Annotated in this window: 204 protein-coding genes, 2 tRNA genes, 12 pseudogenes and 1 riboswitch (1 of these 219 running past the window's edge); of the genes and pseudogenes, 116 read left to right on the top strand and 102 right to left on the bottom strand. The window is 72.0% G+C overall.

Translation table 11 applies throughout. The annotated features are described in order from the left end of the window. Window positions 1-367, bottom strand: the 5' end (the start) of a protein-coding gene (locus tag OG332_RS06890; RefSeq protein WP_327412611.1) for a GlxA family transcriptional regulator. The gene continues 629 nt to the left of window position 1, outside the view; the window shows 367 of its 996 coding nt (coding positions 1-367); the start codon lies at window positions 365-367; the stop codon falls past the left edge of the window. Window positions 368-474: 107 nt separating this feature from the next. Here OG332_RS06890 and OG332_RS06885 point away from each other — a divergent pair, with 107 nt between their 5' ends. Further along, on the top strand, window positions 475-1,056 hold the full coding sequence (locus OG332_RS06885; protein WP_327412610.1) for a cysteine hydrolase family protein: 582 nt from the start codon (window positions 475-477) through the stop codon (window positions 1,054-1,056). A 159-nt stretch (window positions 1,057-1,215) separates the two neighbouring features. Here the strand turns inward: OG332_RS06885 and OG332_RS06880 are convergent, their stop codons facing one another. Beyond that, a complete protein-coding gene (locus OG332_RS06880) occupies window positions 1,216-2,364 on the bottom strand; it encodes a glycerate kinase (RefSeq protein ID WP_327412609.1) in 1,149 nt (382 codons plus the stop codon). Window positions 2,365-2,507: 143 nt separating this feature from the next. Between OG332_RS06880 and OG332_RS06875 the strand changes: the two genes are divergently transcribed. Genes OG332_RS06875 through OG332_RS06865 form a run of 3 tightly spaced genes read left to right on the top strand, consistent with a single transcriptional unit; the run spans window position 2,508 to window position 3,797 of the window. Next, entirely contained in the window at window positions 2,508-2,849 is a 342-nt protein-coding gene (locus tag OG332_RS06875) for a hypothetical protein (RefSeq protein ID WP_327412608.1), read from the top strand. Continuing rightward, complete coding sequence (locus OG332_RS06870) at window positions 2,833-3,333, top strand: NUDIX hydrolase (protein ID WP_327412607.1); 501 nt, start codon at window positions 2,833-2,835, stop codon at window positions 3,331-3,333. The genes OG332_RS06875 and OG332_RS06870 overlap by 17 nt, the downstream gene beginning before the upstream one ends. Before the next feature lie 35 nt (window positions 3,334-3,368). Further along, a complete protein-coding gene (locus OG332_RS06865; RefSeq protein ID WP_327412606.1) occupies window positions 3,369-3,797 on the top strand; it encodes a hypothetical protein in 429 nt (142 codons plus the stop codon). A gap of 16 nt (window positions 3,798-3,813) precedes the next feature. Here the strand turns inward: OG332_RS06865 and OG332_RS06860 are convergent, their stop codons facing one another. The 12 genes from OG332_RS06860 to OG332_RS06805 form a co-directional block, all read right to left on the bottom strand. Continuing rightward, complete coding sequence (locus OG332_RS06860) at window positions 3,814-4,203, bottom strand: SHOCT domain-containing protein (RefSeq protein WP_327412605.1); 390 nt, start codon at window positions 4,201-4,203, stop codon at window positions 3,814-3,816. A gap of 114 nt (window positions 4,204-4,317) precedes the next feature. After that, complete coding sequence (locus OG332_RS06855; protein WP_327412604.1) at window positions 4,318-4,842, bottom strand: methylated-DNA--[protein]-cysteine S-methyltransferase; 525 nt, start codon at window positions 4,840-4,842, stop codon at window positions 4,318-4,320. Between the two features lie 9 nt (window positions 4,843-4,851). Further along, window positions 4,852-6,336 (bottom strand): AlkA N-terminal domain-containing protein, encoded by a 1,485-nt coding sequence (locus OG332_RS06850; protein WP_327412603.1) that lies wholly within the window; start codon window positions 6,334-6,336, stop codon window positions 4,852-4,854. Between the two features lie 171 nt (window positions 6,337-6,507). Beyond that, complete coding sequence (gene pssA / locus OG332_RS06845; RefSeq protein WP_327412602.1) at window positions 6,508-7,368, bottom strand: CDP-diacylglycerol--serine O-phosphatidyltransferase; 861 nt, start codon at window positions 7,366-7,368, stop codon at window positions 6,508-6,510. Continuing rightward, the gene (locus OG332_RS06840) at window positions 7,355-8,011 is read right to left on the bottom strand and encodes a phosphatidylserine decarboxylase (protein WP_030010161.1); all 657 of its coding nucleotides are present in this window, start codon (window positions 8,009-8,011) and stop codon (window positions 7,355-7,357) included. The genes pssA and OG332_RS06840 overlap by 14 nt, the downstream gene beginning before the upstream one ends. Before the next feature lie 186 nt (window positions 8,012-8,197). Next, a complete protein-coding gene (locus OG332_RS06835) occupies window positions 8,198-9,403 on the bottom strand; it encodes an acyl-CoA dehydrogenase family protein (RefSeq protein ID WP_327412601.1) in 1,206 nt (401 codons plus the stop codon). Between the two features lie 2 nt (window positions 9,404-9,405). Beyond that, on the bottom strand, window positions 9,406-9,918 hold the full coding sequence (locus OG332_RS06830; RefSeq protein WP_030715386.1) for a MaoC family dehydratase: 513 nt from the start codon (window positions 9,916-9,918) through the stop codon (window positions 9,406-9,408). A 5-nt stretch (window positions 9,919-9,923) separates the two neighbouring features. Beyond that, a complete protein-coding gene (locus OG332_RS06825) occupies window positions 9,924-10,898 on the bottom strand; it encodes an HpcH/HpaI aldolase/citrate lyase family protein (protein ID WP_249768874.1) in 975 nt (324 codons plus the stop codon). Then, window positions 10,895-12,973 carry a protein meaA gene (locus OG332_RS06820; RefSeq protein ID WP_327412600.1) on the bottom strand — a complete coding sequence of 693 codons (2,079 nt, stop codon included), beginning with the start codon at window positions 12,971-12,973 and terminating at the stop codon, window positions 10,895-10,897. Before OG332_RS06820 ends, OG332_RS06825 begins: the two co-directional genes overlap by 4 nt. Before the next feature lie 31 nt (window positions 12,974-13,004). After that, window positions 13,005-14,342 carry a crotonyl-CoA carboxylase/reductase gene (gene ccrA, locus OG332_RS06815; protein WP_327412599.1) on the bottom strand — a complete coding sequence of 446 codons (1,338 nt, stop codon included), beginning with the start codon at window positions 14,340-14,342 and terminating at the stop codon, window positions 13,005-13,007. A 406-nt stretch (window positions 14,343-14,748) separates the two neighbouring features. Next, window positions 14,749-15,561: a TetR family transcriptional regulator gene (locus OG332_RS06810; RefSeq protein ID WP_327412598.1), complete on the bottom strand. Its 813-nt coding sequence runs from the start codon at window positions 15,559-15,561 to the stop codon at window positions 14,749-14,751. Window positions 15,562-15,724: 163 nt separating this feature from the next. After that, window positions 15,725-17,521: a 3-hydroxyacyl-CoA dehydrogenase family protein gene (locus OG332_RS06805; RefSeq protein ID WP_327412597.1), complete on the bottom strand. Its 1,797-nt coding sequence runs from the start codon at window positions 17,519-17,521 to the stop codon at window positions 15,725-15,727. Between the two features lie 430 nt (window positions 17,522-17,951). Between OG332_RS06805 and OG332_RS06800 the strand changes: the two genes are divergently transcribed. Then, window positions 17,952-18,503, top strand: coding sequence for an adenylosuccinate lyase (locus OG332_RS06800; RefSeq protein WP_327412596.1), 552 nt, complete (start codon window positions 17,952-17,954; stop codon window positions 18,501-18,503). 43 nt (window positions 18,504-18,546) lie between these two features. Here OG332_RS06800 and OG332_RS06795 read toward each other — a convergent pair whose 3' ends face one another. Next, window positions 18,547-20,103, bottom strand: coding sequence for an alpha/beta hydrolase (locus OG332_RS06795; RefSeq protein ID WP_327412595.1), 1,557 nt, complete (start codon window positions 20,101-20,103; stop codon window positions 18,547-18,549). A gap of 112 nt (window positions 20,104-20,215) precedes the next feature. Next, window positions 20,216-21,246 (bottom strand): annotated as a pseudogene (locus OG332_RS06790) (Rv2578c family radical SAM protein). 121 nt (window positions 21,247-21,367) lie between these two features. Between OG332_RS06790 and OG332_RS06785 the strand changes: the two are divergent. The 5 genes from OG332_RS06785 to OG332_RS06765 all read left to right on the top strand — a co-directional run bounded on the left by OG332_RS06785 (window position 21,368) and on the right by OG332_RS06765 (window position 26,526). Continuing rightward, a complete protein-coding gene (locus tag OG332_RS06785; RefSeq protein WP_327412594.1) occupies window positions 21,368-21,616 on the top strand; it encodes a hypothetical protein in 249 nt (82 codons plus the stop codon). A 75-nt stretch (window positions 21,617-21,691) separates the two neighbouring features. Then, window positions 21,692-22,135, top strand: coding sequence for an SRPBCC family protein (locus OG332_RS06780; protein ID WP_327412593.1), 444 nt, complete (start codon window positions 21,692-21,694; stop codon window positions 22,133-22,135). A 147-nt stretch (window positions 22,136-22,282) separates the two neighbouring features. After that, on the top strand, window positions 22,283-23,116 hold the full coding sequence (locus tag OG332_RS06775; protein ID WP_327412592.1) for a M55 family metallopeptidase: 834 nt from the start codon (window positions 22,283-22,285) through the stop codon (window positions 23,114-23,116). A gap of 1 nt (window position 23,117) precedes the next feature. After that, window positions 23,118-24,479 carry a M20/M25/M40 family metallo-hydrolase gene (locus OG332_RS06770; RefSeq protein WP_327412591.1) on the top strand — a complete coding sequence of 454 codons (1,362 nt, stop codon included), beginning with the start codon at window positions 23,118-23,120 and terminating at the stop codon, window positions 24,477-24,479. 13 nt (window positions 24,480-24,492) lie between these two features. After that, window positions 24,493-26,526 (top strand): prolyl oligopeptidase family serine peptidase, encoded by a 2,034-nt coding sequence (locus tag OG332_RS06765; RefSeq protein ID WP_327412590.1) that lies wholly within the window; start codon window positions 24,493-24,495, stop codon window positions 26,524-26,526. 8 nt (window positions 26,527-26,534) lie between these two features. Here the strand turns inward: OG332_RS06765 and OG332_RS06760 are convergent, their stop codons facing one another. Beyond that, on the bottom strand, window positions 26,535-27,080 hold the full coding sequence (locus OG332_RS06760) for a hypothetical protein (RefSeq protein ID WP_327412589.1): 546 nt from the start codon (window positions 27,078-27,080) through the stop codon (window positions 26,535-26,537). A 55-nt stretch (window positions 27,081-27,135) separates the two neighbouring features. Then, window positions 27,136-27,906, bottom strand: a complete 771-nt coding sequence (locus OG332_RS06755; RefSeq protein ID WP_327412588.1) for a hypothetical protein — start codon at window positions 27,904-27,906, stop codon at window positions 27,136-27,138. Between the two features lie 34 nt (window positions 27,907-27,940). On the opposite strand from OG332_RS06755, the gene OG332_RS06750 reads away from it, so the two are divergent. From OG332_RS06750 to OG332_RS06740, 3 genes are all read left to right on the top strand, one after another. After that, window positions 27,941-28,519 carry a GNAT family N-acetyltransferase gene (locus tag OG332_RS06750; protein WP_327412587.1) on the top strand — a complete coding sequence of 193 codons (579 nt, stop codon included), beginning with the start codon at window positions 27,941-27,943 and terminating at the stop codon, window positions 28,517-28,519. Window positions 28,520-28,523: 4 nt separating this feature from the next. Further along, complete coding sequence (locus OG332_RS06745) at window positions 28,524-29,423, top strand: arginase family protein (protein ID WP_327412586.1); 900 nt, start codon at window positions 28,524-28,526, stop codon at window positions 29,421-29,423. 88 nt (window positions 29,424-29,511) lie between these two features. Next, the gene (locus OG332_RS06740) at window positions 29,512-31,479 is read left to right on the top strand and encodes a DUF5107 domain-containing protein (protein ID WP_327412585.1); all 1,968 of its coding nucleotides are present in this window, start codon (window positions 29,512-29,514) and stop codon (window positions 31,477-31,479) included. A gap of 120 nt (window positions 31,480-31,599) precedes the next feature. Here OG332_RS06740 and OG332_RS06735 read toward each other — a convergent pair whose 3' ends face one another. After that, window positions 31,600-32,418: a methyltransferase domain-containing protein gene (locus OG332_RS06735; RefSeq protein ID WP_327412584.1), complete on the bottom strand. Its 819-nt coding sequence runs from the start codon at window positions 32,416-32,418 to the stop codon at window positions 31,600-31,602. Between the two features lie 189 nt (window positions 32,419-32,607). Between OG332_RS06735 and OG332_RS06730 the strand changes: the two genes are divergently transcribed. The 5 genes from OG332_RS06730 to OG332_RS06710 all read left to right on the top strand — a co-directional run bounded on the left by OG332_RS06730 (window position 32,608) and on the right by OG332_RS06710 (window position 37,013). Then, window positions 32,608-33,180 carry a TIGR03086 family metal-binding protein gene (locus OG332_RS06730; RefSeq protein WP_327412583.1) on the top strand — a complete coding sequence of 191 codons (573 nt, stop codon included), beginning with the start codon at window positions 32,608-32,610 and terminating at the stop codon, window positions 33,178-33,180. Between the two features lie 167 nt (window positions 33,181-33,347). After that, entirely contained in the window at window positions 33,348-34,574 is a 1,227-nt protein-coding gene (locus OG332_RS06725) for an aminotransferase class I/II-fold pyridoxal phosphate-dependent enzyme (protein ID WP_327412582.1), read from the top strand. Window positions 34,575-34,638: 64 nt separating this feature from the next. Beyond that, on the top strand, window positions 34,639-35,844 hold the full coding sequence (locus OG332_RS06720; RefSeq protein WP_327412581.1) for an MBL fold metallo-hydrolase: 1,206 nt from the start codon (window positions 34,639-34,641) through the stop codon (window positions 35,842-35,844). An 11-nt stretch (window positions 35,845-35,855) separates the two neighbouring features. Next, window positions 35,856-36,143: a hypothetical protein gene (locus OG332_RS06715; protein WP_327412580.1), complete on the top strand. Its 288-nt coding sequence runs from the start codon at window positions 35,856-35,858 to the stop codon at window positions 36,141-36,143. 216 nt (window positions 36,144-36,359) lie between these two features. Continuing rightward, the gene (locus tag OG332_RS06710) at window positions 36,360-37,013 is read left to right on the top strand and encodes a GNAT family N-acetyltransferase (RefSeq protein WP_327412579.1); all 654 of its coding nucleotides are present in this window, start codon (window positions 36,360-36,362) and stop codon (window positions 37,011-37,013) included. 98 nt (window positions 37,014-37,111) lie between these two features. On the opposite strand, the pseudogene OG332_RS06705 reads toward OG332_RS06710, so the two are convergent. The 3 genes and pseudogenes from OG332_RS06705 to OG332_RS06695 all read right to left on the bottom strand — a co-directional run. Continuing rightward, window positions 37,112-37,261: pseudogene (locus OG332_RS06705) on the bottom strand (MarR family transcriptional regulator); the annotation flags it as partial. Between the two features lie 66 nt (window positions 37,262-37,327). Then, window positions 37,328-37,963 carry a DedA family protein gene (locus tag OG332_RS06700; protein ID WP_327412578.1) on the bottom strand — a complete coding sequence of 212 codons (636 nt, stop codon included), beginning with the start codon at window positions 37,961-37,963 and terminating at the stop codon, window positions 37,328-37,330. Continuing rightward, window positions 37,960-38,736, bottom strand: coding sequence for an MBL fold metallo-hydrolase (locus OG332_RS06695; RefSeq protein WP_327412577.1), 777 nt, complete (start codon window positions 38,734-38,736; stop codon window positions 37,960-37,962). Before OG332_RS06695 ends, OG332_RS06700 begins: the two co-directional genes overlap by 4 nt. Before the next feature lie 117 nt (window positions 38,737-38,853). Here OG332_RS06695 and OG332_RS06690 point away from each other — a divergent pair, with 117 nt between their 5' ends. The 6 genes from OG332_RS06690 to OG332_RS06665 all read left to right on the top strand — a co-directional run bounded on the left by OG332_RS06690 (window position 38,854) and on the right by OG332_RS06665 (window position 46,591). After that, window positions 38,854-39,258, top strand: coding sequence for a hypothetical protein (locus OG332_RS06690; protein ID WP_327412576.1), 405 nt, complete (start codon window positions 38,854-38,856; stop codon window positions 39,256-39,258). A 150-nt stretch (window positions 39,259-39,408) separates the two neighbouring features. Continuing rightward, entirely contained in the window at window positions 39,409-41,550 is a 2,142-nt protein-coding gene (locus OG332_RS06685; protein ID WP_327412575.1) for a phage holin family protein, read from the top strand. Window positions 41,551-41,625: 75 nt separating this feature from the next. Continuing rightward, on the top strand, window positions 41,626-43,050 hold the full coding sequence (locus OG332_RS06680) for an amino acid permease (RefSeq protein WP_327412574.1): 1,425 nt from the start codon (window positions 41,626-41,628) through the stop codon (window positions 43,048-43,050). 42 nt (window positions 43,051-43,092) lie between these two features. Next, window positions 43,093-43,542, top strand: a complete 450-nt coding sequence (locus OG332_RS06675) for an SRPBCC family protein (protein WP_327412573.1) — start codon at window positions 43,093-43,095, stop codon at window positions 43,540-43,542. Between the two features lie 102 nt (window positions 43,543-43,644). Then, entirely contained in the window at window positions 43,645-44,706 is a 1,062-nt protein-coding gene (locus OG332_RS06670) for an ATP-binding protein (RefSeq protein ID WP_327412572.1), read from the top strand. A 61-nt stretch (window positions 44,707-44,767) separates the two neighbouring features. After that, window positions 44,768-46,591, top strand: coding sequence for a vWA domain-containing protein (locus OG332_RS06665; protein ID WP_327412571.1), 1,824 nt, complete (start codon window positions 44,768-44,770; stop codon window positions 46,589-46,591). 4 nt (window positions 46,592-46,595) lie between these two features. Here the strand turns inward: OG332_RS06665 and OG332_RS06660 are convergent, their stop codons facing one another. Both OG332_RS06660 and OG332_RS06655 read right to left on the bottom strand, forming a co-directional pair. After that, a complete protein-coding gene (locus OG332_RS06660; RefSeq protein ID WP_327412570.1) occupies window positions 46,596-48,182 on the bottom strand; it encodes an RNA polymerase sigma factor in 1,587 nt (528 codons plus the stop codon). A gap of 214 nt (window positions 48,183-48,396) precedes the next feature. After that, entirely contained in the window at window positions 48,397-49,158 is a 762-nt protein-coding gene (locus OG332_RS06655) for a methyltransferase domain-containing protein (protein ID WP_327412569.1), read from the bottom strand. A 268-nt stretch (window positions 49,159-49,426) separates the two neighbouring features. Between OG332_RS06655 and OG332_RS06650 the strand changes: the two genes are divergently transcribed. Next, the gene (locus OG332_RS06650) at window positions 49,427-50,272 is read left to right on the top strand and encodes a bifunctional 5,10-methylenetetrahydrofolate dehydrogenase/5,10-methenyltetrahydrofolate cyclohydrolase (protein ID WP_314246957.1); all 846 of its coding nucleotides are present in this window, start codon (window positions 49,427-49,429) and stop codon (window positions 50,270-50,272) included. An 88-nt stretch (window positions 50,273-50,360) separates the two neighbouring features. Here OG332_RS06650 and OG332_RS06645 read toward each other — a convergent pair whose 3' ends face one another. The 6 genes from OG332_RS06645 to OG332_RS06620 form a co-directional block, all read right to left on the bottom strand. Next, entirely contained in the window at window positions 50,361-51,596 is a 1,236-nt protein-coding gene (locus OG332_RS06645) for an MAB_1171c family putative transporter (RefSeq protein ID WP_327412568.1), read from the bottom strand. Further along, window positions 51,593-53,026 carry an NAD(P)/FAD-dependent oxidoreductase gene (locus OG332_RS06640; protein ID WP_327412567.1) on the bottom strand — a complete coding sequence of 478 codons (1,434 nt, stop codon included), beginning with the start codon at window positions 53,024-53,026 and terminating at the stop codon, window positions 51,593-51,595. The genes OG332_RS06645 and OG332_RS06640 overlap by 4 nt, the downstream gene beginning before the upstream one ends. 86 nt (window positions 53,027-53,112) lie before the next feature. Continuing rightward, a complete protein-coding gene (locus OG332_RS06635; protein WP_327412566.1) occupies window positions 53,113-53,697 on the bottom strand; it encodes a toxin-antitoxin system, toxin component in 585 nt (194 codons plus the stop codon). Further along, complete coding sequence (locus OG332_RS06630; protein WP_327412565.1) at window positions 53,694-54,728, bottom strand: hypothetical protein; 1,035 nt, start codon at window positions 54,726-54,728, stop codon at window positions 53,694-53,696. Before OG332_RS06630 ends, OG332_RS06635 begins: the two co-directional genes overlap by 4 nt. 165 nt (window positions 54,729-54,893) lie before the next feature. Then, window positions 54,894-55,325 (bottom strand): hypothetical protein, encoded by a 432-nt coding sequence (locus OG332_RS06625; RefSeq protein WP_327412564.1) that lies wholly within the window; start codon window positions 55,323-55,325, stop codon window positions 54,894-54,896. Between the two features lie 89 nt (window positions 55,326-55,414). Next, window positions 55,415-56,122, bottom strand: coding sequence for a helix-turn-helix transcriptional regulator (locus tag OG332_RS06620; protein WP_327412563.1), 708 nt, complete (start codon window positions 56,120-56,122; stop codon window positions 55,415-55,417). A gap of 169 nt (window positions 56,123-56,291) precedes the next feature. Here OG332_RS06620 and OG332_RS06615 point away from each other — a divergent pair, with 169 nt between their 5' ends. Then, window positions 56,292-56,708, top strand: a complete 417-nt coding sequence (locus OG332_RS06615; RefSeq protein WP_327412562.1) for a hypothetical protein — start codon at window positions 56,292-56,294, stop codon at window positions 56,706-56,708. Here OG332_RS06615 and OG332_RS06610 read toward each other — a convergent pair. Both OG332_RS06610 and OG332_RS06605 read right to left on the bottom strand, forming a co-directional pair. After that, window positions 56,694-57,527, bottom strand: a complete 834-nt coding sequence (locus OG332_RS06610; protein ID WP_327412561.1) for a helix-turn-helix domain-containing protein — start codon at window positions 57,525-57,527, stop codon at window positions 56,694-56,696. The genes OG332_RS06615 and OG332_RS06610 overlap by 15 nt on opposite strands. Before the next feature lie 43 nt (window positions 57,528-57,570). Further along, the gene (locus OG332_RS06605; RefSeq protein ID WP_327412560.1) at window positions 57,571-59,373 is read right to left on the bottom strand and encodes a hydroxysqualene dehydroxylase; all 1,803 of its coding nucleotides are present in this window, start codon (window positions 59,371-59,373) and stop codon (window positions 57,571-57,573) included. A gap of 175 nt (window positions 59,374-59,548) precedes the next feature. Between OG332_RS06605 and OG332_RS06600 the strand changes: the two genes are divergently transcribed. After that, window positions 59,549-59,854: a 4a-hydroxytetrahydrobiopterin dehydratase gene (locus OG332_RS06600; RefSeq protein ID WP_327412559.1), complete on the top strand. Its 306-nt coding sequence runs from the start codon at window positions 59,549-59,551 to the stop codon at window positions 59,852-59,854. Then, window positions 59,854-60,618 (top strand): class I SAM-dependent methyltransferase, encoded by a 765-nt coding sequence (locus OG332_RS06595; RefSeq protein WP_327412558.1) that lies wholly within the window; start codon window positions 59,854-59,856, stop codon window positions 60,616-60,618. The genes OG332_RS06600 and OG332_RS06595 overlap by 1 nt, the downstream gene beginning before the upstream one ends. Before the next feature lie 28 nt (window positions 60,619-60,646). On the opposite strand, the gene OG332_RS06590 is transcribed toward OG332_RS06595, so the two are convergent. The 5 genes from OG332_RS06590 to OG332_RS06570 all read right to left on the bottom strand — a co-directional run bounded on the left by OG332_RS06590 (window position 60,647) and on the right by OG332_RS06570 (window position 66,961). After that, on the bottom strand, window positions 60,647-61,072 hold the full coding sequence (locus OG332_RS06590) for an RICIN domain-containing protein (RefSeq protein ID WP_327412557.1): 426 nt from the start codon (window positions 61,070-61,072) through the stop codon (window positions 60,647-60,649). A gap of 13 nt (window positions 61,073-61,085) precedes the next feature. Next, entirely contained in the window at window positions 61,086-61,892 is an 807-nt protein-coding gene (locus OG332_RS06585) for an aldo/keto reductase (protein WP_327419130.1), read from the bottom strand. A gap of 174 nt (window positions 61,893-62,066) precedes the next feature. Next, window positions 62,067-62,837 carry an ABC transporter ATP-binding protein gene (locus OG332_RS06580; protein ID WP_327412556.1) on the bottom strand — a complete coding sequence of 257 codons (771 nt, stop codon included), beginning with the start codon at window positions 62,835-62,837 and terminating at the stop codon, window positions 62,067-62,069. After that, a complete protein-coding gene (locus tag OG332_RS06575; protein ID WP_327412555.1) occupies window positions 62,834-65,683 on the bottom strand; it encodes an ABC transporter permease subunit in 2,850 nt (949 codons plus the stop codon). The genes OG332_RS06580 and OG332_RS06575 overlap by 4 nt, the downstream gene beginning before the upstream one ends. Window positions 65,684-65,692: 9 nt before the next feature. Continuing rightward, a complete protein-coding gene (locus OG332_RS06570; RefSeq protein ID WP_327412554.1) occupies window positions 65,693-66,961 on the bottom strand; it encodes an ABC transporter substrate-binding protein in 1,269 nt (422 codons plus the stop codon). Window positions 66,962-67,291: 330 nt separating this feature from the next. Here OG332_RS06570 and OG332_RS06565 point away from each other — a divergent pair, with 330 nt between their 5' ends. Further along, complete coding sequence (locus tag OG332_RS06565) at window positions 67,292-67,912, top strand: HdeD family acid-resistance protein (RefSeq protein ID WP_327412553.1); 621 nt, start codon at window positions 67,292-67,294, stop codon at window positions 67,910-67,912. A gap of 40 nt (window positions 67,913-67,952) precedes the next feature. Here the strand turns inward: OG332_RS06565 and OG332_RS06560 are convergent, their stop codons facing one another. Next, on the bottom strand, window positions 67,953-69,776 hold the full coding sequence (locus tag OG332_RS06560; RefSeq protein ID WP_327412552.1) for an AMP-dependent synthetase/ligase: 1,824 nt from the start codon (window positions 69,774-69,776) through the stop codon (window positions 67,953-67,955). Window positions 69,777-69,944: 168 nt separating this feature from the next. Next, window positions 69,945-70,310, bottom strand: a pseudogene (locus OG332_RS06555) (LysR family transcriptional regulator); the annotation flags it as partial. Between the two features lie 279 nt (window positions 70,311-70,589). Between OG332_RS06555 and OG332_RS06550 the strand changes: the two are divergent. From OG332_RS06550 to OG332_RS06540, 3 genes are all read left to right on the top strand, one after another. Beyond that, entirely contained in the window at window positions 70,590-71,591 is a 1,002-nt protein-coding gene (locus OG332_RS06550) for a hypothetical protein (protein ID WP_327412551.1), read from the top strand. A gap of 150 nt (window positions 71,592-71,741) precedes the next feature. Then, window positions 71,742-72,797 (top strand): bile acid:sodium symporter family protein, encoded by a 1,056-nt coding sequence (locus OG332_RS06545; RefSeq protein ID WP_327412550.1) that lies wholly within the window; start codon window positions 71,742-71,744, stop codon window positions 72,795-72,797. 9 nt (window positions 72,798-72,806) lie between these two features. Continuing rightward, window positions 72,807-73,247: a (2Fe-2S) ferredoxin domain-containing protein gene (locus OG332_RS06540; RefSeq protein ID WP_327412549.1), complete on the top strand. Its 441-nt coding sequence runs from the start codon at window positions 72,807-72,809 to the stop codon at window positions 73,245-73,247. A 34-nt stretch (window positions 73,248-73,281) separates the two neighbouring features. Here the strand turns inward: OG332_RS06540 and fdhD are convergent, their stop codons facing one another. Then, window positions 73,282-74,121 carry a formate dehydrogenase accessory sulfurtransferase FdhD gene (gene fdhD, locus OG332_RS06535; protein ID WP_327412548.1) on the bottom strand — a complete coding sequence of 280 codons (840 nt, stop codon included), beginning with the start codon at window positions 74,119-74,121 and terminating at the stop codon, window positions 73,282-73,284. A 207-nt stretch (window positions 74,122-74,328) separates the two neighbouring features. Here fdhD and OG332_RS06530 point away from each other — a divergent pair, with 207 nt between their 5' ends. Then, on the top strand, window positions 74,329-75,270 hold the full coding sequence (locus OG332_RS06530; RefSeq protein ID WP_327412547.1) for a beta-ketoacyl-ACP synthase III: 942 nt from the start codon (window positions 74,329-74,331) through the stop codon (window positions 75,268-75,270). On the opposite strand, the pseudogene OG332_RS06525 reads toward OG332_RS06530, so the two are convergent. Beyond that, window positions 75,254-76,449, bottom strand: a pseudogene (locus tag OG332_RS06525) (low temperature requirement protein A). The gene OG332_RS06530 and the pseudogene OG332_RS06525 overlap by 17 nt on opposite strands. 268 nt (window positions 76,450-76,717) lie before the next feature. Between OG332_RS06525 and OG332_RS06520 the strand changes: the two are divergent. Beyond that, window positions 76,718-76,802: transfer RNA gene (locus OG332_RS06520), tRNA-Leu, on the top strand. A gap of 763 nt (window positions 76,803-77,565) precedes the next feature. Here OG332_RS06520 and OG332_RS06515 read toward each other — a convergent pair. Further along, window positions 77,566-78,351 (bottom strand): annotated as a pseudogene (locus tag OG332_RS06515) (IclR family transcriptional regulator domain-containing protein); the annotation flags it as partial. A 746-nt stretch (window positions 78,352-79,097) separates the two neighbouring features. Then, a complete protein-coding gene (locus OG332_RS06510; protein ID WP_327412546.1) occupies window positions 79,098-79,718 on the bottom strand; it encodes a sigma-70 family RNA polymerase sigma factor in 621 nt (206 codons plus the stop codon). A gap of 375 nt (window positions 79,719-80,093) precedes the next feature. Between OG332_RS06510 and metG the strand changes: the two genes are divergently transcribed. Both metG and OG332_RS06500 read left to right on the top strand, forming a co-directional pair. After that, window positions 80,094-81,809 carry a methionine--tRNA ligase gene (gene metG, locus OG332_RS06505; protein WP_327412545.1) on the top strand — a complete coding sequence of 572 codons (1,716 nt, stop codon included), beginning with the start codon at window positions 80,094-80,096 and terminating at the stop codon, window positions 81,807-81,809. A gap of 152 nt (window positions 81,810-81,961) precedes the next feature. Next, the gene (locus OG332_RS06500) at window positions 81,962-83,170 is read left to right on the top strand and encodes a glycosyltransferase 87 family protein (RefSeq protein ID WP_327412544.1); all 1,209 of its coding nucleotides are present in this window, start codon (window positions 81,962-81,964) and stop codon (window positions 83,168-83,170) included. A 368-nt stretch (window positions 83,171-83,538) separates the two neighbouring features. On the opposite strand, the gene OG332_RS06495 is transcribed toward OG332_RS06500, so the two are convergent. After that, window positions 83,539-85,284, bottom strand: a complete 1,746-nt coding sequence (locus OG332_RS06495) for a serine/threonine-protein kinase (protein WP_327412543.1) — start codon at window positions 85,282-85,284, stop codon at window positions 83,539-83,541. Between the two features lie 241 nt (window positions 85,285-85,525). Between OG332_RS06495 and OG332_RS06490 the strand changes: the two genes are divergently transcribed. Beyond that, complete coding sequence (locus OG332_RS06490) at window positions 85,526-86,143, top strand: hypothetical protein (RefSeq protein ID WP_327412542.1); 618 nt, start codon at window positions 85,526-85,528, stop codon at window positions 86,141-86,143. A gap of 77 nt (window positions 86,144-86,220) precedes the next feature. Next, complete coding sequence (locus OG332_RS06485) at window positions 86,221-86,997, top strand: bestrophin-like domain (protein ID WP_327412541.1); 777 nt, start codon at window positions 86,221-86,223, stop codon at window positions 86,995-86,997. 18 nt (window positions 86,998-87,015) lie between these two features. Here OG332_RS06485 and OG332_RS06480 read toward each other — a convergent pair whose 3' ends face one another. The 3 genes from OG332_RS06480 to OG332_RS06470 form a co-directional block, all read right to left on the bottom strand. Next, a complete protein-coding gene (locus OG332_RS06480) occupies window positions 87,016-88,185 on the bottom strand; it encodes an MAB_1171c family putative transporter (protein ID WP_327412540.1) in 1,170 nt (389 codons plus the stop codon). Further along, window positions 88,182-88,739: a toxin-antitoxin system, toxin component gene (locus OG332_RS06475; RefSeq protein ID WP_327412539.1), complete on the bottom strand. Its 558-nt coding sequence runs from the start codon at window positions 88,737-88,739 to the stop codon at window positions 88,182-88,184. Before OG332_RS06475 ends, OG332_RS06480 begins: the two co-directional genes overlap by 4 nt. Before the next feature lie 64 nt (window positions 88,740-88,803). After that, window positions 88,804-89,472 carry a helix-turn-helix domain-containing protein gene (locus tag OG332_RS06470; RefSeq protein WP_327412538.1) on the bottom strand — a complete coding sequence of 223 codons (669 nt, stop codon included), beginning with the start codon at window positions 89,470-89,472 and terminating at the stop codon, window positions 88,804-88,806. A 216-nt stretch (window positions 89,473-89,688) separates the two neighbouring features. Here OG332_RS06470 and OG332_RS06465 point away from each other — a divergent pair, with 216 nt between their 5' ends. From OG332_RS06465 to OG332_RS06450, 4 genes are all read left to right on the top strand, one after another. Further along, a complete protein-coding gene (locus OG332_RS06465) occupies window positions 89,689-90,678 on the top strand; it encodes a helix-turn-helix domain-containing protein (RefSeq protein WP_327412537.1) in 990 nt (329 codons plus the stop codon). Between the two features lie 194 nt (window positions 90,679-90,872). Beyond that, complete coding sequence (locus OG332_RS06460) at window positions 90,873-92,228, top strand: 6-phospho-beta-glucosidase (protein ID WP_327412536.1); 1,356 nt, start codon at window positions 90,873-90,875, stop codon at window positions 92,226-92,228. 83 nt (window positions 92,229-92,311) lie between these two features. Next, a complete protein-coding gene (locus tag OG332_RS06455; RefSeq protein WP_442816115.1) occupies window positions 92,312-94,372 on the top strand; it encodes an MDR family MFS transporter in 2,061 nt (686 codons plus the stop codon). 102 nt (window positions 94,373-94,474) lie between these two features. Beyond that, window positions 94,475-95,140 carry a GOLPH3/VPS74 family protein gene (locus tag OG332_RS06450; RefSeq protein WP_327412535.1) on the top strand — a complete coding sequence of 222 codons (666 nt, stop codon included), beginning with the start codon at window positions 94,475-94,477 and terminating at the stop codon, window positions 95,138-95,140. Between the two features lie 55 nt (window positions 95,141-95,195). Here the strand turns inward: OG332_RS06450 and OG332_RS06445 are convergent, their stop codons facing one another. Both OG332_RS06445 and OG332_RS06440 read right to left on the bottom strand, forming a co-directional pair. Further along, window positions 95,196-95,693, bottom strand: coding sequence for a nucleotide triphosphate diphosphatase NUDT15 (locus OG332_RS06445; RefSeq protein WP_327412534.1), 498 nt, complete (start codon window positions 95,691-95,693; stop codon window positions 95,196-95,198). Beyond that, a complete protein-coding gene (locus OG332_RS06440; RefSeq protein ID WP_327412533.1) occupies window positions 95,690-96,307 on the bottom strand; it encodes a helix-turn-helix domain-containing protein in 618 nt (205 codons plus the stop codon). Before OG332_RS06440 ends, OG332_RS06445 begins: the two co-directional genes overlap by 4 nt. A gap of 66 nt (window positions 96,308-96,373) precedes the next feature. On the opposite strand from OG332_RS06440, the gene OG332_RS06435 reads away from it, so the two are divergent. Together OG332_RS06435 and OG332_RS06430 are read left to right on the top strand one after the other, a co-directional pair. Continuing rightward, the gene (locus tag OG332_RS06435; protein ID WP_327412532.1) at window positions 96,374-97,441 is read left to right on the top strand and encodes an NAD(P)/FAD-dependent oxidoreductase; all 1,068 of its coding nucleotides are present in this window, start codon (window positions 96,374-96,376) and stop codon (window positions 97,439-97,441) included. A gap of 150 nt (window positions 97,442-97,591) precedes the next feature. Next, window positions 97,592-99,097: an FAD-dependent oxidoreductase gene (locus OG332_RS06430; RefSeq protein WP_327412531.1), complete on the top strand. Its 1,506-nt coding sequence runs from the start codon at window positions 97,592-97,594 to the stop codon at window positions 99,095-99,097. Here the strand turns inward: OG332_RS06430 and OG332_RS06425 are convergent. Further along, window positions 99,004-100,128, bottom strand: a complete 1,125-nt coding sequence (locus OG332_RS06425; protein ID WP_327412530.1) for an ATP-dependent DNA ligase — start codon at window positions 100,126-100,128, stop codon at window positions 99,004-99,006. The genes OG332_RS06430 and OG332_RS06425 overlap by 94 nt on opposite strands. A 75-nt stretch (window positions 100,129-100,203) precedes the next feature. On the opposite strand from OG332_RS06425, the gene ligD reads away from it, so the two are divergent. Together ligD and OG332_RS06415 are read left to right on the top strand one after the other, a co-directional pair. Continuing rightward, the gene (gene ligD, locus OG332_RS06420) at window positions 100,204-101,223 is read left to right on the top strand and encodes a non-homologous end-joining DNA ligase (protein WP_327412529.1); all 1,020 of its coding nucleotides are present in this window, start codon (window positions 100,204-100,206) and stop codon (window positions 101,221-101,223) included. A gap of 229 nt (window positions 101,224-101,452) precedes the next feature. Further along, window positions 101,453-102,079: an alpha/beta hydrolase gene (locus tag OG332_RS06415; RefSeq protein WP_327412528.1), complete on the top strand. Its 627-nt coding sequence runs from the start codon at window positions 101,453-101,455 to the stop codon at window positions 102,077-102,079. Between the two features lie 9 nt (window positions 102,080-102,088). Here the strand turns inward: OG332_RS06415 and OG332_RS06410 are convergent, their stop codons facing one another. Continuing rightward, entirely contained in the window at window positions 102,089-102,751 is a 663-nt protein-coding gene (locus OG332_RS06410) for a TetR/AcrR family transcriptional regulator (RefSeq protein WP_327412527.1), read from the bottom strand. Window positions 102,752-102,951: 200 nt separating this feature from the next. Between OG332_RS06410 and OG332_RS06405 the strand changes: the two genes are divergently transcribed. Further along, complete coding sequence (locus OG332_RS06405; RefSeq protein WP_327412526.1) at window positions 102,952-103,197, top strand: WhiB family transcriptional regulator; 246 nt, start codon at window positions 102,952-102,954, stop codon at window positions 103,195-103,197. Here the strand turns inward: OG332_RS06405 and OG332_RS06400 are convergent, their stop codons facing one another. From OG332_RS06400 to OG332_RS06370, 7 genes are all read right to left on the bottom strand, one after another. Beyond that, window positions 103,198-103,776 carry a hypothetical protein gene (locus tag OG332_RS06400; RefSeq protein ID WP_327412525.1) on the bottom strand — a complete coding sequence of 193 codons (579 nt, stop codon included), beginning with the start codon at window positions 103,774-103,776 and terminating at the stop codon, window positions 103,198-103,200. Then, a complete protein-coding gene (locus OG332_RS06395) occupies window positions 103,773-104,417 on the bottom strand; it encodes a hypothetical protein (RefSeq protein ID WP_327412524.1) in 645 nt (214 codons plus the stop codon). Before OG332_RS06395 ends, OG332_RS06400 begins: the two co-directional genes overlap by 4 nt. Then, window positions 104,396-105,529, bottom strand: a complete 1,134-nt coding sequence (locus OG332_RS06390; RefSeq protein WP_327412523.1) for a hypothetical protein — start codon at window positions 105,527-105,529, stop codon at window positions 104,396-104,398. The genes OG332_RS06395 and OG332_RS06390 overlap by 22 nt, the downstream gene beginning before the upstream one ends. Beyond that, complete coding sequence (locus OG332_RS06385) at window positions 105,522-105,824, bottom strand: hypothetical protein (protein WP_327412522.1); 303 nt, start codon at window positions 105,822-105,824, stop codon at window positions 105,522-105,524. The genes OG332_RS06390 and OG332_RS06385 overlap by 8 nt, the downstream gene beginning before the upstream one ends. A gap of 72 nt (window positions 105,825-105,896) precedes the next feature. Further along, a complete protein-coding gene (locus OG332_RS06380; protein ID WP_319721368.1) occupies window positions 105,897-106,868 on the bottom strand; it encodes an acyl-ACP desaturase in 972 nt (323 codons plus the stop codon). A 276-nt stretch (window positions 106,869-107,144) separates the two neighbouring features. Then, a complete protein-coding gene (locus OG332_RS06375) occupies window positions 107,145-108,785 on the bottom strand; it encodes an ABC-F family ATP-binding cassette domain-containing protein (RefSeq protein ID WP_327412521.1) in 1,641 nt (546 codons plus the stop codon). 203 nt (window positions 108,786-108,988) lie between these two features. Further along, window positions 108,989-109,405 (bottom strand): SsgA family sporulation/cell division regulator, encoded by a 417-nt coding sequence (locus OG332_RS06370; protein WP_327412520.1) that lies wholly within the window; start codon window positions 109,403-109,405, stop codon window positions 108,989-108,991. 361 nt (window positions 109,406-109,766) lie between these two features. On the opposite strand from OG332_RS06370, the gene OG332_RS06365 reads away from it, so the two are divergent. Beyond that, complete coding sequence (locus tag OG332_RS06365) at window positions 109,767-110,879, top strand: WD40/YVTN/BNR-like repeat-containing protein (RefSeq protein ID WP_327412519.1); 1,113 nt, start codon at window positions 109,767-109,769, stop codon at window positions 110,877-110,879. 37 nt (window positions 110,880-110,916) lie between these two features. On the opposite strand, the gene OG332_RS06360 is transcribed toward OG332_RS06365, so the two are convergent. Further along, window positions 110,917-111,216, bottom strand: coding sequence for a YciI family protein (locus OG332_RS06360; RefSeq protein WP_327412518.1), 300 nt, complete (start codon window positions 111,214-111,216; stop codon window positions 110,917-110,919). 26 nt (window positions 111,217-111,242) lie between these two features. Here OG332_RS06360 and OG332_RS06355 point away from each other — a divergent pair, with 26 nt between their 5' ends. Next, on the top strand, window positions 111,243-111,923 hold the full coding sequence (locus OG332_RS06355; protein ID WP_327412517.1) for an endonuclease V: 681 nt from the start codon (window positions 111,243-111,245) through the stop codon (window positions 111,921-111,923). Window positions 111,924-111,948: 25 nt separating this feature from the next. On the opposite strand, the gene OG332_RS06350 is transcribed toward OG332_RS06355, so the two are convergent. Both OG332_RS06350 and OG332_RS06345 read right to left on the bottom strand, forming a co-directional pair. Beyond that, on the bottom strand, window positions 111,949-113,148 hold the full coding sequence (locus OG332_RS06350) for a saccharopine dehydrogenase family protein (protein WP_327412516.1): 1,200 nt from the start codon (window positions 113,146-113,148) through the stop codon (window positions 111,949-111,951). 198 nt (window positions 113,149-113,346) lie between these two features. Continuing rightward, entirely contained in the window at window positions 113,347-114,960 is a 1,614-nt protein-coding gene (locus tag OG332_RS06345; protein WP_327412515.1) for a PKD domain-containing protein, read from the bottom strand. Between the two features lie 338 nt (window positions 114,961-115,298). Here OG332_RS06345 and OG332_RS06340 point away from each other — a divergent pair, with 338 nt between their 5' ends. From OG332_RS06340 to OG332_RS06320, 5 genes are read left to right on the top strand one after another with little or no spacing between them, the layout of a single operon-like run. Then, window positions 115,299-116,465, top strand: a complete 1,167-nt coding sequence (locus OG332_RS06340) for a CaiB/BaiF CoA transferase family protein (protein ID WP_327412514.1) — start codon at window positions 115,299-115,301, stop codon at window positions 116,463-116,465. Continuing rightward, complete coding sequence (locus tag OG332_RS06335; RefSeq protein WP_327412513.1) at window positions 116,465-117,490, top strand: LLM class F420-dependent oxidoreductase; 1,026 nt, start codon at window positions 116,465-116,467, stop codon at window positions 117,488-117,490. The genes OG332_RS06340 and OG332_RS06335 overlap by 1 nt, the downstream gene beginning before the upstream one ends. An 11-nt stretch (window positions 117,491-117,501) precedes the next feature. Beyond that, on the top strand, window positions 117,502-118,644 hold the full coding sequence (locus OG332_RS06330; protein ID WP_327412512.1) for an acyl-CoA dehydrogenase family protein: 1,143 nt from the start codon (window positions 117,502-117,504) through the stop codon (window positions 118,642-118,644). 28 nt (window positions 118,645-118,672) lie between these two features. Continuing rightward, complete coding sequence (locus OG332_RS06325) at window positions 118,673-119,887, top strand: acetyl-CoA C-acetyltransferase (RefSeq protein WP_327412511.1); 1,215 nt, start codon at window positions 118,673-118,675, stop codon at window positions 119,885-119,887. Window positions 119,888-119,937: 50 nt separating this feature from the next. Continuing rightward, on the top strand, window positions 119,938-122,109 hold the full coding sequence (locus OG332_RS06320; protein ID WP_327412510.1) for a 3-hydroxyacyl-CoA dehydrogenase NAD-binding domain-containing protein: 2,172 nt from the start codon (window positions 119,938-119,940) through the stop codon (window positions 122,107-122,109). Between the two features lie 52 nt (window positions 122,110-122,161). Here OG332_RS06320 and OG332_RS06315 read toward each other — a convergent pair whose 3' ends face one another. The 4 genes from OG332_RS06315 to OG332_RS06300 all read right to left on the bottom strand — a co-directional run bounded on the left by OG332_RS06315 (window position 122,162) and on the right by OG332_RS06300 (window position 124,174). Then, window positions 122,162-122,830, bottom strand: a complete 669-nt coding sequence (locus tag OG332_RS06315) for a maltokinase N-terminal cap-like domain-containing protein (protein ID WP_327412509.1) — start codon at window positions 122,828-122,830, stop codon at window positions 122,162-122,164. A gap of 41 nt (window positions 122,831-122,871) precedes the next feature. Then, window positions 122,872-123,024 carry a hypothetical protein gene (locus tag OG332_RS06310; protein WP_327412508.1) on the bottom strand — a complete coding sequence of 51 codons (153 nt, stop codon included), beginning with the start codon at window positions 123,022-123,024 and terminating at the stop codon, window positions 122,872-122,874. A gap of 133 nt (window positions 123,025-123,157) precedes the next feature. Then, window positions 123,158-123,289, bottom strand: a complete 132-nt coding sequence (locus tag OG332_RS06305; protein WP_327412507.1) for a hypothetical protein — start codon at window positions 123,287-123,289, stop codon at window positions 123,158-123,160. Window positions 123,290-123,433: 144 nt separating this feature from the next. After that, window positions 123,434-124,174: a MerR family transcriptional regulator gene (locus tag OG332_RS06300; RefSeq protein WP_327412506.1), complete on the bottom strand. Its 741-nt coding sequence runs from the start codon at window positions 124,172-124,174 to the stop codon at window positions 123,434-123,436. A gap of 85 nt (window positions 124,175-124,259) precedes the next feature. Between OG332_RS06300 and OG332_RS06295 the strand changes: the two genes are divergently transcribed. Then, window positions 124,260-126,101 carry an AMP-dependent synthetase/ligase gene (locus OG332_RS06295; protein ID WP_327412505.1) on the top strand — a complete coding sequence of 614 codons (1,842 nt, stop codon included), beginning with the start codon at window positions 124,260-124,262 and terminating at the stop codon, window positions 126,099-126,101. A gap of 561 nt (window positions 126,102-126,662) precedes the next feature. Here OG332_RS06295 and OG332_RS06290 read toward each other — a convergent pair. Then, window positions 126,663-126,965 carry a DUF6415 family natural product biosynthesis protein gene (locus OG332_RS06290; protein ID WP_327412504.1) on the bottom strand — a complete coding sequence of 101 codons (303 nt, stop codon included), beginning with the start codon at window positions 126,963-126,965 and terminating at the stop codon, window positions 126,663-126,665. A 262-nt stretch (window positions 126,966-127,227) separates the two neighbouring features. Here OG332_RS06290 and OG332_RS06285 point away from each other — a divergent pair, with 262 nt between their 5' ends. After that, window positions 127,228-128,418 (top strand): IS110 family transposase, encoded by a 1,191-nt coding sequence (locus OG332_RS06285; RefSeq protein WP_327412503.1) that lies wholly within the window; start codon window positions 127,228-127,230, stop codon window positions 128,416-128,418. Window positions 128,419-128,490: 72 nt separating this feature from the next. On the opposite strand, the gene OG332_RS06280 is transcribed toward OG332_RS06285, so the two are convergent. Further along, window positions 128,491-129,666: a helix-turn-helix domain-containing protein gene (locus OG332_RS06280; protein ID WP_327412502.1), complete on the bottom strand. Its 1,176-nt coding sequence runs from the start codon at window positions 129,664-129,666 to the stop codon at window positions 128,491-128,493. A 115-nt stretch (window positions 129,667-129,781) separates the two neighbouring features. Between OG332_RS06280 and OG332_RS06275 the strand changes: the two genes are divergently transcribed. Next, window positions 129,782-130,315, top strand: a complete 534-nt coding sequence (locus tag OG332_RS06275; protein WP_327412501.1) for a flavoprotein — start codon at window positions 129,782-129,784, stop codon at window positions 130,313-130,315. A 179-nt stretch (window positions 130,316-130,494) separates the two neighbouring features. Here OG332_RS06275 and sph read toward each other — a convergent pair whose 3' ends face one another. Further along, on the bottom strand, window positions 130,495-131,484 hold the full coding sequence (gene sph / locus OG332_RS06270) for a sphingomyelin phosphodiesterase (protein WP_327412500.1): 990 nt from the start codon (window positions 131,482-131,484) through the stop codon (window positions 130,495-130,497). A 128-nt stretch (window positions 131,485-131,612) separates the two neighbouring features. On the opposite strand from sph, the gene OG332_RS06265 reads away from it, so the two are divergent. Continuing rightward, window positions 131,613-132,509, top strand: coding sequence for an oxygenase MpaB family protein (locus tag OG332_RS06265; protein ID WP_327412499.1), 897 nt, complete (start codon window positions 131,613-131,615; stop codon window positions 132,507-132,509). A gap of 63 nt (window positions 132,510-132,572) precedes the next feature. On the opposite strand, the gene OG332_RS06260 is transcribed toward OG332_RS06265, so the two are convergent. After that, entirely contained in the window at window positions 132,573-134,129 is a 1,557-nt protein-coding gene (locus OG332_RS06260; protein ID WP_327412498.1) for a M1 family metallopeptidase, read from the bottom strand. Between the two features lie 460 nt (window positions 134,130-134,589). On the opposite strand from OG332_RS06260, the gene OG332_RS06255 reads away from it, so the two are divergent. The 7 genes from OG332_RS06255 to OG332_RS06225 all read left to right on the top strand — a co-directional run bounded on the left by OG332_RS06255 (window position 134,590) and on the right by OG332_RS06225 (window position 141,475). Continuing rightward, complete coding sequence (locus OG332_RS06255; protein WP_327412497.1) at window positions 134,590-134,760, top strand: hypothetical protein; 171 nt, start codon at window positions 134,590-134,592, stop codon at window positions 134,758-134,760. Window positions 134,761-134,820: 60 nt separating this feature from the next. Beyond that, the gene (locus OG332_RS06250; protein ID WP_327412496.1) at window positions 134,821-135,684 is read left to right on the top strand and encodes an SCO6745 family protein; all 864 of its coding nucleotides are present in this window, start codon (window positions 134,821-134,823) and stop codon (window positions 135,682-135,684) included. Between the two features lie 84 nt (window positions 135,685-135,768). After that, entirely contained in the window at window positions 135,769-138,258 is a 2,490-nt protein-coding gene (locus tag OG332_RS06245; protein WP_327412495.1) for a Tex family protein, read from the top strand. 270 nt (window positions 138,259-138,528) lie between these two features. Continuing rightward, window positions 138,529-139,029 (top strand): hypothetical protein, encoded by a 501-nt coding sequence (locus tag OG332_RS06240; protein ID WP_327412494.1) that lies wholly within the window; start codon window positions 138,529-138,531, stop codon window positions 139,027-139,029. Next, a complete protein-coding gene (locus OG332_RS06235; RefSeq protein WP_327412493.1) occupies window positions 139,019-140,209 on the top strand; it encodes an MAB_1171c family putative transporter in 1,191 nt (396 codons plus the stop codon). Before OG332_RS06240 ends, OG332_RS06235 begins: the two co-directional genes overlap by 11 nt. 7 nt (window positions 140,210-140,216) lie before the next feature. Further along, window positions 140,217-141,008, top strand: coding sequence for an SDR family NAD(P)-dependent oxidoreductase (locus OG332_RS06230; protein WP_327412492.1), 792 nt, complete (start codon window positions 140,217-140,219; stop codon window positions 141,006-141,008). 191 nt (window positions 141,009-141,199) lie between these two features. Further along, window positions 141,200-141,475 (top strand): hypothetical protein, encoded by a 276-nt coding sequence (locus OG332_RS06225; protein WP_327412491.1) that lies wholly within the window; start codon window positions 141,200-141,202, stop codon window positions 141,473-141,475. Here OG332_RS06225 and OG332_RS06220 read toward each other — a convergent pair. Further along, a complete protein-coding gene (locus OG332_RS06220) occupies window positions 141,462-143,099 on the bottom strand; it encodes an ABC-F family ATP-binding cassette domain-containing protein (protein ID WP_327412490.1) in 1,638 nt (545 codons plus the stop codon). The two genes, OG332_RS06225 and OG332_RS06220, sit on opposite strands and share 14 nt — an antisense overlap. Window positions 143,100-143,201: 102 nt before the next feature. Between OG332_RS06220 and OG332_RS06215 the strand changes: the two genes are divergently transcribed. Both OG332_RS06215 and OG332_RS06210 read left to right on the top strand, forming a co-directional pair. Then, a complete protein-coding gene (locus tag OG332_RS06215) occupies window positions 143,202-144,170 on the top strand; it encodes a GlxA family transcriptional regulator (RefSeq protein WP_327412489.1) in 969 nt (322 codons plus the stop codon). 75 nt (window positions 144,171-144,245) lie between these two features. Further along, entirely contained in the window at window positions 144,246-144,875 is a 630-nt protein-coding gene (locus OG332_RS06210; RefSeq protein ID WP_327412488.1) for a DJ-1/PfpI family protein, read from the top strand. A 38-nt stretch (window positions 144,876-144,913) separates the two neighbouring features. Here the strand turns inward: OG332_RS06210 and OG332_RS06205 are convergent, their stop codons facing one another. Then, window positions 144,914-145,666, bottom strand: a complete 753-nt coding sequence (locus tag OG332_RS06205; protein WP_327412487.1) for an enoyl-CoA hydratase/isomerase family protein — start codon at window positions 145,664-145,666, stop codon at window positions 144,914-144,916. 76 nt (window positions 145,667-145,742) lie between these two features. On the opposite strand from OG332_RS06205, the gene OG332_RS06200 reads away from it, so the two are divergent. Then, window positions 145,743-146,441 (top strand): HdeD family acid-resistance protein, encoded by a 699-nt coding sequence (locus OG332_RS06200; protein ID WP_327412486.1) that lies wholly within the window; start codon window positions 145,743-145,745, stop codon window positions 146,439-146,441. Between the two features lie 130 nt (window positions 146,442-146,571). After that, window positions 146,572-147,066 (top strand): ATP-binding protein, encoded by a 495-nt coding sequence (locus OG332_RS06195; protein WP_442816338.1) that lies wholly within the window; start codon window positions 146,572-146,574, stop codon window positions 147,064-147,066. A gap of 83 nt (window positions 147,067-147,149) precedes the next feature. Here the strand turns inward: OG332_RS06195 and idi are convergent, their stop codons facing one another. The 3 genes from idi to OG332_RS06180 all read right to left on the bottom strand — a co-directional run bounded on the left by idi (window position 147,150) and on the right by OG332_RS06180 (window position 149,779). Further along, window positions 147,150-147,749: an isopentenyl-diphosphate Delta-isomerase gene (gene idi, locus OG332_RS06190; protein WP_327412484.1), complete on the bottom strand. Its 600-nt coding sequence runs from the start codon at window positions 147,747-147,749 to the stop codon at window positions 147,150-147,152. Between the two features lie 161 nt (window positions 147,750-147,910). Next, window positions 147,911-149,221, bottom strand: coding sequence for a bifunctional class I SAM-dependent methyltransferase/N-acetyltransferase (locus OG332_RS06185; protein WP_327412483.1), 1,311 nt, complete (start codon window positions 149,219-149,221; stop codon window positions 147,911-147,913). A 414-nt stretch (window positions 149,222-149,635) separates the two neighbouring features. Further along, window positions 149,636-149,779 carry a hypothetical protein gene (locus tag OG332_RS06180; protein ID WP_327412482.1) on the bottom strand — a complete coding sequence of 48 codons (144 nt, stop codon included), beginning with the start codon at window positions 149,777-149,779 and terminating at the stop codon, window positions 149,636-149,638. On the opposite strand from OG332_RS06180, the gene OG332_RS06175 reads away from it, so the two are divergent. From OG332_RS06175 to OG332_RS06100, 16 genes are all read left to right on the top strand, one after another. Continuing rightward, complete coding sequence (locus OG332_RS06175; protein WP_327412481.1) at window positions 149,774-151,387, top strand: DUF5941 domain-containing protein; 1,614 nt, start codon at window positions 149,774-149,776, stop codon at window positions 151,385-151,387. The genes OG332_RS06180 and OG332_RS06175 overlap by 6 nt on opposite strands. Continuing rightward, window positions 151,384-152,136: a phosphocholine cytidylyltransferase family protein gene (locus tag OG332_RS06170; RefSeq protein WP_327412480.1), complete on the top strand. Its 753-nt coding sequence runs from the start codon at window positions 151,384-151,386 to the stop codon at window positions 152,134-152,136. Before OG332_RS06175 ends, OG332_RS06170 begins: the two co-directional genes overlap by 4 nt. Further along, window positions 152,124-153,185, top strand: a complete 1,062-nt coding sequence (locus tag OG332_RS06165; protein ID WP_327412479.1) for an iron-containing alcohol dehydrogenase family protein — start codon at window positions 152,124-152,126, stop codon at window positions 153,183-153,185. The genes OG332_RS06170 and OG332_RS06165 overlap by 13 nt, the downstream gene beginning before the upstream one ends. Next, the gene (locus OG332_RS06160) at window positions 153,163-153,942 is read left to right on the top strand and encodes a CDP-alcohol phosphatidyltransferase family protein (protein ID WP_327412478.1); all 780 of its coding nucleotides are present in this window, start codon (window positions 153,163-153,165) and stop codon (window positions 153,940-153,942) included. Before OG332_RS06165 ends, OG332_RS06160 begins: the two co-directional genes overlap by 23 nt. A gap of 8 nt (window positions 153,943-153,950) precedes the next feature. Beyond that, window positions 153,951-154,823: a glycosyltransferase family 2 protein gene (locus tag OG332_RS06155; RefSeq protein WP_442816337.1), complete on the top strand. Its 873-nt coding sequence runs from the start codon at window positions 153,951-153,953 to the stop codon at window positions 154,821-154,823. 94 nt (window positions 154,824-154,917) lie between these two features. After that, entirely contained in the window at window positions 154,918-155,847 is a 930-nt protein-coding gene (locus tag OG332_RS06150; protein WP_327412476.1) for an ABC transporter permease, read from the top strand. After that, entirely contained in the window at window positions 155,840-156,622 is a 783-nt protein-coding gene (locus OG332_RS06145) for an ABC transporter ATP-binding protein (protein ID WP_327412475.1), read from the top strand. The genes OG332_RS06150 and OG332_RS06145 overlap by 8 nt, the downstream gene beginning before the upstream one ends. 365 nt (window positions 156,623-156,987) lie before the next feature. Continuing rightward, window positions 156,988-157,926 (top strand): squalene synthase HpnC, encoded by a 939-nt coding sequence (hpnC, locus tag OG332_RS06140; protein WP_327412474.1) that lies wholly within the window; start codon window positions 156,988-156,990, stop codon window positions 157,924-157,926. A 44-nt stretch (window positions 157,927-157,970) separates the two neighbouring features. Next, window positions 157,971-158,891 (top strand): presqualene diphosphate synthase HpnD, encoded by a 921-nt coding sequence (hpnD, locus tag OG332_RS06135; protein WP_327412473.1) that lies wholly within the window; start codon window positions 157,971-157,973, stop codon window positions 158,889-158,891. Continuing rightward, window positions 158,891-159,259, top strand: coding sequence for a hypothetical protein (locus tag OG332_RS06130; RefSeq protein WP_327412472.1), 369 nt, complete (start codon window positions 158,891-158,893; stop codon window positions 159,257-159,259). The genes hpnD and OG332_RS06130 overlap by 1 nt, the downstream gene beginning before the upstream one ends. After that, the gene (gene hpnE, locus OG332_RS06125; RefSeq protein WP_327412471.1) at window positions 159,256-160,635 is read left to right on the top strand and encodes a hydroxysqualene dehydroxylase HpnE; all 1,380 of its coding nucleotides are present in this window, start codon (window positions 159,256-159,258) and stop codon (window positions 160,633-160,635) included. Before OG332_RS06130 ends, hpnE begins: the two co-directional genes overlap by 4 nt. Then, a complete protein-coding gene (locus OG332_RS06120; RefSeq protein ID WP_327412470.1) occupies window positions 160,632-161,798 on the top strand; it encodes a polyprenyl synthetase family protein in 1,167 nt (388 codons plus the stop codon). The genes hpnE and OG332_RS06120 overlap by 4 nt, the downstream gene beginning before the upstream one ends. Window positions 161,799-161,918: 120 nt before the next feature. Then, complete coding sequence (gene shc, locus OG332_RS06115) at window positions 161,919-164,255, top strand: squalene--hopene cyclase (protein WP_327412469.1); 2,337 nt, start codon at window positions 161,919-161,921, stop codon at window positions 164,253-164,255. Continuing rightward, complete coding sequence (locus OG332_RS06110; RefSeq protein WP_327412468.1) at window positions 164,255-164,938, top strand: phosphorylase family protein; 684 nt, start codon at window positions 164,255-164,257, stop codon at window positions 164,936-164,938. The genes shc and OG332_RS06110 overlap by 1 nt, the downstream gene beginning before the upstream one ends. 5 nt (window positions 164,939-164,943) lie before the next feature. Continuing rightward, window positions 164,944-165,975 carry an adenosyl-hopene transferase HpnH gene (hpnH, locus tag OG332_RS06105; RefSeq protein ID WP_327412467.1) on the top strand — a complete coding sequence of 344 codons (1,032 nt, stop codon included), beginning with the start codon at window positions 164,944-164,946 and terminating at the stop codon, window positions 165,973-165,975. Next, window positions 165,972-167,387 carry an aspartate aminotransferase family protein gene (locus OG332_RS06100; protein ID WP_327412466.1) on the top strand — a complete coding sequence of 472 codons (1,416 nt, stop codon included), beginning with the start codon at window positions 165,972-165,974 and terminating at the stop codon, window positions 167,385-167,387. The genes hpnH and OG332_RS06100 overlap by 4 nt, the downstream gene beginning before the upstream one ends. Before the next feature lie 18 nt (window positions 167,388-167,405). Here OG332_RS06100 and OG332_RS06095 read toward each other — a convergent pair whose 3' ends face one another. Further along, entirely contained in the window at window positions 167,406-168,197 is a 792-nt protein-coding gene (locus tag OG332_RS06095; RefSeq protein ID WP_327412465.1) for a tyrosine-protein phosphatase, read from the bottom strand. 315 nt (window positions 168,198-168,512) lie between these two features. Further along, window positions 168,513-168,687: riboswitch (cyclic di-AMP (ydaO/yuaA leader) on the top strand. A 2-nt stretch (window positions 168,688-168,689) separates the two neighbouring features. Here OG332_RS06095 and OG332_RS06090 point away from each other — a divergent pair. The 10 genes from OG332_RS06090 (at window position 168,690) to OG332_RS06045 (ending at window position 177,224) form a co-directional block, all read left to right on the top strand. Then, the gene (locus OG332_RS06090) at window positions 168,690-169,676 is read left to right on the top strand and encodes a LysM peptidoglycan-binding domain-containing M23 family metallopeptidase (protein ID WP_327412464.1); all 987 of its coding nucleotides are present in this window, start codon (window positions 168,690-168,692) and stop codon (window positions 169,674-169,676) included. 163 nt (window positions 169,677-169,839) lie between these two features. Then, on the top strand, window positions 169,840-170,625 hold the full coding sequence (locus OG332_RS06085; protein WP_327412463.1) for an SGNH/GDSL hydrolase family protein: 786 nt from the start codon (window positions 169,840-169,842) through the stop codon (window positions 170,623-170,625). 192 nt (window positions 170,626-170,817) lie between these two features. Continuing rightward, a complete protein-coding gene (locus OG332_RS06080) occupies window positions 170,818-172,020 on the top strand; it encodes an MBL fold metallo-hydrolase (protein ID WP_327412462.1) in 1,203 nt (400 codons plus the stop codon). Window positions 172,021-172,284: 264 nt separating this feature from the next. Continuing rightward, the gene (locus OG332_RS06075; protein ID WP_327412461.1) at window positions 172,285-174,501 is read left to right on the top strand and encodes a sensor histidine kinase; all 2,217 of its coding nucleotides are present in this window, start codon (window positions 172,285-172,287) and stop codon (window positions 174,499-174,501) included. Window positions 174,502-174,536: 35 nt separating this feature from the next. After that, the gene (locus tag OG332_RS06070) at window positions 174,537-174,971 is read left to right on the top strand and encodes a roadblock/LC7 domain-containing protein (RefSeq protein WP_327419128.1); all 435 of its coding nucleotides are present in this window, start codon (window positions 174,537-174,539) and stop codon (window positions 174,969-174,971) included. Further along, window positions 174,968-175,387, top strand: a complete 420-nt coding sequence (locus OG332_RS06065; protein ID WP_327412460.1) for a DUF742 domain-containing protein — start codon at window positions 174,968-174,970, stop codon at window positions 175,385-175,387. The genes OG332_RS06070 and OG332_RS06065 overlap by 4 nt, the downstream gene beginning before the upstream one ends. Further along, entirely contained in the window at window positions 175,365-175,991 is a 627-nt protein-coding gene (locus tag OG332_RS06060; protein ID WP_327412459.1) for a GTP-binding protein, read from the top strand. Before OG332_RS06065 ends, OG332_RS06060 begins: the two co-directional genes overlap by 23 nt. After that, complete coding sequence (locus OG332_RS06055; protein WP_327412458.1) at window positions 175,988-176,557, top strand: GAF domain-containing protein; 570 nt, start codon at window positions 175,988-175,990, stop codon at window positions 176,555-176,557. The genes OG332_RS06060 and OG332_RS06055 overlap by 4 nt, the downstream gene beginning before the upstream one ends. 77 nt (window positions 176,558-176,634) lie before the next feature. Beyond that, window positions 176,635-176,997 carry an MmcQ/YjbR family DNA-binding protein gene (locus OG332_RS06050; protein ID WP_327412457.1) on the top strand — a complete coding sequence of 121 codons (363 nt, stop codon included), beginning with the start codon at window positions 176,635-176,637 and terminating at the stop codon, window positions 176,995-176,997. 153 nt (window positions 176,998-177,150) lie between these two features. Next, a tRNA-Pro gene (locus tag OG332_RS06045) sits at window positions 177,151-177,224 on the top strand. A 98-nt stretch (window positions 177,225-177,322) separates the two neighbouring features. Here the strand turns inward: OG332_RS06045 and OG332_RS06040 are convergent. Both OG332_RS06040 and OG332_RS06035 read right to left on the bottom strand, forming a co-directional pair. Then, a complete protein-coding gene (locus tag OG332_RS06040; RefSeq protein WP_327412456.1) occupies window positions 177,323-177,673 on the bottom strand; it encodes a helix-turn-helix domain-containing protein in 351 nt (116 codons plus the stop codon). Between the two features lie 16 nt (window positions 177,674-177,689). Continuing rightward, a complete protein-coding gene (locus tag OG332_RS06035) occupies window positions 177,690-178,793 on the bottom strand; it encodes a tyrosine-type recombinase/integrase (protein ID WP_327412455.1) in 1,104 nt (367 codons plus the stop codon). A 248-nt stretch (window positions 178,794-179,041) separates the two neighbouring features. Here OG332_RS06035 and OG332_RS06030 point away from each other — a divergent pair. Beyond that, a pseudogene (locus OG332_RS06030) lies at window positions 179,042-179,163 on the top strand (IS5/IS1182 family transposase); the annotation flags it as partial. 380 nt (window positions 179,164-179,543) lie between these two features. Beyond that, window positions 179,544-181,403: a DUF4012 domain-containing protein gene (locus OG332_RS06025; protein WP_327412454.1), complete on the top strand. Its 1,860-nt coding sequence runs from the start codon at window positions 179,544-179,546 to the stop codon at window positions 181,401-181,403. Window positions 181,404-181,448: 45 nt separating this feature from the next. Here OG332_RS06025 and OG332_RS06020 read toward each other — a convergent pair whose 3' ends face one another. The 3 genes from OG332_RS06020 to OG332_RS06010 all read right to left on the bottom strand — a co-directional run bounded on the left by OG332_RS06020 (window position 181,449) and on the right by OG332_RS06010 (window position 185,008). After that, window positions 181,449-182,591 carry a glycosyltransferase gene (locus OG332_RS06020; protein WP_327412453.1) on the bottom strand — a complete coding sequence of 381 codons (1,143 nt, stop codon included), beginning with the start codon at window positions 182,589-182,591 and terminating at the stop codon, window positions 181,449-181,451. 141 nt (window positions 182,592-182,732) lie between these two features. Then, complete coding sequence (locus tag OG332_RS06015) at window positions 182,733-183,941, bottom strand: MraY family glycosyltransferase (protein ID WP_327412452.1); 1,209 nt, start codon at window positions 183,939-183,941, stop codon at window positions 182,733-182,735. Continuing rightward, entirely contained in the window at window positions 183,938-185,008 is a 1,071-nt protein-coding gene (locus OG332_RS06010; protein ID WP_327412451.1) for an NAD-dependent epimerase/dehydratase family protein, read from the bottom strand. The genes OG332_RS06015 and OG332_RS06010 overlap by 4 nt, the downstream gene beginning before the upstream one ends. 258 nt (window positions 185,009-185,266) lie before the next feature. Between OG332_RS06010 and OG332_RS06005 the strand changes: the two genes are divergently transcribed. Together OG332_RS06005 and OG332_RS06000 are read left to right on the top strand one after the other, a co-directional pair. After that, the gene (locus OG332_RS06005; protein ID WP_442816114.1) at window positions 185,267-186,553 is read left to right on the top strand and encodes a nucleotide sugar dehydrogenase; all 1,287 of its coding nucleotides are present in this window, start codon (window positions 185,267-185,269) and stop codon (window positions 186,551-186,553) included. A 251-nt stretch (window positions 186,554-186,804) separates the two neighbouring features. Then, window positions 186,805-188,184 carry a lipopolysaccharide biosynthesis protein gene (locus OG332_RS06000; RefSeq protein WP_327412449.1) on the top strand — a complete coding sequence of 460 codons (1,380 nt, stop codon included), beginning with the start codon at window positions 186,805-186,807 and terminating at the stop codon, window positions 188,182-188,184. A gap of 35 nt (window positions 188,185-188,219) precedes the next feature. Here OG332_RS06000 and OG332_RS05995 read toward each other — a convergent pair whose 3' ends face one another. From OG332_RS05995 to OG332_RS05985, 3 genes are all read right to left on the bottom strand, one after another. After that, on the bottom strand, window positions 188,220-189,158 hold the full coding sequence (locus OG332_RS05995; RefSeq protein WP_327412448.1) for an NAD-dependent epimerase/dehydratase family protein: 939 nt from the start codon (window positions 189,156-189,158) through the stop codon (window positions 188,220-188,222). 13 nt (window positions 189,159-189,171) lie between these two features. Further along, a complete protein-coding gene (locus OG332_RS05990; protein ID WP_327412447.1) occupies window positions 189,172-190,308 on the bottom strand; it encodes a glycosyltransferase in 1,137 nt (378 codons plus the stop codon). 200 nt (window positions 190,309-190,508) lie between these two features. Beyond that, on the bottom strand, window positions 190,509-191,870 hold the full coding sequence (locus tag OG332_RS05985; RefSeq protein ID WP_327412446.1) for an O-antigen ligase family protein: 1,362 nt from the start codon (window positions 191,868-191,870) through the stop codon (window positions 190,509-190,511). Between the two features lie 189 nt (window positions 191,871-192,059). Here OG332_RS05985 and OG332_RS05980 point away from each other — a divergent pair, with 189 nt between their 5' ends. From OG332_RS05980 to OG332_RS05965, 4 genes are read left to right on the top strand one after another with little or no spacing between them, the layout of a single operon-like run. Continuing rightward, the gene (locus tag OG332_RS05980) at window positions 192,060-192,545 is read left to right on the top strand and encodes a GNAT family N-acetyltransferase (RefSeq protein ID WP_327412445.1); all 486 of its coding nucleotides are present in this window, start codon (window positions 192,060-192,062) and stop codon (window positions 192,543-192,545) included. Continuing rightward, window positions 192,542-193,237, top strand: coding sequence for a PIG-L deacetylase family protein (locus OG332_RS05975; RefSeq protein WP_327412444.1), 696 nt, complete (start codon window positions 192,542-192,544; stop codon window positions 193,235-193,237). Before OG332_RS05980 ends, OG332_RS05975 begins: the two co-directional genes overlap by 4 nt. Continuing rightward, window positions 193,234-193,932 carry a WbqC family protein gene (locus OG332_RS05970; RefSeq protein WP_327412443.1) on the top strand — a complete coding sequence of 233 codons (699 nt, stop codon included), beginning with the start codon at window positions 193,234-193,236 and terminating at the stop codon, window positions 193,930-193,932. The genes OG332_RS05975 and OG332_RS05970 overlap by 4 nt, the downstream gene beginning before the upstream one ends. Beyond that, on the top strand, window positions 193,932-195,101 hold the full coding sequence (locus tag OG332_RS05965; RefSeq protein WP_327412442.1) for a glycosyltransferase: 1,170 nt from the start codon (window positions 193,932-193,934) through the stop codon (window positions 195,099-195,101). The genes OG332_RS05970 and OG332_RS05965 overlap by 1 nt, the downstream gene beginning before the upstream one ends. Here the strand turns inward: OG332_RS05965 and OG332_RS05960 are convergent. Then, window positions 195,073-195,540, bottom strand: coding sequence for an acyltransferase (locus OG332_RS05960; RefSeq protein WP_327412441.1), 468 nt, complete (start codon window positions 195,538-195,540; stop codon window positions 195,073-195,075). The genes OG332_RS05965 and OG332_RS05960 overlap by 29 nt on opposite strands. 948 nt (window positions 195,541-196,488) lie before the next feature. Between OG332_RS05960 and OG332_RS05955 the strand changes: the two genes are divergently transcribed. Beyond that, window positions 196,489-197,235, top strand: coding sequence for a class I SAM-dependent methyltransferase (locus OG332_RS05955; protein ID WP_327412440.1), 747 nt, complete (start codon window positions 196,489-196,491; stop codon window positions 197,233-197,235). Next, on the top strand, window positions 197,236-198,438 hold the full coding sequence (locus OG332_RS05950) for a glycosyltransferase family 4 protein (protein ID WP_327412439.1): 1,203 nt from the start codon (window positions 197,236-197,238) through the stop codon (window positions 198,436-198,438). It abuts the gene before it with no gap. A 43-nt stretch (window positions 198,439-198,481) separates the two neighbouring features. On the opposite strand, the gene OG332_RS05945 is transcribed toward OG332_RS05950, so the two are convergent. The 8 genes and pseudogenes from OG332_RS05945 to OG332_RS05910 form a co-directional block, all read right to left on the bottom strand. Beyond that, window positions 198,482-199,258 carry an FkbM family methyltransferase gene (locus OG332_RS05945; RefSeq protein WP_327412438.1) on the bottom strand — a complete coding sequence of 259 codons (777 nt, stop codon included), beginning with the start codon at window positions 199,256-199,258 and terminating at the stop codon, window positions 198,482-198,484. Then, entirely contained in the window at window positions 199,255-200,256 is a 1,002-nt protein-coding gene (locus tag OG332_RS05940) for an NAD-dependent epimerase/dehydratase family protein (protein ID WP_327412437.1), read from the bottom strand. The genes OG332_RS05945 and OG332_RS05940 overlap by 4 nt, the downstream gene beginning before the upstream one ends. Window positions 200,257-200,445: 189 nt before the next feature. Beyond that, the gene (locus OG332_RS05935; RefSeq protein ID WP_327412436.1) at window positions 200,446-201,309 is read right to left on the bottom strand and encodes an FkbM family methyltransferase; all 864 of its coding nucleotides are present in this window, start codon (window positions 201,307-201,309) and stop codon (window positions 200,446-200,448) included. 45 nt (window positions 201,310-201,354) lie between these two features. Further along, window positions 201,355-202,473, bottom strand: coding sequence for a glycosyltransferase family 4 protein (locus tag OG332_RS05930; protein ID WP_327412435.1), 1,119 nt, complete (start codon window positions 202,471-202,473; stop codon window positions 201,355-201,357). A gap of 494 nt (window positions 202,474-202,967) precedes the next feature. After that, window positions 202,968-204,174 (bottom strand): annotated as a pseudogene (locus OG332_RS05925) (IS4 family transposase); the annotation flags it as partial. A 110-nt stretch (window positions 204,175-204,284) separates the two neighbouring features. After that, window positions 204,285-204,482: pseudogene (locus tag OG332_RS05920) on the bottom strand (hypothetical protein); the annotation flags it as partial. Between the two features lie 103 nt (window positions 204,483-204,585). Next, window positions 204,586-205,317 (bottom strand): annotated as a pseudogene (locus tag OG332_RS05915) (glutaminyl-peptide cyclotransferase); the annotation flags it as partial. 538 nt (window positions 205,318-205,855) lie between these two features. Continuing rightward, entirely contained in the window at window positions 205,856-206,311 is a 456-nt protein-coding gene (locus tag OG332_RS05910) for a hypothetical protein (RefSeq protein WP_327412434.1), read from the bottom strand. A gap of 509 nt (window positions 206,312-206,820) precedes the next feature. Between OG332_RS05910 and OG332_RS05905 the strand changes: the two genes are divergently transcribed. The 3 genes from OG332_RS05905 to OG332_RS05895 all read left to right on the top strand — a co-directional run bounded on the left by OG332_RS05905 (window position 206,821) and on the right by OG332_RS05895 (window position 210,043). Continuing rightward, complete coding sequence (locus OG332_RS05905) at window positions 206,821-208,272, top strand: polysaccharide biosynthesis tyrosine autokinase (protein ID WP_327412433.1); 1,452 nt, start codon at window positions 206,821-206,823, stop codon at window positions 208,270-208,272. Continuing rightward, window positions 208,269-208,847 carry an arsenate reductase/protein-tyrosine-phosphatase family protein gene (locus OG332_RS05900; protein WP_327412432.1) on the top strand — a complete coding sequence of 193 codons (579 nt, stop codon included), beginning with the start codon at window positions 208,269-208,271 and terminating at the stop codon, window positions 208,845-208,847. Before OG332_RS05905 ends, OG332_RS05900 begins: the two co-directional genes overlap by 4 nt. 707 nt (window positions 208,848-209,554) lie before the next feature. Further along, window positions 209,555-210,043 (top strand): hypothetical protein, encoded by a 489-nt coding sequence (locus OG332_RS05895; protein WP_327412431.1) that lies wholly within the window; start codon window positions 209,555-209,557, stop codon window positions 210,041-210,043. Between the two features lie 18 nt (window positions 210,044-210,061). Here OG332_RS05895 and OG332_RS05890 read toward each other — a convergent pair whose 3' ends face one another. From OG332_RS05890 to OG332_RS05885, 3 genes are read right to left on the bottom strand one after another with little or no spacing between them, the layout of a single operon-like run. After that, window positions 210,062-210,214 carry a hypothetical protein gene (locus OG332_RS05890; RefSeq protein ID WP_327412430.1) on the bottom strand — a complete coding sequence of 51 codons (153 nt, stop codon included), beginning with the start codon at window positions 210,212-210,214 and terminating at the stop codon, window positions 210,062-210,064. Window positions 210,215-210,232: 18 nt separating this feature from the next. Then, on the bottom strand, window positions 210,233-210,394 hold the full coding sequence (locus tag OG332_RS47800) for a hypothetical protein (protein ID WP_442816336.1): 162 nt from the start codon (window positions 210,392-210,394) through the stop codon (window positions 210,233-210,235). 20 nt (window positions 210,395-210,414) lie between these two features. Continuing rightward, on the bottom strand, window positions 210,415-211,137 hold the full coding sequence (locus OG332_RS05885; protein ID WP_327412429.1) for a hypothetical protein: 723 nt from the start codon (window positions 211,135-211,137) through the stop codon (window positions 210,415-210,417). A 136-nt stretch (window positions 211,138-211,273) separates the two neighbouring features. On the opposite strand from OG332_RS05885, the gene OG332_RS05880 reads away from it, so the two are divergent. Then, complete coding sequence (locus OG332_RS05880) at window positions 211,274-214,894, top strand: hydantoinase B/oxoprolinase family protein (protein ID WP_327412428.1); 3,621 nt, start codon at window positions 211,274-211,276, stop codon at window positions 214,892-214,894. Between the two features lie 187 nt (window positions 214,895-215,081). Continuing rightward, window positions 215,082-215,970 (top strand): annotated as a pseudogene (locus OG332_RS05875) (universal stress protein). A gap of 408 nt (window positions 215,971-216,378) precedes the next feature. On the opposite strand, the gene OG332_RS05870 reads toward OG332_RS05875, so the two are convergent. The 5 genes from OG332_RS05870 to OG332_RS05850 form a co-directional block, all read right to left on the bottom strand. Then, window positions 216,379-217,740, bottom strand: a complete 1,362-nt coding sequence (locus OG332_RS05870; protein WP_327412427.1) for a nicotinate phosphoribosyltransferase — start codon at window positions 217,738-217,740, stop codon at window positions 216,379-216,381. 27 nt (window positions 217,741-217,767) lie between these two features. After that, the gene (locus tag OG332_RS05865; RefSeq protein WP_327412426.1) at window positions 217,768-218,016 is read right to left on the bottom strand and encodes a hypothetical protein; all 249 of its coding nucleotides are present in this window, start codon (window positions 218,014-218,016) and stop codon (window positions 217,768-217,770) included. Beyond that, entirely contained in the window at window positions 218,013-218,897 is an 885-nt protein-coding gene (locus tag OG332_RS05860; RefSeq protein ID WP_327412425.1) for a universal stress protein, read from the bottom strand. The genes OG332_RS05865 and OG332_RS05860 overlap by 4 nt, the downstream gene beginning before the upstream one ends. Window positions 218,898-218,913: 16 nt before the next feature. Then, window positions 218,914-219,720 (bottom strand): CBS domain-containing protein, encoded by an 807-nt coding sequence (locus OG332_RS05855; protein ID WP_327412424.1) that lies wholly within the window; start codon window positions 219,718-219,720, stop codon window positions 218,914-218,916. A gap of 826 nt (window positions 219,721-220,546) precedes the next feature. Further along, on the bottom strand, window positions 220,547-221,212 hold the full coding sequence (locus OG332_RS05850; protein ID WP_327412423.1) for a DUF1918 domain-containing protein: 666 nt from the start codon (window positions 221,210-221,212) through the stop codon (window positions 220,547-220,549). 52 nt (window positions 221,213-221,264) lie between these two features. Between OG332_RS05850 and OG332_RS05845 the strand changes: the two genes are divergently transcribed. The 3 genes and pseudogenes from OG332_RS05845 (at window position 221,265) to OG332_RS05835 (ending at window position 223,536) form a co-directional block, all read left to right on the top strand. Further along, window positions 221,265-222,014: a VOC family protein gene (locus tag OG332_RS05845; RefSeq protein WP_327412422.1), complete on the top strand. Its 750-nt coding sequence runs from the start codon at window positions 221,265-221,267 to the stop codon at window positions 222,012-222,014. A gap of 70 nt (window positions 222,015-222,084) precedes the next feature. After that, window positions 222,085-222,202: pseudogene (locus OG332_RS05840) on the top strand (AAA family ATPase); the annotation flags it as partial. A 458-nt stretch (window positions 222,203-222,660) separates the two neighbouring features. Beyond that, the gene (locus OG332_RS05835; protein ID WP_327412421.1) at window positions 222,661-223,536 is read left to right on the top strand and encodes a universal stress protein; all 876 of its coding nucleotides are present in this window, start codon (window positions 222,661-222,663) and stop codon (window positions 223,534-223,536) included. Window positions 223,537-223,658: 122 nt separating this feature from the next. On the opposite strand, the gene OG332_RS05830 is transcribed toward OG332_RS05835, so the two are convergent. Next, window positions 223,659-223,799 carry a hypothetical protein gene (locus OG332_RS05830; RefSeq protein ID WP_327419579.1) on the bottom strand — a complete coding sequence of 47 codons (141 nt, stop codon included), beginning with the start codon at window positions 223,797-223,799 and terminating at the stop codon, window positions 223,659-223,661. 223 nt (window positions 223,800-224,022) lie between these two features. On the opposite strand from OG332_RS05830, the gene OG332_RS05825 reads away from it, so the two are divergent. The 3 genes and pseudogenes from OG332_RS05825 to OG332_RS47790 all read left to right on the top strand — a co-directional run. Further along, the gene (locus OG332_RS05825; protein WP_327381885.1) at window positions 224,023-224,214 is read left to right on the top strand and encodes a hypothetical protein; all 192 of its coding nucleotides are present in this window, start codon (window positions 224,023-224,025) and stop codon (window positions 224,212-224,214) included. 57 nt (window positions 224,215-224,271) lie between these two features. Continuing rightward, entirely contained in the window at window positions 224,272-224,502 is a 231-nt protein-coding gene (locus OG332_RS47795; protein ID WP_442816113.1) for an aquaporin, read from the top strand. Then, window positions 224,490-224,579 (top strand): annotated as a pseudogene (locus OG332_RS47790) (aquaporin); the annotation flags it as partial. The gene OG332_RS47795 and the pseudogene OG332_RS47790, both read left to right, overlap by 13 nt. Before the next feature lie 161 nt (window positions 224,580-224,740). On the opposite strand, the gene OG332_RS05815 reads toward OG332_RS47790, so the two are convergent. Continuing rightward, window positions 224,741-226,081 carry a phosphoribosyltransferase family protein gene (locus OG332_RS05815; protein ID WP_327412420.1) on the bottom strand — a complete coding sequence of 447 codons (1,341 nt, stop codon included), beginning with the start codon at window positions 226,079-226,081 and terminating at the stop codon, window positions 224,741-224,743. Window positions 226,082-226,210 lie beyond the last annotated feature (129 nt).

The following is a 226,210-nucleotide window of genomic DNA, read 5'->3' as shown; positions in this document are numbered from 1 at the left end:
CCGCCCGGCGGCCCTCCAGCAGCCCGGCCTCCGCAAGGACGAACGCTCCGGCGCACAGGGCTGCGATCGGCACGCCCCGGGCGTGCACCTCCCGCAGGGCCGCGAGGACCGGCCCGGGCGTCGGATCGGACGGCTCGGCCAGGGCCGGTACGACGACCAGGTCGGCCGAGGCCAGCCAGTCGAGCCCCCGGTCGGGGGCCAGGGTCAGCCCGCCGGGCAGCGGGATCGGACCGGGCTCGGCGGCGCACCGGCGCAGCTCGAATTCCGGCACCCCGGCGCGGCTGCGGTCGGGGCCCCAGACCTCGGTGATGACGGCGAGGTCGAAGCTGCGGATACCGGGCTGGACGACGATGGCGACGCGGCGCATGGGGCCAGTGTGACAGCAGAGGCATGACTGCCACCCTGGCAGGATCCCATCGGTCCGGGACCTCGCAGCCGCTGTCGGGCGCACGGCCCGGCGGACAGCATGGAGCCATGACACAGACCGCGATCGAGATCGCCCCGAACAGTGCCCTGCTGGTCATCGACGTGCAGAAGGGCTTCGACGACGAGTCCTTCTGGGGGCCCCGCAACAACCCGGCCGCCGAGGACAACATCGCCGCTCTGATGGACGCCTGGCAGGCCGCCGGCCGTCCGGTGGTCCTCGTCCGGCACGCCTCCGTGCAACCCGGCTCCGTCCTGGCCGCGGACCACCCCGGCCACGCCTTCAAGGAGCAGGTCGAGAAGCGGCGCCACGGGTCCCTGGTGGTCACCAAGACCGTGAACTCCGCCTTCTACGGCTCCCCGGACCTGGCGGACTGGCTCACCGCCCAGGGCACAGGCCAGCTGGTGGTGGTCGGCATCCAGACCAACATGTGCGTCGAGACCACCGCCCGGATGGCGGGGAACCTGGGCTACGACGTACTCGTCCCGCTCGACGCCACCCACACCTTCGACCTCGCCGGACCGGGAGGCCTGAGCCTGACGGCGGACGAACTCGCCACCGCCACCGCGGTGAACCTCCAGGGCGGCGGCTTCGCCCGCGTGGTGACCACGGCCCAGCTGCTCCCGGCGTAGCCGTTCCAGCCTCGCCGGCGTTTGAGTGGGGGTCCCCCCGGACGAAGTCTGGGGGAGGGTCCGGGCGGAGCCCGGTGCCCGGCGGAGCCGGGATTCCCGGGGCGTCGCCCCAGACCCCACGCCTCAAACGCCGACGAGGCTACGAAGAAGGCGGCCGGGTCAGAGGACGTCGGCGGCGATGTCGGCCGCGACCCGCTCCAGCAGGGGACCCGCGTTCGGGATGGACTTCGCCGGGTCGGGCTCCAGGTCCGTGAGCGGGTACGCCTTGCGGATGCCGGCCGCCTCCAGGGCCTCCTGGGTCAGCAGCAGCCGGCCGCAGACCGCCACCACCGGCTTGCCCGCCGCGCGCGCCGCGGCCGCGACGCCCGCCGGGGCCTTGCCGTGCAGGGTCTGCTCGTCCAGCGATCCCTCACCGGTGATGACCAGCGTGGCCCGCTCCAGGGCCGGGGCGAAGCCCAGCACCTCCAGCATCAGCTCGATGCCGGGACGGAACGTGGCACCGAGCAGCAGGGCTCCGTAGCCGATGCCGCCCGCGCCGCCCGCACCCGGAAGCACCGCGCACTCGGCGGCCTTCGCGCCGATCGACTTCTCCAGGACCACCGCGAAGTGCGCGAGCGCCGCGTCGAGCGTCGCCACGTCCTCGGGCGAGGCGCCCTTCTGCGGGCCGTAGACCGCCGGCGCGCCCTTCGGGCCGGTCAGCGGGTTGTCCACGTCGCTCGCGAGGACGAATTCCACGTCCGCGAAGCGCGGGTCGACGCCGGACAGGTCGGCCGAGGCCAGGTCGGCCAGCGCGCCGCCGCCCGGACCGACCGGTTCGCCGTTCGCATCCAGGAACACGGCGCCCAGCGCGGCCAGCATGCCGGCGCCGCCGTCGGTGGTGGCACTGCCGCCCACACCGAAGACGATCGAGCGCGCGCCCGCGTCCAGCGCGGCCTTCAGCAGCTCGCCCGAGCCGTACGTGGTCGCCGTCAGCGGGGCGAAGGTGCCCGCCGGCAGCAGCTGCAGCCCGGAGGCCTCCGCCATCTCGACCACCGCGGTGCCCTCGCGCAGCGCGAAGGCGGCCGTGACCTGGTCACCGAGGGGTCCGGTGACCCGTACCTCCCGGCGCTCGAAACCGGCGGCCACGGCGGCCGCGACCGTACCGTCGCCGCCGTCCGCGACGGGGAGGGTCTCGATCTCCACGCCCGGTACGGCCGAGCGAAGACCGGCCGTCACCCGCTCCGCGACCTGAACGGCCGTGAGCGAGCCCTTGAATTTGTCCGCGGCGATGAGCACGCGCGCGGCCTCAGTTACTGCTCCGTCCGTCACCTTGCTATTCCCTTGCTATCGAACAGTGCAGTCGCGCCGCCATGAGCTTATCCGGAGGATCCTCCTATGCCCATGAGTGGCCTGGGTCACACTCGGCGTGCCATGCCCCTAAATGCGGATATACGCCTGCATAGTGTGGCCGCATGAGCGCCGAATCACTGGAACAGCCACGTCCGGACACCTCGGACGGGGACTCCGGCGGCCCCATGGACGGCGCACCCGACCACACCGTCGTCACCGTCGGCGTGAACGCCGTGCTGGCCGTCGTCGCCTGGGCGGCCCTCGGCAAGGACTCCTTCGACACCGCCTCCGCCGCCGCGGGACGCCGTCCGGGCCATGGTCGGCGACGCCGTCACCGAGCAGGGGCCCGACCGCCACCCGCGGCTGCGGCGCGTCGCCGAGTCCAAGGGCCGGGACCGCGAGGACGGGCCTGGCAGCTCCGGGGCGTGATCTCGGTAGGGTGGCCGCGTGACCACCACGGATGACTTCGCCACGTACATCGCGAGCCTGCCCCGGGTGCTGGCCGGCGCGGCCGCCCTCTACCGGGACGCCGAGGGCAGGGTCCTGCTCGTCGAGCCCAACTACCGTGAGGGATGGACCCTGCCGGGCGGCACCGTCGAGTCGGACGGGGGCGAGTCGCCGCGCACCGCCGCCCGCCGCGAGAGCGCCGAGGAGATCGGACTCGACCTCCCGCTCGGCCGGCTGCTCGCCGTCGACTGGTCCCTCGGCGCCGACCGCCCGCCGCTGGTCGCCTACGTCTACGACGGCGGCGTGCTCGACGCCGGACAGCTCGCCTCGATCAAGCTCCAGGAGGAGGAGCTGATCTCCTGGCGGCTGGTCGAGCCCGCCGAACTCGCCGCCCACCTCCCCGGATCGCTCGGCCGGCGCACCGAAGAGGCCTACCGGGTCCTGCAGTCGGGCGAGGGCACGGTGGAACTGGAGAACGGCCGCCGACCGGCCGCTTCGTAACACGAGGCTTACTTCGAGCAGGACAGAATCAGCTGATGATCACGATGTACGCCTGGCCCAGCACCGCAGACGGGCCCGACGCCCTTCCCATGGTCCACTTCACCACCGACCAGCAGTCCGCCGGCGAGGTGACCCCGGAGGGGATGCCGGTCTGGCTGTTCGACACGGCGATCCGGGAAGGCGGCTGGGCGCGGTTCACGGACTTCGACGGCTGGTCCGTACCCGCCACCGAGTGGCGGGCACTGTACCGGCGCGAGGACGACCTGCTCGTGGTCAGCGGCCCCGGCTCCTGCGAGGGCTGGTACGAGGGAAACCTGGGGGCCGACACCGAATGGGTGGCGGCGGCGGCCGCCCAGCAGAGCGTGGTCCTGCTCGCCGCCCCCGTCCAGCACCCCTCGCTCTACAGCTACGCCGTGGAGGCGGGCGCCGCCTTCGCCCTGCTGGTCCCGCTCCTCGTCGTCTGACCCCGCCAGGGGGCGGTCAGGCCAGGAGCTTGGCCTTGGCCTGGTTGAACTCCTCCTGGGTGATGTCGCCCTTGTCCTTGAGGGCGGACAGCTTGTGCAGCTGGTCGGCCGCGTCGCCGCCGGGGGCCGCCGCCTTCTGGACGTACTCCCGGAAGGCGGCCTCGTTCTCCTGGGCCTGCTTCATGTCCCGCTCGCCCATGCTCCTGCCGCGGGCGATGAGGTAGACGAACACGCCGAGGAACGGCAGCAGGAGCACGAAGATGAGCCATCCCGCCTTCGCCCAGCCGCTGAGGCTGTGGTCACGGAACAGGTCCGTGATGACCTTGAAGAGCAGGAAGAACCACATGATCCACAGGAACAGCCACAACATCGTCCAGAAGATGTTGAGAAGCGGGTAGTCGTCCATGCCGACTCCGATCTTGTAGCGGTCCTACCTTCATACGCCCGCTGCGCCGGGTACGCATGCGGAGCGGGCACCGGCAGGACGGGGCTCGGGACCGGAACCGGGGCCGGGCCGGGACTAGAGCAACCGGTCCTGGAGGGGCTCCCCGGACTCGAAGGCCAGCAGCCGCACCTTCCGGTCGAGCCCGCCGCCGTAGCCCGTCATGCCGCCCGAGGCGCCGATCACCCGGTGGCACGGCACGATGATGCCGACCGGGTTCTTGCCGTTGGCCAGACCCACCGCGCGCGAGGCGTTCGGCTTGCCCAGCTTGGCCGCGAGCTCCCCGTACGACCAGGTCTCGCCGTACGGGATCCGGACGAGCTGGTCCCAGACGCTGCGCTGGAAATCGGTGCCCTCCAGACGCAGCGGCAGGTCGAACTCGCTGAGCTCCCCGGCGAAGTACGCGGCGAGCTGGCGCTCCACTTCGGGGAAGGGCTCCTCGGTCGCGGCCACCCGCTCCCCGAAGGACTCCTCGGCCGGCCGGTGGCGCTGCTCCGTCATGTAGAGGCCGCTGAGGACGCCGTCCGTGGCGACCAGGGTGAGCGGGCCGTAGGGGCTGTCGACGACGGCGTGCTGCTTTCCGCTGTTCACGGTGGTTCGCATGGTGGCTCCTCAGGCGGGCAGGTGGTTGATCGGGTGGGCGTCGGTGGCCCACAGGTACTGGACGGCGTACGCGCGCCACGGCCGCCAGGCGGCCGCGCGGACGGTCAGCGCGGTGGGGCCGGCCGGCAGCCCGAGCCCCTGCGCCGCCCGCCGCACCCCCAGATCGGACGGCAGGAACGCGTCCGGATCGCCGAGCGCCCGCATCGCGATGATCTCGGTGGTCCACGGGCCGAAGCCGGGCAGCGCCGAGAGCTGCGCCCGCGCCGCCTCCCAGTCGCTGTCGAAGCCGAGTGGCAGCGAGCCGTCCGCGAGCTCCGAGACCAGGGTGGTCAGCGTCGTGCGGCGGCTGCGCGGCAGGGCCAGGGACTCCGGGTCCAGTGCGGCGAGCGCCTGCGGGGAGGGGAAGAGGTGCGTCAGCCCGCCCAGCGGGTCCTCGACGCGCTCGCCGTGCGCGGTCACCAGGCGGGCCGCGTGCGTACGCGCCGCGGCGGTGGACACCTGCTGGCCCAGGACCGCCCGTACGGCGAACTCCTGCGCGTCGACCGTACGGGGGACCCGGCGCCCGGGGGCCTTGTCCACGAGCGGGGCCAGCAGCGGGTCGGAGCGCAGCTGCTCGTCGACGGCCTCCGGGTCGGCGTCCAGGTCGAGCATCCAGCGGCAGCGGCTGATGGCGATGGTGAGGTCGCGCAGGTCGGTCAGGGCGAGGCGGCAGCCGATGTGGTCGGGCTGCGGGGTCAGGGCGACCACGCCGGTGCCGTGGGGGAGGCGCAGGGTGCGCCGGTAGGCGCCGTCGCGCCACTCCTCGACGCCGGGGACCGCGGTCGCGGCGAGGTGCCCGAAGAGGTTGTCGGGGTTCAGGGGGGCCCGGAACGGCAGCCGCAGGCTGATCGTCCCCGGGATCCGGGGCGGGGCGTTCTTGTGGCGGCCGGCCTTCACGGCCCGCTCCCGCAGCTCGCTCGGGGACAGGGCGAAGACCTCGCGGACCGTGTCGTTGAAGGTCCGGATGGAGGAGAACCCGGCCGCGAAGGCGACGTCGCCCATGGGGAGCTCGGAGGTCTCGACGAGCAGCCGGGCGGTCTGCGCGCGCTGGGCCCTCGCCAGGGCGAGCGGACCGGCCCCGAGCTCGGCGTTGAGCTGCCGCTCCACCTGGCGGGTGGAGTACCCGAGCCTCGTCGCGAGCCCCGGTACGCCTTCCCGGTCGACGACCCCGTCCTGGATCAGCCGCATCGCGCGTGCGACGGCGTCGGCCCGTGCGTTCCACTCCGGCGAGCCGGGGCTGGTGTCGGGCCGGCACCGCTTGCACGCCCGGAACCCGGCCTGCTGGCAGGCGGCGGCGCTGGGCAGGAAGGTCATGTTCTCGACCTTCGGCGGTACGGCGGGGCAGCTGGGCCGGCAGTAGATCCGGGTGGTCAGCACAGCGGTGAAGAACCAGCCGTCGAAGCGGGCGTCCTTCGACTGCACGGCCCTTACGCAACGCTCTGTATCGGTGTGCATGACTCCAGGATCCGGGGTGCGAGTGCCTCCGGCTGGCGGTTTTCCGACATCAAGCCTAGGGCCCGGCGCGGCGCCGTGGCGGGGGCTCCGCCCCAGCAGCAGGCCCGCGGCTGCCATGACGAGAAGGCCCCGGACGCCATCGGCATCCGGGGCCTTCTTTCACAGCTGAGCTCAGCGCAGCGTCGCGGCTCGGGCTTCCCGCCTGTTGTGGCGGAACGTGTTCGCGCGACGGGTCGTCGCGAACAGCGGAATGGTCGCCGCCATCGCGATCTGCAGGGCGCAGCCGGTCTGGAGCAGGAGCTGACCGCCCGGGGCGTCGAACGCCCAGGCCGCCAGCAGCCCCATCGCGCCGATGATCCAGCACAGCATCGCCACGGCGAGAACGCCCCGCGGCTTCGGGTACTCGACCCGGCTCACCATCAGCCAGGCCACCCCGATGATCGCCAGCAGGGTCGGGATGAACGGCAGCTCCAGCAGCACGATCGAGACGACCGTCAGCGCGCCGAAGGGGCTCGGCATGCCCTGGAACACGCCGTCCTTCATCGTCACGCAGCTGAATCTCGCGAGTCGCAGCACCACGGCGAGCAGCACCACGATCGCGGCCAGCGCCGACATCTTCTGGTGCGCGTCCACGGCGACCATGCCGTAGACGAGCACGAAGTAGGCCGGGGCCAGGCCGAAGCTGATCAGGTCGGACAGGTTGTCCAGCTCGGCACCCATCGGCGAGCTGCGCAGCTTGCGGGCCACGATCCCGTCGAAGAGGTCGAAGACCGCGGCGAGCAGCATCAGTATCACCGCCGTCGCGGCGCTGTTACGGGCCATGCCCGACTCGCCACTGCCGGTGAGGTGCGGGATGAGGATCCCGGTGGTGGTGAAGTACACCGCCATGAATCCGCACGTCGCGTTGCCGAGGGTGAGGGTGTCCGCTATCGACAGCCGCAGCGAGAGCGGCATGTCGTCCTCGGCGGACTCCTCCTCGGCAGGTTCGGGCACCCAGCCGGCGGCCGGAGTCTCAGGGTCAGTCACGGTCAATTCGTGTCACCCCCGCGGTGGTGGCCTGACCGACCTCGACCGCGACCTCGACGCCCTCGGGGAGGTAGATGTCGACGCGGGAGCCGAAGCGGATCAGACCGATGCGTTCGCCCTGCTCCACCTTGGTGCCGGCCGGCAGGTACGGGACGATGCGACGGGCGACGGCGCCGGCGATCTGCACCATCTCGATGTCGCCGAGCTCGGTGTCGAAGTGCCAGACAACGCGCTCGTTGTTCTCGCTCTCCTTGTTGAACGCCGGGACGAATCCGCCGGGGATGTGCTCCACGGACGTCACCGTGCCCGCGAGGGGCGCGCGGTTGACGTGGACGTTCAGCGGGCTCATGAAGATCGCGACCCGGGTCCGTCCGTCCTTCCACGGCATGATGCTCTGCACCACACCGTCGGCGGGGGAGATGACACGGCCCTGAGCGATCTCACGCTCGGGGTCGCGGAAGAACCACAGCATGCCCGCGGCGAGTGCGGTGGCGGGCACGGCCGCCGCGGCCCAGCGTCCGGACTTGCGGGCCCGGGTGAGGCTGAGCGCCGCGGTGGCGACGGTCGGCAGAAGCCACGGCGATGCTCCGCGCGCGAGGCGTACGCCAAGGAGGCTGTCGCGAGGTGCAGAGGTTTGGCTGTGGGGCATGGATGACCTTCGTAGCGGGTGATTGCCGCGCCGCAAACAGGGGGACGGGACGGCGGCTTTACTGGAATGCTATCGGTTGCACGCAACAACTGGGCAAGCCAGAAGCCGAGTCGATGGCCGTCGGCCAGTGACTGGTAGTGACCCTTTCGCGACGAACCCATGGATGATTCGCCGCAAAAGGGACTTTCAGCCCTGGAGTCGGTACTCCTCGAGCAGGCGTCGCCCGATGATCATTTTCTGGATCTCGGCGGTACCTTCACCGATCAGCAGCATCGGAGCTTCCCGGTAGAGACGCTCGATCTCGTACTCCTTCGAGAACCCGTATCCGCCGTGGATGCGGAAGGCGTCCTCGACCACCTCCTTGCAGTACTCGGAGGCGAGGTACTTCGCCATCCCTGCTTCGAGGTCGTTTCGTTCCCCGGAGTCCTTTTTGCGCGCTGCATTGACCATCATCGCATGGGCGGCTTCGACCTTGGTAGCCATCTCGGCCAGCTTGAACTGGATGGCCTGGTGTTCGGCGATCGCCTTGCCGAAAGTGTGACGTTGCTGGGCATAGGAGACACCCAGCTCGAAAGCACGCTGAGCGACGCCACAGCCACGCGCCGCCACGTTCACGCGGCCGACCTCGACCCCGTCCATCATTTGGTAAAACCCTCGGCCCGTCTGGCCTCCGAGGACCCGATTGGCCGGAATGCGCAGTCCGTCCATGATGAGCTCGGTCGTGTCGACGCCCTTGTAGCCCATCTTGTCGATCTTGCCCGGGATGGTCAGACCGGGACGGACCTCACCGAAGCCCGGCTCCTTCTCGACGAGGAAGGTCGTCATCGACTTGTGGGGCGCCGTGCCCTCGGGGTGGCCTTCGTCACTTCGGACGAGAACGGCCACCAGAGTGGAGCTGCCGCCGTTCGTCAGCCACATCTTCTGGCCGTTCAGGACGTACTCGTCGCCGTCCTTCACCGCCTTCGAGGAGATGGCCGACACATCGGAGCCCAGCGCCGGCTCGGACATCGAGAACGCGCCGCGCACCTCGCCCAGCGCCATCCGGGGAAGGAAGTAGTCTTTCTGCTCCTGCGTGCCGTGCTGCTTGAGCATGTACGCCACGATGAAGTGGGTGTTGATGATGCCCGAGACGGACATCCAGCCCCGCGCGATCTCCTCGACGCACAGGGCGTAGGTGAGAAGCGACTCACCCAGGCCGCCGTACTCCTCCGGGATCATCAGCCCGAAGAGGCCGAGCTCCTTGAGGCCGTCGACGATCTGCTGCGGGTACTCGTCGCGGTGCTCCAGCTCGGTTGCGACCGGGATGATCTCCTTGTCGACGAACTCCCGGACGGTCTTCAGGATCTCCCGCTGGACGTCCGTGAGCCCGGCGGTCTGGGCGAGTCGGGCCATGGCTACTTCTCCTGGGTCTTCAGCTGGGGGCGGCCGGGCTGCTCGCCGCCGCGCTCCTTGATGTACGTCTCGGTCGGGACCATCACCTTGCGCCGGAAGACGCAGACGAGGGTGCCGTCCTGCTTGTAGCCCTTGGTCTCGACGTAGACGATGCCGCGGTCGTTCTTCGACTTCGACGGGGTCTTGTCGAGGACCGTGGTCTCGCCGTAGATGGTGTCGCCGTGGAAGGTCGGCGCCACGTGCCGCAGGGACTCGATCTCCAGGTTGGCGATGGCCTTCCCGGAGACGTCCGGCACGGACATGCCGAGCAGCAGCGAGTAGATGTAGTTGCCCACGACCACGTTCTTGCCGAAGTCGGTGGTGTTCTCGGCGTAATTGCTGTCCATGTGGAGCGGGTGGTGGTTCATGGTCAGCAGACAGAAGAGGTGGTCGTCGTACTCGGTGACCGTCTTCCCGGGCCAGTGCTTGTAGACCGCCCCGACCTCGAACTCTTCGTACGTGCGTCCGAACTGCATGGGTCTCAAGCCTCCGGGATCTCGAACTTGCTGGTGCGCTGCATGCCGGCCGCCCGGCCCTTGCCCGCGATGACCAGGGCCATCTTGCGGCTGGCCTCGTCGATCATCTCGTCGCCGAGCATCGCGGAGCCCTTCTTGCCACCGGCCTCCGAGGTGCACCAGTCGTACGCGTCGAGGATCAGCTCGGCGTGGTCGTAGTCCTCCTGTGAGGGGGAGAAGACCTCGTTGGCCGCGTCGACCTGGCCCGGGTGCAGCACCCACTTGCCGTCGAAGCCCAGCGCCGCCGCCCGGCCCGCCACCTCGCGGTAGGCGTCCACGTCGCGGATCTGGAGGAAGGGGCCGTCGATCGCCTGGAGGTTGTGCATGCGGGCCGCCATCAGGATCCGCATCAGGATGTAGTGGTAGGCGTCCGCGCCGTAGCCGGGCGGCTGCATGCCCACGACCAGGGACTTCATGTTGATGGAGGCCATGAAGTCGGCCGGGCCGAAGATGATGGTCTCCAGCCGGGGCGAGGCGGCGGCGATCTCGTCGACGTTCACCAGGCCCTTGGCGTTCTCGATCTGCGCCTCGATGCCGATCTTGCCGACCTCGAAGCCCATGGTCTTCTCGATCTGCGTCAGCAGCAGGTCCAGCGCCACGACCTGCTGGGCGTCCTGGACCTTCGGCAGCATGATGCAGTCGAGGTTCTGGCCGGCGCCCTCGACGACCGTGATGACGTCGCGGTACGTCCAGTGCGTGGTCCAGTCGTTGACCCGCACGACACGGGTCTTGCCCGTCCAGTCGCCGTTGTTCAGCGCGTCCACGATCGTGTGGCGGGCGCCTTCCTTGGCGAGCGGCGCGCAGGCGTCCTCCAGGTCCAGGAAGACCTGGTCGGCCGGCAGGCCCTGGGCCTTCTCCAGGAAGCGCGGGTTCGAACCCGGGACCGCGAGGCAGGAGCGACGCGGGCGGAGACGGTTCACCGGGTGGACAGGCGTGGTCATGCGGGGACCTCCGTGCTTGCAAGGTGTGCGGTGTCGTGAAGGGGGTCGAGCTTGTTCGCTTTGCGGATCTCGTCGACGATACGTCCGATGATCTCCGTGATGCCGAAGTCCTTCGGGGTGAAGACGGCGGCGACTCCGGCCGCCTTGAGCGCCACGGCATCCGCGTTCGGAATGATGCCGCCGACGATGACGGGGATGTCGCCCGCCCCCGCCAGACGGAGCCGCTCCAGGACGTCCGGGACGAGAGCGCTGTGCGAGCCGGACAGGATGGACAGTCCCACGCAGTGCACGTCCTCGGCCAGCGCCGCGGAGGAGATCTCCTCCGGGGTCAGCCTGATGCCCTGGTAGACCACCTCGAAGCCGGCGTCGCGGGCCCGGACGGCGATCTGCTCGGCGCCGTTGGAGTGCCCGTCCAGACCCGGCTTGCCGACCAGCAGGCGCAGCCGGCCCGAGCCGAGCTCGTCGGCCGTACGGGCCACCTTCTCGCGGACCTCGTGCATCGGGGTGCCGGGCTCGGCGGTGACCGCGACCGGGGCCGAGGAGACCCCGGTCGGGGCACGGAACTCGCCGAACACCTCGCGCAGCGCGCTCGACCACTCGCCCGTGGTGACACCGGCCCGGGCGCACTCCAGGGTGGCCTCCATCAGGTTCTCGGTGCCGGCCGCGGCCTCCTTGAGGCGCTCCAGGGCCTGCTGAGTGGTGGGGAAGACGAAGGGATCGCCGTTCCCCTGCCGGTCCGAGGACTCCTGACGCTCCGCCCGCCAGCGGACGATGCGCTCGACGGTGAGCGCCTCCACTGCCGGGTCGACCGTCATGATGGCGCCGTCCAGGTCGGAGGTGAGCGGGTTCTCCTCGGTCTGCTGGAAGCAGTTGACACCGACGATCTTGTCCTCGCCGGCCTCGATCCGCGCCCGCCGCTCGGTGTGCGAGGAGACCAGCTCGCCCTTCAGGTACCCGGACTCGACGGCGGCCATGGCGCCGCCCATCTCCTGGATCCGGTCGATCTCGGCCAGGCAGTCGGCGACCAGGGAGTCGACTTTGGCCTCGATGACGTGGGAACCGGCGAAGATGTCCTCGTACTCCAGCAGGTCGCTCTCGTGGGCGAGGACCTGCTGGATGCGCAGCGACCACTGCTGGTCCCAGGGCCGGGGCAGGCCCAGCGCCTCGTTCCAGGCGGGCAGCTGCACGGCGCGGGCGCGGGCGTCCTTGGAGAGGGTGACCGCGAGCATCTCCAGCACGATGCGCTGGACGTTGTTCTCCGGCTGCGCCTCGGTCAGACCGAGCGAGTTGACCTGGACGCCGTACCGGAAGCGGCGCTGCTTGTCGTTCTCGATGCCGTAGCGCTCACGGGTGACCTTGTCCCAGATGCGGCCGAAGGCGCGCATCTTGCACATCTCCTCGATGAAGCGGACGCCCGCGTTCACGAAGAAGGAGATGCGGGCGACGACCTCGCCGAAGCGCTCCTCGGGCACCTGGCCCGAGTCGCGCACCGAGTCGAGGACCGCGATCGCCGTGGACATCGCGTACGAGATCTCCTGGACCGGGGTGGCCCCGGCCTCCTGCAGGTGGTAGCTGCAGATGTTGATCGGGTTCCACTTCGGGATGTGGTTGACCGTGTACGCGATCATGTCCGTCGTCAGGCGGAGGGACGGCCCGGGCGGGAAGACGTGCGTCCCGCGCGAGAGGTACTCCTTGACGATGTCGTTCTGGGTGGTGCCCTGGAGCTGGGAGACGTCCGCTCCCTGCTCCTCGGCGGCCACCTGGTAGAGCGCCAGCAGCCACATGGCGGTGGCGTTGATCGTCATCGAGGTGTTCATCTGCTCCAGGGGTATGTCCTGGAACAGCCGCCGCATGTCGCCCAGATGGGAGACCGGGACCCCGACCCGGCCCACCTCGCCGCGGGCGAGGATGTGGTCGGGGTCGTAGCCGGTCTGGGTCGGCAGGTCGAAGGCGACCGACAGACCCGTCTGGCCCTTGGCGAGGTTGCGGCGGTACAGCTCGTTGGACGCCTCGGCCGTGGAGTGGCCGGCGTACGTCCGCATGAGCCACGGACGGTCCTTCTGGCGCTCTGTCATCTCAGGCGATCCTTATGGCCTTTGAGCCGACTCAGACGTTGCGGAAGCGGTTGATCGCGTCGAGGTGCTGGGCGCGCATCTCGTGGTCGCGGACGCCGAGGCCCTCCTCGGGGGCCAGCGCGAGGACGCCGACCTTGCCCTGGTGGAGGTTGCGGTGGACGTCGTAGGCGGCCTGGCCGGTCTCCTCGAGGGAGTAGACCTTCGACAGGGTGGGGTGGATCTTGCCCTTGGCGACCAGGCGGTTGGCCTCCCAGGCCTCGCGGTAGTTCGCGAAGTGCGAGCCGACGATCCGCTTGAGGGACATCCACAGGTAGCGGTTGTCGTACTCGTGGGTGTAGCCGGAGGTCGAGGCGCAGGTGACGATCGTGCCGCCCTTGCGGGTGACGTAGACGCTCGCGCCGAAGGTCTCGCGGCCCGGGTGCTCGAAGACGATGTCCACGTCCTCGCCGCCGGTCAGCTCGCGGATGCGCTTGCCGAAGCGCTTCCACTCCTTCGGGTCCTGGGTGTGCTCGTCCTTCCAGAACTTGTAGCCCTCGGCGTTGCGGTCGATGACCGCCTCGGCGCCCATCGCGCGGCAGATGGCCGCCTTCTCGGGGCTGGAGACCACGCAGATGGGGTTGGCGCCGCCGGCGAGGGCGAACTGGGTGGCGTACGAGCCGAGCCCGCCGCTCGCGCCCCAGATCAGGACGTTGTCGCCCTGCTTCATGCCGGCGCCGTTGCGGGAGACCAGCTGGCGGTACGCGGTGGAGTTGACCAGACCGGGGGAGGCCGCCTCCTCCCAGCTGAGGTGGTCGGGCTTCGGCATCAGCTGGTTCGACTTGACCAGGGCGATCTCCGCCAGGCCGCCGAAGTTCGTCTCGAAGCCCCAGATGCGCTGCTCGGGGTCGAGCATCGTGTCGTTGTGGCCGTCGGAGGACTCCAGCTCGACCGAGAGGCAGTGCGCGACGACCTCGTCGCCCGGCTTCCAGGCGTTGACGCCGGGGCCGGTGCGCAGCACGACGCCCGCGAGGTCGGAGCCGATGATGTGGTACGGGAGGTCGTGGCGCTTGGTCAGCTCCGACAGGCGCCCGTAGCGCTCCAGGAAGCTGAAGGTGGAGACCGGCTCGAAGATCGAGGTCCACACGGAGTTGTAGTTGACCGACGAGGCCATGACGGCGACGAGGGCCTCGCCCGGGCCCAGCTCCGGCACCGGGACGTTGTCCAGGTGAATGGACTTGCGCGGGTCCTTCTCGCGCGTCGTCAGCCCCGCGAACATCTCCGTCTCGTCCTTGTGCACGGTGATCGCACGGTAGGAGTCGGGCAGCGGCAGGGCTGCGAAGTCTGCGGCGGTGGCGGACTGCGACTGAATCGCGTCCAGGATGTCCTTCACGGTAGAGCCTCCGGCTAGCGCTGATGAGGGTGCGCTGAGGTAAACGGGGTGCGTGGTGCAGGTGTGGTGTGCCGTCGGTCCGGCTGGTGCGGTGGTGCTGGGCGACGCCCGTGGTGAGGCGTGCGGTGCCTGGTGACGCAGGCAATCCGGGGCGCGTTCCGTGCGGTGTGGGCACGGGTCGCGGGGACATCCGGACGTCTTCAACGTATGGCACCCCGTGTCACCCGGCAAGGCACTGCGTGCCAAAACTTTCTCTCATTTGCCGATTGACCTGCACCGATGAGCGATGATCGATCAAAGTTACCCGAGAGTAGGGGCAAGCCGGACATACAAAAGCGGCCGCCCCCGGAACGGGAGCGGCCGCTGTGACCGGGGGCACCCCCAGCGGTAGCTGGGGGAGTGACCACTACTTGTTGCGCAGTGCCTCTTCGATGGTCCGCATGACCTCGTCCAGCGGAGCGTCCGTGCGGGCCACCGCGACCAGCACCTCGCCCTCCGTGCGGACCGCCGCGGGGGCGGCCGGCACGGAGCCCAGGGTGCGGCCCGCGCCGATCCCCGAACCGAAGGTCTTCCGGACGATCGAGAAGGCGTGGTCCAGCTCCGCCTCCACGTCCCCCTGGCCGCCGGCCCGCAGCCAGCGCCGCAGCACGTGGTTGTGGGCGGTGACCACCGCCGAGGCGGCCACCTCGGCCAGCAGCGGGTCGTCGTTGCCGTCGTGGTGGTCGTGCTCGTCGAAGTGGGCCAGCAGGTAGCGGGTGAACAGCCGCTCGTACCGGGCCACGGAGGCGATCTCCCGCTCCCGCAGCGCCGGCACCTCGCGGGTCAGCCGGTAGCGCTCCACCGACACCGCGGGGGAGGCGGCGTACATCTTCATGACTTCCTTGATCCCGCGGCACACCGTGTCGAGCGGGTGCTCGTGCGCCGGGGCCACCTCGAGGACGGCCTCGGCGCGGGTCAGGGTGTCGTCGTGGTCCGGGAAGATCGCCTCTTCCTTGGACCGGAAGTGCCGGAAGAAGGTCCGGCGCGCCACCCCGGCGGTCGCGGCGATCTCGTCGACCGTCGTCGCCTCGTACCCCTTGGTCGCGAAGAGCTCCATGGCCGCGGCGGCGAGCTCGCGGCGCATCTTGAGCCGCTGGGCGGCCGCCTTGGTGCCGGCCGGGCTCTCCGGGGTGTCGGAGGCCGTGGCGGCGCGGGGCGAGGTCTTGGCGGGCTGGGACATAGAGCGAAAGTACTTCATTCGCGCAGGGGAGCGCGCCTGCGGGGGGTAGGAGAGGGGTGGATGCGGGGGAGAGCCCGCACTGGGCTCGGGAGGGTCAGTCCGCCGTGAGGGTCCGGCGGACCCGAGCAGCCCTCCCCACGCATCCGGCTCGTGGCCCGACCGGTTACCGGCGGGCGTACTCACGGAATCCGCGGCCGGTCTTCCGGCCCAGGCAGCCCGCCGCCACCAGGTGCTCCAGCAGCGGGGACGGGGCCAGGCCGGGGTCGCGGAACTCCTTGTGGAGGACCTTCTCGATGGCCAGGGAGACGTCGAGGCCGACCACGTCGAGGAGCTCGAACGGCCCCATCGGGTAGCCGCCGCCGAGCTTCATCGCCGCGTCGATCTGGTCGATGCCGGCGTAGTGCTGCTCGACCATCTTGATCGCGTTGTTGAGGTACGGGAACAGCAGCGCGTTCACGATGAAGCCGGCCCGGTCCCCGCAGTCCACCGGGTGCTTGCGCACCTTCACGCAGATCTCGCGGACCGTGGCGTGCACGTCGTCGGCGGTCAGGACGGTCCGGACCACCTCGACCAGCTTCATCGCCGGCGCCGGGTTGAAGAAGTGCATGCCGATCACGTCCTGCGGGCGCGAGGTCACGCGGGCGATCGCGATCACCGGCAGCGAGGAGGTGGTGGTGGCCAGCACCGCACCCGGCTTGCAGACCTTGTCCAGGGTGGCGAACAGCTCCTGCTTGACCGCCAGGTCCTCGGCGACGGCCTCCACGGCCAGGTCCACCTCGGCGAAGGCGTCCAGCGAACCGGCCGGGGTGATCCGGTCCAGGGTCTGGTCCGCGGCCTCCTGCGTCAGCCGGCCCTTGGACACCGCACGGCCCAAGGACTTGCCGATGGCGGCTTTCGCCGCGTCCGCCTTCTCCTGGCTGCGGGCGGCCAGCACCACGTCGTACCCGGCCTGGGCGAAGACCTGGGCGATCCCGCTCGCCATGGTGCCGGAGCCGGCCACGCCGACCGAGGCGACCGGACGGCCCGCACCGAGCAGGGACCCGTCCAGCGGGGTCTGGAGGTCGCGCACGACGGTGGAGCTGCCGGCCGCCTCGTAGGTGTAGAAGCCGCGGCCCGACTTCTGCCCGGTCAGGCCCGCGGCGGCGAGCTGCCCGAGGATCGGGGCCGGGGCGTGCAGCCGGTCGCCGGAGGAGGCGTACATGGCCTCCAGGACGGTACGGGCGGTGTCCACGCCGATCAGGTCGAGCAGCGCGAGCGGGCCCATGGGCAGACCGCAGCCGAGCCGCATCGCCGCGTCGATGTCCTCGCGGGAGGCGTAGTTCGCCTCGTACATGGCGGCGGCCTGGTTGAGGTAGCCGAAGAGCAGGCCGTCGGCGACGAAACCGGGCCGGTCGCCGACCGCGACGGGCTCCTTGCCGAGCTCGCGGGCCAGCTCGGTGACCGCCTCCACGGCCGGCGGGGCGGTGAGGACGCAGGAGACGACCTCGACCAGCTTCATCGCCGGGGCCGGGTTGAAGAAGTGCAGGCCCAGCACGCGCTCGGGGCGCTGGGACTCGGCGGCCATCCGGGTCACGGAGAGGGCGTTGGTGCCCGTGGCCAGGATGGTGTCGGGGCGCACGATCGCGTCGAGCTCGCGGAACACCTGCTGCTTGACCTCGTACGACTCGGGCACGACCTCGATCACGAGGTCGGCCTCGGCGGCGGCGGCCAGGTCGGTGAAGGTGCGGAAGCGGGCGAGCACGTCCGCCCGCTCCTGCTCGGTGAGGCGCTCCCGGGTGACGGAGCGCGCGGTGGCCGACGCGAGGGCGGCCGCGGCCCGGCGGGCGGCGGTCTCGCTGACGTCGATGCCGATGACCTCGCGGCCGGCCCGGGCGAGGACCTCGGCGATGCCGGTGCCCATCGTGCCGAGGCCGACGACGGCGATGGTCTGGAGGGTGGGGTGACTGGACTGACGGTCCATCGAGGGACTCCAGTGGAAGAGGGTGACGACTGGGGGACGCGCGGCGCACAGCGCGCGGGTGCCGTACGGAAAGCCGTGCGGAGGGTCGTACGGAATGCCGTGCGGTGAAGAACCCCGAGGCAGAGGGCCCAAGGGGAGGGAACCCGGCGGGAGGGCCCAGAGGGAAGGCAGCCCGGAGGGTGGAAGCGGCGGAACCCTGTCCCGGGGTCACGCCGTGCGAGAAAGAACCGACCGGCACGAGGCGGCTGCGTCACCAGGCCGCCCTCGTACGTGTTGTCAGAACAGTAACTCGCCGGTAACTGGTCCGCCAGAGCGCGGAGATGTGACCTGTACCGCCCAAATGTACCGATCATCGATCATCGATCAACCCGCCTCCGCCGATCTCCCGGAACCCGGCGTGGCGACCCCCGCGTCGGCCTAGGGTGGCCGCGTGAACGACGTGCTGGAGCGCCTGCGGGCGGAGGCGGGGCAGTCCCCCGAGTACGAGGTGCTGCTCACGGCCGGCCCCGACGGCCTGGCGGCCTCCCTGACCTCCGCCGGGCTGCCGCTGTGGGCCCGCGAACTGGCCGCGTACCGGCTGGGCCTCGCGGGCGACCGCCGGGCCTTCGAATCCCTCGTCCTCCTCCTCAACCACCGTGACCCGCCCCGCTGCGCGGCCGCCGCCGAGGCGCTGGCCGTCCTGGACGACCCGCGCACCGCCCGCGCGGCGGCGGCCCTCGCCACCAACGGCCTGCGCACGGCCTACGCGCTCCAGCCCGTCCGGCTGCTCACCGCCCTGCGCGCCCCCGAGTCCGTACCGGCCCTGCTGACCACCCTGTCGCGGCTGCTGTCCCCGAACGACCCGTACTGGCGGGTGGCCCTGGCCTGCGTGGAGGGGCTCGGGGCCCTCGCCGACCCCCGCGCGCGCGAACTCCTCACCCGCGCCCAGTCCCACCCCCGCCTCGCGGTGGCGGCCACGGCCGCGCTGCGCGCGCTCGCCTGACGGGACCGGCGCCGGCCGGCCCACCGGCCGGCCGGCGGGCCGCTCAGCCCCGGAAGCCGAGCAGGCCGTGCAGGGCCGCGCCGCCCGCCGAGGGCGGGACCGCGCGGGTCGCCGCGGCCGGCTTCGGGGCCGCCTGGGCGGGGCAGGTGGCGTCCGCGGCCCGCCCCGTCCTCAGGTACGCCGACACCTTCTCGTCCAGGCACTTGTTGCCGCTCAGCGCGATGCCGTGGTTGCCGCCGCCCTCCTCCACGACCAGGGCCGAGCCCTTCAGCTTGTCCCGCATGCTGAGCGCACCCCCGAACGGGGTCGCGGCGTCCTCCGTCGCCTGGAGGAGGAGGGCGGGCGGCAGATCCGCGTTGGTCACGTCCGGGGCCTGCAGCGCCTCCGTCGGCCAGAACGCGCACGGTGCGTTGTACCAGGCGTTGTTCCAGGTCATGAACGGGGCCTCGGCGTGGGTGCGCCACATGTCCGCGCGCCACTGGTTCCAGTCCCTCGGCCAGGCCGAGTCCCGGCACTGCACCGCCGTGTAGACGCTGTAGCCGTTGCCCGCGGAGGGCTCCACCGCGCCGAACCGCTCGTAGGCCGCCACCAGCGGCTTCGGGTCCTGCTTCACCGCGTAGGCCGCGAAGGCCTCGGCGAGGTTCGGCCAGTAGCCGTTGTAGTAGCCGCCCGGCATGTAGGTGTCCTCCAGCTCGGCCGCACCCACCCTGCCGCCCGCCGGGGTCTCCCGCACCGCCTCCCGCATCGCGTACCAGCGCTCCTCGACCGCCGCCGCGTGGGTGCCGAGCCCGTACGTCGCGTCGTGCGCGGCCACCCAGGCCAGGAACGCCTTGTGGCGGGCGTCGAAGGCCCGGTCCTGGGCCAGGTTGTCCTCGTACCAGACCCCGCCCGGGTCGACCACGGAGTCCAGGACGAGCCGGTGCACCCGGCCCGGGTGGAGCTTGGCGTACACCGCGCCCAGGTAGGTCCCGTACGAGTAGCCGAAGTAGCTGATCCGCTGGGCGCCGAGGGCGGCGCGCAGCAGCTCGATGTCCCGCGCCGCCGACACGGTGTCGATGTGCGGCAGCACGTCCGCGTGCTTGGCCCGGCAGGACTCGGCGAAGGCCTGCACGCGCTCCAGGTTGGCCCGCTCGGTCGCCGCGTCGCGGGGTACGGAGTCCGGCCGGACGGGGGCGAAGTGGCCGGCCCCGCAGTCGAGGGCGGGCTCGCTCTTGCCGACGCCCCGGGGGTCGAAGCCGATCACGTCGTACTGCGCGGCCACGTCCTTGGGGAGGGCGGAGGCGATGAATCCGGCCAGGCTGCGGCCGCTGCCGCCCGGCCCGCCCGGGTTGACCAGCAGCGGGCCCTGGGAGGTCGCGGCGGTGTGGGGGACCCGGGTCAGGGCGAGGGAGATCTGGCGTCCGGCGGGCCTGGCGTGGTCGAGGGGGACCTTGAGGGAGGCACACTGCAAGGTGGGATAGCGCGGGGTCGCGCAGCCGGTCCACCGCAGCGCGGCGGCCCGCTCCGCCGCGGGGGCCGCCGTGACCGGGCTCGCGAGGGCGGTGGCGACGGTGGCGATCGACAGCAGGACAGCGGCGCGCTTCTTCAAGGGGTGCAGCATGGGGCCTCCCAGCCGAGGGTTCTGGGCGGAATCGTCCCGGAAACCATGCCTGGAAGGCGGGATTTGGCTGCTCATTGGCCCGATGTGATGAGCCTTCAGAGGCCGTCCGAGGTCAGAGCAGGGTGAGCTGGGTGGCCCGGGCGGGAGCCTCCGCGGCCGGACGCCCGGGTGTCACGATCCGGCGGGCCTCGCCGCGACGGGACGGCCCGATGCCGAATTCGGCCGCGAGTTCGTGGACTTGGCGGGTGATCCGGCGCTGGTACCAGGTGGGGGCGTACGAGCCGCCCGCGTACATCCGCTCGTACCGCTCCACGAGGTGCGGATGGTGCTCGCCCAGCCAGGCCGTGAACCACTCGCGGGCGCCGGGGCGCAGATGGAGTACCAGGGGTGTCACGGAGGTCGCCCCGGACTCGGCGACGGCGCGGACGGTGGCCCGCAGCTGCTCCGGGCGGTCCCCGAGGAAGGGGATCACCGGTGCCATCAGCACCCCGCACTCGATGCCGGCGTCCGTGAGGGTCCGTACGGCGCCCAGCCGGGCGGCGGGGGACGGCGTGCCGGGCTCGACGGTCCGCCACAGCGAGGTGTCGGTGAAGCCGACGGAGACGGAGATCCCGACCTTGGTGAGCTCGGCGGCCTCCCGCAGGAGGGGGAGGTCGCGCAGGATCAGCATGCCCTTGGTGAGGATCGAGAAGGGGTTGGCGTGGTCGCGCAGGGCCTCGATGATGCGGGCATCAGCCGGTAGCGGCCTTCGGAGCGCTGGTAGCAGTCGACGTTGGTGCCCATGGCGATGTGGGTGCCGCTCCAGCGGGGCGAGCCGAGCTCGCGGCGCAGCAGTTCGGGGGCGTTGGTCTTGACGACGATCTGCGAGTCGAAGCCGAGTCCGGTGTCGAGGTCGAGGTGGCTGTGCGTCTTGCGGGCGAAGCAGTACACACAGGCGTGGCTGCACCCCCGGTAGGGGTTCACGGTCCATTCGAACGGCATGCGCGAGGCCCCGGGCACCCGGTTGACGATCGACCGGGCCCGCACCTCGTGGAAGGTGATCCCGCGGAATTCGGGGGTGTCGAAGGTCCGCGTCACGACGGCGTCGGCCCCGAAGAGTGCGGCCGGGCCCGCGGTGCCCTCGGTCAGGTTCTCCCAGCGCATGGTGCGCCTCCCGTGCTGGCTCTGCCGAGAGAATAGAACAAACGTTCCCATGATCGTGCGGGCCGGGATATCCGCTGGTCGGCGCGGTGGCGGCCTCCGCGGCGAGGACGACCCTCTCAGGATGGCCGGCGGGCGCAGCCGGGAGGAATTCCTCGCCTTCCGCGCCGACCAGGCGGTCAGTCACGGCAACGTGCTGACGCTCGACGGCTGGTGGTGCGAGGAGGGCTGCGATCCCGTCCACGGTGCCTGCGACGACCCCGCGAGCTGTCCCCGCACGCCGCCGTACTTGCAGGAACCGGGCGCGGGCGAGGCCTATCTCGCCGGGCTGCCCGCCGACACCCTGCTCGTGTCCGTCCGCTGTCACGTCTGACCCGGATTTGGGCCCCCGCCCCGGAGGTGGTTGGCTTCGCCGTGACGAGCGGACACAACTGCTGGAGGAACAGGCATGGCGCAGGTCGAGGCCACCACGGAGCGCATCATCGAAGCCGACGCGGAGACGGTCTTCGACACGCTGGCGGACTACAGCGGAACCCGGAGCAAGCTGCTGCCCGAGCACTTCAGCGAGTACGAGGTGCGCGAGGGCGGCGACGGCGAGGGCACCCTCGTGCACTGGAAGCTCCAGGCCACCAGCAAGCGCGTGCGCGACTGCCTGCTCGAGGTCACCGAGCCCACCGACGGACAGCTCGTGGAGAAGGACCGCAACTCCTCCATGGTCACGACCTGGGTGGTCACCCCGGCCGGCGAGGGCAAGTCCAAGGCCGTCGTCACCACCGTCTGGAACGGCGCCGGCGGCATCGGCGGCTTCTTCGAGCGCACCTTCGCGCCCAGGGGCCTCGGCCGCATCTACGACAGCGTGCTGGAGAAGCTGGCCGCCGAAGTCGAGGCCTGAGCCCGGCCGTTGCCGGTGGGGCCGGGCATGCGGCCTCACCGGATCGGGTGAACTGAACCGGCCCGCGGGAGCCGGGCGTGGCCCCGGGCCGGGGAGGGGCGCGGCGGTTAGTGTGGGGCCCTGCGCATCCGACCGCACGGGGGCCCGATGAAGATCCTCATCTCCGCCGACATGGAAGGCGCCACCGGCGTCACCTGGCCCGCCGACGTGCTGCCCGGCACCCCGCAGTGGGAGCGCTGCCGGTCGATGTTCACCTCCGACGTCAACGCCGCCGTGCTCGGCTTCTACGACGGCGGCGCCGACCAGGTCGTCATCAACGAGGCGCACTGGACCATGCGCAATCTGCTGCTGGAGCGGCTCGACGCCCGCGCGGAGATGCTCACCGGCCGCCACAAGACCCTCTCCATGGTCGAGGGCGTCCAGCACGGCGACGTCGACGGCATCGCCTTCGTCGGCTACCACACGGGCGCCGGCACCGAGGGCGTCCTCGCCCACACCTACCTCGCCAACTCCATCACCGGGGTCTGGGTCAACGAGGTGCGCGCCAGCGAGGGGCTGCTCAACGCACACGTCGTCGCCGAGTACGGCGTCCCCGTCGTCCTCGTCACCGGCGACGACCTGACCTGCGTCGACGCGGCCGGCTACGCCCCGGACGCGGTGACCGTCGCGGTCAAGGACCACGTCTCGCGCTACGCCGCCGTCTGCCGGACCCCCGCCCGCACCGCCGCCGACATCCGGGCCGCGGCCAAGGAGGCGGCCGCCCTGGCCGTGCGGTACGAGCCGGTCGGCGCCGGCCCGTTCGCCGTGGAGCTGGAATTCGACGCCGAGCACCTGGCCATGGCCGCGACGGTGGTCCCGGGCGTGGAGCGGTGCGGGGAGCGCAGGGTCGCGTACACCAGCGAGACGATGTACGGGGGGATCCGCGCCTTCAAGGCGGTCACGACGGTCGTCTCGGCGGCCGTGGAGGAGCAGTATGGCTGACATGCACGCAATCAATGACGGGGTACTCGCCGAGGCCGGCGGCGCCGTTGACGAAGCGGCCCTCGACGAGGCCGTCGAGTTCACCTCGGGCCTCATCCGGATCGACACCAGCAACCGGGGCGGCGGCGACTGCCGGGAGCGCCCCGCTGCCGAATACGTCGCCGAGCGGCTCGCCGCTGCCGGCCTGGAACCGGTCCTGCTGGAGCGCACCCCGGGCCGCACCAACGTCGTCGCCCGGATCGAGGGCACCGATCCCACCGCCGAGGCCCTCCTCGTCCACGGCCACCTCGACGTCGTGCCCGCCGAGGCCGCCGACTGGACCGTGGACCCCTTCTCCGGCGAGATCCGAGACGGCGTGGTGTGGGGGCGCGGCGCCGTCGACATGAAGAACATGGACGCGATGGTGCTGGCCGTCGTACGGTCCTGGGCGCGCGCCGGAGTGAAGCCGCGGCGGGACATCGTGATCGCCTACACCGCCGACGAGGAGGACAGCGCGGTCGACGGATCGGGCTTCCTGGCGGACCAGCACCCGCACCTCTTCGAGGGCTGCACGGAGGGCATCAGCGAGTCCGGCGCCTTCACCGTGCACACCGGCCCCGGCGGCCGGGCCCTCTACCCCATCGCCGCCGGCGAACGGGGCACGGCCTGGCTGAAGCTGACCGCGCGCGGCACCGCAGGGCACGGCTCCAAGCCCAACAAGGCCAACGCGGTCAGCCGCCTCGCCGCCGCCGTGGCACGGATCGGCGAGTACGAGTGGCCGGTCCGGCCCACCGACACCGTCACCGCCTGCATCACCGAACTCGCGGCCCTGCAGGACCTGTCGGTCGACCCGCGCCGGCCCGGCTTCGACCTCGACACGGTCCTCGGCAAGCTCGGCCCGGCCGCCACCCTGCTGGAGGCGACCGTGCGCAACAGCGCCAACCCGACCATGCTGAGCGCCGGTTACAAGCTCAACGTGGTCCCCGAACACGCCACCGCCTACGTGGACGGGCGGACGGTGCCGGGCGGCGAAGCCGAGTTCACCGCCACCTTGAACGAGCTGACCGGCCCCGACGTGCAGTGGGAGTTCCACCACCGGGAGGTCTCCCTCCAGGCCCCCGTGGACGGGCGGACGTTCGGGATCCTGCGCGAGTCCGTCGAGCGGTTCGACCCGGACGGGCACGTGGTGCCCTTCTGCATGGCGGGCGGCACCGACGCCAAGCAGTTCTCCCGCCTCGGCATCACCGGCTACGGCTTCTCCCCGCTGAAGCTGCCGCCCGGCTTCGACTACTGGGCCCTCTTCCACGGCGTGGACGAGCGGGTCCCCGTCGAAGCCCTGCACTTCGGTGTCCGCGTCCTCGACCACGCGCTGCGGTCCCTGTGAGCGGGGCCCGGTGATGGCGGCGCCGACCCTGCCGTACGGAAGCTGGCCCTCGCCCATCGAGGCCGCGCTCGCCGCCGCGCTCGACGGACGGCCCGAGTACGTCGGCACGGTCGGCCCCGAAGTGTGGTGGACCGAGCCCCGGCCGCGCGAGGCCGGCCGCCGTACCCTGGTCCGCCGCCGACTCGCCGACGGGGGCGCCGAGTTCACCGAGCTGCCCGCCCCGTGGAACGTGCGCAGCCGGGTCACCGAGTACGGCGGGCTGCCCTGGGCCGGGGCGGAACGGCCCGCCGGCGGGCCATTGCTGGTCTTCGTCCACTTCGCCGACCAGCGGCTGTACGCGTACGAGCCCGACGCGCCCGGCGGCCCGGCGCCGCGGCCCCTCACCCCCCTGTCCGGGACCGGCGGCGGACTGCGCTGGGCCGATCCGGTGCTGCGCGGCGGCGAGGTCTGGTGCGTGCTGGAGGAGTTCACCGGGCCCGCGCCGACCGATGTGCGCCGGGTGCTGGCCGCCGTACCGCTCGACGGATCGGCGGCGGAAGACCGCTCGGCGGTACGGGAGTTGACGGACGGCCGGCACCGGTTCACCACCGGCCCCCGGCTCTCCCCGGACGGCCGACGCGCGGCCTGGCTGGTGTGGGACCACCCCCGGATGCCCTGGGACGGCACCGAACTGAAACTGGCCGAGGTCACCGCGGACGGACGGCTGAGCGGGGTCCGGACCGTGCTCGGCGGCCCCGGGGAATCCGTGGCCCAGGTGGACTGGACGGCCGGCGGAACCCTCCTCGCGGTGAGCGACCGCGGCGGCTGGTGGAACCCGTACCGGGTGGACCCGGAGACCGGCGCGGCCGTCAACCTGTGCCCCAGGGAGGAGGAGTTCGGCGGCCCGCTGTGGAAACCCGGGCTGCGCTGGCTCGCCCCCCTGCCCGATGGCGCCGCCCGGGCCGAACATGCCGGGGGAGGGCTCGTCGCCGTCCTGCACGGCCAGGGTTCCCCGGTGCTCGGCATCCTGGACGCCGACAGCGGCGACCTGGTCGACGCGGCCGGGCCGTGGACGGCCTGGCAGCCGACGCTCGCCGTGCACGGCACCCGCGTCTACGGGGTCGCCGCCAGCCCGCGCAGCGCGTACGAGGTCGTCGAGCTGGACACCGCGACCGGGCACGCCCGGGTGATCGGCGCGCAGGGCGTGGACCCGGTGGACCCGTCCTACTATCCGGAGCCGCAGAGCCGCACCTTCCTCGGCCCCGACAACCGCCAGATCCACGCGCACGTCTACCCGCCGCACCACCCCGCCTGCCGGGCACCCGCCGACGAACTGCCCCCGTACGTGGTGTGGGCGCACGGCGGGCCCACCGACCACGTGCCGCCCGTACTCGACCTGCACATCGCGTACTTCACCTCGCGCGGCATCGGCGTGGTCGAGGTCAACTACGGCGGGTCCACCGGCTACGGCCGTGCCTACCGGGAGCGGCTGCGCGGGCAGTGGGGCGTGGTGGACGTGGAGGACTGCGCGGCGGTGGCGCGGGCGCTGGCCGCCGAGGGCACCGCCGACGCCGCCCGGCTCGCCATCCGCGGGGGCAGTGCGGGCGGCTGGACGGCGGCGGCGTCGCTGGCCGCCACCGACGTGTACGCCTGCGCCGCGATCATCTACCCGGTGCTGGACCTGCTGGGCTTCGCGGAGGAGACCCACGACCTGGAGTCCCGCTACGTCGAGAGCCTGGCCGGGCCGCCGCAGACCCTCACCGTGCTCTGCAGCGAGCGCTCCCCGGTGGCCCGCGCCGACCGGATCACGGCGCCGTTCGTCCTGCTCCAGGGCCTGGACGACGAGGTCTGCCCGCCGGCCCAGGCGGAGCGCTTCCTCGCAGCCCTGAGGGACCGGCCGGCGCCCCACGCGCCGGTGCCGCACGCATACGTGGCCTTCGCGGGCGAGGGCCACGGCTTCCGCCGGGCGGACACCATGGTCCGGGCGCTGGAGGCCGAACTGTCGCTGTACGCACAGGTCTTCGGCATCGAGCGGACCGACGTTCCCCGGCTGGCGCTGGAGGCCTGAGCGGCCGGTCAGGCGGGGCTGCCGGCGGGCCCGGGCGCGGTCCGCACGCTCCACCGGACGGAGCCGAGCAGCAGGGCGCCCGGGGCGATGCCCGCGACCGCCGCGATGACGGCCGTGGAGCAGCCGCAGGCGGCCAGTACCAGGCCGACGGCGCCACAGGCGGACATCGCGGCCGCCGGCAGCCGGAGCGACGGCATGCGCCAGACCGCCGCGAGACCGAAGAAGTGCAGGCCGACGACCAGGGCGATCCAGCCGACCGTGGCCTGCGGGGCGTGCAGAAGGCGGTTGATGACGAAGAGGCCGGCCGCGACGGCGGCCACCTCGGCGGCCACGACGATGAGGTAGCCCCGCCCGAAGCGCCTCGGAGCCGTGCCGCCGGTGGCCGCTGAGGGCACGCGGGAGCGGCGCAGCGCGATGAACAGCCGGATGAACGCGGCTATCGCGAGGAGGCGCAGGGGAACGGCGACGGCCGGTGGCAGGGCTGCGGCGTTCGCCTGGACGAAGAAGACTCCGAATGCGGCGCCGATGAGCCCACTCGTCTGATGCGATGCCATGTCACACAGTCTGATCGAAGTTGATCACGACGCGCAAAGCCGCGGGCCCGCCGTGCTATTCGGGCCTGCGCCGCAGGTAGTGGGTCCGCCCGCTCGTGCGCAGCCAGACCCGCAGCGGGCCGATGGCGGTGAAACCGCTGCGGACCGCGGCGTCCAGGTCCGCCCCGCCCTCGTAGCCGACGACGTCCAGGTCCGGCCGGCGGGCGGCGATCGCGGTGAGGGCGCCCGCCCAGGCCGCGTCGGCCGAAGCGCCGTCACGGGCGAACAGGTTGGAGACGCCCACCACGCCGCCGCCGGTGCTCGCGACCGCCCCGGCGACGATCCGGCCCCCGGCGTCCCCGGCGGCTCGGCCCGCGAGGAAGGCGATGCCCTCGCGGAGCAGGGACGGCCGGAACAGCCCGTTGCTCTCCTCGCCGTCCCAGGCGGCCTCCCAGTCCGCCAGCTCCCCGGCGCCGGTCACCTCGGACCACTCCAGGCCGGACGAGGCCGCCTCCGGAACCGGAGCCCCCGCCGGGCGGTGGATCCACTGCGCCTCGAACAGCACCTCGAATCCGTCCCCGGCCAGGTCCAGGCAGGCGAAGCTGTCCTTCACCGAGCAGCCGGGGGAGTCCGTGTCGATCCACTGGAGGACGGACTGCGCCGCGACGTGCGCGTCCAGGGTCACCGCATCGGGATACAGCGGCGGGGTCCGGCTCGTGCTCAGCCACACGTACGCGTCGTCGTCGTACTGCGGCGACAGGCCGTGCGCCCCGCACACCGCATCGCACCACACGGCGTTGTTCAGCGCGGCCAGGCGCAGCGTCGTGCTCGTCTCGTCCTTGATCACGCCGATGATGGTGTCACAGGCCTAGCCTGGGGCGATGACCTTTTCGAGCTACCTCCGGGAGGGCGAGCGCGTGGCCCTGCGCCCCTTCCGGCTCGCCGACGGGCCCGAGTTCACCGCACGCGCGCACGAGAGCCGCGAGCTCCACCACCCGTGGCTGGCCCCGCCCGCCACCATCGAGGAGTACGAGCCCTACGCGGCCCGGCTGATCGACGGCGAGGGCCGCGCCGGGTTCCTCGTCTGCGAGCGGGAGACCGGGGCCATCGCCGGCTTCGTCAACGTCAACAACATCGTGCGCGGGGCCTTCCAGTGCGGGGCCCTCGGCTACGGGGCCTTCGCGCACGCCGCGGGGCGGGGCCTGTTCCGCGAAGCCCTCGGGCTGGTCCTCGCCCACGCCTTCGCCCCCCGGCCCGCCGACGGCCTCGGACTGCACCGCCTGGAGGCCAACATCCAGCCGGGCAACACCGCTTCGATCGCCCTCGTGCGGGGCGTCGGCTTCCGGCTGGAAGGACTCTCCCCCGACTTCCTGTACGTCGACGGGGCCTGGCGCGACCACGAGCGCTGGGCGGTCACCGCCGAAATGCCGCCCCCCGAGGGGGCCCATCGCACAGGATGAGGGCATGCGAACCCTCGTGCTGCTCGACGCCCCGTCCAACCTCGGCCTGCGCCCGCCCGCGCCCGGCACCGTGCCCGGCGTCTACAAACTCGCCGGGGCCCTGCGCGAACAGGGCCTCCTCGCCCGCCTCGGCGCACGCGAGGGCGGGGTGGTGGTCCCGCCGCGCTACGACCGCGGCGACTGGCGGGAGGGCGACGGCGTGTTCCACGCCGAAGCCCTCGCCGCGTACACCGTCACGCTCGCCGACCGGATCGAACGCCACCTGCGCGCCGGGGAGTTCCCCGTGGTCCTCGGCGGCGACTGCTCGATCCAGCTGGGCGCCGCCCTCGCCATGCGCCGGATCGGCCGGTACGGACTGGCCGCGATCGACGGATCCGCCGACTTCCGCCACCCCGGCAACGAGGCGGTGAACGGGCCCGTCGGCGCGGCCGGCGGCGAGGAACTCGCCCTCTCCACCGGTCGCGGCCAGGCCGGTCTCGCCGACCTGGAAGGGCGGGCCCCCTACCTGCGGGACGAGGACGTACGGCTCTTCGGCCTGCGGGACGGGGACCCGGACCTCGCAGAGCTGCACGCGGCCGGCATCTCCGCGGCCACCGTCGGGGAGATCCGCGAGCGCGGGGCCGGACCGGTGGCGCGGGCGGCGCTGGAAGGGCTGCACCCGCCGGACACCGCGGGATTCTGGGTGCACCTGGACGCCGACGTGCTGGACCCGGCCGTCATGCCGGCCGTGGACAGCCCCGATCCCGGCGGGCTGGTCCCCGACGAACTCGCCGAACTGCTCGGCGTGCTGGTGCGTTCGCCGCGGTGCGTCGGGATCAACGTCACCATCTACGACCCGGACCTGGACCCGGACGGGCGTGCGGGCGCACTGCTGGCCGATCTGGTCGCGGGTGCCTTCCGGTAGGGCCACACGACGGCCTTTGCGTAATCCTGACCGGTGGTGATCCGCGGAACCCCTGTGCACCGGCCGCCGGGGCGTGTTCCATTTCCTCATGGCCACCACCGTCCGCCGCGCCGCACTGACCCTTCCCGCCGCCCCGTTGGGCGCCGAGAACCCACTGCCCGCCCTGCGCGCGCCCGACGGCGTGCACGCGCTGGACGACCGGTCGCGCGACGGGCTGCCGCGCGACATGGCCCGGCAGATCGGGTACGAGCCGCTGCGGTCCCTGCTGCCCGTCCGGATCCGGGACGGGTACCGGCGGGAGCGGTCGGAGCGGGAGTTCGAGTCGATCGTCATCGAGAACGAGCACCTGAGGGTCACCGTGCTCCCGGAGCTGGGCGGGCGCGTCCACTCGCTCGTGCACCTGCCGACGGGACGCGAACTGCTCTACCGCAACCCGGTGTTCCAGCCCGCCAACTTCGCGCTGAACGGGGCCTGGTTCTCCGGCGGCATCGAGTGGAACATCGGCGCGACCGGCCACACCGCCCTCTCCTGCGCCCCGCTGCACGCCGCGCTCGTCCCCGCCCCGGACGGGGGCGTGATGGTCCGGCTGTGGGAGTGGGAACGCCTGCGCGACCTGCCCTTCCAAGTGGACCTGTGGCTGCCCGCGGAGTCGGAGTTCCTCTACGTCGGCGTGCGCGTGCGCAACCCGCACGAGCGGCCCGCGCCCGTGTACTGGTGGTCCAACATCGCCGTCCCCGAGGACGAGGGAACCCGCGTGCTCGCCCCCGCCGACGAGGCCTGGCACTTCGGGTACGAGCGCGCGATGCGCCGCATCCCCGTACCGGAGTGGGAGGGCGCGGACCGCACGTACCCGCTGCGCAGCGCGTACCCGGCCGACTTCTTCTACGAGGTCGAGCCCGGGGCCAGACCCTGGATCGCCTCGCTGGACGCGGCCGGGCAGGGGCTCGCTCAGACCTCCACCGGGCGGCTGCGCGGGCGCAAGCTGTTCGTCTGGGGCGCGGGCGGCGGCGGCCGGCGCTGGCAGGAGTGGCTCACCGAGCCGGGCACGGGCGGCTACGCGGAGATCCAGGCCGGGCTGGCCCGCACCCAGCTGGAGCACGTACGGCTGGAGGGCGGCGGGGAGTTCAGCTGGCTGGAGGCGTACGGGCCGCTGGCCGCGGATTCCGCCGCGGTGCACGGGGCCGACTGGGCGGCGGCGCGCGGCGCGGCCGAGCACGCGCTGGCACGGGCGCTCCCGGCGGAGCGGGTGGAGGCGGCGTACAAGGCGTGGCGCGGGTGCGCCGACACCGAACCGGGCGAACGGCTCGCGGAGGGCTCCGGCTGGGGTGCGCTGGAGGTGATGTGCGGGGGCTTCAAACTGCCGGGCACCCCCTTCGGGGAGTCCACCCTCGGCGAGGAACAGGCCCCGTGGCTGGAGCTGTGGCGCACGGGCGTCCTCCCCGCCCCGCGGCGGGTGGTCCCGCCGGGCCCGAGCCTGGTCGCCGCGCACTGGCGGGACATGCTGGAGACGGCCCCGGCCGATCCGCTGACCGAGTACCACCTGGGCGTGGCCCAGTGGCACGCCGGGGACGTGGCGCAGGCCGTACGGAGCTGGGAGCGCGGCCTGGCGCTGGCGCCCTCGCGGTGGCCGCTGCTCCGGTGCCTGGCGGTGGCTGACGCGCTGGCCGGGGATCCGGCGCGGGCCGCGAACGGCTACGCGGCGGCCTTCGAGGACCTGGCGGTGGAGAGCCGCGGCGGCGAGGCGTGGGCCCCGGCGGAGGCCGCGCTGGGCTGCGAGGCGATGACGGCCCTGCTGGCCGCCGGCCGCCTCCCGGAGGCCCGCCGGGTCTGGGACCGGCTCCGGCCGGCCCTGCGGGAACAGGGCCGCTTCCGGCTCCTCGCCGCGCGGCTGCTGGCGGCGGAGGGCCATGTGGCCGCGGCGCGGCGGGTCTTCGAGGACGGCTTCGAAATCCCGGACCTCAGGGAGGGCGAGGAGACCCTCTCCGAAGTCTGGTCCGCCCTCACCGACCGCCCGCTGCCGGCGCGGTACGACTTCCGGATGCGGCCACCCCTGTAGCCGCCCGCGCGCCGGCGGGGCTGGAATTGCGCGGCCCCGGCCATTTCAGCCTCGCCGGCGTTTGAGGCGCGGGGTCCGGGGCGGAGCCCCGGGAAGCGGCGCCGCGCGAGGCTTCGGAGATCAGGCCCGGCAGAGGATTTCGCCGTTCAGGACCGAGAACCAGGCGTCGGGGGCCGCACCCCACACGCGCCAGGCCTCCGCGGCGGCGGCCAGGTCGGAGCCGGTCGCGTGGCCGCCGCCGGTGGCGATGGCGGCGTACTCGGAGGCCGTCGTACGGTCGGCCCACAGCGCCGACCACCACGCGGCCTCCTCCGGGGTGGCGAAGCACCAGGCCGTCGCCGACGAGGTCACGTCCGTGAAGCCGGCCTCCCGGGCCCACGCCCGCAGCCGGCGTCCCGCGTCCGGCTCGCCGCCGTTCGCGCGGGCGACGCGCCGGTACAGGCTCAGCCAGTCGTCCAGGCCCGGCGTGGCCGGGTACCAGGTCATCGCCGCGTAGTCGGCGTCGCGCGCCGCCACGACCCCGCCCGGCCGGCACACACGCCGCATCTCGCGCAGCGCCTGCACCGGGTCGCCCACGTGCTGGAGCACCTGGTGGGCGTGGACCACGTCGAAGGAGTCGTCCGGGAAGTCCAGGGCGTGGACGTCCGCCGTGCCGAACCCGATACCGCTCAACCCGCGCTCCGCCGCGTGCGCCCGGGCCTGTTCGACCACGTCCTGTGCCGCGTCGACCGCGGTGACCCGGCCGCCCGGCGCGACCAGCTCCGCCAGGTCCGCGGTGATCGTGCCCGGGCCGCAGCCCACGTCCAGTACGGACATCCCCGGGCGCAGCTCGCCGATCAGGTACGCGGCGGAGTTCTCGGCGGTGCGCCAGCGGTGCGAGCGCAGGACCGACTCGTGGTGGCCGTGGGTGTAGACGGCGGTTTCCTTGGCGGCGTTCATGGCCGGACCCTCCTCGTCGAAGCGTTGGACCCACCGTAGACGATCAGTTCGCCATCTGAGACAGGCGTTTTGACATATGGACACCAGTCTTGTGCGCCAAGGGGGTTGGACGGTTCGGTGGCAGGGAAATGCAGGTGCGAGGAGAGTGGCTCCAGGGAGACATGCCCATGGCAGAGGACGGTGAGGGTCATGCCGGAGACGCTGCTCGAACAGCACGCCGAGGCGCTGCGGCTCTTCGGAGAACGGGTGCGGGCCGTCAAGGGCGACCAGTGGGACGCGCCGACCCCGTGTACGGACTGGAACGTGCGGGAGCTGGTCAACCACGTCACCGGCGAGCAGCTCTGGATCCCGCCGCTGGTCACCGAGGGTCGCACCGTCGAGGAGCTCGGCGACGCGTTCTCCGGCGACGTGCTGGGCGACGACCCGGTCGCGGCCTGGGACAGGGCGTCGGCCGCCGCACACGCCGCCTTCGCCGCCTCCGGCGCACTGGACCGGACCGTGCGGCTCTCGTACGGGCCCGCGCTCGGATCGGCGTACTGCTCGGAGCTGACCGCCGACTGCGTCGTGCACACCTGGGACCTCTCGCGGGGCATCGGCGCCGACGACCGGCTGCCGGACGGCCTCGTCGAGTTCTCCATCAAGGAGGTCATGCCGTACGCCGACGGGCTCGCGGCGAGCGGCATGTACGCGGCGCCGCTGGAGGTGCCGGCGGGCGCGAACGCGCAGACCAGGCTGCTCGGGCTGGTGGGCAGGAAAGGCTGACGCCCGCCCTCGCATCCGGCTCCCGGCTCCCCCTCCCGGCTCCCCCTCCCGGCTCCCCCTCCCGGCGTCCAGCTGACGGGCATAACGCCTCAAATAATCGTATAAAGGTCAGGGTCAGGGTCGGGGCCACGGAGCGTGGCAGGACGAGGGCGGAAGGCGGGCACACGGTGGCGGGGACGCAGCGCACGGCGACGGAGGGCCGCGGTCCGGTCCGGTACGGCCCGCCCGCGCCCCAGCCCGGCCTGCCCGTGCTGCCCGAGCTGATCTCCGTCCTCGCGGCGGCCGCCGGGCGCGCCGCCCCCGAGCCCCCGGGCGGCGGGGAGGCCGTACGGGAGGCCGCCTGCCGGCACTGGGGGCGGCGCGGGCTCGCCACCTCTCCCGAGAACGTCGCCGCCGGACCCGGCGCCCCCGCGCTGCTCCTGGCCCTGCTCGGGGCGTACGGGGGAGACGTGATGCTGCCCCGGCCTTGTCCCGCCTGGTGGACCCCGCAGGTCCGGCTGTTGGGACGGAGGGCCTACCACGTGCCGACCCCGGCCGAGTGCGGCGGCGTACCCGACCCGTACGCGCTGCTGGAGACCGTACGGCGGGTGCGCGCCGAGGGCGGCGACCCGCGGGTGCTGCTGCTGTCGGTCGCGGACGATCCCACCGCGACCGTGCCGCCGCCCGAGATGCTGCGCGAGGCCTGCGAGGCCGCCGAGTCCGCCGGGCTGTTCGTCGTCAGCGACGAGAGCTGGCGCGACACCGTCCACCGGCCCCACGACACCCTGGTCCTGAGCCCCGCCGAGATGCTTCCCGAACAGGCGGCCGTCCTCGTCGACCTGTCCGGCGCGCTGCTGCCCGCCGGCTGGCCCGCCGCAGTGGTCCGCTTCCCCGGCACCGCGCGCGGGACCTGGCTGCGCGCCCGCACCCTCGACGTCCTCACCGCCACCGGCGCGATGGTCGCCGGACCCGTGGCCGGCGCCGCCGCGCACGCCCTCGACGAACCCGACGCCGTGGCCGGACGCGCCCACGCGGCCGCCGCCCTGCACGGCGCGGTGGCCGCCGCCGCGCACCGCGAACTCCTCGCGGCCGGGGCGCTGGCCCGGCCCCCGCAGGCCGGCCGGCACCTCTACGCCGACCTCACCCCGCTGCGCGCCGGACTCGCCCGGCACGGGGTCGGGGACGCGATGGAACTGGAGGACTGGCTCGGCGGCCGGCTCGGCGCGCCGACGCCCGGCGGGCAGCGCTTCGCGGACGAACTGGGCGCGCTGCGGGTCAGGTTGTCCACCGGGCCGCTGCTGGGCGCCACCCCGGAGGAGCGGCTGGCCGCGCTCACCGCCCGCGATCCGCTCGCGCTCCCGCACGTGCGGAGCTCCCTCGACCGGCTCGGATCGGTTCTGGCGGGGCTGGCCTGAGCTCCCGACGCACCCCTGTGTACCCCGACCCGACCGCCCCGACCCGGTGAACGGAGACTGCTCGATGAGGGACCGGACGGACGCCGCCCCCGCCCCCGCCTCCGCGTCCACGGCGCCGGCCCGGCCCGCCGTCGCCCAGCGGCCCGCGCCCGCGCCCGGGCCGGCACCGGCACCTGTACCGCCGGAGCCCGAGTGCCGCTCCGCCCCGCGCCCGCTCGGCGAACACCGCCGGTGGCCCGGCTCCTTCGCGGACCGGCTGACCACTCCGCTCCCCGGCGTCCGCGCCTTCGCCCGGCTCGCCCGGGAAGGCGCCTTCCGGCCCGGCGCCGAAGGGCTGCACGGCATCCCCGACCTGCCGTACGAGCCCGCCCCGCTGCCCGCCGCGCCCCCCGGCACGGTCTGCGCCACCTGGGCCGGGCACGCCAGTTGGGTGCTGCGGACCGGCGGGCTGACGGTACTGACCGACCCCGTCTGGTCCCGGCGGATCCTCGGCACCCCGGCCCGGATGACACCCGTCGGGGTGCGTTGGGAGGACCTGCCGCCGGTGGACGCGGTGGTGATCAGTCACAACCACTACGACCACCTCGACGCCCCCACGCTCAAGCGGCTGCCCCGGCACACGGCCCTGTTCGTCCCGGCCGGCCTCGCCGGCTGGTTCCGCCGCCGCGGCTTCACCCGGGTCACCGATCTCGACTGGTGGGAGTCGGCCGAACTGGACGGCGTGACCTTCGAGTTCGTCCCCGCGCACCACTGGTCGAAGCGGTCCCTGACCGACACCTGCCGGTCGCTGTGGGGTGGCTGGATCCTCACCGACACCCGGAGCCCGACGCCGAGGAAGGTCTACTTCGCGGGCGACACCGGCTACGGCCACTGGTTCGGCGAGATCGGCCGCCGCCACCCCGGCATCGACCTCGCCCTCCTGCCGGTCGGCGCCTACGCCCCGCGCTGGTGGCTCAGTGACGTCCACGCCGACCCGGAGGAGGCCGTCCGGGCCTGCCTCGACCTGGGGGCACTGCGGATGGCCCCCATGCACTGGGCCACCTTCGTGCTCTCCGCCGAACCGGTCATGGAACCCCTGCACCGCACCCGGGCCGCCTGGTCCCGTGCCGGGCTGCCCCGCGACCACCTCTGGGACCTCCCGATCGGCGCCTCCCGCACGCTGCCCGACCAGGAGGCCGCAGGAGGTCGAGGAGCAGAGGGTGCATGCCCGGCCGTGGAGGGGGGATACGGATCCCGAAGCCACTGCGTATCGGGAGGGGACGAACCATGATGAAACGCGTTGTGTCACTGATCAGTTCCACGGCTCTGGGCCTCGGCCTGGCGGTCGCGGGCGCCACCCCGGCCACCGCCGATCCGTACGACTGCAGCACCTGGTACAAGTCCGGCACCACCGCCGCGGGAACGTGCACCAACGGAACCGGAGAGTTCCGTGTCTACACCCGGTGCGACCGGTTCCTCGCACAGGACTACACGGTGTACGACCCGACGTGGCGGCGCGTGGGCACCACGAGCACGGCGATCTGCCACAGCGGCGGCAAACCGTACGGCGCGGGCATCCAGGTCCACTAGGGAGCTGATCCTGCGTCGGCGCAGGCAGGCGCAGTGGGTGCGGGAGGAGTACGCCTCGCCGCCGGCGATCGCGTCCGGGCGGGTGCGGGGCCGGACCGCGGTCCTGGATCCGCTCGGCGACCGGGATGAAAACCTGCTCCCGTGGTCAAACCCGACCCCCGTCACGTAAGGTTCGTTCTGCGTGATGATCTCTTACCATTCAGGGGGCGGGCGGCGATGCCGGACATCAGGATCCGTGAGCTCGTGCGGATGTGGATCAACGGCTGGGTCGTCTCCCGCGGCAGCTCGGACCCGATCGACGAGCCGTGGGGGTGGACGATCGACGTCGGGCAGCCCAAGCACGTCGCCCGGCACGTGCTGCCGGAGCCCTCCGAGGGCGACGTGCGCAAGATCGTCGCCGCGACGAGCGCGCCCGGCACGCGGCTGAAGCTGTTCGCCGAGGACCAGGCGGTCCTGCCCTGGGTCGGGCCGGGCTGGCGGCTCGACAGCCCCGGATTTCTGATGACCTGTCACCTGGTGCCGGAGCGCCCTGAGGTGCCGGCCGGTTACACGCTCACCAGTTGGACCCGGGGCGGCGTCAGCCGAGTGCTGGTCCGTACGCACGCCGGGCACTTCGCCGCCCGGGGACAGATCGCCCAGGCAGGCGCCCAGGGCGTGGTCGACCAGGTCGAGACCTCCGTCGCGCACCGGCGCAAGGGCCTCGGCGGCCTGGTGATGCGCACGCTGCAGAGCGCCGCGTACGAGGCCGGCGCAACGACCGGCCTCCTGGTCGGCACGCCCGAGGGCCGGGCGCTCTACTCCTCGCTGGGCTGGACCGTGCGCGCCCCGATGGCGAGCCTCTGGTACGAGCCGTCGGACGCCGCCCGGTGAGCTGAAGAAGACACCGCCGGCCCACCTCGCCGGACTCCGGCTGCACCTGCGCGGCGCCGGTCCGTCCCCCGGCGCCGCGCGAGCGGCCCCGCCGCACCCTAGTGGTGCCAGGCCTGGCCGCCCGGGTTGTGGATGAAGCGCTGCAGCACCTTGAGGGTGGCCAGGTACTCCTCGTCCGAGATGCCGGCGCGCCGCTCGGCCCACAGCTCCTTCTGCAGGGCCGCGGCCTTCTCGAAGGCCGGTCCGGTCGAGGTGCGCTCGAACTGCCGGACGGCGTCGCCGACCCGGGACGGCCGGATGGTCCACTCCTCGCCCTACTGCTGCTCCCGCCGGGCCCGCAGCCGGCGCCAGAGCGCCGGCCCCGCGCTGATCAGCAGGGTCAGGCCCACCGCCAGGGCCACGCCCTTCCACGGCTCCGAGAAGAGGGAGCCGCCCAGGATGCCGATCAGGCCGTACGTCGCCGCCCAGGCCAGGCAGGCCGGGGCGTCGCCGCGGGCGAAGCGGCGCAGCGGCATCTGCGCCAGCAGGCAGGCCAGCATCACCGGGATCCGGCCCGCCGGCACCAGCCGGGAGACCACCAGCACCATGACCCCGTGCTCGTCCAGCTTGGTCTGCGCCCGCTCCAGCCGCTCGGGCGTGGCCCGGCCGCGCAGCGCCGCCAGCCACCGCGAGCCGTTGCGCGACCGGACCCCGCGCTGCCCCAGCCAGTACAGCGCCAGGTCCCCGGTGAACGCGGCCAGCGCCGACACCGCGACCACCAGCAGCACCCCGTACGGCGACTGGTGATGGAACGCCACCACCGCCGCCGAACTCACCAGCGCGCCCGTCGGGATCACCGGCACCAGCGCGCCGAACGCGACCAGCACGAACAACGCCGGGTACCCCACCGCCTGCTGGGTCGTCTCGGGCGGCACCTGGCCGGCCGCAGCCGTGAGTTCGCGCCAGGTCACGGCAGCCGCACCCGCTCGCCGTGCCCGGGTACCCGTACGGCCACCTTCGGTGCCAGTTGCCGGGCGCGCCGCTCGAACTCCTCGCCGGGCGCGTGGAATTCGTGCGGCCGCACCGCGTCCAGCCCGACGGGCCAGTACGTCCCGTAGTGCACCGGCACCGCTGCCGCGGGCGCGAGCCGGGCCAGCGCCTGCGCCGCACGCCCCGGGTCCAGGTGGCCCGGGCCGAGGTACGGGCCCCAGCCGCCCACCGGCAGCAGGGCCACGTCCACCGGCCCGACCTCCTCGGCCATCGTGTCGAACAGCCCGGTGTCCCCGGCGAAGTAGGTCCGGGCCGCGCCCTGGACCACGTACCCGAGCGCCGGCGCGAGGTGCGGCCCGAACGGCAGCCGCCGCCCGTCGTGCCGCGCGCTGACCGCCCGTACCCGTACGCCCTCCCGTACGGCGACCTCCTCGCCCGGCACCAGCTCCGTCACCTGCAGCCCGCGCAGCCCGGCGGCGCGCGCCAGCCCCGGCACCGCCCGGCGCGCCCCGCGCGGCACCAGCAGCCGGGTGCCGGGCGCGAGCCGCTCCAGCGACGGCAGATGCAGATGATCGGCGTGCAGGTGCGACACCAGCACCACGTCCGCCACCGCGGCCTCGGGCGGGGGCACCGCCCCGCGCCGCCGTCGCAGGTGCGCCAGCCGCCGCGCGAACAGCGGGTCGGTCAGCAGCCTGACCCCGGAGTCCTCGACGGTGCACGTGGCATGGCCCCACCAGGTGATCTCCACCGGCACCGGCCTCCCTCCCTCGCACCTCGTCCACGAGCCTAGATGCTGCCCCGAGGATCCGCCCGGAACCGGAAGTGCCGGGCCCCTCCTCTCCGGGGGCGGATCGGAGTAGGGTCCGGCGGCATGGAAGAGTTGCGCGTGGCCGCCATCGCCAGCCTGGCCCCGCTCGAAGACCTGGACGCCGACCCCTTCGCCGTGGACACCCGCGGCCAGCACGCCATGTGCGCGCGCTGGGCCGCCGACCGGGGCTACGTCGTCACGAAGCAGCTGCTCTTCTACGGGCTGCGCGCCGACCACTGCGGGCTCTGGTCCGACGTCGACGCCGGGCAGGTCGACCTCTTCGTCGCCGCCAACCACCGGGTGCTGGCCCGCGCACTGCGCTCCGTCGAGGAGTTCACCGCCGAGTGCGAGCGGCGCGGCGTACGGCTGGAGACCGCCGGGGACGACGAGCCCCAGTACACCTCCGCGATGAAGGCCGAGGTGCACCGCCGGCTGTCCATGCCGACCGCCGGATACGACGGCACCTGACCGGCCCGCTGCTGACCGCCCTCCCCGCTGACCGGCACGCTCCGCTCACCGGCCCCCTCCGCACTCCGGTGCGCCCTCCGTGTCGCCCGGCCGACCGGGCCCGGCTGTGCGAGCCTGGAAGGCGGGACGGGGCTCGCGGGAGGTGGCGGCGTGTGGCGGGGACGGTGGCGGACCACGGGCAGCGCCCTGGTGCGGGTGGTCCTCGTCTGGGCGGTGTCCACCCTCACCATGCTCGCCCTGGCCGGGATCCTGCCGGACTTCCGTCTCCAGTCCGACGACGGTGACAGCATCACGCAGATCGGGCTGACCGCCGCCTTGGGCGCAGGGGCCTTCAGTCTGCTGAGCGCGGTCGTCTGGCCCGTGCTCGTACGGGCCCTGCTGTTGGTGCCCGCCCTCGTCCTCGGCCTGCTCGTCTTCTTCCTGAACGGCTCGCTCCTGCTCATAGCGCTCAGCCTGATCCCCGCCTGGCGGGGCGAGGCGGCTCCCGAGACCGCGGTGGTCGTGGCCGCCGTGATGTCCGCGGTGGCGTCCGCGACCTCCACCGCACTCGCGGTGCGTGACGACGAGGCGTACCGGCGCCGCCTCTACCGGCTCGCCGACCGCCGCCGACGCAGGCTGGGGGTACCTCCCAGCGGTAGCTGGGGGAGCAGGGCGCGCGCGCCCGGGGCCGGCGAGGCAGCACCCGGCCTGGTCTTCCTCCAGCTCGACGGCGTCGGGTACGAGGTGCTGCACGGCGCCTGCGGCAGCGGGCTGATGCCCACCGTCGCCGACTGGCTGGACCGCAGCCACCGGATCACGCCCTGGCGCACGGACTGGTCGAGCCAGACCGGCGCCAGTCAGCTCGGCATCCTGCACGGCTCCAACTTCGACGTGCCCGCCTTCCGCTGGTACGAGAAGGACACCGGGGAGGTGATGGTCTGCAACCGGCCCACCAGCGCCGCCGAGCTGCAGCGGCGGGCCGTCGCGCGCACCGGGAACGGCGGACTGCTCACGCTCGACGGGGCCAGCCGGGGCAACCTGTTCAGCGGGGGCGCCGACCAACTGGCGCTCGTGCTCTCGGTCTCGGCCCGGCGGGGCCGGGCGAACCGGTCCCGCGCGGGCTACTTCGCGTACTTCTCCGATCCGGCCAACGCCGTCCGCACGGCCGTGTCCTTCGTCGCCGAGGTGGTCCGGGAGATCGGGCAGTCGCTGCGGGCGCGGATCCGCGGGGACCGGCCGCGGGTGGCGCGCGGCGGGCTGTACCCGCTGATCCGGGCCTTCGCGACCGTGGTCGAACGGGACGTGGTGGTCGCGGCGGTGATCGGCGACATGCTCGCCGGCCGCGCCGCGGTCTACGCCGACCTGGTCGCCTACGACGAGGTCGCGCACCACTCGGGCCCGCGCGGCCGGGACACCGACAGGGTGCTGGCGCGCCTCGACCGGAGCCTCGCGCTCATCGCCAGGGTCGCCGAGCACGCCCCGCGGGAGTACCGGATCGTGCTGCTCTCCGACCACGGCCAGAGCCCGGGCGAGACCTTCCTGAGCCGCTACGGACTGACCTTGAAGGACCTCGTCCGGGCGGGCTGCGGGCTGCCGGTCTCCCGCCGGGCCGGCCGCACCCGCAGCGGGGCCGAGGCCCGGGCGGCCGTGCTCGCGGCCCTGCACCGGCCGGTGGAAGAGGGGGAGGAGGCCCGTCCCGGGCCGGGCTCCGACCCGGTGGTGCTCGCGTCGGGCAACCTTGCCCTGATCTCCTTCCCGGACGTCCCCGGCCGGGCCTCGCGCGAGCGCGTCGAACGCGCGCACCCCGCCCTGCTGGCGACGCTGGCGAACCACCCGGGCGTGGGCTTCCTGCTGGTGGACGGGGTGCTGCTGGGCCCGGGCGGGGCGGTGGCCCGCCTCGACGTGCCCGGCGAGGCGGAGGAGCTGCTGTCCCCCTTCGGCCCCGGCGCGGCGCAGGCCGTCCGCCGGACCGATGCCTTCCCGCACGTGGCCGACATCATGGTGAATTCGGCGTACGACCCGGACACGGGCGCGGTGCACGCCTTCGAGGAGCAGATCGGATCGCACGGCGGGCTGGGCGGGGAGCAGGGGCACCCGTTCCTGATGTGGCCCACGGAGCTGTCGGACCCGGGGGAGGAACCGGTGGGCGCGGAGGCGGTGCACGGCGTACTGCGGCGCTGGCTGCGGGAGACGGACGGCCCGCAGGTCCCCCTCGGCCTGCGGCCGGGGCCGGTGGAAGATCCCCGGCCGGAAGCGGCCAACAGCGGAATCCTTCCCTCCGTCGAGGTGCCCGCACCGGACGAAACGCGCTGATTTGGTACCGCCCGCGCGGTGGCCGAGCATGTGTCGACCTGCCCAGCATGTGAGACACCCAGAGGCGCACCACCGATGACCAGCACCATGACCACCGCGGCACCGGCCCAGGCCCCGGCCCCGGTTCCCGCCCCCGGGACCTCCGAGCCCCGCCCGCAGGGCGAGCGCCGCTTCGGCCTTCCCGTCGCGACCTGCCTGGTCATGGGCAACATCATCGGCGGCGGGATCTTCCTCCTCCCCGCCTCGGTGGCCCCCTTCGGCACCATCAGCCTCGTGGCCTTCGCCGTGCTCACCCTCGGCGCAATCGCCCTCGCCCTCGTCTTCGGCCGCCTCGCCCACCGGCACCCCCAGACCGGCGGCCCGTACGTCTACGCCCGCGCCGCCTTCGGCGACTTCGCCGGCTTCCTCGCCGGCTGGAGCTACTGGATCACCACCTGGGTCTCCAACGCCGCGCTCGCGGTGGCGGCCGTCGGCTACCTCGGCGTGCTCTTCCCCGCCGTCGGCGCGCACAAGTGGTCCATGTGCCTGGCCGCCCTCTGCGTGCAGTGGCTCCCGGCGCTCGCCAACCTGGCCGGCACCCGGTACGTCGGCGCCGTCCAACTGGTCTCGACCGTGTTGAAGTTCGCCCCGCTGCTGCTCGTCGCCGTGGGCGGGCTGTTCTTCTTCGACCCCGCCAACCTCGGCCCCTTCCAGGCCACCGGCCAGAGCGCGGTCGGCGCGGTCTCCGCCTCCGCCGCGATCCTGCTCTTCAGCTACCTGGGCGTCGAGTCCGCCGCCGTCAGCGCGGGCGAGGTCCGCGACCCGGCCCGCAACGTCGGCCGGGCCACGATCCTCGGCACCGTCGGCGCCGCCACCGTCTACCTGCTCGGCACCCTCGCCGTCTTCGGGCTGGTCGCGCACGAGAAGCTGGTCTCCTCCGAGGCCCCCTTCAGCGACGCCGTCAACGCCATGTTCGGCGGCACGTGGGGCGGCACGGTCGTCGCCGGCGCCGCCGTGATCTCGATGGCCGGCGCGCTCAACGGCTGGACCCTGCTCAGCGCGCAGACCCCGTACGCCGCCGCGAAGGACGGACTCTTCCCGAAGGTCTTCGAGACGAAGAAGCGCGGAGTCCCCGTGGCCGGCGTCCTCATCACGGTCGCCCTCGCCTCGGCGCTGACCGTCTACAACCACACGGCCGGCTCGCAGCGCGTCTTCGAGGTCCTGGTCCTCGTCACCACCTTCACCGCGACCGTCCCGTACCTGCTCTCCACCGCCGCGCAGATCTACTTCCTGGCCTCGGGCCGCTCCGAGCGGGTCCGGCCCGGCCGCCTGGTCCGGCCCGGCCGCCTGGTCCGCGACGCCGTCCTCGCCTGCCTGGCCTTCGCCTTCTCGATGTGGCTGGTCGCCGGCTCCGGCTACGCGGCCGTCTACCAGGGCGTGCTCTTCCTCTTCGCGGGCGTCCTCGTGTACGCCGTGATGGCCGCCCGCAGGCAGCGCGCCACCGATTCGCCCGCGGAGTAATTTGGAAGGAGGGGCCAGTCAGGGGGGCTCCAAGGGGTCGCCATGTCCGCGATCAGCAAGAGCATCGACATCGACCGCACGCCCGAGGACGTCTACTCCTACATCACGGACCCCACGCACCTGCCGGAGTGGCAGGACAGTGCCGTGTCCGCCCTTCCCATGGGGGACCTCCCCGTCCACGTCGGTTCCCAGGTCCTCGTCACCCAACAGATCGGCAGGCGGAGGATTCCCACGAAGATGGAGTACACGTCCATGGACCCGCCGCGGAGCTGGCACCTCCACGGCGTCGAAGGGCCGGTCCGGCCGGACGTGCGCGGCAGGATCGAACCCCTCGACGGCGGGGCCCGCTCGCGAGTCACCCTCTCCGTCGACTTCGAGGGCCACGGTGTGGGCAGGGCCCTCGTCCCCCTCGTGGTCAAGCCCATGGTCCGCAAGGAGATGCCGCGCGGCGAGGAGAAGCTGAAGCACCTGCTGGAGCACTCCGCGCGCTGACCGCCACAGGGAGCGCCGGCCCGAAAACCGGGTGCCCGGGAGAGCGTGGTGTGCCCACACTGGGCGCACCACGCACCCGAACTCCCGAGGACAACCACGCCCGTGCAGGCTGCCGTCACCGTCACTCCCGCCCAGATCCCCGAACTGCTCCTCGGTCTCGCCACCGTCCGGCCGGTGTTCCTGTGGGGGGCGCCGGGCATCGGGAAGTCCTCGCTCGTACGGAAGTTCGCCGATTCGCTGGGCCTGGAGTGCGTCAGCCTGCTCGGCACCCAGCTCGCCCCCGAGGACCTGATCGGCGTACCGCAGATCCGTGACGGCCGCTCCGTCTTCTGCCCGCCCGAGTCCATCGCCCGCGACGAGCCGTACTGCCTCTTCCTCGACGAGCTCAACGCCGCGAGCCCCGACGTCCAGAAGGCCTTCTACTCGCTGATCCTCGACCGCCGGATCGGCTCCTACGAGCTGCCCGCCGGCTCCATCGTCATCGGCGCCGGCAACCGGGCCACGGACAACGCGCTCGCCCGGCCCATCGCCTCCGCGCTCGTGAACCGGCTGACGCACGTCCACCTGCGGGCCTCGGCCGCGGACTGGCTCGTCTGGGCGGGGGAGAACGGCATCCACCCCTGGATCACCGACCACCTCACCGACCGCCCCGACCACCTGTGGTCGCAGCCGCCCAAGACCGAGGAGCCCTTCTCCACCCCGCGCTCCTGGCACATGCTCTCCGACGCCCTGCACTCCTTCGGGCCGGAGCTGGACGAGCAGACCCTGAAGGTGATCGCCCACGGCACCCTCACCCCCGCCCACGCCGTCTCCTTCTGCGGCTACGCCAAGATCGTCCGGCACACCTTCGGCATCGAGGCGATCATGAAGGGCGACGCCTCCTGGCCCACCCGCCCCGCCGACCGCGATCTCCTCTACTACCTCGCCGAGTCCTTCCGCGGGCGGCTGCTCAAGGAACTCCCGGCGCAGAAGGAACACGTCTCGCCCGCCGTGCGGCAGTCCGCGCACCGCTTCAAGTCGCTGCTCGTCCAGCTCGCCGAGATCTCCGTCGAGGTGGCCCAGACCGTCATCGCCGACGACGCCCACGGCCTGCCCGTACTGCCCGCCTGGTTCCTGGTCGAGGCCGCCCGGGACATGCCCCGGCTGGTCGAGGCCCGCCGGTGAGCGGGCCCCGCCCCGGCGTGGGCGACCGGACCACCCCGACCCGCCGAAAGGGGGCCGACGCGTGAGCCGGACCGCCCCGCGCAGCAGGAACGGCAAAGAGGCCAAGGCCGACCCCGCCACCCGGGCCTTCACCGAAGGCCTGACCCTGGTCAGGCGGAACCCGGCCCTAGGCGCGGTCGACGCCAAGATCTGCCGCCAGGCCACGTGCCCGGACAACCCGGCCGGGGGACTGGCCGTCGTGACCTCCAACGGCAGGATCCACGTCCACCCCACCCAGCGCGCCGAACCCGCGCAATGGGCCTGGACGATCGCCCACGCCCTGCTCCACCTCGGCTTCGGTCACGTACCCGCCGCCGACGACCGGCACCGCCCCCAGCCCGACCGCTTCGAGATCGCCGCCCGCTGCGCCGTCGTCAACCGCTTCCTGCTGACCTTCCCCGTCGGCCGGGCCCCGGACCACCTGCCCGCCGAGTACCCCGGCGGTGACGAGGAACTGCTCGCCGCCCGCTGGCGCCGCGACGGCATCCCTGCCGCCTACGAGCACTGCGGCACCGCCGGGGACCACCCCGACCAGGTCCTGGAGTCCTGGAACGCAGGGCAGAGCACGGCGGTCCCCGACTGGGAGACCGCCTTCGCGCACGCCCTGACCCGCAGCGTCTCCGCCGCCATGGACGCCGCCGGCGGCCGCCGCGACCGGGTCACGGGAGAGCGGGTCCGCCCACGCCCGTGGGACCGGGCGCTGAACTGGTTCGTCTCCTCGTACCCGCTGCTCGGCGGGCTGGCCGCCGGACTGACCGTCGTCGCGGACGCCGAACTGGCACGTGACCGCAACATCTCCATCGCCGCGGTCAGCGCCACCGCCGGGGAGATCTACATCAACCCGCTGCGCACCTTCGAGGACGAGGAATGGCGGTTCGTCCTCGCCCACGAGATGCTGCACGCCGCCCTGCGCCACGGCGAACGCTGCGGCGCCCGCGACCCGTACCTGCACAACGTCGCCGCCGACTACGTGGTCAACGGCTGGCTCGTGGAGATGGGCGTCGGCACGATGCCCGCAGGGCTGCTCCACGACCCCGCGCTGCGGGACCTGTCCGTCGAGGAGGTCTACGACCGCATCACCACCGACCTGCGCCGGATGCGCCGCCTCGCCACGCTGCGCGGCAAGGGCCTCGGGGACATCCTGGGCGAGCCGCTGGCCCACCCGGGCAGCGGCCCGTACACGGACCTGGACGAGTTCTACCGGCGCGGCCTGGTCCAGGGCTTCGACCTGCACGGATACGGGGAGCGCGGGCTGCTGCCCGCGGGCCTCGTCGAGGAGATCCGGGCGCTCGCCCACCCGCCCGTCCCCTGGGACGCACGGCTCGCCCGGTGGTTCGACGCGTACGTGCCGCGGCCGGAGGCCGTACGGTCCTACGCGCGCCCGGCGCGCCGCCAGGCCTCCACCCCGGACATCCCCCGCGCGGGCCGGTACTTCCCGCCGCAGGAGATCGCCCGCTGCACCTTCGGGGTGGTGCTCGACACCTCGGGGTCGATGGACACCGCCCTGCTCGGCAAGGCGCTGGGCGCCATCGCCTCGTACGCGGAAGCCCGCGACGTACCGGCGGCACGCGTCGTCTTCTGCGACGCGGCGCCGTACGACGCGGGCTATCTGCCGCCCGCCGAGATCGCGGGCCGGGTACGGGTGCGGGGGCGCGGCGGGACCGTGCTGCAGCCGGGCATCGACCTGCTGCAGCGGGCGGAGGACTTCCCGCCCGGAGCCCCGGTCCTCGTGATCACGGACGGCTGGTGCGACACCCTGCGGATCCGGCGCGAACACGCCTTCCTGATCCCGCAGGGTGCCTCCCTGCCGTTCACACCACGAGGGCCGGTCTTCCGACTGGCCTGAGGGCTTAGTCGAGGTAGTCGCGCAGCACCTGCGAACGCGACGGGTGGCGGAGCTTCGACATGGTCTTGGACTCGATCTGGCGGATGCGCTCACGGGTGACCCCGTACACGCGGCCGATCTCGTCCAGGGTCTTCGGCTGGCCGTCGTTGAGGCCGTAGCGCATGGAGACCACGCCCGCCTCGCGCTCCGAGAGCGTGCCCAGGATCGACTGGAGCTGCTCCTGGAGGAAGGTGAACGAGACCGCGTCCGCCGGCACGACCGCCTCGGAGTCCTCGATGAGGTCACCGAACTCGCTGTCGCCCTCCTCACCCAGGGGGGTGTGCAGGGAGATCGGCTCGCGGCCGTACTTCTGGACCTCGATGACCTTCTCGGGGGTCATGTCGAGTTCCTTGCCCAGCTCCTCCGGAGTGGGCTCCCGGCCGAGGTCCTGCAGCATCTGGCGCTGCACCCGGGCGAGCTTGTTGATGATCTCGACCATGTGGACGGGGATGCGGATGGTGCGCGACTGGTCGGCCATGGCACGCGTGATCGCCTGCCGGATCCACCAGGTCGCGTACGTGGAGAACTTGAAGCCCTTGGTGTAGTCGAACTTCTCCACGGCGCGGATCAGACCGACGTTGCCCTCCTGGATCAGGTCCAGGAAGAGCATGCCGCGGCCGGTGTAGCGCTTGGCGAGGGAGACCACGAGACGGAGGTTGGCCTCCAGCAGGTGGTTCTTCGCACGGCGGCCGTCCTCGACGAGGATCTCCAGCTCGCGCTTGAAGGCGGGCTTGTGGTCCTCCTCCTCTTCGAGCTTGTACTCGGAGAAGAGACCCGCCTCGATGCGCTTGGCGAGCTCCACCTCCTGCTCGGCGTTGAGGAGCGGCACCTTGCCGATCAGCTTGAGGTAGTCCTTGACGGGGTCGGCGGTGGCGCCGGCCACCATGACCGTCTGCGCCGGAGCGTCGTCCTCGTCGTCGTCGGACAGGACGAAGCCCTGGGTGCCGCCGGCCTTGGGGGCCTCTTCCTCGGCCTCGTCGGCCAGGTCCTCGGCTGCCCAGTCCTCGCCCTCCGCCGCGGGGGTCTCGCCCTCGTCGGCGTCCTTGGCGCTGGTCTTCTTCGCCGCGGCGGTCTTCTTCACGGCGGTCTTCTTGACGGCGGTCTTCTTGACCGTGCGCTTCTTCGGCTCGGCGGCGGCCTCGGCCGATGCCTCGTCCGCGGCGGCGGTCGGCGAAGCGGATATCGCCGTGGCCGTGGCCGTGGCGGTGCTGGCGGCCGAGGTCTTGCGCGCGCCGATGGGGCGCGGCGCGGCGGCGGCCTTCTTGGCCACGGTGCGGGCCGGGGCGGCGGCAGCCTTGCGGGGCTTCTTCGCGGCAGCCTTGGTGGCGGGGGCCGCGCTGACGTGGAGGGCGACACCCTCCTCGTCCAGGACCTGGTTCAGGCTGCGCAGGACCCGCTTCCACTGGTCCACCGGGATGCGGCCGGCCTCGAAGGCCTGGCGCACGTCGTCACCGTTGATGTGACCCTGCTCGCGGCCGCGCTCGACGAGCGCGACGAGGGCCTCCGATTCGGCGATCTCCGGAGGGAACGTACGGGACGGGCTGAGCGACACAAGGAGCCTCTCGTTGCGAACAGATATGGGGTGGACGGGACATCATCGCGCGAACTCGGGAAACAGACCCGAGGGGGGTCTGTATTCCGGGCCGCGCGAGGACACCTGTCGGTTCATCGCATGCCCGAGTCGATTCGTTACGCGCTGAATTGAGTGACCTGCGCCACGCTGTGGCCGCGCAACCTGATCTGGCGTGATTCCGTCCACCCTCCTTTCAGCCCTTTTTGCGGGCCTCGATGAGGAAGCGGGCGGTGTGCGCGACGAACGGACCTTCGCGTTCGATCTGTTCGTGCAGCTCGCGCAACCGGTCCCGGTACTGCCCGACCGTGAAGCCGGGCACCATCCAGATCACCTTCCTCAGAAAGTAGATCACGGCTCCGACGTCGTGGAACTCCGTGCGCAGACGTTCGGACCGCAGATCGACGACTTCGAGGCCGGCCCCGGCGGCCGCGGCGACCGCGTCGTCGGGGTGCCGGCCGCGCCGGACCTCCTCCGGCTGCGGGCCGAGGAAGTACTCGACGAGCTCGAAGACGCTCGCCGGACCGACCTGCTGCGAGAGGTAGGTGCCGCCCGGCGTCAGCACCCGCGCGATCTCCTCCCACCAGATGGTCACCGGGTGCCGGCTGGTCACCAGCTCGAAGGCCTCGTCGCCGAAGGGCAGCGGCGGCTCGTCGGAGTCGGCGACCACCACCGCGCCCAGCGGGTGCAGCAGCCGGGTCGCCTTCTCGATGTTGGGCGGCCAGGACTCGGTGGCGGCCATCAGCGGGGGCAGGGGCCCGGACCCGGCGAGGACCTCGCCGCCGCCGGTCTGGACGTCCAGTGCCGACCGGACCTGGGACAGGCGCTCGGCCAGCAGCCGCTGGTACCCCCAGGAGGGGCGCTGCTCGGTGGCCCGGCCGTCGAGCCAGGAGAAGTCCCAGCCGTCCACGGAGACGGATTCGGCCTCGGCGACAAGGTGGTCGAAAGTGCGCGTCATGTATCGATCGTCCCAGGTCGGGCGCCGGTCATCCACCGGATATGTCGACTAGAGTGGACGCGGGCCGTGACTGGCGTTCGGGTGGATCACCACCGGGGAGCGGCCCGGCGTACCTGCGGACCCCCGGACCTGCGGATCTCGGGACCTTCCGGTACGTCGACTGCCGCGCGCCTGGGCGAACCGCGATCCGCAGCGACGTTCAGGAGACCCCGTGACGACTGCCCAGACTGCTCAGCCTGCCCAGGCCGCCACCGACACCGCTCGGCTGATGGACGGCACCGCCCTCGCCCGCCGCATCTCGGAGCAGACCGCCGCGTACGCGGCGAAGATCACCGAGCGCACCGGCACCGCGCCCTGCCTCGCGACCGTACTGGTCGGCGAGGACCCCGCGTCCGTCACCTACGTGCGCATGAAGCAGAACCGCTGCGCCAAGGCCGGGATCACCTCGCGCCACGTCGAGCTGCCGGCCGAGACCACCACCGAGGAGCTGGTGGCCACCCTCACGGCGCTCTCCGAGGACCCCGAGATCAGCGGCATCCTGCTGCAGCACCCCGTTCCGCACCACATCGACGAGCGCGCCGCCTTCGAGGCCATCGCCCCGGGCAAGGACGTCGACGGGGTCACCATGCACTCCTTCGCCGCGATGGGCTTCGGGCTGCCGGGCTTCGTCTCGTGCACCCCCGGCGGCATCATGCGCCTGCTCGCCGCCTACGACGTGGACCTGACCGGCAAGCACGCCGTCGTCGTCGGCCGCAGCGCCATCCTGGGCAAGCCGGCCGGAATGCTGCTGCTGGAGCAGAACGCCACCGTCACCTACTGTCACTCCCGCACCCGGGACCTCCCGTCGATCGTGCGCCAGGCGGACGTGCTGGTCGCGGCCGTCGGCAAGGCCGAGTTCATCCGGGGCGAGGACATCAAGCCGGGCGCGGTGGTCCTGGACGCCGGGTACAACGAGGGCAACGTCGGCGACGTCCACTTCGAGTCCGCCGCCGCGCGCGCCTCGCTGATCACCCCGGTCCCGGGCGGTGTCGGCCCGATGACCATCGCCGTCCTGCTGGAGCAGACCGTCCAGGCGGCCGCCGCGCAGGCCGGCCTGGACCTCGCGGAGCTCTGACCGCGCCGCACGCGTACGACGGACGCCCCGGGCCCTCGGGGCCGGGGCGTCCTGCTTTTCCGGGGGTGGGGGGCCTCCCCGGCGGTCCCTAGGCCCGTACGGCGGCGGCCCGGGCGGCGGCGACGATGGGGGAGGCGCGGAACTCGCGGGCCAGGGCGGTCAGGGGCTGGCCGGACAGGCGGGGCGGCTCGGAGTGCCGGAGCGGTACGGAGCCGGTGCCGGTGCCGGCATCCGTTCCGGTGGTGACGGCGTGGGCATGCACATCCGCATCGGCGGCAGGGGCGGCGGCCGCGGTCCTGCGGCCGCACGCGGCGGCGAGCATGGCGGCGTCGGCGACGACCTCGGACCGGGCCTCGCTCATGCCCTGCCCGCGCGCGGCCTCGTACGCGGTCCGGTGTACGGCCGGGTCGAACCATCGGGTGAGGGCCAGGATCCCGTCGTCGATGACGGACTCGCGGTGGATCAGCCGGATCCCGACCGGTGACCACCAGGTGAGCGGAACCGTCCGCACGCTGGACGCGGCGAAGCCCCGCAGCGCCTTCCACAGAGGGTGCAGCCCCCGGTACTCGCAGAAGTCCCGCCAGGTCGCCGACCCGCCGACCAGCGGCACGATGAAGCCGGTCGCCACCATCAGGGCCGCCCCCGCGGCCAGCGGCGGCGCCGCGTCCGTGGACAGGCCGTCCCAGTCGCGGCCTCTCCAGCGCGCGCCCAGCGCGGTCCACTTGGCGACGAGGTAGCCGAGGTCCAGCAGCCCGCCGGTCATGATCAGGGCCAGCCCGGTGCGCAGCGGCCGCAGGGAGGGGTGGGTGCGGCGCAGCCACCGCCCGGTCAGCACGGTCAGTGCCGAGCTGCCGACGGTGTGCGCCAGCAGATAGCAGACGATCATCTCCCGGATCCACGGGGTGCCGGCGTAGTACGTGTCCAGGTCCCGCAGGCGTTCCACCGGCGCGTCGCCCATCGCGAAGAGGACGACGATCGCCACCGTGACCCCGCCGTACACGGCCACCGTCAGCCGGGTGGCCCGGCGGACCACGGCCGGCGGGCCGCCGCCCCACTGCAGGACCAGCACGACGCACGACCCGGAGAACGCGGTGATCAGGCCGAACACCAGCGGGGCCGAGAAGTTGGCCACCCCGGTGAAGCGGTTGACGGCCGCGATCGTCGGTGGCGCCGCCAGGATCAGCACGAGGCAGCCCATGACCAGCAGCGCGCAGACGGCCCGCATCGGCGGCTGGTCCCACCTCCTCCGCAGGGTGGGCGCCTTGACCAGCAGGATCAGGACCAGGAGCGCCCCGGGCACGTAGAGGATCAGGCCGCTCTTCACCGGGCCCGGCCGACGGGGTCGGCCGGATCGGCCCGCTGGTCGAGCCCGGCGACCGTCCGCTCGGCGGAGGTGAGCGGCGGAGCCTTCAGCGCGCCGCGGTCGGAGGCGCGCAGGACGTTCCAGACCACCGACGGCTTGAGCCAGTGGGTGGGTGTGCTGCTCATGGTGATGACCTGGAGGAAGGCGGCGGTCAGCGCCTCCCGGGTGGTGGCCCCCGTCATCAGCCGGCTGACGTACGCGTTGAGCAGCCCGGCTCCGGTCCGCGGCTTCATGCCGGTGGCGCCGGGGTAGAGGATGTCCTGCGAGGTGGCGAGGTCCCAGGCGGTGGCCACCTGCGGGGCGATCGCGCGCTGCGCCTCGCGTCCGAAGGCCGGGTGGGCGAGCCCCCTGGCCCGGAGCAGGGAGCGTACGGCCAGCAGCCCCTGGGCGGCGACGGTCATGCCCTGCCCGTACAGCGGGTTGAAGGTGGCGACCGAGTCGCCGACGGCGAAGAAGCCGTCGGGCAGCTCGACCTTCTCGAAGAAGATCCGCCGGTTCGCGGTGCCCTTGGTGACGGCGACGTCGGTGAGGGGCTTGCGGCCCTCCAGGAGCTCGCCGACGATCGGGTCCCGGATGCCCTTGGCGAACGGGATGAACGCGTCGGGGTCGCCGGTCGGCTGGCCGCCGCGGGTGCCGGAGAGGGTGGCCTGCCACTGGCCGTTCTCGATGGGCACGATCGTGGCCGTCTGGCCCGGGACGGGCACGCGGGGGTCGGACTGCACGTTGACTATCGGGAAGCCGGACTCGTGGGCTCCGGCGGGCGCCTCGAAGATGCGGGTCGCGTAGACGAGGCCGGAGTCGACCTCGGCCTGCCGGATGCCGCCGACGCCGAGCTCCTGCAGCCAGGTGCGGGCGCGGGAGCCGCGTCCGCTCGCGTCGACCACGAGGTCGGCGGGCACGAACCTGCCCTCCTCCTCCGGGGTGTCGACGCGGACGCCGGTGATCCGGGCCGCCGTGCCCTCCAGGCCGCGGACGCGGCTCTGCTGGAGGGTGGAGACCCCTTCCAGGGCGGTCACCCGGGCCCGGACGACCGAGTCGAGGAGGTCGCGGCTGCAGGAGATGTTGAACTGCATCTCGGCGCAGCGCGGGATCCAGCCCTCGGCGGTCTTGGTGACCAGGTCGGTGGGCAGGCTGCGGCGGATCGCGCCCGCCGCCGTCCAGTCCTCGGTGATGCCGGGCAGGATGTCCTCGATCGCACGCGCCCCGCCGGACCACATGACGTGGACGTGCCGGGCCTGGGGCAGTCCGCGGCGCGGCGCCGGGCTGTCCGGGAGGGTGTCCGCGTCGATGATCGTGACCGTGGCGTGCTCGGCCAGGACGGCGGCCGCGAGCAGGCCGGCCATGCTGCCGCCGATGACGACGGCGTGGCGGGGCGGGGAAGACTGGGTCATCGTGTCGTGCTCTCTGTCAGGGCCGTGCTGAGGGCATCGGCGCAAGGGGTGCGGCGGGGGCGGCGTGCAGGTCACCGGCGTGACGCTCAACGCCCCCAGCCGAGCGAGGTCTTGATGCGCTCGATCGCCTCGGGGACCTGTTCTTCCCGGGGAGGCGGCAGGTAGGGCTTCAGGAGTTTGCCGAGGTACAGGCCGAAGATCTCGGCCCGGATCTCCGCTGGGTCCTCCCGGTCCGCGCGGGCGGCGGCCTGCCGGACCACCGTGCCCAGACCGGTGTCCGACTGCAGCAGCTCCGTGAGGCCGCCCCGGCGGCCGTCCGCGCCGTCCGCGTCGCCCGTCAGCCGGGCGGCCACCGCCATGCCCGGTCCGTGGCTGTCGCAGGTGCCCTCGTACACGTGCCACAACTCGTGGCAGGCGATGACGAGCTGGTGCTCGGGGCGGGTGTGTTCCTCGATGACGAGGAGATCGCGCGCGTCCATCTCCAGCCACAGCCCGCTGGCCGTGTCGGGCGGGAAGGAGGCGAAGCGGAAGTCGACCTTCCGACCGCCGCGCCGCCGGCCGTACGCGGTGCACAGCGCGCCGATGATATCGGCGGCGCAGGCTGGCGGCGTCAGCCGCGCGTCGGCGAGCAGATCCCCGCCGAGCCTGCGCATCGCCCGTGTGGTCCTCATGGCGCTCCCCCCTCGTCGGGCTCCGCCGGACGGCCGAGCTGGCCCTCCCGCGCGAGCAGGTCGTCCAAGTGGTCGGCGAGCGACTTCCAGCCCCGCGGGGAGAGCCGGCCGGCCCGCGTCACGATGCTCCGTACGTCGTGCGCCCGCAGCACGGCCAGCATCGGGTTCTCCTGCTCCCGCTCCCCGGACTCCAGTTCGGCCTCGATCAGGGAGAGTGCGGTGGCGAGCGCCTCGGTGTCGTCGGCCAGCAGGAAACCGCCCTCGACCCCGTAGAACCGCTGGATCCCGGCGGCCGCGGCGAGGTTCGGCAGGCCCTCGCCCTGGGCGACGCGGGTCAGCGACTGGCCCGACGCGTCGAAGGACTTGGCGATGGCCGCGAGCGAATGGGGCTGGCCGTCCTCCCGTACGCGGGTCCGGCGCAGGTGCTCGAACCGGTGGTGCACCTGCTCCTTGAGGGGGAGCCGGGGCGGCTCGCCGTCGAGGGTGAGCCGGATGGCCTGCGGGCTCATGCCGGTGAGGTACGACAGGTGTTCCAGGTCGTCCCGGCCGTCCGGGACGGCGGTGGCGTTGGCGTTGGCGGTGGTGGTGGCGGCGGCGGTGGCCGAGAGGGCGAGGGCCCGCTCCACCGCGCTCTTGCTGTCGGCCAGCAGGAAGCCGGCGTAGACCCCGAAGAACCGCTGCACGCCTGCCGCGTGCCCCATCCGCGGCAGCCCGGTCCCCGCGTTGAGCGGCCCGAGGGAGGCTCCGGGTGCGTCGAAGTCGTCGGCGATGGCGGCGAGCGGCCACTCCCGGCCGTGCTTGTCCCGGCGGGTGGCGCGCAGCCGCAGGAACCGCTGGTGCACGCGCTGCTCCAGCGGCACCTCGGCCGCCGTGCCCGCCACCACCTGCGCTATGCGCCCGGGTTCGACCCCGGACAGATGACTCAGCCGCCCCAGGCCCAGCACCCCGGCCGGATCCTGACCACGCCGCACCGACAGCGCCTCGACGCGCCGCCAGATCACGGCGAGATCGGGTCGGGCGGCGGCTCGCACCGGCGGATTCTCCATATGTCGACAAGACGTTCGAGTGAATCGGGCTCCGTGAAGCCTAGCCCCCCGCTCCTGCCCGAACCAGGGGAACCCCAACGTTTCCTGCCGTACGACTCAAAAAGGGTTGGCATGACCTCCGAGGCAAGCGCAGCGGGATGCCGCGAACGGTCAGGCGTCGAAGCGGCGGTTGCCGGTGAGCGACCACACGGCGGAGATCCGGCCGTCCGTGACCGCGAACATGTCGATGCCGCTCTTGACCACGACGTCTCCGTCGCCGCCGTCGCTGCTCTCGATCCACCGGCAGGCCATCTCACCGCGCTCGGTGTCGACCAGCGGTGCGGCGTCGGCGGCGAACGTCAGGCCGGTGAGGGCGAGGCTGTTGGCCGAGATGAACGCCGTCAGTTCGTCCGGGCCGAAGGTGTGGGCGGAGCCGGTGCCGTCGAAGTCGTCCGCGAAGTGCAGCCGGAAGCCGGGGGCGAGGATCTGCTCGGCGAGGGCGACGTCACCGTTCCAGAGCGCCGTCCAGCCCTCCACCAGCCGGGTGCCGGCCTCCCGGGTCAGCGGTGCGGAGTCGGTGAGGGGGGTCGTCTTCACAGACATGGGTGCCTTCCAAGGTCGGTTCGTGGTCACCCAGCCTCCGGGCCGTGCGCGACAACCCCCTGTCGGTGATTAGCCCTCCGGGCGGCGGCTCAAGCGAAACCATAGAGCTCGTCAAGTGCGACGAAATCCCATCCGGGGGTGTCCAGTTCGGACAGGTCCACCGGACGGGGCTCCGCCGTCTCCTCCAGTGCCCGCGCCTCGCGGATGCGGTCGAGGCGGAAGCCCCGCACGGCGGAGCGCAGCCGGCACCAGCCGATGAGGTACCAGTGGTCGCCTCCGAGGAAGCCCAGGGGCTCGACGGTGCGTGCGGTGACCTCGTCCTCCCCGTCGGCGTAGGACAGGTGCAGCAGCCGGCGGGTCGAGAGCGCCTCGCGCAGGGTGTGCGGGAGCGCGGACGGCCGAACGGGGTTCACGGCGAGCCGTACCCGAGCGGCGAGCTCGCGCGCGGCCTGACGATCGCGCTGCGGCATGACGGCGAACACCTTGTACAGCGCCGAGCGGGCGTCCGCGGCGAACGGTGTCCCGGCCAGCCCGTGCAGCGCGACGGCCAGCGCCGCGGCCTCGGCCGGGGTGATGGCCAGGGGCGGCAGGGTGTGCTCCTTGTCCACCACGTACCCGCCGCTGCGGCCCGGTTCGGCGTAGAGCGGCACACCGGACTGCTGCAGGGCGCTGAGGTCGCGCTCGATCGTGCGGGTGCTGACGCCGAAGCGCTCGGCGAGCCACCGGGCGCTGCGCGGCCGGGGCGAGACCGCACGTAACTCCTCCACCAGGGCGTACAGACGCTCGGTACGGTTCACAGCCAAGGACCGTAGCCGATGCCCGGGCCAGCGGGCCCGTTACCTGCGAGGTAATCGACCCGCTCCGGGTCGCCGGGCACAGTGGGGTCATCGGGTTCCGGGGCCGCGCACTCGGTCCCGGAAGCCGTGTCCCACCTGGCCGTTCGACCTCGATGGAGGGGGATTTCGCATGTCCGCGACCCTGCTCGGCAGCATTGCCCGTACCGGCGTCCCGCACGTCATGCTGCGGCGCTTCCTCGCGCTCGACTCCGTCGTCACCACCGGCAACGGGCTCGCGTACGTCGCCTTCTCCGCGCCGCTCGGGCGGTTGCTCGGGGTCGGGCAGGTCCTGTTGCTCGAACTCGGGATCCTGCTGGTGCTGTACGGCGCCGCGGTCGGCTGGCCGGCCTCGCGGCGGCAGCCCCCGGCGTTCCCGGTGAAGCTCGTGATCGAGACCAACTACGCCTGGGCGGCGCTGAGTCTCGTCTCCCTGGCCGTGTGGTTCACGCCCACGGCCGCCGGGGCCGTGTGGATTGCGGCGCAGGGCCTCACCGTCGCCGGCTTCGCCCTGCTCCAGCAGCTCGCGCTGCGCTCAGTCGGCAAGTGAGCGCAGGTACTTCACCGTCGCCGGGTCGGCCGGGAGCATGGTCTCGATGGCCAGCTCGGCGACGGTCACGTCCATCGGCGTGTTGAAGGTCGCGATCGACGACACGAAGGACAGCAGGTGGCCGTCGTGCTCGATGACGAGCGGCAGTGCGATGTACGGGACGGGCTCTGCCGGTTCCCCGTCCCCCGGGCGCTCCGCGGCCGGCGGCACCGGGTACGCGGACACCTCCTCGTACAGCGCGCGCAGCGGCTCGGAGCGGGCCAGCGCGATCTGGCGCTCCATCTGGGCCAGCAGGTGCCCGCGCCACTCCCCGAGGTTGTGGATCCTCGGGGCGAGGCCCTCGGGGTGCAGGGTGATCCGCATGGCGTTCAGCGGCGGGGTCAGCAGGTGCTCCGGCAGCCCGTCCAGCAGCATCGCGATGCCCCGGTTGGCGGCGACGACGTTGTAGGTGGCGTCGACGACGAGCGCCGGGTAGGGCTCGTACCCGGTCAGCAGCTGCCGGATGCCCTCGCGCAGTGTCTCCATCGACGGGTCGTCCAGCGCGGTCTGGGCGTAGCGCGGGGCGTAACCCGCCGCCAGCAGCAGGGCGTTGCGCTCCCGTACCGGCACGTCGAGGCGGTCGGCGAGCCTCAGCACCATCTCCTCGCTCGGCCGGGACCGGCCCGTCTCGATGAAGCTGATGTGCCGGGACGAGGAGCCGGCGCGGCCCGCCAGCTCCAGCTGGCTGATGCCGCGCCGCTCCCGCCATGCGCGGAGCAGGGCGCCGACCGTCGGGGCGGGAGCCGGCGCGGGTGCCGGTGCGGGGGGCGTCGGGGTCATGCGGACGACGGTAGCCGAGCCCCTCGCCCCGGGCCGGCCCGCGTCACCCCAGGTCGAAGATGTTGCGCAGGCCGAGGCGGTGGCGCCACAGGTCGTGCCGCTTGGCGGACTCCAGCTCCGGCGCCCGGTACATGGGCCGGACCGTGCACCGCTCCGCCTGCGAACCGTCCCGGTCCAGCAGGCTGTTGACGGCCGCACGGGCCGAGGCGTTCGCGCCCTCCATCGTCGCCAGGTCGATGTCCACCGCGACGTAGTCCCCGCTGAGGAAGAAGTTCGGGACGCGGGTCCCCGCGCTCGGCCGGTTGTGGAGGGTGCCCACCGGGTGGATCAGCAGCTCGTCCTGGTTGGTGGGGTGCGGGGTGCCGAGCCCGTCCACCCCCGGGTCCAGGAACCAGGAGTGCAGCCCGGAGTCGCTCAGCAGCGTCTTCCCGGTGTCGTTGAGGGAGGCCTTCAGCTGCGCCCACACCTCGCGCGCCACCTCCTCGCGGGTGCACTGCTTGGCCGTCTTCCCGTACAGGATCCCCGGCTTGTCCCACTCGGAGATGTCCACCGACAGGCAGTCGACCGCGGTACCGTCGCCGTAGTCGGCCGGGAAGTTCCGTGCGGGCCAGTGCTCGGCCTGCTGGATCGCCGTCAACGACCACGGCGAGTCGATGCAGTTGAGGTGCCCGTGCACCAGCGGTGCCCGCTCGGTCAGATAGAACTGGATACCGGTCATCCAGTCGGTCTCCAGCTTGTCGCAGCGCCCCAGCATCGGGTCGGCCGCCCGCAGGCCGGCGCTCCAGGTGCGGCGGGCGTGCTCGACGGGCAGCGCGCTCACGTAGTGGTCGGCCGTGATTGTCTGCCGGGCGCCGTCCGGGCCCTCGACGCAGACCCCGCTGACCCGGCCGTTCCCGTACTGCACCTCCCGTACGGTCCACCCGATCCTGAACTCCACTCCGAGCGACCGCAGATGGGCCTCCCACGGGTCGATCCACGCCTCGTTGGTCGGCAGGTTGAGGATCCGGTCCGGCGGGCCGTCCGCCCCGCGCCCCAGCACATTGAAGACGAAGGCCTCGCCGAGGGTGCCGACCGTACGGGTGGAGGCCTCCTCGGCCTTGGTCGCGACGATGTTGCGGGTGATGCCGACGGCGAGGATGCGCTGGTACTCGGACGACATCCGCGCCGCGCGCACGAAGTCCCACCACGGGGTCCGTTCCCAGACCTCGTTGCGCCGCTCGTCGCAGCTGGTGAGGAAGACGAGCACACGGTCCACGAAGTACGCCGTCTCGTGCAGCGGGAGCCGGAGCAGCGTCTGCAGGATGGCGGTGAGGGCCCGCCGGAGCTCGTCGGGCGTCAGCTCGGCGGGGGAGTGGTCCGGCCAGGGGATGGGTCCGCGCAGGTCCTCGCGGCCACCCGCCCGGGCGAACATCATCTCGCGCGGGGCGACGAGGTTGTCCCACACCCCGTTCGCGTTCCCGGGGAAGGGGATGCGCCGCATGGTGTCGGGCAGGTTGTGGTAGATGCCGGGGATGAAACGGAAGCCGTGCTCGGCGGGCAGCGGCCGGCGCCCGCCGCGGGCGCTGCCCGGCACGTCCATGCTGCGCGCCTTGCCGCCGAGCGCCCGGCGCTCGTACACCGTGACGGCGTAGCCGCGCTCGGCGAGTTCGTGCGCCGCGGTCAGGCCGGCCACCCCGCCCCCGAGGACGGCGACGCGGCGGCCGTCCGGCTGTGCCGGGGCGGCCGCCGAAGACGCCGCGGCCGCCGGGGCGGTCGCGATCCCGGCCGCCAGCGCGCCGGCGGTGGCCACGGCGCCCGCACCCGCACCCGCGATGAACGTACGCCTGGAACTCCCTGTGCTGGTCATGGTGAATGCCCCCTGGTTACCGTTGGTAACAGTCATGTCCGGCGCAGGAGCCTATGGGGGGCGCGAGGGACGCGGAAGGCGCAGAAGTACCCGAGCGCACTATGGCGCGAAAGGTTCGCTCCGGCGTGCACTGTGGGAACCTTGACTACACGTCACGGGGAAAAGGAGCCGGTGCATGCCGAGTGAGCCGCTGTCACAGAAGGAGATCGAGGACCGGTTGCGGGAGCTTCCCGGCTGGGCCTTCGAGGACGACCGGATCATCCGCACCTACCGGCTGGGCACGCACTTCGCCGCGAGCGCCCTCGTCGCCCACATCGCCTCGGTCCAGGAGGAGTTGAACCACCACTCGGACCTGACCCTCGGCTACAACACGGTCCGGCTCTCCGTGAACAGCCACGACGCGGGCGGGGCCGTCACCGAGACCGACTTCGCGCTCGCCGAACGCGTCGAGGCCCTCGCCCCGGCCCACGGCGCGAGCTGATGACCACGCACATACAGACCGGCACACCCCTGCTGGACTACGACGCCGAGGCCGCGGCCTACGACGCGAGCCGCGGCGGCGCCCCACGCGCCGAGGCCGCGGCCGCGGCGGTCCTGCAGCTGCTCCCGGCCGACGTGGGTACGCTCCTCGACCTCGGCTGCGGCACGGGCATCGTCACCAGCCGGCTGACCCGCCCCGGACTGCGCGTCCTGGGCGCGGACGCCTCCCACGGCATGGCCTCCGTGGCCCTGCGGCGGGGCGTCCCCGTGACCCTCGCCGACGCGGCCCGGCTGCCGGTGCGGTCGGGCTCGCTGGACGCGGTGAGCGCGGTGTGGCTGCTGCACCTGCTGCGGCAGCCGGAACTGGTACCCGCCGTGATCGCCGAGGCCGGACGGGTCCTGCGGCCCGGCGGGGTCTTCCTCACCACCGTGGACAAGGACTCCGCGCACGACGTGGGCAGCGACGTCGACGCCGTGTTCGCCGCACACCTGGCGCCGACCCCCGCCGACGCCTCCGGGGACGTCGAGGCGTACGCGGCCCGGGCGGGCCTGCGCCCGGCCGGCGAGGCCCGCTTCACCGGCCACGGTCAGGGCCGCAGCCCGCGCGCCTCCGCCGAGGCCCTGCTCGCGGGCCGGTACGCCTCCCGCATAGCGCCGCGCGGCATCACCCCGCAGGAGCTGGCGGCGCGGCTGGAGCTGCTGCCCGACCAGGACGTGCCGCGCGCGGAGCCGACGTACCGCGTACGCGGCTTCGTACGCGTCTGACGGGCGCGCGCGGCTCCGCGCCGCCGGGCTACACCGGCTCCAGGCGCCACCACTGCGTCGGGGAGTCGGTGTCCTCGCCCTGCCGGACGCGCCCCGCCCCGTCCGACTCCAGCGGCAGGCCGCTGATGCAGGCGATCAGGGACACCACCCCGGGATCGTCGAGGTGCTCCTCGACGATCCACTCCTGCGCGCCGAAGGCGTTGGCCCGCCACACCTGCACCCGCGCGCCGCTGTCCGTCGACGCGTTCGCGACGTCGAGGCGCCGCTCGTTGTCCTCGCTCACCACGTGGAAGATCCCGCCGCCGCTGTGCACCGGCGAGATCCGCCACCGGCGGGCGGCCTCCGGCGCGGGCGGCCCGTCCGGGCCGACCCGCACCCGGGAGGCGCCCTCCAGCTGGAGCACCAGCCCGCTGTCCACGTTGCGGATCCGGTAGAGCCCTTCGGGAAGGTTCACCTGGACCTCGCCCTCAGACGTCGAACTCGGCCGGGTCCGGCCCGATCCGTCGGCCCGCCGCGCCCGCGCCCAGCGCGTCCAGTGCGGCGACGTCGGCGGCCTCCAGCTCGAAGTCGAAGACGTCCAGGTTCTCCCGGATGCGCGCCGGGGTCACGGACTTCGGGATCACGATGTTCCCGTGCTGGAGGTGCCAGCGCAGCACCACCTGGGCGGGGCTGCGGCCGTACGTGTCGGCGAGCGCGGCGACCGCCGGGAGGGTGAGGAGCTCCTTGCCCTGGCCGAGCGGGGACCAGGCCTCGGTGGCGATCCCGCGCGCGGCGTGCACGGCGCGCAGCTCGGCCTGCGGGAAGAGCGGGTGCAGCTCGACCTGGTTCACGGCCGGCACCAGCGCGCTCTCGGCGGCGAGCCGCTCCAGGTCCTCCGGGCGGAAGTTCGACACGCCGACCGCCTTGGCGCGGCCGCTCGCCGCGATCTCCTCGAAGGTCTTCCAGATGGCGACGAAGTCGTCGCGCATTGGGCGCGGCCAGTGGATGAGGTACAGGTCGATGTGGTCCAGGCCCAGCTTGCCGAGGGAGTCGTCGAAGGCGCGCAGCACCTCGTCCCGGCCCCACCGCTGCTTCCGGCCGTTCCACAGCTTGGTGGTGACGAACAGCTCCTCGCGCGGCACCCCGGAGGCGGCGACGGCCTTGCCGGTGCCCTTCTCGTTGCCGTAGACGGCGGCCGTGTCGATGCTGCGGTAACCCGCCTCCAGAGCGGTCCCGACGGCGTGCTCCGCCTCCGCGTCGGGCACCTGCCAGACGCCGAAGCCGAGCTGGGGCATGAGGCTGCCGTTGTTGAGCTGAATGGTGGGGACCTGCTGGTTCACGTCTGGTGGTTCCTCGCGTCGGCGGCGGTACAACGTCGTACGAGGGGCGACAACCGGGCCCTCGTACGACGTATTCCCGCCATCGGCGGAGCCCCTCGCGCGGCCCCGCACACGGCCCTCGCGCAGCCCTCACGCGGCCCCCAGATACGCCTCCCGCACCAGCGGGTTCGCCCGCACCTCGGCCGCCGTGCCCTCGGCCAGCACCGCCCCGAGGTCCAGTACGACCACCCGCGTGCAGAGGTCCATCACGAAGGCGACGTTGTGCTCGACCAGCAGCACCGCACAGCCCTCCTCGGCCGCCAGCCGCCGCACGACCGTCGCGAGCCGCTCGCGCTCGGGCGCCGACATGCCGGACGCGGGCTCGTCCAGCAGCAGCACCCGCGGCGGATCGGCCACCGCGCGGGCCAGCTCGACCATCCGGGCCTGCCCGACGGGCAGCCCGCCGGCGTACGAGGTCCCGAGCGCGCCGATCCCGCAGTCGGCCAGCACCCGCTTGCCGCGGGCCCGGCGGGCCAGCTCCCGGGCCCTCCGGGCCGGCAGGGCGAGCAGATCGGCGGCCAGCCCGCCCCCGCCGCCCCGCCACTCCTGCGCCACCAGCACGTTGTCGGCCACGCTGAGCTGCCCGAACAACTGCTGGCGCTGGAAGGTCCGGCGCATCCCGTGCCGGGCCCGCCAGACGGGGGAGCGGCGGGTGATGTCCGCGCCGTCCAGCAGCATCCGCCCCTGGTCGGGCCGGCGGATCCCGGACAGGACGTCGAACAGCGTGGTCTTCCCGGCCCCGTTCGGCCCGATCAGCCCGCACACCTCGCCCGCCCGGACGCCGAGGTCCACCCCGGTCAGCGCCCTGACCCCGCCGAAGCGGACGCTGACACCACTGGCTTCCAGCACGTAGCCGCTCATGTCCCCACCCCGCTCGTCCCGACCCCGCTCGTCCCCACCCCGCGCGTCCCGATTCCGCGCGTCCCGATTCCCAGGTAGGCCTCGGTGAGCCGGTCCGCCTCCACCTCGGCCCGGGGGCCGCACCAGGAGACCCGGCCCTGGGAGAGGCAGGCCACGGTGTCGGCGATCCCGAGGATCCCGGCCGCCTTCTCCTCCACCAGGAGCAGCGCGGTCCCGGCGTCGCGGAGTTCCGCGAGCAGCGCGTAGACCTCCTCCACCACGCGCGGGGCGAGCCCGAGCGAGGGCTCGTCGGCGATCAGCACCTCGGGCGGCCGCTGCAGCAGCGGGGCCAGGGCCAGCATCTGCTGCTCCCCGCCGGACAGCGCTCCGGCGGCCACCGTGCGGCGCTCCGCGAGCCGGGGGAAGCGTGCGTAGACGGCGGCCCGGGCGTCGGCCTCCCCGAGGTACAGGGCCAGGTTCTCCTCGATGGTGAGGGAGGGGAAGATCCCCCGGCCCTCGGGGGCCAGCAGCACCCCGGCCCGCGACCGCCGCACGGGGCCGTCGCGGGTGGCGTCCCGCCCGCGGACGAACACGGCGCCGCCCGTGACCGGCAGCAGCCCGGCGGCCACCCGGCACGCGGTGCTCTTCCCGGCCCCGTTGGGCCCGAGCACGGCGAGGATCTCCCCCTTGCGGACTTCCAGGTCGACCCTGTGCAGGACCAGCCCCCCGTCGTACCCGGCCGTGACGCCGCGCAGCTCCAGGGCGGGCCCTGCGGGGCTTTCCCCCACCCCGCCCTTCCTCCGTTCCCCGGGGCTCCGCCCCGGACCCCGCTCCTGCGCGGCAATTCCAGCCCGCCCGGCGTTTGAGGGCACCGGGCGCGCAGCGTCCGGCGGGGGGCCGGGGGCGGAGCCCCCGGTTTCGGGAAGGGGCGGGGTGGGGGACGAGCCGCCCGCAGGGCCCACCGCCCGCCGCTTCGCCAGCCGCACCGGCACCGCCGCGCAATACCCGTCCGGGTCATTGGCCAGGGCCAGCCCCGCCAGCCCGAAGAGGATCACCGGCAGGTGCGCGGACTCCGTCACGTAGTCGGACAGCAGCCGCGGGGCCACCGCGAACACCAGCCCGGCCACCACCGCGTACTGCGGCCTCCGCACGCCCGCCGCCACCACGACCGCCAGCCATACCAGCCCCGTCAGCGCCGTGAAGTCCGTCGCCGTGATCCGGGTGTTGTACGAGGCGTACATCACGCCGCCGAACCCGGCCAGCCCCGCCGACAGGGTGAAGAGCAGCAGCTTCGTCCGCAGCACGGACACCCCCGAAGCCACCGCGGCCGCCGGGGCCGACCTTACGGCCAGCATCGCCCGCCCCGACGGGGAGTTCCGCAGCGCGCTCAGCCCGGCGGCGACCACCGCGACCAGTACCACCAGGGCCGCCCCCAGCGCCCGGTCGTCGGAGAGGTCCACCGGCCCGAACACCGGCCGCGGGACCGACCACCCCGAGTCGCCGTTGCGCAGCCACCTCAGCTGGAAGAGCACCTGGTCGGCGAGGAACGCCAGCGCCAGCGTGGCCAGGGCCAGAGATCTGCCCCCGAGCCGCAGTGCCGGCAGCGCGACGAGCGCCCCCAGCAGGGCTGCCACGCACGTGCCCACCGCCAGCGCCGCCACGAAGGGCCAGACCCGGCTCATGAGCAGCCCGGCGACGAGCGCGGCTCCGGTCACGAAGGTGCCCTGTGCCAGGGACACCATCGCGCCCAGCCCGGTCACCACCGTGAAGGACATGAACACCAGCGCGATGGCCAGCCCTTGCGCCAGCAGCCCGCTCCAGAAGGGGGTGGTCACGGTGTAGAACGCCACGCACAGCAGCCCGGCGCCCGCCGCCCACACCCCCCACCGCCGTCCCCACGAGGCTCCCGCCAGGTGGTCGACGGGCGGCGCGTCCACGGCGGCGACTCCCGCCGTCCGGGCCCTGCGGGTCAGCACCAGCAGCCCGCCGAAGAGGATCAGGAAGGGCACCGCCGTGCGGAAGCCCGTGATGCCCTCGGCGAAGGACGCGTACCCGGCCACCAGGTTCTGCAGGACCCCCAGCCCGAGCCCGCCCGCGAAGGCGAGCGGCACGGACGCGAAGCGCCCGATGACCGCCGCCGTCGCCGACACGAACAGGAACAGCGTGAAGTCGTGCGCCGAAAGGCCCAGCAGCGGCGTCGCCAGCACGCCCGCCAGCCCGGCCAGCCCCGACGCGATCATCCACGCCACCGACGACAGCCGGTCGGCGCTGATGCCCCGCAGCTCGGTCAGCGAGCGGTTGTCGACGGCGGCCCGCAGCTGCAGCCCGAGGCGCGTGTGCCGCATCAGCACCCACAGGGCGACCGCCACCAGAGCCGTCACCACCCAGGTGATCAGCTGGTCGGAGTCGATGCCGACGCCCTCCGCGAGCTGCCAGGACCGGGCGGGGCTCGGCCCCACCCCCGGCAGCCCGAACTGGTTCTCCGCCGGTTTCACCGGCGCGCCCGCGTCCGCGAGCAGGTCCACCGCCCACAGTCCGGCGGCCGGGAGCGCCACCAGCAGTCCGATGGTCGCCACGATCTGGGCCGTCTCGCCGACCCGCGCGAGACGCCGGAACATCAGCCGGTCCAGCCCCCAGCCGAGACCGGGGGCCAGGACGAGCACCACCAGCAGCGCCGCCGGGACCGCCGGCCAGCCCAGGCCCGAGTGCAGCTCGTAGAAGGTGAGCGCACACAGGTAGGCGGTGGCCCCGTGCGCGAAGTTGAACAGTCCGGACGCCGAGTACGACAGCACCAGCCCGGTGGCGAGCAGTGCGTACAGGGCGCCGGAGACCAGACCGCTCAGCACGAAGACGAGCAGATCTCCCATGCCGCAGCCCTACTTGAAGGGGATGGGCTCGTGGCACTTGAACGGGACGGAGACCTCGTACGCACCGTTCTTCAGCTGTACGAGCGCTCCGCAGCCGAAGCTGTCCTTCTGCCCCTTGGGCTCCGCCCGGTCGCCGACGAGCGTGCCGGTGTCGGAGAAGCCCTGCGCGGCGCTCTGGAAGGACTCGACGGTCAGCTCCTTGCCCGCCTTCTGCGCGATGGAGACGAACAGGTCGGCCGACATGTACCCGGTCAACATGTGCATGTTGAGCGGCACGTCCTGGCCGCCCGCGGCCGCCTTGATGTCGGCCTTGAACTGAGCCATCTTCGGATCCGCCGACTCGAAGGGCTGGAACTGCAGCAGTACGTGCACTCCGTCGAGCGCCTGCTTCGTGGCGTCCTTCGCGAGCAGGCCCGGGTCGTAGTCGGTCGGGTCGGAGAGCAGCCCCTTGTACCCGCTGCGCTTGAGCGCGGTGAACAGCCCGATGTTGTTGGGGGTCTGCATCACGGAGACCACGGCGTCCGGGGCCTTGCCGCCGTTGCTCTCCAGGATCTCCTTCACGTACGCGGACCAGTCGCTCGGGACGGCGGTGGCGGGTACGGAGGCCTTGGCGTAGGAGACCGTGAACCCGGCGCTGGTGAAGCCCTGCTGGAAGGTCCGGATGCCGAACTTCCCGGCGTCGCTGTCGTTGGCGATGACCGCGACCGACCTGCCCCGGGCTCCGCCGAGGATCGCGGCGATGCCCTCGGGCCAGGTCTGGTTCAGGGTGCCGCCGGGGGTGGGGACCAGGCAGCCGTTGAACCCGTAGATGTACTTGGGCCCGCAGAAGGAGGGCAGGGTGCCCCAGCCGAAGGTGGGGACCTTCTCCTGCTCCAGGAAGTCGGCGCCGGAGAAGGTCACCGAACTCATGGGGGAGACGGCGAAGACCTTGTCCTGCTGGATGAGTTTGCGGGCGGCCGCCATGTTCTTGGCCGGGTCCTGGCCGTCGTCCTCCGCGCCGAGGTAGTCGATCTCGCGGCCGTTGACACCCCCCTCGGCGTTGGCCCTCATGTAGCGGGCCCTGGCGCCGAGATCGGTGTCCTTCTTGCTGTAACCGCTGGCGCTGGTCATCGACACGATGCCGCCGACCTTGATCGAGTCGGCGGTGACCCCGCGGGAGTTCCCCGGGCCGTCGCCGGGCTTGCCGGGGCTGGCGCCGTTCGTGGAGGCGGAGTTGCAGGCGGAGACGAGCGCGAGGGCCGCCGCCGCGGCGGCCAGGGTGCGGATCGGTCGCAACATGTCGGGGATCCCCTCCGGTCGGAATCCCCGCATTCTGTGCGTGACCTGACGCACCGTCAATATCAGCGGCAAAGAGAAGTGACGGACCGTCAGTTTCGATGAAGGGGCGGTCGGGAAGGTGTCCAGACCTGCGGTGACCGTGATGACGGGGTGATCGCGGCCAAGGGGTGCCGACGAGGTGCTCCACCCCGGTCCCCGGCCTCGGTGTGTGGACCCGCCTTCGGCGCGGCAAAACCTGACATATCCGACTAAGGTGGATCGGAAAGGTAACAAGCATGTCCGGCGGCTCGTGGTACCCCTGCGTGCCGTCCGGCTGTCCCGGGAGGCGTGATGACCGTACCCTCCGACGCGGCGCAGCACCCGCAGAGCGACCCAGAGGACGTCCTCGGGCAGCTCGGAAACTCGTGGCACTGGGCACTCGGCTTCGCCCTCGCGACCCTGATCCCGGGCATTCTGGTGCTCGTCTGGCCCGACGAGACGCTGCACATCCTGGCCGTGATCATCGGTCTGCAGCTCCTGGTGGCGGGCGGCTTCCGCTTCGTCTCCGCCTTCTCCCACAGCCGTGACGACGGCGGCAGCAGACTGGCCGGCGTCCTGGTCGCCCTGCTGGCGTTCCTGGCCGGCGTCCTGGTCCTGCGGCATCCGATGCAGACGATCGGCGCGCTGTCCCTGATCGTCGGGGTGTTCTGGCTGATGTCCGGAGTGCTCACGGCATACGTGGCCATCGCCGACCGCTCGCTCGTGCACCGCGGCCTGACCTTCGGCCTGGGCGCCCTCGGCGTCGTCGCCGGAATCGTCGTGCTCTGCTTCCCGGTGGACTCCGCGGTCGCCCTGACGCGGCTGCTGGGACTGTGGCTGGTCCTGCTCGGCGTCTTCGAGGTGGTGATGGCCTTCTCGCTGCGCTCCGCCGCCCGCCGGATGACACCCAAGCCCACGCCCCGTCCGGGGTGAACGCCGGGCGTGGACGGACGCGCCGTGCCCCCGGCCCCGCTCAGGACGCGTAGAGGGCCGCGACCTCCTTCGCGTACGCCTTCTCGATCGCCCGGCGCTTCAGCTTCAGCGAGGGGGTCAGCAGTCCCCGCTCCTCCGTGAACTGCTCGCCCAGCACCCGGAAGGTGCGGATCGCCTCCGCCTGCGACACGAGGGTGTTGGCGGCCACCACCGCCCGGCGGACCTCCGCCGCCAGCTCGGGGTCGTTCACCAGGTCCGCGGCCGGCAGCTGCGGCCGGCCGCGCATCGACAGCCAGTGCGCGATCCCGTCCATGTCCAGCGTGAGCAGGGCCGCGATGTACGGGCGGTCGTTGCCCACCAGCACGCACTGCGACACCAGCGGATGCGAGCGGACCCGCTCCTCCAGCGCGGCCGGCGCGACGCTCTTGCCGTTGGAGGTCACCAGGATGTCCTTCTTGCGCCCGGTGATCGTGAGGTAGCCGCTCTCGTCCAGCCGCCCCAGGTCCCCGGTCGCCAGCCAGCCGCCGTGCAGCACCGCCTCCGTGGCGCGGGGGTCGTTGAGGTACCCGGCGAATACGTGGCGGCCGTGCAGCCACACCTCTCCGTCGTCCGCGATGTGCACCGCGCTGCCCGGGATCGGCCGGCCCACCGTGCCGTACTTCGTCGCCCCCGGCGGGTTCGCGGTGGCCGCCGCGCACGACTCGGTCAGGCCGTACCCCTCGAACACCGTGATCCCGGCGCCGTCGAAGAACAGCCCGAGGCGGCGCGACATCGCAGACCCGCCCGACATGGCGTGCCGCACCCGGCCGCCCATCGCCTCGCGGACCTTCCCGTAGACGAGCTTCTCGAAGAGCTGGTGCTCCATCCGCAGCCCGGCCGAGGGCCCCGGCCCGATGCCGAAGGCCTTCCGCTCGCGCGCCTCCGCGTACCGTACGGCCGTCTCCACCGCCCGGTCGAAGGGACCCGAGCGCCCCTCCGCCTCCGCCTTGCGGCGGGCCGCCGCGAAGACCTTCTCGAAGACGTGCGGGACGCCGAGCACGAAGGTCGGCCGGAACGCGGCCAGATCCGGCAGCAGCTCGGCCGCCGCCAGCACGGGCTGGTGACCGAGCTTGACCCGTGCCCGGACGGCGGCCACCTCCACCATCCGCCCGAAGACGTGGGCCAGCGGCAGGAAGAGCAGGGTGGACGGCTGCTCGCCCTGCCTGCCCTGGAACACGGACTCCCAGCTGGTCACCAGGGTGTCCGCCTCGTACATGAAGTTGGCGTGCGTCAGCACGCACCCCTTGGGCCGGCCGGTGGTCCCGGAGGTGTAGATGACGGTGGCCGTCGCGTCCGGCGTCACGGCGCGGCGATGGCGGTGCACGACGTCCTCGGCGACCCCGCGGCCGTCGGCGACGAGGGACTCCACGGCCCCGGCGTCGAGCTGCCACAGCCGCTGCAGGTGGGGGAGCCGGTCGATGACCGAGCCCACCGTCATCGCCTGGTCCTCGTCCTCGACGACGCAGGCCGTGCAGTCGGTGTCGTACAGGATCCAGTGCACCTGATCGGCGGAGGACGTCGGATAGACGGGGACCGGCTGGGCGCCGATCGCCCACAGGGCGAAGTCGAAGAGGGTCCACTCGTACCGGGTACGGGACATGACGGCGACCCGGTCCCCGAAGCGCACGCCCTGGGCCAGCAGCCCCTTGGCGAGCGCCAGCACCTCGGCGGCCAGCTCCCCGGAGGTGACGTCCCGCCAGACTCCGTCGGTCTTGCGGCCGAGCACCACCCGGTCCGGCTCCTCGTGGGCGTGCCGGAAGACGACGTCGGCCAGTCCGCCGACGGGCGCGGCCGTGACGACCGGTGGGACGGTGATCTCGCGCAAGGCCCCGCTCCTCTCCGCGCGCCGCGGCGAACGTACCTCACGGTCAAGGGGGGTTGATCAGCAATCGGATACCTCCACAACACCTCCCCAGTGACCATGCTCCCCATGCCTCTGACGTGCGACATCGGCGGTGCCGTCCGGGTTGCCGCCGGGGTCGCCGCAGGGTTGGTCCAGATCCACCTCGGGATGCTCGTGACGGAAGCCCTCCAGGAATTCCGGAAGCCGCGTCAGCACGAAGTCCTCCGAGGCCCCGAACCGCAGTCGCCCCCGCAGCCGCGTCCCCGCGAAGAAGGCCGCCGCCCGCTCGTGCGCCTCCAGGATCGTCCGCGCGAAGCCGAGCAGCGCCTCGCCGTCCTCCGTCAGCTCCACGCTGTGCGTGTCCCGGACGAACAGCGGCCGTCCCGTCGCCTCCTCCAGCCGCCGCACGTGCTGGCTGACCGTGGACTGCCGTACGCCGAGCCGCCCCGCGGCCTGCGTGAAGCTGAGCGTCTGGGCCACCGTGAGGAACGTACGCAGCTGGACGGGGTCGTACATACCGCCGATGCCAGGGGTGTCTCGGCCGTTCCCGCGGACGCCGTTCCCCGTCACGGCCGTTGACCTGCGCACGAGCCGTCCACGGAGCCGGGGGGCGGCTGCGCCGTGCGTGGTGCGCCGGGTTACCGTGTCCCTTCATTTCGAGGGGGACAACTGATGTCGCACCACATGGGGCCGGGACCGTACCCGGGACAGCCGAATCCGCAGTGGGGAGGCGGCTGGCAGCCGCCGCTCCCGCCGCCACCACAGCCCGGCGTCATACCCCTGCACCCGCTCACCATGGGCGAGATATTCAACGGCGGCTTCGCCGTCTTCCGCCGGTACGCGAAGCCCCTGATCGGCGTCATGCTCGCGGTCCAGGGCATCGGAATCCTGGTCGTGCTCGCCGGGATCGGCGCCACCGTGGCCGCCGTGCAGGACCGGTTCGCCGCCGTCTTCGACCTCCCGCCGGGGGACCGCCCGGACGGCGCGGACGTGGCGGGCCTGTTCCTCTCCTTCGTACCGGTCGTCGTGCTCCTGCTGGTCGTGGTCACGCTCTGCGCCGGGATGATCAGCGCCCTGTGTCCCGCGGTGACGCAGGAGGCCGTGCTCGGCCGGCCCACGACCTTCGGCGCGATGTGGCGCCGCAGCCGGTCCCGGCTGCCGTCGGTGCTCGGAACCGTGCTGCTCACGGGGCTGATCGTGGGCGGTCCGCTCCTCGTCCTCTACGCGATCTGCGTGCCGCTGATCGTCATGTCCGTCGACGATTCCGAGCCGCCGGCCGTCGCGCTCTCCCTGCTGTTCCTGGGCGTCTTCCTCTACATGCCCGTCGCGGTCTGGCTCATGACGCGGTTCAGCTTCGCGTCCGCCGCCGCCGTGTGCGAGGAACTCCGCCCCGTCGCGGCCCTGCGGCGCTCCTCCCGGCTGGTCAGCGGTGACTGGTGGCGCGTGTTCGGCATCACGATGCTCGGGTACCTCGTGGCCGGCGCCGTCGGCTACATCATCCAGATGCCCTTCAGCACGGTCGGCATGATCCCGCTCTTCCCGACCCTGATGGCGGGGGACGGGTCCGACGTGGATGTGAGCCAGCTGATCTTCGGGCTCGTCGTGTACACGATCGCCTCGCTGGTCGGCGGCCTGATCAGCGCGGTGTTCCAGTACGGCTTCCCCCAGCTGGTCATCACCCTGCTCTACGTCGACCAGCGGATGCGCAAGGAGAACCTCGCGCCGGTCCTGATCGCCGCCGTCACCCCCGCGCCCGCCCCGGCGCCCGCGCCCCCCGCGGCGGCCGACGAGGTGTGACACCCACCTGCCATCGCAGGGCGTGATGACAGTGAGTGCGGTGTACGGGTTTCCCGATGACCGCTCCACCGTCGACGATGGGGGCAGCACCGCGCCCGGGTCCGTCGGCCCGGGCGCCACCCGCCCCGACAGCAAGTGAGCACCCCGCGCATGCGCCGCCCGCACCTCCCCGCCCGGCTGCCCCTGGACCCGTACGTCCTGGCGCTGCTCGGCACTGTCGGCCTCGCCGCCCTGCTCCCCGCCCGCGGCGCGGCCGCCTCCGTCGCCGACGGCGCCTCCACCGCCGCCGTGGCCCTGCTCTTCTTCCTCTACGGCGCCCGGCTCTCCACCCGCGAGGCCCTCGGGGGACTGCGCCACTGGCGGCTGCACCTCACCGTGCTCGCCTGCACCTTCCTGCTCTTCCCGCTCCTCGGCCTGGCCGCCCGCGTCCTCGTACCCGGCGTCCTGACCCAGCCGCTCTACGGCGGCCTGCTCTTCCTCTGCCTCGTCCCCTCGACCGTTCAGTCCTCCATCGCCTTCACCTCGATCGCCCGCGGCAACGTGCCCGCCGCGATCTGCGCCGGCTCCTTCTCCAGCCTGGCCGGCATCGTCCTCACCCCCCTCCTCGCCGCCGGCCTCCTCGGCAGCCACGCGGGCGGCTTCTCCCCAGGTTCCCTGCTCAAGATCACCCTCCAGCTGCTGCTGCCCTTCCTCCTCGGGCAGGCCCTGCGCCCCTGGGCCGGCGGCTTCCTCGTCCGCCACAAGCAGGTCCTCGGCCACGTCGACCGCGGCTCGATCCTGCTCGTCGTCTACGCCGCCTTCAGCGCGGGCGTGGCCGCGGGCATCTGGCACCGCGTCAGCCTCCCGCGGCTGGGCGCCCTGCTGCTGGTGGAGGCCGTACTCCTCGCCGTCATGCTGCTCGTCACGTGGTACGGGTCGGCGCGCCTCGGCTTCGGCCGCGCGGACCGCATCGCCATCCAGTTCGCCGGGTCGAAGAAGAGCCTGGCCGCCGGACTCCCCATGGCCAGCGTGCTGTTCGGGGCGCAGGCCGGCCTCGCCGTGCTCCCGCTGATGCTCTTCCACCAGATGCAGCTGATGGTCTGCGCGGTCCTCGCCCGCCGCCGCGCCCGGACCGCGCCCATCGAGCACGGGGAGCCCGAGGCCGCCGCCGACCGTGTGGCGGAGGTCTCGCCCGCAGCCCAACAGCCCACCGGCCAGGCCCGATAACGTGCGGTGGTGACCTGGATACGCCCGCTCGCCGCCCACGCCGAACGCCCCTGCACCCTGGTGGTCTGCCGCGGCTGCTGCTGCGGCGATCCCCGCAAGAACCCCGGCTCCGACCACGCCGGTCAACTCGCCCGGCTGCGCGAGGCCGCCGCCGCCTCCGGGGGCCGCCTGGCCGTCCGTACGAGCGACTGCCTCGGCCCCTGCGCCCAGGCCAACGTGATCGTCGTCCAGCCCACCACCGAAGCCCGGCGCCGCGGCGCACGCGCGACCTGGTTCGGCTGGGCCCTGGACGACACCGCGACCGACGAGATCATCGCCTGGGCGGAGTCCGGCGGCCCGGGCACGACCCCGCTCCCGGCCACCCTGGACCTCCACCGCATCGACCCCCCGGCCCCCAAGGAGCCTTCGCCGTCCGTCGCCTCCGCCCGCCGCGGCCGCCGCAAGCGCTGAGCGGTGTCGTGCCGATCAGGCCGGGCTCGCGGCGTCAGGGCACCCGCTGGAGGGCGATCCGCTCCTCGCCCGCGTAGATGTTCATGTCCGGCCCGCGCAGGAAGCCGACCAGGGTCATGCCCGACTCCAGCGCCAGGTCCACCGCCAGCGAGGACGGCGCGGAGACGGCCGCCAGTACCGGTATGCCCGCCATCACGGCCTTCTGCGCGAGTTCGAAGGAGGCCCGGCCCGACACCAGCAGGACCGCGCCCGTCAGGGGGAGCCGGCCGGCCTGGAACGCCCGGCCGATGATCTTGTCGACCGCATTGTGCCGGCCCACGTCCTCCCGCAGGTCCAGCAGCTCGCCCTGAGCCGTGAACAGCCCGGCCGCGTGCAGTCCGCCCGTACGGTCGAAGACCTTCTGGGCCGCGCGCAGCCGGTCCGGGAGCGCGCAGAGCACCTCCGCGGGAATCCGTACCCGGTCGGCGGCGATCCCCGGGAACCTGGTCGCCGTGCGGACCGCGTCCAGGCTGGCCTTGCCGCACAGACCGCAGGAGGACGTGGTGTAGACGTTCCGCTCCAGCGTGATGTCCGGCACGGGGACCCCGGCGGCCAGCTGCACGCTGACCACGTTGTACGTGTTCGAGCCGTCCTCCGTCGCCCCCTCGCAGTAGGTGACGGCCTGGACGTCCGATGCGGCTCCCAGTACTCCCTCGCTGACCAGGAAGCCCACCGCCAGCGCGAAATCATCGCCCGGCGTACGCATCGTGATGGCCAGCGGCTTGCCGTTCAGCCGTATCTCCAGTGGCTCCTCGGCCACCAGCGTGTCCGGGCGGACACCCGCCTTGCCGTTCCGGATCCGGACGACGCGACGGCGTTCGGTGACCCGTCCCATGGTGATCAGCCCTCCCCTTCAGTTTCTCGCCGGTATCCGACGAACCTCATTCTCCCGGTTCCGCTTCCCGCGACGCCCCCGGCAGGTGGATCCTCGGGAAGCTCCAAAATCCGGGGCCGGAATCCTGTCGGGTCACACGCACACGTACCCACCAGTAGCAGGCAAAGCTGGGTGATCCTGACTTCCGTACAAGGGGGGACCCCGCCCATGACCGGTTCACGCGTGGTGGCGCTAGGGCACTACCAGCCCGCGAAAGTGCTCACCAACGAGGACCTCGCGGCCATGGTCGACACCACCGACGAGTGGATCCGGTCCCGCGTCGGCATCCGCACCCGCCACATGGCGGGCCCGGACGAACCGGTGGACGAGCTGGCCTACCAGGCTGCGGGCAAGGCGCTGGCCGGCGCCGGCCTGACCCCGGACGACATCGACCTCGTCCTGGTCGCCACGTCGACCGCGATCGACCGTTCGCCCAACATGGCCGCGCGCGTCGCAGCCAAGCTGGGCATGGGCGGCGGCCCCGCCGTGATGGACATCAACGTCGTCTGCTCGGGCTTCACCCACGCCCTGGCCACCGCCGACCACGCCATCCGCGCGGGCTCCGCCACCCGCGCCCTGGTCATCGGCGCCGACAAGATGACCGAGATCACCGACTGGAGCGACCGCACCACCTGCGTGCTCACCGGCGACGGCGCGGGCGCGGCCGTCGTCGAAGCCTGCGAGGAGCCGGGCATCGGCCCGGTGCTGTGGGGTTCGGTTCCGGAGATGGGCAACGCGGTCCGGATCGAGGGCTCGCCGCCGGTCTTCGCCCAGGAGGGCCAGTCCGTCTACCGCTGGACCACCAGCCAGCTCCCTCCGCTCGCCCGCAAGGTGTGCGAGAAGGCCGGGATCACCCCGGAGGACCTGGCCGCGGTCGTCCTCCACCAGGCGAACCTGCGGATCATCGAGCCGCTCGCCGCCAAGATCGGCGCCGTCAACGCCGTCGTCGCCCGCGACGTCGTCGACTCCGGCAACACCTCGGCCGCCAGCATCCCCATGGCCCTGTCCAAGCTGGTCCAGCGCGGCGAGATCCCCTCCGGCGCCCCGGTCCTCCTCTTCGGCTTCGGCGGCAACCTCTCCTACGCGGGCCAGGTCATCCACTGCCCGTGACGGCTTCCGCCGCCGTTCCCTGTGCCGGCCCGGCGGGGGAGCGGCGGCCCTCGGCTGCCAGCGCGCCGACCAGGACGACCGCCAGCGCCACCAGCTGGCCCGCTCCCGCCCACCCCGTGCCCACGGGGACGGTGGCCAGCGAGAGCACCAGGGCCGCCGCACGGTAACGGGCCGACCCGATGCCCAGCGCCGCCCGGAAGGCCAGGTCCCCGGCCAGGTACAGGGCGACCCCGCCCGCCAGCGCGACCGCCGGACCCGTGTGCAGGTGCTCGCCCAGGTGGCCGATCGTCTTCTTCACGCCCGCCGCGAAGACGGCGATGCCCAGGAGCATGGGCAGGAAGGCGTAGTAGTACGCGACCATCGCCAGCTTGAAACGCCGCTCGGGCGGAGTCCGCTCGAAGACCTCCTCGGCCCGCCCCTCGTCGCGTACGAAGTACATCCACCACATCGCGGACGCGACGGTCAGGGCCAGGAAGGCGCCCCCGGCGATCCCGGGGGACAGGGGCAGCGAGCCCACGCCGATGCCGATCGCGATCACGGATTCGCCGAAGACGATGATCAGCAGCAGGCCGTGCCGCTCCACCAGGTGCGCCGCATTCATCCCGCCGAGCTGGTCGCCGACCGTCTGCTCGGGCGCCTCCGGCTCCGCCTCGGCCCCCGCCGAGCCGCTCGCCGCGACCCGCTGTACGACCACCGGCGTCGCGAACTGCAGCAGCAGCGCCAGCATCCACAGCCCCCAGGCCGGTACACCGTCGAAGAACCCGGCCGCGGTCACCGACAGCGCGCACAGCGCGTTGGGCAGCGCGAACCACAGCACCCCCCCCGCCCGTGCGCCTGCGTGTACAGCGCGCTGTGCACCAGGACGACCAGCAGGTACCCGAGTCCGAAGGCCACGCCGCCCGCCCCGAAAGCGGTGGGCACGGCCAGCGCGCACACCAGGAACGCCCCCATGGCCAGCATGAGCAGGATCCGCCGGACGGTCCGGTCCGGCGGCACCTGGTTGGTCAGGTGCGCGTAGCCCCCGTACATCCAGAACAGCACGGTGAAGATCAGCACCACCTGCCCCGCGCCCCGCAGGGTCAGGTCGTCCGCCAGCAGCACCGTCAACTGCGTGATGGTGAAGACGAAGACGAGGTCGAAGAACAGCTCCAGCGTGCTGACGCGGTGCTCGGTTTCCATGCGCGGCTCCCCCCGGATGTGTGCGCAGTCATCCGACCGCCCGGCATTCCCGATGTCCAGCCGGTATCGGCATCCGGAAGTCCCGGAGCGCCGCGGCCCCACCCCGCCCGACCCCAGCGAGACACTCCGTCTCGCTAGGGCCGTAGGTGCATGCCTGCAGGTCAGCCCGGCGTGGCGGACGCCCGCCGCGCGGATAAGTGGTCGGAGCCCCGCCGATCCTTTGCTATTGTTGTCCATGTCGCCGCGGGAAACCGGGGCCGACCACCTGGTCCGGGTGGCGGAATGGCAGACGCGCTAGCTTGAGGTGCTAGTGCCCTTTATCGGGCGTGGGGGTTCAAGTCCCCCCTCGGACACAAAGCGAGAACCCCACTTCGGTGGGGTTTTCGTCGTTCTGGGGAGTGATGCGCCGAGCTGAAGGCCGCTCGGTGCGACGGAAGGGTCGGACAGCCTCCGGGTGCCCGCCGTCGCCCGTTCCATGGAGGAACCGCACGCCATGGCCGGGCTGCCGTGAACACCGGTGCCGCCGTACTCCGGGACGACTCCACCACGCGCCGGATCCGCCTCGCCTTCCGGCCCACCGACGCCACGTTCGCCGTCACCGACGCGGCGACCGGTCGGCCCGGCAGCGCTACCGGCACGCGCTCCCGGACGACTGGGAGCACCTGCCGTACGACGCGTTCCTCTCGGCCCGCCGCACTCTGATCGCCTCGATGGTCCGCGACGCGTTCACCAGGCTGCGCGAATCCACGCACCACGCCGCTCCCGGGCATTGAGCCGAGGCCGGCTCCGGACCGTTCACGTGCCCAGGACCACCAGGCCCGTCGGGGTGGTCAGGCTGCCCGGGGTGACCGAGGTGAACGTGTGGGGGAGGGAGAGGCGGGGCCGGTCGGTGTGCGGGGCGGCGTCGAAGAGGTAGGCCGCCGCGGTCGTGGTGTCGCTGACCAGGTGGGGGCCGGCCGCGGCGGCCGTGGCTCCGGTCAGCGGGGTGCGGAAGAGGCGCCGGAGGTGGCGGAGGGTCTCCGGGGTGACCGGGGCCCTCATCGGCGGGGGCTGTGCCGGGGGCTCTGCGGCGGGAGCGTCCGCGGGGGCCGGGGTGTCCGGGGGGATCGCGCCGGTCAGGAGCAGTGCGAGGAGCACCGGGACGGCCTTGCGGCGCAGGGCCGCGGTGGCCTCGGGCAGTCGGCGGGCGTGGGTCGCGGGCAGGGAGAGCGCGAGGCTCCCGGCCGCGTCGCCGGTGGCGATCGGGACCGCCGAGCAGACGACTCCGGGGGAGTATTCGAGCAGGTCGAAGACGGGCGCGCCCGGAGCGACCGCGTCCAGGGCGGAGAACAGGGCCCGGCTGTCGGTGATGGTCTGCGGGGTGAGCCGGGCGGGCCGGTGCCGGGCCACGTGGTCGGCGCGGCGGTCGTGGTCGAGCTGGGTGAGCAGGCACTTGCCGACCGCGCTGGCGTGCGCGGCGGCCCGGAAGTCGACCCACTCCCGCACCGGCGGGGTCGCGGGCCCGTCCGCCATCTGCGTGATCCGGACCTCCCCGTCGGCGTACCGGCTGAGGTACACCGCGGCGCCCGCGCTGTCCCGGGCCAGGGCCAGGGTGCGCTGGAGCTGGCCGGCCAGGCCGTGGCCGCCGGGCGCGGCGAGCCGGTCCAGGGCGGGTCCGCGCCCGTACACCCCCGCGCCCGCGCGGTACGCGTACTCCTCCTCGCACAGCATCGACAGGAGCCGGCGCAGCTCCGCCTCGGCGAGGCCCGACTCCCGTGCCAGCCGGGCGGCCCGCACCCCCAGGGGGTGCTGCTCCAGGACGCGTACGACGGCCAGCGCGCGGCGGGCCTCCGCCAGGGCCTCGCCCGTCCCGTCCTGGACGACGGTCCCGCGGGCCGCCGCCGTCAGTGCCGGGTGGCGCATCGGTCCTGCGGACGGCCGGACCGGGGCCACCGGCGCCGGGACGGTCGCGGTCACGGAGACGGGCGGCGCCAGGAAGGCGGTCAGCACCGCGGACAGCCCGGGCCGCGGCAGGGGCACCGCGCCCAGGTCGGGGTCCTCGAACTGGTCGACGTGGCGCAGGACGGCCGCCTGCGCGCACAGCCGGACCTCCCGCAGGTCCCGCCGGCCGCCCGGCCGGAAGCCGCGGCGGCCCAGCTCGCGCGCCCAGTGCCGGGCGTCGTGGTGCTCACCGCGCCGGGAGTGGTCGAGGAAGAGGCAGTACGCGGCCGCGGCGGTCGGCGGGCTCCCGGAACCGGCGGCGAACTGCCACCAGAAGCGGGCGCCTTCGCGCAGCCCGGCGAGGTGCAGCAGGCAGCCGAAGACGACCGCGCCGGCCAGGTCGGTGTGCCCGCCGAGGCGGAAGGAGTCGAGGTGCGCCCCGGCCTTCGGTGCGCACACGGACGCCAGGCAGACGGCCTTGAGGTCGCGCCGCGCCCGTTCGGCGTCGAGCGGGCAGTCCCGGGCCGGGTCGCTCCAGCCGTAGGCCGACCGGCGCCGGGCCCGGTGCCCGGGGACCGGCCCGTGCGGTGTCGCGCGCAGCAGCCGGGCCTCGGCCGCGCCGAGGTCGTAGTACCGGTAGCGGTCGCGGACGCCAGCCCGGGCGAGGAAATCGGCGAGCGAACGTGGGGTGGGGTCGCCGTCCTGCCGCTCCTGGGGCTCGTACCGCTTCATGAGCCGGCTGATTCGGCTGGTTCGGCGGACGTGTCGAGGAGGCGGGCGAGCCGCCGGTGGGCCTGGCCGAGGTGGGAGCGGACCGTGGCCTCGTCGACACCCATCACCGCGGCGGCCTCCCCGGGGGTGCACTGGAGCCCGTACCTCAGGAGGACGGCGTCGCGCTGCCGTTCGGCGAGCCGGGAGACGGCGGAGTAGAAGCGGATGGTGTCGGTCAGCACCTCGTACTGGTCGGCGTGGGCCTCCCTGAGGGCGGCCTCGAAGGCGCTGATGTCCATCGGCTCGGGCTGCTGCTGCCAGGGGTGGCGCCGGTGCTGCCGGTCGACCAGGCACTGCTTGAGCACGGTCCAGGCGTACGCGTCGAGGCGGTCCATGTGGAGCATCCGGAGCCACTCGCCCATGATCGAGTCGAAGGTGGCGTCCACCGCCTCCTCCGCCGCCGCGTCGGAACCCAGCTGCAGATACGCGAAGCGCATGTACGCGGGCCGCCGATTGGCGTGGAAGGCCCAGTACGACAGGCGCGCCGTCGGATCCCACCGGCTCATGGGAGTCGGCCGCCGACGCCGGCTCGGCAGTCCCACGGCCCCACCGGACTCCTCCGGTCCGCCATCGCTCACCGCTCCACCTCATCCCCTGTGCGCAGAACAGGAAAGCAGCGCGGGCGCACTCGGAGGGCGCAGAGAAGAAAGCTGGAAGCATTGCGTCGGTGATGATCGAACCGTGATCGATCTCGATCGCGCGGGGCTCCAGCCAGCACGTATGCATATGCCCGCTGCCGGTGCCGCCGGACCTCCGGTCCGGTGCCCTGCCGCCCGCCTGTAGCATGGGCCCGATCGCGAGGGCCGTGACGGAGAGGTCACTGCCCTCGCTTTTGCGTTATGTCCCCCATGAACAAATGCGGCGCGTGGCCTTTCGGCGGTTCGATACGATGAACCGCACTCACAATCCGTCACGTCACGTGGTACCGCACAGAGGAAATGGAGCATCCGAGGATGGCTCGACACCTGATCACCAGCGCGCTTCCGTACATCAACGGGATCAAGCACCTGGGCAACATGGTCGGGTCGATGCTTCCGGCGGATGTGTACTCCCGGTACCTCCGCCAGCGCGGCCACGACGTCCTCTACATCTGCGCCACCGACGAGCACGGCACCCCCGCCGAGCTCGCCGCCAAGGAGGCCGGCATCTCGGTCGCCGAGTTCTGCGCGCAGGCCCACGACGCCCAGAAGGCGGTCTACGACGGCTTCGAGCTGTCCTTCGACTACTTCGGCCGCAGCTCTTCCGCGCAGAACCGCGAGATCACCCAGCATTTCGCGCGCAGGCTCCAGGAGAACGGCTTCATCGAGGAGCGCGCGATCCGGCAGGTCTACTCGCCGGTCGACGGCCGCTTCCTGCCGGACCGCTACGTCGAGGGCACCTGCCCGCACTGCGGCTACGACAAGGCCCGCGGCGACCAGTGCGAGAACTGCACCCGCGTCCTGGACCCCACGGACCTGATCGAGCCCCGCTCGGCCATCTCCGGCTCCACCGAGCTGGAGGTCCGCGAGACCAAGCACCTCTTCCTCCTGCAGTCCAAGCTCCAGCACGAGGTCGAGGCCTGGGTCTCCGAGCACGAGGAGGAGTGGCCGCAGCTCGCCTCCTCCATCGCCCGCAAGTGGCTGACCGAGGGCCTGCACGACCGCGCCATCACCCGTGACCTCGACTGGGGCGTCCCGGTCCCGGCCGACACCTGGCCCGACCTGGCCGCCGAGGGCAAGGTCTTCTACGTCTGGTTCGACGCCCCGATCGAGTACATCGGGTCCACCAAGGAGTGGTCGGACCTGGACCCGGCGAACCGCGACTACAAGTCGTGGTGGTACGAGGCCGAGGACGTCCGCTACACGCAGTTCATGGCCAAGGACAACGTCCCGTTCCACACGGTGATGTTCCCCGCCACCGAACTGGCCACCCGCGAACCGTGGAAGAAGGTCGACTACGTCAAGGCCTTCAACTGGCTGACGTACTACGGCGGCAAGTTCTCCACCTCGCAGAAGCGCGGCGTCTTCACCGACCAGGCGCTGGAGACCCTCCCGGCCGACTTCTGGCGCTACTTCCTCATCGCCAACGCGCCCGAGTCCGACGACTCCTCGTTCACGTGGGAGCACTTCGCGGCCACGGTCAACAAGGACCTCGGCGGCACGCTCGGCAACTTCGTCAACCGCGTACTGACCTTCTCCCGCAAGAAGTTCGGCGACGAGGTCCCCGCCGGCAGCCCCGCCGGCGAGGTCGAGGCCAAGCTGGGCGAGCAGATCGCCGAGCTGCTGGCCGAGTACGAGGGACACATGGAGTCCCTCCAGTACCGCAAGGCGGCGGCCGCGCTGCGCGCCCTGTGGTCGGCCGGCAACGCCTACCTGGACGAGAAGGCCCCCTGGCTGGAGGTCAAGACCGACCTGGAGGGCGCGGCGCTCACCCTGCGCACCGCGATGAACCTGATCCACCTCTACTCGGTGGTCTCCGAGCCGTTCATCCCGGCCTCGGCGCGCGCCATGCGCTCCTCCTTCGAGCTCGCCGGCGACACGGCCGCCTGGGTCACCCCGGAGCAGGCCAGGTCCCTGGACGCGGTCCCGGCCGGTACGCCGTTCACCGTGCCGCCGGTGCTCTTCGCGCGGGTCACCGAGGAGGACCTGGAGTCCTACCGCGAGCGCTTCGGCGGTTCCCCGGAGGCCTGAGCCTTCGAGTGACGACTCCGTGAGGGGCGCGGCCATTTGGGGCCGCGCCCCTTTCGCGTGCCCGCCGGGCGGGGACGGTAGGGAAAACCCCACCGCGAAGTGTCCACCTGGGCGTGCAGACCCGGTGGGGGCCGCGCGGCTGGAATGGGGCCATGACCCTTTCCCGTACCGCCCGTTGGACCGCGGGCTGGCTGCTCGCTGCTGCCTGGGCGCTGTCCTTTCCGCTCCTGTCCGCGCTGGAGCCCCACCGGTTGTGGGGCTGGTGCGCGGCCTGCGGGTACCTCGTCGCCGCCGTGGCCACCGCCCTGGGCCGCCGCCGCACCGCCCTCGCCGCCGCACTGCTCGGCGCCGTCGCCGTACCGCTGCTGTGGCTGGTCCTGACCGGCCGGGGTCAGTCGGAAGTGATGGTCATCGAACGGTCCGGGCGGCTCCTGCTGGAGTCCGGCCGGCTCTACGTCGACCGGCCCGCGGCCGTCGAGGAGTACACGCCGTACCTGCCGGGCACGGCCCTGCTCGGCATCCCGAGGGCCCTGCTCGGCGGCGGGGACGGCTGGGCCGTCCGGCTGCTGGGCGATGCCCGGATCTGGTGCGCGGCGGCCCTGTTCGCCGGCCTGTGGGCCGGGCGGAGGCTGCTCGGCGCGGCCCGGTCGCCGCTGCTTCCCGTGCTGGTGGCCTCGCCGCTGGTGGCCATGCCCCTCGCCGTGAGCGGGGTGGACCTGCCGCTGGCCGGGCTGTGCTGCCTTGCGCTCGCCGCCGCGGCGGCGAGCCGGCCGGTGGTGGCGGGCGCGGCCCTCGCCGGGGCGTGCGCGCTGAAGTGGACGGCGCTGCCCGCGGTGGCCGTGGCGGTGGCCCTGCTCGCCGTCTGCCGGGGCGGGCGGTCGGCGGTGCGCTGCGGACTGACGGCGGCAGGCGGCACGGCCCTGCTGGTGCTGCCCGGTGCGCTGCTCCAGCCGGGCGAGCTGTGGCGGCAGGTCTTCGTCTTCCCCACCGGGCGGGCGGAGGTCGCGACCCCGGCCGGCAGTCCGCTCCCCGGCCACGTGCTGGCCGAACTGGGCTCCTGGGGTTGGTACCTGACGACGGCCCTGCTCGTGCTGGGCGGCCTGGCCGTGGCCCTCTCGCTGCTGCTCCGGCCCCCGCGCACGCTGGTCGCGGCGGCGGACCGGCTGGCGATCGGCCTCACCACGGCCTTCCTGCTGGCCCCTGCGGGCCGCTTCGGCTACCTGGCGCTCCCGGTGCTGCTGGCCCTCTGGTCCCGCACGGTCGCCGCGCCCCCGCGCCCCACCCGCGTCGTGGCGCGCTCCCGGCGGCCGAGGATCCTCCCGTCGGTCGTGCGCGGTCCCGGGGGCCCCTCCCAGCGGTAGCCGGGGGAGCCGGATCCGAAAGGGACGAGCAGTCCCAGGAGGACCAGGACCGGATAGCCGATGAGGAACCCGCTGCCCGCGTACGCCCAGCACCGCCAGGGCCACCACGAGCCCAGGAAGCGCAGCGGCCGGTGCATCGCCGCCAGGACGGCGACCGGTGGCTCGGCAGGTGGTTCGCCCGCGGGTGGTTCGGCGGCCGCTTCGGCGAGGGGGAGGGAGTCGGACATGTGACCCCAGTCTAGAAGGTGCCGGCCGCACGCCGCCGGACCCGTCACTCCGTCACATCGTCGCGCCCAGGGCCGGGAAGCTGCAGATCAGTGCAGCCGGTCCGGCGTCGTCCCGGTTCCGGTGTCGTCCCGGTCCGTTGCTCAGCCGGTCCGCACGAAGGTCCGCACCGCCGTGTCGAAGTAGCCCCGCGCCTCGCCGGAACGTCCGACCGGCGACGAGACCCACACGTCGTACAGCCGGCCGCCCTCCTCCCAGCACAGGTCGCGGGTGTGCCGGGGGCCTTCGGCCGCCGAGAAGCCGTTCCAGGTGAACAGCCACAGGGCGGCCTCGTGGCCGTTGTGCGTGCTGGCCGCGACCTCGGCGTCCCGGTAGCCGGGGTTGTTGGACGGCCCCTTGGCGTGGGCGCGTTGATGCACGGCGAGCGGCCCGCCCGACTCCGGATCGGCCACCTTGATGCCGATGCGGAAGGTCTCACCGGGGGACACGTAGAAGATCCGGGGACCGTCGACCTTGCGCGTGAAGCCGAGGGGGACGGCGAGCGAGAAGCCCTCGGGGTCCTCGGCGACCCGGTAGCCGGCCGGGGCGCCCTTGTCGTCGGAGGGCGGGGGAACCGGCTGCGGCGCCGGCGGGGTCACCGTGCCGGTCCGCTCGCCGGGGCCGTCGGGGGAGGGCATGGGGGGTGTGGGCGTGAGGGTCGTGGGTGCGGGGGCCGGGGAGGTGGCCGTGTCCGGGGCCGAGCTGTGGCCGCCGGCCGCTCCGCTCGTGGAGGCCTGTCCCCGGCGCTCGTCGTCGTTCATGAGCAGCGCGGCGGCGGAGACGCCCGCCCCGGCGATCGCGGCCACCAGCAGGCCGGCGATCAGCGCGGCACCCGGCCGCCGCTTCCCGGGGGCGGCGGGGGCAGGGGAGGCCGGGGCCGCAGCCGCGGGGGCGGTCACGGGCGCCGTCGCCGGCACGGGATTCGGCGTCGGCGCCTGCGGAGGTGCCGGTGGCGGTACCGGCGCCGGTGCGGGTACGGCGGGCCTGGCCACGTCCTGCGTCGGCGTGTACTCGGGTGCCGCCGCCGCGTACGCCCGCAGCAGTCGCTCCGCCTCCCGCGCGCCGAGCCGTTCGGCGGGATCCCGCTCCAGCAGCCCCTGCACCACCGGCAGCAGCGGCCCGCACGCGGCGGGCGGCCGGATCTCGTCGTAGACCACCGCGTGCAGCACCCCGCCGAGCGAGTCCCGCCGGAACGGGGACGCGCCGCTCACCGCCGCGCAGAGCAGGGCGCCCAGCGACCACAGGTCGGACGCGGGCCCCACCGGCGTCTGCGCGGACATCCGTTCGGGCGCGGTGTACTCCGGGGATCCGACGAAGGCCCCGGTCGAGGTCAGCGTCGTCGCGCCCGCCACCTGCGCGATCCCGAAGTCCGTGAGGACGGGCCGGCCGCCCGGTGCCTCGAGCAGGACGTTCGCCGGCTTGATGTCCCGGTGCAGCACGCCCGCCGCGTGCGCCGTGCGCAGGGCGCCGAGCAGGGCGATCCCGATCCGGGCGCCCTCCGCGGGGTCCACGGGTCCGGTCCGGGAGAGCCGGTCGGCGAGGGAGCCGCCCTCGACCAGCTCCATGACGATGTACGGGCGTTCGTCGTCCTCGACGATGTCGTGCACCACGATGATGTGCGGGTGCTTGAGCTGAGCCGCCGCGCGGGCCTCGCGGAGCGTGCGCTCGCGCTGGAGCCGGGCCTCGTCCTCGGACAGTGCGGGATCGAGGGCCACCTCCTTGACGGCGACGCACCGGCCGAGCAGCTGATCGGTGGCGCGCCACACGATGCCCATGCCGCCGCGGCCGAGCTTGGCATCCAGCCGGTAACGCCCGGCGATCAGTCGGGCGTTCTCCCCCTGGGTCCCCATGGCGACATCATGCCGCATCGCCGCCGCGGGCCGGGGCCGGGCGCACGCACGAGCGCAGGCACGAACGCAGGCACGAGCGCAGGCACGAGCGGACGCACGACCGGTGACGACCGGACGCACGACCGGGTGACGTGTCCCCCGCGTCAGGGTTCCCGATCCGTCCGCGGCGTGTCGAATACGGGCCTTGATCGTTTCTTCACCGGTGACCCATGCATCTGCTGCGGAATTCGGGAGGACGCGCGTGACCGCTTGGCAGTACTTCGCCGGGGCGGGGCTGGTGGCGGCGCTCTGCCCGCTGCACGGCCACGTGGCGGTCGCGGGCGACGGCCACGGCCGCGGCGCCAGCGTCGACCTGTGCGTGCCGATGAAGGGGCCGCAGCCGAGGGGGCCCGTCGACCGGCCTTCCGGGCGGCCCCCGGTGCGGGCGGCCGTGCCCGGCGCCGACCGGCTCACCGTGCACCACCCGGGGCGGATGCCCGCGCCGGCCGTCGCCGAGCCGGGACGGCCGACGCGCCCCGGACCACCGGAGCCGGCGGCGCCGCCGGTGGTGCCGCAGGTCGTGCCGGCTCCGGCGGCGCCCTCCGCGGAGGCCGGGGCCGGGGAGGCGGAGCCGCCGGTGCCCGTACCGGATCCCGGGGGCGGCACCGCAGGGGCGCCCGCCGACGCACCCGCCCCGCCCCGGCCCAGAGCTGCCGCCGCGTCGCGCGTCAGTGCCTTCCACGTGCGTCCGTACCGCGCGGTGGCCCTGGAGCGGCGCGGCCCTGAGGGAATGTCCACCGTGATGCTCATGGTCGTCGTCACCACCCCGGCCGTACTCGCCGCGGCCGCTCTGCGTCCGCGTTCCAAGAGCCGCGGCTGACCGCCTGTTCCGGGAGCCGCAGCCGCACGCCGCGCCCCGTCGACCTCACCCACCCCACCCACACCGGGAGAATCCACGTGTCCGAATGGCTGGTCCTGGCCATCGCCATGGCGCTCGTCTGCGCCGTCGTCCTCGCCATCACCACGATCCGGCACCGCCGGGCCGCGGACGACGAGGACACCAGCGAAACCCCCGACGTCATCGAGTATATGACGATGATGGTGGGCGTGGTCTACGCCATCGTGCTGGGCCTGGCCATCGCGGGCGTCTGGGAGGCGCGCGGCGCCGCGGAGGACAGCGTGCGCCGCGAGGCCCAGGCGCTGTACGAGGTCACCCAGCGCGCCGACGTCTACCCGTCCGCGGTCCGCGACCGGATCCGCGGCGAGGTGGACGCGTACGTCTCCCACACCGTCGCCGTGGACTGGCCGCTGCTGACCTCCGGCGAGGGCGCGTCGGCCGAGGGCGCCCAGCTGCTGGGCAAGCTGCGCAGCGACGTCACCCACCAGAGCCCGGCCACCGAGCTCCAGGCACAGGCCTACCAGCCGCTGCTGGACCACATCGCGGCCGCCGACGACGCACGCCACTCGCGGACGCAGAGCTCCGAGTCCACGCTGCCGAGCGTGGTGTGGTTCGGGCTGCTGGTCGGCGGGGTGGTGACCGTCGGGCTGATCTTCACCCTGCAGATCCGCCGCTCCGGGCGGGAGTTGCTGCTCGCCGGTCTGTTCAGCGCGCTGATCGTGTTCCTGCTGTTCATGGTGTGGAGCTTCGACGCGCCCTACGGGCGGGACGGGATCGACTCCGCGGGGCCGTTCCAGGACCTGTTCCCGAAGACGGCGGTGGCCGCGGCCCGCTGAGCCCGCAGGGGGCGCCCGCTAGACCGCGACGTGCTGACGGACCGCCTGCACGACCGGTGAATGCCGCAGGGCGTGGGAGATCCGCAGCAGGTCGCGCGGTACGTCGGCGGTGTCGAGCCGGGTCTCCTCGTCCTCGCCGATGATCTTGCCCTCGGGGTCCGCGGAGCGGGCCCGCACGGCGGCCGCGACCATGGCGGCGTCGGCGACCGCGCGGGCGGTCTCCTCGTCGGCCCCTGCGGCGACGGCGTTCTCGTAGGCGCCGTCGCGCAGGCCCTTGTCGAAGTACGGGCCCAGGTGCAGGAAGCCGTCGTGGATGTCCGACTCCCGCTGGATGACCCGCAGTTCCGCCGCGGACCACCAGGCCATCTGCACGGAGGGCGTGCCGCTGGGCGCGGAGATCTGCACCTCCTGCCACAGCGCGCCGAGCCGGCGGTACGTCGCCCAGGTCTGCCAGTGGTCCGACAGCCGCTGGCAGACGAGCGGGACCACGAAGCCCATCGCGCTGATCAGCGCGCCCAGGGCGGCGAGCGGCGGGGCGACGTAGGTGCTCAGGTCGTCGAGGTCGTGGCCCAGCCAGCGGGCGACCACCGAGGAGATCTTGGTGGCGTCGTAGGTGAGGTTGAAGATGTAGCCGGAGACGATGATCATCAGGCCGACCCGCAGCCAGCCGCGCACCTGCAGGGACCAGCGCCAGCACAGGACCACCATCACCACCGCGGCCACGTGGTGGGCCAGCAGGTAGAGGGCGATCATCATCCCGATGTACGGGGTGTTCGCGTAGAAGGTGTCGAAGTCGCGCAGCCGCTCCACCGGGGTGTCACCGAGGGCGAACAGCACGATCAGGGCCACGATCACGAGGCTGTAGCCCGTGATCCAGCGGCGCGAGACGCGTCGGGTCTGTTCGGGCGGTCCGCCCCGCCAGTTGACCATCAGGACCAGGCAGGAGGCGCTGAAGGCGGTGATCAGGCAGTACACCAGGGGGGCCGAGACGTTGACGATCCCGGTCCAGCGGTTGACCGCCGCGATGGTGGGCGGGGCCGCGAAGAAGAACACCGCTCCCGCAAGAGTCAGCAGGGCGACGACCGAACGCAGGAGCGGGTCGCGCCAGTTGTGCCGCAGGGCCGGCAGCTTGAAGGCGAGTGAGATCGCCATGGCGGCCGCCGGTATGTAGTAGTCCTCGCCGTTCAACGGTCGTTCCTGTGCCCCCGGTAGCCCAGCGATGCCTCGATGCGGCCCGCCAGTTGGTCGCGCTGGACCGGAGCCCGGTGGCCGGCCGATCCGGCCAGCCAGTTCCGGCACCGACTGCCCAGCAGTAAGCCGAAGGTTTCGGCCTCGGTCTCCTCCTGTACGTCCGCGCGCGTGCGCGCCGCGACGCGGCGGACGGTCTCTCCGATGTCCGCCTCGTCGGTCAGCAGCCGCGCCGCGACGGCGGCGCCGTCGACGTGGTGGCTGCAGTGGCCGGCCTTCATGTGCCACAGCTCGTGGCCCAGGATGACCAGTTGGTGGTCGGGAGCGGTGCGTTCCTCGATGACCACGAGATCGCGGTCCGCCATGTCGAGCCAGAGGCCGCTGGCCGTCCGCGGGGGGAACGAGGCCATCCGGAAGTCCACCCGTCGGCCGCGGTGTCTGCTCATGCCCTCGCAGAGGGCAGCGTAGAGGTCCACGGGTTCCACGGGTGCGGTCAGCCGGATGCCGGCCACCAGCTCCCCGCACAACCGCCGCTGCTCTCTGCCTATGCTCACCGTTCTCCCCGTCGGCGCGGATCCGGATCAGGACTCAAGGATCAGACCCAGACTTTCGACTGGGTCAGGACTCGTTCGGTTTTACGCTTTCGAGGAGCATGTCCAGCCATTCGGTCACCTTGTCCCGGTGCTTGTCGCTGGGCAGTTGGGCGGCGCGCCATGCGATGCCCCGCACGCCGTGGTTCTGGAGGAGTCTTGCCAGCGGATCGCCCGCCGATGCGGCCGCGGCCGGTACGGTTTCCCGCGCGCGCCCCGCGAAGTCCTGCAGCAGCTGTTGCTCGGTCCGCTGGAGCGCGTCGGTGAGGGCGTCGGAGTCGTGTGCCGTGAGGAACCCGGCGTGCACCCCGAAGAAGCGCTGGATCGCGTCGCAGTGCTCCATGGTGGGGCGGCGGTCGCCGTTGATCAGCGCCCCGGCCTGCTGCCGTGACATGCCGGCGCCGTCCGCGATCTCCTGCTGCGTGTAGCGGCGGCCGTTGGGTTTGACTCGGGTGCGCCGCAGCAGGTCGAGCCGCTGGAGGAACCGGGTCTGCAGATCGGGTTCGCCGGCCGGCCTGCCGTCGAGGAGGGTCTTGACCACGTCCGTGGGCACGCCGGAGGCCTCCGAGAGCCGCCGCAGGTCGAAGACGTGGTTCAGGTTGCGGCCCATCTTGCCCGCGAGTTCGGCGACGCGCGTGATGGTGGCTGCCAGGGGTGCGTTGGCCACCGCGACGGGAGCCGGGAAGCCGTCTGTCACCAGTGGTTCTCCTAGATCGCGCGAAGTCGGTACGGCACATGGTCGGCTTCTGGAATCTAGCCGCTCTCGCGCGGAAGGGCTAGAACGTGCCACAGCTGTGGCGGGAATGAGCTGTCAAGAGGCTGGAATTGCCACAATAGTTGACACTCGAATGAAGTCGGTAGCAGGATCGCCACACGGAAATGAAGATCCAGACCGGAGGAGGGGGAGCTCTCGGTGCCACATCTCGCAGCGGTGGGCCCGTCCGATGGCCTCGCCCGAGCCGGTGAGGAGCGCCTGGCGGGCGAGGAGTCCGCACGGGGCGCCGTGCGGTCGGAGCGACGCAAGGAGATTTTGCGCCAACGCCGCGAGGAGCTGGGGCTGAGCCAGGAGGACCTCGCCGCCCGGCTGCGCATCAGCGTGCGTGCGTACGGGAACTGGGAACGCGGCCTCGTCAAGGAGTGGACGGACCGCAAACTGCTCGCCCTGGCAGAGGCCTTGGAGATGAGCGAGCGGCAGTGCTTCTGGCTGTTCCGCGTCATGGTCGACCGCGACCCGCCGCCCACGTGGCGGGCCGCCGAGGAGAACAGACTGCCCGAGGACCCCGCGCAGCGCGACTACTTGTGCGACTACGCGGCCCTCATGGAGTCCGTGCCCTACCCGAGCTTCCTGGTGGACCACCGCTGGGACGTCGCGCTCACCAACTCGGCCTTCGACCAGCTCTTCCAGACCGTACGGCCGCACCCGACGGCCCTGCCGGACGACAACTTCCTGCGCTTCGTGCTGTTCCATCCGGACGCGGCGGGCGTGCTGGAGGACCACGAACCGGCCTGGTGCGTACCGCTGCTGGCCCAGTTCGCGGCCGCCCTGGCCGCGGCTCCGGAGGACGAGGGGCTGCGCAGCATCCGCCAGGAGGTGGCCCGTGACCCGTTCATGGAGGCCGCCTACCGGTACGGGGTGCCGCACTGGCTGAGCATGCGCGGGGCCGAGGCCGCCGAGATGGACGGGGCGGTGCGGACCGTGCGCCACCCCGACCCGCGGTGGGGGCTGGTGCGCTGCCGGATGGTGGCCGAGACCAGCCGGATGCTGGAGGCGATGGGGCTGACGCGGATCACCCTGGTCCTGTCGGCCCCGCCGGGCGCGCCGGTGGGTCCCGTACGGGGCGGCGCCGGGGTCATGCACCAGCAGGGTGCCCGGCTGCGCGCCGTGCCGTCGCTGGGGGAGTGACCGGCCGGGGCAGACTGGTGCCGGCGGGCGCGCGCCTCGGATTCCGTGTCACCGATCGTGGCAACGATCGTGGCACTGGAGCCCCCGGAGCCGCCGCCGGCACGATCGTGGTCCGTGGAACGGCCGCGGGAGCTGCCACTGTCACCGGCACCTGCCGTGGCAGGCGCACCGGCACGGGCGAAGGGCGGTAGGGCGTGCGGCTGACGATCCTCGGCGGAGGCGGTTTCCGGGTACCGCTCGTCTACGGAGCGCTGCTCGGCGACCACGCCGAGGGCCGGGTATCCCATGTGACGCTGTACGACGAGGACCCGGCGCGGCTCACCGCCATGGCCCGCGTCCTCGACGACCAGGCCGCGGCCGCCGGCGTACCGGACGCCCCGGCCGTCACCGCCACCGGGGACCTCGACGAGGCCCTGCGCGGGGCGGACTTCATCTTTTCGGCCATCCGCGTCGGCGGCCTGGACGGGCGCGCCGCGGACGAGCGGATCGCCCTGGCCGAGGGAGTGCTGGGCCAGGAGACGGTGGGTGCGGGCGGCATCGCGTACGGCCTGCGGACCGTGCCGGTGGCCCGCGCGATCGCGCGCAGGATCGCCCGTACCGCCCCCGAGGCGTGGGTCATCAACTTCACCAACCCGGCGGGGCTGGTCACCGAGGCCATGGCCGAGGAGCTCGGCGGGCGGGTGATCGGCATCTGCGATTCCCCCGTGGGCCTCGGCCGGCGGATCGCCCGGCTGCTCGGGGCCCGGCCGCAGGACGCCTGGATCGACTACGTCGGCCTCAACCACCTGGGCTGGGTGCGCGGGCTGCGCATCGGCGGCCGCGACGAGCTGCCCCGGCTGCTGGCCGACACCAAGGCCCTGGAGTCCTTCGAGGAGGGCCGGCTCTTCGGAGCCGAGTGGCTGCGCTCGCTCGGCGCGATCCCCAACGAGTACCTGCACTACTACTACTTCAACCGTGACACCGTACGGGCGTACCAGGAGGCCGGGCAGACCCGCGGGGCATTCCTGCGCGACCAGCAGCGCGGCTTCTACGCCGAAGCCGGCCTGGCCGGCCGGCCGGCCGGGGCGGCGCTGGCCGCCTGGGACCGGACCCGGGCCGAGCGCGAGGCCACGTACATGGCCGAGAACCGCGAGGCGGCCGGCGTCGGCGAGCGCGACGAGAGCGACCTGGAGTCCGGCGGCTACGAGAAGGTCGCGCTCGCGCTGATGCGGGCCATCGCCCGGGACGAGCGGGCCACGCTGATCCTGAACGTCCGCAACGGCTCGACGCTGTCGGTCCTGGACGCCGGGGCGGTCATCGAGGTGCCCTGCCTGGTCGACGCGAACGGAGCCCACCCGGTCGGCGTCGAACCGCTGCCGCTGCACGCGGTGGGGCTTGTGACGGCCGTCAAGGCCGTCGAACGGGAGGTTCTGGAGGCCGCGGCAAGCGGATCCCGGGCGGCCGCCGTCAAGGCCTTCGCGCTCCACCCGCTGGTGGACTCCGTGGCCGTGGCGCGGCGGCTGCTCGACGGGTACGCGGCGGAGCACCCGGGGCTCGCCTACCTGCGCTGACCCGCCTGCGCCGAGCGCCGGCGGGTCCCTCGCACGGCGCAGCGCCGCATGCGGTGGGGCGGGGGCGCTGTGAGAGTGCGAGGGTGACCACTGCTCCCGCCGTAGCCGCCGCGCCACCCGTGCTCGACCGGCGGCAGCGCAACATCATCTTCGGCACGATCATGCTGGGCGTGCTGCTCGCGGCACTCGACCAGACGATCGTCGGCACCGCCCTGCCCACGATCGTGGGGGACCTCGGCGGCGGGGACCACATGTCGTGGGTGGTGACCTCCTACCTGCTCGCGGAGACCGTGTCGACGGTGCTGGTGGGGAAGTTCGGCGACCTGTACGGCCGAAAATTGATCTTCCAGATCTCCGCGATCATCTTCATCAGCGGCTCCTTCCTGTGCGGCCTGTCCAGCAACATGACGTTCCTGATCGTGTGGCGCGGAGTCCAGGGCATCGGAGCCGGCGGCCTGATGGTCACCGCCATGGCACTGATCGCCGACGTGGTGCCCCTGCGCGAACGCGGCAAGTACCAGGGCATGATCGGCGCCGTCTTCGGCGTCGCCACCGTCATCGGACCGCTGCTCGGCGGATTCTTCACCGACCAACTGAGCTGGCGGTGGTGCTTCTACGTCAACGTCCCGATCGCCGTCCTCGTGGTCGTCGCGGCCGCCAAGACGATCCCGGTGGTACGGGCCTCGGGCAAGCCGGTCATCGACTACCTGGGCATCGCCCTCGTCGCGGTCGGCGCGAGCGCGCTGATCCTGGCCACCAGCTGGGGCGGGAACGAGTACGCCTGGACCTCGCCGACGATCATCGGCCTGTTCGCGGGCGGCGCGGTCGCGCTGGCCCTGTTCTGCCTGGTCGAGACGCGCGCCGCGGAACCGATGCTGCCGATGCGGCTCTTCCGCAATCCGGTCTTCGCCGTGTGCTCCGTACTGAGCTTCGTCGTCGGGTTCGCGATGCTCGGCGCGATGACGTTCCTGCCGACCTACCTCCAGTACGTCGACGGGGACTCGGCCACGGTCTCGGGCGTCCGGACCCTGCCCATGGTCTTCGGGCTGCTGATCGCCTCCGTCTTCAGCGGCAACGTCACCAGCAAGACCGGCCGGTACCGGATCTTCCCGATCGTCGGCAACGCGGTCATGGGCGTCGGCCTGTACCTGCTGTCGCGGATGCAACCGGGGACCGGCACCCTGCTGGAATCGCTGTACATGTTCGTGCTCGGCACGGGCATCGGCCTGTCCATGCAGGTGCTGACGATCGCCGTGCAGAACACCGTCGACTACGCCGACCTCGGCACCGCCACCTCCGGGGTCACCTTCTTCCGTACGCTCGGCAGCGCCTTCGGGACGGCGGTCTTCGGCACGATCTACGCGAACCACCTGGGGCCCGGACTGGAGGCGGCGGTCGCGGAGGCGGCGCGGGTCACCGGGCAGGACCCGGCGCAGCTGGCCGAGGCCGCGTCGACCCCGGAAGGGGTGCACCGGCTGAGCCCCGAGGCCGCGGCTCCCATCATCGATGCCTACGCGGAGGCCCTGCACACGGTGTTCCTCTGGACCGTGCCGGTGGCGGTCTTCGGGTTCGTCGCCGGGCTCTTCCTCAAACAGGTCAAGCTGCGCGACACCGCCCGGGCCGGCTCCACGGACATGGGCGACGGGTTCGGCTCTCCGGCCACGGCCAGTGGGGATTCGGCCAAGCTGCTGGAGCTGGCGGTCGGCAAACTCGTCCGGAACATGGGGCGGGACACGGCACGCGGGATCGTCGCGGGATCCGACACCCGGCTGGACATCGCGGGCGCCTGGACGGTGATGCAGGTGGAACTCATGACCCGGACGGTCGGCACCGCCAGCATCGGGCTGATCGCCGCGCGCCGGTCGCTGCCGCCGGAGGTGCTGCTCCCGGTCTTCGACCGGATGACGGAGGAGGGCTACCTCAGCCGCGAGGGCAGCTACTTCTCCCTCACCCAGGCCGGCGAGCGGGAGGCCGCCGTCATCTCGGCGGCCTGGGCCCGGTGGCTCGGCGACCAGCTGGAGAAGGACCGGGGGCGGCCCCGGAGCGCCGAACTGCGGGTGGCGTCGGACGCGATCGCGAGGCGGCTGCTGGCCGAGGACCTGGGCGAGGGCAACTTCGCGCCGCGGGTGGTGGTGCGGACGTAGCGGGGCGGGCGCCGTGGCGAGTTCGTGCCGGAATCGGAACCTCCGCCAGCCGCCGGCCATCCTCCCCGTCGACGCGTGTCGAGCACGGGGACGGGAGTGGACATGGGAATCACACTGGCCGAGGAGATCGTGCTCCTGTCCCTGGACGACCAGTCCGGGCAGGCGCGCGAGCGCCAGGCGGCGGGCTGGGCGGCGGCGGGCGCGATCCTGCTCGAACTGGTCATGGCGGAGCGGGTGTCCGTGGCCGGCAAGTACCTGGAGCTGCGGGACACCACGCCCACCGGGGAAGGACTGCTCGACGGCCGGATCCTGGCGATGGAGGCCTGGCTGCGCGGCCGCGCCAAGCGCCGGGTGACGGACTGGCTGACCAGGGACCAGGCCAAGGCGGTCGGCGCCGCGCTGGAGCGCCTGGTCGAGCGCGGCCTGGTGACGGCGGAAGTGCACAAGGTGCTCGGGGTGTTCCCGCAGCGGCGCCACCCCGAGACCGACGGCGCCGCCGAGCGCGCACTGCGGGAGCGGCTGCGCGCCGTCGTCATCGAGGGCGCCGAGCCGGACGAGCGCACGGTCGGCCTCATCGCACTGATCCACTCGGCCGGGCTGCACCGGTCGGCCTTCCCCGACCGGCGCCGCGAGGCGGTGGCCCCGAGGACGGCGGAGATAGCCGCCGGTCAGTGGGCGGCCGACAGCGTCCGGACGGCCGTCCGCGACGTGCAGGCCGCGATGGCGGCGGTGACGGCCGTGACGGTGGCGACGACCTTCACGGTGTGAGGCCGGGTCCGGACCCTTCCCGAGGCCTCAGGCGGTCGCGGTCGGTGCGCGGCCCTCAGGGCGTCGCGGTCGGGCCCGGGCTCACGGTCGGATAGTCGTACGAAGGGACGTGTGGCAGGGTCGCGAGGTCCGGGCGCCAGGTGCGCAGCACGGCCGCCGACGGGGCGTACAGGGCCGAGGGGATCTCGGCCGGGGCGAACCACTGCCAGCGGGTGATCTTGTGGGGCTCGGTGACGGCGGGGACGCCCTCCGCAGTGGTGGTGACGGCGGCAGCCGTCAGCCGGGTCAGGCCGGATTTCGCGTCGATCTGGACGGACAGGACGCGGATCTCCTCGGGGGCAGCCCGCAGGTCCGTCTCCTCGGCGAGTTCCCGGGCCGCGGCCTGCTCGAAGCCCTCCCCGGGGTCGACCTTCCCGCCGGGCAGCTCCCAGCGGCCGTCGTGTGCCTGGCCGAGCAGCACCCGGCCGTCCGGGCCGATGACGACCAGCCCGACGCCGACGACGGCGTTGGGCTGCGGTACGGCCCGCTCGGGGCGTTCGCGGTTGGTGGTCATGGACGTCCTTCCGGGGGAGTGGTGGGCCGGGCGCGGACGTGGATCCGTTCGCCCTGGGGGCCGAAGAGGCTGAGGAACTCCGCTGCCTGCGGTCCCGCGTTGAAGAAGGCGTGCGGGGTGCGCGTGTCGAACTCGGCGGCCTCGCCGGGGCCGAGGACGAGGTCGTGCTCCCCGAGCATCAGCCGGATGCGCCCGGACAGCACGTACAGCCACTCGTAGCCCTCGTGGACCTTGAGCTCGGGCTCGGGCGGCGGGCCTTCGAGGGGCGGGAGGATCTGTTTGAAGGCGTGCACCCCGCTGAACTTGCGGGTCAGCGGCACGTAGGTGCTGCCGTGCCGGACGAAGGGGCGCGGGCGGACCCGGGGATCCCCGGTCTCCGGGGCGCCGACCAGCTCGTCGAGCGCCACCCGGTGCGCCCTGGCCAGCGGGAGCAGCAGCTCCAGCGTCGGCCTGCGCTGCCCGGACTCCAGCCGGGAGAGGGTGGAGAGGGAGATCCCCGTGGTCTCGCTGAGCTGGGCCAGCGTGGTGCCGCGCTGCCGGCGCAGGGCGCGCAGCCGCGGGCCCACGGCGGTGAGCACGCCGGCGAGTTCCTCGTCCTGCTCCTCGGTGGCCATGGATCCATTTGCCGCTTCGGCAAGAACATTTGTCAAGCGGGTACCTGCGAGTGGACCCTCGGAGGCATGGACGACGCACGGGGCTCAAGGAACTCAGACGACTCGGGGGACGACGTGTTCGACGTGGTGGTCGTGGGCGGTGGGGCCGCCGGGCTCGCAGGGGCCCTGACGCTGGTCCGGGCCCGCCGGTCGGTGCTGGTGATCGACTCGGGCAGCCCGCGCAACGCCCCGGCCGCGCACCTGCACGGATACCTCGGCCAGGACGGGGAGAGTCCGGCCGCGCTGCTGGCCAGGGGGCGCGCCGAGGTGGCCGGCTACGGCGGCGAGATCAGACAGGGGACGGCCATCGCCGCGGACCGGCTGCCCGACGGGGGCTTCCTGGTCCGCTGCGGGGACGCTTCCACCGTCCGGGCGCGGCGGCTGGTGGTCGCCACCGGTCTGGTCGACGAGCTTCCCGCGGTGCCGGGCCTCCGGGCGCGCTGGGGCCGGGACGTGCTGCACTGCCCGTACTGCCACGGCTGGGAGGTCCGGGACCTGCCGGTCGCGGTGCTGGCCGACGGACCCCTCGCGGTGCACCAGGCGCAGCTCTGGCGGCACTGGAGCGAGCGGACCACCCTGCTGGCGCACACCTGGCGGCTCACCGACGCGGACCGGGAACTGCTGGCCGCCCTCGGTGTCCGGGTCGTCGAGGGAGAGGCGACGGGACTCGCGGTCGAGGAGGACCGGCTGACCGGGGTGACCCTGGCCGACGGCGCCGCCGTGGAGTGCGGAGCCCTGGTGGTGGCCCCTCGGTTCACTGCTCGCTCGGGCGTCCTGACCGGTCTGGGCCTGCCGACCACCGTCGTGGAGCGGGACGGGCACGTGATAGGCACCTGCGTCGAGTCCGACCCGGCGACCGGTGCCACCGCGCTGCGCGGGGTATGGGCTGCGGGCAATGTGACCGCTCCGATGGAGCAGATCGCGGGCGCGGCCGCGCAGGGGGTGCGTGCGGCCGTCTCCGTGAACGCCGACCTGATCGAGGCGGAGGCCCGCCGGGCCGTGGAGGTCCACCGTGCGGGTGCGGGTGCGGGTGCAGGTGCGGGTGCGGCCGGGGCCGGTGCCGGAGGACCGGTGGCAGGACGGGTCCGCGGCTGAGCGGGCCGGCCCGCGGCCGGGTGGACGGCCGGTCGACGCACGGCTCGTATAGGACAACTGTGCGGGTTTCGGTCGCCGTCCGTCCGCGCAGGCTCTGGGCGGTGTGATCGTCGTACGGTCCAACGGTCCAATGGTTCGGGGGGACGCTCCATGGCACACGTTCTGGTCATCGGCGCAGGAGTGGGAGGGCTGGCCACGGCCCTGCTCGCCGCGCGGCACGGACACACGGCGGAACTCTTCGAGCGCGACACTCGCGCTCCGGGCACCGCCCTCGACCGCGACTTCTTCGGCTGGCGCCGGCCGACCGTACCGCAGGCGGTCCAGCCGCACGTGCTGCTCGGGGCCGCACGCACCGTCCTGCGGGACGAACTGCCCGACGTCTACGCGGAGATGCTCGCACTCGGCGCCCGGGAGCGGCACGAGCTGGACTGGTTCGAGGTGCGGCCCCCCACCCTCCCCGGCGACGAGGACCTCGTCATGCTCCAGGCCCGGCGCATCGTGCTGGAGAGCGCGCTGACCACGGCCCTGCGCGCGGAGGCGGGTGTCGTCGTCCGGTACGGGGAGCCGGTCACCGGACTGACCACCCTCCCGGGGCCGACCGAAGCCCTGGAGGTCCACGTGACGGGAGTGGCCACCGAGGCCGGGAGTTACGAGGGCGACCTCGTCGTGGACGCGGGCGGGCGGCGCGGGGGCGTCGAGCGCAGGCTGGCCGAGGCGGGCTGCCGGCCGCCCGTCGTGGAACGGCACCGCACGGGGCTCGCGTACTTCTGCCGCTGGTACAGGCTGCCCGAAGGCACGGACGAAGGGCCGCGCCGGCCCTGGGCGGTGACCGGCGGGGCCTTCGCCGGGTGCGCGGTGTTCCCGGCCGACAACCGGGTCTTCGCGGTGACGTTGTTCGTGCACACCTCGGACGCCACCCGCTCGGCGCTGCGCGACCCCGCCGTCTTCGAGCGCGCGGCCCGAGCCTTCCCGCCCGGTGCGGCCTGGCTGGCCCGCGGCGCCGAGCCGCTGTCCGACGTACGGGCCACGGCGAGCCTGGACAACCGGTGGAGCGCGCTGGTCGACGAGCGGGGCCCGGTGGTGACCGGGCTGGTCCCGGTCGGCGACTCGATCACGCACACCAATCCGACCCTGGGGCAGGGCACCTCGCTCGCGCTGTGGGCCGCGCGCAGGGTGGCCCGTACGGTGCACCGGGACCCGGGGTCGGCCCGGTTCGCCGTCGGCCACCACGACTGGGCGGTGCGCACGCTGAAGCCGTGGTTCGACTTCCAGGTGGTCGCCGACGCGGCCATCGGGGAGCGCTTCGCGACCCGGGCCGGGCGTACGGGCACGGCGCGCGAGGTGGCCGCGCTGTTCGACTGCGCACTGGAGGACCCCGCGGTGATGCGGGCGCGGGCGAGGGTCCGGCACCTGGCCGAGCCGCCGGAGCGGGCGTACGCGGATCCGGAGATCAAGGCCCGGGTGGCGCGCTGGCTCGCCGCGCGGCCGGACTACGTCCCGCACGAGGCGGGGCCGGACCGGGCGGCGTGGGAGAAGCTGACGGCGGGGCCGGAGCGGGGCGCTCAGCCGGCGGCGCCTCCGGTACCGGAGGCGCCGGCCGTACCGGAAGCACCGCCGGTACCGGCGGCCGGGCCGAGCACTTCGGCGAGGTCGTAGCCGACGACCTCCTCCAGCTGGGTGTAGGTGCAGCTCTCCGGTGTCCGGTCCTCCCGCCAGCGGCGGAACTGGGCGGTGTGCCGGAAGCGGTCGCCCTCCATGTGGTCGTACTTCACCTCGACGACCCGCTCGGGGCGCAGCGGCACCCAGGACAGGTCCTTCTTGCCGGTCCAGCGGCTCTGCGCGCCCGGCAACCGGGCGCTCTCGTGGGCCGACTCCTCTGCCCAGGCGGCCCACGGATGTCCGGCCGGGTCCGGCATCCGCAGGGGTTCGAGCTCCTCCACCAGCTCTGCGCGGCGCTTCATGGGGAAGGCCGCGCAGACGCCCACGTGCTGGAGGGTGCCGTGGGCGTCGTACAGACCGAGGAGCAGCGATCCGACAATCGGACCGCTCTTGTGGAAACGGAAACCCGCGACGACGACGTCGGCGGTACGTTCGTGCTTGATCTTGAACATGAGGCGGGCGTCGGGCCGGTAGAGGAGATCGAGCGGTTTGGCGATCACTCCGTCGAGCCCGGCGCCCTCGAACCGCTCGAACCACTCCTGCGCGAGCGCGGGATCGGTGGTCGCGGGCGCGAGGTGGACGGGGGGCCGAGCAGTGGAGAGCGACCGGACCAGGGCGGCACGGCGGCCGGTGAGCGGCGTGTCGAGGAGTGACTCGTCGCCCAGCGCGAGCAGGTCGAAGGCGACGAAGCTGGCGGGGGTGGTCTCGGCCAGCAGGGCGACACGGGACTGCGCGGGATGGATCCGCTCGGTCAGCCGGTCGAAATCGAGCCGCCCGCCGTGAACGATCACGATCTCGCCGTCGACGACGCAGCGGTCCGGCAGATTGTCCTTCAGTGCCTGCGCCAGCTCGGGAAAGTACCGGGTCAGCGTCTTGCCCGTACGGCTGCCGATCTCGATCTCGTCGCCGTCGCGATGGACGATGGCCCGGAAGCCGTCCCACTTGGCCTCGTACTGCATGCCGGGCGGGATCTTCGCCACGGACTTGGCGAGCATCGGTTTCACGGGCGGCATCACTGGCAGATCCATGCCTTCGATTCTGCGGTGGTACGTCCGGCCGCGCCCGGTATGCGCCCTCGCCCGGGCCCGCCTACCGTGGCGCACATGGGTGCTGCCGGTAATGCGATCGAGCTGGACGCGGGCGGGCGGACGGTACGGCTGTCCAGCCCGGACAAGGTGTACTTCCCGGAGCGCGGCCTCACCAAGCGGCACGTGGCCGAGTACTACCTGGCCGTCGCGGACGGCATCACGCGAGCCCTGCGCAACCGGCCCACGACCCTGGAACGCTTCCCGGACGGTGTGGAGGGCGAGTCCTTCTTCCAGAAGAGGGCGCCGAAGAACCTCCCCGAGTGGATCCCGACCGCCCACATCTCCTTCCCGAGCGGCCGCTCGGCCGACGAGATCTGCCCGACCGAGCCGGCCGCCGTCCTGTGGGCCGCCAACCTGGGCTGCCTCACCTTCCACCCCTGGCCGGTACGCCGCGAGGACACCGACCGCCCCGACGAACTGCGCATCGACCTGGACCCGCAGCCGGGGACCGACTACCACCACGCGGTGGCGGCCGCCCACGAGCTGCGCGCCCTGCTGGAGGAACTGGGCCTGCGCGGCTGGCCCAAGACCTCGGGCGGCCGCGGGCTGCACGTCTTCGTGCCGATCGCCCCGCGCTGGACCTTCACCGAGGTCCGCCGGTGCGCCATCGCCCTCGGCCGGGAACTCGAACGCCGGATGCCGGGCAAGGTCACGACGGCCTGGTGGAAGGAGGAACGCGGCGAGCGGATCTTCGTCGACTACAACCAGACGGCCCGCGACCGCACGATCGCCTCCGCCTACTCCATCCGCCCCCGCCCGCACGCCCCGGTCTCGGCGCCGCTGCGCTGGGACGAGGTGGACGACGCGGAGCCGCGCGACTTCGACATCGTGACGATGCCGGCCCGCTTCGCCGAACTGGGCGACCTGCACGCCGACATGGACGAACACGCCTTCGCCCTGGACCCCGTACTGGAACTCGCGGACCGCGACGAACACGAGCACGGCCTGGGCGACATGCCCTACCCGCCGGACTATCCGAAGATGCCGGGCGAACCCAAACGCGTCCAGCCCAGCCGCGCCAAGCACGAGGACTGACGTCCGCCCTTCCGTCGCTGGTCTGCCTCGGGGTGGCGCTGCCCGGTGGAGACGGCCACCACCCCATCGCCACCTTCGACCGCATCCGCACCGCCCTGCATGCCCTTCCGGCGGACACCGCGTCGGCCGCTGAGACGATCGGACCCGTTGCCCAGGCACCCGAACCCAAGCGCCGCTGGCGGCGGCGACACGGCTGATCGCCGCACAACCAGCCGCCCTGGCCGCCCACTTGCCCACGCACGGCCATGACGAACGGGGGCTGGGGGAGTCCGGCGGCCGCGCCTCCACGATCCTCGACTACCGCGCCATCATCCGCCGACTGCACGCGGAGCACGGCGACTTCTCGGCCGTCGTGGCCCACTCCTTCGGCGTGCTCGCCACCTTCTCCATGCTGCGGGACGGCGTACGGGCCGACCGCGTCGTCGGCATCGGAGGCGTGGCGGACTTCGACTACCTCCTGGACCGGTTCTGCGCACGGCTGAGCCTGGGCGGGTCGGTCGGGCGCGCCCTGCGCATCCACGTCGAGCGCCGGCTGTTCCCCGGCGAACCCGACATCCGGCATCGCCTCGACGCCGCCCGCCGTTCCGCGGACATGCGGGCGCCGATCCTGCTCGTCCACGACGCGGACGACGACGTGGCCGCCCTCTCCCGGTCCCGGGCGATCGCCGACGCCTACGGCCCGCAGGTTCGCCTGATCGAGACCGCCGGCCTGGGCCATCGACGCATCCTGGCCGACCCCGAAGTCATGGCGAAAGCCGTCGAGTTCGCGATGTCCGAGGCGGGGTCCGAGCCCGACTTGGACTCCGACTCCGACTCCGAGTCGACGTCTGCGTCTGCGTCCGCGCGACGCGAGTGAGGAGCGGAGTCAGGAAGGAGCGGTGAAGGCAGGCGGCCGTTCCGGGAGTTCGTCCGGAGCGGCCGCCACCGCACGCAGCCGGCCGAGGATCCCCCGGCCGGCCCGTTCGTACGCCATCGGGTCCCCGTGCAGGACGGAATGCGCGTTGGCGAGCTCCATCAGGGCGATCAACTCGAAGGCGAGCTGCGGCACGTCCGACGCATCTGCCGCGTCCCGGAACCCGCCGGCCAGCCGCGCCTCGTCGAGGACCCGCTCCACGTAACGCGTCCAGTCGGACCGCACCTTGGCGATCTCGTCACGTACGGGGCCGGGGCGTGCGTCGAACTCCGCGGAGACGGAGTAGAAGAAGCAGCCACCGGGGAAGACGCGGCGCCCGGAGTAGTCGAGCCAGCCCTTACACATCCGCCATACCTTGGCGAGACCGGCGGGTTCCGCGCGCACGGGCCGTACGACCTGGTCGACGAACACGTCGACGGCGGCGCGGAGGGTGGCGAGCTGCAGGTCCTCCTTGGAGCCGAAGAGGGCGAAGACCCCACTCTTGCTCAGGCCGAGATCCGCGGCGATCTTCCTCAGGGACAGGCCTTCGAGGCCGTCCACGGAGGCGACGTTCATCGTCCGCTCCAGAACGGTCCGCCGTGTCTGGTTGCCGCGTTCCACGCGTCCGTCAGCCATGGCCCCATCTTGCCGAACGCACGGTCGTTCACTCAGTGACGAGGGACAGGTCCACTGTCAGTGGGGGATGCGATGATCGAACGGATCGGCGAAGAGATGTTCGTCCGGGTCATGGCCGGCGGGTTGCCGACGGCGGGGCCGTGACCGGTGTTGATCAGGCGTTGATCGGACGTCCATCGGGGGCCGCCAGTATCTGCGGCATGTCTATGAACACCACTACCGCAGCCACGGACACCGCCTGGTACGAACTCGCCCTGTGCGCCCAGACGGGCCCTGGCTTCTTCTTCCCGGAGCCGGGCTCGTCGCTGCGCGACGCGAAGCGGCTGTGCGGGGCGTGCGAGGGGCGGGCGGCGTGCCTGGAGTACGCCCTGGCCAATGACGAGCGCTTCGGCGTCTGGGGCGGCCTCTCGGAAGCCGAACGCCTCGCCCTCCGCCCCCGCCACTGATCAGGTCCGGGTCCCCTTGCCGCTTCGCCCCATCAATCCGGCCCGCCGGGCCAGTCCGTCGTCGCCCCCGACCCACGCCTCGCCGGACACGGTGTTGAGCACGACCCGCACCGGATGGTGTCCCCCCACGGGCGACGCGACTCCCCCGAAGCGAGGGTCCCCGGCGAACCAGATCGTTCCGCTTCCCCCGTTCTCCCGGTCTGTGAGTTGAACGGGGAAGGGGAACATGCGCAGCGCTGGCGAGAAGTCCTGCGTGAACGCGACCGCGATGAGCGAGGGACGCTGCGCAACGTGCTGGCAGGACAGCTCGCGCCAGGGGTACGCCTGGAGCACGGAAGCGACACGTCGCCGGGTGCAGTACGCGATGACGACGACCGGGAGGAACGGGATGATGGCGATGACCACGGCACTGAGTGGGACAACGGCTTGTGTGATCACATGCAGCCGCAGGCCCGCCGACAGGATGACGAAGGTGGACGTCAAGCCCACCATCCAGGCGCCGCGACGGAACGCCATCCGCTTGTAGCCGGCTGCGGTCGGGGGGTGGTCCCACGCCACTTTGGTGCGCGGGGCTGTCACAGGAGCACCTCCAGAATGCGCGATGTGCCTGGCAGGGGCGGGGGACTGGCCTCGGGGTCGGGGTCGGAGAAGCTGATCGTGTACGTGACGGCTTCCAGGATGCTGGTGTAGGCCTCAGCATTGCTGACCGCAGCGCTGGTCAGGTCCAGGATGATGACGTGCCGTCCTTGCGCGTCCGCGGTGATCGCCCTGGCCTGAAACAGTTGGTCGTTCACTCCGGGCGGTGAAATCAGTCCAGCGACCAGGTAGCAGGGGAGCGACGAAGGCAGCTCGATGACCCTGCGCGCTGCTTTGCCCCAGAGTGCGGAGCGGGAGATGGCCAGGGATGTCTGCGCGACGGCCACACCGGGGTTCGGGTGTTGGGCATGCCGAACGGTCAGGGAGAAGAACGACGTCGACACGCCGAGGACGTCGTCCGGATGCAGGCCGATCGAGGTGTGGACGACGTGGTGGGCCTGGAGGCTGTTCAGTCCACCCATGAGCCGTGCGATGTCGACCATTGCCGCCGGACTCCCGAGGGCATCAGCCATGCAATCCAAGGCCTGCCGGTCGCCAGGACCGATGGTGTGGAAGCCGGGCGGGAGCCGAAACCAGAGCGGTGGAACCGCAACGTCACTCATCACGGCCTCATCGCCGACCATACGCTGGCCGATTTTGCGGCTGCTGAGGGTCCGTCGTCCAAAACGCCGCGGGCACCATCCACAGCGGTAGAAGCGTGCTCGACGGATTCGCTGTCCGATACATAGCCAGCGCTTGCCGTCACCGCCCCGAGAGTTGGTGCGGCCAGGCCCACAGCCTTGGTGACGGTTGGGTTGGTGGTCCGAACCCCCCAAGTGATCAACGGGTTGTCGACCTCCTGGATGGCGAGGCCCGTCGACCATGTCGTGCTGCGGAAGGAGGCTGATCCCGCGCTCAGGCCGGTCAGGGCGCTGGCCTCGGGGGCGGCGGCCATGGCGGCGCGGGCGGCCAGGGTGCCCGCCTTGGCGCCCGAGGCGACCGCGGCGACGCCCGGGACCGTGCCGGCGACGTCGCCCAGGAGGGTCACGCCGCTCTTCCAGAAGTCCGCGTCGAACTCGCCCTTCGTGGCCCCGTCCACCAGCGGTTTGCGGAACTTCGGGTCCGCCAGGTGCGTGGTCAGGGCCGCCAGGGACAGGCCGCCCGCGACCAGCATCACCGCCAGGCCCGCGGGCGGGCAGAACAGTGCCACGCCGGCACCGATCGCGCCCAGGACCGCCGACGCGTTCGACAAGGCGTCGCCCGGGTCGTCCACGATCTTGTGCCAGATCGAGGCCAGCATGCCCGGTTCCTTCGGGGCCAGCCGGTCCGTCGCCGCGGTCAGCGTCCGGGCGACGCGGCTCGCCGCCGCCGCGTGTTCGGCGGCGAGTTCGCGGGCCAGGCGGCGGGTGTCGGACAGGGCTTCGTCCGTCTTGGCCGCGGCGGCCTGGGCCTCGTAGCGGGCGGCCAGTGCGCGGTGCGCGACCAGGGTCTCGTGCCAGCCGGTGAGTCGGCGGGCGGCCTCCGCGAGGGAGGTGTGGGCCGCGCCCAGGTAGCGGGGGAGGTCCTGTGAGAGGGAGGCGCGGAAGGCGGTCGCGGCCTCGCCCTGCCACTGCGAGCTGTGGGAGACGAGGTCCTTCACGACGCGGGAGGCCTCCCCGAGGGAGTGCGCCGACGTGGCGAGCTTCTTCGTCAGGGCCAGGACCGCGGCCGGATTGCCGGGCGCCGGGTCGAAGCCCAGCGCCGCGTGCTCAGCCATGCGAGGCCACCGCCCGGCGGAAGGCCGCGCGGACGGCCTCCTCCAGCTCCGCGTACTCCGCGGCGCTGCGGTCCACGCCCTCCCGCACGGTCTTGACCCGTTTGGCCAGCTCCCGCGTGCCGTGGGCCCACCGTTCCTGGAAGCCGTCGCACGCCGCGTCGAGATCGGCCGTGCCCAGCTGGTCGGGCCGTACGTGGTCCAGCGCGCGCCGCGCCTCCCGCAGGGAGACCAGCGAGGAGTCCAGGGCGCGCGTCAGACGGGTCAGCTGGTCGATGTCCACCTGGAGCGAGGTCATGACGCGAAACCCTGGCAGAGCACGGCTCTGCCAGGGGAATCGGCATCACTCGCCCGAGCGAGCGGAAACAGGTCAGCCCTTGCGGGCCGCGATCCGTGCCGCGCGGGCGGCCAGGCGCTCGTCGAACTTGCGGGCCTCGCTGTCCAGGCCGTTCATGAACAGGCCGAGCTCCTCCTGGGCCTTCTGGCCCTCGGGGCCGAGGCCGTCGATGTCCATGATCTTCAGGAAGCGGATCACGGGGCTCAGTACGTCGTCGTGGTGGATCCGCAGGTTGTAGACCCCGCCGATCGCCATCTGGGCGGCCATCCGCTCGAAGCCGGGCATGCCGTGTCCGGGCATCCGGAAGTTGACCACGACGTCCCGGACGGCCTGCATGGTCAGGTCCGGGGCGAGCTCGAAGGCCGCGCCCAGCAGGTTGCGGTAGAAGACCATGTGCAGGTTCTCGTCCTGCGCGATGCGCGCCAGCATCCGGTCGCAGACCGGGTCACCGGACTGGTGGCCGGTGTTGCGGTGCGAGATGCGGGTGGCGAGCTCCTGGAAGGCCACGTACGCCACCGAGTGCAGCATGGAGTGGCGGTTGTCGGACTCGAAACCCTCCGACATGTGCTGCATGCGGAACGCTTCCAGCTTGTCCGGGTCCACGGCGCGCGAGGCCAGCAGGTAGTCGCGCATCACGATGCCGTGGCGGCCCTCCTCGGCCGTCCAGCGGTGCACCCAGGTGCCCCAGGCGCCGTTGCGCCCGAAGAGGGTGGCGATCTCGTGGTGGTAGCTGGGGAGGTTGTCCTCGGTCAGCAGGTTCACGACGAGTGCGATCTTGCCGATGTCGGTGACCTTGGACTGCTCCGGGTCCCAGGCCTCGCCGTCTTCGAAGAAGCCCGGGAAGTTCCGGCCGTCGCTCCACGGGACGTACTCGTGGGGCATCCAGTCCTTGGTGACCTTCAGATGGCGGTTGAGCTCCTTCTCGACCACCTCTTCCAGCGCGAACAGCAGCTTGGCGTCGGTCCACGCCTCCGAGCTGCCGAGGTGGGGAGAGGTGATCGTCACGGGTACTCCTGGGTGCAAAGCGAATTACCTACGGTTCCGTAGCTTACGGAGTCGTAGGTTAAGCGCGACATCAAGGCCAGCCAAGCCCCGGGCGGGTGTATGTCCAGTTACATCCAGTTATCTGTGCAGTTTACGGTGGGTGTGAGAGGTGTTTGAAGGGGCAAAATCACGCCGTCAGGTGGATTGAAAGCTTTACTTTTGACGGCCGGAACGGGTTCCGCTTCGCCGCCGCCCACGGCGTCGGGGGTCCGTGGGCGGCGGCGCGAGCGGGCTCGCTCACTCGTGCCACAGTGTTTCCCGGACCTCCTCGGCCGTGGTCGGCCGCAGCTCGCCGTCCAGCAGCAGCCACCGCGTGACGCCGATCGACTCCAGGAACGGCACGTCGTGGCTCGCCACCACCAGGGCGCCCTCGTAGGACTCCAGCGCCTCCGTCAGCTGCCGCACGCTCGACAGGTCCAGGTTGTTCGTGGGCTCGTCGAGCATGAGCAGCTGCGGGGCGGGCTCCGCCAGCAGCAGGGCCGCCAGCGCCGCCCGGAACCGCTCGCCGCCCGACAGGGTGCCGGCCGGCCGGTCCGCCCGGGCGCCCCGGAACAGGAAGTGCGCGAGCCGCGCCCGGATCAGGTTGTTCGTGGCCTGCGGGGCGAACCGTGCCACGTTCTCCACGACCGACCGGCTCTCGTCGAGCACGTCCAGCCGCTGCGGCAGGAACCGCGTGGTCACATGCGCCACCGCCGCCCCGGACTCCGGTGCGAGCTGCCCCGCGACCGTGCGCAGCAGCGTGGTCTTCCCCGAGCCGTTGCGGCCCACCAGGGCGATCCGCTCCGGACCCCGAAGCTCCCACTCGCCCGGTACGGAGGCCCCGTGGGCCAGGCGCAGACCGCTCAGGGTCAGCACCCGGCGCCCCGGCGGGACCCGGGTGGCGGGCAGATCGATCCGGATCTCGTCGTCGTCGCGCACCGCCTCCACCGCCTGGTCCAGCCGCTCCTTCGCCTGCGCCAGCTTCTCGGTGTGCATGATCCGGTGCTTGCCGGCCGACTCCTGCGCCGCCCGCTTGCGCGCACCCATCACGATCTTCGGCTCGCGCTTGTTCTCGAACATCTTCTGGCCGTACCGCTTGCGCCGCGCCAGTTTGACCTGCGCGTCGGCCAGTTCGCGCTTCTGCCGCTGTACGTCGGCCTCCGCGACCCGGACCATCCGCCCGGCAGCCTCCTGTTCGGCGGCGAGCATCTCCTCGTAGTCGCTGAAGTTCCCTCCGTACCAGCGGACTTCGCCGTCGCGCAGATCGGCGATCTGATCGACCCGCTCCAGCAGCTCCCGGTCGTGGCTGACCACGAGCATCACCCCGGACCAGGACTCGACGGCCGCGTACAGGCGGCCCCGGGCGCGCAGGTCCAGGTTGTTGGTGGGCTCGTCCAGCAGCAGGACGTCGGGACGCGCGAGCAGCAGCGCGGCCAGCCGCAGCAGCACGGACTCGCCGCCCGAGAGCTCGCCGACGGTGCGGTCCAGGCCGATTCCGGCGAGACCGAGCTGGTCGAGCGTGGCCAGGGCCCGCTCCTCCACGTCCCAGTCGTCGCCGACGGCGGTGAAGTTCGCCTCGGTGGCCTCGCCCGCCTCGATGGCGTGGAGGGCGGCGCGGGCGGTGTGGATGCCGAGCGCCTCGTCCACGCGCAGCGCGGTGTCGAGGGTGACCGTCTGGGGGAGGTGGCCGACCGAGCCGGTGACGGCCGACTGGCCCCCGGTCGGGGTCAGTTCACCGGCGATCAGCTTCAGCAGGGTGGACTTCCCGCAGCCGTTGAGTCCGATCAGGCCGGTGCGGCCGGGGCCGACGGCGAGTTGGAACCCGTCGAAGACGGGAGTGCCGTCGGGCCAGTCGAAGGACAGGGCGGAGCAGGTGATGAAAGCAGGGGCGTGGCTCATGGAGGCCTCCAGGTTGCGTGAGTGGTGCGTGCAACGCGGGGAGACAGCCGACGCTCAGCCGGTGACGACGGGGGTCACGGTGGTCGGTGGTCGGTGTCTCGAACCTCAGACGAGCAATGTCCTGCTCCGTTTCGACGGCAATGGGTCGTCAACGAAGCTACGGGCGGCCGGAGCCGCCCGCAATCGAAATAGCCGTCGGCGGGTCAGCAGGTGTCGCGCATCAGCTCGGCCAGGCTGTGGTCCATGTCGAGGTAGAGGTGCTCCAGGCCCGGCGCCACCACGGCCGCCGCCCGCTCCAGGAAGCGGTGCAGCTCGGCCGTCAGCATCAGCACGATCGCGACGCCCTCCGCCGCATGGAACTCGATGGTCGTCCGGTCGCCGTCGTACGGGCGCACGCGGACGTCGCCACGGCCCGACGGACGGTCCAGCCCGGACTCCAGCAGCTCGCGGGAGAAGGTCCACGAGACCTCGACCCCCTCCAGCGTCGCCGGGGCGGGGAAGGCCATCCGCACGGCGAAAGGATCCGCACGGTCGTAGCAGAGGGTGACGGGCACGGTCTCGACCTTCGGCGCGGTGGCGACCAGACGGGCCTGTGCGGCCTGCTCGATGACAGTGATCAAGGCTCACTCCCTTGCGGCGGATCTGCTGCCGGGCCGTGGGGTGGAGCCCGGCAACCCGATAGACGCCGGAATCGGCAAATCCGTGCATGGGCCGTTGCGTGAGCTGTGTCACCGATTGGCTGGAACCCATCTGTGTGATCGCACAGAGTGACCGGGGGAGCGGAGATGCCCGAAGGAGGACCAGTGGTTCCCGCAGGGCCCGCAGGGGCCGCAGAAGGGCTGGTTACCGCTCACTCCACAGGCGCAAGGCACCTCCCGCGTCCCCGCTGAGCACCCTCCCGTCCGCGGTGGCCGCGCGGGGCCGGGGAGGCGCTCTGGACGGCGAATCCGGGGTGCGTTAGCTTCCGGCGCCATGAGACTTATGAGAGTTGGAGTGGGCCTGTGCGCGGCAGCCCTGGTGGTGGGGGCGTCGGCCGCCCCCGCCCCCGCCCACGCCGGGGCGGACCCGGCCCGGGAACCGTCCGCCGGGGCCCCGCCGGCGCAGGAGTTACGGGGCGCCGGCTGGGCGCTGAAGGAGACCGGGAAGACCGCACGCTTCCGGGGGCTCGCGGCGGTCAGCCGGAGCACGGCCTGGGTGGCCGGTTCCCAGGGGACCGTGCTGCGCACCCTGGACGGCGGGCGCAGCTGGCAGGACGTCTCGCCGCCCGGAGCGGTCGCGGAGGGGCTGGAGCTGCGCGACATCGAGGCCTTCGACGCGCGGCGCGCGGTGGCCCTGTCCATCGGGGAGGGCGAGGCCTCCAGGGTGCTGCGCACCGAGGACGGCGGCGCCACCTGGACCGAGACCTTCCGCAACCCCGACCCGCGCGCCTTCTACGACTGCCTGACCTTCTTCGACGCCCGGCACGGACTGGCGATGAGCGATCCGGTGGACGGCAGGTTCCGCATCCTGTCCACGGACGACGGCGGGCGGAACTGGCGGGTCCTGCCGGCCGAGGGCATGCCCGAGGCGCTGCCCGGCGAGGCGGGCTTCGCCGCGAGCGGCCAGTGCCTGGTCAGCGCGGGCCCGCGGGACGTCTGGCTGGCCACGGGCGGCGGGGCGAGCGCGCGGGTCCTGCACTCCGCGGACCGCGGTCTGACCTGGCGGGTCGCCGAATCCACCGTCCCGGCCGGCGATCCGGCGCGCGGGGTCTTCGCCCTCGCCTTCCGCGACCGTACGAGGGGACTCGCGGTCGGCGGCGACTACCGCACCGGGCAGGCCTCCCCGCAGGCCGCGGCCGTCTCCTCCGACGGGGGACGCACCTGGAGCCAGGCGGCGGCTCCGCCGCCCGCCTACCGCTCGGGCGCGGCCTGGTTCCCGTACAGCCGGGGGACGGCCCTCGCGGTGGGGCCGACGGGCACGGACGTGACCACAAACGGCGGCCGTAGCTGGCGGCCGCTGGAGCCGGGGTCCTTCGACACGGTCGACTGTGCGGCGGACACGGGATGCTGGGCGGCGGGGGAGAAGGGGCGGGTGGCGCGGCTGGAGCGGCGCTGACCGTTCGCGCCCTCCACCGGCTGCGCCGTCGCGCCGGCTACGCCACCGGGTTCTCCCGCACCGTCGCGAGGTCCGACGAGGTCTTCGTGGCGATGAACTCGGTGATGCGGTAGGCGCAGACGCCCGCCACCGTGAAGGGGTCCTCGGCCGCGATCTTCTCGATCTCGGCCCGGGACACCCCGCCGGCCAGGATCACGCCACCGTCGCGCGGGACCTTGCGCCCCGACGCGAGGAAGACACCCGCCGCGTAGTAGCCGTCCAGCCAGGCGACGTGGGCGTCCATCTCCTCTTCGACGGCCTCGACGGGTGCGGTGTAGGTGAGCTCCATGACGAACATGATCGCCAGGCTACTCTCGCTCCATCATGACGAGTGTGAAGACCCCCGCCGACGAGGCCGAGGCCCGGGCGATACAGGACGAACTACGCCATCAGGTCGTGCTCACCGAGCCCGGCCCCCCACCCGGCCGCGGGCTGGTCGCGGGAGTGGACGTGGCCTACGACGACGAGCGCGACCTGGTCGCCGCCGCGGCCGTGGTGCTCGACGCCGCCACCCTGGAGGTCGTCGAGGAGGCCACCGCAGTCGGGCACGTCAGCTTCCCGTACGTACCCGGGCTGCTCGCCTTCCGCGAGCTGCCGACCGTACTGGCCGCCCTCGACGCCCTGACCACCGGGCCCGGCCTCGTGGTCTGCGACGGCTACGGCCTCGCCCACCCGCGCGGCTTCGGCCTCGCCTGCCACCTCGGCGTGGTCACCGGGCTCCCGGCGATCGGCGTCGCGAAGAATCCGTTCACCTTCACCTACGAGGAACCGGGCGCCCGGCGGGGCGACGCCGCCGCGCTGCTCGCGGCCGACGGGGCCGAGGTCGGGCGGGCGCTGCGGACGCAGGACGGGATCAAGCCGGTCTACGTCTCCGTAGGGCACCGGGTCTCGCTGGACAACGCCTGCGCGCACGTCCTGGCCCTGAGCCCCCGCTTCCGGATCCCCGAGACCACCCGGCACGCCGACTCCCTGTGCCGGCGCGCCCTGCGCGAGGCCACCGCCTAGAAGGCTGCCCGGTCCACCGCACACGTCAGCGGGCGTCGGCCACCCGGAAGGCGATCCCCGCCTTCTGCAGGCGGGCGATGAGGGCGTCGCCCATCGCCACGGCCGTCGTCAGCTGTCCGGCGGCCTCGGGCAGGGCGTCGTAGGCCAGGCACAGCGCCGACTCCGCCAGCATCTTCGCCGTCTCCGTGTAGCCCGGGTCGCCGCCCGACACCTCGGTGAGCACCCGCCGGCCGCCGCCCTCGCCCACGAACCGCAGGCTGAACCAGCTGCGCGCTCGGCGCTCCGCGTCCGGCCCCGCGCCCGGCTCCCAGCGGTTCATCAGCCACTGCCGGGCCGGCGGCACCTGGGCCAGGGCCACCGTCGCGCCCAGCGCCGCCGTACCGCCGACCGCGACCGGGAGGTGCTTGACGGAGGCGTAGTGCCGGTAGCGGAAGTCCGGGCCGTACCGCTCCAGGGCGGCCGCCGAACGGGCCACGATCCGCGGGTCCAGGGTGGGCAGGGGCATCGCCCAGGTGCCGGTCTCCCGGCTGAACCGCGGCGCGCCCACCGGCCCGCGGGCCCGCCGCCCCAGCAGCCGGGGTTCGTGCAGCCGGCGCTGCCGGGCGGCCGCCATGGTCTGGGGGCCGCGGGACAGCGCGGTCAGCGCGGAGGCCAGGGTCCCGCCGGAGAAGAGGGCGTTGGACCGTACGAACCCGTCGACCGTCAGCGGCACGCCTTCCGGCAGCTGCCGGACCGTGAAGTAGGCCCCGAGGTCGGCGGGGATCGAGTCGAAGCCGCAGGCGTGGACAAGCCGCGCACCGGTCTCCCGGGCCCGCGCGTCGTGCTCCACGTACATCCGGTCCACGAACTCCGGCTCGCCGGTGAGGTCCACGTAGTCCGTGCCCGCCTCGGCGCAGGCGGCCACGAGTTCCGCCCCGTACCAGACGTACGGCCCCACGGTCGTGGCCAGCACCCGCGTGGAGGCGGCGAGCTCGCGCAGGGCCCCGGCGTTGGCCGCGTCCGCCCGCAGCAGCGGCAGCCCCGCGCACGCGGGATCGATCGCGGCCAGCCGCTCGCGCAGCCGCTCCAGCTTCGCGAGGTCCCGGCCGGCGAGGGCCCACCGGCAGCCGGCGGGCGCGTGCGCGGCCAGGTACTCGGCGGTGAGCGCCCCGACGAACCCCGTGGCGCCGAAGAGCACGACGTCGTAGGCCCGTTCCGGTCGGTCCTGCGGGACCCGTGCGTTCATGAGCGCTCCTCCCAGGTGGCGGCGGTGGTGCCGGTGGCCGAGGCTAGCGTGACGCTCGACCGCCCGTGCGAGCAGGTGTGACGAGAACCGCTCGTGGCGGGCGTCGCCTGCGGCAAGAACCGCCTGCGACGAGAACAGCGCCCCGGGAACGGCCTTGCGGCCGCGCCCGGGGCGCTGCGAGAACCGCCTGTCGGCGGATCAGCCCTGCTGGTACAGGCCGAAGAGGTCGACGATGAGGTCGGTGTCCTCCCAGCCCTGGTTCCAGAAGTCGATGATGCCGTTGGTCCCGGTGCTCGCCTGGACCAGGTTCGGGACGGTGTCGCCCTTCGTCCAGTTCAGGTTCGAGGAGTTGGGCGGCGTCGGCCAGAACTCCGTGCCGTTGTCGTAGTCGTCGATCGAGTTCGGGTCCGGGGTGACCGTGAGGAACCCGTCGCCGTTCGTGTTCGTGACCGTGGAGTTCATCACGAAGCCCGTGATGCTCGGCTCCCCGAACGAGAGCGGCATGAAGACGTAGCTACGGGCGCCCAGCGGGCCCCAGGCCCACATCTCCGAGTCGCGGGTGTCGAGCAGGCGCTCCGGCTCGAGCGGCACGAAGGCGCTCGTGCTGTCCTTGCTGTAGAAGCCCACGACGTCGACGACGACGTCGGTGCCCGCCCAGGCGCCGTTGAAGACGCTGATCTTGCCGTCCGCGCCGACGGGCACGATCACCGAGTTGGCGACCGTCTGACCGGGGGTGAAGTTGAGGTTCGACGCGGTCGGGGTGGCGCCGCCGCTCGGGAAGACCGACAGGTGGCCGGCTTCCTTCGGGTTGGTGACCGTCACGTTGAGCGCCACGGCGGTGATGCCCTGGGGCACGTCGCGCAGGCCGCCGATCTGGGTGGAGAACGTCTTGCGCCCACCGAGCTGGCCCTTGACCGTGCCGAGGCCCTCGCGGGTGTCGACGAAGCGGGACGGGGTGATCGGGGTGTAGCCGCTGGACGCGGTGGAGCTGAAGTAGCCCGTGACGTCCGCGATCAGGTCGACCGACTGCGAGCCGCGGTTGGCGAGCTCGACGTAGCCGTTCTTGCCGACCGGCACGATGACCAGGTTCGGGACGGTCTGGCCGGCCTTGAAGTTGACGTTCGACGTGGTCGGACGGGTGGTGCCCTCGGCGAAGGCCGTGATGTGCCCGGCGGCCGTGGTGTTGGTGACGGTGATGTTGAGGACCACCGCGGTGACCCCGGCGGGGATCGTGCCGTTGCCGCCGACCTTCACGCGGGTCGAGCTGTACGGGGCGACCTTGCCCTTGACCGCGCCGGTCCCGTCGCGGGTGTCCAGCAGGCGGGTGGGGGCGTACGGGGTGAAGTCCGAGCCCTGGGTGACGAACACGACCTGGTTCACGGCCGAGACGGCGTTCGCGGCGTCCTTGACGGTGGCCTTGACCGTGTAGGAGCCGACCTCGGCGTAGGTGTGCGGCGTGGTCAGCGTGGTCTCGCCGGAAGCGCTGAGCGTGTCCGACTTCCCGTCGCCCCAGTCGATGACGACCTCGAGCGTGCCGGGGGCGCTCGTGATGACGGTGTCCAGCTCGACCCCGTGCGCCGTGGTGCCGTAGGCGTACACGGCGACCGCGAGGTCGGGGTTGGCGGCGACGGACAGCGACTGCGGAGCGGCGGCCGCACCGGTCTTGCCGGCGGGCAGGGCCTTGCGGACCGAGCGCTCGGCGGGGCTGGTGAAGGTGTGGCCCTTCGACCTGGAACCCTTGGCGCTGCCCAGGTCCAGGTCGGGAACGGTCGCACCGTGGGCGTCGGGCTGGGCCGGGTCGGCCTGTGCCACGCCCGGTATGAGACCAACGCCTGCCGCGATGGCGGCGGCGGAAATTACAAGTCGGCGACTGCGCACCGGCCCCCCATTATTTCTGGTTGAACGCTTGAACAAGTTCGAAAGCGTGCTCAGAGTACACAGCCGCGCGGCGATTGATCAGGGGGGTGACCCCACATCCTGACCTTTGCTTTTCCTGATCGCGCCACTCGGACGCCGAGCGATACCGGCCCAACGCCGCCCGGGGGCTTGTGCTCGGTGGAACACGTTCCTAGCATCACTGGTGTTACATCAGTTGTGTCACACAGTCGCACACCACGGAAACGATCCGCACCGGAGACGCTGGGGGCTCGATGGCAGTGACAGGGAACGGCAGCGGGAACGGCCGCGGGCACGCGAGCGGGCGGGGCCCGCTCGCCGGACTGCGCGTCGTCGAGCTGGCGGGCATCGGCCCCGGACCGTTCGCCGCCATGCTCCTCGCCGACCTCGGCGCGGACGTCGTCCGGGTGGACCGGCCCGGAGGCGGCGGGCTCGCCGTCGACCCGGCCCACGACCTCACCAACCGCGGCAAGCGCTCCGTCCTGGTCGACCTCAAGTCCGCCGACGGGCCCGCCCGCGTCCTGGACCTGGTCGAGCGGGCCGACGTCCTCGTCGAGGGGTTCCGCCCCGGGGTCGCCGAGCGGCTCGGCGTCGGCCCGGCCGAGTGCCACGCCCGCAATCCGCAGCTCGTCTACGGGCGGATGACCGGCTGGGGCCAGAAGGGCCCGCTCGCGCAGACCGCGGGGCACGACATCGCGTACATCGCCGTCACCGGCGCCCTCGGCATGATCGGCAACCCGGGAGAGCCCCCGGCCGTCCCCGCCAACCTGGTCGGGGACTACGCGGGCGGCTCGCTCTACCTCGTGATCGGGGTCCTCGCCGCCCTCCAGCACGCCCGGACCACCGGCACCGGCCAGGTCGTCGACGCGGCCATCGTCGACGGCACCGCCCACCTCACCGCCATGATCCACGGGATGATGGCGGCCGGAGGCTGGCAGGACCGCCGCGGGGCCAACCTGCTCGACGGCGGCTGCCCCTTCTACGGCACCTACGAGACCTCCGACGGCGGGTACATGGCGGTCGGCGCGCTGGAGCAGCAGTTCTACGACACCTTCGTGGAGCTCCTCGACATCGCGGACCGGGCCCCGGACCGCAAGGACATCGCCCGCTGGGGCGAGCTGCGCGAGGTGGTCGCCGCACGCTTCAGGACCCGTACGCGCGAGGAGTGGACGGCGGTCTTCGAGGGCACCGACGCCTGCGTGGCGCCCGTGCTCTCGCTGCGCGAGGCCCCGCACCACCCGCACCTGGCCGCCCGCGGGACCTTCACGGAATTCGGCGGGATCGTCCAGCCCGCCCCCGCGCCCCGGTTCTCGGCGACCCCCACGGCCGTCACCGCGGACCCCGCCCTGCCGGGGGCGGACACCGTGAGCGTGGCCCGCGACTGGGACGTGCCCGCCCTCGTCGCCAAGGAGGCGGACTGATGGAACTGTCGATGCTGCTCGACTACGCCGGGGATCCGCGCCGGGCCGCCGACGAGGCCGCGGCCCTGGAGTCGGCCGGCCTCGACGCCGTGTGGGTGGCCGAGGCCTGGGGCTTCGACTCCCCGACGATCATGGGCTACCTCGCCGCCCGCACCGAGCGGCTGAAGATCGGCTCGGCGATCCTCAACGTCTACTCGCGCACGCCAGGCCTGATCGCCCAGACGGCCGCCGGACTGGACGCGCTCTCGGGCGGCCGGGCCCTGCTCGGACTCGGCGCCTCCGGCCCGCAGGTCGTCGAGGGCTGGCACGGGAAGCCGTACGACAAGCCGCTCGGCCGCACCCGCGAGACGGTCGGGCTGTGCCGCCGCATCTGGCGGCGCGAGACGATCGACCACCACGGCATCACCGACATGCCGCTGCCCCCGGAGCGGGGCAGCGGGCTCGGCAAGCCCCTGAAGATCCTCACCCGGCCGGTGCGCGACGCGATCCCCGTCTACATCGCCTCGCTCGGCCCGGCCAACGTGCGGCTGACCGCCGAGATCGCCGACGGCTGGCTGCCCACCCTCTTCATCCCCGAGAAGGCCGCGACGGTGTGGGGCGGACCCCTCGCCGAGGGCGCGGCGAAGCGGGCCCCGGAGCTCGGCCCGCTGCAGACCGTCGCCGGGGGCCTGCTCGCCATCGGCGAGGACGCGGCCGCCGCAAGGGACCTGGCGCGCCCGCAGATCGCCCTGTACGTCGGCGGCATGGGCGCGGTCGGCAAGAACTTCTACAACGACCTCGCCGTGGCCTACGGCTACGAGGAGGAAGCCCGGAAGATCCAGGAGCTGTACCTCTCCGGCCGCAAGCGCGACGCGGCCGCCGCCGTACCGGACGAGTTCTGCGAACTGATGACCCTGTGCGGGCCCGAAGGCTACGTGCGCGAGCGCGTCGAGGCCTTCCGGGAGGCGGGCGTCACCATGCTCAACGTCACGCCCGTCGGCCCCGAGCCGGCCCGGCTGATCGAAACCGTCAAGAACTGGCTTTAGGGAGCCGACCGATGAAACGCCAGATCTTCGACGCCGACCACGAGGCGTTCCGCGAGACGGTGCGCACCTTCCTCACCAAGGAGGTGCTGCCGCACTACGAGCAGTGGGAGAAGGACGGCATCGTCAGCCGCGAGGCCTGGCGGGCCGCGGGCCGCCAGGGCCTGCTCGGCCTCGCCGTCCCCGAAGAGTACGGCGGCAGCGGGAACACCGACTTCCGCTACGCCGCCGTGATCGCCGAGGAGTTCACCCGCGCGGGCGCCCCGGGACTGGCGATCGGCCTGCACAACGACATCATCGGGCCGTACCTGACCTCGCTCGCCACCGAGGAGCAGAAGCGCCGCTGGCTGCCCGGATTCTGCTCCGGGGAGACCATCACCGCCATCGCGATGACCGAGCCGGGGGCGGGCTCCGACCTCCAGGGCATCCGGACCAGCGCCGAGGACCGCGGCGACCACTGGGTGCTGAACGGCTCCAAGACCTTCATCTCCAACGGCATCCTCGCCGACCTGGTGATCGTGGTCGCCAAGACCACCCCCGAGGGCGGGGCGCACGGACTGTCGCTGCTGGTCGTCGAGCGCGGCGCGGAGGGCTTCGAGCGCGGCCGCAACCTCGACAAGATCGGCCAGAAGTCCCAGGACACCGCCGAACTGTTCTTCCACGACGTACGCGTCCCGAAGGAGAACCTCCTCGGCGAGCTGAACGGCGCCTTCGTCCACCTGATGACCAATCTCGCGCAGGAGCGGATGGGCATCGCGATGGCCGGCATCGCGGCCGCCGAGTACCTGCTGGAGATCACCACCCAGTACGTGAAGGAGCGCGAGGCCTTCGGCCGCCCTCTGTCCAAGCTCCAGCACATCCGCTTCGAGATCGCGGAGATGGCCACCGAGGTCGCCGTCACCCGGGCCTTCCTCGACCGGTGCATCACCGACCACTCGACCGGCGAACTGGACCACGTGCACGCCTCGATGGCCAAGTGGTGGGCCACCGAACTGCAGAAGCGCGTCGCCGACCGCTGCCTGCAACTCCACGGCGGATACGGATACATGACCGAATACCGGGTCGCGCGGGCCTTCACCGACGGCCGGATCCAGACCATCTACGGCGGCACGACCGAGATCATGAAAGAGATCATCGGCCGCTCCCTCCTCGCCTAAGACCCAGACCTCCCGAAAGGCTTGACCAGTGAGCACCGAAGCTTACGTATACGACGCGATCCGCACCCCGCGCGGCCGCGGCAAGGCCAATGGCGCCCTGCACGGCACCAAGCCGATCGATCTCGTCGTCGGGCTCATCCACGCCCTGCGCGAGCGCAACCCCGGCCTGGACCCCGCCACCATCGACGACATCGTGCTCGGCGTCGTCGGCCCGGTCGGCGACCAGGGCTCCGACATCGCCCGGATCGCGGCCATCGCCGCCGGACTCCCGGACACCGTGGCCGGCGTCCAGGAGAACCGCTTCTGTGCCTCCGGCCTGGAAGCCGTCAACCTGGCCGCCGCCAAGGTCCGCTCCGGCTGGGAGGACCTGGTCCTGGCGGGCGGCGTGGAGTCCATGTCCCGCGTCCCGATGGCCTCGGACGGCGGCGCCTGGTTCAACGACCCGATGACGAACTGGGACGTCAACTTCGTCCCGCAGGGCATCGGCGCCGACCTCATCGCCACGATCGAGGGATTCTCCCGGCGTGACGTGGACGAGTACGCGGCCCTCTCGCAGGAGCGCGCCGCCGCCGCCATCAAGGACGGCCGCTTCGCCAAGTCGGTCGTCCCGGTCACCGACCGCAACGGCCTGGTCGTCCTCGACCACGACGAGTTCGTCCGCCCCGGCACCACCGCCGACACCCTCGCCAAGCTGAAGCCCTCCTTCGCCGACATCGGCGAGCTGGGCGGCTTCGACGCCGTCGCGCTGCAGAAGTACCACTGGGTGGAGAAGATCGACCACGTCCACCACGCGGGCAACTCCTCCGGCATCGTCGACGGCGCCTCGCTCGTCGCCATCGGCTCCCGCGAGGCGGGCGAGCGGGGCGGTCTGACCCCCCGCGCCCGGATCGTCTCGGCCGCCGTGTCCGGCTCCGAGCCCACCATCATGCTCACGGGCCCGGCCCCCGCCACCCGCAAGGCCCTCGCCAAGGCCGGTCTGACCATCGACGACATCGACCTGGTCGAGATCAACGAGGCGTTCGCCGGTGTCGTGCTGCGCTTCGTCAAGGACATGGGCCTCTCCCTCGACAAGGTCAACGTCAACGGCGGCGCCATCGCGCTCGGCCACCCGCTCGGCGCCACCGGCGCGATGATCCTCGGCACGATCGTCGACGAGCTGGAGCGCCAGGACAAGCGCTACGGCCTCGTCACCCTCTGCGTCGGCGGCGGCATGGGCGTCGCCACGATCGTCGAGCGACTCTGAACCGTCCTGAATCCCCGCCCCCCGGACCTTCCGAAACGAAAGCAGTGACCATGAGCGAGTCCACCACGATCCGCTGGGAACAGGACGAGACCGGCGTCGTCACCCTGATCCTCGACGACCCGGGCCAGTCCGCCAACACGATGAACCAGGCCTTCAAGGACTCGATCGCGGCGATCGCCGACCGCGCCGAGGCAGAGAAGGACTCCATCCGCGGCATCATCTACACCTCCGCCAAGAAGACCTTCTTCGCGGGCGGCGACCTCAAGGACATGATCCGGCTGCGCCCCGAGCACGCGCAGCTCGCCTTCGACACCGGCACCGCCATCAAGCGCTCGCTGCGCCGCATCGAGACCCTCGGCAAGCCCGTGGTCGCCGCGATCAACGGCGCGGCCCTGGGCGGCGGTTACGAGATCTGCCTCGCCTCCCACCACCGCGTCGCCCTCGACGCCCCCGGCTCCAAGATCGGCCTGCCCGAGGTCACCCTCGGCCTCCTCCCGGCCGGCGGCGGCGTCACCCGTACCGTGCGCCTGATGGGCATCGCCGACGCGCTGCTCAAGGTGCTGCTCCAGGGCACCCAGTACAACCCGAAGCGCGCCCTGGACAACGGCCTGGTCCACGAACTGGCCGCCACCCCCGAGGAGATGCTCGCCAAGGCCCGCGCCTTCATCGACGCGAACCCGGAGTCGAAGCAGCCCTGGGACGTACCCGGCTACCGGATCCCCGGCGGCACGCCGTCCAACCCGCGGTTCGCCGCCAACCTCCCGGCCTTCCCGGCCAACCTGAAGAAGCAGCTGAACGGGGCCCCGTACCCGGCCCCGCGCAACATCCTGGCCTGCGCCGTCGAGGGCTCCCAGGTGGACTTCGAGACCGCTCTGACCATCGAGGCCCGCTACTTCACCGAGCTGGTCACCGGGCAGACCGCCAAGAACATGATCCAGGCCTTCTTCTTCGACCTCCAGGCCGTCAACGCGGGCCGCAGCCGCCCGCAGGGGATCGAGGCGCGGGGGGTCCGCAAGGTCGCCGTCCTCGGTGCCGGCATGATGGGCGCGGGCATCGCGTACTCCTGTGCCCGCGCGGGCATCGAGGTGGTGCTGAAGGACGTCAGCGCCGAGGCCGCCGCCAAGGGCAAGGCGTACTCCGAGAAGCTCCTCGACAAGGCCGTCTCCCGCGGCCGGAGCACCGAGGCCCAGCGCGCCGAACTGCTCGCCCGGATCACCCCGACCGCGGACGCCGCCGACCTGGCGGGCTGCGACGCCGTCATCGAGGCCGTCTTCGAGGACACCGCCCTCAAGCACAAGGTGTTCCAGGAGATCCAGGACGTCATCGCGCCCGACGCATTGCTGTGCTCCAACACCTCCACCCTGCCGATCTCCGGCCTCGCGGAAGGCGTGAAGCGGCCCGCCGACTTCATCGGGCTGCACTTCTTCTCGCCGGTCGACAAGATGCCGCTGGTCGAGATCATCAAGGGGGAGCAGACCGGGGACGAGGCCATCGCCCGCGCCTTCGACCTGGTCCGGCAGATCAACAAGACCCCCATCGTGGTCAACGACTCGCGCGGCTTCTTCACCTCGCGCGTCATCGGCCAGTTCATCAACGAGGGCGTGGCCATGGTCGGCGAGGGCATCGAGCCCGCCTCGATCGAGCAGGCCGCCGCGCAGGCCGGCTACCCGGCCAAGGTGCTCTCCCTGATGGACGAGCTCACCCTGACCCTGCCGCGCAAGATCCGCAACGAGAGCCGCAAGGCCTTCGAGGCCGAGGGCCGGGCCTGGGCCGAGCACCCCGCCGACACCGTCATCGACCGGATGGTCGACGAGTTCGGCCGCCCCGGCCGCAGCGGCGGGGCCGGCTTCTACGAGTACGACGAGGCCGGCAAGCGCGCCCGCATCTGGCCGGGCCTGCGCGAGCACTTCGCCAAGCCGGACGCGGAGATCCCCTTCGAGGACATGAAGGAGCGGATGCTCTTCTCCGAGGCCCTGGACACCGTCCGCTGCCTCGACGAGGGCGTGCTCACCTCGATCGCCGACGCCAACATCGGCTCCATCATGGGCATCGGCTTCCCGGCCTGGACCGGCGGCGTGATCCAGTACATCAACGGCTACGAGGGCGGCCTGCCCGGCTTCGTGGCCCGTGCCCGCGAGCTCGCCGACACGTACGGCGAGCGCTTCATCCCGCCGGCCTCGCTGGTCGCGAAGGCCGAGCGCGGCGAGACCTACGCCGACTGATCCAGTGACAGCCTCGGGCCCGCCCGCGAGCGGGCCCGAGGCGTCCCTCCGGTCAGGCCTCGGACACGGCCAGGTGGGCGAACAGCCCGTGCTGACGGGCCCCGTCCGGGGCGGACCAGCCGGCCAGTACACGTCGCCCCGCGCCGTCACCGGCGGGAGCGGGGCGCAGTACCCGGCACACGGTCAGGGTCGACACGGGGCCCTCCTCCATCATCGGGCCCACGGTGACGAGGCTCGCGTCGGCGGTGTCCGTCACGGTCCCGGGGCCGGTCAGGCCCGCCGGTACCCCGGCCCCCTCGGTACGGACCTCCACCGTCGGGTCGGGGGTGTCGCTCTCGCTCTGGGCCTGTGCCGTGGTGCGGCCCGCCAGCAGGGCCAGCAACTGCTCGACCAGGACCAGGTCGTGGGCGCCGTCGTAGACCCATCGCCTGCCCAGCGCCCCGTGCATCAGGGTGCCGACCAGTCCGTCCTCGGCGCCCGCCAGCGGGGCCCCGCGGTAGGTGAGCGGGACCAGGTAGGCGACGGGCTCGTCCCCGGAACCGTCGGTGACGACCATGAACTCGATGCCGACCACGCCCTCGGGGTCGTCGAGCCGGAACCCGCCCGCCTTGGCGAGACCGGCGGCGCCCGTGGCCCCCTGGTACCAGGGCCGCGACGGGAGCCAGTCGGCGAGGAGTTCCAGCTTGGTCGGGGTCAGCGTGGTGTGGTGGATGACTGCCATGGCACGAACCTACCTGCGCCCGCGAACGGGCCGCCCCCGCGTCAGGGCAGCGTCCAGAACACCTCCGTCACGAGGTAGAAGACGACGACCCAGAACAGGAGCAGCGCGGCGACGACGGCGCCGCCGACGAGGTTGGTCCTGGCGCGCGGTTCGTCCGGTGCGGGCCACAGCCACCGCCTGAGCAGCCGGTTCACGCTGACGTCGGCGAAGCGGCGGGAGATGCTCGCCGAAACCCCTCGAACTTGCTCTCCTCCTGGCTCATGTGGCGCTGCCACGCGAGGAAGTCGTCGACGTTGTCCGGGTGTACGCGGTGGGTCACCACCACGGTCACGAGGGCGGCTCGTCGGCGTCGAGGGGCCGTTGCCTGGTCGCGCCGTTCATCCAGGCCTGCAGATGGGCCACCGAGTCGAACCGGTAGACGATCACCCAGTCGGGTTGTACCTCGGTCGGCGGGGACACCTGGATGGCCGCCACCTTGAGCGGCGGAATCCGCTGGGGCCGCTGGGGCCGACCCGCACAGAGCAGGGGCCGGCGGGCGCAAAGACTCCCTTCCAGCGTACTGAGAACGGGCCTGCCCCGCCAAAGCAGGGCCTCGGTCCGCGGCTACGGCCCGCCGGGTTCCCCGCCGGACACGAACGCGGCCCGCAATTCCTCGCGCAGGGACCGCTGGAAGGCCGTCACCAGCGCCTGGACCACCATCGGCTGCATGTGCGCCGAGAGCGCCTTCATCGACTCCACCCGCTCGGGATCGCTCTCGCCCTGCGTGAACGGACCCCACACCTCGTCCCGGAACAGCGCCGTCAGCTCGTGCGCGGCCGACCTGGTGTGCTCCATCAGCACCCTGCGCGCCGCCAGGATCGTCTCGTGCGCGATCGGCACGTCGAGCAGCGCGACCCCCAGCCGCAGCAGCCCCACGTCCACCCGGAACCCGTCGCCCGATGCGGCGAGCACGTTCATCGCCGTCAGCCGCCGGACGTCGGCGTCCGACAGGCTCCGTCCGGCCCGCTTCTCCAGCTCCTCGCGCGAGACCTCCTGGGCCGCGTCCGGGGCCCAACTGGCCACCATCGCCCGGTGGATCGCCAGGTCGTGCGCGCTCAGGTCGTCGGGCAGCGCGTCCAGATAGCGCTCGATGGCGGACAGGGTCATGCCCTGGTGCTGGAGCTCCTCGATCAGGGCCAGCCGGGACAGGTGCTCCGGCCCGTAGTGGCCCACCCGACGAGGACCGATCACGGGAGGGGGCAAAAGCCCGCGGGTGCTGTAGAACCGTACGGTGCGCACGGTGACGCCCGCCCTGGCCGCCAGCTCGTCGACGGTGAGCATCGGCTCGGTTGCCTGGTCGGCCATCGTCTGCGCCTCGCTCTCTGCTCCACAGCTTGGGTTCAACAGTATTGCTGTCGCACCAACGATGTGAAACGGCCAGGAGCTGCCCATGACCACGAACCTGCGACTGCCCGGACGACCCGAAGAGATCACCCTCCCCGCCCTGCTGGCCCGCAACGCCGCCGAGTACGGGGAACTCCCCGCCCTCTCGTGGCGCGCCGGCCCCGGCTCCGCCGCTTGGGCGACCCTCACCTGGAGCGAGGTCCGCCGCAAGGTGGCCGTCCTCGCCTCCGGCTACGCGGCCCTCGGCGTCGAGCGCGGCGAGCACGTCCTGATGATGATGGGCAACCGTCCCGAGCACTGGCTCAGCGACCTCGCCCTCGTCCACCTCGGCGCCGTGCCCGTCACCGTGTACGGGACCTCCGCGCCCGAGCAGATCGCCCACATCGCCCGCCACAGCCGGGCCAGGGTCGCCGTCGTCGAGGGCGCCCGCGAACTCCTGCGGTGGGAGCCGCTGCTGGGCGACCCGACCGTGCCCCTGGAACGCCTCGTCGTGGCCGAGGCCGCCGACGCGGGCGGGCACTCCACGTACGGCTCCCTGCACGCGAGCGGGGCCCGGATCCACCGCGCCGACGCCTTCGAGAAGGCCTGGCAGGAGACGCGCCCCGAGGACCCGCTGACCGTCGTCTACACCTCCGGCACCACCGGCGACCCCAAGGGCGTGCGGCTGACCCACCGCAACCTCATGCTCCAGGCGATCCGCCTCGACCGGCACGTCGACCTGCCCGAGCACGCCGAGCACCTCTGCTACCTGCCCTTCGCGCACATCGCCGAGCGGGTCCTCGGCATCTACCTGCCCCTGCTGCGGGCCGCGCACGTGCGGCTGTGCGCCGACCCCACCGCGGTGGCGGGGGCGGTCCGCGAACTGCACCCGGTGCAGTTCTTCGGCGTGCCCCGGGTGTGGGAGAAGCTCGCCGCCTCGGTCCGCGCGGTCCTCGCGCAGCTCCCCGAGGCGCAGCGCGGGGCCATCGAGGCCGCGAACGACCTGGCCCGCGCCCGGGCCGGCCACCGCGAGCGCGGAGAGGAGGTGCCGGCCGCGCTCGAAGCCTCGTACGCCGGGGCGAAGGAACAGGTGCTGGATCCGCTGCTGCGGATGGCCGGCATGGACCGGCTGGTCTGGACGGCCAGCGCGACCGCGCCGATGCCGATCGACGTGGTCCGGTTCTGGGCCGGCTGGGGCGTCACGATCATGGACGCCTGGGGGCTCACCGAGACGGCCGGTGTGTGCACGGTCAACAGCCCGGACGGCTTCCGGCTCGGCTCGGTGGGCCGCCCGATCGAGGGGCTGGAGCTGAGGCTCGCCGAGGACGGGGAGATCCTCACCCGCGGTGCGACCGTCTTCGGCGGCTATCTGCGGCCGGACGGCACGGTGGAGAGCGCCTCCGACGCCGAGGGCTGGTTCCCCACCGGGGACGTGGGCCGGCTCGACGAGGACGGGTTCCTCTGGCTGACCGACCGCAAGAAGGAACTGATCATCACCTCGAACGGCAAGAACGTCTCGCCGGCGCTGGTGGAGAACACCGTCAAGGAGCACCCCCTGATCGGCCAGGCCCTGGTTCACGGCGACGGCCGGTCCTACCTCGTCGCCCTGCTGGTCCTGGACCCCGAACTGGCCCCGGTCTGGGCCGCCGCCCGGGGCATCGAGGCCGCCTCCCCGTCCGAACTCGCCGCGCACCCGGCCGTCCGGGAGGAGATCGCCCGCGCGGTGGAGGCGGCCAACGCCCGGCTCAACCGGACCGAGCAGATCAAGCGCTACCGGCTGCTGACCGAGGAGTGGGGCCCCGAGACCGGGGAGCTCACACCCTCGCTCAAGCTCCGCCGCCGGGTGGTCCGCGACAAGTACGGCGCACTGATCGACGGCCTGTACGAGGAGCCGTACGAGTCCGCGTAGCGCTCGGCCCGGACGCCCGGTGCGGTGGGCGGGACCTCCGCTCACCGCACCGGGGTGGTGGCAGGCGGTGGCGCGGGCGCAGGGCGTCCGATCAGCCGGGGGCGGCGGGCTACTCGGTCAGCAAAGCCAGTGCTCCCATCGCAGAGCCGCCGAACCCTCGATCCCATAGGTGTGCGACCGTGCTGCCGTAGGGCGCGAGGCGGCTGCTGCCCCAAGGGGTGGTCGGCGCCGAAAGCGTGAAGGACATGGGACTCCTCAGGTCGTGTGCGGGAAGGCGCGGTCCGGGCGGGGGTTCAGCGGGCAGTGCTGACGACGATCACAGCAAGCGCGCCGAACACGACGGCGGCGTACAGGGCCTGACGGCCGAGCTCGCTCACCGGCCGACCGCCAGGGTCTTGGGCCGGGCGTGCGGGCCGGGGCGGTACCCGCGGCCCTGCCCACACCCGGGGTGCGCGTACATCGGCAGGCGGACCCCGGAGGCGGAGAAGTCGGGGCCCGCCCGATTCGCGGGCACTGCGGCAACGCGCTGGTCGCAGTACACGCAGTACTCGACGCCCCCGCTCACTGAACAGCCGCGGGCAGGAGCCCAAGCATCCGGTGGATCGTCCGGGCCAGGCCGCGGGCGTAGTTCCACCGCGCCAACGGCCCGTCGCCCGAGCCTGCGCTCGTGAGCGCGTGCCAGTCGGCGAGGGGGGCCGCTGCTCCGTCGAGGTCGACGACCTCGGTGAGGAGCAAGATGCCGAAGTCCAGGAGCCGTTCGACGAGTACCTCGATGTCGATGTCGTCCGGCTTGCGGTTGTACGGGACGAGAGCCCGTTTCACGAGCTCGGCGACCGTATCCAGGTCGCCGCGGGTGGCCTCCATGCTGGTGCTCCCTACCGTCGTCAGCGGGTCCTACGTTGTTGTGCGGGTTGGACGGGCCAGTCGTAAGGTCCAGAGATCCAGAGACGCCGGGTATGGCTTTCAGCGGGTTGCACTCGATGGTTACCGCCACCTGGCCGCCCGGCGTCTCACGACGACTCGGCCGCTGATTAGGAGCTGCGAGCCCTGCGGGGCATCGCTCAGTAGGACCACGCTGGCGAGGTCGTCCGGACCATAAGCGCACATCGAGCGACCGGAGGAACCCGTGGCCCGGATCTGGGCAGGAACGGACATCGGCAAGAGCCACCACCATTGCGTGGTCCTGAACGCCGAAGGCGAGCGACTGCTGTCGCGGCGCGTGCTGAACGACGAGCCGGAGCTTCTCTCTCTCCTCGGGGACGTCCTGGCTCTGGACGAAGACGTGGTCTGGGCCGTCGATGTCGCCGACAGCACGGCCGCTTTGCGGATCAGCGTGCTGCTCAACCACGGCCAGCGGCTCGTCTACATTCCGGGCCTCGCGGTCAACCGTGCGTCCGCCGGCTACCGGGGCATGGGCAAGACCGACGCCAAGGACGCCACCGTTATCGCCGACCAGGCCCGAATGCGCAGGGACCTGGCTGTCCTGCGGTCGGAAGACGAACTCACCATCGAGCTGAAGATACTCACCAACCGGCGAGCCGACCTGAACGCCGACCGCACCCGCCGGATCAACCGTCTGCGTGGTCAACTCAACACCATCTTCCCGGCATTGGAACGCGTCCTTGATCTGGGCAACGTCGGCCCGCTGATCCTGCTGACCGGCTACCAGACCCCGGCTGCCCTGCGGCGCGTCGGCCGCAAACGGCTGGAGACCTGGCTGCGCAATCGCAAGGTCCGCAGCCCCGAAACCCTTGCCGCAGCCGCTCTGGAGGCTGCCGAGCGCCAGGCCACCGCCGTCCCCGGGGAGAAGATCGCCTCGCAGGTGATCCACACCCTGGCGAAGGAGGTGATGAGCCTCAATGAGCAGATCGCCGAGATCGACAAGCTCATTGCGGCCCGGTTTCGCGAACACGACCTGGCCGAAGTGATCGAGAGCATGCCCGGCATCGGCCCCTTGCTGGGTGCCGAGTTCCTGGCCGCCACGGGCGGCGACATGAGCCGCTACGCAGACTCCGGCCGTCTGGCCAGCCTGGCCGGGGTCGCTCCGGTCCCACGCGATTCCGGCAACGTCAGCGGCAACCTGCACCGGCCCCGGCGTTACCACCGCGGCCTGCAACGCGTCTTCTACACCTCCGCGCTCATCAGCATCCGCAACTGCGACGCGTCGCGGCGCTTCTACGAACGCAAGCGCGGCGAAGGCAAACGGCACACCCAGGCCGTCCTCGCGTTGGCGAGGCGACGGGTCAACGTCCTCTGGGCCTTGATCCGTGACGGACGGTGCTACGAGCATGGACTCTCCGCTCCTGCTGCCGCTTGACAACCTCATTAGGAGGTGGTGACACCAGCCTGACGCCGCGGCAGAGGAGGATTACTCACAGATCTGTGAGTGCTACACCCCGATCCAGCGAGCCATCCCGCCCAGCCCTTCGGGGGCCCGTCGCGACATGTGCACCAGACCCCGAATCGTGGTCCGGGTGCTCGGCAGATGCCGCGTCTGCTCCGGAGCCACCTTCCTGGCCTCCGCCAGATACGCCAGCGATGTCTTCGCCGAGCCCGCCTCCATCTCCACCAGCGCCCGGTCCACGAGATACCGGGCCCGCCGCGACGTCAGCGTCGACGCCGGCAGCTTCAGCCCGCGGGCCCGGCCGAGGGCATCGTCGAAGTCGCCCAGCGCGATCGACGTACCGAGTTCGTGCAGCCGGACGTTGGCCCGCCCGAAACTCAGCCAGTGCACGTCGCCCGCTTCTCCACCGACGCGATCCGCGAACTCCCGGGCGGCGGCAAGATGCGTTTCCACGGCGGCCCGGTCCTCGTCCTTCGCGGCCACCGTGGCCAGCCCGAGGTGAAGTTGCCCGGTCACGGCAAGGGCCTCGCGGCTCGTCGCCCCGGCGAGCAGGGCCTGCCCCGACGTGATCAGCGGTGCGGACGTGGCACACCGCCACAGCGTCGCCCTCTTGTACCGCTGCACGGCCTCCAGGCACGGGTCCGACGCCCGGCCGGCGGCCCAGCCCATCCGGTCCAGGGCGACGCGCGCCAGGTCCGGGTGATCGAGCTTCAAGGCCACGTCGTGCGCGGTCCGGTACGCCGATGCGAGGGCCTGCCACGCCGGTGTTGTCGGCGTCGTGCAGACGGTGTGCGTCAGCTCCAGAATCAGGCGCGGCAGTGCCTTCCCTGCTGCGCGGAGATGCGTGGCCCGCACCTGCTGACACAGGGTGTCTGCCTCGGCAATCAGCTCCGGCACCGGCCGGACATCGGCAAGGCCGGGGTTCGGTCCGAGGTCGTACCGGTCGAGTGCCTCCCGGATCGGGGCGACCAACGCGAGCAGCCGATCGGCAGGAAGTGCGGTCACAGCGGGGGGTCCTGTCAGCTTGGACGAGTCCACTCGCAGCGCATGCGCCACGGCCGCCACAAAACCCTGGGTGGCGGCGCGCGCCCCGCACTCGACCTGGCTCAGGAGGCTGAGGCTGTACGGGATGCGGTCGGCCAACTCGCGCTGCGTCAGGCGGGCAAGGCGCCGCTGCTCCCGAATCCGGGATCCGGTGTGGTCATCGTCAGGTGCGGGCATACGGGCTCTCCGTCCAAGACTCGTCGTCATGGACCGTACCCGCGCACCGTGCGCCAGGTCTGCCTTCGCCCCCGATCCCACACGGATCGGGGGCGATTGCATAGGCTCGGGCGCCATGACGACGAGGACTCTGTACCTGCTCTGCTCGGCCGCCCCACCCGTCTTCGAGATCGCCGGGGTGGTGGAGGAAGCTCAGCGCCGCGGCTGGGACGTATGCCTCGGCCTGACACCGACGGCTGCCGACTGGCTGAAGGACAGCCTGCCGGGGCTGGCCGCGCTCACCGGGCACCCGGTCCGGAGTAGCTATAAAAGGCCCGGAGACCCCGACGTGTGGCCGAAGGCGGACGCGATCCTCGTCGCCCCAGCCACCTTCAACACGGTGAACGCGTGGGCGCTCGGCCTCACGGACCGATTCGTCGTCGGTGTCGTGGCCGAGGGCATTGGTAAGGAGATCCCCATGGCCGTAATGCCGTGCGTGAACTCGGCCTACGCCCGACACCGAGCCCTGGACCGGTCCTTGGAGGAGCTGCGGGAGATGGGCGTGGAGGTGCTGTACGGGCCGGCCGGGTTCGAGCCGAACGCCCCCGGGGAGAAGCGGCCGTACCCGTGGGGCTTGGCGTTGGACGCGATCGACGAGCTCGGCCGGTAGGCGGCCTTTGGATGCAACCGGCACGGCGTCGCCGTCAACCTGGCCCGCATCGAGGGGCAGGGTGCGCAGAAGACGGTGCGGGTGGTGCCGGTGTGGGCTCCGGCGGACGTTGTGCCTGCTGAGGAGCCCACGACCAGCCACATAGGACCCGATCAGCTACGGGGCCAGTACGACAGGGCCTAGCGTCCGATCAGCGGGTAGTGGTCGGAGAGGTTGGTGTAGGTGTAGGAGGTGCCCCAGCTGGAGACCGTCCAGGGCGCCGACTGCTCCAGGACCACGTTGTTCTCCCAGCCCGCCGGGCGGGCGTTGCCCTTGCGGTAGAGGACGTAGTCCAGGTCCTCGCGCGGGTCGGTCGGGTAGCGGTAGTTCGCTATCGAGTTCAGCGCGGTGTCGAAGGAGTACGGGTGCCCCGTGCGGCTGTCGGTGTCCGCCAGGTCGGCGTTCGCGAGCAGGCTGGCGTACTCGGGGGTGCGCGAGTCGACGTTGAGGTCGCCCGCCACGATGACCTGCTCGTTCGCCGGGATGTTCTTCCCGTCCAGGAAGGCGTCGATCGCACGGAACTGGCGGGCGCGCATGTCCGCCGCCTCGCCCGCGCCGCAGCCCGGGTCGGTGGACTGGGCGTGGGTGCCGACCACGTGCACCTTGGTGCCGTTCACGTTCAGGACGACGTAGGCGAAGCCCTTGTTGGACCACCAGTCGGCGCCGCAGGCGTCCTTGTAGACGACCTGCTCCTTGCGGACGATCGGCCACTTGCTGAGGATCGTGACCCCGCCGTCCTCCGGGGTGGTGGTGGAGTACGCGCCGCCCGTGGCGTCCCAGCCGCTCTTGCTGCGGCCGACGACCGGGGTCTGGTACGGGTACTGGGCGGCGGAGTTCGCCTTCAGCGCGTCCGAGGCGGCGTTGTCGAAGGCCTCCTGGAGCACGACCACGTCGTGGCCCTTGTAGAAGGAGGTCTTGGGGATCTCGGAGGCCCGGTGGTCCTGGCCCCAGTTCGGGTACAGGTTCTTGCTCATCAGGAACACGTTGTACGACAGGACGCTGAGCCGCGGGGCGGCGGCGGTCTCGGCGGCCGAGGCGGCGGGCGCGCCGGAGGCGGCCAGCGCGCCCGCGGCGACCGCGGCGACGGCCGTGGCGGCGGCACGGCGGCGACGGGGGGAGTTCTGCGGCATAGGGGACTCCATCATTCCTGCGGGAAGATCGGCTCCGTCATCCAAGCAGCCACGGTTACCTCTGGGTAACACCCGTGCAGAGACATTCTGTCCGTGAGACGGCCGTCCGGTGCTCGCATACTTGTCATATGACGAAGACGGACTCCGCGCACCCCGCCGGACCTGCGACCACGCGCCGCACCGACCCCGAGCCGCCCCCGCCCGGCGGGGTGCTGTGGACCATCGCCGGCGACGTCCGGGCGCTGCTGATGCTGCCCGCCGCCTTCACCCTGCAGGTCGCCCACCCCGCGATCGGGGCCGGCGTCGACCAGTACTCCGTCTTCCGCACCGACCCCTGGGGCCGCGGCGAGCGCTCGCTGCGCTCGGTCCAGCTGTGGGTGTACGGCGGCGAGGAGGCCGCCGAGGAGGGCCGGCGGGTCCGCCGCCTGCACAAGGAGATCCAGGGCACCGACACCCGCGGCCGGCGCTACCACTCCCTCGACCCCGCCTGCTACTCCTGGGTGCACGCCACCGGCTTCCCCGTCTACCTGTACGCCGGGCGCTACCTGCTGCGCCGCTTCACGCCCGCCCAGGAGCGGCAGCTCTACCGGGAGTGGCTGCAGGTGGGCCGGATCCTCGGCATCCACGACCGGGACATGCCGCAGAGCATCGAGGAGTACTGGACGTACTGGGGCCGGATGCTCGCCGAGGAGATCGAGCCCACCAAGGTCGCCCGCGAGCTGGTCGCCACCGATGTGCCGCTGCCCCGGCCCGAGGCCGGTTCCCTCGCCGTACGCGTGCTGCTGCGGCTGACCTGGCCCGTCCTGCGGGCGGCGTTCCTGCACCTGCGGGCCTTCGTCACCGTCGGGTACATGCCGCCCGAGGCGCGGGCCGCGCTCGGGCTGGAGTGGAGCCCGGCCCGGGAGCGCAGGCTCCGCCGGTTCAGCACGGCCGTGCGGCTCCTCGTACCGCTGCTGCCGGAGCGGCTGCGGTACCTGCCGATCGCCTACCGGGCGCGGGCCGCATGGCACGCGGGAGGCCGGTGACGAACCCGGGCGCGCGGCCCCCGCCGGATGCGGGGGCCGCGTGCGGTGCGGGCCGGCGCGGACTCAGTGCCGGTGGCCGGGCTCGGAGCCGTGCTCGGAGCCGTGCTCGGTGTCGTGGATCGTGTTGGTCTGCGCGATCTTCTTCCAGGACTTCGGCTCCGCGGCGGGCTTCGCCGGGGCGGACTGCGCCGAGCGGGCCGCCGGCTTCGCGGCCGCCGGGTTCAGGGCCGAGGCCTCCGGCTTGCCCGGGGTGTAGAGCCAGGTCTCGAACAGCTGGGCCAGCGGCTTGGCGGAGACCTTCTCCGCGTAGCGCACGAAGTCCCCGACCTTGGCGTTGCCGTACGCCCGCTCGGTCGGCCAGCCCTTGAGGATCTGGAAGAACTTCTCGTCGCCGATCTCGTTGCGCAGCGCCTGCAGGGCGATGGCGCCACGGTCGTAGACGGCCCCGTGGAACTGGTTCTCCGGACCCGGGTCACCCGGCTTGACCTGCCAGAACGCGTCCTCGGCCGGGCGCAGCGCGTAGGCCCAGTCGGCGAGCTCCTGCGCGGTCCCCTCGCCCTCCTTCTCCGACCACAGCCACTGGCTGTAGCGGGCGAAGCCCTCGTTGATCCAGATGTCCTTCCAGCCCTCGACGGACACGCTGTCGCCATACCACTGGTGGGCCAGCTCGTGCACGACCACCGAGACGTTGGCGCCGTTCTGGAACTGGCGCGGACCGTAGAACGGCCGCGTCTGGGTCTCCAGCGCGTAGCCGGCGTTCACGTTCGGCACGTAACCGCCGAGCGCGTTGAAGGGGTACGGACCGAACACCCCCTCCAGCCACTCGGTGACCTCGCCGGTGCGCTCCACGCTCGCGCGCGCCGCGCCCGCGTTGTCGCCGAGGTCCTTGCTGTAGGCGTTGACGATCGGCAGCCCGCTCGCCGTCTTGTCGGTGGTGATGTCGAACTTGCCGACGGCGAGGGTGGCGAGGTAGGTCGCCTGCGGCTTGTTGGAGCGCCAGTTGTACCGGGTCCAGCCGAGCCGCGAGGTCTGCGACTGGAGCACGCCGTTGCTGATCGCCTGGGTGCCGTCGGGGACGTTGACGGAGACGTCGAAGGTGGCCTTGTCCAGTGGGTGGTCGTTGCCGGGGAACCACCAGACCGCCGAGTCGGGCTCCTGCGCCGCCACACCGCCGTCGGGCGTGCGCTGCCAGGCCGTCCAGCCGTCCACCTTGAACTCGGAGGGCTTCCCGGCGTACTTGACGACGACGGTCAGCGGGGTGTTGCGCGCCAGGGGCTTCGCCGGGGTGACCTCCAGCTCGTGGGCGCCGGACGTGGCGAACTTCGCCTTGGCGCCGTTGACGCGGATCTCGCTGACCTGAAGGCCGAAGTCGAGGTTGAAGCGGGACAGGTCCTGCTTGGCGGTGGCGAGGAGGGTGGCGGTGCCTTCGAGCAGGTCCGTCTTCGGCTGGTACTGCAGGCGCAGGTCGTAGTGGGACACGTCGTATCCGCCGTTGCCGCTGGCCGGGTAGTAGGGGTCGCCGATACCCGGGGCGCCCGGACCGGCACTCGCCGCCGACGCCGGGATCACCAGCAGCAGGGAAGCGGCGAGCACGCTCGGGGCGATGACTTTGCGGTGCACGAATGACTCCAAGTGGTAGGGGAGGCAGGTCGGTTCCAGGTCTTGTCGCTCGACCGTATTCACCCGTGATCACTCACGTCATGTCCATGGCCCCTGCTGTCACACGATCGCCATTCGGCCGTCACGGTATGGCGGAAGGCCCGGGGCGCACGCCGGGGGCGCCGCGCGCCGGATGCACCGCGCCAGCGGCCCGGCGCAGCCCGGCCGGGGCCCGTGGCCTGCGGCGCAGCCGCCGGCTGCCCACCCCGCCGACGCCCGCGCGGCCCGTGCCGAGGAGGCGGGGAGCGGCGCTGTGACGAGCGGTGTCCGGCGTCGCGGATCGGCCGAATCGAGCCTGAGAACCCGGGAGAAGTCCCGGTCATCCCGGCCGGCGTGCCGGCGGGTCAGTCGTCGAGGAGCCGCCAGGCGGTGAGGGGGGGCCGGAACGATCTCCCTGACCCGGGCCGACGGCAAGCGCCGGATGTCCGTCGCGGTCAACCTCCAGAGGTGGAACGAGCCGGACTCCTCGGGTGAGCCGCAGCACCACCCCATCGACGACGCGCTGAAGGTCCTGTACGGGCAGGCGATGTGCGGTGACGCAGACGCCGGAACCCGGCCGACCGGGGGCGCGGGGGAGGGGTCCACGTGGTGAGACGCGCACCACGGGCGGTGACCCTACCCGGCGTACCAAACAGTCGGTAGCCTGCGGCGCATGACGTTTCCCCTGCTCGCCGCCCGTCGCTGCTGGCACGCCGCGATCAACCCGCTGCATGCAACCGTCTACTTCTCGCCGGAGATCGCCAAGGAATTCGCCGCCCTCGGGATCACCGATCCCGTCGCCGTCAACCTCGCCCACCGCTCGGCCGCGATGGGCGCCGTCGGGGCCGGCGTGGTCACCGCCACCTTCTACAACTACCGCCACGACCTCGTCGCCCGGCACCTGCCCGCCGTCTGGGACACCACCACCCCCGAGGAGGCCCTCGCCGCCCGGCTGCGGGCCGCCGACGGCTCCCTGCGCCGGCTCCTCGGCGCCGAGACCATAGCGTCGCCCGAGCTCGCCGAGGCCGCCGACCTGGCGATGCGCGCCACGGAGGGCTGCACCCGGCACGCCCGCACCCTGTACGCGGCCCACGCAGACCTCCCCGTACCGCAGGAGCCGCACCTGCGCCTGTGGCACGCCACCACCCTGCTGCGCGAGCACCGCGGCGACGGCCACCTCGCCGCCCTGCTCCTGGCGGGCCTCGACCCGGTCGAGGCGCTGGTCAGTCACACCGCCACCGGCAAGGGCATGACGCCGAAGTGGCTCAAGGGCATGCGCGGCTGGGTGCAGGCCGACCTGGACGCCGCGGCCGGCCGGCTGCGCGAGCGCGGCGTGCTCGACGCCGCCGGCGAGCTGACCGAGACGGGCGCCGCCCTGCGCGAACAGCTGGAGAGCGACACCGACCGCCTCGACGCCGCCCCTTACCAGCACCTCGGCGAGGACGGCCTGGCCCGCCTCACCGAGCTCGGCGGCGCCCTCGTGGTCAAGGCCGTGACCGCCGGGGCCTTCCCCGCGGACCTCATGGGCAAGGGCTGACGGACGGGGCTCCCCCCGTCCGTCACCGCCACCTGCCACAATTGGCAGCCTTCCAGTGCAAACGAAGGCAGGCGGGACCCGATCGTGACGATGTCCATCGAAGGCAGGATCGCCGAGGAGCTCGGCGTACGGGAGCGGCAGGTCAAGGCCGCCGTCGAGCTGCTCGACGGCGGCTCCACCGTGCCGTTCATCGCGCGCTACCGCAAGGAAGCGACGGAGATGCTCGACGACGCCCAGCTGCGCACCCTCGAGGAGCGGCTGCGGTATCTGCGCGAGCTGGAGGACCGGCGCGCGGCGATCCTGGACTCCGTACGGGAGCAGGGCAAGCTCGACGCCGAGCTGGAGGCCCGGATCAACGCGGCCGACACCAAGGCGCGGCTGGAGGACATCTACCTCCCCTTCAAGCCGAAGCGGCGCACCAAGGCGCAGATCGCCCGCGAGGCCGGGCTGGAGCCGCTCGCGCAGGGCCTGCTGGCCGACCCGTCGGTGGAACCGGCCGCCGCGGCCGCCGCGTTCGTCGACGCCGACAAGGGCGTCGCCGACCCGGCAGCCGCCCTCGAAGGCGCCCGCGCCATCCTCACCGAGCGGTTCGGCGAGGACGCCGACCTGATCGGCGAGCTGCGCGAGCGCATGTGGGGCCGCGGCCGGCTCGCCGCGAAGGTCCGCGAGGGCAAGGAGGAGGCGGGCGCCAAGTTCGCCGACTACTTCGACTTCGCCGAGCCGTTCACCGCGCTGCCCTCGCACCGCGTCCTCGCCATGCTGCGCGGCGAGAAGGAGGACGTCCTCGACCTCAACCTGGAGCCCGAGGAGCTCGATGACACGGCCACGCCCGGCCCCTCCACGTACGAGGGCATGATCGCCCGCCGCTTCGGGGTGAACGACCGCGGCCGGCCGGGCGACAAGTGGCTGGCCGACACGGTCCGCTGGGCCTGGCGTACGAAGATCCAGGTGCACCTCGGCATCGACCTGCGGATGCGGCTGCGCCAGGCCGCCGAGGACGAGGCCGTACGGGTCTTCGCGTCGAACCTGCGCGACCTGCTGCTCGCGGCGCCCGCCGGCACCCGGGCCACGCTCGGCCTGGACCCGGGCTTCCGTACCGGTGTGAAGGTCGCCGTCGTGGACGCCACGGGCAAGGTCGTGGCCACGGACGTGATCTACCCGCACGTGCCCGCCAACAAGTGGGACGAGTCCCTCGCCAAGCTGGCCCGCCTCGCGAAGGAGCACGCGGTCGAGCTGGTCGCCATCGGCAACGGCACGGCCTCCCGCGAGACCGACAAGCTCGCCGGGGACCTCATCACGCGCCACCCCGAGCTGGGGCTCACCAAGGTGATGGTCTCGGAGGCGGGCGCCTCCGTGTACTCGGCCTCGGCCTTCGCCTCGCAGGAACTGCCCGGCATGGACGTGTCGCTGCGCGGCGCCGTCTCCATCGCCCGCCGCCTGCAGGACCCGCTCGCCGAGCTGGTCAAGATCGACCCGAAGTCGATCGGTGTCGGCCAGTACCAGCACGACCTCTCCGAGGTGAAGCTCTCGCGCTCGCTCGACGCGGTGGTCGAGGACTGCGTGAACGGCGTCGGCGTGGACGTCAACACCGCCTCCGCGCCGCTGCTTTCGCGCGTCTCGGGCATCAGCGGCGGCCTCGCCGAGAACATCGTGGCCCACCGCGACGCCAACGGCCCCTTCCGCAACCGCAAGGGGCTCAAGGACGTGGCCCGCCTCGGCCCGAAGGCGTACGAGCAGTGCGCGGGCTTCCTGCGGATCCGCGGCGGGGACGACCCGCTGGACTCCTCCGCCGTGCACCCCGAGGCGTACCCGGTGGTCCGGGCCATGGGGAAGACGGCCGGCGGCGAGGTCGCGGCCCTGGTCGGCAACACCGCCGTCCTGCGGTCCCTGCGCCCCGAGCAGTTCGTCACCGAGGCCTTCGGACTGCCGACGGTCACCGACATCCTGCGCGAGCTGGAGAAGCCGGGCCGAGACCCGCGTCCCGCCTTCAAGACCGCCACCTTCAAGGAGGGCGTGGAGAAGATCGGCGACCTGGCCCCCGGGATGATCCTGGAGGGCGTGGTCACCAATGTGGCCGCCTTCGGCGCCTTCATCGACATCGGCGTCCACCAGGACGGCCTGGCGCACGTCTCGGCGCTGTCGAAGACCTTCGTCAAGGACCCGCGGGACGTGGTCAAGCCGGGCGACATCGTCCGCGTGAAGGTCATGGACGTGGACATCCCGCGCAAGCGGATCTCGCTGACCCTGCGGCTGGAGGACGAGGCCGGGGCGGAGCGCGGCGCGGGAGCCCCCAGGCAGCGCGAGGACCGGCGGGGCGGCGGCTCCGGCGGCGGCCGTCCCCCGCAGCAGCGTGGCGGGGGCGGCGGCGCCCGCGAGGGCGGCAGGAGCCAGGGCGAGCGCGGCCAGGGCGGCCAGCGTCAGGGGCAGGGCCAGGGCGGTCAGGGCCAGGGCGGTCAGGGCGGTCAGGGCCGGCGCCAGGGCGGCGGTGGTGCCCCCGCCCCCGCGAACAGCGCGATGGCGGACGCGCTGCGCCGCGCGGGCCTCACGGCCCCCGAGGAGGGCCGCAAGCGGTAGGCACGTCAGGGGCGGCTTGCAGCCACCCGGCGCGTCAGGGTCTTCGTACGCAGTGGCCGAATAGGTTCCCCACCTGGGGACTTTCCTTGCCAACTCGCGTACAAGATCTGTAGGCATGGTGGAACGCCCGTTCGTCATCCGGCGGACGGGCTTCCGTGTTCCCCCTCAGGACCCGCATTCCCCGAGGCCGCCTTGAAGGCACAGGACGTCATGCCCATGCCCACGCACGCCTACCGACGCTGCCCCGGAAAGGGTCCGAAGAGGGATCACATGTCCCACCGGCAACTCAGCATTCGTAAAAGGTGCGAGAACATTCTCGGCCATCTGGATCTGACCCACCCGTTCTCCCTCGACGTGCTGTGCAACCGGATAGCCGAGCAGCGCGGCCGCCCCATCCGCCTCCACCCGCTCCCCAAGGAGGCGGCGGAGTCCGGAGTGTGCGGACTGTGGGTGGGCACGGCGAGCGTCGACTACGTCTTCTACGAGGCGCAGACCACCCCGCTGCACCGGGAGCACATCGTCCTCCACGAGCTCGGCCACATCCTCTTCGGACACCACTCGCTGGAGGGCGAGGAGACCGACGGCGACGCCCCCACCGTGCTCGGGCGCACCAACTACACCACCCGCCAGGAGCAGGAGGCGGAGATGCTCGCGAGCATGATCCGCATCCGCACGGTGAACGCCGGCCCGCGCCCGGCGGACCGGGACCGGGGCACCCTGGCCCGGCTGGAGTCGGCCATGGGCTACGAGTGGGGCAACGATGGGAGCTGACCTCACCGCCTTCGGCAACTGGCTCGCCGTCCCCAGCGTGGTGTGCCTGTGGGCCGCCGTCCTGCTCCGCGCCCCCGGAGCCCTGCGCTCACCCCAGCAGCGCGGCCTGTGGCTGGCCGTCGCCACCGCCGCCGCCGCGATGACCCTGAACCTCCCGGACCTGGTCGCCTACGCGATGAACCGCGGGGCGGGCTACGCCCACACCATCGGCCTCGTCCGCAACCTCATCGGCGTGCTGTCGGCGGGCGCCGTGCTCTACTTCGTCGCCGCCACCACCCGTGGCCGCCGGCTCCAACTCGCCTCCTGGATGGCCACGGTGGCGTGGCTGGGCGCGCTCCTGGCCCTGGACGCGGCCGCACCCGGCCACGGGACCCACACCATGCCACCGGTCGGCGACCCGGTGCCCTCCCTCGCGTACTGGCTGGTGCTGATCTCCGCCCACGTCATCGCCAACACCGTCTGCGTGTCCCTGTGCTGGCGCTACAGCCGGCGCACCGAGAGCCGGGGCCTTGCCGCCGGACTGCGCCTGTTCGGCCTCGGTACCGCCCTCGCCGGACTGTTCTGGCTGGCGTACCTGCTCAAGGCCCTGTTCGGCAGCACCTGGGCGATGCCCGCCCTCCCGCTGCTGATGAACCTGCACGGCCTGCTGCGCGCCGCCGCGATCCTCGTGCCCACCCTCTTCACCCTCCGCCGCACCGCCGCCGACACCGCCACCGCCTGGCGGCTGTGGCCGCTCTGGCGCGACCTGGTCGAAGCAGTCCCGCACGTGGCCCTCAACAAGCCGCGCGCCGGGCGGGTGGTGGAGCTGCTGTGGCCGCCGGTCCCGCGCAACCTGCTGGTGTACCGCAAGGTCATCGAGACGCGCGACGCGATCCTGATCCTGGGGGAGTACGCGGCCCCGGGCGCCCTGGAGCGTGCCCGCGGCCAGGCCGCCGGACAGGGGGTCCCCGAACAGCGGCGCACCGCGGCCGCGCTGGCCCGCGTACTGCAGGAGGCGCGCCGGGCGAAGCTCGACGGACTGCCCGGGCAGCAGGGCGAGGCCGCCGCGCTGGAGCTGCCCGCCTCGATCCACACCTCCCGGGAGGGCGGGGACCTGGCGGACGAGGCCCGGTTCCTCGTCGACGTCGCCCAGGCGTACGCCGCGCCCGCCACCACCACCTCTGCCCGCACGAGGAAGTGAAGCCGTCTTGACGACCGCAGGAACCACCGTACTGATCACCGGGGCGAGCGCCGGACTGGGCGCGGCCTTCGCCCGCGGCTTCGCGGCCAAGGGCTGCGACCTGGTCCTCGTCGCCCGCGACAAGGAGCGGCTCGAGGACGTCGCCGGGCAACTGGGCCGCGAGTACGGCACCGTGTGCGAGGTGCTGCCCGCCGACCTGCTCGATCCGGGGGACTGCGCGGCGGTCGCCGAGCGGCTCGCCGACCGGTCCAGGCCCGTGGACATGCTGGTCAACAACGCGGGATTCGGGCTGCCCGCGCCCTTCCCGTACAGCCCGGTCCAGGACGAGGAGCGGATGCTCGACCTGCTCGTGAAGGTCCCGCTGCGACTCACTCACGCCGTCCTGCCGGGCCTGCGAGAGCGCCGCCGCGGCGCGGTCCTCAACGTCTCCTCGGTGGCGGGGCTCCTGCCGACCGGCACCTACGGGGCCGCCAAGGCCTGGATCACCGCCTTCAGCGAGTCGCTCCGGGTGGACATGGAGCCGTACGGGGTCCGGGTCCTGGCGGTGGTCCCCGGCTTCACCCGCACCGAGTTCCAGGAGCGCGCCGGCATGGACGTCAGCGCGCTGCGCGACGCGGTGTGGCTGGAACCGGAGGCCGTGGTCGCCCGGGCGCTGAAGGACCTGGCCCTGCGCCGCCCGGTCAGCATCACCGGCCGCCGCTACCGGGCGTACGCCCTGGCGGCCCGGCACCTCCCGCGCACGTTCGTGGCCCGCAGGATGGCCCGCACCCGCCGGGCCCCGGCGGACCAGGCCGGATAACCCCGCCCGTGGACCGGGCCCGCGGGCACTGAGGTCCGGCCTCCCGGTCATCGAGGTCTACGAACTCGCGGCAGGCACGTACCACTTGCGGGGGGCCGCCCTCGCGGTGCGCGACGCTCGGCATCCCGCGCCGGGACGCGGAGCAGAGACTGCGGGGACTCGACGAGCGCGGCGAGCGGATACGCGGCCTGGTGTGCGAGGCCGTGGACGCCCCGGACGGCGTCTCCAGTGGGTTTGCCGTCGGCACCGTCCGGCAGCTGTCCACCGGCCGCCCGCCCGAGGCGTTCGCGACGCTCGTGCGCGTGCCGGTCCGGGAGCGCGGCGACCCGGTCCGCCCCCGGGCGGAGCCGGGCACGGCGGGCGAGCTGCTCGCCGCATGGCTGCCGCCCGGCGACGAGGAGGCCGCCGGGCGGGTGCGCGGGGCACGCGAGCGGTGTGCCCGCGCGGCCGCCGCTACAGCTCGGTGACCTTGCCGTCCTCGACCCGGAGGCGGCGGGTCACCGAGACCGCGTCGAGCATGCGGCGGTCGTGGGTGACCAGGAGGAGGGTGCCCTCGTAGGCGTCGAGGGCGGACTCCAGCTGCTCGATCGCCGGGAGGTCGAGGTGGTTGGTGGGCTCGTCGAGGACCAGCAGGTTCACCCCGCGGCCCTGGAGCAGGGCCAGCGCGGCGCGGGTGCGCTCGCCGGGGGAGAGGGTGGCCGCGGGGCGCAGCACGTGGGCCGCCTTGAGGCCGAACTTGGCCAGCAGGGTGCGCACTTCGGCCGGTTCGGTCTCCGGGACCGCCGCGCAGAAGGCCTCCAGCAGCGGTTCGTCGCCGAGGAACAGGCCGCGGGCCTGGTCCACTTCGCCGACCAGGACGCCGGAGCCGAGGGTGGCGGAGCCCGAGTCCGGGGTCAGCCGGCCCAACAGGACCGCGAGGAGGGTGGACTTGCCGGCGCCGTTGGCCCCGGTGATCGCCACCCGGTCCGCCCAGTCGATCTGCAGGCTGGCCGGGCCGAAGGTGAAGCCGCCCCGCTTGACGGCCGCTTCGCGCAGGGTGGCCACGACCGAGCCGGAGCGCGGGGCCGCCGCGATCTCCATGCGCAGCTCCCACTCCTTGCGGGGCTCGTCCACGACCTCCAGCCGCTCGATCGCGCGCTGCGTCTGGCGGGCCTTGGCGGCCTGCTTCTCGCTGGACTCGCCGCGCAGGTTCTTGCCGATCTTGTCGTTGTCGGAGGCCTTGCGGCGGGCGTTGCGCACGCCCTTGTCCATCCAGTTGCGCTGCATCTGGGCCCGGCCCTCCAGGGCCGACTTCTTGCCCGCGTACTCCTCGAACTCCTCGCGGGCGTGGTCGCGGGCGCGATCGCGCTCCTCCAGGTACGCGTCGTAGCCGCCGCCGTAGAGGTTGATCTGCTGCTGGGCCAGGTCGAGTTCGAGGACCTTGGTGACGGTCCGCGTCAGGAACTCGCGGTCGTGGCTGATGACGACCGTGCCCGCGCGCAGCCCCTTGACGAACCGCTCCAGCCGCTCCAGACCGTCCAGGTCCAGGTCGTTGGTGGGCTCGTCGAGGAGGAAGACGTCGTAGCGGGAGAGCAGCAGCGAGGCGAGGCCCGCGCGGGCCGCCTGGCCGCCCGAGAGCGCCGTCATGGGCAGGTCCAGGCCCACCATGGGACCGAGCTCGGCGGCGACCTCCTCCGCCCGCTCGTCGAGATCGGCGCCGCCGAGGTCCAGCCACCGGTCCAGCGCGGTCGCGTACGCGTCGTCCGCGCCCGGCGTGCCGTCCACCAGCCCCTGCGTCGCCGCGTCGAGCTCCGCCTGCGCGGCGGCCACGCCCGTACGGCGGGCCAGGAAGTCCCGGACCGACTCGGACGGCCGGCGCTCCGGCTCCTGCGGGAGGTGGCCGACGGCGGCGGTCGGCGGGGAGAGCCGCAGCTCCCCGGTCTCGGGGGTGTCCAGCCCGGCGAGCAGGCGCAGCAGGGTGGACTTCCCGGCGCCGTTCACGCCGACGAGGCCGATGACGTCACCGGGGGCGACGACGAGGTCGAGATCGGCGAAGAGCGTGCGCTCACCGTGCGCGGCGGTGAGCTTCTTGGCGACGAGGGTTGCAGTCATGATGTGCCGATCCTATCCGGGCGGGCGGACGTCCCCCGGATGGCCGAATAGGTGGGAAGCACGTCATTGCGGCCATCGGGGCCCGCGTCACACCATGGGGTCATGTCGTTGCGAAACGTGCTCGTCGTCCTCTACGACGGGGTGCAGAGCCTGGACGTGACCGGCCCCGTGGAGGTGTTCGCGGCCGTGGCCGGGTTCCCGGCGCTGCCCGGGTACACGATCGGCACGGTGTCGCCGGGAGGTGCGCCGGTCCGTACGAGCAGCGGGCTGACGCTGGTGCCGGACGGAGACCTGGAGAGCGCCCGGCCGGGCACCGGGACCACACTGCTGGTGCCCGGGGGCCGGTACACGGGCGACTTCGAGCCGCGGCTCACCGACTGGCTGCGCACCTACGGGGGTGGGGCGGAGCGGCTCGTGTCCGTGTGCACGGGCGGACTGCTGCTGGCCGAGGCCGGGCTGCTGGACGGGCGGCGGGCGACGACGCACTGGTACGTGTGCGAGCAGATGGCGCGCGACTACCCGGCCGTGGAAGTGGAGCCCGACCCCATCTACGTGCGGGACGGACCGGTGGCCACCTCGGCCGGGGTCACGGCCGGGATCGACCTCGCGCTCGCGCTGGTGGAGGAGGACCACGGGAAGGACGTCGCTCTGACGATCGCCCGGCATCTGGTGGTGTTCCTGCACAGGCCGGGCAACCAGGCACAGTTCAGCGCGCAGCTGGCGGCCCAGACGGCCCGGCGGGAGCCGCTGCGGGACGTGCAGCAGTGGATCACCGAACATCCGGACGGCGACCTCAGCGTCGAGGCGCTCGCCGCACGGGCCCGTCTCTCCCCGCGCCACTTCGCCCGGTCCTTCCAGACGGAGACCGGGGTGACCCCGGGGCGGTACGTGGAGCGGGTGCGGGTGGAGCACGCCCGGCGCCTGCTGGAGGAGGGCTCCTCGGGCATCGCCCAGGTCGCCCGCGCCTGCGGGTACGGCACGCCGGAGGCCCTGCGCCGGGCCTTCGTGAAGACGCTGGGCCAGCCCCCGACGGAATACCGCCGCCGGTTCGGGGCACCCCGGGCCCCTTAGCCGGCCGGCCGGCCGGACAGACAGTCCAGACAGTCCAGACAGAGAACGCATACCCACCACCGCTCCGGAGGAGCCATGCAGATCGCCGTACTGCTCTACGACCGCTTCACCGCCCTCGACGCCATCGGGCCCTTCGACACGCTCGGGCGGCTGCCGGACGCCGAGGTCGTGTTCGTGTCCGAGCGCCCCGGGCCCGTGCGGACGGACAACGGGTCGCTCGCGCTCGTCGCCGACAAGGCGCTCGGCGAGGTGACCCGGCCCGACATCGTCATCGTGCCCGGCGGGCCCCACCCGGAGGTGGAGATGAAGAACCCCGCCGTACTGGAGTGGCTGAAGGCCGTCGACGCCACCAGCACGTGGACCACGTCCGTGTGCACCGGATCGCTGCTGCTCGCCGCCGCCGGGCTGCTCGACGGGAGGCGGGCGGCCGGCCACTGGCTGTTCCTCGACCAGCTGCCGCGGTTCGGGGCCGAGCCCACCGGGGAGCGGGTCGTCTTCGACGGGAAGTACGTCACCGCGGCCGGGGTGTCCTCCGGGATCGACATGGGCCTCACCCTGCTCGGCAGGATCGCGGGGGACGAGGTCGCCCAGACCGTCCAGCTGATGACCGAGTACGACCCCCAGCCGCCCTATGACGCCGGTTCGCCGCAGAAGGCGCCCGCCGAGCTGGTCGCCCGGCTGCGGGCGCACAGCCCGCTGGTGTAGGCCGGGGCGTCACCGGCGCAGGTCGGGGCGTCACCGCCTCACGTCGTCCAGGTGAAGCGGGGGGCCCGGCGCTCCAGGAACGCGGCGACGCCCTCCGCGGCGTCGTCGCTCACCGCCGCCCGGGCGTCCCAGTGCCCGTCCCGGTCCGTCCGGCCGTCCGCGAACTCCTTGGCCGCAGCCTGCGTCAGCTGCGAGCGCGAGGCGAGGATCCGGGTGAACTCGGCGACCCTCTTGTCCAGCTGCCCGGCCGGCAGCAGCTCGTTCAGGAACCCGGCGCGCAGCGCCTGGTCCGCGCCGATCAACTCCGCCGAGAAGAGGAGGTACTTGGCCCAGGCCGGGCCGACCAGGGAGGCCAGCCTCCGGGTGGAGGAGGCCGGGTAGACGATGCCCAGCTTCGCCGGGGTCACCCCGAAGGAGGCACCCTCCTCCGCGAAGCGCAGGTCGCAGGCCGCCGCCAGCTGGCTCCCGCCGCCGACGCAGAACCCGCGGACGGCCGCCAGCGTCGGCTTGGGGAAGGCGGCCAGGGCCTCCTCCGCCGTCACGGCGAGGGCCCTCGGGTCCTCGTCCCCGGTCAGCGAGGAGATGTCGGCGCCCGCGCAGAAGGTCGGTCCGGCTCCGGTCAGGACGAGCGCCCGTACCGCCGGGTCGCGCGCCAGGCCCGTCAGCAGCTCCGGGAGCGCCCGCCACATCGAGGCGGTCATGGCGTTGCGCTTGGCGGGGTGCGAGATGACGACGGTGGCGACCCCGTCGGCGACCGTGTGCAGGAGGGTGGCGTCGAGGTCTGCGTCCATGCGCCGGATGCTATCCCGGGCGGCCAAACCTATGATCAAGGGAGTCGTCCGGGGGGTGCGAGGAGGTGGCGCGTCCATGGGAACGGACCGTGCAGACCGTACCGAGGCCGAGGCCGAGGCCGGGGGCCGGGAACCGCAGAGGGAGAAGCAGAAGCTCAGCCGCAGTTACGGGCTGCTGGCGCTGCTCGGGGTGATCCTCGTACTGGCCGGTCTGGTGGGCCTCGTCTACACCGGCCTGGCGACGCTCACCTCGATGTTCCTCTTCGGCTGGCTGCTGCTGATCGGCGGCGCGGTGGGTCTGCTGCAGGCCGTGCAGTCGCGCAAGAGCAACTACTTCTGGCTCGCCGTCGTCGTCGCCGCGATCAATCTCGCGGCGGGATTCGTGATCCTGCGCCGGCCCGAGGCGAGCGCCGAGGCACTGACCATGTTCGCCGCACTGCTCTTCCTGACCGGCGGGCTGTTCCGGCTGGTCGGAGCGCTGGTGGTGCGCGGACCGCACTTCGGGCTCGCGCTCGTCCAGGGCGCGTTCGGGGTCCTGCTGGGGATCCTGATCCTCTCCAACTGGCCCGGCAACAGTCTGTACGTGATCGGAACCTTCTTCTCCCTCGCCCTCCTGTTCGACGGCCTGAGCCTGATCGCCCTGGGCACGGGGGCCCGGCGCATCCTGGGCTTGGTCAGGGAAGACGAGGAGCCGCGGGAGGAGGCCGCGGCGGACGGGGCCGGGGAGTCGGCCGCGAAGCGCCCCACAGAAGATCAGGAACAGTCGAACAACTGACTCTGTCATACGCCAGTGGTCAGAATGTGTCCGATTGACGCTGACTTCTGGTCAGCAGTCCGGTCCGGATCTGCCCGTTCCCCACTCTTGACGCGTGGAGACGATCGAGCGTGAAGACGGGGGACGGAAGATGGATGTCAGCGGGAGTGTCCCGCCAGCCAAGGAGGGGGAGCCGGAGGCTCCGGCCGACCCCCTCGCCTACGAGGGGGTGTGGAGGTTCACGGCGCCCGCGGTAGAAGAATCCGTTCCGCAGGCCCGCCGGGCGGTCCGGGACCTGCTCGGGCGCCAAGGGGTGCCGGCCCCTCAGGACCTCGTGTACTCCCTGCTCCTGATCGTCTCCGAACTGGTGACGAACTCGGTCCGGCACGCCGCCCTCCTCTCGCCGGAGGTCGCGGTCGAGGTCGCGATCGGCCGCGAGTGGGTACGGGTGGCGGTCGAGGACAACCACCCGTACCGGCCCAAGGCGCTGGAAGCCGACTTCGGCCAGACCGGCGGCCGGGGTCTGCTCCTCGTCCGGGAGGTCACGCGGGAGGCCGGCGGGGTCTGCGACGTAGAGCACACTTCGACCGGCGGCAAGGTCATCTGGGCGGCCCTGCCGCTCACCGCCCCGCCGTCCGCCGGCTGAGCGGTGGACGGACGGCGCAGCGGCGGACGAGCGGGACGGCGTACGGGCAGGGCCCGGAGACCGGACAGCGAGGCGGCGTACGGCTACCAGCCGGCCGCGTCGCCGGTCAGTTCGCGGATCGCGGGCCGCGCCGCGTCCAGCACGGTCATGAACCAGGCCGAGAACGGCACTTCGGCATGCCGCTTGGCCAGCTCCTCGGCCGTGACGAAGGCGGTGTCCTCGACCTCCTCCGGATCGGGCCGCACGACCGTCTGCGCGAGTCCCACGAACAGGTGATTGAACTCCTGCTCCACCAGACCCGACGCGGGGTCCGGGTGATTGTAGCGCACCGTCCCCGCCTGCGCGAGCAGCGAGGGCGACAGCCCCAGCTCCTCGTGGGTCCGCCGGGCCGCGGCTGCGAACGGCGACTCCCCGGGATAGGGGTGACCGCAACAGGTGTTCGACCAGACGCCGGGGGAGTGGTACTTCCCGAGGGCCCGCTGCTGGAGCAGCAGACGACCCTGCTCGTCGAAGAGGAACACCGAGAACGCCCGGTGCAACTGCCCGGGCGCCTGGTGGGCGGAGAGCTTCTCCGCCGTGCCGATGGTGTTGCCGGACTCGTCGACCAGTTCGAGCATGATCGGTTCTTGAGTACCGGTGCCGTTGGACGCGCTGTTCGCGGCGGTGGCTGGTGTGGTCGGCATACCCATCCTTCGCTTCGGACTTCGGCCTTCAGTCTGCCGTACAAAAGAGGCTTGTCCCCACTTCGGAGATCCGCGCATGTCCGCCCCCCGTCCCGTGCTAGGCGACGAGGGGCGGATCACACCGGTCCTCCGCAGTCCTCCGCGACGACCTTCCGCGCGCGTCAGACCCCGAAGGGAGCCGGATAGTCGATCATGCCCGCCGGTACCGGCACGGAATCGTCCAGCACCAGCGCCATCATCGCCTCGTCCGGAACCTCGAAGGGCGCGCGGATCCCGAAGCGCGACGCCGGTGTGAAACCGAAGCGCGGGTAGTACTCCGGGTGCCCGAGCACGAGGACCAGTGACTCCCCGCGCTCCGCGGCCGCCTCGAGCAGGGCCCGTACGACCGCGCTGCCCGCGCCCGAGCGCTGGAACGCGGGCGCGACGGCCACCGGGGCGAGCGCGAGCGCCCGGACCCCGCCGACCCGGCACGCGGTGAGCAGGGCGTGCGCCGCCACCGATCCGTCCGGGGCCTCGGCCACGTACGACAGCCCGGGCAGCCAGGCCGCGTCCGTACGCAGCGCGTCCACGAGGTCCGCCTCCAGCGGGGTCTCGAACGCCGCGAGGTTGACCTCCCGTACCGCGGCCGCATCGGCCCCGGTCTCCGGGCGGGCGGGCCAGACGTCGCCGTCCCCGGCCGTCACCGGGCTCAGGACGTAGCCCGTGTACCCGTACTCGTGCCCGTGCCGGGCCCGTACGTCGAGCTCCTCGCACGTGGCGGCGAGCGCCCGGGCCATCGCGGGGGTCCCGTCGGCTCCGGAAAGGGCACGGACCCGCTCGGCGAGCGGACCGTAGTACTCGGCCCAGTCCGAGTCGGGCAGGTGGTGCACGCCCAGCACCCGATACCCGGCGGCCCGGGCGGCCGCGAGGTTGCGGGCGGTGGAGCGCAGCGGGTACTCGCGGTCCCAGAAGGCGCGGGCCCCGGCGGACGACTGCGCGACGGTCCACTGGCACTCGGTCAGTACGAGCGTGCCGCCCGGGGCGAGCAGTCGCTTCCACCGCGCGAGCGCGGCGTCGAAGCCGATGGCATAGGCGGAACCCTCGGCCCACACGAGGTCGAAGGAGCCGTCCGCGAAGTCGTCGCGGTCCCCGTCGTCAAGTGCGCCCATGTCCGCCTGGACGGTGCGGACGCGGCCGGCCAGCCCGCGGGCCGCGGCGGCCGTGCGGAGCTCTTCGAGGAAGGGGGCGTGCAGGTCGACGGCAGTCACCTCGGCGCGGGCACCGCCGCCCGCCTCGGCGGCGAGCAGCAGGGCGCTGCGCCCCGGACCGCAGCCCAGGTCGAGGACGCGCGGCCGCTCGGGCAGCGGTCCGCACAGGGACAGCAGGTGGCGGGTGCTGGCGTCGGAGCCCGGAGCCTGCCGGGGCAGGCCGTGGTGCAGGGCGAAGAAGGCCTCGGTGAAGGCGTGGTCGGTGAAGGTGTTGTTGTCGGTCAACGTGAACCCTTGGAACGGGGGCTCCGGCCGACGAGGCCCAGCTGTGTGATCAGGCCCGGCCGGATGCCCGGAGGAAACGGGAAGTGGGGATGCACCGGAGTTCGCTGCGCACGGCCGCGACCACTACGACGGTCATCAACCCACCTCTTTCCACTCGACACGTTCAGGGGCGTGTCCACCGTAACATCCGGGCCGTTTGTGGTACCGCACCGTGATCACCGATGATGATCGCGACCCGGCCCGGGGCCGCGATATTCGGCTTATCGGGACGTAAACGGGTGATGAACCCCTGCTTCCATTCATCCGATAGCCTCTGCCGACGTGCCGCCGCCCCCGAGGCGTCCGTCCGGAATCCGTTACAAGGAGTGAGTTCGTCTGCCGACCGTCATCCTCACCGGCCTGCCGGTCCCCGGATCACCGCTCGCGGACGAGCTGCGCTCGCTCGGCTTCGAGGTCCGCCCCGCCACCGGTCCCGAGGACGCCGCTGCCGCACTGGCCGCCGTACCCGCCGACCAGCGGGTGGCCGTCGTGGACAGCGCCTTCGTCGGGCACGTGCACGCACTGCGCCTCGCGCTGACCGATCCGCGCTTCGACGCCTGCGCCGTCACCGGCGCCCTCGCCGTCCAGCCCGGAGCCCGCGACGCCCTCGACAAGGCCGCCGTCGCGACCGGAGCGGACGCCGACGCCGCCCCGTACGCCGACCGGCTCGCCGCCGCGGTCGAGGCCGCCGGGACCTCCGTTCAGCGCCCCGAGCTGGGCACCCTCGTCGCCACGGTCCCCGCGGGTCCGGGGGAACGGGACGCGGCGACCGCCGCCGTCGCCGCCGTCGACGACGAGGCCGTGCGCCTGCGGACCGCCGTGAAGTCCCGCGACGGCTTCTTCACCACCTTCTTCATCAGCCCGTACTCGCGCTACATCGCCCGCTGGTGCGCACGTCGCGGCCTGACCCCGAACCAGGTCACCACCGCCTCGCTGATCACCGCGCTGATCGCGGCCGGCTGCGCCGCCACGGGCGAGCGCTGGGGCTACGTGGCGGCCGGCGTGCTGCTCCTCGTCTCCTTCGTACTGGACTGCACCGACGGGCAGCTCGCCCGCTACTCGCTCCAGTACTCGACGATGGGCGCCTGGCTCGACGCCACCTTCGACCGCGCGAAGGAGTACTCCTTCTACGCGGGCCTCGCGCTCGGCGCCGCCAGGAACGGCGATGACGTCTGGGCCCTGGCCACCGGCGCCATGATCCTGATGACCTGCCGGCACGTCGTTGACTTCTCCTTCAACGAGGCCAACCACGACGCCACCGCCAACACGAGTCCCACGGCGGCGCTCTCCGACAAGCTCGACAGCGTCGGCTGGACCGTGTGGGTCCGGCGGATGATCATCCTGCCGATCGGCGAGCGCTGGGCGATGATCGCGGTCCTGACCGCCCTCACCACCCCCCGCATCGTCTTCTACGCCCTGCTCGTCGGCTGCGCCTTCGGCGCGCTCTACACCACCGCCGGCCGGGTCCTGCGCTCCCTGACCCGCAAGGCCACCCGCACCGACCGCGCGGCCCAGGCCCTCGCGGACCTCGCCGACTCCGGGCCGCTCGCCGAGCTCCAGGCCCGGCTGCTGCGCGGCCGCGCCGGGTCCTTCGGCTCCGTGTACGTGGCGGCCCTGGGCGCGGCGCTGATGATCGGGGCGGCCGTGTGGCTGCCGTTCGGCGACCCGCGGCTGATCGCCGTCGCGGTGATCTACGTCATGGCTTCCGGCCTCGCCGTCGCCGCTCCGCTCAAGGGCGCCCTGGACTGGCTGATCCCGCCGCTGTTCCGGGCCGCCGAGTACGTGACCGTCCTCGTGCTCGCCGCCAAGGCGGACGTCCCCGGGGCCCTTCCCGCGGCATTCGGCCTGATCGCGGCGGTCGCCTACCATCACTACGACACGGTGTACCGCATTCGCGGTGGCACCGGCGCGCCCCCGCACTGGCTGGTGCGGACGATCGGCGGCCACGAAGGCCGGGTCCTGCTGATCACGGCCTTGGCGGCCGTCCTCGCGTCGCGCGAAGCGGACTTCCCCGTCGCGCTCACGGCAACGGCCGTGTTCGTGGCACTCGTGGTGCTCGTCGAGAGCATCCGGTTCTGGGTCTCCTCCGGAGCACCCGCCGTACATGACGAAGGAGAACCAGCATGATCGGCCTTGTACTCGCTGCCGGTGCCGGACGCCGTCTGCGTCCCTACACCGACACCCTGCCCAAGGCCCTCGTGCCCGTCGGCCCCGAGGGCGACGAGGAGAGCATCACGGTTCTCGACCTGACCCTCGGCAACTTCGCCGAGGTCGGCCTGACCGAGGTCGCCATCGTCGTCGGCTACCGCAAGGAAGCCGTGTACGCGCGCCGGGAGGCCCTGGAGGCCAAGTACGGCGTCAAGATCACGCTGATCGACAACGACAAGGCCGAGGAGTGGAACAACGCCTACTCCCTGTGGTGTGCGCGTGACGTCCTCAAGCAGGGTGTGATCCTCGCCAACGGCGACACCGTCCACCCGGTCTCCGTCGAGAAGACCCTGCTCGCCGCACGCGGCAACGGCCAGAAGATCATCCTCGCCCTCGACGCGGTCAAGAACCTGGCCGACGAGGAGATGAAGGTCGTCACCGCCGACGGCAAGGGAGTCCAGAAGATCACCAAGCTGATGGACCCCGCCGACGCGACGGGCGAGTACATCGGTGTCACCCTCATCGAGGCCGAGGCCGCCGAGCAGCTGGCCGACGCGCTGAAGACCACCTTCGAGCGCGACCCCGACCTCTACTACGAGGACGGCTACCAGCAGCTGGTCAACGACGGCTTCACCATCGACGTGGCACCCATCGGCGACGTCAAGTGGGTCGAGATCGACAACCACGACGACCTCGCCAAGGGCCGGACGATCGCATGCCAGTACTGACGAGGCTCATCCCCTCGCCCGTCGTCGTCGACATCAGCCGCGGCGCCATGGACGACCTGGCCGGCCTCCTGGCCGACCAGCGGATCTCGGCGTCCGGCAAGCTGGCGATCGCGATCAGCGGAGGCTCCGGCGTGGCGCTGCGCGCCAGGCTGGAGCCCGTACTGCCGCACGCCGACTGGTACGCGGTCGTCGACGGCACCATCGACTCCGCGGTCAAGCTGGCCGACGACATAAAGGGCCGCCGCTACGACGCCGTCGTGGGCCTGGGCGGCGGCAAGATCATCGACGTGGCGAAGTACGCCGCGGCGCGGGTCGGGCTGCCCATGGTGGCCGTCGCCACCAACCTCTCGCACGACGGCATCTGCTCGCCGGTGTCCATCCTGGACAACGACAACGGCCGCGGTTCCTACGGCGTCCCCACGCCGATCGCCATGGTGATCGACCTCGATGTGATCAAGGAAGCCCCGGTTCGGTTCATCCGCGCCGGCGTCGGCGACGCGATCTCCAACATCTCGGCCATCGCCGACTGGGAGCTCTCGCACGAGATCACCGGCGAGCCCGTCGACGGCCTGGCCGCCGCCATGGCCCGTACCGCCGGCGAGTCCGTGCTGCGCCACCCCGGTGGCTGCGGCGACGACGAGTTCCTCACCGTGCTCTCCGAGGCGCTGGTCCTCTCCGGCATCGCCATGTCGATCAGCGGGGACTCCCGCCCGTCGTCCGGCGCCTGTCACGAGATCAGCCACGCCTTCGACCTGCTCTACCCGGGGCGCTCCGCGCTCCACGGCGAGCAGGTCGGCCTCGGCGCCGCCTTCGCGATGCACCTGCGGGGGGCCGAGGAGCAGTCCGGCCTCTTCACCGAGGTGCTGCGCCGACACGGCCTGCCGGTGACCCCGGAGGAGGTCGGCTTCAGCATCGACGAGTTCGTCACGGCCGTCGAGTACGCCCCCCAGACCCGCCCGGGACGCTTCACGATCCTGGAGCACCTCAACCTGTCCGCAGCCGAGATCAGGGACGCTTACGCCGACTATGCCAAGACCATCCGTAGCTGAACTCCGGCCCGTCGTACACCCGGCGGGCGTCAAGGACCGGGTCAGCGGCGAGCACTGGGGCGGGCGCCTCTACATGCGCGAGATCTCCCTGCGCATCACCCGCCTCCTGGTCACCACCAAGGTCACGCCCAACCAGCTGACCTACGTGATGACCCTCGCCGGCGTGCTCGCCCTCCCGGCCCTGCTGGTGCCGGGCATCCTGGGCGCCGTCCTCGGCGTGGTCGCGGTCCAGCTCTACCTGCTGCTCGACTGCGTCGACGGAGAGGTCGCGCGCTGGAAGAAGCAGTTCTCGCTCTCCGGGGTGTACCTGGACCGGGTCGGCGCCTACCTGTGCGACGCGGCCGTCCTCGTGGGCTTCGGCCTGCGCGCGGCGGACCTGTGGGGCACCGGGCGGGTCGACTGGCTCTGGGCCTTCCTCGGCACCCTCGCGGCGCTCGGCGCGATCCTGATCAAGGCCGAGACCGACCTCGTCGGCGTCGCCCGCCACCAGGCCGGCAAGCCGGTGGTCAAGGACGCGGCGGCCGAGCCGCGCTCGTCCGGCATGGCGCTCGCCCGCCGCGCCGCCGCCGCGCTCAAGTTCCACCGCCTGGTCCTCGGCATCGAGGCCTCGCTGCTCATCCTGGTGCTGGCCGTCCTGGACCAGATGCGCGGCGACCTGTTCTGGTCCCGCGTCGGCGTGGCCGTTCTGGCCGGCATCGCGGTGCTGCAGACCGTGCTGCACCTGGTGTCGATCCTGGCCTCCAGCAGGCTCAAGTGACCGCCCCGATGCGGCTGGGCGCCGTGATCATCACCATGGGCAACCGGCCCGACGAGCTCAAGGCTCTCCTCGACTCGGTGGCCCGCCAGCAGGGCGACCCCGTCGAGGTGGTCGTCGTGGGCCAGGGCGTCGAGGTCACCGGCCTGCCCGGGGGTGTGCGCAGCATCACGCTGCCCGAGAACCTGGGCATCCCCGGCGGCCGCAACGTCGGCATCGAGGCCTTCGGCCCCGGTGGCGGCGACGTGGACGCGCTGCTCTTCCTGGACGACGACGGGCTGTTGGAGCGCACCGACACCGCCGAGCTGTGCCGCCAGGCCTTCGCCGAGGACCCCGGGCTCGGGATCATCAGCTTCCGGATCGCCGATCCGGACACCGGCGAGACCCAGCGACGGCACGTGCCGCGGCTGCGCGCCTCGGACCCGATGCGCTCCTCCCGCGTGACCACCTTCCTGGGCGGCGCCAACGCCGTCCGCACGAAGGTGTTCGAGCAGGTCGGAGCGCTGCCGGGGGAGTTCTTCTACGCGCACGAGGAGACCGATCTGGCCTGGCGGGCCCTCGATGCAGGGTGGCTGATCGACTACCGCTCGGACATGGTGCTGCTGCACCCGACAACTGCCCCCTCCCGGCACGCGGTCTACCACCGTATGGTGGCTCGTAACCGGGTGTGGCTCGCCCGCCGCAACCTGCCCGCCCCGCTGGTCCCGGTCTACCTGGGCGTCTGGCTCCTGCTGACGCTCGTACGCAGGCCGTCGGCACCGGCGCTCAAGGCCTGGTGCGGCGGTTTCCGGGAGGGGTGGACCACTCCCTGTGGACCCCGCCGCCCGATGAGATGGCGAACGGTCTGGCGGTTGACCCGGCTGGGCCGACCTCCTGTCATCTGACCAGCCCGCGTCTGGGAACATGACGCGATCACGGGCCTCGAGCCACCAGCCTGATGCCCACCTGGCCGCATCTTGAAGACGAAAGTTTCAACTTGTGAGTGACACAACCCACGACGGCGCCCTCGCCACGAGCAGGCCGCCGTCCGAAGACGCGGGGCTCAGCTCCGCGGAGCTCGCCAGGAAGTACGGCCTCTCGGTCAGCGGAGCCCGGCCGGGCCTCGGCGAGTACGTGCGGCAGCTCTGGGGCCGACGCCACTTCATCATGGCCTTCTCCCGGGCCAAGCTGGTCGCGCAGTACAGCCAGGCGAAGCTCGGCCAGGTCTGGCAGGTGGCGACCCCGCTGCTGAACGCGGCCGTCTACTGGCTGATCTTCGGCCTGATCCTCGGCGCGGGCCGGGAGATGCCCAAGGGCGTCTACGTCCCGTTCCTGATGATGGGCATTTTCGTCTTCACCTTCACGCAGAGCTCGGTGATGGCGGGTGTCCGGGCGATCTCCGGGAACCTCGGCCTGGTGCGGGCGCTGCACTTCCCGCGCGCCTCCCTGCCGGTGTCCTTCTCGCTGCAGCAGCTCCAGCAGCTGCTGTACTCGATGATCGTCGTCTTCGTGATCGCCATCGCCTTCGGCAACTACCCGCGGCTCGCCTGGCTGCTGGTGATCCCGACCCTGGCGCTCCAGTTCGTCTTCAACACCGGCCTCGCCATGATCTTCGCGCGGATGGGTTCCAAGACCCCCGACCTGGCGCAGCTGATGCCGTTCGTGATGCGTACCTGGATGTACGCCTCCGGCGTCATGTTCCCGATCGGGATCTACCTCGAGGACCAGCCCCAGTGGATCAGCGACCTGCTGCTGTGGAACCCGGTCGCGATCTACATGGACCTCATCCGCTTCGCGCTGATCGACGACTACGGCAGCAGCAACCTGCCTCCCCACGTGTGGGCCTTCGCGGTGGGCTGGGCCGTGGTGATCGGCGTCGGTGGCTTCGTGTACTTCTGGAAGTCTGAGGAGCGTTACGGCCGTGGCTGACAACACCCATGGGCGCGTCCCCACCGTGATCGCGGACGGCGTCCACATCGTCTACCGGGTCAACACCGGCAGCGCCGGCAAGGGCGCGGCCACCGCCGCGCTCAGCAAGATAATCCGCCGGAAGAAGGGCGACTCCCCGGGCGTCCGGCGGGTCCACGCCGTGCGCGGAGTCTCCTTCACCGCCTACCGCGGCGAGGCCATCGGCCTCATCGGGTCCAACGGATCCGGGAAGTCGACCCTGCTGCGCGCCATCGCGGGCCTGCTGCCCTGCGAGGAGGGCAAGGTCTACACCGACGGCCAGCCCTCGCTGCTGGGTGTCAACGCGGCCCTGATGAACGACCTCACCGGCGAGCGGAACATCGTTCTCGGCGGTCTCGCGATGGGTATGAGCCGCGAGCAGATCAAGCAGCGCTACCAGAGCATCGTCGACTTCTCGGGCATCAACGAGAAGGGCGACTTCATCTCCCTGCCGATGCGTACCTATTCCTCCGGCATGGCGGCGCGTCTGCGTTTCTCCATCGCGGCCGCCAAGGACCACGACGTTCTGATGATCGACGAGGCCCTGGCCACCGGTGACCGCAGCTTCCAGGTGCGTTCGGAGGACCGGATCCGCGAACTGCGGCAGAAGGCCGGCACGGTCTTCCTGGTGAGCCACAACAACAAGTCCATCCGTGACACCTGTGACCGGGTGCTGTGGCTGGAGAAGGGTGAGCTCCTGATGGACGGGCCCACCGAGGAAGTCGTCTCGGCGTACGAGAAGGCCACCAACGGCTGACCTCCGGGTCGTGCGGCGCCCTCTTCCGGCGCTTTTCCGCTTCACCCGAAGGCCCCCGCCGCTCAGCGCGGCGGGGGCCTCAATCGTGTTCTCGCATTTCGCGGCGACATTCGGTGGCGGAGCGAATACCCGGGAGGGCTCCGCGACGTTCTACAGCGTAAGCTGAGGCGGTCCTCAATCGCGGCAAGAGGGGACGATTCCCCGCAGGTGAACGGCCCAGGGGCAGCCCCGGGGAAACCCCCGGCGGCGTGTCCGAAATGGGATGTATTGGGTCGGCAGTGTAGAACGGGAGATGTGACGGCAATGGCTACGGGAATTCTCCGGCCCCCAGGCACGACGGCCGTCCCCGCCCCTGGCGGCGGGCGGTGACCGCGGCGCACGGCATCCGGCCCCTGTCCGACACGGTCCACGTGAGCGCCACCCTCGACAAGGCATCGGCTGAGAACTTCCCCGTCGCCCCCGTCTTCCTTCCCCGCGCCTGGCGCGACGGGCTGACGGCCGTCTACGGGTACGCCCGCCTCGTCGACGACATCGGCGACGGCGACCTCGCCCCCGGCGGGCGCGACGCCGCACTCCTCGGCCTCGACCCGGCCGCGACCGACGACCGGCCCGCCATGCTCGACGCCCTCGAGGCGGACCTGCTCCGTGTCTTCAACGGTTCCGGCGGCCCGGCCGGCCCCCCGAGGCACCCCTTGCTCCTCGCCCTGCAGCCCGTGGTCCGCGCCCACGGCCTCACCCCCGAACCCTTCCTCGGGCTCATCGAGGCCAACCGCCAGGACCAGCGGGTCACGCGCTACGAGACCTACGGGGGCCTGGTCGGCTACTGCGAGCTCTCCGCGAACCCGGTCGGGCGCCTCGTGCTCTCCCTCACCGGCACCAGCACCCCCGAACGCATCCGCCGCTCCGACGCCGTCTGCACCGCCCTGCAGATCGTCGAGCACATCCAGGACGTCGCCGAGGACCTCGGCAACGACCGGATCTACCTGCCCGCCGAGGACATGCGGCGCTTCCACGTGAGCGAGGCCGATCTGGCGGCCCCGTCCGCCGGCGCGTCCGTACGCGCCCTGGTCGCATTCGAAACTGAGCGCGCACGCGAACTGCTGAATGAAGGCACCCCCCTCGTGGGTAGCGTGCACGGCAGACTCCGGCTGCTGCTCGCGGGCTTCGTGGGAGGAGGGCGCGCAGCCCTGCGAGCCGTCACGGCCGCCGGCTTCGACGTACTCCCCGGCCCGCCCAAGCCCACCAAGAGCGGCCTGCTCCGCGAGGTTGCCGCCGTCCTGCGCACAGCGCCGAGAAAGGGGTGAGCCCGACCGTGGAGGGCCCCACACACGCGTCCGCACCGGCTGCGATGTCCGCACCGATTTCGGCCGCCTACAGCTACTGCGAGGCCGTCACCGGTTCACAGGCGCGCAATTTCGCGTACGGCATCCGGCTGCTGCCCACCGACAAGCGGCAGGCGATGTCCGCGCTGTACGCCTTCTCCCGGCGCGTCGACGACATCGGCGACGGCACGCTGGCGCCCGAGGCCAAACTGGCCCGGCTGGAGGAGACCCGCGCCGTGCTCGGACGGATCCTGGCCGAGGAGATCGACGAGGACGACACCGACCCGGTCGCCGTCGCCCTCGCGCACGCCGCCCGCCGCTTCCCGATCCCGCTCGGCGGCCTCGACGAACTCATCGACGGCGTCCTGATGGACGTCCGCGGCGAGACCTACGAGACCTGGGACGACCTCAAGGTCTACTGCCGCTGCGTCGCCGGAGCCATCGGCCGGCTCTCGCTCGGCGTGTTCGGCACCACGGCGGGCGCGGCCGACTCCGGGCGCGCCGCCGAGTACGCCGACACCCTCGGCCTCGCCCTGCAACTCACCAACATCCTCCGCGACGTTCGCGAGGACGCGGGCAACGGACGCACCTACCTGCCCGCCGAGGACCTCGCCAAGTTCGGCTGCTCGGAGGGCTTCCACGGCGACCGGGCGCCGGCCGGCTCCGACTTCGCCGGGCTGGTCCACCACGAAGTCCGGCGCGCCCGCGCCCTGTTCGTCGAGGGCTACCGGCTGCTGCCGATGCTCGACCGGCGCAGCGGCGCCTGCGTGGCCGCGATGGCCGGCATCTACCGCCGCCTCCTCGACCGCATCGAGCGGGAGCCGGAGGCGGTGCTGCGGGGCCGCGTCTCGCTGCCGCCGCACGAGAAGGCGTACGTCGCCGTCCGCGGCCTGTCCGGCCTCGACGCGCGCACCATCTCCCGCCAGAACACGCGGAGGCGGCCCTGATGGCCCCGATCACCCTGCCCCCGGGGGAGACCCCGGGAGCGGTCCCGGCGTGCGCGGCCGCCGCACCGCACCGGGCCGCGCGGGCCGACCGCACGGGGGCGCCCGCCACCCCGCGCCGCGCGGGCGCGGCCGCGGCCGCGGGCACGTCCGGCGCCCCGACGGCCGTCGCCGCCGCGCCACGCCCGCGCAGGCGCCCGGCGGGCCGTCCCGGCCGGGACGGAGCCCGGGCAACCACCGCGGCGACGGGCGCGTCTCTTCCGGCGGACTCCGGCCCCGCCGGGCGGGCCGCCGCACACGGGGCGGCCTCGTCCGCCGAGGACCGACCGGCCGGCCCGGAGGGCGACCGCACCACGGGGGAGGGCGCATGACCGGCACCGACCACCACGCCGTCGTCGTGGGCGGCGGCCTCGCCGGGGTCACCACCGCCCTCGAACTCGCCGACGCCGGGCTCCGCGTGACCCTGCTGGAGGGCCGCCCCCGGCTCGGCGGACTCGCCTTCTCCTTCAAGCGCGGCGACCTCAACGTCGACAACGGCCAGCACGTCTACCTGCGCTGCTGCACCGCCTACCGATGGTTCCTCGACCGGGTCGACGGCGCCGCCCTCGCCCCCCTGCAGGACCGGCTCGACGTACCCGTCCTCGACGTGGCCCGCCCCGGCGGCCCGCGCCTGGGACGGCTGCGCCGCAGCGCCCTGCCCGTGCCCCTGCACCTGGCCGGGTCGCTGGCCCGCTATCCGCACCTGTCCCTCGCCGAGCGCGCGAGCGTCGGCCGCGCCGCCCTCGCGCTGCGCCGCCTCGACCCCGCAGACCCGGCCCTGGACGGCCTGGACTTCGCGACCTGGCTCGGCCGCTACGGCCAGAGCCCGCGCGCCATCGAGGCCCTGTGGGACCTCGTCGGCATCGCCACCCTCAACGCGACCGCCGCCCAGTCCTCGCTGGGCCTGGCCGCCATGGTCTTCAAGACCGGCCTGCTCTCCGAGAACGGCGCCGCCGACATCGGCTGGGCCCACGTACCGCTGGGCGACCTGCACGACGGCCTCGCCCGCAAGGCCCTCGACGCGGCCGGCGTACGGACCGAGCTGCGCACCAGGGTCACGGGCATCTCCCGTACCGCCGACGGGAACTGGCGGATCGACACCGAGGACGAGTCCCTCGACGCCGGGACCGTGGTCCTCGCCGTCCCGCAGCGCGAGGCACACGGACTGCTGCCGGCCGGCGCCCTCGCCGACCCCGACAAGCTCCTCGACATCGGCACCGCGCCCATCCTCAACGTCCACGTCGTCTACGAGCGCAAGGTGCTCAAGCAGCCCTTCTTCGCCGCACTCGGCTCCCCGGTGCAGTGGGTCTTCGACCGCACCGACTCCTCCGGGCTCCCCGACGGCGGCCAGTACCTGGCGCTGTCCCAGTCCGCCGCCCAGGACGACATCGACGAACCCGTCTCGGTCCTGCGCGCCAAGTACCTGCCCGAGCTGGAGCGGCTGCTCCCCGCCGCGCGGGGCGCCAAGGTACGGGACTTCTTCGTCACCCGGGAGCGGACCGCCACCTTCGCCCCCACCCCCGGGGTCGGCCGGCTGCGCCCCGGGGCGCGCACCGACACGCCGGGGCTCTACCTCGCCGGTGCGTGGACTGCCACCGGTTGGCCCGCGACCATGGAGGGCGCCGTCCGGAGCGGAATGAGCGCGGCGCACGCCGCACTCGCCGCGCTCGGCCGCCACCGCGACCACCCTCTGCAGGAGGCGGCATGACGATCACCACGAGCACGACCAGCAACAGCGGCACAGCACGTACAGGAACAAGAGGAGAGCCAGTGAACCCGGGGAATCCGGCCGTCGAGAACACGGATGCCAGTGTGGGCACGGCCGGAAGGAGCGCGGAGAAGGCGGACACGATCGCCCTCCTGGAGCGCGGCCGCACACTGTCGACCCCCGTGCTCCGCGCCGCTGTGGACCGGCTCGCGGCGCCCATGGACACCGTCGCCGCCTACCACTTCGGCTGGATCGACGCCCAGGGCAACCCGGCGGACGGCGACGGCGGAAAGGCCGTGCGCCCCGCCCTCGCGCTGCTCTCAGCCGAAGCTGCGGGCGCCGCAGCCGAGGTCGGCATCCCCGGCGCCGTCGCCGTCGAGCTCGTGCACAACTTCTCGCTGCTGCACGACGACCTGATGGACGGCGACGAGCAGCGCCGCCACCGCGACACGGTCTGGAAGGTGCACGGACCGGCCCTCGCGATCCTGGTCGGCGACGCCCTCTTCGCCCTCGCCAACGAGGTGCTGCTGGAGCTCGGCACCGTCGAGGCCGGCCGGGCGACCCGCCGGCTGACCACCGCCAGCCGCAAGCTCATCGACGGCCAGGCGCAGGACATCTCCTACGAGCACCGCGAGCGCGTCAGCGTCGAGGAATGCCTGGAGATGGAGGGCAACAAGACCGGCGCGCTGCTCGCCTGCGCGGTCTCCATCGGCGCGGTGCTCGGCGGCGCGGACGACCGTACGGCCGACAAGCTGGAGGAGTACGGCTACCACCTGGGCCTCGCCTTCCAGGCCGTCGACGACCTGCTCGGCATCTGGGGCGACCCGGAGGCCACCGGCAAGCAGACCTGGAGCGACCTGCGCCAGCGCAAGAAGTCCCTGCCGGTGGTCGCCGCCCTCGCGGCCGGCGGGCCGGCCTCCGAGCAGCTCGCCGAACTGCTTGCCGCGGACGCCAAGGCCAGCGACTTCGAGAACTTCTCGGAGGAGGAGTTCGCGGCCCGCGCGGCGCTCATCGAGGAGGCCGGCGGCCGCCAGTGGACCGCCGACGAGGCGCGCCGCCAGCACGCCGTCGCGATCCGGGCCCTCGACGACGTCGACATGCCGCAGCGGGTGCGCGAACAGCTCGTGGACCTCGCCGACTTCGTCGTCGTGCGCAAGAGGTGATCGCCACCCGACAGCGGATATGAATCGCGAGTCGCCGGCCGGAGCCGCCATCTGAGCGTGGCGCGCACCGGCCGACGGCAGACCCCAGCACAGCACAGGACACTGTTCTAAGGGGAAGCCATGACAGCGACGACTGACGGCAGCGCCGAGGGCGCTGCCGCTGGCAGCGAATCAACCCCGGGCCTCCCGGCGGTTCCCGGCGTGGGGCGCGCCCGCGGCCCGGCCGCCGAAGCGGGGCCCCCGGCCCCGCCCCGGGCAAGCCTGCCCCGTCTGCAGGCCGAGTACGGCGTCGCGCCCGGCGCCGCCGGCCCGCGGACCGAGTACGGCCCGCGGGGCACGCCCGGAGCGGACGGCGGCCGGGTGCGCGTGAGCCCGCTCGGGGACCGGCCGGGCACGGCGCGGGCGCCGGGCGCCGCACCGCCCGACTTCGGCCCGGAAGCCGACCCGCCGGGCGAGCCCGGTGGCCGGGTGCGCGTGAGCGTGCTCGCGGACGCGCCCCCGGGGCCGGACCGGGTGGGACCGGCCCGGGCCGCCGCGGACCTGCCCGAGCCGCCGGACGGCGCCGCGCCGGGCGTGTACGAGGCCACCGCGCGGGCGACCCGGCACCTGCTGGAGCGTCAGGACGCCGAGGGCTGGTGGAAGGGCGACCTGGAGACCAACGTCACCATGGACGCGGAGGACCTGCTGCTGCGGCAGTTCCTCGGCATCCGGGACGAGGCCACCACCCACGCCGCGGCCCTGTTCATCCGCGGCGAGCAGCGGGAGGACGGCACCTGGGCCACCTTCCACGGCGGCCCGCCCGACCTGTCCGCCACCATCGAGGCCTACGTCGCGCTGCGCCTCGCAGGGGACGCGCCGGACGCCCCGCACATGGCCCGCGCCTCGGCCTGGATCCGGGCCCACGGCGGGATCGCCGCCGCCCGCGTCTTCACCCGGATCTGGCTGGCGCTCTTCGGCTGGTGGAACTGGGACCACCTGCCCGAACTCCCGCCCGAGCTGGTGTTCCTGCCGTCCTGGGTGCCCCTGAACATCTACGACTTCGGCTGCTGGGCCCGCCAGACCATCGTTCCGCTCACCGTGGTCTCCGCGCTGCGCCCGGTGCGCCCGGCCCCCTTCGCCCTCGACGAGCTGCACGCCGACGCGCGGGTGCCGAACCCCGCCAAGCGCCCCGCCCCGCCGACCACTTGGGAGGGCGCCTTCCAGCGGATGGACAAGGCCCTGCACGTCTACCGCAGGTTCGCCCCGCGCCGGCTGCGCAAGGCCGCCATGGCCACCGCCGGCCGCTGGATCGTCGAGCGCCAGGAGAACGACGGCTGCTGGGGCGGGATCCAGCCGCCCGCCGTGTACTCCATCATCGCCCTGCACCTGCTCGGCTACGACCTCCGGCATCCCGTGATGCGCGCCGGACTGGAATCCCTGGACCGCTTCGCTGTGTGGCGCGAGGACGGCGCCCGGATGATCGAGGCCTGCCAGTCCCCGGTGTGGGACACCTGCCTGGCCGCGATCGCCCTCGCCGACGCGGGCCTGCGCCCCGACCATCCGGCGTTGGTCAAGGCCGCGGACTGGATGCTCGGCGAGGAGATCACCCGTAGAGGGGACTGGGCGGTACGGCGGCCCGGGCTGGCCCCCGGCGGCTGGGCGTTCGAGTTCCACAACGACACCTACCCCGACATCGACGACACCGCCGAGGTCGTCCTCGCACTGCGCCGGATCCGGCACCCCGACCCGGCCCGGGTCGAGGCGGCCATCGCCCGCGGCGTGTCCTGGAACCTCGGCATGCAGTCGAAGAACGGCGCCTGGGGCGCCTTCGACGCCGACAACACCAGCCCCTTCCCGAACCGGCTGCCCTTCTGCGACTTCGGCGAGGTCATCGACCCGCCCTCGGCCGACGTCACCGCCCACGTCGTGGAGATGCTCGCCTTCGAGGGACGGGCGGGCGACGCCCGGACCCGGCGCGGCATTGCCTGGCTGCTCGCCGAACAGGAACCGAACGGCGCCTGGTTCGGCCGCTGGGGCACCAACTACGTCTACGGCACAGGTTCGGTGCTCCCGGCGCTCACCGCCGCCGGCATCGCCCCGGGTCATCCCGCGATCCGCCGGGCCGTGCGCTGGCTGGAGACCGTACAGAACGAGGACGGCGGGTGGGGCGAGGACCAGCGCTCCTACAAGGACCCGTCCTGGGCCGGGAAGGGGGCCTCCACCGCCTCGCAGACCGCGTGGGCGCTGATGGCCCTCCTGTCGGCCGGCGAGCGGGACGGCAAGGCCGTCGAACGGGGCATCGGCTACCTGATGGAGACGCAGCGGGCGGACGGCTCCTGGGACGAGCCGTACTTCACGGGCACCGGCTTCCCCTGGGACTTCTCCATCAACTACCACCTGTACCGGCAGGTGTTCCCGCTGACCGCGCTCGGCCGCTACCTGTACGGGGAACCGTTCGCCGCGGGCGGGGGCGTCTGATGTCCGCCGAGCCGGAGCGGACCAAGGGGGACCGGGCCCAGAACCCCGACCCGCTGCTGGTCGCCTGCGCACTGCGCATCGAGCAGGCGGCGCTGCGCAGCGCCGGGCCCGGGGCGGTCCGGGGCCACTCCCTGCTGCGTACCGGGATGGGCCCGCGCGCGGCCGAGCGGGCCGTCGCCCGGGCACTGGACCGGCCCGGGATGGACCGGGCCGCCGTCCTCGCCACGGGATTCTGCGCCGGACTGGTCCCCGGCATGCACCCCGGCGACCTGGTCGTCGCCGAGGAGACCCGGGACCTGCAGGGGGCCGTCACCTGCACCGGCACCGCCCTGCTCGCCGCGGCACTGGCCCGGGCCGCACCGGGCCGGACCGTGCACACCGGCGCACTGACCGGATCCGACCACGTCGTCCGCGGCCAGGAGCGCGCGCAGCTGCGCGCCACCGGCGCCATCGCGGTCGACATGGAGTCCGCGGCCACCCTGTGGACCGCCACGCGCGGCGGCCCTTCCCCGGGCGGCGGCCGCCGCCCGGTTGCGGCCGTCCGGGTGATCGTGGACGCTCCGGAGCATGAGCTCGTCCGTATCGGCACGGTTCGCGGGGGAATATCGGCCTTCCGTGTTCTGCGTGCCGTAGTGCCCGCGTTTTACGAATGGCACCGTTCTTTGCTGCTCCCCAGGAGGTGAGCCAGATGGCCATGCCGCTGCGCCAGTCCATCAGGGTCGGGACCTATCTTCTCGAACAGAAGCTCCGCAAGCGTGAGAAGTTCCCGCTGATCGTCGAGCTGGAGCCGCTCTACGCCTGCAACCTGGCCTGTGAGGGCTGCGGAAAGATCCAGCATCCGGCCGGGGTGCTCAAGCAGCGCATGCCGGTCGCCCAGGCGGTCGGCGCCGTGCTGGAGTCCGGCGCGCCGATGGTGTCCATCGCGGGCGGCGAGCCCTTGATGCACCCGCAGATCCACGAGATCGTCCGACAGTTGGTGGCGAGGCGGAAGTACGTCTTCCTCTGCACCAATGCGATGCTCCTGCGCAAGAAGATCGAGAAGTTCACCCCTTCCCCCTATTTCGCCTTCGCCGTGCACATCGACGGCCTGCGCGAGCGCCACGACGAGTCCGTGGCCAAGGAAGGCGTCTTCGACGAGGCGGTCGCGGCCATCAAGGAGGCGAAGAAGCGCGGGTTCCGGGTGACCACCAACTCCACGTTCTTCAACACGGACACTCCGCAGACGATCATCGAGGTGCTCAACTACCTCAATGACGACCTGCAGGTCGACGAGATGATGATCTCGCCCGCCTACGCCTACGAAAAGGCTCCCGACCAGGAACACTTCCTCGGGGTCGAACAGACGAGGGAACTCTTCAGGAAGGCCTTCGCGGGCGGCAACCGGCGGCGCTGGCGGCTCAATCACTCGCCGCTCTTCCTGGACTTCCTGGAAGGGAAAGCCGATTTCCCCTGCACGGCCTGGGCCATTCCGAATTACTCCCTCTTCGGCTGGCAGCGCCCCTGCTATCTGATGAGCGACGGCTACGTACCGACGTACCGGGAGCTGATCAACGACACCGACTGGAGCAAGTACGGCCGCGGAAAGGACCCGCGCTGCGCGAACTGCATGGCGCACTGCGGCTACGAGCCCACCGCCGTCCTCGCCACCATGGGCTCCCTCAAGGAATCCCTGCGAGCGGCCCGGGAGACGATCGGCGGCAACCGGGACGCGTCGGCATGACCCCGGCGGAGGAAGGAGCGGGCGCCCGGGGCAAGGGCTTCGACCTCGGCGCCCTGCTCGCCGCGCGCGGAGGGGAGCGGTACGAGCTGCACGCCCGGCACCTCAACCACCAACTGCCCCGGATGCTGCGCACCATCGGCTTCGACAAGGTCTACGAGCGGGCCGAGGGCGCCCACTTCTGGGACGCCGAGGGCAACGACTACCTGGACATGCTGGCCGGCTTCGGGGTGATGGGCCTGGGCCGCCACCACCCGGTCGTCCGTCGCGCCCTGCACGACGTCCTGGACGCGCAGCTCGCCGACCTCACGCGTTTCGACTGCCAGCCGCTGCCGGGGCTGCTGGCGGAGAAGCTGCTCTCGTACAGCCCGCACCTGGACCGGGTCTTCTTCGGGAACAGCGGCACCGAGGCGGTGGAGACGGCCCTGAAGTTCGCCCGGTTCGCCACCGGGAGGCCCAGGATCCTCTACTGCGACCACGCCTTCCACGGCCTGACCACGGGCTCGTTGTCGGTGAACGGGGAGGGCGGGTTCCGCGACGGCTTCGCCCCCCTCCTCCCCGACACGAAGATCGCCCTGGGGGACCTGGGCGCCCTGGAGCAGGAGCTCCGCAAGGGCGACGTCGCCGCCTTCGTCGTGGAGCCGATCCAGGGCAAGGGGGTCCTCGAGACCCCGCCGGGATTCCTGCTCGCCGCGCAGGAACTGCTGCACCGGCACAAGGCGCTGCTGATCGCGGACGAGGTGCAGACGGGCCTCGGACGTACCGGGGACTTCTACGCGTACCAGCACGAGCCGGGCGTGGAACCGGACCTGGTGTGCGTGGCCAAGGCGCTGTCGGGCGGCTACGTGCCGGTCGGCGCGACCCTGGGCAAGGACTGGATCTTCAAGAAGGTCTACTCGTCCATGGACCGGGTGCTCGTGCACTCCGCGAGCTTCGGGTCCAACGCGCAGGCGATGGCGGCCGGGCTGGCGGTGCTGTCGGTCATGGAGGACGAGGAGCTCGTCGCGCACGCCCGGGCCACGGGTGACCTGCTGCGCGGGCGGCTCGCGGCCATGGTGGACGAGTACGAGCTGCTGCACGAGGTGCGGGGGCGCGGGCTGATGATCGGCATCGAGTTCGGCCGGCCTTCCTCGCTGGGCCTGCGCAGCCGGTGGACGATGCTGCAGGCGGCCCGCAAGGGGCTCTTCGCCCAGATGGTTGTGGTGCCGTTGCTCCAGAAGCACCGGATCCTCACCCAGGTCTCCGGGGACCACCTGGAGGTCATCAAGCTCATTCCGCCGCTGGTCGTGGACGAGCGGGACGTCGACCGGTTCGTCGGCGCCTTCCGCGCGGTCATGGACGAGGCGCACGGCGGGTCCGGGCTGATGTGGGACTTCGGCAGGACGCTGGTGAAGCAGGCCGTCGCCCAGCGCTGACGGCCCGCTCCGGGCGGTCTATTCCAGCAGCCGGTCACGCAGCCGGCCGAGGGTCTCGGGGATCAGCCCGAGGCCCTCCGCCAGGTAGGGGTCCACCCCGCCCCAGGTCTCGTCGATGGTCTCGAACGCGGCGACCAGGTACTCGGCGCGGGCGTCGAAGAGCGGCGCGAGCAGCTCCATCACCTCGGGGGAGCGGGCCTCGTCGGACGCGCCGCTGCGGCGCACCCGGTAGCGGCGGTGCGGGGCGTTCGACTCCAGGTAGTCCGCCACGATCGCCTCGCGCTCGACGCCCAGCGCGAGCAGGGTCACGGCGATCGAGAGGCCGGCCCGGTCCTTGCCGGCCGCGCAGTGCAGGAGGGCGGGGACGCTGTCCTCGGCGAGCGCGTGCACGACCCGGCTGTGCTCGGCGGTGCGCTGCTCGATGATCCTGCGGTACGAGTTCGTCATCCGGGCCGCGGCCTTGCCGTCGCCCAGGATCGCGCGCAGCTGGTCGAGGTCGCCGTCGCGCACCAGCCGCCAGAACTCCCGGCCGTCGGCCGGATCCGAGAGCGGGATGTTCACGTTCCGTACGCCGGGCAGTTCCACGTCCGGCCCCTCCAGCGCGTGGTCGGCGCCGTTGCGGAAGTCGAAGACGGTGTGGAGGCCGAGCGAGGCGAGGAACTCTGCATCGGTTTCGGTGGCATGTGCGAGATGTCCGCTTCGGAAGAGTCGTCCTGCTCTGACCCTTCGTCCATCAGAAGTCGGCAATCCGCCCACATCACGGAAATTGCGCACTCCGGTCAGCCCCGGCTCCTGTATCTGCTGGGTCACGGGAACTCCTCCGCTTCATGATGGGACGTCTGTCCGAATTGAACTGTTTGGCGCCAACTTGCCATATCCGGAGGCGAGATCGGGCACGTCCCCGTGAGCCAGATCATACGGTGACGGTGAGTGCCTGATCACGAATGCCGAATGGCCTCGTCGGAGCGGTTGTTGACGGCGGGTAATGGACGGAGGGTGACCGGAATTCCGCCGATTCCTCATCCCTGTGATTCCGTCAGGAAATTCGTGGCTTGTTCCCTGCTGGCGCAAGGGATTACGTTCGCGATCGATCCGGGTGGATCGCCGAATCCTGCCGCCGCCCGGAAACCGCACTCGACCATTCGTGCGGCAGGAGCGGGGGAACCAGGTAAGCCGCTGTTCCGGAGATCTTTTCGCCGGAACGGCTCGGGGTGAAGACGTGCATGCGCCGTTCATGTACGGCCGGACATCTCCAGTCCGAACCCGACAGCTCACCTCGCAGGCGCCGGAGAGGAATTCGCCATGCCTGCAAAGGGTAAGCACCGCCGTCCCAAGTCCCTTTCGATATCGCGCGGTCTCGCCGTCGCAGGCACCGGTGGCGCGGCCCTCGCCTTGCCGCTGATCGGCGCGGCCGGCGCCCACGCGGCCGGCGTCCCGGCCGCGGCGACCGCGGTGGCCCCCGCCGTGGCCCCGCAGCTCCCCGCTCCGCTGCAGGCCGCGCCCGCCGCCGTGCAGACCGCGCCGAGCGTCTACACGGTCGTGCCGGGCGACTACCTCTCCAAGATCGCCGCCGAGCGCCACCTGTCCGGCGGCTGGGAGCAGCTGTACGCCGACAACCGCGAGGCGGTCGGCACCAACCCGTCGCTGATCCACCCCGGCCTGAAGCTGAACCTCGGTGGTGCGGCCGAGGCGGCTCCGGTGGAATCCGCCCCCGAGGCCGAGGCCGCTCCGGAGTCCGCCCCCGAGGCGGCTCCGAAGGCAGCCCCGAAGGCAGCCCCGAAGGCAGCCCCGAAGGCGGCCCCGAAGCCGGCCGCGAAGCCGGCCGCGAAGGCCCCGGCGCAGCAGGACTCCGCCGCCGAGGCTCCCGCCGGGCAGCAGTCGGCCTCCGGCTTCGTCGCCCCGCTCGGCGGCGGCATCTCCACCCAGTACAAGGTCGCGGGCAGCATGTGGTCCTCCGGTTACCACACCGGCGTCGACTTCATCGCGAGCTCCGGTACCACCGTCAGGGCCGTCGGTGCGGGCACCGTGGTCTCCGCCGGCTGGGGCGGCGCGTACGGCAACGAGGTCGTCATCCGGCACGCGGACGGCAGGTACTCCCAGTACGCCCACCTGTCCCAGCTGTCCGTCTCCTCCGGCCAGAGCGTCACCGCCGGCCAGACCCTCGGCCTCTCCGGCTCCACGGGCAACTCCACCGGCCCGCACCTCCACTTCGAGATCCGCACCGGCCCCTCGTACGGCTCCGACATCGACCCGCTGGCCTACCTCCGCTCCAAGGGCGTCAGCATCTGACGGCACCCGCCGCCGGAGTACGGACACGCGTGAGGCCGGGACCCGAGGGGGGTCCCGGCCTCACGTGTACTTATTCCTTATCCCCCACGTGGTAGAGATCACGGTCCGTCAACCCCTCATTACGTTGGCGTAGGTTGGTTACGGGAGTGAAGGATGGTGTCCCGTGGCAGCGACGACGACGAAACTCAAGACCATCGGCTCGTACGCGGCGATCGGGGACAGCTTCACCGAAGGCGTGGGGGACCCGGGACCCGGGGATTCGTATCTCGGCTGGGCGGACCGGCTCGCCGTACTCCTGGCCGATCAGCGCGACGAGCACGACTTCCGTTATGCGAATCTGGCGGTGCGCGGAAAGCTCCTCGACCAGATCGTGGCCGACCAGCTTCCGAGGGCCAAGGCCCTCGCACCGGACCTGGTCAGCTTCTGCGCGGGCGGCAACGACATCATCCGGCCCGGCAGCGACCCGGACGACGTGGCCGAGCGGTTCGAGGCGGCCGTGGCCGACCTCTCCGGCGCGGTCGGCCAGGTCATGATCACGACCGGCTTCGACACCCGGGGCGTGCCGGTCCTCAAGCACCTCCGGGGCAAGGTGGCGACCTACAGCGCGCACGTGCGCGCCATCGCCGACCGCTACGACTGCCCGGTGCTCGACCTCTGGTCGCTGAAGTCCGTACAGGACCGGCGGGCATGGGACGCGGACCGGCTGCACCTCTCGCCCGAGGGGCACACGCGGGTCGCGCTGCGGTCGGCTCAGGTGCTCGGGCTGGACGTGCCGACCGACCCCGACCAGCCGTGGCCGCCGCAGCGGCCGCGCGGCTCGGTGGACGTGACCCGCGACAACATCCAGTGGGCGCGCGACCACCTCGTGCCGTGGATCGGCCGGCGGCTGCGCGGCGAGTCCTCCGGGGACCACGTCGAGGCGAAGCGGCCCGACCTGCTGCCGCTGTAGGCGTACGGCCCGGGGCGGCGGGGGCGCGGGAGCCCCGGGCGGGACACAGGAGGGGACGGGGGCACGGGGGCCCAGCGGGGGACGGGGCACGGAAGGGGACGCGGGCCGTAAGCGGAATCCTTCGGGGCCGGTGTGCGTTGGGATGGTCGTAGAGAGACGACCACCCCTCACTCCATCCTCCCTGGAGGCGCTTTGACCGGCTCCCGTCCCCTGCGTCCCCGGCTGCGCGCCCTGCGGCCCGAAGCCTTCGGCGCGGACCCGTCCGGTGCCCGGCTGGACCGCATCCGCCGCTCGCCGAACTTCGCCGACGGCGTCTTCCAGAACCCGGTCGGGGCCCGGAACAGGCCCTCGGGGTCGATGGCGGAGTTCGCCAAGATCTACTTCCACCGGGAGCAGCGGGTACGGCGCAGTCCCGCCGCGCCCATCCCCGTGTACCCGACGACCCTGGCGGAGCTGGCGAAGCCGCCCGCGAGCGGTCTGCGGCTGACCTGGATGGGCCACTCCAGCGTGCTCGCGGAGATCGACGGCCGCCGGGTGCTGTTCGACCCGGTGTGGGGCGAGCGGTGCTCCCCCTTCCCCTTCGCCGGCCCCAGGCGACTGCACCCGGTGCCCGTCCCGCTGGCCTCGCTGGGCGAGGTCGACGTCGTGGTCATCTCGCACGACCACTACGACCACCTCGACCTGCCCACCGTCAAGGCCCTGGCCGGCACGGACACGGTCTTCGCCGTCCCGCTGGGCGTGGGCGCGCACCTGGAACGCTGGGGCGTGTCCGCCGACCGGCTGCGCGAGCTGGACTGGAACGAGAGCACCAAGATCGCCGGGCTCTCCCTGACGGCCACCCCCGCCCGGCACTTCTGCGGACGCGGCCTGCGCAACCAGCAGCACACCCTGTGGGCCTCCTGGGTCGTCGCGGGCGACGAGCACCGGATCTACCACAGCGGGGACACCGGCTACTTCCCCGGTTTCAAGGAGATCGGCGCCGAACACGGGCCCTTCGACGCCACGATGATCCAGATCGGGGCGTACTCCGAGTACTGGCCCGACATCCACATGACCCCCGAGGAAGGCATGCGCGCCCACCTCGACCTGCAGGGCGGCACCGCGCACGGCACGATGCTGCCGATCCACTGGGGCACCTTCAACCTGGCCCTGCACCCGTGGGACGAGCCGGGCGAGGGCACGCTGACCGCAGCCGAGGGCGCCGGGGCGGCCATCGCGCTGCCGATCCCGGGCCAGCCGTTCGAGCCGGGGTCCAGCGAGGCCCCGGCGGAGCCCTGGTGGCGGCCGTTCGTCGCGGGCGGCGGGGCCATCGCCCCGGCCGCGACCCCGGGCCCCGTCACCGCGGAGCGGCCGCAGGCCGTGATCCGCGAGGAACCCGAGGCCGTCGGGTCCTGACGTCCCGCCGCCCACCGCGGGGCCCCGGGGCGGGTGGCGGCGCCCCGGGGGTGAGGGCGCGCGGGGCCGGCGGCTGTCGCCGCCCGGGACCGCCAGGCGCATTCGGGCGGTTGTGCGAGCGCTCCACCGGGAGCGGGAAGCACCCCCTCGAAGTTCCCCAACTGGCGTTCCGGGGCGGGATGGCGGGGTCTAGCGTGGGTATCCGGTGATCAACACCGGGCCCCGGGAACGCTGGGGGCCGGGCCCCACGTACCGAGGACGCCGATGTCCGGACTCCGCGCCGCCCGCCACTCCCCGTCGAGACATGCCGTCACCGGTCCCGGCCGGCAGCTGCGCCCCCAGCTGGTGCGCGCAGCCGTCCTGCCGACGCTCGCCGCCGCGCTCAGCGGCGCCGCCGCAGTGATCTTCACCCTCCAGCTCGGCGGCGGCGCGGGCGACCGCGACGCCCGGCTGTGGCCGGTGCTCACCGGCTGCGCCCTGCTCGTGGTCGGCGCCCTCGCCGCAGCCCTGCTCGGGGCCCAGCGCGCCGCCAAGGCCGTACGGGACCGGTGCGAGGCGCTGCGCCGCTCCAGCGTGCGCGGCCGCCAGGAGCTGCGCACCGCCGCCGACCGGCTGGAACGGGGCGAGGCCCCGCCCCGCCCGGTACGGGGCGAGCCGGCGCCCGGCGGCGACCCGTCCGGGGTGGACGAGTTCTGGCTGCTCTCCCAGGAGCTGCGCGGCGCCCGCGAACAGGCGCACGCCACCCTCATCCGGCTGGCCGGCCCCGCCACCCCGTCCGACAGCGAGCGCAAGGTCGAGGTCTTCGTCAACCTCGCGCGTCGCCTGCAGTCCCTGGTGCACCGGGAGATCTCGCTCCTCGACGACCTGGAGGACACGGTCGAGGACCCGGACCTGCTCAAGGAGCTCTTCCACGTCGACCACCTCGCCACCCGGATCCGCCGGCACGCCGAGAACCTCGCCGTGCTGGGCGGGGCCGCCTCCCGCCGCCAGTGGACCCGTCCGATCGACCTGAGCGAGGTGCTCCGCTCCTCGGTCGCGGAGGTCGAGCAGTACACCCGGGTCAAGGTCGTGCCCCCGGCCGGCGGCAGCGTCCGCGGGCACGCCGTCGCCGACGTGGCGCACCTGCTGGCCGAACTGGTCGAGAACGCCACGGTCTTCTCCGCCCCCGACACCGATGTGGTGCTGCGCGCCGAGCGGGTCACCGCGGGGATCGCGGTCGAGGTGGAGGACCGGGGGCTGGGCATGCCGGTGGAGGAACAGCACCGGATGAACGCCCTGCTCGGCGACCCCGACCAGATCAGCGTCCGGCACCTGCTGGCGGACGGGCGGATCGGGCTGTTCGTCGTCGCGGCCCTGGCCCGCCGGCACGGGATCGCCGTCGAGCTCAAGTCCAACATCTACGGTGGCGTGCTCGCCGTGCTCGTGCTGCCGCAGGAGCTGCTGGGCGCGGAGGCGCCGAGCGCCGCCGACGCGGCGGGTGGCTCCCGGTCCACCTCGTGGGGCACGGGCGAGGCCCCGTCGATCCCCCACCTGGAACCGGTCCCCGTGCCGGTGCCCTGGCAGCCGGCCCCGCAGCGCGGCCCCACCCCGTTCCCTGACCCGCGCTCCGCCCCGCGCCCCCATCCCGGCTCCGCAGCCTCCCCTCTCCCCGCACCCCGGACCGGCTCCGAGGCCCCGGCCGCCCCCGCGCCGCGATCCGTTCCACCGTCTCCCGCCGCCCCCACGGCCGCTCCGGCCCCCGCCCCCTGGGCCGACGCCCCGACCACGACCGGCCCCGGCCCGCGAGCCGGGGCTCCGGCCGAGCCCGTGCCCGGTACGGCGCCCGGGCCATGGGCCGGGGCTCCGGCCGGCCCCCCGCCGGGGCCGGAGACCGGGTCCGGGCCCGCGACCGGGGACGGGCCGTTGGTGTGGCTGGAGGGCGCTCCACGGGCCGGGCTTCCGGCCGAGCCGTGGGCCGGAGCCCCGGCCGGGCCCCTGCGCGGGGCGGAGGCCGGGCTCTGGTCCGGGCCCGAGCCCGGGGACGCAGCAGCCGCGCGAGTCGGGTTCCCGGCTGCCGCCGACGGGGCCGCGGCCCTGGCGCCTGCGCCGACGCCTGCTCCCCGGCCGCGGGACACGGATTCCGCCGCCCCCGCGATCGGTCCGGTGGCCGAGTCCTGGTCCGGAGCCCCGGTCCTGCCGGGGCGAGGGGTGCCGTCGGCCTCCGGCGGGGCCGGGGGCCCGGCGCTGCCCCTTCAGCGGGCCGGCGAGACGGGTGAGGGGGACCCCTGGGCGGATGGCGCGGGCCTGCCCGGCGAGCCCGGGGACGAGGAGGAGCGGCCCGCGCTGCCCCGGCGGCGGGCGCAGCAGCATCTGGCGCCGCAACTGCGCGAGGCGCCCGTGCCGCGCCCGGCCACGGACACCGAACAGCCGCTGCACGATCCCGGCCTGATGGCCGCCTTCCGGCGGGGCTTCGGCCTCGCCCAGTCGGAGAACCAGCTATGACCCCGACCACCCACCTCAGCAAGGAGCGCACCCCCATGGGCGGCGAAGTGGCGACGAAGACCGGCAGCCGGCTCTCGGACCTCGACTGGCTGCTCAGCGGCCTGGTGCAGCGCGTGCCGTACACGCGCAGCGCCGTACTCCTCACCGCCGACGGGCTCGTCACCTGCGTGCACGGCCTGGACGCCGACAGCGCCGACCACCTGGCGGCCCTCGCGTCCGGCCTGTACTCGCTGGGCCGCAGTGCCGGCTCCCGCTTCGGGGACGGCGCCGAGGTGCGCCAGGTCGTCGTCGAACTCGACACCGCGCTCGTCTTCGTCTCGGCGGCCGGATCCGGGACCTGCCTGGCCGTCCTCGCCGACCGCGAGGCGGACGCCGGGGTGCTCGGCTACGAGATGGCGATGCTGGTCAAGAGCGTACGTCCGTACCTGGCGGCCCCGCCGCGGCGGCCCACCGCCGACCCGGAGCGATGAGGGCACGCGGTACGGGGGCGTACGCGAAGGGGCGGGACACGCCGTGGCTCGACGACTCGGCGGGCCGGGTGATGCGCCCGTACACCGCCAGCGGCGGGCGGACCCGGCCGGGCGTCTCGCTCGACCTGCTCTCGCTGGTGACCGCGACCGGGGTGCGCCCGCGCATCCCGTTCGGGGCCGAGCACACCCTTGTGCTGCGGCTGTGCGCGGGCGCCGTGGCGGTCACCGTCGCCGAGGTGGCCGGGCAGCTGCGGCTGCCGGCCGCGGTGGTGAAGGTGCTGCTGTCCGACCTGATGGAACACGGGGCCGTCATGGTGCAGGCGCCGAGGTTCCCCGGCATCGGCGGCGACGCGTTCGCCGCCACCGACCAGTCACTGCTGAGGGCGGTGCTCGATGGCCTGCGCAAACGACTGTGAAGCCCCCGCGCCCGCCCCCGCGACCCTGAAGATCCTGGTCGCGGGCGGTTTCGGCGCGGGCAAGACCACCTTCGTGGGCGCGGTGAGCGAGATCGAGCCGCTGAGCACCGAGGAACTGCTCAGCGATCTGAGCGCGGCCGCCGACCCGCTGCACGGCGTCGAGGCGAAGACCACCACGACCGTGGCCCTCGACTTCGGCCGGATCACCCTGGACGAGCGCCACGTGCTCTACCTCTTCGGCACGCCCGGACAGCACCGCTTCTGGTTCCTGTGGGAGGAACTGTGCGCGGGCGCGCTCGGGGCGGTGGTGCTCGCCGACACCCGCCGCCTCGCCGACTGCTTCCCCGCCGTGGACTTCTTCGAACGGCGCGGGATCGGCTTCATCGTCGCCGTCAACGAGTTCGGCCAAGCCCACCGCTACACGGCCGACGAGGTCCGCGAAGCGGTGGGGCTCGGGCCCGGGGTGCCCGTCGTACGGTGCGACGCGCGCCTGACCAGTTCCGGTACGGGGACGCTGGCCGCCCTCGTCCGGCACCTCCTGTGCAGGTCCACGGCCACTGCCACAGTCAGCTCTTCGTCTTCGGAGTCGGGGGAACCGCCATGACGTACTACGAATCGACCGGACACCTGCTGCTCACGCCGGTGGACCGGGAGGCGCCCGCGCGCGTCGTCCGGCTGCGCGAGCTGGGTCTGGGGGAGCGGACGGACGCCGAACTGGACGCCTTCGCGAGGCGGGTCGCCGACGTGCTCGACGCCCCGTACACGGGGGTCAACTTCGTCGGTGAGCAACGTCAGTTCTTCGCCGGGCTGCACCACGCGGCCGAGGCCCCGGCCTGCGGGTACCCGGCGCGGGTCCTGGCCCGCGACCACGGCTACTGCCCGCACGTGGTGGTCCGGCGGCGCGCGCTGGTGCTGGAAGACGTACGGGACTTCGCGCGCTTCGCGGGCAACGCGGTCGTGGACGAGAGCGGGGTGCGCTCGTACGCGGGCGCGCCGCTGACGGACCGGCGCGGGATCGTCCTGGGCACGGTGTGCGCGGTGGACGTGGTGCCGCGGCGGTGGGGGACGGAGGGGCTCGCCACCGTCAAGGCGCTGGCCGCGGAACTGGTGGCGCTGGTGCACGAACGCGAGGACCGGGCGGAGGCCCGCGCGGCGGACCGGCGGGGGTGAGGGCCGTGTCAGTAGCGGGCGCTACGGTCGTCGGACGAGGGTTCGGGTTCACCGGTGGCTGGAGAGGAGTCTCGGGGATGGCCACGACCGCGCAGGACGTCCGCCTGATCGCGCTGTCGCTCCCGGACAGCAGCGAGAAGCTCGCCTGGGGCATGCCGACCTTCCGGGTGGGAGGGAAGATCTTCGTCGCGCTGGCCGACGACGATACCTCGATCGGGGTGAAATGCCCCAAGGAGGACCGGGCCGAGCTGATCGCGGCGGAGCCGGAGAAGTTCTTCGTACGTCCGGGCCACGACGACAACTACGCCTGGATCCGGGTCCGCCTGGAAGCCGTGGGGGACGCGGCCGAGCTGCGTTCCATCCTGACCGACTCCTGGCTCCAGGCGGCCCCGAAGCGGCTGGTCGCGGCCCATCCGGAGCTGTCCGGCGACGCGGGCTGAGCGCGCGGCGCCGCCGTACGGCGAGGGGACCGGCGGCCGTGGCGCCCCGGCCCCCTGGAACCGGTAGCGGAAAAGGTGCGCGCGACCACCCACAGAAATGCGGTATCGTTCTCATGCGCGTTCGGCCAGGGGAAACCCCAGGTCAGCGGGTATCGGGACGTGGCGCAGCTTGGTAGCGCACTTGACTGGGGGTCAAGGGGTCGCAGGTTCAAATCCTGTCGTCCCGACTCGAAAGAGTCGCAGATCAGGGGCCGTTTTGGAGCAATCCAAAACGGCCCCTTGATCGTTTTTGGGGACCAGTTGGGGTCGAGGGAGTGAGAGGTGGTCACGGCCGGTCGACACCCCTGATCCGGGCTCGCTTCGGCCGTAGCCCGCCGAGCCCTTCCGTGTCGGGCGCCGAGCCTCCGGCGGCGGCCTTCTTCGGCTTCGTCGCGGCCCCGGCCGCCGCGATGGGCTCGATGAGGTCGTCCATGGTGCAGTCCAGGATGTCGAGGAGGGACATCAGGATCTTCAGGCTAAGCCGCTCGGGCCGTTCGACGACGAGCCGGTAGACCTGGCTCGACGACAACGTGATCCCGCGCTCGGCAAGCGGCGGAATCAGGTCGGTGGTGGAGAACATCCCGCGGTCCGCCATGACCTTGCGCAGGTGCCAGTGGTAGTCGAGCTTGGCGGCCATCGCCGAATCCCTCCTGTCAGGCCCCGGCGAACGCCGGCGCCAGTGCCTTGTGCAGGGAAGTGTTCATGAAGTCGTCGCTGACGTGCGTGTAGATGGCCAGGGAGCTGTCGCACTCGTGGCCGACCTGCTGCTGGATGAACCTCCGGTCCACCCCGTCCTCGGTCAGGTGAGTGACGTACGAATGCCGAAGACTGTGTGGGACCAGCTCTTTGGGCAGCTTGAGGGCGTCTCGGTATGCCTCGAACCGGTCGTTGATCGAGCCGGGCTGCAGGCGGCCACCGCGTTCGGTGATCCACAGAGCCGGATGGTCGGGGAACCCGAAGCGCGGCCGGACGTTCTCGACGTAGTCAGCGACTGCGTCGACGGCCCGGTCCATCACCGACAACACGTTCCGACGCCGCGGTGGCTGGCCCTTCTTGGCCTTGCCGTAGCGGACGTTGAGCGTGCCGTACCGGCCGAACTGCCGGGCCTGCGGATTGCGGCCGAAGTCGACCAGATCGAGCTTGGAAGTCTCGGTCCGGCGCAGGCCCCACCCGTAGATCACCTTGAAAAGAGTGGCGTCACGGTAGGCCGCCAGGGCGCCCTTGCGTTTCGCCCGTACCGCTCGTTCGACCTGGTCGTCGGTGTAGTCGAGGAAGAGCTGCAACTGTTCCCGGGTGAAAGGCTTCGCCTCCGGGCCGCCTTCGTAGTCGTTGAGGTGGGCGATGGTGTTCCACTCGTGACAGATGGCCACCGGGAACGTTCCGAAGGCTTCCTCACAGGCCGGCCCCCAGCCGTAGCGCCCGTCTATGAGGAACTCGCTGAACATGCGGACGTCGCCCTGATAGCTGCGGATGGTGGACGGCGCCAGGTGCTTCTCGCTCGTCAAAGAGAGCGACCACTCGTCCACGTGGGCCGGTGTCCACTGCCACGGGTACTCGTTCGCGAACGCCAGGAACCGCCGTATGAGCCGTTCCCGGTCGTCGACCGTTTCGTCCCTCAGCCCCCGCGACTTCTGCTGAGCACGCCAGCCCCGCAACATCGCGTCGAACATCGCGTCCTCCGGACGCAGCTGGACCACCCCGGAGACCAGCTCCAGATGAGCCGACCCAGCCAGGGCCACCTCGCGCTGATGCACCACTCCAGACCATCCCTTCTGGAGAGCAAGTCATGCATCAGAAGGGATCTCCTCGGCAACATGCCAGGTCAGGCCGCTATCTCGTAGTAGCTCCGGAGTCCTTCCATACCTCGCCGCGACCTGGCGACCTGCAGGTTCTCGCCCGCCTGATGCAATTCCCGAGGGTTCAGGTAGCGCTGCGTGGTCGTCAGTGAACCGTGCCTGGCGATCTTGCGCAGGACCGTGCGCCATGGGGGGCGCCAGTGTCCCCCCGCCACAGAAGGGTCGTTGAGAGGACCGTGTCCTGCCTCGCCGGCTCCACCGACGCTACGAACGCAACGCAGAACACTCCCTCGCCTTCGTCGGCATAGCCGCAGCCCTCATCTTGGCCCGCCCCCCCGTCCTGTGGTGCGTGCTGCGCGTAGCGGGGCGCGGGGCTATGGGCGGCACGCGCAGCCAGCAAAATAAGAATGATTTATTGGGCCATCCAGTGATTTGGGTATTCAACGGCGTTATCGGACGCTACCCGGCGACATGTATGAGTGTGTAGAGCCACTTTGCCCCGCCCGTTCGGGCCTGGACTCATGTCAGGAGTGTGGAGAATTTGGGGACGTCGTCGATGTGGCGTGGCGCGCGGGCTGCCGGCACAGCCTCCGCTGCCGTCGCTGTGTCCCATCGTCTGGGCGACTGGCCCGGCCACGCTCTTCGCGGGGCGACAGGAGTGGTCCCGCCCGGAGGCGATACGGGTGGCGCAGCCTCGTGGCTCGAGAACCGTTGATCACCGAGTTCTCCGTGCGGCTGCGACACCTGCGTGAGCGTCTCAAGTTCATCGAAAACACGGGGCGGTCTTCAGGGACGGAGCCGGCGCGTTGCCGATTCCCACGGCCTCGTGCCCGGCACGTGCTGTCGGCCGTCGCCGTCCTGTGTCTTGCCCTGGCGGGTTGGATCGTGGGCACCGGTCTGCTTGCCCGGACGGAGTTGCTGGCCGCTCAGCGGTCGCTGGATACGCTGCGGCACTCGGTCGTGGATACGACGGGGAACGCTGCCTCGGGGGCAGCGATGAGCTCTGCGGCGGTGCACGCCGCCCGGGCGCATCGCCTGACCACCGGGCCCGCCTGGTATCTCTTCGCGCAGGTGCCGTTCTTCGGCCGACCCGCGGAAACGGTTCGCGGCGCGGCGAGCGCCGCCGACCGGTTGACTCGCGACGTACTTCCGCCGTTCGTGCGCATCGCTCCCGAACTCGCCGATGACTCCAGTGAGGGCGGGAGGGGAGCCCTGCTGTCCGCCTTCGGCGGCAAGGCTCCGGCTCTCGAGCGGGCGGCGCGGGTGGTCGCCGAGACGCGCGCGGAGGCCGGCCGTCTTCCCCGTACCACCTGGCTGCCGGCGGCCGACCACGCACGCGCGCAACTGTTGGGGTTGCTCGACCGGATCGCCCCTGTCACGTCTGATGCCGCTGTGGCCGCCCGTGTGCTGCCGGCGATGCTGGGGGAACAGGGTCCTCGACGGTATTTCGTCGGCGTCCAGAACACGGCGGAAGCCCGCGGCACCGGCGGCATGCCGGGGGCCTTCGCCGTGCTCACCGCAGAACGGGGAAAACTGCACTTCGAGACCTTCGACAATGACGACGGGGTGACGGGTGGCAGTCCTTCGGTCGATCTGGGATCCGAATACACCGCCCGCTATGCCCGGTACGAGCCCACCCGCTTCTGGGCCAACTCCAATCTCAGCCCGCATTTCCCCTACGCCGCCCGTATCTGGGCGGCAACCTGGCGCCAGCGCAGCGGCAAGAGGGTGGACGGGGTCATCGCCCTGGACCCCACCACCCTGGGCCGATTGCTGCGAGTGGCGGGCCCGGGACGACTGCCCGACGGCGCGGCGCTCACCGGCGACAACATGCTGGACCTCACGGAGCGCACGGGCTACGCACGCTACTCCGACGACGCGGCGCGCAAGGCGTTCCTCCTCGGGGTGGCGCGCACGGCAGTCACCACCCTGGTGGACGCCTTCCACGGGCCGCGACGGATTCCCGGACTGCTCAAGGCGGCGTACGGTGACGCGGCGACAGGACGGCTGAAGGTGTGGAGCGCCCGGGAGAACGAGCAACGTCTGCTGTCGACCCGTCCGTTGAGCGGCACGTTTCCCCAGGAGACCGGTCCCTTCGCCGGACTCGTCGTCAACAACGCTGCGGGCGGGAAGCTGGATTACTACCTGGAGCGAGAGCTGAGCTGGGTTCCGGGCCGCTGTACACCGGAAGGTCGGCTCGTCACCGCGCGGATCACTCTCACCAACCGGGCGCCGAGGTCGGGGCTTCCTCCCTACGTCACCCAGCGAGGCGACAAACCGGCGTACCCCACCCGGCCGGGGGACAACCGGGTGCTGGTTTCCTACTACGCCAGCACGGGCGCACAACTCACCGGTGCGGCCCTCGACGGCCGGACCGCCTTGGTGGGCGTCGGCGAGGAACTCCGACACCCGGTCTACACGCTGGACCTGGAACTGCCCGCGCAGCGCGCCCGTACCCTGACGCTCCAGCTCCTGGAGCCGGTCAGCGACCATGCGCCCGTGCTGTGGCGCCAGCCGCTGGTCACACCGCTGCGGGCTCATGTGGAGCCCTACCCGGCGTGCGGCGACTGACGCCGGGCACCACAGAAGGCAGCGGCGACCGAGGACGCGGAGGAGTCAGCGGACCTGTGCTCCTCCCGGGACGGGTTCTCTTCGGCTTTCCCGGACTCCGCTCGCCAAGGCGGCGTAGACGTTGTCGAACCATGCCGCGGTGGAGGCAACGTCCACCGAGGTGGTGTCGGCGAGCGCTCGGGCGGCGAGCGCGGAATGAACCTCGGGCCGCATGGCGCGCAGGATGCCTTCCGCCAGCCGTTGTGGTGAACCGGGCTGGACGAGGACGCCGTTGTCGCCGTCGCGGACCAGGTCGGGGATTCCCCCTACCCTGGTGGCCACCACCGGCACAGCGGATGCCAGTGCCTCCATGACGACCACGGGCATCGCTTCGTAGTGGGATGCCAGAACCAGGATGTCGGCAGCCGCCACCAGCCGGCCAGCCTGCTGAATCCGTCCCAGATACGGCATCCGGTCCTGTAGCCCGCGTCGGCGGATGTCCGCGAGCACCTGCTCGCGCAGAGGGCCGTCCCCGGCCAGGACGAACAGCGCGTCAGGACGCCGCTCGAGTACCAGAGCGGCTGCTTCGACCAGCAGCGCGTGGTTCTTCACCGGACGGAAGTTGGCCACGAAAGCCAGTATGAAGGCCTCCGCCGGGATCCCGAACTCCTCCCGCACCTGGTCCGCTCGTTGCGCCCAGCTGCGCTGCGCGGCCACGTCCACCCCGTGGATGCGCGTACGGACCTGGCGAGCGCCCCGCACGGATCCGGAGGCGGCCACCTGTGGTGAGACGGCCACCGTTAGATCGTCAAGGCGCCGCGTCGGCCGTTCGAGCAGCCTCGTCAGCGGGTGACACCGCACATAGTGCACCGTGGAGATCAGTGCCGGGCGCGGGCGCATCAAATGCAGGGCGGGGCGCAGCACCGCAGCGGGCAACGGGGAGTGAACATTGACCACGTCCGGGGCCAGGCGCCGCACGGCACGGAGCAGCCCGAGGTAGCGCAGCCTCCGCGGACAGGACCGGAGATCGACGAGTGTCACTCCGCAGTCCCGGAGTGCATCCACCAGTTCCTGCGTCTCGGCTTGGAGGAAGACCACGGTGTAGTCACGATCGGACCGGGGCGCCCTGCGCAGGCGTTCGACCAGAAGGACCTCGGCACCGCCGACGTCGAGGGTCTTGATCACTTCGCAGATACGCGTCATGGTCATCGAGCCGCCTTCCGATGCCGACGAGGCCTTGCGCCGTCGCGGGTCAGCACCATAGGTGCTGAGTGGCGCCCGAACACGAGGCCTTGGTTCGGTCGCGCGTTTTTCGCGGAAGCATCACCCGAATGCGCCTCTTCCACGACATCACTGCGGTGCGACCGGAGTGCCCGCTGGCGGGGACAATGCGGTGGCCTTCCGGGCTCCCCGTGAATGCGGCACACCCATCGGCCGGACCGCCCTGTGGCGGCGTCCGGACCCACCACTGTGCCTCAACCGGAGTGCTGTACGAGCGGCCCCGTCGGCCAGGGCCCCGGCCGGGACCGCGACGCGCGGCGAAGCGGTGGCCACAGCGGGGACTTTGAGTAGCAGCCACACCGCCCCGATCCCCACCGCGGAGACGGCGAGGAGCGCAATGCCGGAAGCAAGCAACCCGTAGGTCACCAGCATGGCGGCCAAGCAGCCCACCACAGCGAAGGCGCTGAGTGTCCGGACGACCTGCGGCACTGTCAACCCCATGCGCCGCAACCGGTGAGCGATGTGGTCCGTGCCGCCTTGCAGCAGGGGCCTCGACTCCCGGTAGCGGGACAGCATCACCAGCGTGGTGTCCAACGTCGGAACCAGGGTGGCGAGCAGCAGACTGGCGGGTCCGGACAGGCCGGCGGCGCCATCGTGGCGCACCATCATCGCGGAGGCCAGCGTGAAGCCGAGGAAGAGTGAGCCCGCGTCACCGAGAAAGATCCGTGCCGGATTCCTGTTGTGGAACAGGAAGCCGAGACAGGCCCCGGTCAGGGCCGCCATCACCACACCCAGGCCGTCTGGATCGCCTGGCAGGGCAGTCAGGCAGACGAATCCGCCGATGACGACACACAGCGATGACGCTGCGCCGTCCATGTTGTCCAGCAGGTTGAACGCATTCGTGATGAAGACGATCCAGAGGACGGCGAGCACCGCGTCGACCGCGCCGCCGAAGACGGTCGGATGCCCCCCTGCCGCTACCACCAGCGTGGCGGTCGACGTCTCGACGAACAGCCGGATCTTTGGGCCCAGCTGGCGCAGATCGTCGATGAGCCCGAGGACGCACACGATTGCCGCGCCGCCGAGCAGCACCCCGAGAAGCGGGTCGAAGACACCCCGGGCGAGCGCGACGGCCGTACCCGCGGCAAGGGTGGCGAGCGCGACGGCGACACCGCCGAGATAGGGCGTGGGCCTGGTGTGCGCCTTACGGGCGCTGGGACGGTCGGTGATCCCATGGCGAAGGGCGAAGCGCCGCATTGGTTCCGTCAGCAGCCCTCCGATCAGCAGGGCCGCGACGCCTGCTCCCGCCATCGGCACCGCTGCGCTGATGCCGGTCACCGTCCCGCCAGAGCGATTCCGGAAACGGGCCCGTCGGTCACTGGGAGAAGTTGCTCCGGGGCGCCCGGCACGTGTGCCGACGGGTTGTCGCGCCATGCGGCACGGGCGTCCGCGATCGCGTCCGCGAGCACGTCGGCGAGGCTGTGCCGGGGCTGCCAGCCCGTCACTGCGCGGAGTTTCGTGGTGTCGGGGACTCGTCGTTCCATGTCCTCGAAGTCCGCTCCGTATGCCTCGGCGTACGACAGATGTTCCACCCGTGAGATGCTTCCGGTCTCGGCGATGATCCGGTTGGCGAGCTCGAGGATGCCGATCTCGTCGTCCACGCCGATATTGAAGGTCTCTCCCACCGCCTCGGGCTGTTCCAGCAGGAGCAGCAGCGCCGAGACGGCATCGGCGACATGCAGAAAGCAGCGTCTCTGGCGGCCGTCCGCATGGATCGTGAGGGGTTCCCCGAGCACTGCCTGCCGGGCGAATCGCGGAATGACCATTCCGTACGCCGGGCTCTGGCGGGGTCCCACGGTGTTGAAGAACCGGACCACCGTCGACCTCAGCCCTCGCTCGCGGTGGTAGAGGCAGGCCATGATCTCGTCCACCGCCTTGGCGGTGCTGTACGACCACCGGGCCACGGACGGGCTGCCCAGGATGCGGTCGGAGGTCTCGCTGAGCGGTCCGGAGGAATTCTTCCCGTAGATTTCCGAGGTGCTGGCGATGAGAATCCTGCGATCGTGGCGCTGCGCGGACTCGATGACGGTCTCGGTGCCTTTTGTGTTCGTGATGAACGACCTCAACGGCTGCTCGACGATGAGTTTGACCCCTACGGCGGCAGCCAAATGGATGACAATCTTGCATTCCTGCACCAGCTCGTCGACGAGCGGCGCATCCAGCACGGACCCGTGGACGAAGCGGAAGCATGGGTTCGCTCGCGCCTGGGTGAGGTTTTCCTGCCGGCCGGTGGTGAGGTTGTCGAGGACCACCACGCTGTTTCCGTCAGCCAGCAGTGCGTCCACGAGATGGGAGCCGATGAAGCCGGCTCCGCCGGTGACCAGGTACTTCGAACAACGATCCATGTGCGGCTTCACTCCGGTTCGGGTGGTGTGGGCGGGTCGCGGTTCCGAGGAGCTCGATCACAGTGCCGAGCCAACGTTCACCTATGCGATGAATAGCGGATATTGGAAGTTCGTCAGGTGATGACGGAACGCTCGGCGAGTCTGCCGTTACGGAATCAGGGTGATGTCGGTCGGACACATCCCGAAGGTGCGCGTCGGAGCTGCCGCGCATGCGTCAATTAGCTTTGGCATATGCCGATTCCTCAAAAAACCGGAGTGATGAGGGTGCGTCAGAGCAGCGTCGCCGACAGGCGCAACCTGATCGTCGTAGGCTTGGGCTACGTAGGCCTTCCGCTGGCCGTCCGGGCGGTCGAGGCGGGATATTCCGTCGTCGGCGTGGATACCGACGAGTTGCGTGTCAAACGCCTGGGCGCCTGCGACTCCTACATCGAAGGCGTCGACGACGCACGCCTCATGGCCATCACGGACAGCGGCCACTTCCGTGCCGCCACCGACTACGACGGGATCGACGGTTTCGACGTATGCGTCATCACCGTGCCGACACCCCTGCGTGAGGGCGTCCCCGATCTGAGTTTCGTGGAGTGCGCCGGTCGGAGCATCGCCCCCCACATCTCACCCGGCGCCACCGTGGTCCTCGAGTCCACCACGTATCCCGGGACGACCGAGAGCCTGCTGCTGCCGCTGCTGGAAGCGGGCAGCGGACTGAGGGCCGGAGCGGATTTCCACCTCGGCTACAGCCCCGAGCGCATCGACCCGGGCAACCCCGACTGGCACCTGGAGAACACACCCAAGGTGGTCTCCGGGATCGACGCCGCGTCCCTGCGCAACGTCCGGAAATTCTACGGCGACATCGTGGAGCGGACTGTGCCGGTGAGTTCGTGCCGAACTGCCGAGCTGACCAAGCTGCTGGAGAACACCTACCGGCACGTCAACATTGCGATGGTCAACGAAATGGCCATGGTGTCCCGACAGTTGGGTGCCGACATCTGGGAGGCCGTGGAGGCCGCCAGCAGCAAGCCGTTCGGCTTCATGCCGTTCCGACCAGGTCCCGGCGTGGGCGGACACTGCCTGCCGGTGGACCCGTCCTATCTGTCGTGGCAGGTCAAGAGGCTGCTGAAACAGGATCTCCGATTCATCTCCCTGGCCAATGAGATCAACGATCACATGCCGTCCCATGCCGTCTGGCGGATCACCCGCGGACTGAACGAACGCGGTAAGTCGGTCAAGGGCTCGCGCGTACTGCAACTCGGTCTGGCCTACAAGAAGAACACGGGCGACATCCGTGAGTCGCCGGCCCTCGCCATCGCCCGGTCGCTGCTCGCTCTCGGCGCCCGGCTGGTGGTGGTGGAGCCGCACACCGACTCGTACCTAGTTCCTCCGCAGATCACCCGGGTCGAACTCACCGAGGCGGAGGTCCGGGCGGCCGACGTGGTCGTCGTGGCGACCGATCACGATGCCTTCGACTACGCACTCGTCGAAGAGGCCGGTGCCTACGTTTTCGACTCGCGGAATCGCTGCCGGGGTGAGCGTGTCGAGATCCTCTGACCCGCGCACGTCCGCGCCCTTCCCGGGCCGGGGAGGATCCGTGCCGACCGGATCCTCCTGATCCGCCGAGGCCGGGACGACTTCGCCAGGTCAGACCGGCCGTTGGGCGGTTGCGGTAGGAAGACAACCGATGCCCGCCACACGCGCCGAGTGACGAGGAGGTGCAGCAGCAGGTGAGAGGTACACCGTCAACGGCGGCGCCGCTGGATGCCACAGGCGCCGGGACCGACCCCGGGAGGTGGGTGAGGCGCTTGGCGAGGCGCCTGCCCTGGCAACGGCATCTGAGGACCTTCGGCTCGCTCACCGCCGCCAGCCAGATCGAGGCGGCACTCTCGTTCGCCACCACCGTCACACTGGTCCGGCTGGTCGGGAGCACTGCGGCGGGGGAGGTGCTTCTGGCCCAGGCCATGGCAGCGGTCTGGTTCCTGCTGGGGGATCCGCGCTTCGAGGACGCGCAGCAGCGGTTCGTTCCCATGGAACAACGTCGCGGCCCCGGTTGCGGAACCCGGCTGTACTGCCGGCTTCTCCGGCTGGACATCGGGGCCGGGCTGCTGGCCACGGTCCTGGGCGTGGCGGCGGCGCTGGCCGCCGCGGCCCTCGGATGGATCCCCGCCGAACGGCTGTCGCTGCTCGTGCCTGCCGTGCTGGCGGCAGGAGCGGCCACGCCCTGGGGCAGTGCATCGGCCGGTTTCGCGATCTCCGACCGACTTGAGCGGCTCGGAGTGATCCGCGTGGCGCTCGCCGTCTTCGGCTTCCTGGTGACGCTGACGGCATTGATGACGGCCGGCACGGGCGGCTACCTGGTGGCCACCGTGATCACCGGCCTGGTTTCCACCGTATCCGTCACCGTGATCGCCTGGCGGCAGGTGAGGCAGGCGTGCGGCCCTCCCGCTGACGGCCCCGCTCCGATGCCGGCAGGCCTGTTGCCCTTCCTGGTGAAGAGTTCGGCGACCCAGTCCGTCTCCCTGGCTTCGGACAGCGGCGTCTCCCTTCTGGCCGGACTGCTCGGTGGCCCCACCCTGGTGACGTACCTGAAAATCGCCGGCGCTCCGGGCCGTCTCTTCGGGAGCGCCGTCAACCCAGTGGCGTCACAGCTCTACCCGCGTCTTGCACGGGCCGGAGCCGATGGGCGCCGATGGGCGGTGGTGCGCGACGTCCGCCGCTGCAGTGCACTCGTCGGCGCCATCGGACTGGTCGCGGTGGTGGTCGCGGTTTTCCTCCTCGGCCTGCTGATCGGCCTGATGTACGGCCCCCAGTACACGATTCTGTCCACGGCGGCGGTGGTCATGCTGGCGGGGGCCGCGCTGCGTGGCACGGCGATCTGGTCCAAAGTTCTGCCCTCGGCTCTGGGCTTCCCCGGTGTCAGGCTGGTCTTTCTCACCGCCGAGGGCGTCTGTCAGCTCGGGATGCTGGCCGCCGTCATTCACTTCTGTGCCGGTGCGTCGGGCAGGGCACTGGCCTGGGCATGGGGAAATCTGGGCCTCATGGTCCTGAGCACGGCCGGCTGGTTCATCGTGCTGAGGTGCCTCACCCGGTCGATGCCGGATCCGGGTGTCCAGGCCGGGCGGGGTCCGGTGGGGACTGGCTCCCGAGTCCATGCGGTCGGCGCGGCCTGCGGCGGAGACCACTGAGTTCCCGCCCGCGAGGCCGCCGCGCATCGGCTCCGCTACGCGTACGCCGGCAGGGAGCGGAACCACCGGACGGTCTCGGCCAGTCCCTCCTCCAGCGGAACCGCCGCGAGAGCCGGGAAGAGACTGCGGAGCAGTCCGTCGTCGGCCTGCGAGTCGCGCACGTCGCCGCGGCGGGGGTCCTCGTGGCGGATGTCGATCGCCAGCTCCAGCGTCTTGGCGAGGTGATGGGCGAGCTCCAGGACGCTGATCCGGGTGCCGAAGGCCAGGTTGACGGGGCTCGTACTCGTGACCTTCCCCAGGACGGCGTCTGCGAGTACCCGGGCGACCGTTCCGACGTAGGTGAAGTCGCGGGTCTGGTGGCCGTCGCCGAAGACCGTCAGAGACTGACCGCGCAGCGCGGCGTCGATGAAGGCCGGAACGACGGCTGCGTAGGCGTGCCCGGCAGGCTGCAGCGGGCCGTAGACATTGAAGAAGCGGAAAACGAGGGCCGGAAGGCCGAAAGCCGATCCGTAGGCGAGCGCGTAGGCCTCGGTGGCGAGCTTGCTGGCGGCGTACGGGCTGAGGGGACGCGTCGGCAGGCCCTCGTGCTTGGGCAGGTCGGCGACCGAGCCGTACACCGACGACGAGGACGCGGCGACCAGGTGGGTGTTCCCGCGGCGGCACGCTTCGAGGACGCGCATGGTTCCGGTGGCGTTGACTTCGTGGCTGGCGAACGGATCCACCAGGGAACGGGGCACGGACGGCCGCGCGGCCAGATGGACCACGGCGTCGGCCCCGGCCACCACGCCCTCGAGCAGGTCGCGGTCGAGGATGCTGCCCTCGACCAGCTCCACGTCCGTACCCGCGAGATTGGCCGCTGTACCGGTACTCAGGTCGTCCAGGGCGACGACCCTGCCGACGGAAGGGCGGGAGGTCAGTTCACGGCACAGGTTCGCTCCGATGAACCCGGCGCCTCCGGTCACTACGACGTTCAACGGTTCGCACCTTTCAGTGGGGGCTCGGCCACCAGCCGTGCTCCACGGCGATGGAGGCATAAAGGTCGTGGGTGTCCTGTACCAGGCGCTCGGCCCCGAACTGCCGCGCTGTCCAGGCGCGGGCCTCCTCGCCCATCCGGCGGCGGAGCGAGTCGTCGCCAAGGAGCCTCACGGTGTGGCGGGTGAGCTCGTCGGCGTCGCGCCGGGCCAGAAGCCCGGTCCGCCCGTCCTGGACCACCTCTGCCACGCTGCCCACGTTCGTTGCCACGGCCGGCACCCCCGCCAGCCCCGCCTCAATGAGACTGACCGGCATACCCTCGTTGTCCGATGTGAGCAGCACCATGTCCGAGGCGGCGTAGACGGTCTCCACGTCGGCGCGCCAGCCCAGCAGGTGGAGCGAGTCGCGCAGATCGCCGGCCGCTTCCAGATCGCCGTGCAGGTCTCCGTCCCCGCACACCAGGAATCGAGCGGCCGGAAACGCGTGACGCACCTCTCGGGCCACCGACAGGAACCGGTCGGGCCGTTTGATCCTGGTCACCCGCCCGACATAGGCCACGACGAGGCTGTCCCCCGGGAGGCCGAGCTGTTTGCGCGCCTCCGAGCGGCCCGGAGCAGCGGCCGGCGTGGTGCCAGGCGGAACCACGGCGTACTGCCCGGGTCGGCCGATGCCGGCGGCCAGGAGGTCGTCGCGCACGCTGCGTCCCACCGCCACCAGCCGGTCGGTGACGGTCGCAAGGCTGCGCTCGGCCTGCACCACCAGGCGGGTCTTCGCCGGTGAGAAGTAGCCCTGCAGGAGGTGGCCGTGGAAGGTGTGCACGCGTACCGGCACCCGCGCGAGCACGGCCGCCATACGTCCGAGTGCTCCCGCCTTGGCGGTGTGCGTGTGAACGATGTGCGGCCGGAACCGGCGCATGGCGGCGGTCAGTGCCGACAGGGCACGCAGATCATCGGTGGGCCGTACGGCGCGGCCCAGGGTTGGCACCGGGCAGACCTGTACATGCGGGGCCCGCTGCTCCACGTAATCGGCCTCGTCCGGGCCCACGAAGCCTGCGAAGAGCCGGTGGTCGAAAAGCTCGCTGTCGAGCCCCCCCATGAGTGTGGAGACCTGGAGGGCCGGACCGCCCACGTTCATCCGGGCGATGACCCTCATCACCCGGATTCGGGAGGGAGCGGCATCGTGGGTGTGACCTCGGGCAATCACCATTCAGCCTCACCGCGTTCCTGGCCGATCGCTGAGTCGGGCACTGATACGTGCTCGCGACGCGCACTGATGGTGACCCGACAGGAGGAAGCGACGACGACGACGCGCCGCCTGCACGGCGAGGGAGACACCTATGGCCTACACATCCGTCACATCGTGGCCGATGCTTTGCGCCTGACACCGGCCTCCGTACGGAGCTCTCCCGGTCTGTCGGTCCTGAGTGCGGTCAGCCGGTGCCCAGTGGTGGGGTTTAGCATCCTGACGATGCCCCTATCCGCCGGCACTGCCGGGCCGAGCCCCATGCCCGCATAGACGAAGAAAATCAGCGTCAGCGTCGACCCCGCGTACAGGGTCATTTCCGTCAAGGACATGGCGAGTACGGCGACCGTGAACAGCAAAGGTGTGTCACGTCGGCATGCCAGGCGCCGGAGCAGCGCTCCCAGGAACAACGCGAGCGCCAGCAGTGCGGGCAGACCCACCGAGGTAAACACATTGACGAACAGGTTGTACGGCATGACATGTCGGATTGGGTTCCAGCCGGCTACCTGGAAATGGTCCATGGACGACACGTGTCCCCATCCGCTCCCGAAGACGGGATTCTCCAGGCCGGAGCGGATTCCGTTGACGACGCTCTGCGTACGGAGAACCTCGCTGAAGCTGTTGAGGCCCAACCACTGGGTGACCAAGCCGACCATCTGCAGCCCTGCCAGTCCGAGACCCGCGAGAATGGCGGCGATCCTGACTGCTGAAAGCTTCTTCTGCGCCCACACGACCAGCACGACGACCGTGGCGAACCACACGCCGCGCGTCTGCGTCAGGAAGATCCCGCAAAAAAGCACCGCGCCGACGAACCACCTTCCCCTGAACCGCAGTTCGGATGTGAGCAGTGGGCACAGTGCGGCCAGCAGAAGTGCGCCGGTCTGAGAGGGGTCGCCGATGTCCACCCCGAGGAGCCGCGGTTGCCCCAGCAGCACGCCGCCAACAAGGTTGGCGAGGGCGTAGCACAGTACGCCGTAGTACACGAGTCTCCGATCCACCCACCGGCGCGAAAGGAGGGCGAACACCGCACAGTAGGCGGCGATCCGGAGCAAGGGTGTGACGGTCAAGCCTGCGTAGAGAGTGGCCAGAAACGACCAGCCCAGGAACAGTGCGAGCCACAGGTTGACCGATCCATTGCGTTCCGCTGACGTACCACGCTCTGCGACAACGCGAAGCAGGTAGACAAGCAATAGCACGTCGCTGATGAGCAGCGGCCCCGCCACCGGGACTTGCACAGCGGCGATTCCGAACCCATGGCCCAGCACGACGGCACCGGTCAGCAGGAGCTCGGGCGGCAGGAGCATCCCGAGCGTGGCCAGGGCCACCAACGTCGCCGCCACCAGCCATGCCGAGCCCATGACGTCCGCCAGTGAGGTGCCGTCCGGCGCAGCCCCTGGAGGCCCCCCGAGGTCCGCGCTGATCACTGGCGCGGAAATCGCGGCGGCGGCGCTGACCACGAGCAGCAGCTTCATTCGCGTCCTTGGCAATGTCACCGGGCCGAGTGTGGCCGCGCCGACGCGGCACTGTGTATGCGGCACGCGGGAGCCCGCGTCCCCAATACGCCGTCGGAGGTACTGATGTGCCCGGATCGGCTCGCCGAAGCCTCCTGCGGCCTCCGCCCTGGGACGCTCATGCGAAAGCCGCGACCTCGAGGGACTTGGATGCACAGTACGAAGGGGAAGACAGCCGTCCGGCAGCCCGCCCGAGACCTGCATCGCCTGGGCGATGTCGTCGACAAACTGCTCGACCCGCTCGTCGAGTTGGAACAGCGCGTGCACCGGGCAAGCAGCCACTACGACACCGGTCCGTGGCAGGCCGAGAACTTCGCCCGGCACCTTCCCGGAAAGCGCGAGCTGAGCCTCGTCGCGACCCTGCGCGGGAAGCCGGTCGGATTCGTGATTGCCTCCCGGCGTCCCGAGGGCGCGCACATTCACCGCGTGGCCACCGACCCTCGTCACCAGGGCACCGGTATCGCTTCTCGGCTGCTCGCCCTCCTCCTGGCGCGAACGCCCGGCATCGTCACTCTCATCTGCGACCCCCGCAACCAGCCGGCACTTGACCTGTACGCACGTGCGGGCTTCCGCGTGACCGGCACCACGCCGGAAGGCAAGCTGTCACTGGCGGCCGGCACCCCACTCCATCGGTGACTGTTTCCCGAGAGGACGACGTGATGTTCTGTAGCAACCCGATGTTTGAGCGCAGCCTGTTCGTGGGGGCTCACCTCGACGACATCGAGCTGGCGGCCGGAGGGACCGCCGCTCGTCTCGTGGAGGCAGGAGCACGGGTGCGTTTCCTGGTGATGAGCCCATCGGACTACACCAGCTACGACGGGAGCCACTTCCGCGACGCCGACGTGGCGGTCACAGAGGGCCGGGAAGCCGCCGCCACTCTCGGGGTCAAGGAGATCGACGTTCTGTCGTTCCCCGCCAAGGACGTGGAGAACCACTCGACCGTCGTGGAGTCGATCAACAAGGTCGTCGACGACTTCCACCCGACGATGGTCTTCACACACTGGCCGTTCGACACCCATCGGTCTCATGCCAACACCGCGCTCGCCACCATCGCGGCGAGCCGGTACTACAACTCCGTCGTCATGTACGAGCCCATCACCCCGTCGGGGCGCAGCTACGTCGGTTTCCGCCCGCAGCTGTACATCAACATCGACGACACCATCGAGAAGAAGTTGCAGGCCCTGCGTCAGCACAAGTCCGAATACACCAAGTACGGGGAGCAGTGGATCGAAGGCGTCGAGGCCCGCTCCCGATACCGCGGCTACGAGATGCGTGCCCGGTACGGCGAGGCGTTCGAGGTGTCCCGCCTGGAAGGCGTGCTTGCATGAGGGTCACCATCCACCAGCCCGAGCACCTGCCGTGGCTCGGCCTCCTGGCCAAGGTCGCCGCGTCGGACCTGTGGATCGTTCTCGACGCCGTGCCGTACCGGAAGAACTACTTCCAGAACCGCAACCGGGTCATGCTGGACGGCCGGCCCACCTGGTTGACGGTTCCGGTGACCGCCCCGTTCGGCACGCGGATCTGCGATGTGCGGATCTGCGAGATGCCATCCTGGCGGCGTCGCTACCGTGGCCGCCTGATCCAGGCGGTGTCCGGGACCCGGGGCGTGGACCGTATCGACGACCTGCTATCGGTGATCGATGCGGCACCGCCCGGCGGCTCCCTGGCCGACCTCAACCTCGACCTCGCGGACTGGATGCTGTCACAGTTCGACGTCAAGGTGCCGACGGCTCGTTCTTCCGAGCTCGACGCCACCGGGACCAAGTCCGAACTGATCCTCAATCTGTGCCGGGCGGTAGGCGCCGACGAGTACCTCGCCGGGCCCTCGGGGCGCGACTACCTGGACCTTGACGCCTTCGCCGAGCACGGGATCACCGTGCGCTTCTTCGACTTCGACCACCCGACGTACGCCCAGGGCTGCGAACCCTTCGTACCGCGTCTGTCGGCCGTCGACGCCTGGTCGAGGGTCCCCCCGGCCGAGCTGGCGTCCCTGCTGACCCGCTACCGGCTCCAGGCCGTGTGATGACCACACACTCCACCGCCCCCGTGGAACGGCAGCGCATCACCGTCGTGACCATCTCGGGCCACCGGCAGCGCGACGTCGAGGACTCCGCCGACTTCCGGTCGTGGAACGCGCTGGCCGACCGGCTCGGTCACGCCTGGTGCATCTGGGCGGGCCCGCACCTGGAGTGCGACCGCGGCTCGATGCACGTGGTACGGCACCCGCGCCGCCCGGGGCCGCAGTCCCTGCTGTGGGCCGCCGGCTCGGTCCGCCTCGGGGTGCGCCTCGCGCGTGCGGCAGCCCGCAGGGGCGAGACCGTCGTCCTCAACGGGGCGGAGCCGTGGGGCTGGCTGGCGGCCTGGACCGTGTCGCTGGTCGTCAGGCGTCCCTGGCTCATGGACGTCCACGGCGACTATCTCGGCCTGCCGGTCGCCTCACTCGGCCGATGGCGCAAGGCCGTCCTCGAACGGTCCGTCGTCGCGTTCGCCCGACGAGCCACCGAGCGCAGAGTGGTGGCCCAGTCGATGGCCGACGCGTTCTCGCAGCGCGGCATCCCGTCCGCTCTCGTGCCGCCGCGGCTCCAGCCTGTCTGGGAGGATCCGCCGGTCCGCACCGTCCCGCCGCTGGCCGGACCCGGTCTGTCCCTCCTCGCGGTTGGCCGGCTCGTACCGTCCAAGGGGTACGACATCCTCCTGACGGCGCTGGCCACGCTGCTCGAGACGGTCCCGACGGCCCGGCTGCGCATCGTCGGTGACGGTCCCGAGAAGGCGAGGCTCGTGGACCTTGCTGAACGGCTCGGCCTGGCCGACAAGGTCACCTTCCTCGGAGCACGCGACATCGACGAGGTGCGGAAGGAGTACGCGCGTGCCGACCTCTTCGTCATCTCGTCGAGGGACGAAGGGCTGCCGAGAACCCTGCTGGAAGCGGCGTCTGCGGCCCTTCCCGTCGTGGCGACCCGTGTCGGGGGCATTCCGGCTGCCGTGTCCGGCTGGCCCGGCATCATGCTGGTTCCGCCCGGCGCCGGGGCACTCGCCGAGGGTCTGCGCCAGGTGGCGGCGTTCCCGCCCCGGCCCGAGGACCTGGCCGCCGTACGCCGAAAAGTCCTCGCGGTCCACGCCTTCTCCACCAACATCGAGGAGCTCGGCCTCCTCTATCGCCGTGTCACGGCGCGGGCTCCGCGGTTGCAATAGCCGTCCGCTGCGAGACCCCGCGGCGACGCAGCACGCGCGCGGGGTTGCCGGCCACGACGGCGTACTCGGGGACGTCGCGCGTGACGACCGACCCCGCTCCGATCACGCTGCCCGACCCGACGGTCACCCCGTCCAGCAGGACCGAGTGTGCCCCGATCCACACGTCGTTCCCGACGACGACGCCTCGGGCCGTGATCGGCTGGCAGCGGATAGGGAGGGCGAGGTCGTCGACCCCGTGGTTGAAGGCGACGATGACGACGCCGGTCGCGATGCGGCACCCGTCCTGCACGGTGATCCCGCCGGCGCCGTAGAGGACGACGTGGTTGTTCAGTGAGCAATCGCTGCCGATCGTGATGGAGCCGCCCTGCGGGACCAGCTCCACGTGGCGGCCGACCAGGGTCCGCTGCCCGATGGCGATGCGGGCATGCTCCTGGATCACTGCCCGCGGAGAGATGTACGACCCGGTTCCGATGCGCGCGCCGCGCAGCCGAGGGGGAATGTTGGCGCATGCCCGTAGCCACCTCACGGCACCAGCCCCTTATGAATCGCCACGGCCTGCTGCTTCCTTTGGTGGTCTCAGGCACTGTGTGTCCGGGCGCGCCTGCGCGCTTGGACGCCGACACGTCGTGCGGCCTGCTCGTAGACGGACACCGGCAGTGCCATTCGGGCAACGGAGGCCGCCCACGCACGACGGCGAAGATAAGGATGTCCGTTGCCGCTCCTGCTCTCATGCCGCCACCAGCCGGGGCGCGGCCGGGCGTGGCCGGCCCACCGGGTCGAGCGTTCCACGTCCTCGTGCACCCGGACCTCCGTTCTCGGGCGGGGGCCGTCGTTTACCCAGCTCTTCAGGTCTTCGGTGACGAGGATCAGCCCCATTCTTAACTCTCGATGCGATATATCCGGTTCAGACATGCTGAGAAGGGGCAATCCGTGCCGGGACGCGGCGCGCTGAAGGAGCGCGGCCTTCGTTCCGTCTGGATTCCGCCGCAGCTGCTCACGGTCTGGGAAGAGCCGCTGAAGCGTGACCGGCCGACGCCGGGAACGCCGTCCCCGGCTTCTGACGCGCGTCGGCTCATCCCCTCGGAGGCTTCGGCCTGCTGCTCGCGGCGCAGCTCAACTGGCCTTGGTACGCGACCGCGTCCTGGCGACCCATGGCTTCGACACCAACATCGGCGTGCTGGCCGCACTTTTCCGGGACATCAGCGCCGACTGACCATCCAACGCCCCGTGTTGTAGGGGATAAACCCGGTATGACCCGATACGTTAGGTGGCGCAGACACCAGGTAACACTGAGGAGGGCGCCGTGAGTCGGGTATCGACCGTTCGTCGTTGGGTCAGGCACTCTGGAATGAGGCCTGTGGCGTCAGTGCTGGGCGGGTACGTCGCCATGCGTACCCTCGGAACCGGCATCCGGCGGTACACGGCGCCGAGCATCATGGACTTCACCCGCTCCGGAGGGAAGCTGACCACATCGGCGCCGGGATTTCTGCGGGAACTGGGCTGGGAAACGACAGAGATCGAGCGCGTCCTGGGCGAGTACCAGGAGGTCACCGAAGAACTGACCGCCCGCTACGCCGACACGGCGCTCTGCTACCCCCGGACTCACGGCGTGGAAGCGGAGACCAGCGCGGTGCTGTACGGACTGAGCCGGCTGCTCAAGCCTCAGTCGGTGGTGGAGACCGGTGTGGCCGACGGCCGATCCTCATGGCTGATCCTCGCCGCACTCGAGCGCAATGGCTCAGGGGTGCTGCACAGCTTCGACGTCAACCACACCGCAGGCCGACTGGTCGGCGAACACCCGCAGTGGCAGCTGGAGATCCTCGACCCGAAGGACCTCGCGGCATGCTTCAGCCGGGCGCTGGAGCGCGTGGGGTCCATCGATTTGTTCTTCCACGACAGCGACCATCTGTATCTTCCGCAGATGTTCGAGTACGGGCAGGCCTGGCCCAGGATGACCCAGAGCGGCATCTTCGCCAGCGACGACGTCAACTGCAGCAGGGCCTTCTTGGACTTCTGCGGGCGCCGCCGTCAACGCCCGGTCTTCCTGTTCGACTCCAGAAAGATCACGGGCGCGGTGCGGTTGCCGGGCGTTCCGCAGCGGCGCGCTGAACAACTCCAGCAGCAGGTGGGCTAGATGGCCGACGTGATGCAGGGCAGGACACACAGCGAACCGGACTCCGCCCAGCCCGGTTCGTGCCCGCGGCTCGTCTATGTGGTGCCCCACCTGTCTGAAGACGAGTCCGAACACTTCGCGCACATCCCGGCGTTGCTGGCGGCTCTGGGACAGCGTGTCGACGTCGCGGCCGCTGTGGAGCGCGGCAATCCTCCGGCGCAACTCGCCGGGGTCCGTCTCCTGATGCGCGTACCCGGCCGGCACCGGATCGGCCGGATGCTGGGCACCGCGCTCACGGTCCACCGCCTGTCCCGCGCCGGCTACCGGACCTACTTCCTGCGCTACTCCACCCTCTTCGTTATCGTCCTGATCCTGACCTACCCGCTGTACCGCCACCGCATCCTGCTCTGGCGCAGCGGTCTGCCCGACGTACGGAGTCCGGAGCAACCCAGGACCCTGCGGCTCAGGGCCCACGAGTTCGTCAACCTGCTGACGGCGCGGCTCGTGCACTGCCTGGTGACCGGCCCGGAGACCATGGTGCCGCTGATGGCCGGGGTGTGGGGCGTGCCGAGCCAACGGATGCGGCTGCTCTACAACGACATCGACGCCGAGCGCTTCGCCCCCCTGGACGAGGCCGCACGCGACGGGGCGCGAACCGAACTCGGCTGGGATGAGCAGGAGTTCATCGTGCTCTTCGTGCACCGGCTGTCGTATCGCAAGGGAGTCACCCTCCTCGCACCCCTGCTGGACGCGGTCGCTTCGGCCCCGCAGGTCCGTGACTGCGGCCTCCGGGTCCGGCTCGTGGTCGCCGGGGACGGCCCGGATCGGCCCCGCCTGGAACGCGAGGCGGCCGACCCGGCGAGGAGCGGACGCATGCAGCTGATGGGCGCCGTTCCCAATCGCGACCTGCCCCGGCTGTACGCGGCGGCGGACGTCGTCGTCATGCCGAGCTACGAGGAGGGCTTCCCGCGGGTGCTGCTGGAGGCGATGGCCTCGGGCACACCGGTGGTGACGACCGATGCAGGCGGTTCGGTGGACGTGGTGGGTGCCGACTACCCCTATGTGGCGCCGGTCGGTGACCTCGACGCGCTGGCCGGGCACCTTCGGTCTCTGGCGGCTGTTCCCCGTGCCGACCGGTGCGAGCTGGGGCTGCGGTTGCGGCACCGGGCGCAGAGTGAATTCTCCCCCGAGCGCGTGGCCGCGATGCTCCACGCGCTACTGTGAGGGTGCGCCGCCGGCCACATGCGTGGCGGCGCACCCGGCCGGATCAGCCGCGGTCGGCCCCGGTCCGTTGCCGGGCCTGGGCGCCGAAGCGGCGCGCTGCGAGCGCGTAGATGGGTCGCGGCAGCGCGGCCCGCGCGGCGTGCGTGGCCCAGATGTAGGGCGGGCGGTGGAGTCCGAGACGGTAGCGCACCGTGCTCGCCGCGGCGGGTGAATGCGGGCTCACCAGGACGAGCCACTCCCGCACCGCGGCGCCGCCTCCGTGACTCTTCAGGGAATCGGGCGTGACGAACCTCTGGCTGTGGTGTCGCAGTCTGTCCTCCACGATCGCGTGCCGATGGGCCTGGCTGGGGATCTTGCGGACGTCGAAGTCGACGTAGATGCTCCGCAGCCGGCTGATCACGCCGCTGTCCAGGAGATCCTCGAGCACGTCGCACTCACTGCCTTCGCAGTTGAGCTTGAGGTAGATCTCGTCGTGGGCCGACGTGTTCGCCCGCAGCCAGTCCGTGGCACGCAGCAGGGCGATGGTCTCCGCCCGGACGTGCCCGTCGCCCAACTCACCCTTGTCGGCATACACACTCGCTCCGAGCAGACCCGCCCCGAACAGGGTCGCCCGCCCTGTCCTGCTGGACAGGCCGGCCGGCACGATGTGCACCCGGGAGTCGCGGAACCCCCGGAGAATGCGCTGGCAGGGTTCCGCCGGCTCGAACGAGTAGATCCTCTCGAAGCCCCAGCGGGGGTCGAGGGCAACGTCGAGGGACTCGCCGTAGTGTCCGCCGACATCAAGGAAGACGCGCATGCCGCCCACCGCTCTCCGTGTCACGCCGTCACGGCAGCCGCGTCGTGGAGAGGGCCGCGGGAACGGGTGGACAGCCATTTCCACTGGCGCTCGATCCCCTCGGTCAACGTGATCGAGGGGACGTAACCGAGCAGCTCACGTGCCTTCGTGAGATTCGCTTCGGTCACCTGCACATCGCCTGGCTGGTGGATGTCGTCGCGCACCGGAACCTTCGCCCCGGTGATGTCGCCGATCCTCCTCAGCACGTCGAGCACCGAAACGCTGTCCCCTCCGCCCACGTTGACCGCCTCCGCGGTCGCATCTGCGGTCGCTGCGGCGACAGTGGCTGCCACGGCGTCCGTGACGAAGGTGAAGTCCCGGCGCTGGTGGCCGTCCCCGTAAAGCTGCAGCGGCTCTCCCGTGAGGATTCCGCGCAACATCCGGCCGATAGCCATGTCCGGCCGCTGCCGGGGGCCGTACACCGTGAAGTAACGCAGCGCGACCACGCTCGTGGGGCTTGCCGGGGCGAGCGCGTAGGCGAGAGCAAGACGTTCGGCCGCGAGCTTGGTCACCCCGTACGGTGACAGAGGAGCGGTGGCGTCCTCCTCGCGCAGGGGGCCCCTGCCGACGGCGTCCCCGTAGACGCTGGAGGACGAGGCGAGGACGAGGCGGCGGACACCCGAGGACTGGCATGCGTCCATCAACCGCTGCGTCGCCAGTACGTTGCACGCGAGGTACTCGCCGAAGCCGTCCCCCCACGACGGCCGGACGCCCGGAATGGCCGCGAGGTGAAACACGGCGTCCGCGGCGTGGACCCAGGGCTTGAGCTCGTCTGTCACGAGGTCGCCCTGGACCAGGCGGAAACCTGGGTGTCCCATTACGCCCTTGAGGTTCTCCGCCGCCAAGGTGTTGTCGCGGGGCGAGCGCCGGTCGATGCCGAGAACGGTGGCCCCGCGTTGCAGCAGGGCCTCTACGACATGGGAGCCGATGAAGCCCGCCGCCCCGGTCACAACAGCGCGTTCGATGCAATGAGCCGCACTCATCACGGATTCCTTTCCGTCGCCACAGCTCGCACTGCGCCGGGCAGTTGCGGGCCGTCACCAGTGAATTAGACACCCCATTCTTGCCGACCTGGGCTACTTTTCCGGTTTAGACATTCTCGGGAACTTCGTGATGCGTCCGCAGGGTGGAGCGAAGCGGCAATACTGGATTCGAGTTCTCCCCTTTCCGTGTCAGACCGCAGCGGCGAGCCGCGCTTCCACATCCGGCCGTCGGCGGCGGCACACAGCCAGTACATCGGGCCCCGCGGAGAGCTGATCCGGCGCTGGGACGAGCCGGTTGCGGTCCGGGTCGTAGAGCACCATGTCGTAATCGTGGTCACCGAGCCATCGACGGACCTCACGGGCCGTGGAGCCGAAGCGGTGGAGGAACTTGTCGACGAGTTCGAGCATCCACACCGCCGGCTCGCCCCGGGCGATGAGTCGGTCTGCACCACGGAGGGCCAGGTGTTCCGTGCCTTCGACGTCGAGCTTGCCCATCGCGAAGGAGCGTTCGGGCAGGGTCTCGTCGAGCCGGCCGAGCCTCACCTGCACGGCGCTGTCGCTGTCGCTGTCGGCCTCGGTCCGGATGCGTGAACCAGAGCCCCTCACAACGAACGACACGGTGCCCTGCTCGGCCCCGATCGCCATTTCATGGACCGTCACACAACGCAGGGAATTCACGCCGACGTTGTCCTGCAGCCGTTTCACAAACGCGGGCACGGCCTCGAAGGCGTGTACGGCTCCGTTCGGCCCCACGAGCTGGGCGGCGAGCAAGGTGAACATTCCTTCGTTGGCACCGCCGTCGATAAACCCGTCTCCAGGCCGGAGATATCGCTTCATGAAAGTCATTTCTTCGTAATCCGGAAGCCCGCCGAAATAGACGAAACGACCCGGCTGCGTGCTGTCAGGATAGGCGCGGAACGACATGTCGCCGTATACGGACAATTCCAGTGGCTGCCCGATCATCCTCTTCCAGGCTTGCCATCCCGCCATGGCGGCGAAGGCCTGAGCCCGCCGCCCACGGTTGGCGGGATGTTCCCAGACCATTTTGGCCATGCCATGAATTGTCGTCGGCATTCGTTTGCTCCCTTTCAGCGCCCGTCATGCGAAGGAGTGCAGCTGTTCCGGCGCTGCTCGGTACCACTTCTCGACGCGCTTTGCGACCCGGGACCAGTCCAGCTCCGCGGCCGCACGTACCCCGAGCTCACTCATCCGGTTGCGGCCCGGTCCGTCGTCGAGCACGGTTCTCAGAACATGCACCAGGTCCGCCTTCGAGCCTGATGGGAAGACCCGATAGGCCTCGCGGTCGGTGACCACCGGATCGAGCGAGGCGTCCGAGGACACCACGACGGGCGTGCCCAGCGCGAGCGCCTCCAGCGCCGCCGTGGGCACGCCTTCGCCCTTCCCGGAGAGTCTGCGTGACGCGAGGACGAACACTTCGGCTCGCCGGACCAGGTCGTAGACCTTCTGTCGGCGCAGCGGACCGACCAGTTCGACTCCCGGACCCGCCGCTGCGAGCCGGTTGAGGCGGTCCCGCTCCGGGCCTTCTCCCGCGATCACCAGACGCATGCCCGGCCGACTGTGCGCCAGTTCGTGGAACGCCTCGATGAGCAGATGGTGGTTCTTCATCGGGTTCAGCGCGCCGACGCTGACGATCAGGCCGGGCTCACGGGCCAGAGCATCGATGGGGGACGGCATGGCGGACAACTCCAGGCCGCTGGACATGGTGAGGATGCGTTCCCGGTCCACGCCACGCGCCGCGAGGTCGGCAGCGGTCGCCGACCCCAGGGCGATGAAGGCCCTCACATGCCGGAAAGCGTGCCGTGCGAGCCACTGATGCCGGTCGGTGAGTGCCGCATGCACCGTCAGGAACAGCGGAATTCCCAGGCGTCGGCACACGGGACCCAGCCCGGCGGCCTCGATGTGGTCGCCGTGGAGATGCACAACGTCCACGTTGCGTCGGGCGGCGCAGAGGTCCTTGATCGCCGCAGCGGCTTCCGCCGCGAAAGCGAGCCGGTCGGACACCGGCCCGAGCATCCGGGACCGGGGGATCCTTCGGAGCGGCAGTCGCGTGGCTCCGACCGGTACCGTCGCCCCGTGCCGGAACGACATCGTCACCCGGTTTCCGCCATTGACCTGATGACGCGTCAGGTATTCGACATGGCGTTCCATTCCTCCCGGCATTGGGGGGACCCGGTAGCTCACCCGCACGATGTGCATCGTCGTGTTACTCCACCTCGCGTGTCGGCTCGTCACGTGACCACCGTTGCCGTCACTACTGACGGCCGCCCGCGACCTGGTGCGCATCGAATGTCACCGAAGGATCGCGGCACAGCGTGCTGCCTGCCGTTCGCCTCGCCGATCCTCACCGGAAAGGACCAGTGAAGGGGCCACGCGGCGCAGGCTCGGGTACCAGATACGCACAGGCGAGGGGCCGGGGTCGCACTCCTAGAACCAATACCAGTGATTTAAGGGTCCGGGGTGCCTGGGGTCTTCGGTGGGTTGGTCGGGGCCGTTTTGTGGTGTGGGGCGATGGCCACGGCTCGGGCTGGGTCGAGTGTCGGCTGTGGCCAGAGCCGGTGTGCGGTGCGCTTGACGCCGAAGTTGGACATCTTGCGTTTGACGACGCGGGCGTTCGACCGCTGTCGTCGCGGTGGCAGGAGGTGACGGGCTATCTCTCGTATCCCGTCGGTGAGGGCTGTGGCCAGGCGGTCAGGGGAAAAGGCCGCCTGCGCGGTGACCTGGCGTCGGGCGAGGCGGAGGGTGCGGGTGAAGGAAAGCCGGTCGGTATCGGTGTCGGTGTCCCGGGCGGCGGTGTGCATGAGCTGGCGGATCGCGTGATGGACGAGGAGGTGGGCCCAGACCTCCTGTTCGACGCCGTCGGGCGATCGGGAGCGCAGGACCTGGGCGGGGCCGCGTTGGTGGGTCTTCAGCTCGTCCAGTGTGGTCTCGATCTCCCATCGCTCGTTGTAGAGGGCCGCCAACTCCGCCGCGGGTGCGGCTTCGTGGTCGAGGATGGTGGTGATCAGCCGGTACGGGGCGTCGTGCTGCGGGCGTCCGGGGTCGTCCAGGGTGTACTCGATGACCCGCACCACGGTGGGATCGGTGCGTTTGCGGTGGTCCTTGGCCGCCACGATGTCGGAGAGGTAGGACCCGTCGGGGAGCTCGCGCCGCACGGGCAGGACGGCGTTGGACTTGATGCGCCAGAGCAGGTCCGCACCGCTCGGCCGATGCCGCTCGCCACTGCTCCAGCCCGGCGAAGCCCCGGTCGGCCATCAGCAGGTCATCCGGTCCAAGGGCGTCGAACAGCTCCCGCGCGATCACGGACTCCGCGGTGGTGAACGGCCCCAGAGCCGCGCGGGTGATGGCGTGCGTGCCGCACTCCGCCAGCGCCACCACCCGCACCTGCGGGAACGCGGTCCGCTCGCCCCGGTGGGTGGCGGGACGACCGAACCGGGCGTCGTTCTCCTCACTGTCCGGCACGTCGAACGTGGTCCCGTCGACCGCCATCAGACGCCAACACCCGTACCACGCACCGGGAGTGGACTCGGTCGCCACAGGCCCGGCGGACTGCTCGAAGAGAGCCTTGAGCGGCTCGGGCCCGAGCCTGGCCCGGGCCCGGGAAACCGCACCGGGCGTAGGCACCTGCCACGAACCCGACCAGTGCTTGGCCCAGGCCAGACCCTGAGTGAGCAGCCGTGCGACCTCTTCGTAGCCCTGACCGGAGAACAAGCACATCGCCAGCACGAAGTAGACGACCACCCGTGGAGGCAGCAGCCGGTTGCGCTGCCCGGCCTTCCCGGATTCCTCCACGACCCGGTCCACCAGCTCCGGCGGGAACGTCCGCGTCAGCAGTCCGATCGCGATCCGATCCGACAACCGCTCGTCCGTCTCCGGCTTGACCTGTCCAGGGCGTGGCATCCAGACACCTCCTGGCCAACACCCTACCAGCCGAGATCCTTAAGTCACTGGTATTGCTCCTAGAACCCAAGGTGCGCGACCTCGGCCCCTCGGCGGCGTACGAACGCCGGTTACTTCACCGGCTCCGGCTCGCTCTTTGCATCCGCTTCGCCCACCGGGTCGATCGGCGTCCTGACGGAGTCGAGGAGCAGCTGGGCGACGCCCACGACCTGGATGGAGTCCTTGGCCTTGCCGCCCGCGACGGTGACGCTTTCGGATGCAGCCTTCTCGCCGTTGACCGAGTCGGTCGGCATGACCAGGTGTGCAGGGCGCATCCAGGCTGGGCAGCGTCGTTATCGCGAGGCCGGTGATCTGCGTCGCAGTGTGGCTTGCCTCCCGCCGGGACGAACAGCACGCGGAGCGGAACATTCTGGGCCAGGACTTCCCCGTGACCAGGAACTGGTCCGTTTCGGGGATGGCCGCGATCCCGTTCAGCGTCGATCCCGGGACGAGTTCGTCGCGCAGCAGGCCCGAGGCGTCGATGCTCGCCGTCACCGCTCCGGTGGCGGGGTCGATGAGCATGATCCGGTTGGTGAAGAGCACGTTGGCGTACACGGCGCCGCCGACGCACTCCAACTCGTTCAGCCCCGTCACCGGCCGGCCCCCTTCGGCCACGGCGACCTCGCCCGTCTTCGCGAGCGTCCCGGGGTCGCGGAACGTCAGCCGTGACGAGCCGCCGCTGGTCACCAGCCGGTGCCGGGTCCGCTGGAGGCACACGCCCCAGCCGTCGTCCGGGTACGGGACGCGACGCAGCTCCGCGAGCATCCTGGCATCGCGCTCGACGGCGGTCCGGTTCCGCCGGGTGAGCTGCCACAGGGTTCGGCCGAGCACGGTGATGCCCTCACCGAACAAGGGCGCGGGGAGTGCCGCGCGGACCGTGGACTTCTTGCCCGGACGCCCTGCCCGTACCGAGGACCGGCCCTTGACCCGCAGGTGCTCGACCCGGTGCGCGGCGAACCGCTGCCCACCCGAGGCCCGGCCTGCCGGATCGTCCAGGGCGCGCTCTCCCGTCGCGCACGACGCGAGCAGCAGCACACCCAAGAGCACGGCCGCCCCGGTGTGGCGCGGGCGCTCAGACACGGCAGGAACCGCCCAGTCGTACATCGCGTAGCTGGCCCGTTCGGTGTGGTCCACGACGTTGTCGGCGGTGAGCTCAATGCCGTTGACCATGCGGGCCGGGTCGGTGACGCGCAGGAAACGGCTCAGCGTGACGCGGGCTGCCAGGGAAGCGTCGGTCATCTCCGGGGTGAGGCGGTCGATCTGCCGCGCGAGCCCGGTCCGGGCCCGGTCGGCCGCCGGCAGCCAGGTGCACCGGGGCAGCCCGTGCACGTCGGCCTGCGCCTCGACCGCGACGCGGGCGGCCCGGACGAGTTCCGGCGCGTGCTTGCTGCAAGGTCGTAGAGGGCCTCGGACACCCCGTCAACGCGGCTGTCCGGCGTGGGCGGGGGCAGGGCTCGCACCAGCGGGGACAGCACGTCGCCGACCAGCCGGTCGGCCGCGTACGCGGCGGCCAGCGGTGTGTTCCTGAGCGCGCGACGGCGGCCCGGTGCCCCCTCGCGGGAGCGGCCGGGCCTGCGCATGCGGAAGGCGTTTCGGCCGGGGCCGGGACGCCGTGGTACCGCCGTGCTGATGTCGTGCTCCGTCATGCACTGCGGCGACGGCGCACGGCCAGCATCGTGCCCCCGCCGGCCGCAATCAGGCCGGCTGCGCTGCCGCTCGCTGCCAGAGCCTGTTCACTGGCGGTGTCCGCGAGGTCCGGGCTGCGGTCGGGGCGCCCCGGCTCGTTGTGTCCGTTCCGTCCGTCGTCTCCGTCATGCCCGTGTCCGTTATTTCCGCCATCTCTGTGTCCGTCGTGTCTGTCGTGATCTGGCCAACCGACCGCGGCCCGCACCTTGATGCGAGCGGAGCAGGTGAGGTTGGGATTGCGCGCGGTGACCTTGAAGGTGTGCCAGCCGGCGCGGACCCTGTTCGGGATGGTCACGGTCGCATACGCCGTCCCGCCGGCGTCGGCCCGGTACCGGCCGAGGACGATCGGGTCCGATGCCAGCAACGCCGTGACAGGCTGCCGGGGGGCGAACCCCGTAGCCCTGAAGTTCACGGTACCTCCGGCCGTTGCCGTGGTGGCGCCCAGGGTGAGGCATGGGGGTGGCGGCGGGTACGGTGGCGGCGGGTACTGCGCATGGGCGGTCTGCGCCCCCACCAACGGTGCGACGACGAGCACGACAGCCGATGCTGCCGATGTCAGGCAAACCCGCCATCTGGGTGATGTCGTCATCTTCTCACTCTCCTCGACTTCAATCTGGGCCAGGCTGCAGCGTCGGCCGTCATCAAGATCCAGATACGTGGATATATGAGAAAAGGGACATTAGGGCGTTGGTTGACGGTGTGTTGCCCAGAAGTCACCGGATGGTGCAGTGTCCGCTCCCCGATGGCCCACGCTGCCACCCCGACGGGGTGGCCGGACGGCGTGACGCCAGGGTCGTTCGACTGGCTGAGATGGGGGTGTCTCCCCCGGTTGAAACGCGCGAGTCCCTATCGTCGGCTGCATACATAGGGAACACAACATTCCATTTTGGGTGGTTCCCTCGGTTCCATGAGGGGTGAAGCTTGGATCTCCACCGATTTCTGAAGGCTCTTGCCAGACGCTGGCCGACCGTCGTGGTCTGTCTGGTTCTCGCGATCGGGGCGGCGCTCGCCGCGACGAGCTTGAGCACACCCGTCTACGAGGCGAGGACCCAGCTCTTCGTCGCCACCCGCACCGGTGAGGACACCGCCCAACTGAACCAGGGTCAGAGCTTCTCGCAGGCGCGCGTGCAGTCGTACGCCGCGATCGTGGCCACCCGTCAGGTGACCCGGCCCGTGGTGAAGGAGCTGCGGCTGCGCACCACCCCGGAGGAACTAGCGTCCCGGATCACCGCCGTCGCCCCGCTCAACACCGTGCTCATCGACATCACCGTCCGGGACACCGAGCCCAAGCGTGCGGCGCGCATCGCCAACGCCGTGGCGCGGCGGTTCAGCGCGGTCGTCGAGCGACTGGAGGCGCCCAAGTACGCGCCCGACTCGGAGCGGTTCCGAAGCAGCCGTACGGGCGACGGTGCCTCACCCGTCTCCCTGGGCGTCACCCAGGAGGCCGTCGCCCCCATCGGTCCCGTCTCGCCCCGCCCGCTGCTGAACCTGGCCGCAGGAGTGCTCGGCGGCCTGCTGCTCGGTGCCGGAATCGTCGCCCTGCGCGAGAACCTCGACACCACGCTCAAGACGAGCGAGGCGCTGGGCGAGTTCACCGCGCTGCCGGGTCTCGGCACCATCCCGTACGACAGGAACGCCCCCGGGCAACCGCTCGTCAGCGCCGATGGGCGATCCAACCGCGTCGAGGCCTTCCGCAAGCTGCGCACCAACCTGCAGTTCTCGCAGGTCGACGACCCGCCCCGGATCATCGTGGTGACGAGTTCGGTGCCCGGTGAGGGCAAGACCAGCACCGCGGTGAATCTTGCCCTCTCGCTCGCCGAGGCAGGTGTCTCCACCTGTCTCGTGGACGGCGACCTGCGCCGTCCGAGTGTGGCCTCGACCTTCGGTCTCGTCCAGGACGCCGGTCTGACCACGGTGCTCATTGGACAGGCCCGCATCGAGGACGTGATGCAGCAGGTCGGCGGCGGACTCTCGGTGCTTGCCAGCGGCGCCGTACCACCGAATCCCACGGTGCTGCTCGCCTCGGCGCGGATGGAAGCGGTGCTGCGCGACCTGGCGGACACCTACGAGGTCGTGATCGTCGACAGCGCGCCGCTGCTGCCTGTCGCCGACACCGTCGGACTCGCTCCGCTCGCCCATGGCGCACTGCTCGTCGTCCGCGCCGCCAAGACCAGCCGGGAACAGGTCCACACTGCTGCGGAATCGCTGGACCGCGTGGGTGTCCGCGTCCTCGGCACCGTCCTCAATATGGCTCCGGTGCCCAGGGGCGACCGCTACGGTGCCTACGGGTCGTACGGCGAGCTGCCCGCTCCCCGTGGGGCGGAACGCCGGAGGGAGGCCGCTGCGGCGACGCATCTCGCGGGCGAGAAATGACCTGTGTCCTGTTCGTCTGCACGGGCAACGTGCACCGCTCGGTGCTTGCCGAGCGGCTGCTGGCCGCGAAGCTACCGCCCGGCTCGGCCGTGCGGCCGGAGAGCGCCGGCACCGAGGCGTGGCCCCGGCCCGGTATGGAGAGCTCCACCAGGGCGGTGCTGGAGAAGCGGGGAGGTGACGGCTCCGGCTTCGCGGCCCGCCCGCTCACCGCGCAGCTCGTCGTGGGAGCGGCGCTGGTCCTCGGGCTTGCCATCGAGCACAGGGAGGCGGCCGTGCGGCTTGCGCCGTCGGCGATGCGGCGCTGCTTCACCCTGAAGGAATTCGTGCGTCTCGCCGCGGGAGGAGTGCGGGGCGGGGGAGCGGGCCGGGAAGGCCCGCGGGACGTGGACGGTTTCGACGTCGTCGTCGCGGCTGCGGCCGGCCGTCGGGGTGCCGCCGCCCCGGTCCCGCCAGTCGAGGACGACGTCGCAGACCCGTGGGGGAGGCCCCACCCTGTGCTGTACGAGTGCGCCCGCGAGATCGACGGGGCGGTGAGCACGCTCGCCCGGCTGCTGGGCGGCGGGGCGAGCGTCTGAATCGAGGGTGCACGGCGGGGGCTGCCATTCGGCACCGACGGTGTGGGGTCACGGCGCGCTTGCCGGAGGCCGCGGAGGAGCCTTCGCGCGGAGGTGCGCCCGGCGTCCTGGACGGCCTCGAGGCGGCCGCCTGTGTTCGGGCTCGGGCACGTTTGCGTGAATCGGAGCGGCTTCTCCCTCAGGTGCCAATACGTCGAAGATCGACCAGGCGGACTCGATGTGGGCGCTGTGGATGGCGGTGCGTTCGATGGCCGCGAGCGTTCCGGCGTTGAGGGAGAGCTGATCGCCGAACCGGAGGAAGAAGTCGCGCTCGTGAACACGCTCTGTAGCGGGAGGCAGAGACTGCCGGCCGAGGAGCGGGTGCGACGAGGCCGACGCCGCCGAGGTGCTCGTCAGACCTCTCCCTTCCTGCCCGGTGGCTGGCGCCTGGCTGCTTCGGTGAGCGGCGCGCCGCTCCTCACGGTCACGTGGTCCTCTGCCATGCTTCTGCGGTTGCGAAGACCGCCGTGGCGCCTCCTTCTGCCGTAGACGAGGACGCGGGGGCGGACGTTCGGCTGTGGATGCAGGAGCTCGACGTGGGTGAAAGAGGCCGGGTGGAGACGGACCGGACCGTCGGGGGTGTGGCGCACGTGCTTCGGCTGGCTCACGACGCGTTGCGCTTGGCCACGGCCGTTCTCGTGGGGAGCGGGCCTGGCGCGGAGCGGGAGATGACCGCGCTCGGGAGAGCCCTGACCGAACTGGGCAGCGGTGCGGACGACCTCGCCGCGACCAATGAGGTTGCAGATCTGCGCTCCGTCCTCACGGGCCTGTATGTCGGTCAGGATGTGGGCCGTATCGACCTGTTGACCCGGCAGGTGGGTGATATCGCCTGGGAGCGGCGGTCGATGCGGCCGCTCCCGGAGGAGTTGCGGCTCCCCGTTCGAGAGATCGGCGAGGTCTGTCTCACGTTGATCGGCCGGACGAGCGACGTCGTCGCGCTCTCCGCGCCCCATACGGTCGTCGGCAGGGAACTGGCGGACATCAGCCGTCGCCAGCAAGCGCTGGGCCGCCTGCTGCTGGAGAGGGAGCAGGCGATCGCAGTGGCGGATGCCGTCGACGCGGCGGTGATCGGCCGCTGCTACGAGGAGTGCGCGTACCGGGCCGTCGCCGTGGCCCGCCACGCGGCCCTGCTGAGGGAGACCACGCCTGGGCGGTGACGAGTACGCCCGAGGGTGTCAGGGCAGGCCTGCCAGGGCGGTTTGGTCGAGGATCAGCTGCCACACGGCTCTGTGGAGGACGAGGCCGCCGTGGGTGACGACCATGACGGCCAGGACCGGGTCGGCCGGGTCCATCTGCAGTTTGCCGTCTCGCACGATGCGCTCAAGCACCGCGGTGACGTTCCGTGCTTACGCCGTGGAGGCTGCTCGGGGGAAGTGCGCGGGGAGTCGGCCCGCACCGATGACGGTGACTCCGGGGCCCACGGTCGACGTGCTCTCGGGTCGTACGCCCTCGACATTTCCGTCGTCCGGTCCAGCGGCCGTATCGACGACGACGGAACCGGGACGCATGGCGGCCATGGCTCGGGCGGTCACCAGGACCGGCGATCTTCCCCCGGGGCGGGGCGGGGCAGGGCGGGGCGGGGCGGGGCGGCGGCAACGACGATGTCGACGTCCCTGAGCAGGAACGGTGGCACCTGCCTGCCCGCTGCGTCGTCGACGACGTGCACCTGGGCCCCGAGTCGGCGGAGGGTTTCGGCCGCCTGCCGTGCCGCGGCACCGGAGCCGATGACGCAGGCCCGCGCCACCCCCGGGGAGCCAGGTCCGGGCGTACCCGACAGGGGACGCCCGAAGTGGTCGGCCGCGAGGAGCGCCGCTTTGTAGCCGGCGAGCCGGTCCTGGGAGGCGGCAGCACCCACCGGGTCGGCCGCCACCAGCGCGGTCGGCGCGAGATCCAGGCCGATCGTGGTGAGCCCCTCATCAGCCCACCGCCGGACCTGGAAGGGGATGCTCAGCGGGTCCAGGAGCGCGATCAGCACCTGCCCCCGCCGGGACCGGCAGCCTGCCGGGAGGATGGGCGGCCGTACGCCCACGAGGATGTCGCACCGGGCAAAGAGTTCCTCGCGCGTGGTGACGCCGGCACCTGCCTCCCGGTAGAGGCGGTCAGGCATCCGGGCCGATGTGCCGGCGCCGGCCTCCACCAGCACATCGATCCCCAGCGTCCGTGCCGCGCCGACGAGATCGGGCACGAAGGCGACCCGCTTCTCGCCCGGCGCTGTCTCCCGGAAGATGCCCACCGTCAGGGGAATCACCACTGGCCCACCTCCGCCCGAAGGCGTTCCACTCCCCGTATGAATCTCATGCACCGCGAGTCGCGCCGTCACCGGATGAGCGCATAGGGTCATGCTGGGACGCCTGCGGCTCGGCTCAGGCACGAAGGGACAGCGCGCGATGGCTTCCGGCACCGGTCACGGCTGGCAGTTCTGGATCGACCGGGGTGGCACCTTCACCGACATCGTCGCCCGGACCCCGGACGGTCGCCTCCTGTCCCACAAGCTCCTGTCCGAGAACCCGGCCCGCTATCGCGACGCGGCCATTGCGGGGATCCGCATGCTGCTGGGGCTGAAGCAGGGCGGAGAGATGCCGCGTGCCGCGATCGACGCCGTGCGGATGGGTACCACGGTGGCCACCAACGCCCTGCTGGAACGCACCGGCGAGCGCACCGCGCTGATCATCACGCGTGGCTTCCGCGACGCTCTGCGCATCGGTTACCAGAACCGCCCCCGCCTCTTCGACCGGCAGATCCTCCTCCCCGAAGCCCTCCACGAGAGGGTCATCGAGGTCGCCGAACGCATCACCGGCGACGGTACGGTGCTGAGCCCGCCCGATCTGGACGGCCTCGCCGTCGAGCTGAGACGCGCGTACGACGACGGCATCCGCGCCGTCGCGGTGGTGTGCCTGCACAGCGCGCTGCATCCGGGTCACGAGCGGGCGATCGGCGAACTGGCCGAGCGCATCGGGTTTCCCCAGATCTCGCTGTCCAGCGAAGTGAGCCCCCTGGTGAAGCTGGTGCCCCGGGGAGACACCGCGGTCGTCGACGCCTATCTTTCCCCCGTCCTGCGCCGCTACGTCCGGCAGGTCGCGGACCGGATGGGCGGCGTGCGGCTGATGTTCATGCAGTCCAACGGCGGTCTGGCCGAGGCGGGGCACTTCCGGGGCAAGGACGCCATCCTGTCCGGTCCGGCCGGTGGCATCGTCGGGATGGCACGCCTGTCGCAGCTGGCCGGATTCGACAAGGTCATCGGCTTCGACATGGGCGGTACCTCCACCGACGTGTCCCACTTCGCGGGAACCTATGAGCGGGTGTCCACCTCCCAGGTGGCGGGAGTCCGTCTCCAGGCGCCCATGCTCGACATCCACACCGTCGCGGCGGGAGGCGGGTCCATCCTGCACTTCGACGGCAGCCGCTACCGCGTCGGCCCCGACTCCGCCGGGGCGGACCCCGGCCCTGCGTGCTACCGCGCGCAGGGTCCGCTGACGGTGACCGACGCCAATGTGATGCTCGGCCGCATCCAGCCGGCTCAGTTCCCCAGCGTTTTCGGACCGGACGGACATCAGCCCATCGACCATCACGTCGTACGGCGGGGGTTCGCCGAACTCGCCGGGCAGATCCGCTCGCGCACCGGCGACCGGCGATCGCCCGAGCAGGTGGCCGAAGGCTTTCTGCAGGTAGCGGTGGCGAACATGGCGGCCGCCGTCAAGCGGATCTCCGTGCAGCGGGGGCACGACGTCACGCGGTACGCACTGACCTCCTTCGGCGGGGCCGGCGGCCAGCACGCGTGCGCCGTCGCCGATGCCCTGGGGATCCGCACCGTCCTCGTACCCCCCATGGCCGGGGTGCTCTCCGCGTTGGGCATCGGTCTCGCCGACACCGTCACCGTGCGCGAGCGGTCGGTCGAACTGCCCCTGGAAGAGGCGAGCATGCAGCGGATCCACGTCGTCGCCGACGAACTGGAGACCGCAGCACGCGCCGTGCTGCACGCGGAGGACGTCCCTGCCGAACGCATCCTGGTCACGCAGACCGCACGGCTGCGGTACGACGGCACCGACACGGCGGTCACGGTGGCACTGGCCGACGCCCCGGCCATGACCGAGGCATTCGAGGCGAGCCACCGGGCGATGTACTCGTTCCTCATGGACCGCCCCGTCATCATCGAAGCCCTCTCGGTCGAAGCAACGGGTCTCACCCCGCAACCCGACCTGAGCCATCTCGCCGAGAGCGGCCCGGCGGGCGAGGACGTTTCCCCGGACACCGTGCCCCTCTACACCAACGGCGCGTGGCGCGAGGTGTCCCTGCGGCGGCGTGAACTCCTGCGCCCGGGCGCCGTCGTGACCGGCCCCGCCGTGATCACCGAAACCAACGCGACCACGGTCGTGGACTCCGGCTGGCGGGCGACCGTGAACGGCACCGGGCATCTGCTCGTCGAACGCGTCACCGTGCCGGCCGGGGCCGACGTGGAGACCGCGGCCGACCCCGTCATGCTGGAGATCTTCAACAGCCTCTTCGTGTCGATCGCCGAGCAAATGGGAGCACGGCTGGCTTCGACGGCGCAGTCCGTCAACATCAAGGAACGGCTGGACTTCTCCTGCGCGCTGTTCGACCCCGACGGCAACCTGGTCGCCAACGCACCGCACATCCCGGTGCACCTGGGCTCCATGGGCACCGCCGTCAGGGAGGTCGTCCGACGTCGGTCCGGGACGATGCGGCCCGGCGAGGCCTACGCGGTCAACGACCCGTACCACGGCGGCACCCACCTGCCCGACATCACCGTGGTGACCCCGGTCTTCGACGAGCGGGGCGAAGTGCCCGGTGGGGAGATCCTGTTCTTCGTCGCCTCACGGGGCCACCATGCCGAGATCGGCGGTCTGACGCCGGGGTCCATGCCGGCCGACAGCCGGGAGATCGACGAGGAGGGCGTCCTCTTCGACAACTGGCTGCTCGTCGAGGGCGGCAGGCTGCGGGAGGCCGAGACCCTCGCGCTCCTGGCCCGGGCGAGATACCCGTCGCGCGCCCCGGCGACCAACCTCGCCGACCTGCGGGCCCAGATCGCCGCCAATCGCAAGGGCGTCGAGGAAGTCGGCAAGATGATCGACCACTTCGGGCTGGACGTGGTGCGGGCGTACATGCGTCACGTCCAGGACAACGCGGAGGAGGCCGTCCGCAGAGCGGTCGTGACCCTCGCCGACGGCGAATGCCGCTACGAGATGGACTCCGGGGCGGTCATCTCCGTACGGGTGACGGTGGACCGCCAGGAACGGTCGGCGACGATCGACTTCACCGGTACATCGGCCCAGTTGAGCACCAACTTCAATGCGCCCACATCCGTGGTGAACGCGGCTGTGCTGTACGTCTTCCGCACCCTGCTCGCCGAGGACATCCCGCTCAACGACGGCTGCCTCAGGCCCCTGCGGATCATCGTCCCGCCCGGGTCCATGCTCGCGCCGGTCCATCCCGCCGCCGTAGTGGCCGGGAACGTCGAGACGTCCCAGGCGATCACCGGGGCCCTCTACGCCGCCCTGGGCTCGCAGGCCGAGGGGAGCGGCACCATGAACAACGTGACCTTCGGGAACGACCGGCACCAGTACTACGAAACCGTGGCCTCGGGCTCCGGCGCCGGACCGGGGTTCGACGGCGCGTCAGCCGTGCAGACCCACATGACCAACTCCCGCCTCACCGATCCCGAAATCCTTGAACTGCGCCTACCCGTCCTCGTGCAGGAATTCTCCGTTCGTACCGGCAGTGGCGGCGCGGGACGCTGGCGGGGCGGCGACGGCACCGTACGCAAGATCCGCTTCCGTGAACCCATGACGGTCAGCACCCTGTCCGGTCACCGCCGGATCCCGCCGTACGGCATGGCCGGCGGTGACCCCGGCGCACTGGGCACCAACCACGTGGAGAGGGCCGACGGCACCACCACGCCAATGGCCGCATGCGACTCCGTCGCCGTGCAGCCCGGCGACCTGCTGGTCATCGAGACACCGGGCGGAGGCGGCTACGGCAAGCCCTCCTGAACCGCCTGGTGTCTCCTGCCGTAGGCGGGGTCCTCATCGGCACAGAACCTCATGCCGGTGAGGCGCCTCACCGGCCGCCTCCGCGCCCACCCGCGGGCTGCGGACCCTCGGCCCCGCCTGCCACCCCTGTGGCCGTGGCACATCGCCGGGGAGAAGCTTGACATGAGGGGCCGAGTGAGGGAGCGCCGTGAGCGGTCTGGTGATTGTGGGAGTGGATGGCTCGCCATCGAGTCTGGCCGCCGTGGACACGGCGGCCCGGGAGGCCCGATGGCGTGGGGCGGGATTGCGGGTGGTGCACGCCTTCCACTGGCCGGTGATGCCTGTGCCGTTGGGGCCCGTGCCGCAGGACCCGTCGGAGCGCGTGTTCCGGGACATGGTCGAGAACCTGGTCGCCGAGGCGGTGGAGCATGCCAGGACGGTGGCGCCGGAGGTGGACGTCACCCATGCCGTGGTGACGGGGGAGCCGTTGACCGTGCTGGAGGCGCAGTCGCGTGGCGCAGAGCTGGTGGTCGTCGGATCCCGGGGCATGGGAGGCTTCGTCGGGCTGCTGGTGGGCTCCACGACGGTGAGGATCGCGGCTCACGGCCAAGTGCCCGGTGCTTGTGGTGCGGGAGCAGCCGGATCCTGCCGGGCCGATCGTGCTGGGCGTGGACGGCTCCCGGGCCGGGGCGGCGGCGGTCGATTTCGCCTTTGCGGAGGCCGCGCTGCGCGGTGTCGGAATCCTCGCCCTGCACGCCTGGACCCCGTGGAACGCGCCAGTACCTCCACCGCAGGATCCTACCGAGCCGTACGCGAGCCGACCGGGCATGCTTGCCCAGGCCGAGGAGGCCGTGATGGCCGAGGCACTTGCGGGCCGCCGGGAGAGGTACCCGGAGGTCTCGGTCGAGCCCCGTGTGACGCGCGGCGGCACCCGTGAGGCTCTGATCGAGGCAAGCAGCACCGCACAGCTCCTGGTCGTCGGAGCTCGGGGGCGCGGTGGCTTCGCAGGCCTGCTGCTGGGATCGGTGAGCCAGGCCATGGTGCACCACGCACATTGCCCGGTCGCCGTGGTGCGGAGGCCCGGCGAGCGCCGCTGACGGCGACCGGTAACGGCCTGGGAAGGCCGTCGCGTTGACTGCCGGGCTGCTGGTATCGATCCCGCACCCGTGCGCTGACTGCGGTTCCGGGTCATCCCTCGCTCTACGTCTCGATCGCGGACCTTCTACCGGAGATCACCGTCTCTCCTCCCCACGAGAAGCTGCTGCACACGGCGAGCTTGGCTGTGGGGTCGGCCACCCTGCCGGGTGTCGCCCTGCTTGAGTGAGCCTGCGGAAGGCGGCGCCGCCCGACCCAGCCTCCGGCCGGCTCTGCGCGGCCCCGTATGCACCGCCCGGCTCCTACCAGGCACCGGGCCATTTCGGCCCACCGCCGGCTATTGCGGCCCGCCGCCGAAGCGGGGCCCCGCACGCCGAAGGGGTGTGGATGCGGAGGACCGCGGTCGGTGATCAGCTCGTCGACCCTGCGGCTCCGCATGGCAGGTCAGTCCCGATCGAGGCGGTGATGTGCCGCCTCACCTCGTCTGTCAGGGCGGCCAGGCGGGGCGACACGGCGGCCACCGGCGCCCGGGGGCTGTCGATCCGGCGTGCCGCCTCCGGCGCCTGTGCGAGATCCGTCTCGAACCGGGCGCGCGCCGACGCCAGGGAGGAGTGCGGACCGATCCTGCGCCCGCCCCGCATCACGGTCCGCAGCAGCGGCTCCGCCCCCTCGGCGACGTCCTCGTCGCGCAGGCCGATGGTGTCCTGGAGGCCCGGTCGGCGGAAGACCTGCTTGGGGGCGGGCGCGGTCGCCTTGGCGGAGGAGAGCTTCATCACCGGGCGGCCGTCGTACGCGACGAGCTTGTACGCCGCGTCGAGGTACGGGGCGTCGGCGGACACGCCCATCTTCGTACCGACCGCGTACACGTCGATCGGCGCCCCGGCCCGCACGAGAACGTCGACCGCGTACTCGTCCAGGCCGCCGCTCGCGATGATCCGCACGCCCGGCAGCCCCTCGGCGTCGAGCAGGGCGCGGGCGCGCCGGGCGAGGGCGTCGAGATCCCCGCTGTCGAGCCTGACCGCGCAGCCGGCCGGGTCGCCCAGTTCGTGGAAGATCTGCGCGGCGGCCACGACGCCGTGCTCGGTGTCGTAGGTGTCGACGAGCAGGGTGACAGGGCCGGGGTGGGCCCGGACGAAGGCCCGGAACGCGTCGCGCTCGGTGGGGAAGGACTCGACGTACGAGTGCGCCATCGTGCCGGAGGCGGGAAGGCCGTACTGCACGGCGGCGGCCACGTTGCTCGTTCCGGCGAACCCCACCATCGCGCTGAGCCGGGCCGACGCCCTGCCCGCCTCGGGGCCGTGGCTGCGGCGCAGCGAGAAGTCGATCACGGGGTGTTCGGCGGCGGCCAGGACGCACCGGGCCGCCTTGGACGCGACCGCGGTCTGGTGGCAGACCAACGTGAGCAGGTACGTCTCCACCAGCTGCGCCTGCGGCAACGACGCGGTCACCTCCAGCAGCGGCTCCCCGGCCAGGACGAGTCGTCCCTCCGGTACCGCCCGCACCTCCCCGTCGAACCGCAGTCCGAGGAGCTGCCGGAGCTCATCCGGACGCCGGTGCAGTGCCTCCGCGAAGTCCCGTACGTCGGCCGGGCCGACCGTGAAACCGGAGAGGAAGTCGAGCGCGGGCTCCAGCCCGGCCGCCACCAGGAACCCGCGGCTCTCGGGCAGATCCCGTACGAAGAGACTGAACGTGGCCGGCTGCTGCATCCCCTCGCGGAGGTACGACAGGGCCATGGTGACCTCGTAGAGGTCCGTGGTCGTCACCCTGGACATGCTTCCTCCTCTGCGTCGGGCCCACCGTCATGCGGCTTCGGGCTCCGCGAGTCGGCAGGGGACGTGCACCGCGCCCTCCACCGCCCGTGCGAGCCGTTCCGCCACCGCGATCAGGGAGCCGTCTCGGACCATGCCGGATGGGGTCAGGACCACGCCGGATGGGGTCAGGACCCCGCCGGTGGCCAGGACCACGCCGACGACCTGGGCCTCGCCCGAGCAGGTCGCCGTGGCGCGACGTCTGTCCTGACGAGGCACCGTTCGGCCGGCGGACGTCATGCTCGGATGCTCCCCTCGACCTTCGGTACGACCGCGACGGGGCAGAGCGCGTGGTGCAACAGGGCGTGGGCGACGTGGCCGAGTTGCAGACCCAGGTGGTGCTCGTGGCGCTGTGCGCCGACGACCACGAGGTCGGCCGCCGCGGTGCGTTCGACGAGGATCTTGTGCGCGGACCCCTCCACCAGAGCCCTGTGCAGCCGGACCGGCGGGTGGTCCCGCAGCGGCCCGGTGAGGGCCTCGTCGAGCACGGTGTCGGCACGTGCCTGGTGGTAGACGCACGTGCCGTCGGGGAGGGAAGGGTGGTCGACGGCCTCGGGTGCGGGGCACCGCCAGGCACGGACCGCGTGGAGCTCGCAGTCGCGCGTGGTGGCCTCGCGCAGGGCGAACCGTACGGCCTCCGGGCCTCCGGGGGTGTCGGCGACGCCGAGCAGGATGCGGTCGTGCGTGCCGTGGAGGCCGGGCTCGTCGCCGCGGACGATGACGACCGGGCACAGGGCGCGGGCGGCGACGGACAGACTGACCGAGCCCAGCAGGAGGCTCGCGATCTCGCCACGCCCCCGTGAACCGGTGACCAGGGCCCATGAGGTGCGGCTCTCCTGAAGCAGCGCGTGCACCGGGTCGTCGGCGAGCACCTCGGTATCCACCGTGAGGTCGGGGTTCCGCCGCTCGGCGCGCCTGGCGGCGACTTCCACGACGTCATGGCCGACCACCTGTCCGGCCGACCGGTCCTGGCCGGGCGCCGGGGTCTCGTACCGCTCCCACCGGGAGGCGTACACGACCCGCAGGGAGCGCTTGTGCAACGCGGCCTCGTCCACGGCCCAGTCCAGTGCCTCGAAGCCGGAGTCGGAGCCGTCGACGCCGACTGTCAGGGGGAGTTCCATCGGGGCCACCGCCCTCTCATCCGTCCCGCACGGTCAGTTCGTCGATCACGGCGGTCACCACGTCGAGCCCTTTCACCTCGGCGAGCAGCCGCGCGGCGTCGTCACCCGCCACGGGGCCCCGGAGACGGACCACTCCGTCATGGACCGTGACCTCCACCGTGTCGGCGGCCTCGGCGAATGTCTCCCGGACGCGGCCCTCCACGCCCTCACGGATGGCCGCGTCGTCCTGGAGCAGGGCGTCCAGCAGGGTGTGCCGCTGGACGGTACCCACGAGCCGCCCGTCCGCATCGGTGACCGGAAGGCGCTTGAGGCGGGCGAGAGCCACCAGCCATGCCGCCTCGGGGACCGTCGTGTCCGCCAGGACGGTAATGGCAGGGCTGGTCATCAGGGCCTCGGCCGTCTCCTTGCCGGGCTCGACCGCCGGCCCGGTCTCCCGCAGCCGGCGCACGGCGCTGGGACGGTGCGCCTGCGCGGCGACCACGGCGAGGAGATCGGCTTCCGAGACCACGCCCAGAACCCGGTCGTCGGTGTCGACGACGGGCAGTGACCCGATGCCGTGCTCGGAGAGGGCCCGGGCGATGTCGGGGAGGGCGGTGTCGGCGGTGACCGACGGATGGGGCACGGCCATCAGGTCGCGTACGAGGAGGGCTGTGCGGGGCGCCCGGGCGGCAGGCCGGGCCGCCTTCGCGGCGGACACGGCCGCGATCGCGCCGAGGTACCGCATGAGGGCGTCCTGCCGCAGCGGCTCGTCAGGCATCGAGGCGCGCCCCGGCACGCCTCGGCGGGCCTCGGCGCCCCCTGAGTATTTCTCACGCTCGTTCATGGCGCTCGCTCCAGATGTGGTCCCGTGGTTCGGGCTTCGCGCCGCTCGCTGGGGCGCGTCGAGTGCCTGTTCCTCCGGATTCTCCTCAAGCCCCTCGGCGGGGGATTCGCACGGCCTGTGCCGGGGCCTGGACGTATGCCCCGAGCACGCTCAATCGGTCCTCGGGCCGCTCGGTGTCCGATGTGTTCTCACTCATGGGCGACCTCAGCCCCATGGATTACGCCATTGACAGACACGCCATGGAAAGACGCGCACGCTGTGTGCCACGTGTCTGTTCGATCATGTGCAGGGCGGCCGGCGACGGTCCGTCGTGTGGCGGTTCCGCGTGGCATCGACCTCTCTCGGGCCCGGGAGCTCGGCTCCGGTCCGCCCGCTCCTTTCTTACTCGCCACCACCCAGTCTTCCTCGGCCACCCGAGACTCGCAGGGGGCCGAACGGACCTTCCCCGGGGCTGAGGGGCCCTGCCGACCGACGGCGCGCGGTCGGTGTCCTGCGTCGGGGTATGCGCCGCACCGGCCGTTTCGAGTGCTGGATGCGGCTGCCCGTCGGGGTCCATGCCGCACAGATCAAGGCGAACCTGGCGGCGAGGGCGTTGACAGTGACCCTTCCCAAAGTCCAGGCCGCCGAGCGCCCTCGCTCCTCCGCGCCCTTGCCCCACCGCGCTCGACGATCCCGCGGATCCGAGGAGACTTCCAGGACGTCGAGTTCGGCCCCGGGCAGGGGCTGATCAGGGGGAGCACCGGAACGTGCTGCACACATTGATGTGGGGGACTCGCGCCCTGCTGACGGGGGTACCCGCAGGAGCAGGCTTCGGGTCCGGACTCCGTTATCGGTCGGGAAAAGCCGACCTATGTGCGGTGTGCTCGTCCGCGGATTCAATGTGGGCTTCAGGTCCGGGGAAGAAGACGGTCTCCCGGTCATCCTCCGTCCAGCGCACGACATATGGCGGTGTGCCGTCCGGATGCTCAAGACGCAAGATCTGCCCCCGGCGGCGCTGCCCGCCCAAATGCACGGACTCCACCACGATCCAGTCTCCGACGTGTGCGCGCACGGGGTGCTCCCTCCGCCTGTTGCTCACCGACCCTCCCACCAGTTCGAGAGTACGCTTCGAGAGCCGCTGCTGAGTCGCCGAGGCCGTGCGGATGATGATGGAGGCCGCCCCGGCCGCTCGATCACGGCAGACAGGCTTCCTGCAGGGCACGAGAGTGAGGGTGCCGGTCCGCGCGATCCAGAACCAATCCGTATGGCCCTCTTCGCTGATGATCCGTCGTTCCCCACCTGGGCCAAGCTCATCAGACGGCCTGGTCGACGGCGCCAACGCGCTCTCTGTTCTGCGCCTCGTGCAAGGCGCCGGGCTACGGTGGAGGAGCCAGAGCAATGACCGCCTCGTGCCGCCGCGGCCGACTCGGGAACCTGCCCGCCGGACTGGCAGGAACGAGTGATCCCGTGCCCGTTCGGGGGCGGCGGTCCGGATGACGAAGAGAGGCGGCATCGTGGTGCTCGTAGCAGCGGATGTGGTGGGTTCCCCGTGCTGGCTGAGTCTGATGGCACGTGACCGTCAGGCCGCGGAGCGTTTCTACGGGGCGGTACTGGGTTGGACATTCCGGACGGGTGGTTTCGGGCGTGCCTTCTCGGTGGCGGAGCAGGACGGTGTGCCGGTGGCGGGGATCGGGGCGATGGCTGGTGCGCTGGCAGTGCCCGTGGCGTGGACGGTGTACTTCTCGGTAGACGACGCCGATGTCACCGTGGCCAGGATCCGGGAACGTGGGGGCACGGTCGGGGTGGGCCCGGTCTCCTATCCGCCGCGCGGCCGGGCAGCTCTGGCGACCGATCCCGAGGGGGCGGGTTTCGGCATCTGGGAGGGGCGTGTCCTGTCCGAGTGGAGTGTCGGGGACGGCGAGGCGCCGACGTGGCTGGAGCTGCACACCAAGAATGCCTTCGACGCGGCCGTCTTCTACGGTGAGGTCCTGGAGTGGGCGGCGGAGGAGGGCAGCGGGTGCTGCGACGTCTCCTACGAGGAGGACCAGGTCGTCCTGCGGCGCGAGGGCCGGCCTGTAGCGCGCCTGAACAGCGGGCCGGTCGAGGCGGCGGCCGCCAGGCCGCAGATGCGGCCCCGCTGGCTGGTCCACTTCAAGGTCCCGGACCTGAAGGCGGCGCAGGCGGCAGTAGTGGAGAACGGTGGCGGCATCGTTCCCGACGCGGCGCCGTGGGGCGAGGGGAAACTGAGGGTGACGGTGAGTGACCCGGACGGCGGCCTGTTCACCCTCGACCAGTCGCCTTCCGCCTCCACGTGACAACGCCCACCTGCGCAGTTCGGCGATTACTGCCGGCTCGCGGTACTGCACGCGCTGTGCAGCGGGCGCCCTCGACGAGATCGACGCCGTCGGCAGCCGCCGCGGCGGCGCCCGGCTGGGCGGCAACGACGAGCGCGAACAGACCCTCAACCAGCTCCTCGCGGAGATGGACGGCTTCGACCAGAGCAGCGGCATCGTCGCGGTGCTCATGGCGTCGTACCCGAACACGGCGAAGAAGGCGGTCGCGGCTCCGGTGAACGCCCCGCTGACGCCGTAGGGGAAGACCCGCTGGTCGTCCGCTCCACGTTGTCGAAGAACATCGAACCACCTTCCCGGCCCGCTCCGAGGCAGCGGCGATCAGCTACACGCCGAGTGACTCGACGCCACCCCGTACAGACGGTGGAGCGGCACCCCGTTGTCGGACACGAGGCTCCTGCCGTGGCGGGGTCCGCGTGCGCCGCAGGGAAATGTGCGGTATTTCTCGAATGAGGTGCGGCCGTGTGCTCGGCGCGTTGGCACAGATGCTCCGTCGGGTATCCGCTCACGGTCGCTGCACGGTTACCGGCGAGAGCGCGGGGACGACAGCGCTCCGGCCTGCCGGACACCTCACCGCCCTTCCAGTCACCTATCAGACGGAGCAGTCGGCATGGAGCCAGTCGTCACTGTGGGCCTCGACGGCTCACCCGAGAGTCTCGCCGCCGCCCGTTGGGCGGCTGATGAAGCCGAGCGCCGCAAGCTCACGCTGCGCCTCCTGCACGCGTGGCCCCTCCTGGTGCCGGAACCGACCCGCGTTCCCGCCGAGATGGATCAGAACTACTGGGCGAGGCGGATCGTGGACCACGCGAAGGCGGAGCTCCAAGCGCGCCACCCGGGCCTTTCGATCGTCGGCAGCCTGGTCGCCGAAGACGCCCAGGAGGCGCTGCTGAAAGCGTCAGCGGAGTCCGAGATGACCGTGCTCGGTTCGCGGGGGCTGGAGCCCGTCCAGAGCTATTTCCTGGGCGACATCAGCATGCCCGTGGTGGCACGGTCCGAGCGGCCGGTGGTCCTGGTCCGTACCGGAACGGGCGGAGAGGGGACGCCGTCCGTTCCAGGAACTTCAGGCGGCGTAGTGGTGGCAGTGAAGCTGCACGGCCCGTGTGACGACCTGCTCGCATTCTCCTTCGCCACCGCCGCGGCATGGGGAACGCCCCTGCGGGCCGTCCACGGCCGAACCCTGCCGGCGCACGCGCACGCTCCCTGGGGGGTGGACCACGACGTGACCGAGAAGATCGCGCAGGAAGCGCGGGAGCTCCTGAGTCAGGCCCTCGGCCCCTGGCGCGAGCGGTTTCCAGGTGTGGAGGTGGCCGACAGTCTCGGTCTCGAAAGCCCTGCCAAGGCCGTGGTGCGTGCCGCTGAGGGGGCCGGGCTGCTGGTCGTCGGCCGACGCAAGCATCGTCCTGCCCTGGCACCTCGTCTGGGGCCCGTGGCCATCGCCGCCGTTCATCACGCGCGCTGCCCCGTCGCCGTAGTCCCCCATGACTGAGCCGACCCACCGCGAGGAGCCGAGGGTCCCGGTGCACCAAGCCGACGCGTCCCTCCTCCGGACCGGCACGGGTCTCGCAGGGCGGATGTGCGGTCGAGCAGGGCCGCGTAGGACGTGTTGGTTCACTCGGGCGTGTGCAGGCCTTCGCCATGGTCGGCGGCTGCGGATTCCTCCGCCGGGATGCCTGCCGGCTCCATACGGAGGCGGTCGCCGCGGAGCAGCGTGACGCCCAGGCGGCCGTACGCCCGTACGGCTCTGCCCAAGCCCCTGCCTTCCGTCGCCCCTGAATGGGCCGGACGGAGAACAGTCAGGGCGACGCGGGCAGCCGCCTCGCTCGCTGGAAGGGACGGCCCGCTCAGCCCAGTCTGCAACTCGACCGCCGAAAGGCGGCACCGGTCGGATGCGTCCGGTGGACCCGCACCCTGCCATGGCACAGAGTGGCACGTGACGCCCGTACACCCACTGTCTTGATCACGGAGGCTTGTCATGACCCAGAGCACCCCCTCTGAGCACGACCGTCTGTCCCTCGTCGAAGCACAGGTGCAGACACTTGCCCAGGCAGTCCGGGCACTGGCCGAAGGTCTGGAGGCCAACCCCTCACAGGACACGGACGCGTCGGCCCACGCGGCGCGCGGTGCACGGCTCGCTCATGAACTTCTCCTGGCCCAGGGCCTGTAGCACCACGGCCAAGTCCCGCCTGACCGAGGGCGGCGACGGAGTGCCGGAGTTGTAGCCGTGCGCTGCCGCCGCCTCGGCGCGGAGAGCCGCTGTCGTGACGCCTTGATCTACACCCTCGGTGAGACCTCCGGGGCCCATCGCAACCCGGCCGTTTCGGTGGCGTTCGCGACACGTGGCGCGTTCCCTTGGCGCAGGGTGCCTGGATATGTCCTCGCGCAGATGGGCGGAGCACCGGCGACCGTGATTCTGGGAACGGCCTCCGGGGCCCGGCCGGCGGCGGGTCGATGAACCCGGCTCGCAGTCTCGCTCAGGCGGTGGTCGGCGGCAGTACGGGGCAGCTGTGGATCCATATCGTGGGACCGCTGGCCGGCGCGTGTGCTCGCCGCGCCTCTGGCCTGGATCCTGCGCGGGCCCCCCGAGCCCGGAGGCCTCCTCATCGGCCGCGGGCCGATGAGGAGGCCGGTGAAACCGGATGTCAGCGGTCCCGGACGGCCGCCCGGGACCGTGCGCCCAGGACCGGCGGCCATCACGTCTCTCGGTGTTCGTCGGACCTGCGGGGAGCGGCGCCGAGGTGGGGAAGGTGGCGGACGAACCAGTCCAGCGCGGCGTCGGCCACGGCGTCCAGGGCGCCGGGTTCCTCGAAGAGGTGGGTCGCACCGGGAACCACGCCGACCTGGTGCTCGCAGCGCAGCCGGGCGGCGGCTTGGCGGTTGAGATCCAGTACCTGATGGTCGGCTCCACCGACGATCAGCAGGGTTGGAGCGCGTACGGCTGCGAGGCGGGAGACCGCCAGGTCGGGGCGTCCGCCCCGGGAGACGATCGCGGTGATGTCGGAGCGGGGTTCGGCGGCGGCCATGAGCGCGGCCGCGGCGCCCGTGCTGGCGCCGAAGTAGCAGATGCGTAGGGGGACCCGTGCCCGGAGCCAGCTCGTGGCCTGCGTCAGGCGCAGAGCCAGGAGCGGTATGTCGAAGACCTTCGCCCGGTCCCGCGCCTCGGATGGGGTGAGGAGGTCGAAGAGCAGCGTCGCCAGCCCCGCACGGTTGAGGACCTCGGCCACGTGGCGGTTACGGGGGCTGAGGCGACTGCTGCCGCTGCCGTGCACGAAGACGACGACGCCCGCCGCGCCCTCGGGTACGGTCAACAGCCCGGGCAACGCCGTGCCTCCCGCGTCCACCGCCACTTCAGTCTGTGTCGGGCCCTGACCCGAAGCCTGTGCAGGCGCTGCCGGGCGGGCCCGTGCCGCCGTGGCCAACAGCGCGGCAACCTCCTCGTCTTCCACCTGCGAGAAGTCCTCGTACCATTGGCCCACTGCGGAGAAATGACGGGGTACCGAGAGGCACACCACCTCGTCGGCCACGCGCCGAAGCTGCTCCAGCGCCTGGGGAGCCGCCACGGGGACGGCCAGGACCACTTGCGCCGCTCCGTGCTCCCGCGCCACCTCGCACGCCACGGACGCGGTCGATCCGGTGGCGATTCCGTCGTCCACGACGACCACCGTGCGTCCGGTGAGCGCGGTGCGCTCCCGACCGTGCCGGTAGCGCGTCAGACGCCGCTGAAGTTCTGCCCGTTCGGCTTCCTCCACCCTGGCGCAGTCCCGTTCGCCCAGGCCGGCGGCACGGACCGTCGCCTCGTTGATCAGTCGTACGCCGCCCTCGCCGATGGCACCGAACGCCACCTCGGGCTGGAAGGGCACCCCGAGTTTGCGGACCACGATCACGTCCAGCGGCGCGCCCAGGACGCGTGCCACCTCCGCGGCCACGGGCACGCCGCCGCGGGGGAGCCCGAGTACCACCGGCTCGGCCAGGCCGAGCCGGGACACCTCACCGGCCAGCTGTCTTCCGGCCGCCGTTCGATCGGCAAAGAACATGCCGCGCCTCCTTATCGCCGGCCTCGACCCGTCGGCTTCCGCCCGCCGAAGATGCGGCCGGAAGGACGGGGCGGCGGGAACCCGACGGTTGCGTGTCCGGCAGGCCGCGGCGGCCGGGGCCGGGCCCAG

The organism is Streptomyces sp. NBC_01233 (assembly GCF_035989305.1).
Classification (GTDB): domain Bacteria; phylum Actinomycetota; class Actinomycetes; order Streptomycetales; family Streptomycetaceae; genus Streptomyces.
The sequence above is the reverse complement of the archived record's forward strand: the minus strand, read 5'-3'. Positions and strand labels throughout refer to the sequence as shown.

Coding starts and splice junctions, on each gene's coding strand:
- OG332_RS06885 (WP_327412610.1), top strand. CDS start 475: ATGACACAGACCGCGATCGAGATCGCCCCGAACAGTGCCCTGCTGGTC.
- OG332_RS06875 (WP_327412608.1), top strand. CDS start 2,508: ATGAGCGCCGAATCACTGGAACAGCCACGTCCGGACACCTCGGACGGG.
- OG332_RS06865 (WP_327412606.1), top strand. CDS start 3,369: ATGATCACGATGTACGCCTGGCCCAGCACCGCAGACGGGCCCGACGCC.
- OG332_RS06860 (WP_327412605.1), bottom strand. CDS start 4,203: ATGGACGACTACCCGCTTCTCAACATCTTCTGGACGATGTTGTGGCTG.
- OG332_RS06855 (WP_327412604.1), bottom strand. CDS start 4,842: ATGCGAACCACCGTGAACAGCGGAAAGCAGCACGCCGTCGTCGACAGC.
- OG332_RS06850 (WP_327412603.1), bottom strand. CDS start 6,336: ATGCACACCGATACAGAGCGTTGCGTAAGGGCCGTGCAGTCGAAGGAC.
- OG332_RS06840 (WP_030010161.1), bottom strand. CDS start 8,011: ATGCCCCACAGCCAAACCTCTGCACCTCGCGACAGCCTCCTTGGCGTA.
- OG332_RS06835 (WP_327412601.1), bottom strand. CDS start 9,403: ATGGCCCGACTCGCCCAGACCGCCGGGCTCACGGACGTCCAGCGGGAG.
- OG332_RS06830 (WP_030715386.1), bottom strand. CDS start 9,918: ATGCAGTTCGGACGCACGTACGAAGAGTTCGAGGTCGGGGCGGTCTAC.
- OG332_RS06825 (WP_249768874.1), bottom strand. CDS start 10,898: ATGACCACGCCTGTCCACCCGGTGAACCGTCTCCGCCCGCGTCGCTCC.
- OG332_RS06820 (WP_327412600.1), bottom strand. CDS start 12,973: ATGACAGAGCGCCAGAAGGACCGTCCGTGGCTCATGCGGACGTACGCC.
- OG332_RS06810 (WP_327412598.1), bottom strand. CDS start 15,561: ATGTCCCAGCCCGCCAAGACCTCGCCCCGCGCCGCCACGGCCTCCGAC.
- OG332_RS06805 (WP_327412597.1), bottom strand. CDS start 17,521: ATGGACCGTCAGTCCAGTCACCCCACCCTCCAGACCATCGCCGTCGTC.
- OG332_RS06795 (WP_327412595.1), bottom strand. CDS start 20,103: ATGCTGCACCCCTTGAAGAAGCGCGCCGCTGTCCTGCTGTCGATCGCC.
- OG332_RS06785 (WP_327412594.1), top strand. CDS start 21,368: ATGGCCGGCGGGCGCAGCCGGGAGGAATTCCTCGCCTTCCGCGCCGAC.
- OG332_RS06780 (WP_327412593.1), top strand. CDS start 21,692: ATGGCGCAGGTCGAGGCCACCACGGAGCGCATCATCGAAGCCGACGCG.
- OG332_RS06775 (WP_327412592.1), top strand. CDS start 22,283: ATGAAGATCCTCATCTCCGCCGACATGGAAGGCGCCACCGGCGTCACC.
- OG332_RS06770 (WP_327412591.1), top strand. CDS start 23,118: ATGCACGCAATCAATGACGGGGTACTCGCCGAGGCCGGCGGCGCCGTT.
- OG332_RS06765 (WP_327412590.1), top strand. CDS start 24,493: ATGGCGGCGCCGACCCTGCCGTACGGAAGCTGGCCCTCGCCCATCGAG.
- OG332_RS06760 (WP_327412589.1), bottom strand. CDS start 27,080: ATGGCATCGCATCAGACGAGTGGGCTCATCGGCGCCGCATTCGGAGTC.
- OG332_RS06750 (WP_327412587.1), top strand. CDS start 27,941: ATGACCTTTTCGAGCTACCTCCGGGAGGGCGAGCGCGTGGCCCTGCGC.
- OG332_RS06745 (WP_327412586.1), top strand. CDS start 28,524: ATGCGAACCCTCGTGCTGCTCGACGCCCCGTCCAACCTCGGCCTGCGC.
- OG332_RS06740 (WP_327412585.1), top strand. CDS start 29,512: ATGGCCACCACCGTCCGCCGCGCCGCACTGACCCTTCCCGCCGCCCCG.
- OG332_RS06735 (WP_327412584.1), bottom strand. CDS start 32,418: ATGAACGCCGCCAAGGAAACCGCCGTCTACACCCACGGCCACCACGAG.
- OG332_RS06730 (WP_327412583.1), top strand. CDS start 32,608: ATGCCGGAGACGCTGCTCGAACAGCACGCCGAGGCGCTGCGGCTCTTC.
- OG332_RS06720 (WP_327412581.1), top strand. CDS start 34,639: ATGAGGGACCGGACGGACGCCGCCCCCGCCCCCGCCTCCGCGTCCACG.
- OG332_RS06710 (WP_327412579.1), top strand. CDS start 36,360: ATGCCGGACATCAGGATCCGTGAGCTCGTGCGGATGTGGATCAACGGC.
- OG332_RS06690 (WP_327412576.1), top strand. CDS start 38,854: ATGGAAGAGTTGCGCGTGGCCGCCATCGCCAGCCTGGCCCCGCTCGAA.
- OG332_RS06680 (WP_327412574.1), top strand. CDS start 41,626: ATGACCAGCACCATGACCACCGCGGCACCGGCCCAGGCCCCGGCCCCG.
- OG332_RS06675 (WP_327412573.1), top strand. CDS start 43,093: ATGTCCGCGATCAGCAAGAGCATCGACATCGACCGCACGCCCGAGGAC.
- OG332_RS06655 (WP_327412569.1), bottom strand. CDS start 49,158: ATGACGCGCACTTTCGACCACCTTGTCGCCGAGGCCGAATCCGTCTCC.
- OG332_RS06650 (WP_314246957.1), top strand. CDS start 49,427: ATGGACGGCACCGCCCTCGCCCGCCGCATCTCGGAGCAGACCGCCGCG.
- OG332_RS06640 (WP_327412567.1), bottom strand. CDS start 53,026: ATGACCCAGTCTTCCCCGCCCCGCCACGCCGTCGTCATCGGCGGCAGC.
- OG332_RS06635 (WP_327412566.1), bottom strand. CDS start 53,697: ATGAGGACCACACGGGCGATGCGCAGGCTCGGCGGGGATCTGCTCGCC.
- OG332_RS06625 (WP_327412564.1), bottom strand. CDS start 55,325: ATGTCTGTGAAGACGACCCCCCTCACCGACTCCGCACCGCTGACCCGG.
- OG332_RS06615 (WP_327412562.1), top strand. CDS start 56,292: ATGTCCGCGACCCTGCTCGGCAGCATTGCCCGTACCGGCGTCCCGCAC.
- OG332_RS06610 (WP_327412561.1), bottom strand. CDS start 57,527: ATGACCCCGACGCCCCCCGCACCGGCACCCGCGCCGGCTCCCGCCCCG.
- OG332_RS06605 (WP_327412560.1), bottom strand. CDS start 59,373: ATGACCAGCACAGGGAGTTCCAGGCGTACGTTCATCGCGGGTGCGGGT.
- OG332_RS06600 (WP_327412559.1), top strand. CDS start 59,549: ATGCCGAGTGAGCCGCTGTCACAGAAGGAGATCGAGGACCGGTTGCGG.
- OG332_RS06595 (WP_327412558.1), top strand. CDS start 59,854: ATGACCACGCACATACAGACCGGCACACCCCTGCTGGACTACGACGCC.
- OG332_RS06585 (WP_327419130.1), bottom strand. CDS start 61,892: ATGCCCCAGCTCGGCTTCGGCGTCTGGCAGGTGCCCGACGCGGAGGCG.
- OG332_RS06580 (WP_327412556.1), bottom strand. CDS start 62,837: ATGAGCGGCTACGTGCTGGAAGCCAGTGGTGTCAGCGTCCGCTTCGGC.
- OG332_RS06575 (WP_327412555.1), bottom strand. CDS start 65,683: ATGGGAGATCTGCTCGTCTTCGTGCTGAGCGGTCTGGTCTCCGGCGCC.
- OG332_RS06570 (WP_327412554.1), bottom strand. CDS start 66,961: ATGTTGCGACCGATCCGCACCCTGGCCGCCGCGGCGGCGGCCCTCGCG.
- OG332_RS06565 (WP_327412553.1), top strand. CDS start 67,292: ATGACCGTACCCTCCGACGCGGCGCAGCACCCGCAGAGCGACCCAGAG.
- OG332_RS06550 (WP_327412551.1), top strand. CDS start 70,590: ATGGGCGAGATATTCAACGGCGGCTTCGCCGTCTTCCGCCGGTACGCG.
- OG332_RS06545 (WP_327412550.1), top strand. CDS start 71,742: ATGCGCCGCCCGCACCTCCCCGCCCGGCTGCCCCTGGACCCGTACGTC.
- fdhD (WP_327412548.1), bottom strand. CDS start 74,121: ATGGGACGGGTCACCGAACGCCGTCGCGTCGTCCGGATCCGGAACGGC.
- OG332_RS06530 (WP_327412547.1), top strand. CDS start 74,329: ATGACCGGTTCACGCGTGGTGGCGCTAGGGCACTACCAGCCCGCGAAA.
- metG (WP_327412545.1), top strand. CDS start 80,094: ATGGCTCGACACCTGATCACCAGCGCGCTTCCGTACATCAACGGGATC.
- OG332_RS06500 (WP_327412544.1), top strand. CDS start 81,962: ATGACCCTTTCCCGTACCGCCCGTTGGACCGCGGGCTGGCTGCTCGCT.
- OG332_RS06495 (WP_327412543.1), bottom strand. CDS start 85,284: ATGGGGACCCAGGGGGAGAACGCCCGACTGATCGCCGGGCGTTACCGG.
- OG332_RS06450 (WP_327412535.1), top strand. CDS start 94,475: ATGGGAATCACACTGGCCGAGGAGATCGTGCTCCTGTCCCTGGACGAC.
- OG332_RS06445 (WP_327412534.1), bottom strand. CDS start 95,693: ATGACCACCAACCGCGAACGCCCCGAGCGGGCCGTACCGCAGCCCAAC.
- OG332_RS06440 (WP_327412533.1), bottom strand. CDS start 96,307: ATGGCCACCGAGGAGCAGGACGAGGAACTCGCCGGCGTGCTCACCGCC.
- OG332_RS06435 (WP_327412532.1), top strand. CDS start 96,374: ATGGACGACGCACGGGGCTCAAGGAACTCAGACGACTCGGGGGACGAC.
- OG332_RS06430 (WP_327412531.1), top strand. CDS start 97,592: ATGGCACACGTTCTGGTCATCGGCGCAGGAGTGGGAGGGCTGGCCACG.
- OG332_RS06425 (WP_327412530.1), bottom strand. CDS start 100,128: ATGGATCTGCCAGTGATGCCGCCCGTGAAACCGATGCTCGCCAAGTCC.
- ligD (WP_327412529.1), top strand. CDS start 100,204: ATGGGTGCTGCCGGTAATGCGATCGAGCTGGACGCGGGCGGGCGGACG.
- OG332_RS06410 (WP_327412527.1), bottom strand. CDS start 102,751: ATGGCTGACGGACGCGTGGAACGCGGCAACCAGACACGGCGGACCGTT.
- OG332_RS06405 (WP_327412526.1), top strand. CDS start 102,952: ATGTCTATGAACACCACTACCGCAGCCACGGACACCGCCTGGTACGAA.
- OG332_RS06395 (WP_327412524.1), bottom strand. CDS start 104,417: ATGGTCGGCGATGAGGCCGTGATGAGTGACGTTGCGGTTCCACCGCTC.
- OG332_RS06390 (WP_327412523.1), bottom strand. CDS start 105,529: ATGGCTGAGCACGCGGCGCTGGGCTTCGACCCGGCGCCCGGCAATCCG.
- OG332_RS06385 (WP_327412522.1), bottom strand. CDS start 105,824: ATGACCTCGCTCCAGGTGGACATCGACCAGCTGACCCGTCTGACGCGC.
- OG332_RS06375 (WP_327412521.1), bottom strand. CDS start 108,785: ATGAGCCACGCCCCTGCTTTCATCACCTGCTCCGCCCTGTCCTTCGAC.
- OG332_RS06365 (WP_327412519.1), top strand. CDS start 109,767: ATGAGAGTTGGAGTGGGCCTGTGCGCGGCAGCCCTGGTGGTGGGGGCG.
- OG332_RS06360 (WP_327412518.1), bottom strand. CDS start 111,216: ATGTTCGTCATGGAGCTCACCTACACCGCACCCGTCGAGGCCGTCGAA.
- OG332_RS06355 (WP_327412517.1), top strand. CDS start 111,243: ATGACGAGTGTGAAGACCCCCGCCGACGAGGCCGAGGCCCGGGCGATA.
- OG332_RS06350 (WP_327412516.1), bottom strand. CDS start 113,148: ATGAACGCACGGGTCCCGCAGGACCGACCGGAACGGGCCTACGACGTC.
- OG332_RS06340 (WP_327412514.1), top strand. CDS start 115,299: ATGGCAGTGACAGGGAACGGCAGCGGGAACGGCCGCGGGCACGCGAGC.
- OG332_RS06335 (WP_327412513.1), top strand. CDS start 116,465: ATGGAACTGTCGATGCTGCTCGACTACGCCGGGGATCCGCGCCGGGCC.
- OG332_RS06330 (WP_327412512.1), top strand. CDS start 117,502: ATGAAACGCCAGATCTTCGACGCCGACCACGAGGCGTTCCGCGAGACG.
- OG332_RS06320 (WP_327412510.1), top strand. CDS start 119,938: ATGAGCGAGTCCACCACGATCCGCTGGGAACAGGACGAGACCGGCGTC.
- OG332_RS06315 (WP_327412509.1), bottom strand. CDS start 122,830: ATGGCAGTCATCCACCACACCACGCTGACCCCGACCAAGCTGGAACTC.
- OG332_RS06300 (WP_327412506.1), bottom strand. CDS start 124,174: ATGGCCGACCAGGCAACCGAGCCGATGCTCACCGTCGACGAGCTGGCG.
- OG332_RS06295 (WP_327412505.1), top strand. CDS start 124,260: ATGACCACGAACCTGCGACTGCCCGGACGACCCGAAGAGATCACCCTC.
- OG332_RS06290 (WP_327412504.1), bottom strand. CDS start 126,965: ATGGAGGCCACCCGCGGCGACCTGGATACGGTCGCCGAGCTCGTGAAA.
- OG332_RS06280 (WP_327412502.1), bottom strand. CDS start 129,666: ATGCCCGCACCTGACGATGACCACACCGGATCCCGGATTCGGGAGCAG.
- OG332_RS06275 (WP_327412501.1), top strand. CDS start 129,782: ATGACGACGAGGACTCTGTACCTGCTCTGCTCGGCCGCCCCACCCGTC.
- sph (WP_327412500.1), bottom strand. CDS start 131,484: ATGCCGCAGAACTCCCCCCGTCGCCGCCGTGCCGCCGCCACGGCCGTC.
- OG332_RS06265 (WP_327412499.1), top strand. CDS start 131,613: ATGACGAAGACGGACTCCGCGCACCCCGCCGGACCTGCGACCACGCGC.
- OG332_RS06255 (WP_327412497.1), top strand. CDS start 134,590: ATGTCCGTCGCGGTCAACCTCCAGAGGTGGAACGAGCCGGACTCCTCG.
- OG332_RS06250 (WP_327412496.1), top strand. CDS start 134,821: ATGACGTTTCCCCTGCTCGCCGCCCGTCGCTGCTGGCACGCCGCGATC.
- OG332_RS06240 (WP_327412494.1), top strand. CDS start 138,529: ATGTCCCACCGGCAACTCAGCATTCGTAAAAGGTGCGAGAACATTCTC.
- OG332_RS06235 (WP_327412493.1), top strand. CDS start 139,019: ATGGGAGCTGACCTCACCGCCTTCGGCAACTGGCTCGCCGTCCCCAGC.
- OG332_RS06220 (WP_327412490.1), bottom strand. CDS start 143,099: ATGACTGCAACCCTCGTCGCCAAGAAGCTCACCGCCGCGCACGGTGAG.
- OG332_RS06215 (WP_327412489.1), top strand. CDS start 143,202: ATGTCGTTGCGAAACGTGCTCGTCGTCCTCTACGACGGGGTGCAGAGC.
- OG332_RS06210 (WP_327412488.1), top strand. CDS start 144,246: ATGCAGATCGCCGTACTGCTCTACGACCGCTTCACCGCCCTCGACGCC.
- OG332_RS06205 (WP_327412487.1), bottom strand. CDS start 145,666: ATGGACGCAGACCTCGACGCCACCCTCCTGCACACGGTCGCCGACGGG.
- OG332_RS06200 (WP_327412486.1), top strand. CDS start 145,743: ATGGGAACGGACCGTGCAGACCGTACCGAGGCCGAGGCCGAGGCCGGG.
- OG332_RS06195 (WP_442816338.1), top strand. CDS start 146,572: ATGGATGTCAGCGGGAGTGTCCCGCCAGCCAAGGAGGGGGAGCCGGAG.
- idi (WP_327412484.1), bottom strand. CDS start 147,749: ATGCCGACCACACCAGCCACCGCCGCGAACAGCGCGTCCAACGGCACC.
- OG332_RS06170 (WP_327412480.1), top strand. CDS start 151,384: ATGATCGGCCTTGTACTCGCTGCCGGTGCCGGACGCCGTCTGCGTCCC.
- OG332_RS06165 (WP_327412479.1), top strand. CDS start 152,124: ATGCCAGTACTGACGAGGCTCATCCCCTCGCCCGTCGTCGTCGACATC.
- OG332_RS06160 (WP_327412478.1), top strand. CDS start 153,163: ATGCCAAGACCATCCGTAGCTGAACTCCGGCCCGTCGTACACCCGGCG.
- OG332_RS06155 (WP_442816337.1), top strand. CDS start 153,951: ATGCGGCTGGGCGCCGTGATCATCACCATGGGCAACCGGCCCGACGAG.
- hpnD (WP_327412473.1), top strand. CDS start 157,971: ATGTCCGCACCGATTTCGGCCGCCTACAGCTACTGCGAGGCCGTCACC.
- OG332_RS06130 (WP_327412472.1), top strand. CDS start 158,891: ATGGCCCCGATCACCCTGCCCCCGGGGGAGACCCCGGGAGCGGTCCCG.
- hpnE (WP_327412471.1), top strand. CDS start 159,256: ATGACCGGCACCGACCACCACGCCGTCGTCGTGGGCGGCGGCCTCGCC.
- OG332_RS06120 (WP_327412470.1), top strand. CDS start 160,632: ATGACGATCACCACGAGCACGACCAGCAACAGCGGCACAGCACGTACA.
- shc (WP_327412469.1), top strand. CDS start 161,919: ATGACAGCGACGACTGACGGCAGCGCCGAGGGCGCTGCCGCTGGCAGC.
- OG332_RS06110 (WP_327412468.1), top strand. CDS start 164,255: ATGTCCGCCGAGCCGGAGCGGACCAAGGGGGACCGGGCCCAGAACCCC.
- hpnH (WP_327412467.1), top strand. CDS start 164,944: ATGGCCATGCCGCTGCGCCAGTCCATCAGGGTCGGGACCTATCTTCTC.
- OG332_RS06100 (WP_327412466.1), top strand. CDS start 165,972: ATGACCCCGGCGGAGGAAGGAGCGGGCGCCCGGGGCAAGGGCTTCGAC.
- OG332_RS06090 (WP_327412464.1), top strand. CDS start 168,690: ATGCCTGCAAAGGGTAAGCACCGCCGTCCCAAGTCCCTTTCGATATCG.
- OG332_RS06075 (WP_327412461.1), top strand. CDS start 172,285: ATGTCCGGACTCCGCGCCGCCCGCCACTCCCCGTCGAGACATGCCGTC.
- OG332_RS06070 (WP_327419128.1), top strand. CDS start 174,537: ATGGGCGGCGAAGTGGCGACGAAGACCGGCAGCCGGCTCTCGGACCTC.
- OG332_RS06065 (WP_327412460.1), top strand. CDS start 174,968: ATGAGGGCACGCGGTACGGGGGCGTACGCGAAGGGGCGGGACACGCCG.
- OG332_RS06060 (WP_327412459.1), top strand. CDS start 175,365: ATGGCCTGCGCAAACGACTGTGAAGCCCCCGCGCCCGCCCCCGCGACC.
- OG332_RS06055 (WP_327412458.1), top strand. CDS start 175,988: ATGACGTACTACGAATCGACCGGACACCTGCTGCTCACGCCGGTGGAC.
- OG332_RS06050 (WP_327412457.1), top strand. CDS start 176,635: ATGGCCACGACCGCGCAGGACGTCCGCCTGATCGCGCTGTCGCTCCCG.
- OG332_RS06040 (WP_327412456.1), bottom strand. CDS start 177,673: ATGGCCGCCAAGCTCGACTACCACTGGCACCTGCGCAAGGTCATGGCG.
- OG332_RS06020 (WP_327412453.1), bottom strand. CDS start 182,591: ATGACCATGACGCGTATCTGCGAAGTGATCAAGACCCTCGACGTCGGC.
- OG332_RS06010 (WP_327412451.1), bottom strand. CDS start 185,008: ATGGATCGTTGTTCGAAGTACCTGGTCACCGGCGGAGCCGGCTTCATC.
- OG332_RS06005 (WP_442816114.1), top strand. CDS start 185,267: ATGAGGGTGCGTCAGAGCAGCGTCGCCGACAGGCGCAACCTGATCGTC.
- OG332_RS05990 (WP_327412447.1), bottom strand. CDS start 190,308: ATGAGGGTCATCGCCCGGATGAACGTGGGCGGTCCGGCCCTCCAGGTC.
- OG332_RS05985 (WP_327412446.1), bottom strand. CDS start 191,870: ATGAAGCTGCTGCTCGTGGTCAGCGCCGCCGCCGCGATTTCCGCGCCA.
- OG332_RS05980 (WP_327412445.1), top strand. CDS start 192,060: ATGCACAGTACGAAGGGGAAGACAGCCGTCCGGCAGCCCGCCCGAGAC.
- OG332_RS05970 (WP_327412443.1), top strand. CDS start 193,234: ATGAGGGTCACCATCCACCAGCCCGAGCACCTGCCGTGGCTCGGCCTC.
- OG332_RS05965 (WP_327412442.1), top strand. CDS start 193,932: ATGACCACACACTCCACCGCCCCCGTGGAACGGCAGCGCATCACCGTC.
- OG332_RS05955 (WP_327412440.1), top strand. CDS start 196,489: ATGCGTACCCTCGGAACCGGCATCCGGCGGTACACGGCGCCGAGCATC.
- OG332_RS05950 (WP_327412439.1), top strand. CDS start 197,236: ATGGCCGACGTGATGCAGGGCAGGACACACAGCGAACCGGACTCCGCC.
- OG332_RS05940 (WP_327412437.1), bottom strand. CDS start 200,256: ATGAGTGCGGCTCATTGCATCGAACGCGCTGTTGTGACCGGGGCGGCG.
- OG332_RS05935 (WP_327412436.1), bottom strand. CDS start 201,309: ATGGCCAAAATGGTCTGGGAACATCCCGCCAACCGTGGGCGGCGGGCT.
- OG332_RS05930 (WP_327412435.1), bottom strand. CDS start 202,473: ATGCACATCGTGCGGGTGAGCTACCGGGTCCCCCCAATGCCGGGAGGA.
- OG332_RS05900 (WP_327412432.1), top strand. CDS start 208,269: ATGACCTGTGTCCTGTTCGTCTGCACGGGCAACGTGCACCGCTCGGTG.
- OG332_RS05895 (WP_327412431.1), top strand. CDS start 209,555: ATGACCGCGCTCGGGAGAGCCCTGACCGAACTGGGCAGCGGTGCGGAC.
- OG332_RS47800 (WP_442816336.1), bottom strand. CDS start 210,394: ATGCGTCCCGGTTCCGTCGTCGTCGATACGGCCGCTGGACCGGACGAC.
- OG332_RS05880 (WP_327412428.1), top strand. CDS start 211,274: ATGGCTTCCGGCACCGGTCACGGCTGGCAGTTCTGGATCGACCGGGGT.
- OG332_RS05870 (WP_327412427.1), bottom strand. CDS start 217,740: ATGTCCAGGGTGACGACCACGGACCTCTACGAGGTCACCATGGCCCTG.
- OG332_RS05865 (WP_327412426.1), bottom strand. CDS start 218,016: ATGACGTCCGCCGGCCGAACGGTGCCTCGTCAGGACAGACGTCGCGCC.
- OG332_RS05860 (WP_327412425.1), bottom strand. CDS start 218,897: ATGGAACTCCCCCTGACAGTCGGCGTCGACGGCTCCGACTCCGGCTTC.
- OG332_RS05855 (WP_327412424.1), bottom strand. CDS start 219,720: ATGAACGAGCGTGAGAAATACTCAGGGGGCGCCGAGGCCCGCCGAGGC.
- OG332_RS05850 (WP_327412423.1), bottom strand. CDS start 221,212: ATGCCGCCTCTCTTCGTCATCCGGACCGCCGCCCCCGAACGGGCACGG.
- OG332_RS05845 (WP_327412422.1), top strand. CDS start 221,265: ATGGCACGTGACCGTCAGGCCGCGGAGCGTTTCTACGGGGCGGTACTG.
- OG332_RS05835 (WP_327412421.1), top strand. CDS start 222,661: ATGGAGCCAGTCGTCACTGTGGGCCTCGACGGCTCACCCGAGAGTCTC.
- OG332_RS05825 (WP_327381885.1), top strand. CDS start 224,023: ATGACCCAGAGCACCCCCTCTGAGCACGACCGTCTGTCCCTCGTCGAA.
- OG332_RS05815 (WP_327412420.1), bottom strand. CDS start 226,081: ATGTTCTTTGCCGATCGAACGGCGGCCGGAAGACAGCTGGCCGGTGAG.